This is a genomic window from Polynucleobacter sp. MWH-Braz-FAM2G (assembly GCF_018687635.1).
In the GTDB taxonomy this organism is placed as follows: domain Bacteria; phylum Pseudomonadota; class Gammaproteobacteria; order Burkholderiales; family Burkholderiaceae; genus Polynucleobacter.
Genome location: NZ_CP061300.1, coordinates 1,319,095 through 1,549,780 on the forward strand (window position 1 = coordinate 1,319,095; position 230,686 = coordinate 1,549,780).

Annotated in this window: 200 protein-coding genes, 5 tRNA genes, 1 other RNA gene, 3 pseudogenes and 1 riboswitch (2 of these 210 running past the window's edge); of the genes and pseudogenes, 87 read left to right on the top strand and 122 right to left on the bottom strand. The window is 44.8% G+C overall.

Annotation, left to right across the window (positions count from 1 at the left end; all coding sequences use genetic code 11):
* The 6 genes from soxA to FD973_RS06780 all read right to left on the bottom strand — a co-directional run.
* A protein-coding gene (gene soxA, locus FD973_RS06755) for a sulfur oxidation c-type cytochrome SoxA (RefSeq protein ID WP_215322571.1) crosses the window boundary here: on the bottom strand, positions 1-93 show its beginning. It extends 576 nt beyond the left edge of the window; only the first 93 of its 669 coding nucleotides appear in the window; the start codon lies at positions 91-93; its stop codon lies off the left edge, out of view.
* Between the two features lie 95 nt (positions 94-188).
* Entirely contained in the window at positions 189-518 is a 330-nt protein-coding gene (locus FD973_RS06760; protein ID WP_215322572.1) for a thiosulfate oxidation carrier complex protein SoxZ, read from the bottom strand.
* Positions 515-982, bottom strand: a complete 468-nt coding sequence (locus FD973_RS06765) for a SoxY-related AACIE arm protein (RefSeq protein WP_251368736.1) — start codon at positions 980-982, stop codon at positions 515-517. The genes FD973_RS06760 and FD973_RS06765 overlap by 4 nt, the downstream gene beginning before the upstream one ends.
* A 16-nt stretch (positions 983-998) precedes the next feature.
* Positions 999-1,445: a sulfur oxidation c-type cytochrome SoxX gene (gene soxX, locus FD973_RS06770; RefSeq protein ID WP_215322574.1), complete on the bottom strand. Its 447-nt coding sequence runs from the start codon at positions 1,443-1,445 to the stop codon at positions 999-1,001.
* A gap of 28 nt (positions 1,446-1,473) precedes the next feature.
* The gene (locus FD973_RS06775) at positions 1,474-3,690 is read right to left on the bottom strand and encodes a xanthine dehydrogenase family protein molybdopterin-binding subunit (RefSeq protein ID WP_215322575.1); all 2,217 of its coding nucleotides are present in this window, start codon (positions 3,688-3,690) and stop codon (positions 1,474-1,476) included.
* 10 nt (positions 3,691-3,700) lie between these two features.
* A complete protein-coding gene (locus tag FD973_RS06780) occupies positions 3,701-4,150 on the bottom strand; it encodes a (2Fe-2S)-binding protein (RefSeq protein ID WP_215322576.1) in 450 nt (149 codons plus the stop codon).
* Between the two features lie 126 nt (positions 4,151-4,276).
* Between FD973_RS06780 and FD973_RS06785 the strand changes: the two genes are divergently transcribed.
* The 7 genes from FD973_RS06785 to FD973_RS06815 are packed head-to-tail and all read left to right on the top strand — an operon-like array spanning position 4,277 to position 11,365.
* Positions 4,277-4,624 (top strand): CidA/LrgA family protein, encoded by a 348-nt coding sequence (locus FD973_RS06785; protein WP_251368737.1) that lies wholly within the window; start codon positions 4,277-4,279, stop codon positions 4,622-4,624.
* Positions 4,617-5,345 carry an LrgB family protein gene (locus tag FD973_RS06790; RefSeq protein ID WP_215322578.1) on the top strand — a complete coding sequence of 243 codons (729 nt, stop codon included), beginning with the start codon at positions 4,617-4,619 and terminating at the stop codon, positions 5,343-5,345. Before FD973_RS06785 ends, FD973_RS06790 begins: the two co-directional genes overlap by 8 nt.
* Positions 5,346-5,388: 43 nt before the next feature.
* Positions 5,389-6,552 carry a M20 family metallopeptidase gene (locus FD973_RS06795; RefSeq protein WP_215322579.1) on the top strand — a complete coding sequence of 388 codons (1,164 nt, stop codon included), beginning with the start codon at positions 5,389-5,391 and terminating at the stop codon, positions 6,550-6,552.
* On the top strand, positions 6,549-7,910 hold the full coding sequence (locus tag FD973_RS06800; protein WP_251368738.1) for an aspartate aminotransferase family protein: 1,362 nt from the start codon (positions 6,549-6,551) through the stop codon (positions 7,908-7,910). Before FD973_RS06795 ends, FD973_RS06800 begins: the two co-directional genes overlap by 4 nt.
* A gap of 2 nt (positions 7,911-7,912) precedes the next feature.
* Positions 7,913-9,178 (top strand): Zn-dependent hydrolase, encoded by a 1,266-nt coding sequence (locus tag FD973_RS06805; protein ID WP_251368739.1) that lies wholly within the window; start codon positions 7,913-7,915, stop codon positions 9,176-9,178.
* Positions 9,179-9,192: 14 nt separating this feature from the next.
* Positions 9,193-10,713: a M81 family metallopeptidase gene (locus tag FD973_RS06810; RefSeq protein WP_251368740.1), complete on the top strand. Its 1,521-nt coding sequence runs from the start codon at positions 9,193-9,195 to the stop codon at positions 10,711-10,713.
* A gap of 25 nt (positions 10,714-10,738) precedes the next feature.
* Positions 10,739-11,365 (top strand): LysE family translocator, encoded by a 627-nt coding sequence (locus tag FD973_RS06815; RefSeq protein ID WP_215322580.1) that lies wholly within the window; start codon positions 10,739-10,741, stop codon positions 11,363-11,365.
* On the opposite strand, the gene FD973_RS06820 is transcribed toward FD973_RS06815, so the two are convergent.
* From FD973_RS06820 to FD973_RS06845, 6 genes are all read right to left on the bottom strand, one after another.
* On the bottom strand, positions 11,354-12,337 hold the full coding sequence (locus FD973_RS06820; RefSeq protein WP_215322581.1) for an ABC transporter ATP-binding protein: 984 nt from the start codon (positions 12,335-12,337) through the stop codon (positions 11,354-11,356). The two genes, FD973_RS06815 and FD973_RS06820, sit on opposite strands and share 12 nt — an antisense overlap.
* Entirely contained in the window at positions 12,330-13,337 is a 1,008-nt protein-coding gene (locus tag FD973_RS06825; protein WP_215322582.1) for an ABC transporter ATP-binding protein, read from the bottom strand. The genes FD973_RS06820 and FD973_RS06825 overlap by 8 nt, the downstream gene beginning before the upstream one ends.
* A gap of 3 nt (positions 13,338-13,340) precedes the next feature.
* Positions 13,341-14,243 carry an ABC transporter permease gene (locus tag FD973_RS06830; RefSeq protein ID WP_371816855.1) on the bottom strand — a complete coding sequence of 301 codons (903 nt, stop codon included), beginning with the start codon at positions 14,241-14,243 and terminating at the stop codon, positions 13,341-13,343.
* Positions 14,244-14,248: 5 nt separating this feature from the next.
* Positions 14,249-15,190, bottom strand: coding sequence for an ABC transporter permease (locus FD973_RS06835; RefSeq protein ID WP_215322583.1), 942 nt, complete (start codon positions 15,188-15,190; stop codon positions 14,249-14,251).
* Positions 15,191-15,224: 34 nt separating this feature from the next.
* Positions 15,225-16,826, bottom strand: a complete 1,602-nt coding sequence (locus FD973_RS06840) for an ABC transporter substrate-binding protein (RefSeq protein ID WP_215322585.1) — start codon at positions 16,824-16,826, stop codon at positions 15,225-15,227.
* Positions 16,827-16,927: 101 nt separating this feature from the next.
* Positions 16,928-18,289, bottom strand: a complete 1,362-nt coding sequence (locus FD973_RS06845) for an amidase (RefSeq protein WP_215322586.1) — start codon at positions 18,287-18,289, stop codon at positions 16,928-16,930.
* A gap of 213 nt (positions 18,290-18,502) precedes the next feature.
* Here FD973_RS06845 and FD973_RS06850 point away from each other — a divergent pair, with 213 nt between their 5' ends.
* From FD973_RS06850 to FD973_RS06865, 4 genes are read left to right on the top strand one after another with little or no spacing between them, the layout of a single operon-like run.
* Positions 18,503-18,904 carry a nuclear transport factor 2 family protein gene (locus FD973_RS06850; RefSeq protein WP_215322587.1) on the top strand — a complete coding sequence of 134 codons (402 nt, stop codon included), beginning with the start codon at positions 18,503-18,505 and terminating at the stop codon, positions 18,902-18,904.
* Positions 18,905-18,921: 17 nt separating this feature from the next.
* Positions 18,922-20,316 (top strand): FAD-binding oxidoreductase, encoded by a 1,395-nt coding sequence (locus tag FD973_RS06855; RefSeq protein ID WP_215322589.1) that lies wholly within the window; start codon positions 18,922-18,924, stop codon positions 20,314-20,316.
* A 43-nt stretch (positions 20,317-20,359) separates the two neighbouring features.
* Complete coding sequence (locus FD973_RS06860; RefSeq protein WP_215322590.1) at positions 20,360-21,340, top strand: tripartite tricarboxylate transporter substrate binding protein; 981 nt, start codon at positions 20,360-20,362, stop codon at positions 21,338-21,340.
* A gap of 30 nt (positions 21,341-21,370) precedes the next feature.
* The gene (locus FD973_RS06865; RefSeq protein ID WP_215322592.1) at positions 21,371-22,960 is read left to right on the top strand and encodes a gamma-glutamyltransferase family protein; all 1,590 of its coding nucleotides are present in this window, start codon (positions 21,371-21,373) and stop codon (positions 22,958-22,960) included.
* Positions 22,961-22,963: 3 nt separating this feature from the next.
* On the opposite strand, the gene FD973_RS06870 is transcribed toward FD973_RS06865, so the two are convergent.
* From FD973_RS06870 to FD973_RS06925, 12 genes are all read right to left on the bottom strand, one after another.
* On the bottom strand, positions 22,964-23,284 hold the full coding sequence (locus FD973_RS06870; protein WP_215324744.1) for a type II toxin-antitoxin system PemK/MazF family toxin: 321 nt from the start codon (positions 23,282-23,284) through the stop codon (positions 22,964-22,966).
* Positions 23,285-23,289: 5 nt separating this feature from the next.
* Positions 23,290-23,580: an AbrB/MazE/SpoVT family DNA-binding domain-containing protein gene (locus FD973_RS06875; protein WP_251368742.1), complete on the bottom strand. Its 291-nt coding sequence runs from the start codon at positions 23,578-23,580 to the stop codon at positions 23,290-23,292.
* 53 nt (positions 23,581-23,633) lie between these two features.
* Positions 23,634-24,965, bottom strand: a complete 1,332-nt coding sequence (locus tag FD973_RS11115) for an ATP-dependent RecD-like DNA helicase (protein WP_215322593.1) — start codon at positions 24,963-24,965, stop codon at positions 23,634-23,636.
* 3 nt (positions 24,966-24,968) lie between these two features.
* Positions 24,969-25,754: an SUMF1/EgtB/PvdO family nonheme iron enzyme gene (locus tag FD973_RS06885; RefSeq protein ID WP_215322594.1), complete on the bottom strand. Its 786-nt coding sequence runs from the start codon at positions 25,752-25,754 to the stop codon at positions 24,969-24,971.
* 52 nt (positions 25,755-25,806) lie between these two features.
* Positions 25,807-25,882, bottom strand: a tRNA-His gene (locus FD973_RS06890).
* A 55-nt stretch (positions 25,883-25,937) separates the two neighbouring features.
* Complete coding sequence (gene dusA / locus FD973_RS06895) at positions 25,938-27,026, bottom strand: tRNA dihydrouridine(20/20a) synthase DusA (protein ID WP_215322595.1); 1,089 nt, start codon at positions 27,024-27,026, stop codon at positions 25,938-25,940.
* A 57-nt stretch (positions 27,027-27,083) separates the two neighbouring features.
* Positions 27,084-28,292 (bottom strand): DUF1501 domain-containing protein, encoded by a 1,209-nt coding sequence (locus tag FD973_RS06900; protein WP_215322596.1) that lies wholly within the window; start codon positions 28,290-28,292, stop codon positions 27,084-27,086.
* Entirely contained in the window at positions 28,289-29,752 is a 1,464-nt protein-coding gene (locus tag FD973_RS06905) for a DUF1800 family protein (protein ID WP_215322597.1), read from the bottom strand. Before FD973_RS06905 ends, FD973_RS06900 begins: the two co-directional genes overlap by 4 nt.
* 153 nt (positions 29,753-29,905) lie before the next feature.
* Positions 29,906-30,169, bottom strand: coding sequence for a hypothetical protein (locus tag FD973_RS06910; RefSeq protein WP_215322598.1), 264 nt, complete (start codon positions 30,167-30,169; stop codon positions 29,906-29,908).
* A gap of 15 nt (positions 30,170-30,184) precedes the next feature.
* Positions 30,185-30,568 carry a translational machinery protein gene (locus tag FD973_RS06915; protein WP_215322599.1) on the bottom strand — a complete coding sequence of 128 codons (384 nt, stop codon included), beginning with the start codon at positions 30,566-30,568 and terminating at the stop codon, positions 30,185-30,187.
* A 162-nt stretch (positions 30,569-30,730) separates the two neighbouring features.
* Positions 30,731-31,639, bottom strand: a complete 909-nt coding sequence (locus FD973_RS06920; protein WP_251368744.1) for a pseudouridine synthase — start codon at positions 31,637-31,639, stop codon at positions 30,731-30,733.
* Positions 31,640-31,762: 123 nt separating this feature from the next.
* Positions 31,763-31,978, bottom strand: a complete 216-nt coding sequence (locus FD973_RS06925; protein ID WP_215322600.1) for a hypothetical protein — start codon at positions 31,976-31,978, stop codon at positions 31,763-31,765.
* Positions 31,979-32,182: 204 nt separating this feature from the next.
* Here FD973_RS06925 and FD973_RS06930 point away from each other — a divergent pair, with 204 nt between their 5' ends.
* Genes FD973_RS06930 through FD973_RS06940 form a run of 3 tightly spaced genes read left to right on the top strand, consistent with a single transcriptional unit; the run spans position 32,183 to position 39,133 of the window.
* The gene (locus FD973_RS06930; RefSeq protein ID WP_215322605.1) at positions 32,183-35,578 is read left to right on the top strand and encodes a DUF2126 domain-containing protein; all 3,396 of its coding nucleotides are present in this window, start codon (positions 32,183-32,185) and stop codon (positions 35,576-35,578) included.
* 11 nt (positions 35,579-35,589) lie between these two features.
* Entirely contained in the window at positions 35,590-38,205 is a 2,616-nt protein-coding gene (locus FD973_RS06935; protein ID WP_215322607.1) for a circularly permuted type 2 ATP-grasp protein, read from the top strand.
* Positions 38,206-38,212: 7 nt separating this feature from the next.
* The gene (locus FD973_RS06940) at positions 38,213-39,133 is read left to right on the top strand and encodes a transglutaminase family protein (RefSeq protein ID WP_215322608.1); all 921 of its coding nucleotides are present in this window, start codon (positions 38,213-38,215) and stop codon (positions 39,131-39,133) included.
* A 71-nt stretch (positions 39,134-39,204) separates the two neighbouring features.
* On the opposite strand, the gene FD973_RS06945 is transcribed toward FD973_RS06940, so the two are convergent.
* From FD973_RS06945 to scpB, 10 genes are all read right to left on the bottom strand, one after another.
* Positions 39,205-40,191, bottom strand: coding sequence for a tripartite tricarboxylate transporter substrate-binding protein (locus FD973_RS06945; RefSeq protein ID WP_215322609.1), 987 nt, complete (start codon positions 40,189-40,191; stop codon positions 39,205-39,207).
* Between the two features lie 94 nt (positions 40,192-40,285).
* Positions 40,286-42,637 carry a Tex family protein gene (locus FD973_RS06950; protein ID WP_215322611.1) on the bottom strand — a complete coding sequence of 784 codons (2,352 nt, stop codon included), beginning with the start codon at positions 42,635-42,637 and terminating at the stop codon, positions 40,286-40,288.
* Positions 42,638-42,731: 94 nt separating this feature from the next.
* Positions 42,732-44,549, bottom strand: a complete 1,818-nt coding sequence (gene typA / locus FD973_RS06955; RefSeq protein ID WP_215322616.1) for a translational GTPase TypA — start codon at positions 44,547-44,549, stop codon at positions 42,732-42,734.
* 40 nt (positions 44,550-44,589) lie between these two features.
* Positions 44,590-45,501: a tRNA pseudouridine(55) synthase TruB gene (gene truB / locus FD973_RS06960; protein WP_215322620.1), complete on the bottom strand. Its 912-nt coding sequence runs from the start codon at positions 45,499-45,501 to the stop codon at positions 44,590-44,592.
* A gap of 5 nt (positions 45,502-45,506) precedes the next feature.
* The gene (gene rbfA, locus FD973_RS06965) at positions 45,507-45,875 is read right to left on the bottom strand and encodes a 30S ribosome-binding factor RbfA (protein WP_215322622.1); all 369 of its coding nucleotides are present in this window, start codon (positions 45,873-45,875) and stop codon (positions 45,507-45,509) included.
* Between the two features lie 14 nt (positions 45,876-45,889).
* Positions 45,890-48,652: a translation initiation factor IF-2 gene (gene infB / locus FD973_RS06970; RefSeq protein WP_215322624.1), complete on the bottom strand. Its 2,763-nt coding sequence runs from the start codon at positions 48,650-48,652 to the stop codon at positions 45,890-45,892.
* Between the two features lie 13 nt (positions 48,653-48,665).
* Positions 48,666-50,147: a transcription termination factor NusA gene (nusA, locus tag FD973_RS06975; protein WP_215322626.1), complete on the bottom strand. Its 1,482-nt coding sequence runs from the start codon at positions 50,145-50,147 to the stop codon at positions 48,666-48,668.
* Complete coding sequence (gene rimP / locus FD973_RS06980; RefSeq protein ID WP_215322628.1) at positions 50,144-50,635, bottom strand: ribosome maturation factor RimP; 492 nt, start codon at positions 50,633-50,635, stop codon at positions 50,144-50,146. The genes nusA and rimP overlap by 4 nt, the downstream gene beginning before the upstream one ends.
* A 173-nt stretch (positions 50,636-50,808) precedes the next feature.
* Positions 50,809-52,542 (bottom strand): 23S rRNA pseudouridine(2605) synthase RluB, encoded by a 1,734-nt coding sequence (rluB, locus tag FD973_RS06985; protein WP_215322629.1) that lies wholly within the window; start codon positions 52,540-52,542, stop codon positions 50,809-50,811.
* A gap of 6 nt (positions 52,543-52,548) precedes the next feature.
* Complete coding sequence (gene scpB / locus FD973_RS06990) at positions 52,549-53,289, bottom strand: SMC-Scp complex subunit ScpB (RefSeq protein ID WP_215322631.1); 741 nt, start codon at positions 53,287-53,289, stop codon at positions 52,549-52,551.
* Positions 53,290-53,492: 203 nt separating this feature from the next.
* Between scpB and FD973_RS06995 the strand changes: the two genes are divergently transcribed.
* The gene (locus FD973_RS06995) at positions 53,493-54,401 is read left to right on the top strand and encodes a patatin-like phospholipase family protein (protein ID WP_215322632.1); all 909 of its coding nucleotides are present in this window, start codon (positions 53,493-53,495) and stop codon (positions 54,399-54,401) included.
* Positions 54,402-54,439: 38 nt separating this feature from the next.
* Here FD973_RS06995 and FD973_RS07000 read toward each other — a convergent pair whose 3' ends face one another.
* From FD973_RS07000 to FD973_RS07020, 5 genes are all read right to left on the bottom strand, one after another.
* The gene (locus tag FD973_RS07000) at positions 54,440-55,087 is read right to left on the bottom strand and encodes a C40 family peptidase (RefSeq protein ID WP_215322633.1); all 648 of its coding nucleotides are present in this window, start codon (positions 55,085-55,087) and stop codon (positions 54,440-54,442) included.
* Between the two features lie 114 nt (positions 55,088-55,201).
* On the bottom strand, positions 55,202-56,839 hold the full coding sequence (locus tag FD973_RS07005; protein ID WP_215322635.1) for an ABC transporter ATP-binding protein: 1,638 nt from the start codon (positions 56,837-56,839) through the stop codon (positions 55,202-55,204).
* Positions 56,836-57,861: an ABC transporter permease gene (locus FD973_RS07010; RefSeq protein ID WP_215322642.1), complete on the bottom strand. Its 1,026-nt coding sequence runs from the start codon at positions 57,859-57,861 to the stop codon at positions 56,836-56,838. The genes FD973_RS07005 and FD973_RS07010 overlap by 4 nt, the downstream gene beginning before the upstream one ends.
* Positions 57,858-58,922: a microcin C ABC transporter permease YejB gene (locus tag FD973_RS07015; RefSeq protein ID WP_215324747.1), complete on the bottom strand. Its 1,065-nt coding sequence runs from the start codon at positions 58,920-58,922 to the stop codon at positions 57,858-57,860. The genes FD973_RS07010 and FD973_RS07015 overlap by 4 nt, the downstream gene beginning before the upstream one ends.
* An 11-nt stretch (positions 58,923-58,933) precedes the next feature.
* The gene (locus tag FD973_RS07020) at positions 58,934-60,802 is read right to left on the bottom strand and encodes an extracellular solute-binding protein (RefSeq protein WP_215322643.1); all 1,869 of its coding nucleotides are present in this window, start codon (positions 60,800-60,802) and stop codon (positions 58,934-58,936) included.
* Between the two features lie 50 nt (positions 60,803-60,852).
* Between FD973_RS07020 and fabI the strand changes: the two genes are divergently transcribed.
* The 6 genes from fabI (at position 60,853) to FD973_RS07050 (ending at position 67,178) form a co-directional block, all read left to right on the top strand.
* Positions 60,853-61,638 (top strand): enoyl-ACP reductase FabI, encoded by a 786-nt coding sequence (fabI, locus tag FD973_RS07025; protein ID WP_215322645.1) that lies wholly within the window; start codon positions 60,853-60,855, stop codon positions 61,636-61,638.
* Positions 61,635-62,963: a chromate efflux transporter gene (gene chrA, locus FD973_RS07030; protein WP_215322646.1), complete on the top strand. Its 1,329-nt coding sequence runs from the start codon at positions 61,635-61,637 to the stop codon at positions 62,961-62,963. The genes fabI and chrA overlap by 4 nt, the downstream gene beginning before the upstream one ends.
* Positions 62,964-62,985: 22 nt before the next feature.
* A complete protein-coding gene (locus FD973_RS07035; RefSeq protein ID WP_215322647.1) occupies positions 62,986-63,870 on the top strand; it encodes a MaoC family dehydratase N-terminal domain-containing protein in 885 nt (294 codons plus the stop codon).
* Between the two features lie 11 nt (positions 63,871-63,881).
* Positions 63,882-65,258: an MmgE/PrpD family protein gene (locus FD973_RS07040; RefSeq protein ID WP_215322648.1), complete on the top strand. Its 1,377-nt coding sequence runs from the start codon at positions 63,882-63,884 to the stop codon at positions 65,256-65,258.
* Between the two features lie 14 nt (positions 65,259-65,272).
* Complete coding sequence (locus tag FD973_RS07045; protein WP_215322649.1) at positions 65,273-66,118, top strand: CoA ester lyase; 846 nt, start codon at positions 65,273-65,275, stop codon at positions 66,116-66,118.
* Between the two features lie 70 nt (positions 66,119-66,188).
* Positions 66,189-67,178, top strand: a complete 990-nt coding sequence (locus FD973_RS07050; protein WP_215322650.1) for a tripartite tricarboxylate transporter substrate-binding protein — start codon at positions 66,189-66,191, stop codon at positions 67,176-67,178.
* A 72-nt stretch (positions 67,179-67,250) separates the two neighbouring features.
* On the opposite strand, the gene FD973_RS07055 is transcribed toward FD973_RS07050, so the two are convergent.
* From FD973_RS07055 to FD973_RS07065, 3 genes are read right to left on the bottom strand one after another with little or no spacing between them, the layout of a single operon-like run.
* The gene (locus FD973_RS07055) at positions 67,251-67,865 is read right to left on the bottom strand and encodes a hypothetical protein (RefSeq protein ID WP_215322651.1); all 615 of its coding nucleotides are present in this window, start codon (positions 67,863-67,865) and stop codon (positions 67,251-67,253) included.
* Positions 67,862-69,100 carry an exo-alpha-sialidase gene (locus tag FD973_RS07060; RefSeq protein ID WP_215322652.1) on the bottom strand — a complete coding sequence of 413 codons (1,239 nt, stop codon included), beginning with the start codon at positions 69,098-69,100 and terminating at the stop codon, positions 67,862-67,864. Before FD973_RS07060 ends, FD973_RS07055 begins: the two co-directional genes overlap by 4 nt.
* On the bottom strand, positions 69,097-70,818 hold the full coding sequence (locus FD973_RS07065) for a glycosyltransferase family 39 protein (protein WP_215322653.1): 1,722 nt from the start codon (positions 70,816-70,818) through the stop codon (positions 69,097-69,099). The genes FD973_RS07060 and FD973_RS07065 overlap by 4 nt, the downstream gene beginning before the upstream one ends.
* A 249-nt stretch (positions 70,819-71,067) precedes the next feature.
* Between FD973_RS07065 and FD973_RS07070 the strand changes: the two genes are divergently transcribed.
* The 3 genes from FD973_RS07070 to FD973_RS07080 all read left to right on the top strand — a co-directional run bounded on the left by FD973_RS07070 (position 71,068) and on the right by FD973_RS07080 (position 73,179).
* Positions 71,068-71,334, top strand: coding sequence for a c-type cytochrome (locus tag FD973_RS07070; protein ID WP_251368745.1), 267 nt, complete (start codon positions 71,068-71,070; stop codon positions 71,332-71,334).
* A gap of 11 nt (positions 71,335-71,345) precedes the next feature.
* Positions 71,346-72,620: an NAD(P)/FAD-dependent oxidoreductase gene (locus tag FD973_RS07075; RefSeq protein WP_215324748.1), complete on the top strand. Its 1,275-nt coding sequence runs from the start codon at positions 71,346-71,348 to the stop codon at positions 72,618-72,620.
* A 106-nt stretch (positions 72,621-72,726) separates the two neighbouring features.
* Complete coding sequence (locus FD973_RS07080) at positions 72,727-73,179, top strand: phosphate-starvation-inducible protein PsiE (protein WP_251368746.1); 453 nt, start codon at positions 72,727-72,729, stop codon at positions 73,177-73,179.
* A gap of 16 nt (positions 73,180-73,195) precedes the next feature.
* Here FD973_RS07080 and FD973_RS07085 read toward each other — a convergent pair whose 3' ends face one another.
* Complete coding sequence (locus FD973_RS07085; RefSeq protein WP_215322655.1) at positions 73,196-74,593, bottom strand: TAXI family TRAP transporter solute-binding subunit; 1,398 nt, start codon at positions 74,591-74,593, stop codon at positions 73,196-73,198.
* A gap of 84 nt (positions 74,594-74,677) precedes the next feature.
* Between FD973_RS07085 and FD973_RS07090 the strand changes: the two genes are divergently transcribed.
* The 3 genes from FD973_RS07090 (at position 74,678) to FD973_RS07100 (ending at position 76,828) form a co-directional block, all read left to right on the top strand.
* Positions 74,678-75,379, top strand: a complete 702-nt coding sequence (locus FD973_RS07090; protein WP_215322656.1) for a pirin family protein — start codon at positions 74,678-74,680, stop codon at positions 75,377-75,379.
* A 151-nt stretch (positions 75,380-75,530) separates the two neighbouring features.
* Positions 75,531-76,511, top strand: a complete 981-nt coding sequence (locus tag FD973_RS07095; RefSeq protein ID WP_215322657.1) for a DnaJ C-terminal domain-containing protein — start codon at positions 75,531-75,533, stop codon at positions 76,509-76,511.
* A 5-nt stretch (positions 76,512-76,516) separates the two neighbouring features.
* Complete coding sequence (locus FD973_RS07100) at positions 76,517-76,828, top strand: chaperone modulator CbpM (RefSeq protein WP_215322658.1); 312 nt, start codon at positions 76,517-76,519, stop codon at positions 76,826-76,828.
* Between the two features lie 4 nt (positions 76,829-76,832).
* Here FD973_RS07100 and FD973_RS07105 read toward each other — a convergent pair whose 3' ends face one another.
* Positions 76,833-78,749 (bottom strand): ATP-binding cassette domain-containing protein, encoded by a 1,917-nt coding sequence (locus FD973_RS07105; protein WP_215322659.1) that lies wholly within the window; start codon positions 78,747-78,749, stop codon positions 76,833-76,835.
* Here FD973_RS07105 and FD973_RS07110 point away from each other — a divergent pair.
* Positions 78,748-79,413 carry an AAA family ATPase gene (locus tag FD973_RS07110; protein WP_251368747.1) on the top strand — a complete coding sequence of 222 codons (666 nt, stop codon included), beginning with the start codon at positions 78,748-78,750 and terminating at the stop codon, positions 79,411-79,413. The genes FD973_RS07105 and FD973_RS07110 overlap by 2 nt on opposite strands.
* Positions 79,414-79,473: 60 nt before the next feature.
* Here the strand turns inward: FD973_RS07110 and FD973_RS07115 are convergent, their stop codons facing one another.
* From FD973_RS07115 to FD973_RS07130, 4 genes are all read right to left on the bottom strand, one after another.
* Positions 79,474-80,142: an OmpW family protein gene (locus tag FD973_RS07115; protein ID WP_215322660.1), complete on the bottom strand. Its 669-nt coding sequence runs from the start codon at positions 80,140-80,142 to the stop codon at positions 79,474-79,476.
* A gap of 168 nt (positions 80,143-80,310) precedes the next feature.
* Positions 80,311-81,726: an oxygen-independent coproporphyrinogen III oxidase gene (gene hemN, locus FD973_RS07120; RefSeq protein ID WP_215322661.1), complete on the bottom strand. Its 1,416-nt coding sequence runs from the start codon at positions 81,724-81,726 to the stop codon at positions 80,311-80,313.
* 16 nt (positions 81,727-81,742) lie between these two features.
* Positions 81,743-83,356: an NAD(P)/FAD-dependent oxidoreductase gene (locus tag FD973_RS07125; RefSeq protein ID WP_215322662.1), complete on the bottom strand. Its 1,614-nt coding sequence runs from the start codon at positions 83,354-83,356 to the stop codon at positions 81,743-81,745.
* Positions 83,357-83,384: 28 nt separating this feature from the next.
* A complete protein-coding gene (locus FD973_RS07130; protein WP_215322663.1) occupies positions 83,385-84,374 on the bottom strand; it encodes a tripartite tricarboxylate transporter substrate binding protein in 990 nt (329 codons plus the stop codon).
* A 78-nt stretch (positions 84,375-84,452) separates the two neighbouring features.
* On the opposite strand from FD973_RS07130, the gene FD973_RS07135 reads away from it, so the two are divergent.
* Positions 84,453-85,001 carry a YaeQ family protein gene (locus tag FD973_RS07135; RefSeq protein WP_215322664.1) on the top strand — a complete coding sequence of 183 codons (549 nt, stop codon included), beginning with the start codon at positions 84,453-84,455 and terminating at the stop codon, positions 84,999-85,001.
* An 18-nt stretch (positions 85,002-85,019) separates the two neighbouring features.
* Positions 85,020-85,445, top strand: a complete 426-nt coding sequence (locus FD973_RS07140; RefSeq protein WP_215322665.1) for a putative toxin-antitoxin system toxin component, PIN family — start codon at positions 85,020-85,022, stop codon at positions 85,443-85,445.
* Here FD973_RS07140 and FD973_RS07145 read toward each other — a convergent pair.
* A complete protein-coding gene (locus FD973_RS07145; protein WP_215322666.1) occupies positions 85,442-86,440 on the bottom strand; it encodes an LLM class flavin-dependent oxidoreductase in 999 nt (332 codons plus the stop codon). The two genes, FD973_RS07140 and FD973_RS07145, sit on opposite strands and share 4 nt — an antisense overlap.
* 29 nt (positions 86,441-86,469) lie before the next feature.
* On the opposite strand from FD973_RS07145, the gene FD973_RS07150 reads away from it, so the two are divergent.
* From FD973_RS07150 to FD973_RS07160, 3 genes are read left to right on the top strand one after another with little or no spacing between them, the layout of a single operon-like run.
* On the top strand, positions 86,470-86,691 hold the full coding sequence (locus FD973_RS07150; RefSeq protein WP_215322667.1) for a hypothetical protein: 222 nt from the start codon (positions 86,470-86,472) through the stop codon (positions 86,689-86,691).
* 10 nt (positions 86,692-86,701) lie between these two features.
* A complete protein-coding gene (locus FD973_RS07155; RefSeq protein ID WP_215322668.1) occupies positions 86,702-86,896 on the top strand; it encodes a SlyX family protein in 195 nt (64 codons plus the stop codon).
* Between the two features lie 59 nt (positions 86,897-86,955).
* Positions 86,956-87,303 (top strand): phage holin family protein, encoded by a 348-nt coding sequence (locus tag FD973_RS07160; protein WP_215322669.1) that lies wholly within the window; start codon positions 86,956-86,958, stop codon positions 87,301-87,303.
* A 13-nt stretch (positions 87,304-87,316) separates the two neighbouring features.
* On the opposite strand, the gene FD973_RS07165 is transcribed toward FD973_RS07160, so the two are convergent.
* Positions 87,317-89,119 (bottom strand): AsmA family protein, encoded by a 1,803-nt coding sequence (locus FD973_RS07165; protein ID WP_215322670.1) that lies wholly within the window; start codon positions 89,117-89,119, stop codon positions 87,317-87,319.
* 66 nt (positions 89,120-89,185) lie between these two features.
* On the opposite strand from FD973_RS07165, the gene FD973_RS07170 reads away from it, so the two are divergent.
* A complete protein-coding gene (locus tag FD973_RS07170) occupies positions 89,186-89,530 on the top strand; it encodes a zinc ribbon domain-containing protein YjdM (protein ID WP_215322671.1) in 345 nt (114 codons plus the stop codon).
* A 39-nt stretch (positions 89,531-89,569) separates the two neighbouring features.
* On the opposite strand, the gene FD973_RS07175 is transcribed toward FD973_RS07170, so the two are convergent.
* Complete coding sequence (locus FD973_RS07175; protein ID WP_215322672.1) at positions 89,570-89,785, bottom strand: YdcH family protein; 216 nt, start codon at positions 89,783-89,785, stop codon at positions 89,570-89,572.
* A gap of 211 nt (positions 89,786-89,996) precedes the next feature.
* Here FD973_RS07175 and FD973_RS07180 point away from each other — a divergent pair, with 211 nt between their 5' ends.
* Entirely contained in the window at positions 89,997-90,845 is an 849-nt protein-coding gene (locus FD973_RS07180) for a hypothetical protein (protein ID WP_215322673.1), read from the top strand.
* Between the two features lie 24 nt (positions 90,846-90,869).
* On the opposite strand, the gene FD973_RS07185 is transcribed toward FD973_RS07180, so the two are convergent.
* From FD973_RS07185 to FD973_RS07200, 4 genes are all read right to left on the bottom strand, one after another.
* Entirely contained in the window at positions 90,870-91,145 is a 276-nt protein-coding gene (locus FD973_RS07185) for a hypothetical protein (protein WP_251368748.1), read from the bottom strand.
* 121 nt (positions 91,146-91,266) lie between these two features.
* On the bottom strand, positions 91,267-91,587 hold the full coding sequence (locus tag FD973_RS07190) for a hypothetical protein (RefSeq protein WP_215322674.1): 321 nt from the start codon (positions 91,585-91,587) through the stop codon (positions 91,267-91,269).
* Between the two features lie 161 nt (positions 91,588-91,748).
* Complete coding sequence (locus FD973_RS07195; protein ID WP_215322675.1) at positions 91,749-93,398, bottom strand: gamma-glutamyltransferase family protein; 1,650 nt, start codon at positions 93,396-93,398, stop codon at positions 91,749-91,751.
* A gap of 7 nt (positions 93,399-93,405) precedes the next feature.
* The gene (locus tag FD973_RS07200; protein ID WP_215322676.1) at positions 93,406-94,410 is read right to left on the bottom strand and encodes a tripartite tricarboxylate transporter substrate binding protein; all 1,005 of its coding nucleotides are present in this window, start codon (positions 94,408-94,410) and stop codon (positions 93,406-93,408) included.
* A gap of 67 nt (positions 94,411-94,477) precedes the next feature.
* On the opposite strand from FD973_RS07200, the gene FD973_RS07205 reads away from it, so the two are divergent.
* The 3 genes from FD973_RS07205 to FD973_RS07215 are packed head-to-tail and all read left to right on the top strand — an operon-like array spanning position 94,478 to position 97,918.
* A complete protein-coding gene (locus FD973_RS07205) occupies positions 94,478-95,218 on the top strand; it encodes a VOC family protein (RefSeq protein ID WP_215322677.1) in 741 nt (246 codons plus the stop codon).
* Between the two features lie 11 nt (positions 95,219-95,229).
* Positions 95,230-96,219, top strand: coding sequence for a tripartite tricarboxylate transporter substrate binding protein (locus FD973_RS07210; RefSeq protein ID WP_215322678.1), 990 nt, complete (start codon positions 95,230-95,232; stop codon positions 96,217-96,219).
* Position 96,220: 1 nt separating this feature from the next.
* On the top strand, positions 96,221-97,918 hold the full coding sequence (locus FD973_RS07215) for a thiamine pyrophosphate-binding protein (protein ID WP_215322679.1): 1,698 nt from the start codon (positions 96,221-96,223) through the stop codon (positions 97,916-97,918).
* Between the two features lie 80 nt (positions 97,919-97,998).
* Here FD973_RS07215 and FD973_RS07220 read toward each other — a convergent pair whose 3' ends face one another.
* The 10 genes from FD973_RS07220 to FD973_RS07265 all read right to left on the bottom strand — a co-directional run bounded on the left by FD973_RS07220 (position 97,999) and on the right by FD973_RS07265 (position 109,944).
* A complete protein-coding gene (locus FD973_RS07220; RefSeq protein ID WP_215322680.1) occupies positions 97,999-99,297 on the bottom strand; it encodes an alpha/beta fold hydrolase in 1,299 nt (432 codons plus the stop codon).
* Positions 99,298-99,327: 30 nt separating this feature from the next.
* A complete protein-coding gene (locus tag FD973_RS07225) occupies positions 99,328-101,007 on the bottom strand; it encodes an alpha-keto acid decarboxylase family protein (RefSeq protein WP_215322681.1) in 1,680 nt (559 codons plus the stop codon).
* Between the two features lie 178 nt (positions 101,008-101,185).
* On the bottom strand, positions 101,186-102,055 hold the full coding sequence (locus FD973_RS07230) for an NAD(P)-dependent oxidoreductase (RefSeq protein WP_215322682.1): 870 nt from the start codon (positions 102,053-102,055) through the stop codon (positions 101,186-101,188).
* 125 nt (positions 102,056-102,180) lie between these two features.
* Positions 102,181-103,485 carry an alpha/beta fold hydrolase gene (locus FD973_RS07235; protein ID WP_215322683.1) on the bottom strand — a complete coding sequence of 435 codons (1,305 nt, stop codon included), beginning with the start codon at positions 103,483-103,485 and terminating at the stop codon, positions 102,181-102,183.
* 18 nt (positions 103,486-103,503) lie between these two features.
* The gene (locus FD973_RS07240) at positions 103,504-104,820 is read right to left on the bottom strand and encodes a serine hydrolase (protein ID WP_215322684.1); all 1,317 of its coding nucleotides are present in this window, start codon (positions 104,818-104,820) and stop codon (positions 103,504-103,506) included.
* 196 nt (positions 104,821-105,016) lie between these two features.
* Positions 105,017-105,106, bottom strand: a tRNA-Ser gene (locus tag FD973_RS07245).
* A 51-nt stretch (positions 105,107-105,157) separates the two neighbouring features.
* Positions 105,158-105,565, bottom strand: a complete 408-nt coding sequence (locus tag FD973_RS07250; protein ID WP_215322685.1) for a hypothetical protein — start codon at positions 105,563-105,565, stop codon at positions 105,158-105,160.
* Positions 105,566-105,593: 28 nt separating this feature from the next.
* The gene (gene serS, locus FD973_RS07255) at positions 105,594-106,904 is read right to left on the bottom strand and encodes a serine--tRNA ligase (protein WP_215322686.1); all 1,311 of its coding nucleotides are present in this window, start codon (positions 106,902-106,904) and stop codon (positions 105,594-105,596) included.
* Positions 106,905-106,941: 37 nt separating this feature from the next.
* Positions 106,942-107,625: an outer membrane lipoprotein carrier protein LolA gene (locus FD973_RS07260; RefSeq protein ID WP_215322687.1), complete on the bottom strand. Its 684-nt coding sequence runs from the start codon at positions 107,623-107,625 to the stop codon at positions 106,942-106,944.
* Between the two features lie 6 nt (positions 107,626-107,631).
* A complete protein-coding gene (locus FD973_RS07265; protein WP_371816856.1) occupies positions 107,632-109,944 on the bottom strand; it encodes a DNA translocase FtsK in 2,313 nt (770 codons plus the stop codon).
* A gap of 39 nt (positions 109,945-109,983) precedes the next feature.
* Here FD973_RS07265 and trxB point away from each other — a divergent pair, with 39 nt between their 5' ends.
* Entirely contained in the window at positions 109,984-110,940 is a 957-nt protein-coding gene (gene trxB, locus FD973_RS07270) for a thioredoxin-disulfide reductase (protein WP_215322688.1), read from the top strand.
* A 79-nt stretch (positions 110,941-111,019) separates the two neighbouring features.
* Here the strand turns inward: trxB and FD973_RS07275 are convergent, their stop codons facing one another.
* On the bottom strand, positions 111,020-113,080 hold the full coding sequence (locus FD973_RS07275; RefSeq protein WP_215322689.1) for a sodium-translocating pyrophosphatase: 2,061 nt from the start codon (positions 113,078-113,080) through the stop codon (positions 111,020-111,022).
* Between the two features lie 172 nt (positions 113,081-113,252).
* Between FD973_RS07275 and ppa the strand changes: the two genes are divergently transcribed.
* The 3 genes from ppa (at position 113,253) to FD973_RS07290 (ending at position 115,857) form a co-directional block, all read left to right on the top strand.
* Positions 113,253-113,789: an inorganic diphosphatase gene (gene ppa, locus FD973_RS07280; protein WP_215322690.1), complete on the top strand. Its 537-nt coding sequence runs from the start codon at positions 113,253-113,255 to the stop codon at positions 113,787-113,789.
* A 39-nt stretch (positions 113,790-113,828) separates the two neighbouring features.
* Positions 113,829-115,448 (top strand): NAD+ synthase, encoded by a 1,620-nt coding sequence (locus FD973_RS07285; RefSeq protein WP_215322691.1) that lies wholly within the window; start codon positions 113,829-113,831, stop codon positions 115,446-115,448.
* 70 nt (positions 115,449-115,518) lie between these two features.
* Positions 115,519-115,857, top strand: a complete 339-nt coding sequence (locus FD973_RS07290) for a P-II family nitrogen regulator (protein ID WP_215322692.1) — start codon at positions 115,519-115,521, stop codon at positions 115,855-115,857.
* A gap of 24 nt (positions 115,858-115,881) precedes the next feature.
* Here the strand turns inward: FD973_RS07290 and FD973_RS07295 are convergent, their stop codons facing one another.
* Positions 115,882-116,913, bottom strand: a complete 1,032-nt coding sequence (locus FD973_RS07295; RefSeq protein ID WP_215322693.1) for a RodZ family helix-turn-helix domain-containing protein — start codon at positions 116,911-116,913, stop codon at positions 115,882-115,884.
* Between the two features lie 330 nt (positions 116,914-117,243).
* Here FD973_RS07295 and ilvD point away from each other — a divergent pair, with 330 nt between their 5' ends.
* Positions 117,244-118,935 (top strand): dihydroxy-acid dehydratase, encoded by a 1,692-nt coding sequence (ilvD, locus tag FD973_RS07300; RefSeq protein ID WP_215322694.1) that lies wholly within the window; start codon positions 117,244-117,246, stop codon positions 118,933-118,935.
* Between the two features lie 77 nt (positions 118,936-119,012).
* On the opposite strand, the gene FD973_RS07305 is transcribed toward ilvD, so the two are convergent.
* The 12 genes from FD973_RS07305 to FD973_RS07360 form a co-directional block, all read right to left on the bottom strand.
* The gene (locus tag FD973_RS07305; RefSeq protein ID WP_215322695.1) at positions 119,013-119,483 is read right to left on the bottom strand and encodes a copper chaperone PCu(A)C; all 471 of its coding nucleotides are present in this window, start codon (positions 119,481-119,483) and stop codon (positions 119,013-119,015) included.
* A gap of 38 nt (positions 119,484-119,521) precedes the next feature.
* On the bottom strand, positions 119,522-119,998 hold the full coding sequence (locus FD973_RS07310) for a thioredoxin-like domain-containing protein (protein WP_215322696.1): 477 nt from the start codon (positions 119,996-119,998) through the stop codon (positions 119,522-119,524).
* Positions 119,995-121,254 carry a glycoside hydrolase gene (locus tag FD973_RS07315; RefSeq protein WP_215322697.1) on the bottom strand — a complete coding sequence of 420 codons (1,260 nt, stop codon included), beginning with the start codon at positions 121,252-121,254 and terminating at the stop codon, positions 119,995-119,997. Before FD973_RS07315 ends, FD973_RS07310 begins: the two co-directional genes overlap by 4 nt.
* A 2-nt stretch (positions 121,255-121,256) precedes the next feature.
* Positions 121,257-123,455 (bottom strand): TonB-dependent receptor, encoded by a 2,199-nt coding sequence (locus tag FD973_RS07320; protein ID WP_215322698.1) that lies wholly within the window; start codon positions 123,453-123,455, stop codon positions 121,257-121,259.
* An 81-nt stretch (positions 123,456-123,536) separates the two neighbouring features.
* Positions 123,537-123,908: a DUF2946 domain-containing protein gene (locus FD973_RS07325; protein ID WP_215322699.1), complete on the bottom strand. Its 372-nt coding sequence runs from the start codon at positions 123,906-123,908 to the stop codon at positions 123,537-123,539.
* A gap of 99 nt (positions 123,909-124,007) precedes the next feature.
* A complete protein-coding gene (locus tag FD973_RS07330; RefSeq protein ID WP_215322700.1) occupies positions 124,008-125,504 on the bottom strand; it encodes a tripartite tricarboxylate transporter permease in 1,497 nt (498 codons plus the stop codon).
* Between the two features lie 40 nt (positions 125,505-125,544).
* On the bottom strand, positions 125,545-126,072 hold the full coding sequence (locus FD973_RS07335) for a tripartite tricarboxylate transporter TctB family protein (protein WP_215322701.1): 528 nt from the start codon (positions 126,070-126,072) through the stop codon (positions 125,545-125,547).
* Between the two features lie 81 nt (positions 126,073-126,153).
* Positions 126,154-127,158, bottom strand: coding sequence for a Bug family tripartite tricarboxylate transporter substrate binding protein (locus FD973_RS07340; RefSeq protein WP_371816857.1), 1,005 nt, complete (start codon positions 127,156-127,158; stop codon positions 126,154-126,156).
* Positions 127,159-127,502: 344 nt separating this feature from the next.
* Positions 127,503-129,599: an adenylate/guanylate cyclase domain-containing protein gene (locus tag FD973_RS07345; RefSeq protein ID WP_215322702.1), complete on the bottom strand. Its 2,097-nt coding sequence runs from the start codon at positions 129,597-129,599 to the stop codon at positions 127,503-127,505.
* 113 nt (positions 129,600-129,712) lie between these two features.
* Positions 129,713-129,788 (bottom strand) — tRNA-Thr (locus tag FD973_RS07350).
* A 15-nt stretch (positions 129,789-129,803) separates the two neighbouring features.
* Positions 129,804-130,271, bottom strand: coding sequence for a DUF1854 domain-containing protein (locus FD973_RS07355; protein WP_215322703.1), 468 nt, complete (start codon positions 130,269-130,271; stop codon positions 129,804-129,806).
* Positions 130,268-132,601, bottom strand: coding sequence for an ABC transporter ATP-binding protein (locus tag FD973_RS07360; protein ID WP_215322704.1), 2,334 nt, complete (start codon positions 132,599-132,601; stop codon positions 130,268-130,270). The genes FD973_RS07355 and FD973_RS07360 overlap by 4 nt, the downstream gene beginning before the upstream one ends.
* Positions 132,602-132,805: 204 nt before the next feature.
* Between FD973_RS07360 and cphA (FD973_RS07365) the strand changes: the two are divergent.
* Both cphA (FD973_RS07365) and cphA (FD973_RS07370) read left to right on the top strand, forming a co-directional pair.
* Positions 132,806-134,986: pseudogene (cphA, locus tag FD973_RS07365) on the top strand (cyanophycin synthetase); the annotation flags it as partial.
* A gap of 12 nt (positions 134,987-134,998) precedes the next feature.
* Positions 134,999-137,569 (top strand): cyanophycin synthetase, encoded by a 2,571-nt coding sequence (gene cphA, locus FD973_RS07370; protein WP_215322706.1) that lies wholly within the window; start codon positions 134,999-135,001, stop codon positions 137,567-137,569.
* Between the two features lie 105 nt (positions 137,570-137,674).
* On the opposite strand, the gene FD973_RS07375 is transcribed toward cphA (FD973_RS07370), so the two are convergent.
* Positions 137,675-138,673 carry a class 1 fructose-bisphosphatase gene (locus FD973_RS07375; protein ID WP_215322707.1) on the bottom strand — a complete coding sequence of 333 codons (999 nt, stop codon included), beginning with the start codon at positions 138,671-138,673 and terminating at the stop codon, positions 137,675-137,677.
* 169 nt (positions 138,674-138,842) lie between these two features.
* Between FD973_RS07375 and FD973_RS07380 the strand changes: the two genes are divergently transcribed.
* Positions 138,843-139,046 carry a type II toxin-antitoxin system VapB family antitoxin gene (locus tag FD973_RS07380; RefSeq protein ID WP_215322708.1) on the top strand — a complete coding sequence of 68 codons (204 nt, stop codon included), beginning with the start codon at positions 138,843-138,845 and terminating at the stop codon, positions 139,044-139,046.
* A gap of 2 nt (positions 139,047-139,048) precedes the next feature.
* Complete coding sequence (locus FD973_RS07385) at positions 139,049-139,432, top strand: type II toxin-antitoxin system VapC family toxin (protein ID WP_215322709.1); 384 nt, start codon at positions 139,049-139,051, stop codon at positions 139,430-139,432.
* A 3-nt stretch (positions 139,433-139,435) separates the two neighbouring features.
* On the opposite strand, the gene pepN is transcribed toward FD973_RS07385, so the two are convergent.
* The 5 genes from pepN to FD973_RS07410 form a co-directional block, all read right to left on the bottom strand.
* A complete protein-coding gene (gene pepN / locus FD973_RS07390) occupies positions 139,436-142,045 on the bottom strand; it encodes an aminopeptidase N (protein ID WP_215322710.1) in 2,610 nt (869 codons plus the stop codon).
* 45 nt (positions 142,046-142,090) lie between these two features.
* Positions 142,091-142,666, bottom strand: coding sequence for a TMEM165/GDT1 family protein (locus FD973_RS07395; protein WP_215322711.1), 576 nt, complete (start codon positions 142,664-142,666; stop codon positions 142,091-142,093).
* 97 nt (positions 142,667-142,763) lie between these two features.
* Positions 142,764-143,882, bottom strand: coding sequence for an alanine dehydrogenase (ald, locus tag FD973_RS07400; RefSeq protein ID WP_215322712.1), 1,119 nt, complete (start codon positions 143,880-143,882; stop codon positions 142,764-142,766).
* A 12-nt stretch (positions 143,883-143,894) separates the two neighbouring features.
* A complete protein-coding gene (locus tag FD973_RS07405; RefSeq protein WP_215322713.1) occupies positions 143,895-145,277 on the bottom strand; it encodes an amino acid permease in 1,383 nt (460 codons plus the stop codon).
* A gap of 259 nt (positions 145,278-145,536) precedes the next feature.
* Positions 145,537-146,292 (bottom strand): ThiF family adenylyltransferase, encoded by a 756-nt coding sequence (locus tag FD973_RS07410; protein WP_215322714.1) that lies wholly within the window; start codon positions 146,290-146,292, stop codon positions 145,537-145,539.
* Positions 146,293-146,314: 22 nt separating this feature from the next.
* Here FD973_RS07410 and pdxH point away from each other — a divergent pair, with 22 nt between their 5' ends.
* Complete coding sequence (gene pdxH / locus FD973_RS07415; protein WP_215322715.1) at positions 146,315-146,950, top strand: pyridoxamine 5'-phosphate oxidase; 636 nt, start codon at positions 146,315-146,317, stop codon at positions 146,948-146,950.
* A 15-nt stretch (positions 146,951-146,965) separates the two neighbouring features.
* Here pdxH and msrA read toward each other — a convergent pair whose 3' ends face one another.
* Entirely contained in the window at positions 146,966-147,538 is a 573-nt protein-coding gene (gene msrA, locus FD973_RS07420) for a peptide-methionine (S)-S-oxide reductase MsrA (RefSeq protein ID WP_215322716.1), read from the bottom strand.
* Between the two features lie 49 nt (positions 147,539-147,587).
* On the opposite strand from msrA, the gene FD973_RS07425 reads away from it, so the two are divergent.
* Positions 147,588-148,985 carry a coniferyl aldehyde dehydrogenase gene (locus FD973_RS07425; protein WP_215322717.1) on the top strand — a complete coding sequence of 466 codons (1,398 nt, stop codon included), beginning with the start codon at positions 147,588-147,590 and terminating at the stop codon, positions 148,983-148,985.
* A 5-nt stretch (positions 148,986-148,990) separates the two neighbouring features.
* On the opposite strand, the gene leuE is transcribed toward FD973_RS07425, so the two are convergent.
* Positions 148,991-149,671 (bottom strand): leucine efflux protein LeuE, encoded by a 681-nt coding sequence (gene leuE / locus FD973_RS07430; protein WP_215322718.1) that lies wholly within the window; start codon positions 149,669-149,671, stop codon positions 148,991-148,993.
* 252 nt (positions 149,672-149,923) lie between these two features.
* Here leuE and FD973_RS07435 point away from each other — a divergent pair, with 252 nt between their 5' ends.
* Together FD973_RS07435 and FD973_RS07440 are read left to right on the top strand one after the other, a co-directional pair.
* A complete protein-coding gene (locus FD973_RS07435) occupies positions 149,924-151,402 on the top strand; it encodes a DEAD/DEAH box helicase (RefSeq protein ID WP_215322719.1) in 1,479 nt (492 codons plus the stop codon).
* Between the two features lie 2 nt (positions 151,403-151,404).
* Positions 151,405-151,989, top strand: a complete 585-nt coding sequence (locus FD973_RS07440; RefSeq protein WP_215322720.1) for a chorismate lyase — start codon at positions 151,405-151,407, stop codon at positions 151,987-151,989.
* On the opposite strand, the gene FD973_RS07445 is transcribed toward FD973_RS07440, so the two are convergent.
* Together FD973_RS07445 and hemC are read right to left on the bottom strand one after the other, a co-directional pair.
* On the bottom strand, positions 151,982-152,806 hold the full coding sequence (locus FD973_RS07445; RefSeq protein WP_215322721.1) for a uroporphyrinogen-III synthase: 825 nt from the start codon (positions 152,804-152,806) through the stop codon (positions 151,982-151,984). The two genes, FD973_RS07440 and FD973_RS07445, sit on opposite strands and share 8 nt — an antisense overlap.
* A 24-nt stretch (positions 152,807-152,830) precedes the next feature.
* The gene (gene hemC / locus FD973_RS07450; protein ID WP_215322722.1) at positions 152,831-153,796 is read right to left on the bottom strand and encodes a hydroxymethylbilane synthase; all 966 of its coding nucleotides are present in this window, start codon (positions 153,794-153,796) and stop codon (positions 152,831-152,833) included.
* A 43-nt stretch (positions 153,797-153,839) separates the two neighbouring features.
* Between hemC and argH the strand changes: the two genes are divergently transcribed.
* Genes argH through FD973_RS07465 form a run of 3 tightly spaced genes read left to right on the top strand, consistent with a single transcriptional unit; the run spans position 153,840 to position 157,344 of the window.
* A complete protein-coding gene (gene argH / locus FD973_RS07455; RefSeq protein ID WP_215322723.1) occupies positions 153,840-155,258 on the top strand; it encodes an argininosuccinate lyase in 1,419 nt (472 codons plus the stop codon).
* Positions 155,259-155,263: 5 nt separating this feature from the next.
* Entirely contained in the window at positions 155,264-155,815 is a 552-nt protein-coding gene (locus FD973_RS07460; RefSeq protein ID WP_215322724.1) for a TRAP transporter small permease subunit, read from the top strand.
* Positions 155,812-157,344 (top strand): TRAP transporter large permease subunit, encoded by a 1,533-nt coding sequence (locus tag FD973_RS07465; RefSeq protein WP_215322725.1) that lies wholly within the window; start codon positions 155,812-155,814, stop codon positions 157,342-157,344. Before FD973_RS07460 ends, FD973_RS07465 begins: the two co-directional genes overlap by 4 nt.
* A gap of 14 nt (positions 157,345-157,358) precedes the next feature.
* Here FD973_RS07465 and FD973_RS07470 read toward each other — a convergent pair whose 3' ends face one another.
* The 6 genes from FD973_RS07470 to FD973_RS07495 all read right to left on the bottom strand — a co-directional run bounded on the left by FD973_RS07470 (position 157,359) and on the right by FD973_RS07495 (position 162,620).
* Positions 157,359-157,619, bottom strand: a complete 261-nt coding sequence (locus FD973_RS07470; protein ID WP_215322726.1) for a Txe/YoeB family addiction module toxin — start codon at positions 157,617-157,619, stop codon at positions 157,359-157,361.
* On the bottom strand, positions 157,609-157,866 hold the full coding sequence (locus tag FD973_RS07475) for a type II toxin-antitoxin system Phd/YefM family antitoxin (RefSeq protein ID WP_215322727.1): 258 nt from the start codon (positions 157,864-157,866) through the stop codon (positions 157,609-157,611). The genes FD973_RS07470 and FD973_RS07475 overlap by 11 nt, the downstream gene beginning before the upstream one ends.
* Before the next feature lie 113 nt (positions 157,867-157,979).
* Positions 157,980-160,247: an arginine/lysine/ornithine decarboxylase gene (locus FD973_RS07480; protein WP_215322728.1), complete on the bottom strand. Its 2,268-nt coding sequence runs from the start codon at positions 160,245-160,247 to the stop codon at positions 157,980-157,982.
* Between the two features lie 14 nt (positions 160,248-160,261).
* Positions 160,262-161,158 carry an ion channel gene (locus FD973_RS07485; RefSeq protein ID WP_215322729.1) on the bottom strand — a complete coding sequence of 299 codons (897 nt, stop codon included), beginning with the start codon at positions 161,156-161,158 and terminating at the stop codon, positions 160,262-160,264.
* A 12-nt stretch (positions 161,159-161,170) separates the two neighbouring features.
* Complete coding sequence (gene dcd / locus FD973_RS07490; protein WP_068948880.1) at positions 161,171-161,737, bottom strand: dCTP deaminase; 567 nt, start codon at positions 161,735-161,737, stop codon at positions 161,171-161,173.
* A 40-nt stretch (positions 161,738-161,777) separates the two neighbouring features.
* The gene (locus FD973_RS07495; RefSeq protein ID WP_215322730.1) at positions 161,778-162,620 is read right to left on the bottom strand and encodes a formate dehydrogenase accessory sulfurtransferase FdhD; all 843 of its coding nucleotides are present in this window, start codon (positions 162,618-162,620) and stop codon (positions 161,778-161,780) included.
* 151 nt (positions 162,621-162,771) lie between these two features.
* Here FD973_RS07495 and metG point away from each other — a divergent pair, with 151 nt between their 5' ends.
* The 4 genes from metG to panC all read left to right on the top strand — a co-directional run bounded on the left by metG (position 162,772) and on the right by panC (position 166,462).
* Positions 162,772-164,442 (top strand): methionine--tRNA ligase, encoded by a 1,671-nt coding sequence (gene metG, locus FD973_RS07500; protein WP_215322731.1) that lies wholly within the window; start codon positions 162,772-162,774, stop codon positions 164,440-164,442.
* Between the two features lie 103 nt (positions 164,443-164,545).
* A complete protein-coding gene (locus FD973_RS07505) occupies positions 164,546-164,734 on the top strand; it encodes a DUF3460 family protein (protein ID WP_215322732.1) in 189 nt (62 codons plus the stop codon).
* Positions 164,727-165,614: a ScpA family protein gene (locus tag FD973_RS07510; protein ID WP_215322733.1), complete on the top strand. Its 888-nt coding sequence runs from the start codon at positions 164,727-164,729 to the stop codon at positions 165,612-165,614. Before FD973_RS07505 ends, FD973_RS07510 begins: the two co-directional genes overlap by 8 nt.
* Entirely contained in the window at positions 165,611-166,462 is an 852-nt protein-coding gene (gene panC, locus FD973_RS07515; protein WP_215322734.1) for a pantoate--beta-alanine ligase, read from the top strand. The genes FD973_RS07510 and panC overlap by 4 nt, the downstream gene beginning before the upstream one ends.
* 14 nt (positions 166,463-166,476) lie before the next feature.
* Here the strand turns inward: panC and FD973_RS07520 are convergent, their stop codons facing one another.
* The 6 genes from FD973_RS07520 to FD973_RS07545 form a co-directional block, all read right to left on the bottom strand.
* Positions 166,477-169,299 carry an autotransporter-associated beta strand repeat-containing protein gene (locus FD973_RS07520; RefSeq protein ID WP_215322735.1) on the bottom strand — a complete coding sequence of 941 codons (2,823 nt, stop codon included), beginning with the start codon at positions 169,297-169,299 and terminating at the stop codon, positions 166,477-166,479.
* A gap of 168 nt (positions 169,300-169,467) precedes the next feature.
* Positions 169,468-170,400 carry a methionyl-tRNA formyltransferase gene (locus FD973_RS07525; RefSeq protein WP_215322736.1) on the bottom strand — a complete coding sequence of 311 codons (933 nt, stop codon included), beginning with the start codon at positions 170,398-170,400 and terminating at the stop codon, positions 169,468-169,470.
* 1 nt (position 170,401) lies between these two features.
* Positions 170,402-171,649 carry a formyl-CoA transferase gene (frc, locus tag FD973_RS07530; RefSeq protein ID WP_215322737.1) on the bottom strand — a complete coding sequence of 416 codons (1,248 nt, stop codon included), beginning with the start codon at positions 171,647-171,649 and terminating at the stop codon, positions 170,402-170,404.
* Between the two features lie 277 nt (positions 171,650-171,926).
* Positions 171,927-173,177: a formyl-CoA transferase gene (gene frc / locus FD973_RS07535; protein WP_215322738.1), complete on the bottom strand. Its 1,251-nt coding sequence runs from the start codon at positions 173,175-173,177 to the stop codon at positions 171,927-171,929.
* A 49-nt stretch (positions 173,178-173,226) separates the two neighbouring features.
* Positions 173,227-174,936 (bottom strand): oxalyl-CoA decarboxylase, encoded by a 1,710-nt coding sequence (gene oxc / locus FD973_RS07540; protein ID WP_215322739.1) that lies wholly within the window; start codon positions 174,934-174,936, stop codon positions 173,227-173,229.
* A gap of 202 nt (positions 174,937-175,138) precedes the next feature.
* Positions 175,139-175,756, bottom strand: coding sequence for a Crp/Fnr family transcriptional regulator (locus FD973_RS07545; RefSeq protein ID WP_215322740.1), 618 nt, complete (start codon positions 175,754-175,756; stop codon positions 175,139-175,141).
* Between the two features lie 82 nt (positions 175,757-175,838).
* Positions 175,839-176,054: riboswitch (cobalamin riboswitch) on the top strand.
* Between the two features lie 141 nt (positions 176,055-176,195).
* Here FD973_RS07545 and FD973_RS07550 point away from each other — a divergent pair.
* The 5 genes and pseudogenes from FD973_RS07550 (at position 176,196) to FD973_RS07570 (ending at position 180,004) form a co-directional block, all read left to right on the top strand.
* Positions 176,196-178,322, top strand: a complete 2,127-nt coding sequence (locus FD973_RS07550) for a TonB-dependent receptor (protein WP_215322741.1) — start codon at positions 176,196-176,198, stop codon at positions 178,320-178,322.
* A gap of 61 nt (positions 178,323-178,383) precedes the next feature.
* Positions 178,384-178,671, top strand: a complete 288-nt coding sequence (locus FD973_RS07555; RefSeq protein WP_215322742.1) for a hypothetical protein — start codon at positions 178,384-178,386, stop codon at positions 178,669-178,671.
* A pseudogene (locus FD973_RS11125) lies at positions 178,652-178,867 on the top strand (cell division protein ZapA); the annotation flags it as partial. The gene FD973_RS07555 and the pseudogene FD973_RS11125, both read left to right, overlap by 20 nt.
* 99 nt (positions 178,868-178,966) lie before the next feature.
* A non-coding RNA gene (gene ssrS, locus FD973_RS07565) (6S RNA) lies at positions 178,967-179,185 on the top strand.
* Positions 179,186-180,004: a sulfite exporter TauE/SafE family protein gene (locus tag FD973_RS07570; protein ID WP_215322743.1), complete on the top strand. Its 819-nt coding sequence runs from the start codon at positions 179,186-179,188 to the stop codon at positions 180,002-180,004.
* On the opposite strand, the gene FD973_RS07575 is transcribed toward FD973_RS07570, so the two are convergent.
* From FD973_RS07575 to FD973_RS07605, 7 genes are all read right to left on the bottom strand, one after another.
* Positions 180,005-181,528, bottom strand: a complete 1,524-nt coding sequence (locus FD973_RS07575) for a malonyl-CoA synthase (RefSeq protein ID WP_215322744.1) — start codon at positions 181,526-181,528, stop codon at positions 180,005-180,007.
* A gap of 27 nt (positions 181,529-181,555) precedes the next feature.
* Complete coding sequence (locus tag FD973_RS07580) at positions 181,556-182,539, bottom strand: tripartite tricarboxylate transporter substrate binding protein (RefSeq protein ID WP_215322745.1); 984 nt, start codon at positions 182,537-182,539, stop codon at positions 181,556-181,558.
* A gap of 161 nt (positions 182,540-182,700) precedes the next feature.
* The gene (locus tag FD973_RS07585) at positions 182,701-184,005 is read right to left on the bottom strand and encodes a malonyl-CoA decarboxylase domain-containing protein (RefSeq protein WP_215322746.1); all 1,305 of its coding nucleotides are present in this window, start codon (positions 184,003-184,005) and stop codon (positions 182,701-182,703) included.
* A gap of 139 nt (positions 184,006-184,144) precedes the next feature.
* Entirely contained in the window at positions 184,145-185,053 is a 909-nt protein-coding gene (locus FD973_RS07590; RefSeq protein WP_215322747.1) for a LysR family transcriptional regulator, read from the bottom strand.
* Positions 185,054-185,061: 8 nt separating this feature from the next.
* Positions 185,062-185,850, bottom strand: coding sequence for a prolipoprotein diacylglyceryl transferase (lgt, locus tag FD973_RS07595; RefSeq protein WP_215322748.1), 789 nt, complete (start codon positions 185,848-185,850; stop codon positions 185,062-185,064).
* 5 nt (positions 185,851-185,855) lie between these two features.
* The gene (locus FD973_RS07600) at positions 185,856-186,320 is read right to left on the bottom strand and encodes a DNA polymerase III subunit chi (protein ID WP_215322749.1); all 465 of its coding nucleotides are present in this window, start codon (positions 186,318-186,320) and stop codon (positions 185,856-185,858) included.
* A 44-nt stretch (positions 186,321-186,364) separates the two neighbouring features.
* Positions 186,365-187,969 carry a leucyl aminopeptidase gene (locus FD973_RS07605; RefSeq protein WP_371816881.1) on the bottom strand — a complete coding sequence of 535 codons (1,605 nt, stop codon included), beginning with the start codon at positions 187,967-187,969 and terminating at the stop codon, positions 186,365-186,367.
* Between the two features lie 162 nt (positions 187,970-188,131).
* Here FD973_RS07605 and lptF point away from each other — a divergent pair, with 162 nt between their 5' ends.
* From lptF to FD973_RS07620, 3 genes are all read left to right on the top strand, one after another.
* A complete protein-coding gene (gene lptF / locus FD973_RS07610; protein ID WP_215322751.1) occupies positions 188,132-189,247 on the top strand; it encodes an LPS export ABC transporter permease LptF in 1,116 nt (371 codons plus the stop codon).
* Positions 189,244-190,398: an LPS export ABC transporter permease LptG gene (lptG, locus tag FD973_RS07615; RefSeq protein WP_215322752.1), complete on the top strand. Its 1,155-nt coding sequence runs from the start codon at positions 189,244-189,246 to the stop codon at positions 190,396-190,398. The genes lptF and lptG overlap by 4 nt, the downstream gene beginning before the upstream one ends.
* Before the next feature lie 61 nt (positions 190,399-190,459).
* A complete protein-coding gene (locus tag FD973_RS07620) occupies positions 190,460-191,401 on the top strand; it encodes a CysB family HTH-type transcriptional regulator (RefSeq protein ID WP_215322753.1) in 942 nt (313 codons plus the stop codon).
* A 37-nt stretch (positions 191,402-191,438) separates the two neighbouring features.
* Here FD973_RS07620 and FD973_RS07625 read toward each other — a convergent pair.
* A tRNA-Leu gene (locus tag FD973_RS07625) sits at positions 191,439-191,523 on the bottom strand.
* 152 nt (positions 191,524-191,675) lie between these two features.
* Between FD973_RS07625 and FD973_RS07630 the strand changes: the two genes are divergently transcribed.
* The 8 genes and pseudogenes from FD973_RS07630 (at position 191,676) to rng (ending at position 198,368) form a co-directional block, all read left to right on the top strand.
* Positions 191,676-192,395, top strand: a complete 720-nt coding sequence (locus FD973_RS07630) for a YebC/PmpR family DNA-binding transcriptional regulator (RefSeq protein WP_215322754.1) — start codon at positions 191,676-191,678, stop codon at positions 192,393-192,395.
* 50 nt (positions 192,396-192,445) lie between these two features.
* Positions 192,446-193,723 (top strand): phosphoribosylamine--glycine ligase, encoded by a 1,278-nt coding sequence (gene purD / locus FD973_RS07635; RefSeq protein WP_215322755.1) that lies wholly within the window; start codon positions 192,446-192,448, stop codon positions 193,721-193,723.
* Between the two features lie 43 nt (positions 193,724-193,766).
* On the top strand, positions 193,767-194,678 hold the full coding sequence (gene hemF / locus FD973_RS07640) for an oxygen-dependent coproporphyrinogen oxidase (protein ID WP_215324754.1): 912 nt from the start codon (positions 193,767-193,769) through the stop codon (positions 194,676-194,678).
* Positions 194,679-194,688: 10 nt separating this feature from the next.
* Positions 194,689-195,378, top strand: a complete 690-nt coding sequence (locus FD973_RS07645) for a nicotinate-nucleotide adenylyltransferase (RefSeq protein ID WP_215322756.1) — start codon at positions 194,689-194,691, stop codon at positions 195,376-195,378.
* Positions 195,379-195,423: 45 nt separating this feature from the next.
* A pseudogene (rsfS, locus tag FD973_RS07650) lies at positions 195,424-195,813 on the top strand (ribosome silencing factor); the annotation flags it as partial.
* Positions 195,814-195,836: 23 nt separating this feature from the next.
* Positions 195,837-196,280, top strand: coding sequence for a 23S rRNA (pseudouridine(1915)-N(3))-methyltransferase RlmH (rlmH, locus tag FD973_RS07655; protein WP_215322758.1), 444 nt, complete (start codon positions 195,837-195,839; stop codon positions 196,278-196,280).
* Positions 196,281-196,284: 4 nt separating this feature from the next.
* Positions 196,285-196,908: a nucleoside triphosphate pyrophosphatase gene (locus tag FD973_RS07660; RefSeq protein ID WP_215322759.1), complete on the top strand. Its 624-nt coding sequence runs from the start codon at positions 196,285-196,287 to the stop codon at positions 196,906-196,908.
* Entirely contained in the window at positions 196,905-198,368 is a 1,464-nt protein-coding gene (gene rng, locus FD973_RS07665; protein ID WP_215322760.1) for a ribonuclease G, read from the top strand. The genes FD973_RS07660 and rng overlap by 4 nt, the downstream gene beginning before the upstream one ends.
* 15 nt (positions 198,369-198,383) lie before the next feature.
* On the opposite strand, the gene msbA is transcribed toward rng, so the two are convergent.
* Positions 198,384-200,147 (bottom strand): lipid A export permease/ATP-binding protein MsbA, encoded by a 1,764-nt coding sequence (msbA, locus tag FD973_RS07670; RefSeq protein WP_215322761.1) that lies wholly within the window; start codon positions 200,145-200,147, stop codon positions 198,384-198,386.
* Between the two features lie 10 nt (positions 200,148-200,157).
* On the opposite strand from msbA, the gene FD973_RS07675 reads away from it, so the two are divergent.
* From FD973_RS07675 to FD973_RS07685, 3 genes are read left to right on the top strand one after another with little or no spacing between them, the layout of a single operon-like run.
* Positions 200,158-200,919, top strand: a complete 762-nt coding sequence (locus FD973_RS07675; protein WP_215322762.1) for a glycosyltransferase family 2 protein — start codon at positions 200,158-200,160, stop codon at positions 200,917-200,919.
* Entirely contained in the window at positions 200,916-201,695 is a 780-nt protein-coding gene (locus tag FD973_RS07680; RefSeq protein ID WP_215322763.1) for a glycosyltransferase family 2 protein, read from the top strand. Before FD973_RS07675 ends, FD973_RS07680 begins: the two co-directional genes overlap by 4 nt.
* 11 nt (positions 201,696-201,706) lie before the next feature.
* On the top strand, positions 201,707-202,867 hold the full coding sequence (locus tag FD973_RS07685; RefSeq protein ID WP_215322764.1) for a glycosyltransferase family 9 protein: 1,161 nt from the start codon (positions 201,707-201,709) through the stop codon (positions 202,865-202,867).
* Positions 202,868-202,890: 23 nt separating this feature from the next.
* Here the strand turns inward: FD973_RS07685 and dnaE are convergent, their stop codons facing one another.
* On the bottom strand, positions 202,891-206,508 hold the full coding sequence (gene dnaE / locus FD973_RS07690; RefSeq protein ID WP_215322765.1) for a DNA polymerase III subunit alpha: 3,618 nt from the start codon (positions 206,506-206,508) through the stop codon (positions 202,891-202,893).
* 3 nt (positions 206,509-206,511) lie between these two features.
* On the opposite strand from dnaE, the gene gluQRS reads away from it, so the two are divergent.
* Positions 206,512-207,462, top strand: coding sequence for a tRNA glutamyl-Q(34) synthetase GluQRS (gluQRS, locus tag FD973_RS07695; RefSeq protein WP_215322766.1), 951 nt, complete (start codon positions 206,512-206,514; stop codon positions 207,460-207,462).
* A gap of 20 nt (positions 207,463-207,482) precedes the next feature.
* On the opposite strand, the gene FD973_RS07700 is transcribed toward gluQRS, so the two are convergent.
* The 3 genes from FD973_RS07700 to FD973_RS07710 all read right to left on the bottom strand — a co-directional run bounded on the left by FD973_RS07700 (position 207,483) and on the right by FD973_RS07710 (position 210,671).
* Entirely contained in the window at positions 207,483-208,928 is a 1,446-nt protein-coding gene (locus tag FD973_RS07700; RefSeq protein ID WP_215322767.1) for a DEAD/DEAH box helicase, read from the bottom strand.
* Between the two features lie 6 nt (positions 208,929-208,934).
* Complete coding sequence (locus FD973_RS07705) at positions 208,935-209,342, bottom strand: heme-binding protein (RefSeq protein ID WP_114662755.1); 408 nt, start codon at positions 209,340-209,342, stop codon at positions 208,935-208,937.
* Between the two features lie 144 nt (positions 209,343-209,486).
* On the bottom strand, positions 209,487-210,671 hold the full coding sequence (locus tag FD973_RS07710; RefSeq protein WP_215322768.1) for an alanine--glyoxylate aminotransferase family protein: 1,185 nt from the start codon (positions 210,669-210,671) through the stop codon (positions 209,487-209,489).
* Positions 210,672-210,874: 203 nt separating this feature from the next.
* On the opposite strand from FD973_RS07710, the gene FD973_RS07715 reads away from it, so the two are divergent.
* On the top strand, positions 210,875-211,564 hold the full coding sequence (locus FD973_RS07715) for a GntR family transcriptional regulator (protein ID WP_215322769.1): 690 nt from the start codon (positions 210,875-210,877) through the stop codon (positions 211,562-211,564).
* Entirely contained in the window at positions 211,557-214,649 is a 3,093-nt protein-coding gene (locus tag FD973_RS07720) for an FAD-binding and (Fe-S)-binding domain-containing protein (protein WP_215322770.1), read from the top strand. The genes FD973_RS07715 and FD973_RS07720 overlap by 8 nt, the downstream gene beginning before the upstream one ends.
* Before the next feature lie 37 nt (positions 214,650-214,686).
* Here the strand turns inward: FD973_RS07720 and FD973_RS07725 are convergent, their stop codons facing one another.
* The 3 genes from FD973_RS07725 to queG are packed head-to-tail and all read right to left on the bottom strand — an operon-like array spanning position 214,687 to position 216,965.
* Positions 214,687-215,046 (bottom strand): AzlD domain-containing protein, encoded by a 360-nt coding sequence (locus tag FD973_RS07725; protein ID WP_215322771.1) that lies wholly within the window; start codon positions 215,044-215,046, stop codon positions 214,687-214,689.
* Positions 215,046-215,831, bottom strand: coding sequence for an AzlC family ABC transporter permease (locus FD973_RS07730; protein WP_215322772.1), 786 nt, complete (start codon positions 215,829-215,831; stop codon positions 215,046-215,048). The genes FD973_RS07725 and FD973_RS07730 overlap by 1 nt, the downstream gene beginning before the upstream one ends.
* A 33-nt stretch (positions 215,832-215,864) precedes the next feature.
* On the bottom strand, positions 215,865-216,965 hold the full coding sequence (gene queG / locus FD973_RS07735; protein ID WP_215322773.1) for a tRNA epoxyqueuosine(34) reductase QueG: 1,101 nt from the start codon (positions 216,963-216,965) through the stop codon (positions 215,865-215,867).
* A 43-nt stretch (positions 216,966-217,008) separates the two neighbouring features.
* Between queG and tsaE the strand changes: the two genes are divergently transcribed.
* The 3 genes from tsaE to FD973_RS07750 all read left to right on the top strand — a co-directional run bounded on the left by tsaE (position 217,009) and on the right by FD973_RS07750 (position 219,059).
* Positions 217,009-217,548 (top strand): tRNA (adenosine(37)-N6)-threonylcarbamoyltransferase complex ATPase subunit type 1 TsaE, encoded by a 540-nt coding sequence (tsaE, locus tag FD973_RS07740; protein WP_215322774.1) that lies wholly within the window; start codon positions 217,009-217,011, stop codon positions 217,546-217,548.
* 2 nt (positions 217,549-217,550) lie between these two features.
* Positions 217,551-218,897: an N-acetylmuramoyl-L-alanine amidase gene (locus FD973_RS07745; RefSeq protein WP_215322775.1), complete on the top strand. Its 1,347-nt coding sequence runs from the start codon at positions 217,551-217,553 to the stop codon at positions 218,895-218,897.
* Positions 218,898-218,983: 86 nt separating this feature from the next.
* Positions 218,984-219,059: transfer RNA gene (locus tag FD973_RS07750), tRNA-Lys, on the top strand.
* 320 nt (positions 219,060-219,379) lie between these two features.
* Here the strand turns inward: FD973_RS07750 and cynS are convergent.
* From cynS to cobA, 5 genes are read right to left on the bottom strand one after another with little or no spacing between them, the layout of a single operon-like run.
* Positions 219,380-219,823, bottom strand: coding sequence for a cyanase (gene cynS, locus FD973_RS07755; RefSeq protein ID WP_215322776.1), 444 nt, complete (start codon positions 219,821-219,823; stop codon positions 219,380-219,382).
* Between the two features lie 29 nt (positions 219,824-219,852).
* Entirely contained in the window at positions 219,853-220,716 is an 864-nt protein-coding gene (locus tag FD973_RS07760) for an ABC transporter ATP-binding protein (RefSeq protein WP_215322777.1), read from the bottom strand.
* Entirely contained in the window at positions 220,706-221,566 is an 861-nt protein-coding gene (gene ntrB, locus FD973_RS07765) for a nitrate ABC transporter permease (protein ID WP_215322778.1), read from the bottom strand. The genes FD973_RS07760 and ntrB overlap by 11 nt, the downstream gene beginning before the upstream one ends.
* Before the next feature lie 15 nt (positions 221,567-221,581).
* Positions 221,582-222,955, bottom strand: a complete 1,374-nt coding sequence (locus FD973_RS07770; protein ID WP_215322779.1) for a CmpA/NrtA family ABC transporter substrate-binding protein — start codon at positions 222,953-222,955, stop codon at positions 221,582-221,584.
* Positions 222,956-222,975: 20 nt separating this feature from the next.
* Complete coding sequence (cobA, locus tag FD973_RS07775; RefSeq protein ID WP_215322780.1) at positions 222,976-223,779, bottom strand: uroporphyrinogen-III C-methyltransferase; 804 nt, start codon at positions 223,777-223,779, stop codon at positions 222,976-222,978.
* Between the two features lie 151 nt (positions 223,780-223,930).
* On the opposite strand from cobA, the gene FD973_RS07780 reads away from it, so the two are divergent.
* The 4 genes in view from FD973_RS07780 to FD973_RS07795 are tightly spaced (each overlapping or abutting the next) and all read left to right on the top strand, a layout consistent with a single transcriptional unit that may run on beyond the window.
* Complete coding sequence (locus FD973_RS07780) at positions 223,931-225,226, top strand: CmpA/NrtA family ABC transporter substrate-binding protein (protein WP_251368749.1); 1,296 nt, start codon at positions 223,931-223,933, stop codon at positions 225,224-225,226.
* Positions 225,223-227,673, top strand: coding sequence for a nitrite reductase large subunit NirB (gene nirB / locus FD973_RS07785; protein ID WP_215322781.1), 2,451 nt, complete (start codon positions 225,223-225,225; stop codon positions 227,671-227,673). The genes FD973_RS07780 and nirB overlap by 4 nt, the downstream gene beginning before the upstream one ends.
* Positions 227,666-228,016, top strand: coding sequence for a nitrite reductase small subunit NirD (gene nirD, locus FD973_RS07790; RefSeq protein ID WP_215322782.1), 351 nt, complete (start codon positions 227,666-227,668; stop codon positions 228,014-228,016). Before nirB ends, nirD begins: the two co-directional genes overlap by 8 nt.
* Positions 228,009-230,686: the 5' portion of a nitrate reductase gene (locus FD973_RS07795; protein ID WP_215322783.1), read on the top strand. Its footprint extends 163 nt past the window's final position; only the first 2,678 of its 2,841 coding nucleotides appear in the window; the start codon lies at positions 228,009-228,011; its stop codon lies off the right edge, out of view. The genes nirD and FD973_RS07795 overlap by 8 nt, the downstream gene beginning before the upstream one ends.

Sequence of the window (230,686 nt, forward strand, 5' to 3'; positions counted from 1 at the left end):
CTTTTGTTGCCACAGCACCTCACCATCACCAACCCAGAACATCGCAGGATTTAACAAGGGATCATCTTGCATCGCCTTATTCTCAGTTGACATCAACTCATAGCTTGATTGTTGAAAAGGCGCTGCCACCCCAATAGAGAAGCAAAATGTTAAACAGATACACCCCAGAGAAAAGAAGGCTCGTTTATTCACGAAACAGTAATGCTAGCCTGATTAACTGCTTCATACCCATTATCTCCAACCCACCTAAACTCAAGCGTGCCAGATTCCACTGCTACGGTAGTAAAGATGATTAAGGGATTAGCTCCAATCCCAGAATAGAAATCCGCTTTGAATACCTCTACACCATTGTAGGTGCATGTGAAAGCTCGTATGATGTCACGCGGTATGAGCTTTCCACCCTCGGTATAACGAAATCCAGACTCCATATCATGCTGCGCGATAGCGCGAATCTCAATAATAGAATCCTTTTTTGCCGTTGCTGGCATGGTGATAGATGTACGGGACGTTTTACTCATACCAACTCCGTACAAGCTGAAAGAGTCACCAAAGTTTCTGCTGATCCCCGCCAAAAACTACCATTGCTCATTTGCGCAATGGCCCAAACCGTTTGACTATCAGCCAAACGAACTCGTGTCGTGATATTCGCAGTACCTGATCGTGGAGTCAGGTAAACGGTAAAAATGTTTGGCAAAGGATTACCTTCAGCGACCACATGAATAGCTTTGACATAATCATTTGCCGTCATTGGACTCTCTACGCTTACCTTCAATACAACTAAATTACCGTTTTCAACAAGCGGTGGAATTACAAGCGTAACGCGCCCATCCTGCACAACTGCCCCGCCGGTAATTTTTTTGATTGCCTCTGCGGCATCTTCTTTTTTAGCAAAGGCCGCTATTGGGTTGAAGCAGATACCCAAAGCCAAGAAACCTAATCCACGGATCTGTCTTAGCCAATCTCGACGGTGCGCTTGAAACATTTTCTTCATCTTATTTTCATTTGCTATTTTGAATATTCATAGTCATTAAGAAAGCAATAACATCTTCTATCTCCTGGCCAGTCAATATAGTTTGTCCCGCAAATTTTGGGGCGACCCGATTTAAATGACTAGTCTGATAGTAGGCTGGCATGATCGTTTGAGGATTAAAGTACGCCGCATTCACAATGCGCGCCCTGAGTTGAGGAGCATCCAAGCGAGCAGCACTGGCTTGTAGGTCAGGCGCCAAATTACCCTGAAAACGCTCTTCAGGAAATGGTCCGCTATGACACAACAAACATAATCCAGTTTGGCGACTGGTAACAATCGCCCTACCGCGAACTGGATTACCTGGTGCAGCAGAGAGAGATTCAACAATGGAGCCTCCCTGAATTACCTGAGCATTTACAGCATCAAGAGAGAGAATTGCCAGCAATGAAACTGCTAAAGCAATTCTCTTTCTCATTGGTAAAAATTCCGCTTTAAGCCAGCTCTTACACCAACTTGATGCCGCTGTTTTTCAAAGGTACTGTACGCAAACGCTTTCCTGTTGCACGATAGAACGCATTAATGACGGCAGGCGCAGCAACCGCAATTGTTGGCTCACCGACGCCACCCCAGTCTTTGCCGCCACCTTGAATGATGATGGTTTCGACTTGAGGCATCTGGTACAGGCGAATGGAGTTAAAGGTGTCAAAGTTCTTTTGAACAACAGCACCTTTTTCAATCGTAATTTCCTCTTCGAATAAAGCAGATAGGCCGTAGACAAAAGAACCGGAAACTTGGCGGGCAACTTGCGCTGGGTTAACAACATAACCTGGATCAGTTGCAGCAACAATACGATGAATTTTCACTTCATTCCCATTTTTAACGGAAATCTCGCAGGCTGCGGCTACATAACTACCAAAAGAACGCATTTGAGCTACACCACGATAGATGCCAGGCGCAGCAGGCTTAGTCCAACCAATACCATCCGCAACCGCATTTAATACAGCAACTGCCCGAGGAAATTCCCTCATGTGCTTGCGACGGAACTCGACCGCATCCATTCCGGTAGCTTCAGCCAACTCATCCATGAATGTTTCAATAAATATCGCATTTTGGTTAACGTTCACACCACGCCAAAATCCTGGTGGCACATGGGTATTACGCATTGCATGATCAATATTTAAATTCGGGAAGCTATAGGTAATACCATGCTCACCCAGTGGCTCAACTCCTTGGAACACCAAGGGATCTTTACCCTTGAATGACTCTACGACAGCAGGGCGAACTGCAGACAAGATCGATTGACCTGATAAACGCATATTGACACCAGTAACATTTTTCTTGTCATCGATAGCAGCAGTCATCTTGCACATCATGACTGGATGGTAACGACCTTGCGTCATATCCTCTTCACGAGTCCAAATTAACTTGATAGGAGTTCCAGGCATCTGTTTAGCAATATTGACTGCTTGTGTCGTGAAATCTTGGAATGCGCCACGGCGACCAAAACCACCACCAAGGTTTACCTTGTAAACATTGCACTTTTCAGCAGGTAGTCCTGAGGCAGCAATCACTGCCGCAAGAGAGGCTTCGCCATCTTGTGTGGGCACCCAGGCTTCACAAGAATCTGGGGTCCACTTCGCGGTAGCTGTTTGCGGCTCCAAGGTAGCGTGATTCAGGAAGGGATAAAAGTACGTCGCTTCAATTGTTTTGGATGCAGAAGAAAGCGCAGATTTAATATCGCCATTTGAATTATGAACAAAGGCATCATTCGCATTTAAACCGTCTTCCAACATTTTTTTAATGGAAGCGCTAGAGACATTGGCATTAGCACCATCATTCCAAATAATGCTGACTTGATCCATGGCGGTTTTTGCCTGCCAGAAAGTTTCTGCTATTACTGCTACCGCAGAATTACCAACTGGGACTACCTTCTTCACGCCTTTCATATTCAGCGCTTTGGACGCATCGTAACTCATCACAGTGCCGCCAAACACAGGAGACTCTTTAATGTTAGCAACCAACATGCCAGGCAACTTCAAGTCAATTGCATAGACTTGTCGGCCAGTCACTTTATCCGCCACACCATCGATACGATCAACTGATTTACCAATCAACTTCCACTCTTTAGGGTCTTTCAAGGGTGGATCTTTAGGCACTTCTAACTGTGATGCAGCAACAGAAACTTTGCCGAAGGTTGTTTTTTTACCTGTAGGCTGATGTGTAATCACGCTATTTTCTGCAACACACTCTGAGGCTGGAACATTCCATTGATTTGCGGCAGCCTGAATGAGCATCATGCGGGCAGCGGCACCACCCTTGCGAACGTACAACTCAGATGTACGAATACCGCGACTACCGCCAGTGGAGTAGCTACCCCATACCTTGTTACGCTTTAAATTTTCAGCAGGAGATGGATAGTCATAAGAAACTTTTTTCCAGTCACACTGCAATTCTTCAGCAACTAATTGCGCTAAACCAGTAATAGTTCCCTGACCCATTTCAGAGCGGACAATGCGCACGATCACATCATCATTGGGCTTAACGACAACCCACACCCCAATCTCAGGAGTTGCCAGTGGCGTCATGGCAGTGGTGCCATTACCGATTGCAGCATTTGCCGTTGATATCAAGGAAAGATCAAAACCAATGGCTAAACCAGCAGCAACAGTGCTAGAACCAATTACAAAATGACGACGGGAGATGTTTGTATTAATAGTCATTGATCTCTCCTTAAGCCTTGCTAGCAGCATGAATCGCTGCACGAACTTGCTGGAAAGTACCGCAACGGCAAATATTGGTGATCGATTCATCAATTTGCGCATCGGTTGGCTTGGGGTTGTTTCTAAGCAATGCTGTTGTAGCCATCACCATGCCTGATTGACAGTAGCCACATTGAGGCACTTGATTATCAACCCAAGCTTTTTGCACCTTGGAGAGTTGACCATTTTTTTCAAGACTTTCAATCGTCTCGATTTTTTGCCCAGCCGCCGCTGAGACTGGTAAGACACAACTGCGTGTAGCCTGTCCATTGAATAAAACGGTGCATGCGCCACATTGACCAACTCCACAACCATACTTGGTTCCGGTGAGGCCAACTTGTTCACGAATTACCCAAAGCAACGGGGTTTGTGGATCAACATCCACTTTGTATTTTTTGCCATTGACATTTAACTCAGTCATGCGTGCTCTCCTAATCAGTTTTTTATTCTTTAAGGGTTTAATTAACCCTATTTATTGTGTGATCATCTTAACCAAGAATTTACTTATTGCGATGCAACATAAATCAAGGCACTGTAATATCAAATCATGATCTACGGACTAGTACAAATCCTTCTCTTTCAGAGCCTTGGCGAACTAGCCTCTAAATTCATTTTGCCCACCCTACCTGGACCTGTAATCGGCCTGATTCTGATGGTGATGTGGCTTATCTTACGTAAAGGCATCAATGCAGAACTCGCCCTAGTTGCCGATGGATTCAGTCAATACCTCGGCCTCCTATTTGTTCCAGCGGCTGTTGGAGTAGTGTTATTTCTTCCCCAATTAAAGGCAAACGCACTAGCCATTGTTAGCGCTCTGATAGGCAGCGTGATTCTAACTATTGCATCGAGCGCATTAGTTGCGCGCTTCTTGAGCCAGAAAGCGCCTCATGACTGAGAAACATTCTATCGTTGAGATTTGGGTCTACCTTTCTGGTAGCCCGCTATTTGCCTTATTCATAACTCTTGCAGCTTATCAAATTGGTCTGAGCATTTATAAAGCCACCCAACAAAACCCACTAGCGAATCCTGTGGCGATAGCGATTTTGATTGTTGCGACAACAATTCAATTAATTGAAATGCCTTACTCAACCTATTTCGAAGGTGCGCAATTCATTCACTTTCTATTGGGGTCAGCAACGGTATCTCTCGCAATCCCCATTTATCGAGGCCTTAGTAGCTTAAAAGGCAGATCCATTCCATTGATTGCCTCGCTCTGCACTGGTGGACTGGTATCGATTATTAGTGCTGTGGGCATAGCTACTCTTCTGGGGGCGGATTCAAGCATTACTGGAGCGATGTACCCCAAATCTGTGACCGCGCCGATTGCCATGGGTATTGCTGAGCGCATTGGCGTGTCCCCTACCCTAACCGCAATCTTCGCAGTAAGCACTGGGATTTTGGGGGCTATTCTTGCGCCCTTTGTGCTCAATGCCCTTGGCATGAAAGCTTGGTGGCAAAGAGGATTTGCGATTGGTATTGGGGCACATGGAATTGGTACCTCACGTGCATTTAGCATTCACCCGGAAGCGGGAACTTATGCCAGCCTTGCAATGGGTATGAATGGCGTTGTAAGCGCAGTTGCCATTCCAGTGCTCTACCATCTATTAAATAAGTGAATTACCATACATTAAATAACAAGAGACAAAATACAAGCATCGAATGAATATTCCAGATCCAGTCAAATTAACGCAAGAATTAATCCGCTTTAATACAATCAATCCCCCCGGTAATGAAGATGAGCTGTGCAATTACCTAAGCGAATTGTTAAAGTCTGCGAATTTCGAATGCCTTAATGTAGACTTTGCCCCAAGACGCAGAAGCATTGTTGCCCGCATACCTGGAGCTAAAAATACTCCTAACATTTGCTTTACCGGACACGTAGACGTTGTTCCACTTGGTGATCGGCAATGGGAACATGAGCCTTTTTCGGGTGTTATTCAGGATGGCAAATTATTTGGTCGCGGCTCTAGCGACATGAAAAGTGGCATTGCCGCTTTTGTCGTAGCTGCTATGAAAACAGCCCATTTAGCAAAAGGTAAAAGCGGAATCAGCATGATTATTACCGCTGGTGAAGAGACTGGCTGCGAAGGTGCTTTCTATATTGCTCAGCAAAAAGAAGTGATTGATTTTATTGGTAAGGTAGGTTGCTTCGTAGTGGCGGAGCCTACTGCTAATGAACCGATTATTGGTCATAAAGGGGCATATTGGCTACGTGCTAAAGCTGAAGGCATTACTGCTCATGGCTCTATGCCTGAGAGAGGTGATAACGCTTTTTACAAACTTGCAAAAGGTGCACTCTTACTTGAGAAGTTTCAATTTGACACCCCGCCCCACGACCTCATGGGCCAAGGCACATTGAACGTAGGCACTGCTAAGGCAGGATTAAATATTAATTCTGTACCAGATGCGGCAGAAATGACCTTAGATATTCGTTCGGTGCCAGGACAGAGTCACAAACATATTTTTGGCTGCCTCTGCAAAACACTTGGTCCGAATATTAAATTGGAAACCATCATGGATGTTGAGGGAATTTATACCCCACCGGATCATCCCTGGATTCAAACGGTCTTTGCATTTTGCGAAGAAATCAATGGCGTTAAGCCTGTTCCAAAGTCGATCTCTTACTTTACGGATGCATCTGCGCTAAAAGGTTTGATTGGTGAGCCCCCAACTGTAGTGTTAGGTCCTGGTCAACCAGAAATGGCGCATCAAACGAATGAGTTTTGCTTTACAGACAAAATTATCCAAGCTACAGCCTTGTTTGAGAGGCTTATCATAGATTGGCAGAACAATAAATCACATGAAGAGGCAAATGCAAAATGAAAATTGAGAACACTCCATTTAAAGAAATGGACGCCGATACTTATGTAACCAATATGGATGCCTATTGGCTTCCGTACACACCCAATCGTTACTTTAAAAATAAACCCAAAATTATGGTTGCCGCCAAAGGGGTTTATTACACCGATGACCATGGACGTAAATTATTTGATGGCGCTTCTGGGCTGTGGACATCCCCTCTCGGTCATGGTGATCCACGCATTATTGATGCAATTCAAAAGCAATATCACAAAATGGATTATGTTCCAGCCTTTCAGATGGCAGGACCAGAAACATTTCGCCTTGCAGAAAGGATCGTCAAGTACGCGCCTTCTGGTTTAAATAAAGTATTTTTCGTTAACTCTGGATCTGAGGCAGTAGACACTTCACTAAAGATAGCGCTTGCTTATCATCGCGCAAAAGGTGAAGCTAGCCGCACTCGCTTCATCGGCAGAGAGCGCGCTTATCACGGTGGATGCGTTGGTGGAATTTCTGTTGGCGGCATCCCAACAAATCGCAAATCATTTGGTTCAATGATGATGCTAGGAGTAGACCATCTACCGCATACCTTAAATTTATCGCAAATGGCTTTCTCTAAAGGGATGCCAACTTGGGGCGCACATCTTGCAGATGAATTAGAGCGAATTGTTTTATTGCATGATGCAAGCAATATTGCAGCAGTTATTCTTGAGCCCGTTCAAGGCTCGACCGGCGTGATCGTGCCACCAGTCGGCTACTTACAAAAAATTCGGGAAATCTGCGACAAACACGGCATCCTACTCATTTTTGACGAAGTCATTACAGGCTTTGGACGCTTAGCCGCCAATTTTGGAGCAGATCGTTTTGGCGTTAAACCTGACATGATCACGTTTGCAAAGGCAATTACGAATGGCGTTATCCCAATGGGTGGCGTGATTGTTCGTGAAGATATTTACAACACTATTGTTGGAGCAGGTGGCCAAGAACAATTAATTGAATTTTTCCATGGATTTACTTACTCAGGACATCCAATTGCTACAGCTGCAGCAAATGCATGCCTAGATATTTTTGAATCTGATGGAATCATAGAAAAGACAAAGACATTAGAGAAGATATTTGAAGACGGCGTACATTCTTATAAAGGAATGCCAGGCATATTGGATATTCGCAACTGCGGCTTGGCTGCAGGGCTTGATTTAGAGCCGATCGCTGGTAAACCTGGCTTGCGCGGCATGCAAGTTTTAGAAAGCTGTATTGAGAATGGAATCTTAGTGCGCATTACCGGTGACACCATTGCAATGGGACCTCCATTTGTCGCCACACCAACTGAGCTTGAATCCTTTATTGACACCTTTGGCAAAGTTTTAAAGAAAGCCTTCTAATTGTGGCAAGCAATGATGCAGTACAGATTGCTAAACAGCTTCGTGTAGATGGCGGTCGACTCTACTCTTCCTTATTAGAGCTGGCTCAAATTGGGGCTACCCCTAAAGGCGGAGTGTGCCGACTTGCCCTGACTGATTTAGATAAGCAAGGTCGTCAATGGGTAATCAATAAGGCGCTTAGCTTGGGTCTCACGATAGTAACTGACCAAATTGGCAATACCTTTATGCGCCGTGAAGGCAAAAAACCTCACTTGGCACCCATCATGACTGGTAGTCATATAGATACCCAACCTACCGGCGGTAAATATGATGGGAACTACGGTGTACTAGCAGGTTTAGAAGTCATCGAAACGCTTAACGATCATCAAATTGAAACTGAGGCGCCCATTGAGGTTGTTTTCTGGACCAATGAAGAAGGTTCACGCTTTACACCTGTAATGATGGGGTCTGGAGTTTTTTCCGGGGCAATCAGCCAAGAACTTGCTTATACATCCAAAGATATTGATGGCAAAAATGTTAAAGATGAGCTTACTCGTATTGGTTTTTTAGGAACACAAAAACCTGGCGATCATCCCTGTGGAGCTTACTTTGAAGCCCACATAGAACAAGGACCCATACTTGAATATCAAGATAAAGTTATTGGTGTAGTACCGGCAGTGATGGGTCTACGTTGGTTTGATTGCACTGTTCAGGGTTTTGAGGCGCATGCTGGTCCAACCCCAATGGAAATTCGGGATGATGCTCTACAAAATTCCCTCCGCATCATGCAAAAAGTTGTTGATGTTGCCAACCAATATGCGCCTCATGGAAGAGGCACTGTCGGCATGGTGCAAGTCTTTCCGAATAGTAGAAATGTTATCCCAGGTAGAGTGCAGTTCTCGATTGATATTCGCCATACAGACGCCAGTACATTGGATCAGATGACTGTTGATCTTAAAGAATGTATTAAAGATATCGCGACCGAGAAGTCAATCAAGATCGACTTAAAGGAGGTATCGTATTTTCCTCCCTGCAATTTTGACGAGGGTTGTATTCAGACTATTCGTCAAGCAGCGCAAGATTTGGGATATTCGCATATGGATGTGGTTTCTGGCGCTGGACATGATGCCATTTATATGAAAAGTATTGCTCCGACTGGAATGATCTTCATACCCTGCAAGGATGGAGTTAGCCACAATGAAATTGAAGATGCAAAAGCAGATCATTTGGAAGCTGGCGCAAATGTACTGCTTCAATCTATCCTTGCTTACGCTAAACGATCTAACTAATTTACTGGCTTTTGATGACTGATAAAAAAATTGGTGGCAAATGGGTTATTGCGCGCTTTCAGCATGAGACCAATACCTTCTCACCTATTGCCACAACACTAGAATCTTTCAACCCCCTCTGGGGCGCAGCCGCCTATCAAGATCAAGAAAACGCCAGAACGGCAATGGGTGCATTTATTGATATCGCCAAAGAAGAAAACGTAGAGATTGTTACCCCCGTTTGCGCATTCTCCAATCCAAGCGGTACGGTCTGCGCTAAAGCTTATCAACGTATTTGCGATAGCATCGTCTCGGCGGTTGAGCAAGGGTGCGATGCCATCCTCTTAGATCTTCATGGGGCCATGGTCTCCGAAATCGCTGTAGATGGTGAAGGCGATTTACTGCGACGAATTAAATCGATTGCTCCCAATACTCCAATTGCAGTAGCGCTTGATTTACATGGAAACGTTACTCCAGCCATGATTGCAAATAGTGATGTTATGGTGAGTTTTAAAACATATCCACATATTGATATGTATGAAACTGGTTTGCATGCAGGCAATTTATTGCGGGATTGCCTCAAAGGAAAAACCAAGCCACTTTTAGTCTATCGACAGATTCCCCTCCTTTCTCATACCCTGAGAAGCAATACTAACGAAGGGGCAATGAAAGCAGTGGTTGAAGCAGCCATTGCAATGGAATCTAAACCAGGCATCTTAGGCATCTCAATCATGGCTGGCTTTAGTTTGGCGGATTTTAAGGATGCTGGCATGTCTGTCATCGTCGTTGCCGATAAAAGTAACCCTTCTTTTATTGCCGCAGCAAATGAAGTGGCCGACAAACTACAAGCAATGATTTTGGGTCGCGCAGATGGATTCATTTATGCAAGCACGCCACTAGAGCTCTCTTTAAAAAATGCTGCAGAGATGGCCAATACACCTGAACCTGGGCCGATATTACTGCTTGACCATAGCGATAATGTGATGTCTGGTGGCTCTTGCGATACAACTGACATACTCGAGGCAGCATTAAATTATGGCTTGAAGAACATGGCCGCAGGCCCTATAGCTGACCCATCAACAGTACAGCAACTGGTCGCCATCGGAATTGATCAAGAGGTAACAATTGAACTAGGAAATAAATCTGGCTGGACTTATCGAGGAGTAAGCAAGCCGCCTCTCAAATTGACAGGCTCTGTAAAAGCAATCAGCGACGGCAAGATTAAAGTAACTGGTCCTATCTTTAATGGGTCAATATTAAATATGGGTCCGAGCGTACTATTTAAAACGCAAGAGGCTGAGATTGTGATCAGCTCTGAAAGAGTCGAGCCATATGATATTGCGGTAATGACAGATTTAGGCATAGATTTAACCAGTAAATCCTATGTGTTACTTAAGTCTCGCATGTACTGTCGACCTGTGTTCTTTCCGCTGAGCAAGGGCTTTGTTGAATGCGACTCTGATCAGGGCGGCCCCACTAGCTCAAACTATGACTGGTTTGATATTAAGCATATTAGGCGCCCCATATTCCCTTTGGATGTCATGACTACACCATAATCAACCATCACAATTACACATCCTGATGGTCTCTATTTTTAATACCCAAGAGCTGATTGCACTGATCATCTTTTGCGCAGCAATGAGCTTCTCACCTGGCCCCAATACCATGTTGACAACAGCTATCGCCGCAAATGAGGGATTTCGTCGCGCTATTCCTTTTACCTTATCAGTACCTTTTGGCTGGCTACTCATCATGCTGGCATGTGGATTGGGCTTAGGCGCATTGGTTACCGAAATACCTAGCTTAAGGCTTGCCATTAAATTAATGGGCTGCGCTTATTTGATTTGGCTCGCATTTAAACTTTGCCAAAACAAAAAACTGCAAGAAATTTATTCAGCACCACTTAATATGACCTTCTTCAAAGGCATAGCTTTACAGTTTTTAAACATTAAGGTGTGGTTATTGGCAATTTCAGTAACTGGCTCTTGGATTCTGTACTCTGGTGGTCAACCTAGCTCCAATCCAAGCTCAAGACTGGTATTTGCTTGCGCAATAGTGATGTTCTTTGCCTTTACGAGCAATCTGACTTATGCAATCGCAGGTTCCCTTTTCAGAGAATGGCTAGGAACGGGTCGACGCCTACAGATCTTTAACTACCTACTGGCTTTTTTATTAATAGCCACCGCTTTATGGACTTTAAGTATTTAACTTAAAGTGGCACGCCACAAAATGACCAGGCAAAACCTCCTCTAAACGAGGCTCCTCAACTTTGCAGCGCTCTTGAGCATAGATACAACGCGTATGAAAATGACAGCCATTAGGCCGATTGATAGGACTTGGAACATCACCGCCCAAAACAATCTGTTTGCGCTGCTTGGTAGGATCTGGAATAGGCACTGCAGATAGCAGGGCCTCGGTGTAAGGATGAGATGGGCGATTAAATAGCTCTGCAGTTTCGGCCAACTCTACAATTCGACCTAAATACATTACTGCGATTCTGTGGCTGATGTGCTTAACCACTGCCAGATCGTGAGCAATAAATAAGTAAGAAACGCCAATTTCCTTTTGGAGATCGCCCAATAAGTTAATGACCTGCGCTTGAACAGACACATCTAATGCTGAAACAGGCTCATCACACATAATCAACTTAGGTCTAACCGATAAGGCTCTAGCAATACCCAAGCGCTGCCGCTGTCCACCAGAAAACTCATGGGGGTAACGCAACATCTGATCAGGGCGTAACCCCACCAATGCAAATAATTCTTTTACACGTTCACGACCTTCGGCCTGCGTCAGGTTCTCAAAATTTCTGAGAGGTTCTGAAACAATATCGGCAGCTCGCATGCGCGGATTGAGCGAGGAGTATGGATCCTGAAAGACTGCTTGTATCTCTTTACGAAACGGTCGCATTTCAGCACGAGAAAGCTGATCTATACGCTGCCCATCCCAAATGATTTCACCAGCAGTCGGATCCATTAAACGCAGAATGGTTCGGCCAACGGTCGATTTTCCGCAACCACTCTCCCCCACCAAACCCAATGTCTCACCTTCATAGATGGAAAAACTAACCCCATCAACTGCATAAACATTAGCGGTTACCTTACCCAATATACCCTTGCGGATGGGATAGTGCTTACATAAGTTTTTCAGCTCTAAGAGCACTTTTTTATTCTTACTCATGTTTGGCCTCTACTGCTGAGACTGGATTCCAGCACGCTGCCCAGTGATCATTGCCATAATTTTTTAGAACTGGAGACTCTAGAGAGCAGCGTTCTGTCGCTGCCGAACAGCGTGGCGCAAAAGCGCATCCCTGTATCTCAGTCTTCATCGAAGGAACCATGCCAGGAATTTCTACCAAACGCTTAGAGCCCTCTTCATCCAAACGCGGCATCGAATTCAAGAGTCCCAATGTATAGGGATGCAATGGATTTGCGAATAAATCAAATACGCTTGCTTCTTCCACCTTGCGTCCCGCATACATCACCACTACACGTTGGGCCATTTCAGCCACAACACCTAGGTCATGGGTAATTAAGATGATCGCTGCACGTGTACGATCTCGCAACTCACGCATGAGGTTCAAAATCTGCGCCTGAATAGTAACATCCAAAGCAGTAGTCGGCTCATCCGCAATCAATATCTCGGGATCACAGGCTAGCGCCATGGCAATCATGATGCGTTGACGCATGCCACCAGAAAGCTGATGGGGATACTCATCGATACGTCTCTCTGGCTCGGGAATATTCACTAACCTTAATAGTTCCAATATTCGAATGCGAGCCTCATCTTTAGTGCAATGGCGATGTAGCTCAAGAACTTCACTAATTTGCCTGCCTATAGTCAGCACCGGATTAAGGGAAGTCATAGGCTCTTGAAAGATCATTGAAATCTTATCGCCACGTATATCGCGCATTTCTGCATCTGAAAGTGACAGCAGATCTTTGCCGTGGAAAAGAATCGAACCCGAAACAATTTTTCCCGGAGGCGATGGAATGAGTCGCAACAAAGATAATGAAGTAACACTCTTACCGCACCCCGATTCTCCAACAATTGCCAATGTTTCACCCTCGGAAATCGAGAATGAGACACCATCTACTGAACGTACTACACCATCACGCGTATAAAAATAAGTGCGCAGATCTTTTACTTCTAGAATTGATTTTCCAGTGCTCTGACTCATTGCTTACATCCTCCTAGAAAGTCGAGGATCTAATGCATCACGCAAACCATCGCCCAAATAATTGACTGCCAGCACAGTAGCCGATAGAAAAATCGATGGGAACAAAATGAGGTAACCAGCAATCTGGAACAAGCTCCTAGACTCAGCCATGATATTTCCCCAGCTTGGAATATTAGGTGGTGTTCCAGCCCCAATAAACGAAAGAATAGCTTCGGTAATCATTGCTGAGGCGCAAATATACGTTGCCTGCACTAGCAAAGGTGCGGCAATATTCGGCAAGATATGACGCACTAAAGTTTTTAGCAACGGAGTACCAGATGCAGCTGCAGCTTCTACGTATGGTTGTTCGCGCAATCCCAATACAAGACTTCGCACTAGACGGACCACTCGCGGAACCTCTGCCAAAGTAATTGCGATGATGACGTTTTCAATGCTCGCTTTGGTCAAGGCCATCAAGGCAATAGCAAGCAATATTGAGGGAATCGACATTAATCCATCCATAATGCGCATCACAATGGCATCTAACCAGCGCACAAACCCGGTAATCAGCCCGATAGATAGACCAATGACTGTACTTAATATCGCTACAGCAATTCCGACGGTTAGAGACACTCGTGCACCATACATGACACGGCTATAAACATCCCTACCCAAGGCGTCGGTGCCAAACCAATGATCCCAACTGGGTGGCTTGAGGCGATCTAATGGCGCCACTGCCTGAGGGTCAACAGTCCATAGGAAAGGAGCAAAGATTGCGATAAATCCCATTAAAAGAAGAATGCCTGCACCTATTACTGCAAATGGATAACGCTTAGATAATGCCGGTAATTGCGTTCTCAAAAAAAACTGCACCCTCGAAGAACATCCAAGCTGATCGGCAACATTCATAGTGGTTTTAGCAGTCATATGAATTAGTACCGAATCCGTGGATCGAAGAAGACATACGACAAGTCAATCAACAAATTAATAATCACGTAGGTTGCAGAGAAAATCAAAATAACGCCCTGAATAATTGGGTAATCGCGACGCAATATGGCATCAACGGTAAGCCGCCCAATACCGGGGATAGCAAAAACAGTTTCAGTTACTACTGCGCCTGAGATTAACAATCCAATACCAATACCGATAATGGTAATAATTGGAACAGCGGCATTTTTAAGAGCGTGGTGAATCATAATGTCGCGTTCTTTTAACCCTTTAGCCTGAGCAGTTCGAATGTAATCTTGAGATAACACATCCAAAACACTTGCACGCGTGATACGCGCAATGAGAGCGGCGTAAACGGTACCCAAAGCAATGCTCGGCAGTATTAAATGTTGCAACCATGGCCAGAAGCCCTCTCCAATCGGGCGATAACCCTGCACTGGCAAAAGATGTAATTGCAATGAAAAAAGCAAAATTAATAGGTAGGCTAGGACGAATACTGGGATTGAAAATCCAAGCACAGAAAAGCCCATGATCGCGTGGTCCAATTTACTTTCGGCACGTGCCGCTGCAATCGCACCCAATGGAACCGACGTCAGAATAGCAACAATTAGCGTACAAATCGTTAGGGATAAAGTAGGCTCAACCCGTTGTCCAATCAACTTAGATACGGGAAGATTGCTAAAGATAGATGTACCCAAGTCACCCTGCATTAATGCCCAGACCCAATTTCCAAAGCGAACCATAAAAGGTTGATCTAGACCGAGCGATTGGCGAATCCGCGCAATATCTTCAGTGCTGGCCACATCGCCAGCAATTACTGCGGCAGGATCGCCAGGGGTGAGATAAAGCAGAGAGAAAACAACGAACGCAACGACGGCCATAACGACCACCGTTGCGCCCAAGCGCCTTACTATGTATGAAAGCAAAAAATAACTCCTAAAAACTTAACAAAAATGGGAATTATTTTTTCTCCACGTTCCAAAGGAATGCCATTGGCGCCACGATAATCCCAGAGAGATTGGTGCGGTATGCGGTTGGCAAAATAAACTGAGCTGTTGGAATATAAGGCAAGAACTCAAATGCACGTGCTTGAACGGCATCTGAAGCTTTCTTAGCACCAGCAGCATTTGGAGCCTCGAAATAAGCTTCACGCAAAGATTCCAATTTTGGATCAGATGGCCATCCAAACCATGCTTTTTCACCGTTACCACGAATAGCGAAATTCACGCCTGGATTCAGCAAATCAGGACCAACTAGCCAGGTATGGAAAATTGACCAACCGCCCTTATCTACTGGCTCCTTCGAAGTGCGACGGGTAATCAAGCTACCCCAGTCTCCGGCTTGCAACTCTACGTTCAGGCCCAGTTTACGCAAGAGCTCTGTTGTTAACAAAGATTGTGATTGGACGATTGGTTGATCAGCTGCGGAAATAATGACAATCTTTTCGCCCTTGTAACCAGACTCTTTAATTAAAGCTTTGGCAGCTTCAAAGTCACGCTTGCCTGTCAACAAAGTTGATCCCACATTGCTAGCCAACGGAGTGCCACAAGTGAAGAAAGAAGCGCATGGCTTACCATTTTGCGGGCTACCAGCGATTCCTAAAACATAGTCCTGTTGATTTACCACCATCGCCACAGCACGACGCATCTTCTCGTTGTTAAACGGTGGATAGAGAAAGTTAAAGCGGATGAGACCCATGGACCCTAAGGGATCAATGTTGTCTACCTTAACGCTACTATTTTTTGCCAACACTGGAATCAGATCTGGAGGCATTTGCTCCCACCAATCTGCCTCGCCATTGCTCAACGCATTGGCTGCAGTAGCAGAATCTGGAATATAGAGCCACTCCACACGATCTACTTTTACAACCTTTCCACCAGAAGCCCATGATGGAGCTTCTTTACGTGGAACATAATTTTGATTCTTGACATAGATGACTTTGCTTCCAGGTACCCACTCATCTTTCACCATCTTGAATGGGCCTGAACCAGTTGGATCTGTGATGTTAGTAAATGCATCAGTCTTAGCGATACGCTCAGGCATGATGAATGGCACATTGGATGAAGGCTTACCCAATGCATCCAAGACAAAAGCAAAAGGTTTTTTGAGTTTTAGGACAAAGGTTTTGTCATTTGTGGCGGTCCATGACTCTGTAGATTCGGCTAATTTTTGACCAAGTCCATCGCGCTTAGACCAGCGCTCAATTGAGGCAATGACGTCAGCAGAACGAACTGGTGCGCCATCATGGAACATAAGTCCATCACGCAAAGTAAATGTATAAGTTTTCTTGTCAGGACTAATGGTGTATTTGTCCACCATTTGAGGCTTGATTTCAAACTTGCTATCCATCGCAAACAATGTGTCGTAAACCATGTAACCATGATTGCGAGTGATATAGGCTGTAGTAGTAATTGGATCTAGAATTTTTAGATCCGCCTGCGCAATAAACTTCAAGGTTTTTTGTTGTTGCGCTTGAGCTGGCAAGGAATATCCAACAGTGGCAATTGCTACTGCCATAGGAATGGCTGCCAACATTACTGAACGTCTTAATGTACTTATCATATTGTCTCCGTAATAAAACGAACTGCAAAACCAAGTTTATTTTTATAAATGACCTACACGAACTCTATAAAACTTGAATGCCTAATAATAATTTTTACGCCTTAATTTGGTGCAGCTAAGTAAGTTTTTACCATATATATAAGATTGTGTTCTTGATATTTTTTACCCACTAACTGCACACCCGCCAAACTTGCAGGCGACAAGTCGTAATGCGCTTTATCAAATATTAGGGGCATCCCTAATATTGGCAGACCAGCCGCCCCCATTGGCAGACTCAACTCCCTCAGTGGTTTTGCAGCATCTGGCAAACCAGCCTCCTCTACCGGCCCGCAGGGAGTCAAGGGTAAAGCAAGTATGTCCACAGAACCAATAACTTGACTCATAGCCTCCCGAAAGGCTTCCAGCTCAATGTAGGCTTTCTGGAGCTCGTTCGAACCAAGCGAGCTTGAATGGCGAAGCTCATTGATTACTGGCTTTCCTAATCGATCGGCAAATAACTCAACCTCGCCACACATTTTTTTAAAGTCCCGCAAAAACTCCATCTGCAAAACCGTTAAGGCGCAGCTCGTCGCCTTTGGAAAATCTGGCCAAGATTGCTCTACAAAAGAGATGTTCGGTTGTTTTTGCACTTCCTGCATAAAACACTTAAACGCCCCTGCCACCTCATCACCCACACCCTCAAGCAAGCGAGGATCCCAGCCGATTTGGATTGGGCGAAGACCATCGCTCTGGATATCTCGAATGGATTTGGGCAGAAAAGATGTGCCTAAAAAATACTCGCAATCCTCTACCGTTCGAGCAATTGGGCCAACTACATCTAAAGTGCGTGAGCGAGGAACAACACCATCTAGATCAAATGATTCACTTGAGGGACGTAGGCCTACTATTCCGCACCAAGCGGCGGGCATGCGGATGGATCCACCGGTATCCGACCCCAAAGCCACAGGAACAATGCCCATAGCCACCGCTCTTGCACTTCCACTGGAAGAACCGCCAGATAAACAACCAGATAGATGGGGATTCTGAACATTTCCAAAATGCGCATTTTCGCCAGTCAAACCAACGGCCCATTCGTTCATATTCGTTTTACCAATCGGTATCGCACCCCGATCAATGAGACCCTGCAATACCGAAGCTGATTTTTTAGCCCTCTCCGAATAGGCTTTGGGGCTACCAGCGCTTGTATTTAAATCACGCCAGTCAATATTGTCTTTTACCGCAAAAGGAATTCCACACAGATCACCACACTCTTCCCCTCGGCTTATTTTGGCATCCAGCAGATCTGCCATCGCCAGAGCTTCGTGAGGATGAAGACTAATGAATGTCGGCGAGACAGCAGAATCTAGCATTTCATTCTTTGCCAACTCCAAGGCACATTCCACTTGGCTACGCGCTGAACGCTTACCTTTCTTTACCTCAGCAACAATCTCTTGCAATGAAGGCCATACGTAATAGGGCTTCATTTAAAAGCCTTTCAACTGAAATTTGCAGAAGTGCTCAAGCAAATTTTGCGAAAACAGTTGAGAATAAGTCTGAGTAACACCACGCCAGTCACCTAGCGTATCGAATATTTTCAAATTGCTTTGCATAGTTGTCTCTGATTTTTATAGTAGTAATTCGATACTATAGTATTTTTCTTAATTCATCTTCAAGCCTTTAACAGCTCAAATATTGCTATGCAAAATACAGAAAATTTCATGACTCCTGAAAAGCTTGCCGAATTCAGTGCCGCATGGAATCAGCATGACATCGACTCACTCATGAGCTTTATGAGCGATGACTGCGTATTTCAAACAGCGGCTGGCCCAGACTCTTGTGGCGCACGTTATGAGGGATTAACAGCGGTTAGAGCAGCTTTTGAAAGTGCTTGGATCAATACGCCAGATGCTCAATGGATCAATGATCGTCATTTTGTTCATGAAAATTTTGGCGTGTCTGAGTGGACATTTATTGGAACGGCAGCCGATGGTAGTCGCATTGAAACTGATGGAGTGGATATTTTTACTTTCAAAGATGGCAAGATTCAATTAAAAAATGCTTTTCGCAAAAACCGCCCTAACTTACCCGCAACAAAGTAATGTGATCTATCGTTAATATGGCGTCAATGGAATACGATCCTCTTTATGATCCCCTGCACTCCCTAAATCCCGGAGCTGGAAGAGACTACGCACCGACTTACTGGGTTGCAAGCGCTGGAGCACCTCCAACAACCGATGGACCAGTTACGCAAAATATGGATGTAGATGTCGTTGTTATTGGATCAGGATCAACAGGGGTTTCAACTGCACTGTATTTAGCTCAAGAGCATGGAATTCAAGCGGTGATTTTGGAAGCCAATCAAACTGCTTGGGGTTGCTCAAGCAGAAGCGGAGGGCAAGGACAAAATGCTAGTGGGCGTTTGTCACGCTCCCAATGGATTAAGCGCTGGGGACTTGAAACTGCAAAAAAACTAGATCGTGAGATTTATACCGGATTTGAAAATTTCAGAGAGCTTACTCAAGGTATAGATTGCGATGCCACTAATGGAGGGCATTTATACGTTGCCCATCGTCCTGAGAAGATGCTTTATTTAAAAAATGAAGCAAAGGTACGCAAAGAAATTTTTGGGTACAACCCCACTTTACTGTGTGCAGAAGAATTAAGAGAACAATACTGCGATGATCGAGATGCAGCAGGAGCACTATTAGAGCATGAAGGCGTTGGGGTTCATCCCCTTAAATTAACATTTGGTTTGCTGAAAAAGGCTCAGGGTCTCGGCGTCAAAATCCACACTAGTAGTCCAGTAACATCTTGGGAAACAATTAACGGTGTGCATCATATTCAAACTCCAGGTGGAGTCGTGCGCGCCAAACGAATTGCTATCTGTACAGGTGGCTATGGAATGCAAGGTTTGAGACCTATCAAAAATCGCATCATTCCAATACTGTCCAACTCTGTCGTAACAAGACCATTAACAGATGAGGAAATAAAAGCCTGTAACTTTCGCTCACACACTTTCTTAACTGACACCCGAACACTACGTTTCTATTACCGCCTCTTAAAAGATAATCGCCTGCAATTAGGTAGTCGGAGCTCCATCAGCGGAGCAGATGCAAATAATCCAGTACATCTCAAATTATTGACTGATGCGATTGCCCGAAAATTTCCACCATTAGCAGGAATTGAGATTGATTACTCATGGTGGGGGTGGGTGGATGTCAGTCACGATATGATGCCGCGCATCACTCAACCAAACCCCAAAGAAAAAGTTTGGTACGCATTAGGCTACGGAGGAAATGGTGTTTCTTTCTCGACTTGGGCAGGCAGGCGACTCGCCGAACTAATTGCAGAAGAAAATCCCAATCCCGAAGTATTTAATCTTCCCATTTACAACTCATCTTTAGAGTTTCCCAATTTATTTGGCAAGATCCGCTCAGAGGCATTCGTACCTTTCAGACGATTGGGGCAAAGTGTCCTTTATAAGTGGTACTGGTTTAAAGATGAAAAATAAATTCGCTAATCAACACTTGAACTTATTTTCTATAAAGGTCAGCATGAATCATCTTCACCGAATTTTCTTTGGTATCACTCTTCTATTAGGCATGGCTAGTGTCAGCAATGCCGCACCTGAATCAGATTGGCCAAAAAAACCAATTCAAATGATCCTTTCTTTTCCAGCTGGGGGGTCAACCGATGTCTTTGCTCGCAGCATTGCTGCACCCCTTGGGGATGCATTAGGTCAAGCAGTAGTTGTTGACAATAAGCCGGGTGCTGGTGGGATGATTGGCATGACCGCTGCTGCCAAGGCTAATCCCGATGGCTACACCATTCACTTTAGCGCCCTAACGAATCAGGCAATTGCTCAAGCACTTTTTAATAATCCTCCAGTTGACTTAGAAAAAGACTTTATTTCTGTTGCACTGGTAGGTTCAGTGCCACATATTTTAGAAGTGAACCCCAGCGTTCCTGCTAAAAATATGTCAGAGCTGATTGGCTATATTAAGTCTAGAAACGGTAACTTCAATTACGCCTCTCAAGGTAATGGCACCCTCTCACATCTCGAAGCTCAACTCTTTATGCAGCGTATCGGCGCCACTGGAGTCCATATTCCTTATAAGGGCAGCAGCTTTGCGTTGCCCGATTTAATAGCTGGCAACACCATGATGATGTTTGACAGTCTGACCGCTTCTTTGCCGCACATTCAAAGTGGCAAGCTAAGACCTATCGCCATTGCCTCCTCTGAACGCTCACCCCTATTGCCGAATGTCCCAACATTTGAACAGGATGGCATGAAGAAGTTTGATGTTGAAAACTTATTTGCCATTTATGCGCCTAAAGGCACTCCTCCATCGGTAGTCTCTCGCCTAGAAAAGGAAATCCGTAAAATTTTGACTAACCCAGACTTTAAAAATAAGTTAGCTAACCAAGGGATTCATCCTCAGTTCGCAAACTCAGAGAAATTAACTGAAATTACCATTGCTGAACAAGCAAAGTGGGCAAAGATTGTTAAAACCTCCAATATTAAGATCGATTAATCCCTACATTTACTAAAAGAAGAATTATCCATGTTGATTTCTCCTCCATATGGCGGTGGCCGCGCCCCAGTTCTTGCTAGAAATACAGTTGCAAGCTCTCAACCACTAGCTACTCAAGCAGGAATTGAAGCTCTTCAAAGCGGTGGCAATGCTATAGATGCCGCTTTAGCAACCGCCATTACGCTGACTGTTGTTGAGCCTACGATGAATGGTTTAGGCGGAGATGGTTTTGCAATTCTTTGGGATGGCAAAAAACTACATGGTCTAAATGCATCAGGTCGTGCGCCTGCTGCATGGACCCCAGAATACTTTTCAGGCAAATCAGCTATGGATTTAATTGGATGGAATACTGTCACCGTCCCCGGCATGGTATCGGGATGGATTGAACTCTCTCGAAAGTTCGGCAGATTACCTTTCTCCCAACTATTTAAGCGTGCAATTGATTACGCGGAAAATGGCTTCCCCGTTTCTCCCGTTATTGCGCGTCAGTGGCGCGAGGCCATTCCCATTCTAAAAAATCAACCAGGCTTTTCCGAATCATTTCTTATCGATGGTAAAGCCCCCCAAGCAGGTCAAATTTGGAAGTACCCAGCACAAGCTAAAACACTGAAAGAAATTGCCGCCACTGAAGGTGAATCTTTTTATAAAGGGTCGCTAGCAAAAAGCATGGTGGAATTTTCTCAAGCTACTGGCGGTTGCTTCACCATGCAGGATTTTGCTAACAATCAGCCAGAATGGGTTAACCCACTTGCATTTGATTATGGTGAATACACTCTCCATGAAATTCCACCAAATGGTTCCGGTATTGCAGCACAAATAGCCTTGGGCATTTTGCAAGCGGCCAATGTAAAGCAATATCCAGCTAACTCCGCGCAACGAATACATCTACAAATAGAAGCAATGCGCATGGCATTCGCAGATGCCTACGCCTATGTGTCTGATGCTAGCTCAATGAAGATGCAACCAGATGCCCTATTGAATCGAGAGTATTTAGCCCGTCGCGCAGCGATGATTGATCACCAAAAAGCAGGCAGCTATAGCGCTGGAGACCCGCATTCTGGAGGAACGGTCTACCTTTGTGCAGCTGATGAATCCGGCATGATGGTTTCTTATATTCAATCGAATTTCAAAGGTTTTGGTTCCGGCGTAGTTGCACCAGGTGGAATAGCCTTTCACAACAGAGGTATGAGCTTTAGATTGGAGAATGGACATCCCAATCAAGTTGCTCCAGGTAAACGCCCTTTTCATACTATTCTTCCTGCATTCCTCACCAAAGATAACAAGCCAATCATGGCATTTGGGGTGATGGGTGGAAACATGCAACCACAAGGTCATATCCAATTTGTTATGCGATTTATCGATGAGTACCTAAACCCTCAATCATGCTCTGATGCGCCACGTTGGCGTATTGATGATTTAGGAAAGCTGACGGTAGAAGCAGCGATGCCAGCTAGCGTAGTAGAAGGATTAAGAGCACTGGGTCACGAGGTAGCAGTACAGCCCGCCAACAGCTTAGATTTTGGTAGCGCACAAGCAATAGCCAAAATAGATGATGATGCTAACTCTGCCTACATTGCTGGCAGCGACCACCGTAGAGATGGATTAGCGGCTGGGTTTTAACAATTAGATTGCAAAAGCTTCCTGCAGAACCGCAAGACTTACGGATAATGTCCTTGGATTGCATTTACCTATCTTTTTGACCAGCCGGGCCTTGTCAACGGATCTAATTTGATCTAAAAGAATGAGCCCCTTTTTACCATCATGCGTTATTGGAACCCGAAAGCCAGCCACCCTACCTTTGGTGGTCATGGGTGCGACAATAACTGTGCGTAAATAATCGTTTAATTCTTGCGGAGAAACAACAATACAAGGTCTAGTCTTTTTTATTTCACTACCGATTGTTGGATCTAAATTAATGAGCCAGATCTCGCCTCGAGAAACAATGCTCCTTACCAAACCCAATCCCCATCATCTTCATTAGAAAAATCTCCGAGAAGCAATTTATCTTCACCTGCTTTTGCAAGATTTTGGGCGTCTTGCGCCCAACCATCCCTCACCATATTCTTTGGTTTACTTAGAATGATTTTGTCATCAACAACAGTCATATCTACAACCTCCTCAATTCCAGACTGCTCAAGAATAATCTTCGGAATAACCACACCCCTGGAGTTGCCGATTGCTCTAATCATTGTTTGCAAGGACTTATTGACTGCAAAAGGAGCTTTCGGATTTTTATTCATAGTAATAACAATGTTATTACATACTTGAAACTTAGTCAATGACGCATAAAACGCTATTTTTTATTAGGTAAGCAATTTAGATAAAACCGCTTAATTTCTTGGTCACAACTCACATCCCTAGGTTCAATCGGCCTTTGTAAAGAGATGCCTTCGATTGTTTTACATCTACTCAACGCAACATAAACCTGCCCTGAAGCAAATGCGCCAGATGAAAGATCAATTTTCACTTTATCAAGCGTCTTTCCTTGGCTCTTATGAATGGTGACAGCCCAAGCCAACATCAGCGGAATCTGAACATATGTACCAATGATGCTTGGAGAAATTTTCCCTGACATCATGTCGTGATCATAGCGATAGGATTCCCACTGATGACCTACTACCTCAACCGTGTTGGCATAAGGCCCATTTTGAACCATCACCTTTACTTTGTCTGGCAATAATTCACGGACGATACCAATCGTGCCATTTACCCAGCGCTTAGGAAAACCGGGATCAGTTGCTGTAAACATTACCTTAGCGCCAACCTTTAAAACTAAATTATTTGGCGAAGGTAAATTACGTTCATCAATATTAAATTTGCCTGTCGTTTTTCCTGTGTAGACCTTGCCCTCGGCATCAATCGCTCTCAATCCTGCACCGTTAATTTGATCTGCTCGTGCGTTAGTGGTCGTTAGAGTAATCGTCTGCTCATCTGCAACGGCATCTCGTTGATAACATTGCGCGTTTAATGTATCAATCACCTCATCTACATCATGATTAATACGAATTCGATTGAGTAAGCCAGCAAAGTGCTCATCTTTTTGGCGAAATATTTTTGAGAGCTCCACCATTGTTACTTCTTTGCGATGAAGAGCCATTGCACAAAAGAAATATGGACCTTCATACCCACGGTCAGACAAGACTTGCATATCTGAGCTCGAAACTACAGGAGGCAATTGAAATAAATCCCCGACAAACATCACCTGAATGCCACCAAATGGTTTACCTTTTTGCGGTCCGTTCTCACGTAAGAATAAATCCATAGCATCCACTACATCAGCGCGAACCATCGAGATCTCATCAATAATGAGCAATCTAATATCTTTATAGAGACGCTTATCTCGAAGTGGCTTGATATCTTCCTCAGGAAAAATTAAGCGTGGCGGCAAACGAAAAAATGAATGGATCGTCACCCCATTTACTTGCAAGGCAGCAACACCTGTAGGCGCAACTACGACTACATTGCCAGGAATGCTCTCGCGTAAATATCCAATTAATGTGGTTTTGCCTGTGCCAGCTTTACCGCTGACAAAAATATAGGGGTCGTGTCGCTCTATAGCCTCGATGACCGCCTGATAATCAGGGGTAATTTCTATTTCAGAAGAATCTACTACGAGATTAGTCATTCTCTATTGTTTCACGGCATCGGCAACACATCTAAATCCGATGTAAACCACAGCAATGTCACCAGGCTTAGACTCCACATCAGACTCCTGCTGCCGTTCTGGTCCATACCACCATGAGGCACCACGGGTGATATATCCACCATTACGCTCAGTGGCAGTCCACTCCCAAACATTACCGCCCATGTCAAACATCCCATTCACACCCGGCTTTGTACTTCCAGTGATTACATGTCCTGTACCGCGATTTAATACGCCAGCTGGAGCCAAACCCTTATAGTCACCACAGCCTTTCAAGCAGTGAGAGACAGTTGGAGTGTTGCCGCCAGGATAAGGGTAGCGCTGGCCCTGAACATATCCAACCGAAGGTGTTGATCTTTGTTCCAAGAAAGCGGCATTTGTCCACTCAGCATCAGTTGGCAAGCGCTTTCCGTAATAGCGACAGATTGACTCAGCTTCTTTTTGATTTAAGTGAACAGCTGGTTCACCATCTTGAGCAGTTACACCATAAGGAGTTCGCCAAGTCCAGCCAGGTTTTTGAACAAAACCCGATTCGTAAGATAATCCTCCGCCCTTCTTTTCAGCGGCACTCACAAAACCTGTTGCGGTGGCAAATACTTTTACATCAGCGATATTCATTTCGGTTTGATCCCAGATTAAATTACCGATCTGAATTTTGGGAATGGATGAAGTAGGCGCGCTTTTACTTGGAGAAGGTCGAAGCATAAAAAATAGAGCTATCACACTAAGCGCTAGACCAAAAAGAATTTGGTAGATATCAAATTTCTTCATCTTGATTGTTCCAACAAAAAAAGCCCCTTAATGGAGCTTTTAATGGTTATTTTGGGGCGAACGACGGGGCTCGAACCCGCGACAACCAGAATCACAATCTGGGACTCTACCAACTGAGCTACGTCCGCCGTTGTAGAGGTGACATTATAGCTTTTTGCTCAAATCCCTGTCAAAAACACACTTCTAGACGCCTTCAATCTCAAAAGCAGCCCAATCCCCAAGGCTTAAACTGGCTTCCAGGAAAAAATCAGCAATTGCTGCCTTACTTTGAACCTTAGCCAAGGCATGGTGGTCCGAGAGACGTTGACGCCAATATCGAGCCCCCGCTCTACCATGAGCTAGACCCAATATATGTCTAGTGAATGCGCCGATATAAAACGGTTTATCTCTGACCTGACATTCATCAAACCAAGCTTGAACTTGTTTAACCAATGCAATTTGAATGCGTTGCCATTCTGTTTCACTAAAAAGATAACCTGCTGCCTCGCCATTGGTATCAATCAAGTCATCCCAACCAAGAAGCATCGCTGGAAAATGGTAAGCCGCCCTTCCAACCATAAAACCATCAAATTGGTCCCAGTAGCCTGCAATTTGTTCATTGGTTTCAAGACCGCCATTTAGAAGCACTTTTAAATTTGGGAAATCCTTCTGGGCATCTAACCTCAGCCTAGCGGCAACCTCATAACGCAATGGTGGCTTACTACGATTTTCTTTTGGTGAAAGCCCTTTAAGCACAGCATTACGTGCATGAATAGTAACTTGACTTGCTCCAGCATCTGCGACTGCCAAAATAAAATTAAGTGCAAATTGATAATCGGATTCTGAATTAGATGCATTCATAGAATCCAATCCAAGGCGATGCTTCACTGAAATAGGAATATCTACTGCACCTCTCATTGCCTTGACACAGTCAGCAACCAATGCTGGTTCAGCCATTAAGCAAGCGCCAAACGCGCCACGTTGCACTCTTTCGGAAGGGCATCCACAATTGAGATCAATTTCATCGTAGCCCCATTGCTGCGCTAATTCAGCTGATTTTGCTAAATCCGAAGGCTCGGATCCCCCTAATTGCAGAACTACGGGATGTTGATCTTGTGAATAATCTAAGTGGCGTGGTACGTCGCCATGAATCAATGCGCCCGTTGTCACCATCTCAGTATAAAGAACCGCCTCTTTTGTCAAAGTGCGATGAAAAGATCGGCAATGGCGATCTGTCCATTCCATCATGGGAGCAACGGCCAGCCTCTTCTTACTCTTATTTTCCACAGACACTTCGTATTAATAATGAATTACTAATATTTTAGTTTGTTTTGCGGATTGCTAATTGCCCTATGTCTTTTGATATTTAAAAGCCTGATTCAGAAACTGTTGATAGTCTGTAGTCACAGCCAAATCAACACCTCTATCCAATGCACCTGTGCTTAGACCGGGCCACTGACCTAATGCTTGACCACCAGGAACATGACTTCCCATGATTAACCCAAATGAACCATGGCCATGGTCAGTGCCGTTGCTTCGATTAGAACGCAAGCGTCTACCAAATTCTGTCATTACAACCAATGTGTATGACTGATTTTTTCTCTCCATATCTTGAGCAAATGCAGCTAGGCTATTGCTCAAATTTTTAATTTGCCCATTCAGTCTACCGGGCTGATTTTCATGGGTATCCCAGCCAGACTGATCAACCCAGGCGTATTGAAGACCGACATTGGCATCTATCAATCTAGCAACTGAACGTAAACCGACTCCAGGATCTGCATTGGGATAGGAAATTTTTCCAGAAGTTTCATAGGGCAATGTTTTGCCATTACCCTTACCAATCGTCTGATTGATGAAATCTAAGTTACTGAGGTGATCTTTGATCCAAGGAGAGGCAATAGCATTTCCATCAGCATTACATAAAGCGCTAAGGGCATTGAATCCATTTACCCCATTAGGCAAAGAAATTCCCCCTTGAATATCACGAACTGCTATCGCACGATGAGCACCTTGCATAGATCGCGGAGCATTATTATTCCCTGCAAATAAGGGAATGGAATTCGACTGAAAGCGAGTTTTGTTAACAACTTGTCTTGCCATCCAGCCTAAGTCATCCGGCAGGGAATTAAGCGACTTCAAGCCCCGCTCCATCATTTCTTGAGCTTCAAAGTGAGAGCGGGTTTCATCTGTTATGCCAATGGCATTCCACACCATCAATTTTCTCTCTGAGAAAAGACCTGCTAATGGTGATGCTTCGGGATGCCAATAAAGGCTTACATTTGCTGTTTCCACTCTTCCACTGCTGGCATCGATTGCAAAACGCATTTCAGGAGGACGAGCAGCAATAAAATTCTCATCATTGAGTGGAGACAGAATGGCTAATCCATCGGCGCCTCCACGAAGAAATACCACAATAAATGGGTGTGACATTTGCGGAGCCACCAACCCACCATTAGATTTTTTTTGAACCTGCGCAAAGCCAAGATCACTAATGCCAGCAAGTGAAGTGGCAACACCAATCTTTAAGAATTCGCGCCGACTGATATTGTCAAAGCTCATGCACGCTCCCCAGCAGATAAATCTGGATCGATCGCCTCAGTTTGAAATGAAGGTGCACAACCCAAATAACCAACCATTTTTCTGGCCATCTTCATATCACCCAAGCGCTCTGAACCCGTCAAGTTTTGTGAGCGTAGGAGTGCTTGCGATAGCTCAGGTCTAGGTTGTCCAAATAGCGGGATCTCCCAACTGGAAAGGAATTGAATATATGTAGAACCTGGAGCAACTTTTTTAAATGGATCCCATTCACCAGTACCCCACCAGTTTTCAGCAATACCTTGAATTAAAGTCATTCTTTGTCTGAGGTAACCAGCAGACAGATTCCACTGCAAACCATCTGGAGGCCCCTCAGGCGAAACCCAGCCATATAATGCAGGCCCCGCCGAATCAATTTGACCCATTATTTTTCCCTCTGAAATATCAAAAGACAAATTGATCGCATTGATAAAGGTGGCTGCAAGCCGCATTGGCTTCTTTACCTTTTGCCTCTCCTCTTTAGGAATGGACGATGCTAACTTAGCAATATGCTTAGACAGCAGACTTAATTGATTGGGCGCATGACGATTTTCAGTAAATACAGCTTGTGCGCTTTGGATCATCTTCTCTGAAGGTTGATCATGAATCATGCGCTTAATCAACTTACGCATCAAGTGACGTGCGGTAGCAGGATGATATGCGCACAAATCCAATACCTTCTTACCATCTTTCATTGGACCGCTATATGGATCAAATTCTGTTGCCAGAATTCTTTTCTGATAATTGTCGTGCCATGACTCAAGATAGATGAACTGACCAGTTTTAGGTAAGTTTTGACCCCCACCAATTCCTGTGCCGTCCTCTATTGTCCATCCTGTAAATGCCCTTGCGGCCTCATATACATCCTGATCTATATAGCCTTTGGGCTTACCTTGCAGAGCACCAGGCACTTCACGCCACTGCGCATAAAGATTATTTAAATACGCGTCTCGGCCTAGAGTGTGTAATTCAAATAATTCTCTAGCGTAATTTTCATTGGCACTACCTGCACGGGAACTTTTGTTATTGAGGTAGTACAGCATGCATGGGTGGGTGGCGGTAGCCTCTAAAAATTGCCGAAAATTACCAAATGCATTTTTACGAATTACCTCGTTTTCCCAGTGAGGCAAGAAGGCGCCAACATTTTGCTCATATCCATAAACTGAGAAGTGATCTCTCCAAAAACTAATCCACTCCTCTTCCCAATAAGTTTTTGCTTGAATCGCTCTTATTAGAGTGGCGGCTTGAATTTCTTTTCTTGGACGAGATCTCTCTGGTGGTGGCATCAACTCATCTCTACCCGTATATTGAAACAGGGTAGGAATACTTGCGTTTAATAAGCTAAGTGGCTTTAGTTCATCAACGGCAGGATACTCTCTACCATCTCTAAGCTTTCCAGCGGCATAGCGCTCGCGGAGAAGCACTTGACTTATATCTGTATTCAATTGCAGAGCCTTTTGCTGGCTGAAATTTAAAAATAATCCATCTTGACGAACGAGCTTTTGTAAATCCTAACCCTAAACACCTACCAAAACAAGGGCGCCAAAAAAGAAGCCCTCAACATCTCTGATGAGGGCTTTCTGCACGACTTTTATCTTCTAACGATGCTTGGCCAGCTTAGCTTCCAACTCAACAGCAAGATCTAAGGCGCCCATATATCCAGACTTCAAATGATTTGGAAGATCGGGATCTCCCACCATTGCACCCAAAGTCTCAACCAAACTAAAGATAATTCCTTTAGCAGCGCCAATCGCAATCGTATTTGCGGCTACTGCCTCGTCAATATGGTTGACTGCATCCAAGAAATAATCATGGCTCGGCAATCCATCAGGACCTAAGGCTTCTTTATTTTCTTTACTCATTTGAGCTCCCTCTAATTACAGCATCTGATCAACTTTATAGAAAAACTTTCGTGCATAAGCAAGAATTTCTTTATCGCTTGGATGATCAACTGTTTCGACACCAACAATTTTTTCAGCAATTTGTGCATCATGATGGTGTGCATGCTTTATAAGCTCCAATTTTGCTGAACCAGGACCTAGTATCAGAATTTCTTTTGATTCTTTTACTGCCTGAATGACGGAATGCAGATACTTAGAATCTAGAGCCAGCTTTCCACTACCCACTGCCCCACCCTTGTGATGCAAGTGAGAATGTGTAGTCTTGCTTTTAATTACTTCGGCTTCACTAGCATCAGCATTTAAAAACATCACATGTGCCTCTTGATGGTCGATCCAAATAACTGCATGATTTAATGACATATTGCTCCCTTTTATGAGTAATGACTACTTTGTTCAGGATACTCCTGCTCACAGACGAGCACTCTATCAAGCTTGATTTAAGTCAAATTAATCTGTTGAGTATTTGAACTTTATTGGAGTCGCTCTCAGTCACAAATCTTCAAGATACTTTCAGCCTGGACCTTAAATCTCAAAATTCAATTTTTGGCGACTCTTAAATTGCCTCGATTCGCCAGTAACAGGATCTTGGAACGCAATCTCCTTAGCCAATAATTGCAAAGGCTTAGTGAAATCCAAGTCATACTCCTGATATGGGGTCAAAACTGGGTAAATTTGGTCGTTCTGAATCGGAATTCCTAATGCATTTAAATGACACCGCAGTTGGTGCTTTTTACCACTCCCTGGGGTTAATTGATATTTAGCCCAGGCGCCTTGGTGTTCTATCAGCTCTATCAAGGTATCTGCATTAGGATTTCCATCTACTTCAGTCATCTGTAAAAAGTGCTCAGACTCTTCCAACCTGCTTCGATAGATTAAAGGCAGTTGATCTGCAACCTTCTTTTTGTAGGGTGCAATTGCTTCATAGACCTTCTTGACTGCCCTATCTCTAAATAAGTTTTGATATCGAGCCCGCTCAGTTGGATTGATAGAAAAGATTACAAGCCCGGCAGTGTCACGATCGATGCGATGAATTGGACTTAATGAAGAAAGCCCTGTTTTTTTCTTCAGTCGATTCAGCAATGTTTGATGCAAGTAAAGTCCAGTTGGTGTTACGGGTAAGAAATGCGGTTTATCTGCGACCAAAATATGACCGTCTTGATAAAGGATCTGCTCCTCAAAAGGAATTTCTGGCTCACGATCTAAACGCCTGAAATACAACAAATGTGTATTAGGTCGATAAGCATCGTTCGCGGATAGGGAATGGCCCTCTCGATCCATTACAAGACCTTCATCAAAACGCTTAACCCACTCACCAGTCTCAATGTGAGGAAATTGAGAAGTAAAAAAGCTTAGCAAATTTGAATGAGTTTGATCAGCAGGTAAATAGACCCGCGAAGCAGAAACTCCTTCTGAGTTAATTTGCATAGCCATGAAACTTCAATGATTGAAGACGACTATTTTATGCTCTCTTTAGCCTACAGAACTTGATCTGTTTTGATGTATTGGTAATTCATATTCCTTTTGGATTATCCTGAGGTAAGCTAGGTGATTTAATTAAGCAGCAATCAAAATATCGCCTATCTCCATTTTTTCCCACCAGATAAAAGGCAATAGATAAAGAGGTTCACCAGCCTCTTGCAGAATTTCCAATGCACCGTCATTGGTTTTGTTTGCCTCATATTTACCGGGGTTTAGAGGCTTACAACCTTTATCCGTGCCATCATTGCAACGCATACGAGCGATGATATTTCGAGTGACATAAACGTACATGCTTCCTCCTAAAAGGTAATCCCATAGCTTGGTTTTCTGCTTTCTTTGGGCTCATCTACAACTTATTCCTTCTGCAATGCCCTTGAGAACAGCAATGCACGTTTTTTGACCTGAAATACCCTTTTTTGGGCGTTTGACAGACTTGCGCACTATATTTGTGCGCCGCAAAAGGGTGTGTGCTATGTGAACTTCTAGACTTTGCCTATGTCCATACACGCCGCCCTACACCACGTTACCGAATATGAATATGACCGCCCAGTTAAGCTTGGGCCACAGGTCATACGTCTACGTCCTGCGCCTCATTGTCGAAGCCACATTCTTTCCTATTCATTGAAAGTTGAGCCCGAAGGTCACTTTATAAATTGGCAACAAGATCCGTTCGCGAACTATCAAGCTCGTCTAGTGTTTCCTGAGAAAACAACGCGCTTCAAGGTAACGGTTGATCTTGTTACGGAAATGGCGGTATACAACCCATTCGACTTTTTTCTAGAACCCGACGCAGAAAACTATCCGTTTTCCTATAACTATGACCTTAAGAAAGAGTTGCGCCCTTATTTAGGAAAAAAGCGTGCCGATGGATTAAATAGATACTTCAAAACAGTCAATCGCAACAAAATGCGAACCATTGATTTTCTGGTCGCTCTTAACCAAAAAATTCATCAAGATATCGACTACACCATTCGCATGGAGCCCGGGGTTCAAACTCCTGACGAGACGCTTAAACTTAAAAGCGGTTCATGCCGAGATTCCGCATGGCTCATGGTGAATATTCTGCGACTCTGCGGATTAGCTTCACGTTTTGTATCGGGTTACCTCATACAGCTTAAGCCAGATGTGAAGGCACTTGATGGTCCCAGCGGTACTGAAGTCGATTTCACTGATCTCCATGCTTGGTGCGAGGTATATTTACCGGGTGCCGGTTGGATTGGCTTAGATCCTACCTCAGGACTATTTGCTGGTGAGGGTCATATACCTGTTGCCTGTACTCCTGAGCCATCAGGAGCAGCGCCAATTGAAGGTGGTGTTGATAAATGTGAAGTGAAATTCTCACACAGCATGGAAGTAACGCGTATTTATGAAGCACCACGCGTCACCAAACCTTACACAGAAGAACAATGGCAAGCCATTGTTGATCTTGGTCATCGAGTAGACGAGCAACTTGTAGCCAATGACGTTAGATTGACTATGGGTGGTGAGCCAACCTTTGTTTCCGTAAATGGACGTGATGAGCGTGAATGGAATGTCGATGCATTAGGACCCACCAAACGTGGATATGCAACGGATTTAGTAGAGAAACTTCGCAAGGAGTACGGCGATGGCGGCTTTTTACACTTTGGGCAGGGAAAGTGGTATCCAGGTGAGCAATTGCCCCGTTGGGCTTTATCTATTTACTGGCGAGCTGACGGACAGCCTATATGGAAAAATCCGAGTTTGTTTGCAGATGAGCGCAAGCCCGCCAATTACACCAGCAAAGATGCCGAAAAATTTGTTTATACACTTTCTAAAAAATTGGGTCTTGCGGATAAATTTATCGAGCCAGCCTATGAAGATGTGTTTTATTACCTCTGGCGCGAATCCAAACTACCAGTTAATGTGGATCCATTTGAATCTAACTTAGATGATGAGATGGAGCGCACTCGTTTAAAGCGGGTCTTCACACAAAAACTCGACTCTGTCATTGGATATGTCCTCCCAATTGAAGCCGATCAAGGGCAAAACTACTTTGACACCAACTGGAAAACTGGTCCCTGGCTATATCGTGATGATCGCCTTTACCTCCTGCCAGGCGACTCTCCAATGGGCTATCGCCTACCGCTTGATTCGCTACCTTGGACCAGCAAGGCCGACTATCCCTACCTAATAGAGCAAGATCCATTTGCGCCAAGGCCAGCACTTAGGACTCATTCATCAGTATCTCATCAACAAAAACCCATTAAGAATGAGTCCGCAAGTGCTCGCAAGACAATTTGGAGCCAATCACAAGAAGTAAAATATCCACAGCGTCAAGAATCTGCTGCATGGATTACTAGAACAGCAATGTGCGTCGAGACTCGCGATCCAATGCGCTCTAATGGACCTAAAGCGGAAAATGAACATGGTGGCAAGTCAGGTGTCCTGTATGTATTTATGCCACCTCTTGCACGTTTAGAAGACTATCTAAATTTATTGAGCGCGGTGGAAGCAACTGCGGAAGACTTAAAGTTCCAAATCGTTTTAGAGGGCTACCCTCCACCACGCGATCCAAGATTAAAGCTATTACAAGTCACTCCAGATCCTGGCGTAATTGAGGTGAATATTCATCCGGCACACAGCTGGGATGAATTGGTCCAGCATACCGAATTTTTATATCAAGCAGCATTTGAATCTCGCCTTTCTGCAGAAAAGTTTATGGCAGATGGTCGTCACACGGGCACAGGGGGTGGAAACCATTTTGTGATGGGTGGCGCCACGCCAATAGATAGCCCCTTCTTACGTAGACCAGAGTTGCTAGCAAGCTTAATTTTGTATTGGCACAACCATCCAAGCCTGAGCTATTTATTTAGCGGGATGTTCATTGGCCCAACCAGCCAAGCACCTCGAGTTGATGAAGCTCGTAACGATCAGGTATACGAATTAGAAATTGCCCTAAAAGAAATTCAGGAAAATCGCAAGAAGTATGGTCAAAGCATGCCGCCATGGCTAGTTGACAGAACCTTACGCAATATTTTGATTGATGTTACTGGCAACACACACCGTAGTGAATTTTGCATCGACAAAATGTACTCTCCTGACAGCCAAACTGGTAGGCTCGGTTTGTTAGAGCTACGCGCTTTTGAAATGCCTCCGCACGCTCAAATGAGTATTGTTCAACAATTATTAATTCGGGCATTGATAGCGCGTTTCTGGAATGAGCCCTATAACGCCCCTATGACTCGCTGGGGAACCGAGCTTCATGATCGCTGCTTATTGCCTACATTCATTAAGATGGATTTTGATGATGTAATTGAAGAAATGCAGCAGCATGGTTACGATTTTAAGCCTGAATGGTTTGCACCACACTTTGAGTTCCGCTTCCCACTAATAGGTCAAGTACAGGCTATGGGCACAGAGATTACCCTGCGAAATGCACTAGAGCCTTGGCATGTCATGGGGGAAGAAAGCGCTGCTGGCGGCACAGCACGTTATGTTGATTCATCTTTAGAGCGTATTGAGGTTCGCGTTACTGGGCTAAACCAAAGTCGCTACACCATTACCTGCAATGGCGAACCCTTACCATTACAGCCTACAGGCATTGCCGGTGAATATGTTGCTGGTGTCCGCTATAAGGCTTGGAATCCCCCTTCCAGCTTGCATCCCAGTATTGGCATTCATGCCCCGCTTGTATTTGATGTTATTGATACCTGGATGAAACGCTCTGTCGGTGGTTGCCAATATCACGTTGCTCACCCAGGTGGCCGGAATTACGACAACTTCCCCATCAACGCTTATGAGGCAGAAAGTCGTCGTCTCTCGCGCTTTTTCCGGATGGGTCATACCCCAGGATTTATAGAAGGCATTCGAGCGAACATTGATCTACCAGCCAGCAGGGAATTCCCATTTACGTTAGATATGCGGCGATGAGACAATAGCTTGTGGAACCTTCTCAAGCCGACCCATTGAAAGCTATAGCCAACTCTTCTCTAACGGAAGAAATTGCTCGCCTTTCCCCAAAGGCGTCAATTGGGCATTTTGATGAATTGCGTGGCAACTCTGTTTCTTTACTGCCGCAGTGGAAAACCTTTTTTGAAGCGCTCGGCACATCGGGGTTAAGCGATCTTGATCAGCGTACTCAAGAATTAAATAGGCAAATTCGTGATAACGGAATTACCTATAACGTCTATGCAGACGAATTCGGACCTCAGCGACCATGGTCTGTAGATTTATTTCCACTGATTATTAGCCCAGAATCTTGGCAAGAAATTCAAGCTGGAGTCTTGCAGCGAGCTAAGCTCTTAGAAGCCATCATGACGGATATTTATGGGCCCCAAAATTTACTAAAAGAAGGTTTTATTCCGCCCGCATTAATTCATGGGCATCCAGGTTATTTACGATCCATGCATGGCATAAAACTTACTAGTAATAAACATCTCCATATTATGGCTTTTGACTTAGCCAGAGCGCCTAGTGGATCATGGTCAGTATTATCACAACGCACTCAAGCACCTTCAGGATTGGGTTACCTGCTGGAAAACCGCAACCTAATTGCAAGGCAATTTCCACAAGCTTATGATCAGATGCACATCGCTCCTTTAGCCAATTCTTATAGGAGCTTGATAGATGCCTTAAAGCATGAGAGCCCCGCTGGCATGAATGCCCATATTGCTCTTCTAACTCCTGGGCCATATAACGAAACATATTTCGAGCATGCCTATCTTGCTCGCTACCTTGGATTGACTTTAGTAGAGGGTGGTGATTTAACGGTTCGAGATCAGCATCTATTTCTAAAAACAGTGCGCGGATTAGAACCCGTTCATATCCTGCTAAAGCGTTTAGATGATGAGTTCCTAGATCCGCTTGAATTACGCTCTGATTCCACCCTAGGAATACCTGGTTTATTGCAATCTATTAGAGCGGGGAATGTCATACTAGCCAATGCGCCTGGATCCGCTTTTTTAGAATCCCCTGCTCTATTAGGCTTCTTACCCGCCATTAGTGAAAGATTGCTTAATGAAAAAATCCAACTTCCAGCAATGGACACTTGGTGGTGCGGTGAACGCGCTGCACTAGAGGCTGCTATTCCCAATTTAAGTCATAGCGCTATCAAGCCAACCTACCCTCCTGATTCAGGGCATCAGAGCTATGAATCTGTTTTGGGTGGAGAATTAAACCAAGCCCAGTTAGATGAATGGGTTGGACGAATTACACGTCAGCCCGATGAACATACAGTTCAAACCTATATACCCTTGGCTCAGATGCCAACTTGGCTCACATCATCAACCCTCAATGACCCAAGTTTAATTGAACCCCACTCATATATGTTGCGAGTATTTGCACTGAGTGATGGTCCCAATAGCTGGCAAGTCTTGCCTGGTGGCCTTGCACGAATTGCGGGCGCAGACTCAGGAATTGCATCCATGCAACGGGGAGGCAGTAGTGCCGATGTATGGGTACAAAATATCGCGACCACCAAGGAACAAGGACAACAAAAACAGCCGGCTGTACAAGCCCCAGAAAAGCTAATGCGTAAGCGCCTTGTAACCAGTAGAGCCGCAGAAAATCTATATTGGTTTGGTCGATACACAGAGCGAAGTGAAAACATTCTGCGTTTAGCTAAGTTATACCTTGAAAAAATTAATAGCGAATACACCCCTTCTCGTCCACTTTGGGTATGGCTAGAAAATCTCTGTCACTTCTACGGGCTTGTTCCTGAAGGCGTGCCAAGCAACTATGATCAAGAAGATGTTCGTCATCGAATTTTTGAACGCACTTTAATTCATTCACTCAATGCAAGTGAAAATGTGACCAGTGTTGGATTTAACCTAAAGGCAATGAAGCGGACAGCTTCTAATGTGAGAGAGAGATTATCGACAGAACAATGGAGCACCATTAATCATTGCATAGAGCAATTTCAAGCTGATTGCGATAAAGCAAATACATTCCAAGATTTTTCCTCATCCCTTGCAATTGATGCATTGGATGGTGCAAGCAGTTGTTTGGCAGCTATCACTGGCGCGCAAACGGATCGCATGACCCGAGATGATGGCTGGCAATTGCTTTCAATTGGAAGGCACATAGAGAGACTTGCTTTTCTGACGAATGTTTTGGATTCTGCGATTGATGCTGGACTGTTAAATAATCCTAGTGAAGATAGCTCTGGTTATATTGCTCTACTAAATTTATTTGATAGCACGATTACATTCCATGCCCAGCATCAACAAAGTCGTGAGATGGTGCCTTTGGTTAGCTTATTGGTCATGGATGATGAGAACCCGCGCTCCCTTGCATGGGTCAGTAAGGCGCTTCGAGCACGGCTTTCTAAGCTAGCCGGCACGGAGCGAGATAACCCAAATGAACTGACACGTAGCGTAGTTAATTTACTGGATTATGATCTCTACGCCCTTTCTAGCGCAGATAATTCTGGATCGTATTCAAATCTTAGAGACTGTTTACGCAACTGCTCGCAATCTGCTTGGAATGTATCAGATGAAATTAGCGCTCGCTATTTTAATTTGATCCACTCAAACGAATACAGCATTCAAATGCAATAAGCTTAATATGCTACTTGAGATCACACACGATACCCACTACACCTACGACCCTAATGTCGAGATAGCCCAGCACTTTGCCCACCTCAAGCCCGCAAACACTGAAACACAAACGGTTCTTAATACCGAAATTTATGTTGATCCCAAGCCTGCATGGAGCGAAGAAAATAAAGATAGCTATGGAAATGTGTGCACCTTCTTTTCTCTACAAAGCAGACATAGCGAATTATTAATTACTGCCAAATCCCTAATTGAAACCTCCAGCACTGTTTATGGGCCAAAACCCCTAGACACCCCTGCTTGGGAATTGGTGCGTGAATATTTTCGTTATCACTCAAACACCAAGTGGGACGCTGCCTCAGAATTTCTATTTCCCTCGCCTTTCATTACCTTGCGGCCTGAATTTGCAGAATTTGCGCGTGCAAACTTTACCTCAGGTAGACCTTTGTTAGATGCCGCAATTGATTTGATGAGGCGAATTTATAGCGAGTTTCACTACGTCAGCAAAAGTACGGATATCAGCACGCCAGCAATAGAGGCATTAAACAAGAGACAAGGCGTATGTCAGGACTTTGCGCATATTCTGATTGCCTCTTTACGCAGCATTGGGTTGCCTGCTAAATATATCAGCGGCTATATTCTCACTAATCCACCCCCTGGACAGGCAAGACTCATTGGCGGAGATGCTTCGCATGCCTGGGTATCTGTTTATGTACCAAGTCTCAATGAAAATAGCCAACTAGGTCATGGAGTTTGGTGTGACCTCGATCCAACCAATAATCGCTGGGGCTACGGCACCCCAGGCGAAGACTACGTTCACCTAGCGGAAGGACGAGACTTTTCAGATGTTTCACCAATTAGAGGAGTGATCCATGGTGGCGCTGACCATACACTCAATGTAGCGGTTACAGTGCTACCCATTAACTCCTAATATCCATCTTGTTGAAATGAAAAAACCGCCCGAAGGCGGTTCTTTGTTTGGGTAAAGATTACTTAAATTTATTAATCTGCGTAAACACCTGCAGACTTAATAATTGGAGTCCACAAATCTATCTGGGCCTTTAGGTGTTTTTTCAGACCCTCAGGAGTTGCGTTAGCTTGCGAAGGAATTTCCACCCCTAATTCAGCCATATGCTGCTTGTACAGCGGGTCTTGAATAGCACCTTGTAAAGCTTTAGCCAACTTATCCATTTCTGGCTTAGGCGTACCTTTTGGAGCATAAACACCATGCCAAACCTTCACTTCAAAGTTCTTTAGGCCCTGCTCGTTCAGAGTTGGGATCTTATCGAAAGCCTTGATGCGTTGCATGGTGGTTGTGCCATAAGGCTTCACAGCATTTGTTGCCAGTTGACCAGAAAGATTAGTTGTCTGATCACACATCAATTGAACTTGTCCACCAATTAAATCAGTTAATGCAGGCGCCGTTCCTTTGTAGGGAACAGTCGTTAAATCTAATTGAATACGACTCATAAAGAGCAAACCACAAAGGTGACTAGCTGAACCTACGCCAGCATTGGCATATGCAATCTTGCTCACGTTTGCTTTCATGTAAGGAAGAAGCTCTTGATAATTCTTAGGAGGCAAATCCTTATTGCCAACTAATACCATTGGCACGTCAGCAACCTGACCCACGTACTCATAATCATTCAAAGGATCAAAGCCCAAGTTCTTATACAAAGCAGGTGCAGTAGACATGCCAATATGATGAATAAGCAATGTATATCCATCATTCTTAGAGTTAATTACGCGCTTCGCAGCAATGGTACCGCCAGCGCCGGGGCTGTTATCAACAATCACCTGACCCTTAAGTTGCTTACCCATTGCTAGGGCTAGCTCACGCGCTACTTTATCGGTTGGACCACCAGCAGAAAAAGGCACCACTAATGTAATTGGGCGATCCCCAGGAAAATCTGCAGCTTTTACAGCAGAAACACCAACACCAAATGCACACAGCGAAATTGCTGCAATGCGGAAAATTGATTGAGACATTTTCACAGGATTCCGAGCCTTTCGTGATTAAACAAGCAAAAACATAGTTTAGAGAAATTACACTATAAGTGCTAGAAATTCCAAAAATAACCTGCTATTTTTTAAGCTTACTAAATGCGGCAGCCATTGCATTATTCATTGGGGGTGCTGTGCGTCTTTCCTCTGGTGCCTTTCTGGATTCCGACGGTTTGGCTCCATGGGGCACTCTTTGCTCATTTCTAGGCCCAGGCTTAGGTGATTCATCGCTTAGACGCATGGTCAGCGCTATCCGCTTTCGCTTTTCATCTACCTCTAGTACTTTTACCTTCACAACCTGACCTGCCTTTACTACGCTATGAGGATCTTTTACAAAAGTATTGGATAAAGCCGAGATATGCACCAAGCCATCCTGATGAACACCGATATCTACAAAGGCACCAAAGGCCGCTACGTTTGTAACTACACCCTCTAGAACCATATCAACCTTTAGGTCGCTAATTTTTTCTACACCTTCTTTAAAGGTGGCGGTTGTAAATTCTGGTCGAGGATCACGACCAGGTTTCTCAAGCTCCTTGATGATGTCAGTAACAGTTGGTAAGCCAAACTGTTGATCAACATACTTCTCTGGCGAGAGAGATTTGAGTAAGTTAGCATCCCCAATCACCTCTTTCACACCCTTTTTAATATCCTTCAGAATTTTCTCCACTAAAGGATAGGATTCAGGGTGTACCGCGGACGCATCCAAGGGATCGTCTCCATTCATGATGCGTAAAAAGCCGGCGGCTTGTTCGTATGTTTTGTCACCTAAGCGTGGCACGCTCTTAAGCTCTGCTCTCGATTTAAAAGCACCCTTACTATCTCTGTAAGCAACGATACCTTCAGCCACAGTCGAACTCAATCCCGATACCCTTGCCAATAGAGGTGCTGAGGCAGTATTCACATCTACTCCGACAGCATTCACGCAATCCTCAACTACCGCAAGCAATGACTTTGCTAATTGAGTTTGCATCACATCGTGCTGATATTGACCAACACCAATTGACTTGGGATCTATCTTCACCAACTCTGCTAAGGGATCTTGCAATCTTCTAGCAATCGAAACTGCGCCTCGTAAGGAAACATCCATGCCTGGCAATTCTTTTGAAGCGTATTCTGAGGCGGAATAAACAGATGCACCTGCTTCAGATACAACAATCTTAGTGAGCCCAAGTTCTGGTTTCGCTTTAATAAGGTCCTGCGCCAATTTATCGGTTTCACGAGAAGCAGTTCCATTGCCGATCGATATTAGTGACGCATGATGTTTTTCAGCCAATTTAGCCAAAGTAATCAAGGATCCAGCCCAATCATTTTTAGGTTGATGCGGATAAATCACATCGGTATCAACCACTTTGCCGGTCGCATCCACCACAGCAACCTTGACGCCTGTACGCATGCCAGGATCTAGACCAATGGTGACTCTTGGGCCTGCTGGAGCTGCTAATAAAAGGTCTTTAAGATTTCGAGCAAAAACATTTATCGCCTCAGTTTCTGAGCGCTCACGCATTGCAGTCATCAACTCTGACTCCAAATGCAAAGAACACTTCACACGCCATGTCCAGCGAACGGTATCACGCAACCATGTGTCAGCTGGTCGACCTTCATTTTTAATATTGAAATGATTGGCAATTCGGTTTTCACAGGGATTGTGAGGGGCGTCCCATTTAGGCTTCTCTTCTTCAGTATCTAGACGCAAGTTAACCATCAAAATCTGCTCGCGACGACCTCTAAATAAAGCTAGAGCGCGGTGCGACGGAATGGCTTTAATCGGTTCTAAGTAATCAAAATAATCAGAGAACTTTTCGCCCTCCTGTTCTTTTCCTGCGATTACCTTGGACTCAACCACGCCATGATCTTGCATATATTCTCGCAATGACTGAACCAAGGAGGCATCTTCAGCAAAGCGCTCCATTAAGATCTGACGGGCGCCTTCAAGCGCTGATTTAATGTCCGGAACTCCAGCATTATCTACCCCATCAATCTGAAAAGCTTCCTTGAAATATTTGGTAGCCTCTACTTCGGGATCTAGCTTTGGATTATTGAGCAAGTCGTTTGCCAAGGGCTCCAAGCCAGCCTCTACTGCGATTTGTGCTTTTGTTCGGCGCTTTGGCTTATAGGGAAGATATAAATCTTCTAAGCGAGTCTTATCTTCGGCCAACATAATTGCCTTCAGCAACTCTGGCGTCATCTTGCCCTGCTCTTCTATTGAGGTAACAATGGTTTTCCGGCGATCCTCTAACTCTCTGAGGTAAGTTAAACGCTCCTCCAATAAACGTAACTGCGCATCATCCAATCCACCTGTTACTTCCTTACGGTAACGCGCAATAAAAGGGACGGTCGCACCCTCATCTAATAGAGTTATTGCAGCGGCTACTTGAGCGGGTTTGGCAGACAGTTCTTGGGCAAGACGTTGTTCTATAGATGGCAGCATAAAGATGGGAATTAGCTAATATTTTTAGAGTTTTTGATTTCAATGAAGAACAAAAGCCACCCGGAGGTGACTTTTGATTTGAGGCTTAAGTTACTTACTCGCGTGATGCTTTTTTACGCTCATGCTCCTTGAGATAGCGCTTACGAATACGAATACTTTTCGGGGTAACTTCAACCAATTCATCATCATCGATAAACTCAACCGCATATTCTAAGTTCATCGCAATTGGAGTAACCAAGCGAACTGCTTCATCAGTACCAGATGCGCGAACGTTAGTTAATTGCTTTCCTTTAATTGGGTTCACAACCAAATCGTTATCACGACTATGAATGCCAATCACCATGCCTTCATACAAAGGATCTCCAGGACTTACAAACATACGGCCACGATCTTGCAACTTCCATAAAGCATATGCCACTGCTTCACCATCGTCTTGGCTAATCAATACTCCGTTATGACGCTCTCCCAAGATACCGTCTTTAGCTGGAGCATAGGAATCAAATGTATGACTCATCAAACCATTGCCGCGGGTCATTGTCATGAAATCGCCTTGGAAGCCGATTAAGCCACGCGCCGGAATACGATATTCAAGACGTGTACGACCTTTACCGTCGCTAACCATATCAAGTAATTCACCTTTACGCTTACCCAAGTCTTCCATAACGGCGCCTTGAGTCGTGTCCTCTACGTCAACTGTTAAGTTCTCGTATGGCTCCATCTTCACGCCATTTTCTTCATGGAAAACAACGCGTGGACGAGAAACTGCTAGTTCGTAACCTTCACGACGCATAGTTTCCACCAAAATAGTGAGATGCAATTCACCACGACCTGACACCTCAAATACGGTGTCATCGTCAGTATCCTTAACGCGCAAAGCCATGTTAGACTTTAATTCGCGGTCAAGACGTTCACGAATCTGTCGGCTAGTAACAAATTTACCTTCACGACCGGCTAATGGGCTAGTGTTCACCATAAAGTTCATGGTCAAAGTAGGTTCATCAATCTTGAGCATTGGCAAGGCCTCTGGAACATCTGGGGAGCATATGGTTGTACCAATAGCCAGATCTTCAATACCGTTTACCAAAACGATATCACCTGCTTGCGCTTCATCAACCAACTCACGCTCAAGACCACGGAATTTCAGGACTTGATTAATGCGGCCTTTACGTTGCACACCGTCAGGACCATCCATAAAAACCACATCCATGCCAGGCTTAACAGTTCCACGATTTACACGACCAACACCAATCTTACCGACGTAAGTACTGTACTCAATCGAAGTAATTTGTAATTGCAATGGACCTTCGGGATTGTCATCACGCACGGGAACATGCTTCAAAACAGTGTCGAAGAGCGGGCGCATATCACCTTCGCGCACATCATCGGTTAAACCAGCATAACCATTCAAACCTGAAGCGTAGACCACAGGGAAATCTAATTGCTCTTCAGTTGCGCCGAGTTTGTCAAATAATTCAAAAGTAGCATTGATTACATAATCAGTACGAGCGCCTGGGCGGTCAACTTTATTAATCACCACAATGGGCTTTAATCCCAAAGCCAAGGCCTTCTTGGTTACGAAACGGGTTTGTGGCATTGGGCCTTCAACTGCATCTACAAGGAGCAATACACCATCCACCATCGAGAGTACGCGTTCCACTTCACCACCAAAGTCTGCATGTCCCGGGGTATCCACGATATTGATGTGCGTGCCGTCGTACTCCACAGCACAGTTCTTGGACAAAATAGTAATACCGCGCTCTTTTTCCAAGTCGTTTGAGTCCATAACGCGTTCGGTCACTTTTTCATTGGAGCGAAATGTGCCAGATTGGCGCAAGAGTTGGTCAACCAAGGTGGTTTTACCGTGGTCAACGTGGGCGATGATGGCGATGTTACGAAGTGCGCGTTTAGTCATGTGAAGCTTCTAAAGTTAAAAATAAGTAAAAAAAAATTAATTAATGTGTCTGTGAAATCAAACGCTTGGGATGCAAAACCCCTGAACGCCAATCAGCAGTACCTATAAAGTTATGGGGAGCTGCAGTAGCGCGATATATGCGTACTAATGCTTCAATGGGAGGTAAATTCAGTGGAACGCGTTGCCCCATCTCTAAACGCTTTGCTTGTTGCTCGTCAACCGTTAGGTGAGGCAATGTTTGCAAGAGTGCATCAACCGGCAAAATAAAATCAGAGCTGTTTTGCAAGCCACTTTGAATCGACTCAATCGTAAATGACTGCTCTAAATTGAGATGTCCGACTTCAGTACGGCGCAGACCAACGAGGTGAGCACCACAACCGAGGGCATTGCCTAAATCTTCAGCCAATACGCGAATATAAGTTCCCTTGCTACAGCTAACTTCCAGAGTTGCCTCAGGCCATGCAATATCTGTCCAGCGAATAGAGTGAATGATGATATCTCGCGGAGTACGCTCTAGCTCAAGACCAGCACGGGCATACTCATACAAAGGCTTCCCATCGCGTTTAAGCGCAGAATACATTGGAGGCACTTGTGAAATAGCTCCAGTGAATTTAGGAAGTAATGCATCTAGAGCAGCTTTGATTTCCGCATCAGACGCTAATACTGGTAGAGGCAATTCTTCAATAATGACGCCCTCTGCATCACCAGTATCTGTACGAGATCCAAATTTCACACGAGCAATATAAGTTTTATCGGCTTCAAGCAAATCTTGCGAATATTTTGTAGCCTCACCCAAACAGATTGGTAGTAAACCTGTGGCCATTGGATCTAAAGTACCAGTATGACCAGCCTTATCAGCGTTGAAAGCACGCTTGATAGCAGTAACCGCACCCTGTGAACTCATTCCAGCCGGTTTATCAAGAAGCACTACGCCGTCAATTCGTGTAGACATGTGAATTACTTAGTCTCGTCTTTGTGATCGCTCTCTACGGCTTGATCGATCAATCGAGACATTTCTATGCCATGCTCAACAGAGCTGTCATAGTGAAAATGCAAAGTAGGTACGGTGTGAATATGCAAGCGCTTAAATAACAAGGAATGTAAGTAGCCCGCCTTTTCTTGAAGCGCCTTCAAGGCATGTTCAGGTTCAGCGCCTAGAACAGTAAAAAATACTTTAGCGTGCGCCAAATCAGGAGTGAGCTCGATACTCTGTAAGGTAATCAATCCCAAACTCGGACTACGTAATTCACGAGGAATAAGCTCAGCCAGGTCTCGCTGAATTTGATCGGCAAGACGCTGGTTGCGATGCGGACTAGATTTATGCATATTTCCTAAAACAATTACAGTGAACGAGCTACTTCAGTAACTTCAAACACTTCAAGCTGATCACCTTCTTTGATGTCGTTGTAACCTTTTAATGAAAGGCCGCACTCAACACCGGCACGAACTTCCTTGGCATCATCTTTAAAGCGCTTCAGAGAATCTAACTCACCAGTCCAAATCACAACGTTGTCACGCAGGAGACGAACGCTAGATGTGCGCTTAACGATGCCATCTACCACCAAGCAACCTGCAATTGCACCAACTTTGGATACCAAGAAGACTTGACGAATTTCAACGAGACCAGTGATCTCTTCCTTCTTGTCTGGAGTCAACATGCCACTCAGAGCTAATTTCACTTCATCTACTGCGTCATAAATAATGTTGTGATAACGAATATCAACGCCATTATTCTCGGCTAACTTACGTGCAGCGGCATCAGCCCGTGAGTTAAAGCCAATTACAACCGCTTTAGATGCAACCGCTAAATTCACGTCCGTTTCAGTAATACCGCCTACTGCAGCATGAACGATCTGAACCTTCACTTCCGGTGTAGAAAGCTTCATGAGCGACTGAGATAAAGCCTCTTGGGAGCCCTGAACGTCTGCCTTGATGATGAGTGGTAACAATTTAGCTTCAATTGCGCCCTCACCCATGTTTTCCATCATGGTTTCAAGTTTGACCGCTTGCTGCTTAGCAAGCTTCACATCACGGAACTTACCTTGACGGAAGAGAGCAATCTCACGTGCTTTACGCTCGTCAGGAACAACTTGCACCGCCTCACCAGCAGCAGGAACCTCTGATAAACCTTGAATCTCCACAGGAATAGACGGGCCAGCTTCACTACAAGGCTTGCCGTTTTCATCCATCATGGCACGAACACGACCAAACGAAGATCCAGCTAGAAGCATATCGCCACGTTTGAGAGTACCCGACTGGACCAATACTGTTGCAACCGGCCCCTTACCCTTATCCAAACGAGCTTCAATCACTAAACCTTGAGCTGGGGAATCTTTCGGCGCTTTGAGCTCCAAAATTTCAGCCTGCAATAGAACGTTCTCCAACAAAGCATCGATGCCTTCGCCAGTTTTTGCTGACACAGGAATAAATGGCACATCACCACCGTATTCCTCGGGAACCACTTGCTCTGCCACTAATTCAGTTTTAACTCGCTCAGAGTTCGCTTCTGGTTTATCAATCTTATTGATTGCAACCACCAAAGGAACGCCACCAGCTATCGCATGATGAATTGCTTCCTTCGTTTGCGGCATTACGCCATCATCTGCAGCCACAACCAAGATAACGATATCGGTCGCTTTTGCTCCACGAGCACGCATTGCCGTAAAGGCCTCATGACCTGGAGTATCCAAGAATGTGATCATGCCACGCGGTGTCTCCACATGGTAGGCGCCAATGTGCTGAGTAATTCCACCAGCCTCACCTGTTGCCACTTTTGCGGCACGAATCTTATCAAGCAGAGAAGTTTTTCCGTGGTCAACGTGACCCATCACCGTTACTACCGGTGGACGTGGTAATAGCTCTGCATCATGACCATCCGTTCCCAAATCTAAATCTGGATCGTCTAGCTTCGCGGCATGGGCCTTATGACCCATTTCTTCCACGATGATCATCGCAGTATCTTGATCTAGCACTTGATTGATGGTGACCATTTGGCCCATACCCATCAGTAACTTAATCACTTCTGCACTCTTGACCGCCATTGCATGAGCTAACTCAGCAACAGTAATCGTTTCTGGAACATGAACATCACGCACCACCGGCTCAGTAGGAACCTGGAAATTCGTATCAACATTCGCTTCAGCAATTTGGCGTTGCTTTTTACGACCGCCACCTGAGCGCCAGCCACCAACACCACCGGATGTATCGCCACGGGTTTTTAAACCACCAGATTTCTTAGCGCCTTCTTCTTGCCAAGTGGATGATGTTTCAGAAGATTTAATTGTCTTACCGCCAACTTTGGTAGCTGCTTTCTTTTTATCATCAGCACCTTCAGCTTTTGCAGGCTTGTGTAATGTACCTTTTTTCGCCTCTTCAGCCGCAATCTCACTTGGCGCTTTTAGAACACGAGCAGGAGCACTCATCATGTCACGAATTGCTAAAGCTTCTGCCTCAGCAGCAGCGCGACGCACACGAATATCTGCCAACTCTTTTTCTTTGCTAGCAGCCAACTCCTTTGCCGCCTTTTCTGCTACAGCTTTTTTATCTGCAGCAGCAGCAACTTCAGCCGGAGCTTCATCTACTAGAGTTTCTTCTTTAGCAATTTTTGGAGTAGCGACTTCTTTTTGTCGCGCCTCTTCAGCTGCTTTCATTTCAGCCTCTTGACGAGCCAATAGTTCAGCTTGACGAGTGGCCTCAGCTGCGCGTTTTTCTAACTCTTCTTCAGAAATAATTGGCTTAGCTGGTGCAGCTTTAGTTTCTGCCTTTGCAGGACTAGCTTCTGGCGCTGCCTCAGATGCCTTATCGCCCGCCTTAACGAGCACACGTTTTTTACGAACCTCAACCTGCACAGTGCGAGTGCGCCCAGCAGAGTCCGCTTGACGGATTTCTGAGCTTTCTCGCTTGATCAAGGTGATCTTCTTGCGAGCGCCTGTCTCAGCACTGCCATGTGCTTTTTGCAAATGCTCAAGCAGGACAGTTTTATCCTTTTCGGTAATGCTATCGTCTTCAGAATCTTTTTCGATACCGGCCGCCTTCAACTGCTCCAAGAGGTCTGGCGCGGTACGTTTTAATTCTTTAGCGAGTACTTTTACTGTTGTTGCCATGCACTACTTCCTCTCATGAAGTAAACCAATGTTCGCGCGCTTTCATGATGAGCGTTTTCGCAGTTTCTTCGTCAATTTGTGTCGCCTCAACCAGCTCATCAACAGCCAATTCAGCAAGGTCGTCACGGGTATGAACTTGATTGTCAGCAAGCTTAGCAATCAGTTCCGTTGTCATTCCCTCTAATGAGCGCAAGTCTTGTGAGACTTCACCAATACGCTCTTCTTTAGCTAACTCCATAGTCAACAAAGAATCACGCGCACGAGTACGCAATTCATTTACAGTATCTTCATCGAAAGAGTCAATTTCCAACATTTCAGACAATGGAACATAAGCCACTTCTTCTAACGTATTGAAACCTTCTTCAATCAAGATATCCGCCACCTCTTGATCGACATCCAACTTGTCCATAAACAACTGGCGTACAGAGGATGCTTCTTTTTCTGTTTTCTCAGCGGACTCTTCAGGAGTCATGATGTTGATCTGCCAACCAGTCAAATCACTAGCCAAACGAACGTTCTGTCCGCTGCGGCCGATGGCGATAGCAAGGTTTTCTTCATCAACAACCACGTCCATTGCATGACGCTCTTCATCAACCACGATTGAAGAAACTTGCGCTGGTGCCAAAGCTCCAATCACAAACTGAGCAGGATCTTCAGACCACAATACGATATCGACAGCTTCGCCTGCTACTTCATTGCGCACAGCAGTAACACGTGTTCCGCGAACACCTACGCAAGTACCAATTGGGTCAATGCGCTTGTCATAAGTAATCACGGCAATTTTTGCGCGGATACCAGGATCACGAGCGGCGCCTTTAATCTCTAACAAGCCTTGCTCCATTTCTGGAACTTCGTTCTCAAACAGCTTGATCAAAAATTCCGGGCAAGTACGTGAGAGTTCAATTTGAGGGCCGCGAGCTTCACGATCTACCTTAAGGATATAAGCGCGCACGCGATCACCAGAACGTAGGTTCTCTTTTGGAATCATTTGGTCTCGACGGAGCAATGCTTCCACGCGACCTGATTCAATAATGAGTCCATTCTTGTCAGCACGCTTAACAGTACCAGTCATGACTTTTTCGCCACGCTCTAGGTAGTCATTCAAAATCTGTTCACGCTCAGCATCACGAATGCGTTGCAAGATCACCTGCTTAGCAGCTTGTGCGCCAATACGACCAAAAGCCAAAGACTCGATCTGCTCTTCGATGTATTCACCAACTTCCATATCAGGAAATTGTTCTTGGGCTTCGAATTGCAAAATCTCTTTATCAGGCTCTTGCAATCCAGCTTCGTTAGGAACGACCAACCAGCGGCGGAAGGTTTCATATTCACCAGTTTCGCGATCAATCGAAACTCGAATGTCCACGTCTTCTGTTGCGTAGCGTTTTTTGGTTGCAGAGGCCAACGCCATCTCCAACGCTTCAAACACAATTGCTTGATCTACGTTCTTTTCACGCGCTAGGGCGTCTGCCAACATGAGAACTTCTCGGCTCATGACTTTCTTCCTTTGAAATCAATAACAGGGACCAACCGAGTCTTATCGACCTCGGCTAAAGAGAACTCCAATTGAGAAGGCTGACCATCAGCACCCTCAAATACCAAACCAAATTTTGCATCTGGTGAATTCAATTCACCGCTCAGCAAACCTTGTAACTCACCACGAAAATTTTTACGATTGCCAACTGCAACACGCAATTTCAAATCCACTTGCATGCCAGTAAAGCGCACATAGTCCGCAGCACTTTTAACAGGACGATCCAAACCTGGAGATGAAATCTCTAAACGCTCATAAGGAATGTTTTCAACCGGCAAGGTATAACTCAATTGGTGACTTACCTTTTCACAGTCCAAAACAGTAATTAAGCGTTCGTAATCTGGGTTTTCAATCGTGACGCGCAGCAAACCTCTGGCTTCACGCTCAATATCCACTAGCGTGTAGCCTAAGTTTTCCACCTCTGCAGAAATAACCTGCTGATCCTTCACGTCACCCCTTCATACCAAAACGGCAAAAAAAAATGGGCTTCAAAGCCCATATTCTCGAAATTCAGAACAGGCCGACTTACGTTGATCGCAACATCAGTCGGTAACAACACTTCACAGCAGAAGCCCGCTGTAAGACCGAAATTATAGCCTAATTAGCAGAAAACTGATACAAATCAGAAGCTTTCGCCCGGATTACGCGGCTTTCTTGGACCCTTATTGAAGGGTTTGCGCCCTTTTGGTGCGCCACGTTTAGGCCCATTTCCTGGAGTCTGGGGGTTGCCAGTCACGAAGGCAGACTGACCATGGTGAACTTTTCCACCTTTATTGCGTTTTTGGCCTTGACCGCCTTGCCCTGGTCTACCTCCTTGAGTGCGCCCGCGGAATGAACCGCGACCTTCACCAGAACCACCTCCGCCAGCCGGTTTTCCACCCCTTCCTTGATGGGTAAGACCAGTGTGACCACTAGCAAGAGTTAAAGCATCTCGAGAACCCCAATAAGAAACCGAGGTTTGCATAGGATCAGGCTGGAAATCTCCTCCCGATTGGTTTCGATCGCGATTATTTGGGTTGGGATTACGTGCCTTATCAGAAGCTTGGGGCATCTTTAAGCCAGCAAACTTCATCAAGTTGTAGATACCACCAGCTTCCACTTCCTCCCATTTGCCCCGCCTCAAACGTGGGGGCAATAAGAAAATGCCGTAACGAGTACGAATCAACCGTGACACGGTATGCCCTACAGCCTCAAACATACGACGTACTTCGCGATTACGACCTTCGGTTAAGGCAACGTGATACCAGCGATTAGCACCATCCCCTCCACCCATAGCTAAACGTAGGAACTTAGCTTGGCCATCATCGAGGGTAATACCGCTCTTTAACTGGGAAGTATTTTCTTGGCTTAGCTCACCCAAAATTCGAACGGCATATTCACGTTCAACCCCATAACGAGGATGCATCAAACGATTGGCTAGTTCACCAGAAGTAGTAAACAGCAGCAAGCCTTCAGTATTAAAGTCTAAGCGCCCAACCGCAATCCAACGACCTTGGCGTGGCTTAGGCAAACGATCAAATACTGTTGGACGTCCTTCAGGATCAGATTGGCTAACAATTTCGCCAGCTGGCTTGTGATACAAAATGACACGTGGTGGCTTTGTCTGAATCTTCCGATGAACAGGTTTGCCATTAATGCGAACTTGATCGGTTGGCCCTATACGTTGGCCAATATGGGCAGGCAAGCCATTTACAGAAACTCGCCCTTGAATAATCAAGTCTTCCATATCGCGACGCGAACCCATACCAGCATCAGCCAATACCTTATGCAACTTGACAGTGTCTTCATCGTCGGCGTCATCATCAAGACCATCAAGATCTGACCACACTTCATCACGCAAACTCAAAGGCAAATCATCCACGTTTGCAAATTGCAAACTACTTACCTCTTCCTCAGTTGGTGCATCTGGATCATCCTCTTCACGCGAACGTTCTGCGCGCTGCGCACGACGCTCTGCGCCAGTTTGATGAGAAATCTCAATTTCATTTACACCATCTGGATTTTTTACTTCCTCAACTTCGGGTGCATCTAGAGCGGCATCGAATTCACCCGATACTACTGAAGCAAATAAAGCTTCAATTTCAGCGGGGTTAGGCGCTAACTTAGAAGATTGATTACCGTTACCTTCGCGTGGGCCATTCGTATCACCACCCTCGCGACGCGGCCGATCCTTATTGAATGGGCGCTTCTTATTGAATGGATGCTTGCCAGTACCTTGACGACGTGGGCGGCGTTCTCCACGCTCGCCACCTTCAAACTTAGCACCTTCAGCATTTGAAGGCGCCGAATCTGAATTGGAAGGAGTTGCCGATGGGTTTACTACCGGAGATGAATCGTTTTCGTTAGAGCTTGTCATTAATTATTATTTTGTTTCGCCTGAATTATCTTCAGACTCGGGGGTAACTTCTTCGGTGTCTTCTATAACCGTTTCTTCTTCTGTCACTTCGGTTATTTCTAATTCAGCAACTTCTACTGCCGCATCTTCACTCTCATTGACTTCCATGCTTTGCGTATCAATGACAACTGTTTCCACGGTTGCAGATGGATCAAACTCAATTACAGCTTGACCTAATTGCTCTGCGGCAGCCATTGGTGCTGCGTCCTCCAAGATAGGCAAGCTTTGTAAATTCGTCAGACTCAGATCATCCAAAAATTGCTTAGTGGTTGCATATAAACCTGGACGACCTATTGTTTCTTTGTGGCCAATCACCTCAACCCAACCGCGATCTTCTAACTGCTTCATTACATTGCTACTAACTGCTACGCCACGAATTTCTTCAATTTCTCCACGAGTAACGGGCTGACGATAAGCAATGATTGCCAAAGTCTCCATCACAGCGCGCGAATACTTAGGAGGCTTTTCTGGAGTCAAACGATCCAAATACTCACGCATAGAAAGGCGGCTTTGAAAACGCCAACCTGTAGCGATATGGACTAGCTCCATGCCTTTGTTATCCCAGAAGCGCTGTAATTCAACTAATGCCTCATCTATATCTGCCGTTGAAATATCTTCAACAAATAAACGAGACATATCAGCAACGGTGAGTGGCTCCTGCGCGCACAGGAGGGCTGTTTCAATTACGCGCTTATTGTGTTCGTCCATAAAAGTTGGGTTACCAGGACTCAACCTGATTAGGCTTTAAATATGTATTTCAGTAATGGGTTTTGGTGTTCTCAAGCTACTACGGACAATTCATCTCATCAGTTCTTATTGGGACATGTCCGAGCTGATACGAAATCCTTTTCGTTCACCTTGCGCCCATTATAAGGTAGGCTCAATACAATAGCCATATGCTTAAAAATTCCATGAAAATCCCCTTGTTGCCGTCAAATACCCCTGAATCCCTAGAACGTCGCCGACTTCTAGGGCTTGGAATTGGCTTCGGAGCTTTACTTGGAGGCGCGAGCCTAAGTTCATGCAGTCTCATAGGAAGTAAAAAGCCAGTTATTGGCTTGGTTCTTGGTGCTGGAGCCGCACGTGGCTTCGCTCATGTCGGCGTAATCAAAGCCTTGGAAGCGCAAGGCATCAGGCCCGATATTGTTGTTGGCAGTAGCGCAGGGAGCGTGATTGCTGCATTACTTGCATCAGGTGCCACAGGAAATGATCTAAATCGATTAGCCTTGAACCTAGATGAAGCCACCATTGCCGACTGGGGACTGCCATTCGCCGGCAAATTCGGTGGCCTGATTAAAGGCGATGCCCTGCAAAATATGGTGAATCGCGAGGTCCAGCATAAATCGATTGAACAAATGCGCATTCCATTAGGTATCGTTGCCACAGAATTGCAATCCGGCAAAGGAGTGCTGTTTCGCACCGGAAACACAGGCTTAGCAGTGCGTGCATCCTGCAGTGTTCCTGGGGTATTTCAGCCGGCTATCATCAGCGGAAAAGAATATGTTGATGGCGGTTTAGTTGCACCAGTTCCGGTAAGTTATGCCAGGCAAATGGGGGCAACGCTGGTGATTGCAGTCAACATCTCTTCTGAGCCAGTACATCAAGATGCGAGTGGAACCTTGGGGATCTTGCAGCAAACAATATCCATCATGCAACGAAGCATTAATCAATATGAGTTAAAAAGCGCTGATGTAGTGATTCAACCGCAGTTAAAACAGATGAGTAGCGGTGATTTCAAATCTAGGAATGCCGCCATTCTTGCGGGCGAAGTGGCTGCCCAAGAGCAAATGGGGTTGATCAAAGAAAAGTTAAAAAGCTAATAGTTATGAGGCTTGAAAGCCTTTAATTCATCGCTAACTTAAAGACTACGTGATTTACGCTTGAGGTTTTTTACTTCGTTCATTAGCTCTTGGCGCTCAGGATCATTGAAGCTATCGCTACCGTCTAAACGTCGTGCCCCATCAAAACGTTTATCCCAATACAGGCTACCGAGATCATCCACCCTAACATTCGTTCCCTTTGAAGGAGAATGAATAAATTTGTTATCGCCCACATAAATGCCTACGTGAGAAAAAGTGAGGCGCATTGTATTAAAGAACACGAGATCGCCAGGTTGCAATTCTTCACGCGTGATTGGCTTGCCAACTCGACTCATTTGAGTAGATTTACGTGGCAGTAAAAAACCAAGCTTATCTTTAAATACATAACCAACAAAACTACTGCCATCCAAGCCGGATTGAGGCAATTCCGCATCCCAACGATAGCGTACGCCAATTACTTCCATGGCGCGATTAATTAATTCTTCTGACTTTCCTGTGACCGTATCAGCCAAACGGTCAGAAACACGAGCAATGTAAGACTTACTCGCCTGGAACATGCTTTCCTTAGGCACAGTTGCTTCAGTTGAAGCCTCAGCAACAGAATCAGCTGCAACTGCAGGAACGCAAACAAGAGCGCATATGCTCAAGCCCATTAATTTTGAAAGCAGTACTTTTTTTAGTGACATCGAATCAGTGTAACAAAGAACCTTTAATTTACCAAGTCTTCAGTCTAGTCATAAGTCCTTGTTTCTGATGGTAATTTTTCATCAAATAAGGGCATATGCACCAATTTAACCCATCTAAGTCAACTCAGCAGCCGCAAAAAGCTCCTTAGTGTAAGTTTGACGCGGATGCTTAATAAGGGCCTCAGTATCACCAAACTCGATCACCTTACCCCCCTTCAGAACCATGATTTCATGCGACATTGCCCTGATCACCGCCAAATCATGGCTAATCATCAAATAGGCTAAGTTGTATTTTTTCTGTAACTCAGTCAACAAAGCCAGAACCTGCTTTTGAATCGAGACATCCAATGCAGAAGTCGGCTCATCTAAAACCAAAATTTGTGGGCGCAAGATCAAAGCACGGGCAATCGCAATACGCTGACGTTGCCCTCCCGAAAACTCATGTGGATAACGGAGTAGTGCTGATCGATCGATTCCCACTTCTTTGAGCATGTCTACCACGCGCGCCTCGCGCTCTGCTGCTGACAGCTTAGGAAAATGAACGTCAAGACCTTCAGAAACAATTTGCAATATATTCATGCGGGGCGATAGTGATCCGAAAGGATCTTGAAAGATTACCTGCAAACTGGAACGCATTGCACGTCGTTCCGCAGGCTTCAGTTTCTGCCAGTCATTTCCAAGCACATCTACATCACCAGTGACTTCGGCTGCCGAGTCACCCAACAAACCCAGCACTGCCATACCCAAGGTTGTCTTGCCAGAACCAGATTCGCCAATGACGCCGATAGTTTGACCTTGCTTTAATGTAAAGCTAACCTTTTTTAATACTTTATGGAGTGGCGCTTTTTTAAACCACGAGCCAGATTCTGCACTGGGGTATGCAACCGATAATTCCTCAGTTTTTAGTAGCGCTGGGGCCAAAGGCATTAAAGGAGCAATTGCCCGAACTGGTTCGCTATTGACTAATGCACGCGTGTATGGATCTTCGGGATGTTGAAATATTTGTTTCGTTGATCCTACCTCCATCAAATTGCCTTGATGAAGAACAGCAACGCGTTGCGCGAAATGCTTTACCAAATTGAGGTCATGGGTAATCAAAAGAATTCCCATGCCACCATCATTCTTAGACTCTTCTTGGAGCTCTTTTAATAGATCCAAAATCTGTAACCGCAAGCTAACATCTAAAGCCGTGGTCGGCTCATCTGCTATTAGCAGTCTTGGCTTGCAAGCCAAGGCCATCGCAATCATTGCACGCTGTCTTTGCCCGCCAGATAGTTGATGCGGATAAGCATGAATTCGCCTCTCTGGTTCTGGAATTCCAGTCTTTCTAAGTAAATCGATGGCTGCATCGATTGCTGCCGCTTTCGATATCAGAGGCTCGTAGATTTGTACCGCTTCGATAATTTGATTGCCGATTGTAAAGAGCGGATTTAACGCTGTCATGGGCTCTTGAAACACCATGGCTATTTCACGCCCTCTAATCGCTCGAATATCCTCAATAGGCATCGATAGCAAATCCACTGGGCCTTTACCATCCTTAGCATTCCACAAAATCCTACCAGTGACTTTTGCACCTTCGGGCTCTAAGCGCAAAGGAGCAAGTGCAGTTAAGGTCTTACCTGAACCAGATTCACCCACTAGGGCAACTCGCTCACCAATGCCGATTTCTAAATCGAGATGTTTAACGGCAAACTTTTCTCGGCGCCCTGCTCCGAAAGAAATACTCAGATCTTCATAGCGCAACAAACTCACGAGCGACCTCCACTCATCAGACTAGCTTTGCGGGAATCGTAGGCATTACGTAATGCCTCACCCATAAAGGTTAACAACAGCAATGTGGTGACCAAGACCACAAAAGTCGATAAGGAAATCCACCAAGCATCGAGATTACTTTTTCCTTGTGACAATAACTCTCCCAAGCTCGGCGTTCCAGGCGGGACACCTAAGCCCAAAAAATCCAAACTCGTTAAAGATAGAATTGCGGCGCTCATGCGAAATGGCAAAAAAGTAATCACTGGTGTCAAGCTATTAGGCAAAATATGACGCCACATGATTTGCACATTGGTCAAACCCAGTGCTCGCGCTGCGCGCACATATTCCAGTGCGCGATTACGGAAAAATTCTGCACGGACATAATCAGACAGACCCATCCATCCAAAGGCAGCTAACAAAATAATAAGAAGCGATACGCTAGGATTAAAGATGGAGGCAAAAATAATCAGCAAGTAAAGTTCTGGCATCGCCGACCAGATCTCAATTAAGCGCTGCGAAATCAAATCGAATTTACCACCGAAAAATCCCATCAACGATCCAGTAATGATGCCTACACTCACTCCAACAATCGTGAGTGCAAGACCAAACAGTATCGATAAACGAAAGCCATAAATTAGTCGCGCTAAAACATCGCGTCCACGATCATCTGTGCCTAGCCAATTCTCTGAGGATGGTGGTGCTGGATTAGGAACCTTAGAAAAGTAATTAAGGGTTTCGTAGCTATAGTGAATTGGCGGATAAATCGCCCAATTGCCATTGCTAGTAATGTTCTGGCGAATATCCGGATCCAAAAAATCCGTAGGTGTGGCAAAGTCCCCACCAAAAACTGTCTCAGGCTGACTCTTGATGATAGGGAAATAAAAGCGCCCCTCGTAGCGAACCACCAAAGGCTTGTCATTCGCGATTAACTCGGCGCACATCGATAGACCAAAGAGCACGGCGAAGATCCATAAACTGACATAGCCCATGCGATTATTTTTAAAACGTTGCCAACGACTCATGAACCGCCTCCCGCGCTGAACTGAATGCGTGGGTCTACGTAAACGTAGCAAAGATCAGATATTAATTTCGTGAACAAGCCAATCAGCGTAAATAAATACAGCGTTCCGAATACCACTGGGTAGTCGCGACGCATCACCGATTCATAAGAAAGCAAGCCAAGGCCATCTAAAGAAAATAATGTTTCGATTAATAATGATCCAGTAAAAAATGCACCAATAAATGCCGCTGGAAATCCAGTAACTAGTGGCAACAATGCATTACGGAAGACGTGCTTCCACAGCACTTGCTTCTCAGTAAGCCCTTTTGCTCGAGCAGTTAGAACATATTGCTTACGAATCTCTTCTAAAAAAGAATTCTTAGTGAGCATAGTGACTACCGCAAAACTACCTAAAACAGATGCAGTAATTGGCAACACCAAATGCCATAAATAATCCATCACCTTACCCATCAAACTGAGCTCACTCCAGTTATCCGAAGTGAGACCTCGTAGTGGAAAGAGCTGCAAAAAACTACCGCCACCAAAAATCACCAGCAACAAAACGCCTAATACAAAGCCGGGAATGGCATAGCCAACCAAAATCATGCTACTAGTAATCGCATCAAAACGAGAGCCATCACGAACTGCTTTCGCAATACCTAAAGGAATGGACACAAGATAGGTAATAAAGAAGGTCCACAGTCCAATGCTGATGGATACTGGCAGTTTAGAAACTACTAAACGCCAAACGCTCTCGTGTTGATAGTAGCTTTGCCCCAAATCAAATCGCGCAAAACGGCCCAACATCATGAAGTAACGTTCAAGTGGGGGCTTATCAAAACCATAAAGCGCTTTGACCTCTTCCAAACGTTGTGCATCAACGCCTTGACGCCCTCGGTAAGTTGCACCAGCACCAGAAGACTCCGAACCTCCAGTAGCGGCACTACCCTTCCCCTTCAATTCCAACACCATTTGCTCTACTGGACCGCCTGGTACAAATTGCACTACTGCAAAGGTAAGAGTGAGCACCCCGATGATGGTGGGAATCATCAAGAGCAAACGTTTAAAGATATAGGCGCGCATTTGTCCCTGCATTATTTAGCCCCCTCTTTCCACCAGTTTTGCATGATCCACAACTCAGCAGAGTAATACAAAGGAGGCTCGGGATAACGCATCTCATGACGGAAGGCAACGCGATGCGTTGGGTTGTACCACTGAGGAACAACATAATAGCTATTCCACAACACTCGATCGAGCGCTCTTGTGGCAGTCCTTAACTGATCACGATTTTGGGCTTTTGTAATTTCTTCAACTAAAGCATCTACAACTGGCGACTGCACACCAATCACATTGTCAGAACCTTTTTCTTTAGCAGCCTGACTTCCGAAACGATCCCAGAGTTCATTGCCGGGATTTTGAGAATCCTGAAAACGTATCGTAGTCATATCAAAGTCGTATTCATTCATACGCTTTTGATGCAAAGCAAAGTCACTTGTCCGAATATCTACTTGCACACCCAATTTCTCAAGGTTACGCACATAAGCAGAGATCACCCTGAGAAAAAATCCACCATCTTCCACAATCTCAAATCGAAACGGCTCACCCTTTTCATTACGTAGAGCGCCGTCTCGATACTGCCAACCTGCATGCATTAGCAGTTCACGGGCTTTCTTTAGATTTTGACGCAGACTACCAGGAGGATTTGTCGATGGTGCAGCTGGCATGGGCCCAAATACGGCGTCAGGAACCCACTGAGGATACTTCGCCTTTAATGGTTTAAGTAATTTCAGCTCCGCTTCCGTAGGCTTTCGAGGTCCGTCAAAGTTTGCGCTCAAATCGCTATTGGTGAAGTAACTATTGATACGGCTGTATTGGTCAAAAAATATTTGGCGATTAAGCCATTCAAAATCGAGGGCATAACCTAATGCTTCACGCACGCGCACGTCTTTAAAGATTGGTCGCCGCACATTCATAGCGAAACCTTGCATTCCAGCGCCGTTGTGATTTAAAAATGCTTTCTTTAGCAGAATACCTTTATCAAACTTGGATCCAACGTACCCTTTTGCCCAAATCTTGGCGCGATATTCAACGAGAGCATCAAACTCGCCTGCCTTAAAGGCCTCCAACCTGACAGCATCATCGCTGTACAACTTATACAGAACTCGATCAAAGTTATAAAAACCAACGCGAATGTTTAAAGGCTTGCTTAATTGATCTGCCCAATACTGTGGATTTCTTTTATAAGTAATTGATTTGCCCGCTTTAAAAGATTCAATTAAATAAGGTCCACTGCCAATAGGAGCTTCAAAGGCAAGCTTCTCAAATGGAATCATGGTTCCATCTGGCTGCTTACCCCAGTTGCGCGAGAACACAGGAAAAGTTCCAGCTAATATTGGGAGCTCTGTGTTGTCATTCTTGAAATCAAAACGAATAGATCTATCCGATAGAACTACAGCTTCTTTAATATCTGCGAAGGTGGTTTTATAGCGAGGATGTGCTTTACCACTCATTAAGGTATCAAAACTATATTTAACATCGGCCGCCAATACAGAACTGCCATCCGAAAATTTGGCCTCAGGACGAATATGAAACGTTACCGATTTGCGATCTTTTGCTACCTGAATATCGTCAGCTAATAGTCCATAAATACTAGAAACTTCGTCCGCGCTCCCCTCCGCAAGAGATTCGAACATTAATTCAATGCCTGGAGCAGTAATGCCTCGAAGAGTAAATGGATTGAACTTATCAAAACTGGTTCTTTGCCCTGGATTTGGCAAAACAAGGGTTCCGCCCCTGGGGGCATTGGGATTCACATAATCAAAATGGGCAAATCCCTCGGGATACTTAGGCGCTCCGTATTGTGCTATCCCTTGACCAGCCTGAGTTGCATTGACTCCAAGCCCTAGAAGCAGAGCTAAGAGGAATAAATGGGCAATCTGGCGAATGGGTTTTAGGCTAGGCATATATGCAACAATTGTAGATAGCTAATCATATTTGAAGCAAAGGACACAACATGGGCTTTCTTACTGGCAAAAAAATTCTTATTACCGGCCTTCTCTCAAACCGCTCAATTGCCTATGGCATTGCCAAGGCTTGTCACCGCGAAGGGGCTGAACTAGCCTTTACTTACGTAGGCGAGCGCTTTAAAGATCGTATTGTGGATTTTGCAAAAGAATTCAATAGCGAGCTTATTTTTGACTGTGATGTCGGTAGTGACGAGCAAATCAGCGCACTTTTTAAGGATTTAGCTAAATCTTGGCCTCAATTTGATGGTTTTGTGCATGCCATTGGCTTTGCCCCACGCGAAGCAATTGCTGGAGATTTTTTAGAAGGTCTATCTCGTGAAGGCTTCAAGATCGCGCATGACATCTCGGCATACAGTTTCCCAGCAATGGCTAAGGAAGCTTTGCCAATGTTGCGCGATAAGTCTTCATTGTTAACGCTAACCTATTTGGGGTCAATGAAGAATGTGCCGAACTACAACACGATGGGTTTGGCTAAGGCATCTCTTGAAGCATCGGTACGTTATCTTGCTGGCTCAGTAGGTCCTAAAGGCATTCGTGCGAACGGTATTTCTGCGGGCCCCATTAAAACTCTAGCCGCATCAGGCATTAAAGGCTTTAGCAAGATTTTGGAGGCGGTTGAGCAAACTGCACCTCTCCGTCGTAACGTCACAATTGATGATGTCGGTAATACCGCCGCATTCTTACTGTCCGACCTAGCTAATGGCATTACTGCTGAAATTATCTATGTGGATAACGGCTTTAGCCAAGTGATTGGCGGAATGGAAGAAGCTTGAAAGTCTCATTAGCCGAAGCCCTGAAGTTTTGGGCCAAGCTAGGCTTCATTAGTTTCGGAGGGCCTGCGGGACAGATTGCTGTTCTTCATCAAGAATTAGTAGAAAAGCGTCGCTGGATTTCTGAGCGGCGCTTTTTACATGCACTCAACTACTGCATGCTCTTACCAGGACCAGAGGCCCAGCAGCTTGTTACTTATATTGGTTGGCTCATGCATCGTAGCTGGGGAGGCATTCTAGCCGGCACTCTTTTTATTTTGCCATCCTTGGTTATTTTGATTGGTTTGTCGTGGGTTTATCTCACTTATGGACAAGTTCCCTGGATAGCGGCTATCTTTTTTGGTATCAAGCCTGCGGTGACTGCGATCGTTTTGCATGCTGCCGTTCGAATTGGTAAACGTACCATTCATAATCAAGCTCTGCAATGGATTGCACTCGGATCATTTCTAGCAATCTTCATTCTGAATTTAGCTTTTCCATTCATCGTTGCCATTGCCGCTGTGATTGGTTACTGGGGCGGTAAGCGTTATCCAGAAAATTTTCAACAAGGCAGTGGGCATGGATCTAAAGAAGTAAAAGAATATGGCGAAGCCATCATTGATGATCACACCCCCACTCCTGAACATGCAAAATTTACTTACCAAAAAACCATTCGCCATAGCGTCGTTGCCCTCTTTTGTTGGCTATTGCCAATAGGTGGATTAATCACCATTTTTGGTTGGAAGACTTTGTACCCACAGTTGGCATGGTTCTTTACTAAGGCTGCGCTGTTAACCTTTGGTGGTGCTTATGCAGTGCTTCCATACGTATATCAGGGCGCCGTCGAACAGTTTCATTGGCTGAGCGCAAACCAAATGATTGATGGCTTAGCTCTGGGAGAAACCACCCCAGGACCGCTCATCATGGTGGTGGCTTTTGTTGGATACCTTGCAGGGCATATTCAACATTTAATCGGTAATAGCAACCCATTTTGGTTTGGCGTGATTGGCGCCTGCGTTGCCACTTGGTTTACCTTTTTACCCTCCTTCTTTTTTATCTTAGTTGGCGGTCCACTCATTGAGTCAACCCATGGCAAACTGGGTTTTACCGCCCCACTCACCGCTATTACTGCAGCTGTGGTGGGTGTTATTGCCAATCTAGGCTTATTTTTTGCCTATCACGTATTTTTGCCACAGGGTTTTAGTGGATCAATCTCATGGATATCCATTCTGATCTGTGCCTTAGCTGGATTGGCTTTATTCAAGTATCAAAAAAATGTTCTTTCTGTAATCGGCGGTTCTGCCCTGGCTGGACTACTTTTTTATTGCGCCTCTGTTTTGATGAGATGAGTTTTCTAGCAAGATTGGCATAATGGAATATATGCGAATCGAACCTCAAACTATTACCCACCTTCAAGAATGGCTTGGTAAAACCGAGTCACTGCAAGATACTGTGACAGCAGCTCCTGTGCGAGCACTATCAGCAACTTTAGATCGAGATGATCCAGCGCCGTGCAAAGGGACTTACTTGCCTGAACTATGGCATTGGTTGTACTTTTTGCCACATGCTCGTCAATCTGAAATTGGCCCCGATGGTCACCCTAAACGTGGCGGATTTCTTCCACCTGTTCTATTGCCTCGTCGCATGTGGGCAGGTAGCAGAATTGAATGGTTAAAACCCCTTGCCGTGGGGGATGAAATTGAGCGCGTTTCCAAGATTGAATCCGTTACTCATAAAGCAGGCCGTACCGGGGATTTGATCTTCGTTTTAGTAAACCATCAGATCTCTAATCAAAACGGTCTTGCCATCATTGAAGAGCATGACATTGTGTATCGAGATGCCCCAGGACCAGACGATAAACCTGTTGCCCCCACTCCTGCGCCTACTGATGCTAAATGGAGTAAAACGATCACGCCAGATGATGTACTGCTATTTCGTTATTCAGCTCTCACCTTCAATGGACACCGCATTCACTACGATCGTAAATATGTGACTGAAGTCGAAGGCTATCCAGGATTAATTGTCCATGGACCATTAATTGCTACCTTATTAGTTGATCTTGTGCGTCAGAGCATTCCAGGATGCAAGCTCAAGAGTTTTGAGTTCCGCGCTATTCGCCCCACCTTTGATATCAACATCTTCAAGGTCAATGCTAAACCCGACCTTGAGAAAGATCCCAGTGGGAAAACTATTTCAATCTGGGCGCAAGACCATGAAGGTTGGCTCACTATGCAGGCCACTGCCGTATTAGCGTAAAAATCATCCTCGTGCCTACAGAACACCTCTCCTGCGAACTAGCTAGCTTTGCAGCCAAGCTCAAAATCCAAGATATCCCCAATGATGTCTTGAACCGAGCTGAAGATTTGTTGGTGGATTGGTTTGGCTCAGCAATTGCTGGCAAGGGATCTCGACCTGTAGAGTTAATTACACAGTTTGCGTTAAACATGGGAGGCTTTGATTCTGAACACACAGGACCATCTGAGATTCTGGTTTCCCGCAAAACATCTAGCCCTTTTTTAGCCGCGATGGCAAACGCTGCGGCATCTCATGTTGCTGAACAAGATGATGTTCATAATGGTTCAGTCTTTCATCCAGCAACGGTTGTCTTTCCTCCTGCACTAGCCTGCGCTCAAGCAATTGGCGCTTCTGGAGAAGATTTATTACTTGCTGCAATTGCAGGTTATGAAGTAGGCATCCGCGTTGGTGAATTTTTAGGCCGCTCTCACTACAAGGTATTTCACACCACCGGCACTGCTGGAACATTGGCAGCCGCTGCTACAGTTGGCCACTTGCTAAAGTTAAACCCTGAGCAAATGCTCCATGCCTTTGGGTCGGCTGGTACTCAATCGGCAGGTCTCTGGGAATTTCTTCGTGATGCCGCTGACTCCAAGCAACTTCATACTGCCCATGCTGCATCGACCGGTTTAATGTCTGCCTATCTTGCCAAGACTGGTTTTACTGGCGCACAGCACATCCTGGAGGGAAAACAAGGACTAGCAGCTGGCATGACCAGCGATAGTAATCCAAGCAAGCTGGTTGATGGCTTAGGAACTCGCTGGACTCTGACAGAGACAAGCTTTAAATATTACGCATCATGTCGCCATACCCACCCCGCAGCCGATGCTTTATTACAAGTTATATTGGCAAATAAACTTGCACCGAGCGATATTGCAAAAGTAGAAACTTTGGTTCATCAAGGCGCAATTGATGTCTTGGGGCCAGTGACAGATCCAGCTACGGTGCATCAGTCTAAATTCTCGATGGGCACGGTATTGGCTCTAGTCGCGTATCACCAATTTGCAGGTTTACAAGAGTTCGATGCACATTTTCATGATGACGAGATTTGCAACTTCCGTGATCGCGTCACTATGACCTTAGATCCTGAGGTCGATAGCGCCTACCCACAGCGCTGGATTGGAAAAGTTCGAGTGCATTTGAATAATGGGCAAGTGCTGAATGGTCGAGTGGATGAACCCAAAGGGGATCCCGGCAACACTCTTACACGCGCAGAAATTACCGATAAAGCAATGCGTCTTGCAGCCTATAGCAAAGGCGCCACCCCAGAAGAAATGAGTAAAGCTATTGAACTGTTGTGGAATATCCGCAAACAAGCCAAGATAAGCTTCTTACTACCACCCCAATAATTGATCCACCAAACATGAACCCACTCGATACTCCACTTGGCTTTTGTACTAATTTTTTATTTGTACCAGGCACTCGACCAGAGCGCTTTCTAAAAGCTTTGGATAGCGGAGCTGGCGGCGTTGTCTTAGATTTAGAGGATGCTGTAGCAGAAGATGATAAAGATCTCGCACGAAATGCCATACGCACTGCGTGGCCTACTTTCAGTTCGGAGCAAAAGAAGCGTTTAGTCATCAGAACTAACTCGCCTGGAAGCAAATTTTATGCGGCTGATTTGATTCTGGCGCAAGAACTTCAAGTCGCCTGCTTACTCATTCCAAAAAGTGAGTCCTTAGATCAAATCAATGGCGCCGCCATGATTCTTCCAGATACAGCAATCATTCCTATGATTGAAACTGCCGTTGGCCTAGATCGATTAAAAGAAATTGCGAACTCCAATCAGGTAGTTCGTCTTGCTTTAGGAAATCTTGATCTGCAAGCCGATCTAGGGATGCAGTGCGATCGCCAAGAAACAGAATTACAAACTGCGCGCTATCAAATTGTTTTAGCATCTCGACTTGCTCAGATTGCCCCTCCTGTAGATGGGGTTACACCATCTACAGATGATATTGAACGCATCACCGATGATGCTGAACGCGCAAAGCGTATGGGGTTTGGCGGCAAACTCTGTATTCATCCAAAACAAGTCAGCATTGTCATCAAAGCATTCACGCCAACCGAAGAAGAATTAGCTTGGGCCCAAAGAGTCATTGAGGCAGACAAAGCCTCCAAAGGCGGAGCCGTCAAATTGGATGGCCGCATGATCGATCGGCCCGTTGTTTTGTTAGCCAAAAGAACCCTTGCAATTACTGGTAAACACTAGGATTTTTAAAAGCAAAAAAGTTTTAAAACTGGCAAAATTGGTCGACTAAATACAATAATTAGGAGACCAAATGAAAATGAAGAAATTCTTATTTTCTGGAATTGCCATGGCGCTTACAGCCAGTGCTTTTTTAAGCACTAACGCTATTGCCCAAAAAGACTGGCCCACTAAATCAATTACTTTAGTTGTTCCATTTGCTGCTGGTGGCCCAACAGATTCAGTAGCTCGACTCATTGCAGTTCCAATGGGTCAATATCTTGGTCAAACCGTTGTTGTCGAAAACGTGAATGGCGCTGGCGGCACTATTGCCAGCACTAAAGTTGCCCGTGCCGCTCCAGATGGCTACACAATCTATTTGCATCACATGGGCATGGCCACAGCCAATGCTCTATATGACAAGCTCCCATATGATCCTTTGACTAACTTTGATTACATAGGTCAAGTTGCCGACGTACCGATGGTGCTTTTGGGTAAAAAGGATTTACCTGCCAATAACTTTAAGGAGCTAGAAGCCTATATCAAGGCCAATGGCTCAAAAGTAACGATGGCGAATGCTGGTCCTGGAGCAGTCTCACAATTATGTGGACTGTTATTTCAGAGTCGAATGGGCGTAAAGCTAACTAATATCCCTTATAAAGGCACAGGCCCTGCGCTTACCGATCTGTTAGGCGGTCAAGTGGACCTCCTTTGTGATCAAACCACACAAACCATTCCTTATATTAAAGATGGGCGTGTGAAAGCTTTTGGCACAACTACTTTAAAACGATTGCCTGCGATTCCAAATATTCCAACCCTTGATGAGCAAGGCTTAAAAGGGTTTGAAGTCAAAGTTTGGCATGGTATGTACACACCAAAAGGCGTTCCAAAACCTATCTTGGACAAATTAAATGCAGCATTAAAAACTGCACTAAACACCCCTGATGTTAAAAAACGTCTAGAGGATGCCAATATCGATATTGTCACCCCAGATAAGATGACACCTAGTGGCTTGAAGTCACATCTCGAAACTGAAATCAACAAATGGGGGCCGATTATTCGAAAGTCTAATATTCCAGATTAAGAATGAATTTCTAACAAACAAAAGCCAGCATATTGCTGGCTTTTTGCTTCTGCTCCACCATTCTGGAGTTATTTATCCCGGTCTAAACAAATATCCAGAATGAGCTTTATTTTTACGTCTGCTAAAGAACATACCAATCAGGTCAAAGAAGATCCAAACAACCAAAAGAGGGTCCAATAAATAATCCCAAAGATTAGTCGATTCATGCCAATGGCCCGACCAAGCAATGATGGCAATGGCAATAATCCAAACACCCTTAGCCCAATTAGCCAGAGCACAGATCAAAGCAAAGGCAATAACAGATGCAAGGAAAATAATGGAACCATAGCCCCAGGCATACGGATCAATCATTCCCACCCCCAGAGCAAATGGATAAAACCCAAGAGCAATAGTCACAATAGTCAACTTACAAACGATTGGAAGTGGCTTATCAACTGGTAATAAAGAGCTCCAGAGCAATAAAGTCAACACAATGCTTAAATCTCCAGTAACCCCACGAATATAAGCAACTAAAGGCAACTCCAAACCTAAAGGCCAAAACAATAGATTGCCAAGCAAGAGCACTAAAAATATTTTCAAAGGCGCTGGAAAAGTTTTTGGCGAAAACTTTTGCATGATCCAGACACTAACAATGGCGGAGGTAATCGATAACTCAATCAAGGGAAAAGTTTGCATTAAATGATTCATTGTGCAGACTCCTTATTGGATGCTTCTTCTTCAATCAAAAGCGCATGACTATAGGCTTGCTTTAGCCAAGCATCCGAGAAGTAACGATGACGAATCCTCTTGCGGTCCCAGGTATATACCAAATGCACTCCTCCATCAGCAGAGAGCAAATAAGGGTATGAGAATTCTTTACGTTGCGTCTCAGGCACAGACTCATCATCTTCCAGCAATTCAATAGTGCGCCATTGCCCAGTCTTTCCATCACTCATCATCAACGCTAATCGATAACGCCCAGCTTCAATATTATTTAGGACCAAGACGCGTACACCGGTATTTAGTACGAGACCAGCAACCGCAGAGTTGGGATTAGCGATGGGTAAATCTGGTGCCTGCAGCCATGTTTGACCTGCATTTTGCGTAAGGCTGACAGGAATTTGTTTAGGCAATCGGGCACTACGTGTTTGCCGAAAATATGCAATCGCATCCTGTGCATCATTAACAAAAACCAAAGGCTGTATTGCACTGCGGCCAGAGCTCATGCGACGTTTATCGATAACTTGCCCAGCATCAACTCTTAAGAATTCTCCAAAGCGCCCTATCCACTCATGATAGGCAGGTATCCCCAATGTCCCATCATTAAATTTAATTACAGGAGATTTCACTAGCGTGCTCAAATTCAATAGCGGTGAACTAATTAATCGTTGGGGGTTACTCCATGTCAAACCTTCATCATCGGATGTCACGGCAGAAATTGAGCTACCAGCCCACCCTCCAATCGAAACCGTCACAAAGAATAATTGCAACCTTCCATCTGCCAATCGACTAGGAACAGGATTCCCCAATTTAGCGATATAGCGAGAAAGACCCTTTTCTGCGGTAAGGCGATCCATTACAACTGTTGGAGAACTCCAATTGCCAGACTTTAGATCATATACAGAGCTATAGATCGCCACATCAGCCGCACCTTCACGGCTTCCTGCAAACCAAAATGCCCTTACAGCACCATCTTTTAATGCGATCAATGATGCTGCATGAACAGACGGAGCGCCTGTATCTGGCAACCAATTTGTTTGCGGTGAAAAAATCCCTGCCTTTACTGATCCTCTAGACTTTGATGCAACATCATCATTTACCACTTCATCAGCTTGTTCTGTTGGAGCTATAGCAAATGACTCCCAAGCCGGACGACTATCGATGTGCAAAAAGCCGATCACTGCAGCAAGCAACAAAAAACAAATGGCAATGACACGGCTCATCTACATACATCCTTAGCATTTAACATCTCTGGTTTGGCAACAGGGGTTGAAATCAAATATTCATTTACGAAAAGATGCTTACCGATTTGCCCTAATAACATCTCTTGGATTTCCTCATTGGAGTGTCGCGCCCTCATCTCCATTCTTTTGCCAACAACTGTGCATGATTCGCAAAGTGTAGGCTGAATTCCTAATGGAACATGCACCGCCACAAGAGGATAGGTAGAAGTTAGGCGATTAATATTGCTTGCATCTTTTGCAAAGTAACCGTGAAGGTTGGCACCTGGTAATAGCAAACGATATTCTTCATCTTTGGCTCGATAGTCGCAAGGTATCCAAACGTCCTTATTTTGCAACTGAACAATTGTGTCTGAAGAATAACGCCCTAATTTCCCCTCGAGGGGAGCTAGGCTACTATTTAAAACTCCATAGACCAAGAAACAAGCACCTAAAGCAATCATCTTAGTGAGGTCACGTCTGAATAGCCCAAACAATACAAGTGACAAACTGATTGCCACAAGAATCCAATGGTAATAGGAATAAGTCCATAGCCCGTCGTCACCGATAAACTGGGACCGTTGAAGATTGGCTCCAACCCACATAAGCAGTGAAAGCACTGTCAACTGTAAAAGCAAGGCAATTCGAAAGCCCCACAACGGAAGTCTTTCCCAGTAAATCGCAATGAGCGCTGCAAATGCTGGCATTACCGGTAGAAGATAGCGACCCGAACGTTGACTTGGCAAACTAAACACGAGCAAAAATGCAAGGATCCAAAGCAACAAAAGGGTTTCTTCTAAGGTAAAAAAGTGGCGTGCTCGCCAACACAGAATTAAGCATGAGATGAGAACAAAACTAAATAAACCTGCATTGGCAATCGTTGTTAGTAGCAGCAGCCAAATACTATCTCCACCACGCACCAAATCCATTAAATAGCTAGATTGTCTTGCAGCAAACTTACCCGCATTCTCGCCAAGCACAAACTCCTTCCAAATTGCCTCAGGGTTAGGGTCCAAGGCAAACCACAAGGAAAAAATACCTAAAGCAAGCGCAACTATTACAAGTAATTTATAGAGATCTCGTAGAGCGACTTGCGCAAAACTCCAATTACGCCAACGCCAGAAATAAAGACTCAAAGCAAAAGCAGCAGGAACAATATAGGCAAACGATTTTGCAAATAATGCGAAGCCAAAACAAATGCCTGCCAGCAAAGGGAAAAAGAATTTGGATTCAAAAGCCGCCTTACCCCAATAGAGCAATGCCAAGAAAGGGAGAGATACCCAAAACACTTCCGGAGGATCTGCCAAAAATGGTCGCCCATAACGGTAAGTAGAAAAGAAGGAAAGCCAGACCAATGCAGCCAACATTCCAATTTTCCGATTTCCATTAAATCGACTCACTGCTAAGAATAAGAAAAATGCTGTTAAGGCGGTATATAAAAGACTGGGCCAGCGCAAATTTTCCAAAGTCCAATCGGTAGCCCAACTGGTGCTAGCAATACCCTGCCAAAAAATTAGCGGTGGCTTAGTATTTTTAATGCCATCCATTTCAGATTGAAGTGGAAGCCAATGACCCGAATCGGCCGTCATACGCACAATGTGCATATAAGGGTATTCATCCCCATTTTTAGGCGCAAATCGACTATCTAAGCCGTACAGATAGGCAAATACACCCAAAAGTAGCACTAAGAAGACTGATCGGTAAGAAAATGAGGCTCGCATGCCTATAGTTTATAGGGCTTACAGGATGTTCCGCGAAATCCGACCTTACCCATATTTTCGAATGAACTTATGAAAATAAATATGAAATGAAATGCGCCCTTCAGAGACTTCTTGTTTAAGATACTCAGTAGTTAACCAAAAGCCAATTACCCAGAGTTATTTTGATTGGAGAAAGAATTTATGCGAGCAAGCTATTTAAAACCTGCGATCTTATTATCCACTTATCTAAGCCTTAGTCATTTAAGTAGTATGGCATTTGCGCAAAATAACGACGCAAGCAATTTATATAAACGCGGTCTTGCTGCCACCTGCGCCAACTGCCATGGCACCAACGGCAAAGGTGTAGTAGACGGCGGGATGCCCTTAATTAACAACCTGACTAGCGAACAAATTCTGAGTCAGTTGAAAGCATTTAAATCGGGTGCACGTGAAGGCACTATCATGCCTCAGCTTGCCAAAGGTTACTCAGATGAGCAGCTTGAAACTATCGCCAATCAACTTGGCAAAAAACAATAAGGGAGCACATGATGGATCGTCGACACTTCATTGGAAATAGCGCTGCTGCTCTTGGATTGTTAGCTGGCTTTTCAGGTCAAGCGCGCGCAAATTTACAGAAAGCAGAAATCCTGGTTATAGGCGGCGGATACGGTGGCGCTACTGCTGCTAAATATTTGCGACTATTTTCAAACAATACCGCCAAAGTCACGCTGATTGAACCTAATCCTACTTTTATTTCATGCCCCCTCTCAAACTTAGTCGTGGGAGGCTCACGCACACTATCCGAACTAACCAGCTCCTATGACAACCTGAGCAAACGTCATGGCATCAAGATCATTCAAGATAGCGTGACCAGCATGGATCCAGACAAAAAGACAGTGAAACTTGCTTCTGGGAAAACCTTACGCTATGACAAAGCAATTGTTTCACCTGGCGTCACCTTAATGATGAACAGCATTGAAGGGTTGGCGCAAGCAAATCAAGCAGGTGTTACTTTGCAGGCGTGGAAATCTGGTCCAGAAACAACCGCCCTTCACAAGCAATTGGCAGCTATGAGGGATGGCGGCACTTTTGCCATTAGCATTCCCGAGGCTCCCTATCGCTGCCCTCCTGGACCATACGAACGCGCCTGCCAAGTCGCAAACTATCTCAAACAAAATAAGCCAAAGTCCAAAGTATTGATATTGGATGCCAATCAAGATGTAACTTCAAAAGGCGCACTCTTTAAGAAGGTATGGGCAGAACAATATCCAGGAATGATTGAATATCTTCCAAAATACAATGTGACTGCGGTAGACGCAAAAACAAAAACTATTAAGTTTGAAGTGCAAGATGACATTAAGGCGGATGTTTTAAATCTTTTGCCTGCAATGAGTGCAGGTGAAATTGCCGTCAAAACTGGGCTCGCAAATTCAAATGGTCGCTGGGTCAACGTGAATTACATTAACTTTGAGTCAACCGCCCAAAAAGATATTCATGTCTTAGGCGACTCCATTCAAGTTGCACCTGCTATGCCGAAATCAGGGCACATGGCAAATCAGCATGCAAAAGTTGCAGCAGCGGCGATCGTGGCAGAGCTGAGTGGCTGGGAGGTTAACCCTGCTCCAGTGCTTACCAATACCTGCTATAGCTTTGTCAACGACAAGGAAGTTATCCATGTTGCAAGCGTTCATCAGTACAACGCTGCAGAAAAGACTTTCAAGCCTGTACCGGGCTCAGGAGGGCTTTCGCCAGCGCCATCCACTCTTGAAGGCGTATATGCTTGGGGGTGGGCTCACAATATTTGGGCGGATAGTTTGGGTTGACCTAAGTCAATACTTATAAAAAAAGAGGCTTAATCGCCTCTTTTTTTGTTTACAGCGCTAGATAGATACATATACTGAGCTCTATATATTCGGAGGCACAATTAACATGACCCCTACTTCACCCAAAGACGCATCCAAGATAGAAGATGCAATTGAGAGATGGACTGTTCCGATCGGAAATTTATTTGTCTCTTTGTTTCATCGGATTGCTCTCTTTGGAATAGGTGCCGCAACTGTTTGGTCAGCTGTCGTTGCTTTTTTAGGAATGGTGAGCAAGGGCTCTGCTTCAATTGAAGATCTGCTACTACTCTTTATATATTTAGAAATTGGCGCAATGGTAGGTATTTATTTCAAGACTAACCATATGCCTGTTCGCTTTTTGATTTATGTTGCGATCACTGCGGTTACTCGCCTCATCATTGACTTAGTAAATACTAAACATGAAGCAGATATGGCCATCCTTTTGATGGGTCTGACTATCCTCATACTAGCACTCGCTAATGCAGTAGTCCGTTACGCCTCATTCAAGTTTCCAAGCAAGAGCGGGGATAGCGATTAAAGCTTGGCTCTTCTGATTAGACTTCCTGGTTTTCTGTATAGGGATATACACCCCTATTCAAGCAATTACGCACATAGTCAATGCTTGTGCGCAAAGAATAGTACTCACCTGAAAGGTTTTTTGAAACATTGATTTTCAGGGCTTGATATTCCAGCATATCCAGTCTTTTAAGATACTCATCGCGCTTTTGAGCATCGTAACCATCAAGAAGCTCTAATTCAAACGCCTTCAATGCGCCATACAAACGATGAATCTTATTATGCATGCGCTTTGCTCTATAACCCGGCAAAACTTGCAATAAAGGATAAGCCAATGCCAAGAAAGGCAGCAAAATAAAAAAGAGGCGATTAATCAACTCCGCCAACCAAAAAGGCGCATATGCCGATATCAGAGGATAGCGATTGTGTTCATAATGAACCGCTATCGGACTATCTGGCAAGATAGAATCCTTAAAAGATGGAAACTCGCCACGGTCAGCAAAAAAAGAACCTCGACCATTGATCTCACGCGCAGCTTCTAGAAATAAGAATTGAAGCGCAGGATGCATACGATCATCTACCAATAAATTAGTTGTCGTCGCAAGCAATTGAAGATCTTCTGCTGGAAAATTTCGCTCGAGATTAAGTGAACCTTGGGGCACTTCAAGAATATGTAAATATGGAATTAATTTAACGTAGGCCTTTCCACGCTTAAAGGTAACAAGGTGAAGTCCTGGATCACTTAATAAAGCTTGGACATTGGGTGCATCGTATGCATCAACGATAAAGGCGCCATCAATCTTTCCTTCTTTTAAGGCCTTGACTGCTTCGGCGCCCTGCATATATACGAGATGAGGCGTATCTTCATATCCGGATAGTTTTAAAATTCTTGTAGCTTGAGCGTAAGTACCACTTCCTTGAACACCCATCGAGATCGTCTTAGAACTAAAGTTCTTAAATTGTCCACGGCGTTGCTCAAAATCAATATTATTAACCTCTGGACCACGGTAAAAAAACCAAATAGGATCGTAGCTAATAGCGCCCAAAGATTGAATTCCCTTCAAATCTTTTGCATGTGCGACGCCAGCCTGAACAAAAGCCGCTTGCACAGGATCATTTCGGTCAGCCAGACGATCTAGATTTTCTTGGGCACCCTTAGTAGGCACCAACTCTAAGGTCACCCCTTTTTTAGCAAAGTAATCAGCGTACTTTTTTCCAAGGAGTTCGTAGGAGCCGCCAGTAGATCCAGTGGCTAATTGAACGTGCCTCGGTGGTGGTGGATCTGCATACCACCAAATACCCATCAAGACGCAGAGCAAGAACATGAGGATAGGCCAGGTCTCCTGCAAAAACTGAATAAAGTTAGACCAGCTCTCCTGCAGGCTTTCAGAAAGCCCTAAAAATGTCTCTTTTACGTCTTGTTTAAAACTTCCCATGCGTTACCGTTCAGCAAATTTATTCAAAGCTAATGATAATGTGCTTATTTTGATTCCTTCAACTAATCTTTGCACCCCTAAAACATGATTATTCTCAGAAAATCCCAAGATAGAGGCTATGCAGACCATGGCTGGCTTAAAAGCTTCCACTCCTTCTCGTTTGCCAACTATCACGATCCCCGCTTTATGGGATGGGGAAATCTACGCGTTATCAATGAAGATCGTGTGGCAGCAGGAATGGGTTTTGGGAAGCATGGTCATCGCAATATGGAAATTATTAGCTATGTTCTGTCTGGAGAGTTGGCGCATGAAGACAGCATGGGTAACGTCAAGGGGATTCCACCTGGCGATGTCCAACGCATGAGTGCTGGTAGTGGAGTGACTCATAGCGAATTTAATCATGCCAAAGACCAAACTACACATTTTCTCCAGATCTGGATTGAACCAAATGTCTTTGACATTGAACCAAGCTATGAACAACAAACAATTTCGGCCTCAGAGAAGGATGGTAAGTTACGCTTAATTGCTTCTTCAAATGGTGGGGATGGAATAGTAAAAATTCATGCTGATGCCGAGGTATATGCTGGTACATTTAATGGCTCGCAATCCGCAAAAATAGATCTCGATCCAAATCGCAAAGCCTATGCCCACCTCATTCGCGGAACGTTAAGCATTAATGGTCAATCGATGGTTGGTGGTGATGCCCTGCTAATTGAAAATGAATCAAACTTAAACATCAGCAATGGCACTAACGCTGAGGTTCTCATCTTTGATCTTAGTCATTAATCTTTACAGACCCCCTCATGGAGGTTTATAAATATTAAGAACCCGTAATAGTGAAAGAATTTGTCCTCTGGCAAATTGGTGTAATGAGCCAAGAGGACTGTAGAATTAATCTTATTAGCTTAATCTATACCGAACAATACAAAACAGGCTTATGAAATTTAGGGACTACTACGAAACACTTGGCGTTGCTCGTGGCGCTACTGAAGCTGAAATTAAATCGGCGTATCGAAAACTGGCACGCAAATACCATCCTGATGTGAATAAGGAAGCTGGTGCCGAGGAGAAGTTCAAGCAAATTGGTGAAGCCTATGCAGTATTGAAAGATACTGAAAAACGCGCAGCCTATGATCGTTTTGGTGAAAACTGGAAGAATGGTCAAGACTTCACTCCTCCACCAAATTGGAATGAAGGTTTTGAATATTCAGATGCTGGTTTTGGTGGTGGACACCCAGGTTATGGTGGCGGTTTTGAAGGTGATCAGAGTGAATTTTTTGAATCACTTTTTGGACGAGGCAAACATCGTCAAGGTGGTCGCGGCAGCCACACTCGTCAGGGAATGAATTTCAAAGGACAAGATCATCACGCCAAAATTTTGATTGATCTTGCCGATGCATACAACGGCGCTAAACGCACCATATCCCTGCATATGCCTGTGCAAGATGCAAGCGGGCATGTCAGCACTCAAGAACGTAAGTTAGATGTCAGCATTCCCAAAGGTATTAAAGCTGGACAAAATCTTCGCCTTTCTGGTCAAGGTGGACCTGGCATTGGCGAGGGTCCTGCTGGCGACCTCTATCTAGAAATTGATTTCCATTCCAATCCAATCTATCGCGTAGAAGGAAAAGATGTTTCTATCGATATTCCATTGGCGCCATGGGAGGCGGCATTAGGCACGACAGTAAACGTCCCCACCCCTGCTGGCAGCACTCTGGAACTAAAGATCCCCGCTGGCACAGTAGCTGGACGGAAAATGCGCCTGAAGGGCAAAGGCATACCGAGCGCAGAGCCTGGTGATTTATATGTAGTGCCAACTATTGCGCTGCCATCAGCAGAAACAGAAGCACAAAAAGAAGCCTATCAAACCTTTGCAAAGGCTTTTGATTTCAATCCTAGAACTCACTTAAAAGGATAATCAATATGACGCAATCTAATATCACGTGGATTGAAGGTGCCGTTGTGGAGAATGAGGTTCACATGACCATTGTTGAGCTATCTCATGCATCACGCACGCCAGAAGATTTAATTATGAGTTGGGTGTCAGAGGGCGTATTAAGCCCAGTTGGATCCTCACCACAAGATTGGCGTTTCGGAGGCGATTCATTAAGAAGAGCTAAAACTGCCGCTCACCTTACTCATGATCTCGAATTAAACGTACCAGGCGTAGCATTAGCACTAGACCTGCTAGATGAAATTGCCCAACTACGAGCTCGCCTACCGCGCGAAGCCTAGATAACTAGGACTCTGAACGACTCAAAAGCTTTTCCCAGCGCTGCAGTTTCTGATCTAAATCAGCAGTAATTTCAGTCAAGCGTGCTTGCATGCTAGCCGCTAACTCTGGTTCATTTTTATACAAATCGGGATTGCTCATCGCAATTCCAACGTCTGCTTGTTCAGCTTCCAATGCTTCGATCTGCAGTGGTAGCGCTTCCAATTCTTGTCGCTCTTTTCCATTTAATTTTTGAGTGCCACTTTTGATAACAACCTTAGCATCTGCTTTCTGTTCAGTCTTTACCTCAGATTTCTCTGTTGATTTTTGATTGGCATTAGTGGCACGAATTTTGTCTGAACGAGCTTTCTGAACCTTCCAGTCTTCATAGCCACCTTCATATTCACGCCATAAACCATCGCCTTCATTTGCAATAATGCTAGTGACCACATTGTCCAAAAAATAACGATCATGACTCACTAAAAAGACTGTACCCTTGTAGTCTTGCAGGAGCTGCTCAAGTAAATCTAGAGTATCAATATCTAAGTCATTCGTTGGCTCATCCAATACCAATACATTGGCTGGCCTAGCAAATAAACGAGCCAACAATAAGCGGTTACGCTCACCACCTGACAAAGTGCTAACAGGAGAATTGGTTCTTTCAGGTGCGAATAAGAAATCACTCAAATAACTTTTGACGTGCTTTTTATTCCCATTGATTTCTATCCACTCACTACCAGGGCTAATGTAATCCTCGAGAGAGGCATTGAGATTCAGGCCTTCGCGCATCTGATCAAAGTAAGCGACCTCTATGCGGGTACCCATAGTAGCGCTACCTGAGTCTGGAGCAATCGTTCCGAGAATTAATTTTAAGAGAGTGGTTTTGCCTGCGCCATTGGGGCCCAATAATCCGACCTTATCGCCACGCAAAATCGTTGCCGTGAAATCCTTCACTATCGGACGATCATATGTTTTGCTGACATTTTGGAGTTCAGCAACAATCTTTCCACTGCGTTCACCCGCTGAAACCGCCAACTTCACCTGACCCATGGCTTCTCTGCGCTCGGCACGACTACTGCGTAACTTCTCTAAACGCGCTATGCGAGCAACACTTCGAGTGCGACGTGCCTCTACACCCTTACGAATCCAGACCTCTTCTTGTGCCAATAATTTATCCGCACGCGCATTAGCCAAAGACTCGGAATTTAATTCTTGCTCTTTTAGTAATTCATATTGCGTAAAGTTTCCTGGGTAACTTCTCAAAATCCCGCGATCAAGCTCAACAATTTGTGTGCAGACGTTATCCAAAAAGGCGCGGTCATGGGTTATTAAGATGACTGATCCTTGGTATTCTTTGAGAAGGTCTTCCAACCAAGCAATAGAGTCCAAATCTAAGTGATTGGTTGGCTCATCTAGCAAGAGCACATCTGGCATCTCAACCAAAGCCCGAGCCAAAGCAACGCGCTTCTTTGTTCCACCAGAAAGAGTATTGATTTTGAGATCAGCCTCTAAGTGCAAACGATCTAGAGTTTCATAAACTCGTTGCTCCCAATTCCAACCGCTTAAAGCCTCTAATTGAGATTGCACCTCATCCAAGCGATGATGTGATGCATCATCCCAGTCTCCAACACTCAGAGCCTCATATTCCTCACGCAAGGCTTTTGCTTGAGCGACCCCTTTGGACACAGCATCAAAAACAGTTTCTTCCGCTTCGAATATTGGTTCTTGCGGGACATAAGCAATTCGTAGCCCCTGCTGGTACTGCAACAGACCATCGTCCATTTTTTCTATACCAGCCAATATCTTTAACAAGGAAGATTTGCCAGTGCCATTACGACCGATTAAGCCGACACGCTCACCCGATTCCAGTGAAAAAGCAGTGTTTGCCAGGAGGTCAACATGGCCAAAAGCCAGTTTTGCATCAGTAAGTACGATTAAAGCCATGGCGACATTATCGTCACTTCACCAAAAGGGAAGTAAATTCCGTCAATTTCTGCGAGACTATAGCCATATGGTTTGCAAATTAACCCCCTTCTCTCCTCGGCTGATTCTCTTTGCAGGACATGCAGGCACGGGGAAGTCAACCCTGGCAAAAAGGGCTTTACCCCTGATTATTGAAAAAACTGGGGAAGATTTTTTCTTTTTGGATAAGGATACGGTCTATGGTGAATTTAGCGCTCATGTGATGGCGCTGACAACTCAGAATCCAAATGATCGAGATAGCCCCTACTACCTTGAAAATCTTCGCGATTGGGAATACCAAGGCTTAATAGCTATCGCTAGGGAGAATTTACTTCTAGGTGTTAATGTCATTCTAGTCGGCCCCTTTTCCAAAGAAATCCAGAGCGGCAAAATGTTTAACGCCAAAGATCTTGGTGTGCCCCCTCAAACCAATATTCAGATTGCTTGGGTAGACTTGCAGGAAGACGAAGCCAAAATCCGTATGGAAAAAAGAGCTGATCCACGAGACCAATGGAAATTAGCCCATTGGACGCAGTACATCACTCGCAGAATTGATCCGCCAATTCATCCTGTATTGCATCGATTCGATAACTTACTATTTAATGAAGCGACATTCGAAAACTTAATTGATCAATTGATTCAATAAATGCAGAAGAAAAAATAGGGCTCCTGAAGAGCCCTACCCCAAGACCTAAGAACTGAATTCTTAGAACTTATAAGTTACACCAACAGCTGGCATCAAAGGATTCAATGTTAACTTACCGATATTTCCTACGTTAGCTGCTGAGCCATTTACATTAGTACTCATAGTTGCATACTTAAGGTCAATATTCATACCCCAGTTTTTATCAAACATATAATCTGCACCGATTTGACCAACAAAACCTACGCTGTTTTGATCAACTGTAAGTGCATTGTTGACACCAAGAAGTGAGAAATTATTTCTGTTACCAAAAATAGTGTAATTAATACCAGCGCCAATATAAGGCTTCAAAGCACCTAAATCAGTAAAGTGGTATTGAATTAATAAAGACGGTGGCAAGGCATTAATGGTCCCCGTAGGCCCAGAAGTCAAATTAGAATAAATATTTACTTTTTGTGGGTAAGTTAATACCAATTCAGCGGCAATATTTTTTGTGAAGAAGTATGAGATATCTACTTCTGGAATCCACTCATTCTGTGCTCGAACATTATTAGTCTGGACGCCAGCGCCTAATGCGTTTGTTCCGCCATTGGATTGACCATTCTGAAATAGAAGATCCACAGCACGAACACGCACCATCCAAGGATTCTCTTCTGCAGCTTGTGCCTGTGCAGCGATTGGGGCTAGCGAAGCTACAGCAGCCATTGCTACTACGAGTGACTTAATACGCATGATTGTTTCCCTTTTTGTTGTCAATTTCGATAGGATCATTTTCGAATTGATATACCAAGGGAAATTTGATGCAAATCAAATGAATTGCGCATGTGAATTTTTTGTTTGCTAAAAAGCAACAGGGTTTTGAGGGTTCTTTGATCTAAATCAAATGCCCTAGGTATAACCCTAAAGAACTTTAGAGTAAGTGCCTTTTGCTTGCGACTCTCTCAGGTGACGATCAAATGTCATGGCTACCCTCCTCGCCAAGAGGCGCCCCTTAATCGGGACCTGCATATTCGCACCTTCCCAACTTAATAGACCAGCTTCCTCTAAATGCTTTAACTCCTCAATCTCTGTTTTAAAGTAGCTAGAAAAATCAATTTGATGCGAGGTTGAAAAAGCTTTGGTATCTAAAGCAAATTGACACATTAATTCGCCAATGAGCTCTCGGCGCAGCAGATCATCCTGATCGAGCCTCAAGCCTCTGAGTACGGGAAGATGACCTTTATCCAAGATAGCGTAATACTCATCTAAAGTACGTACGTTTTGGGAATAACAATCATCCACTTTGCCGATAGAAGAAATTCCAAACGCCAATAGATCACACTCAGCTTGAGTGGAATAGCCTTGAAAGTTTCGATGCAACTTTCCCTCTTTTTGAGCAATGGCTAGTTCGTCATTCGGTTTAGCAAAATGGTCCATGCCAATAAAGACATACCCAGCCTCCCCTAAACGGGAAATAGTATTCGAAAGAATATCTAATTTATCTGCAGCAGCTGGCAAATCTGCTTCAGCAATACGACGTTGTGGTTTAAAAATATGCGGGAGATGAGCGTAGTTGTAGACCGATAAGCGATCAGGGCTCATGGCTAATACAGCATCAACAGTCTCTTTAAATGTCGCCGGTGTTTGTTTTGGTAAGCCATAGATTAAATCGACGCTACGAGATTTAAAACCATACTTTCTTGACCACTCCATTACCGCTTGAGTCTCTTCAATTGTTTGTATGCGATGAACCGCTTCTTGTACTGCTAGATTGAAATCCTGTACACCCAAACTAATTCGGTTAAAGCCAAGATCAGCCAAGAGCGCAATATCTTGCTCGGTCACTCGCCTTGGATCAATTTCAATTGAATACTCGCCACCACGTAATAACTCAAAATGTTCACGTGTGTGATGCATCAACTCAATCATCTCTTCATGAGATAGAAACGTTGGGGTCCCACCACCCCAATGCAATTGAGTTACTGGGATTTTTTTCTGAGCGCCCATGGCCTTGGTAACCATTGCCATTTCTTTAGCAAGATACTTAATATATTTTGCGCTACGCCCATGATCTTTTGTAATGATCTTATTGCAGCCACAGTAATAGCAGATATTAGGACAAAACGGTAAATGAAAATAAAGCGATAAAGGTTCGTCTACTGTTGCAACACGCTTGAGCGCCTCTAAATAATCAACTTCAGAAAAGTCATTATGAAAACGATCCGCACTGGGGTAAGAGGTATAACGTGGTCCATTGATATCAAACTTCTGCAGCAATTCTGGATGAAATAAAACTTCTTTTTCTGCGACAACTGAGGTATTTGCAGCGTTATTCATAGTGGCTTGAGTATCTTTACTTTGACAAATAGTCCAGAGCTACAGCTTCCGCTACTTTAATCCCATCAACACCTGCCGACAAGATGCCACCAGCGTAACCCGCACCTTCGCCGGCAGGATAAAGCCCTTTAATATTTAAACTCTGAAAGTTTTGGCCACGAGTGATGCGCAAAGGCGATGAGGTTCTTGTCTCAACACCAGTTAAGACAGCATCCTTCATTGAAAAGCCTTTTATTTTCTTTTCAAATGCGGGTAGCGCTTCACGAATAGCCTCGATAGCAAAAGGAGGCAAAGCTTGCGCTAAGTCGGTTAAATGAACGCCTGGTTTATAAGACGGTATTACGCTTCCAAATTGAGTTGATGGTTTCCCCTCAATAAAATCTCCCACTAATTGCCCTGGAGCTTCATATGTACCACCACCCAGCTCAAAAGCCTTTGACTCCAACTGTCGCTGAAACTCAATGCCTGCAAGCGGACCACCTGGATAATCTTCAGGAGTAATACCAACAACAATGCCAGCATTCGCATTACGTTCATTACGAGAGTACTGACTCATACCATTAGTCACCACTCGATTGGGCTCAGACGTTGCGGCGACTACAGTCCCTCCAGGGCACATACAAAAACTATAAACAGTTCGACCATTCTTGGCATGGTGCACTAATTTGTAATCAGCAGCACCAATCAATTCATTGCCTGCATGAGGACCCAATCGAGCCTTATCAATCAAAGACTGGGGATGCTCAATACGAAAGCCAATCGAAAATGGCTTTGCTTCCATATAGACACCTGCATCATGCAGAGCTTTAAAGGTATCTCGAGCGCTATGACCCAAGGCCAAAACTACATGGCTAGCAGGTAAGTCTGGTTGCCCTTCAATTTTGACGCCAACTATTTGTTGATTATCAATATCAAAACCAATCACTTTTTGTGAAAAACGAATCTCGCCACCTAAGTCAATAATTTCTTGGCGCATCTTCTCAACAACACCTACCAGGCGAAAGGTTCCGATGTGGGGCTTGGCCACATAAGTGATTTCTTCTGGAGCGCCAGCCTTCACAAACTCATTGATTACTTTGCGACCATAAAATTTAGGGTCTTTAATTTGACTATACAACTTACCATCAGAGAAAGTTCCTGCACCACCTTCTCCAAATTGCACGTTTGATTCAGGGTTTAATACATTTTTGCGCCATAAGCCCCAAGTATCTTGAGTCCGTTCGCGAACCTTTTTGCCACGCTCAAGAACAATAGGTTTAAAACCCATTTGAGCTAACACTAAGGCAGCAAAAATACCGCAGGGGCCAAATCCCACAACAACTGGGCGCAAGGCAATACCCGAGGTTATGGACTCTGGTGCTTTAGCTACAAAATGATAACTAGTATCTGGTGATGGTCTGACATGCGTGTCATTAGAAAATTTCTTAATGACTGCCTCTTCATTTTTGACTGCAAGATCAATCGTATAAATGAAAGCAAGCGCTACATTCTTGCGGGCATCATAGCTGCGCTTAAAGATCTCAAAAGTGATTAAATCCTTTTGGGATAAGTTCAGACGCTTGATAATCGCTGCCTCTAGAGCCTCTGGAGGGTGATCAATTGGTAGGCGCAGTTCAGTAATACGAATCATGGGACTATACGATACACAGTATTTAGGCTTATTCGGCTTTCGCCCCCGAAGCCTTTACCACATTAGCCATACGCACATAATCCCTAACTAAGAGTTGATTAAATTCAGCAGGAGATAGATTGCCGATTTCAATACCCTGGCGACGCATGCGCTCAACAATCTCTGGCTGCTTTAATAACTTAGCCATCTCAGACTGTAGCTTAGCAATTACTGGTTGAGGCGTTGCTGCGGGAGCAAGTAAGCCGAACCAGCTATCAAAAACATAGCCTTTCAAAGTCATGCCAATAGTGGGAACACCCGGTACAAATGGTGATGGCTTTTCAGAGGAAACTCCCAAAAAGCGAATCCGTGGATCATTTGCAAAAGGTAAGGCAGCCACATTCGCAGCAATAACTGCTTGTGCGCGCCCAGCCAACAACTCAGTAATAGCATCGCCTGTACCTTTCGTGGGTATATGTACCAACTGAATTCCAGCCATGCTGTCAAAATAAGCCATTGCCAAATGAGATGCACTACCATTACCAGCGCTAGCGTAGTTATATTGACCTGGATTTGCCTTTGCTAAAGCAATAAATTCTGAAACAGACTTTGCTGGAAAATCTGCATTCGTCATCATGATGTAGCTACTAGTTCCAATATAAGCGGCGCCCGTAAAATCTTTAATTGGATCAAAGCTTAATTTATTAAATAAACTTCCATTAATGTTGTGGCTGGCAGCCGCCAATAAAAAGGTGTATCCATCTGGTGTAGCCTTACCAACAATACCAGTACCAACAGTACCCCCTGCTCCCGCCTTGTTCTCAACAACTACTGGTTCACCCAATGCGGCACCCAACTCATTGGAGAACGATCTTGCCAGAGCATCCTGAACGCTCCCCGGTGAAAATGGCACGATGATTTTGATGGGTTTGGTTGGCCATGGTTCTGCAGCCAACGCCAGGGAATGTATGCACACTAGGTTTAGACCTAGGAAGACGGTCGCCAGAAGGCTAGCTCTCCAAGAGTTTCCAGTATTCATCAAAGCCCCGTGGGTGAAATTAACTATCAAAATGATACGGCAATCTGAGGTGCGTTCATTTAAAGGCGATAATGACGCATGGCTCTACGCGCAACCATTCATAAAGCCGACCTTCATGTCGCAGACTCAGACCGCCATTACTACGGCAGTCATTCCTTAACTATTGCCAGACATCCCTCGGAAACTGATGAACGGATGATGGTCAGGATTATCGCTTTTGCATTACAGGCCCACGAAGATCTTGTCTTCACCAAAGGTTTAAGTGATACCGATGAACCAGATCTTTGGATCAAGGATCTGACAGATGCAATTCAGCTTTGGATTGAAATTGGTCAACCCGATGAACGCCGCATCCTGAAAGCCTGCGGCAGATCAGATCAAGTCATTGTGTACTGCTATGGCGGACACACTAGCAAAATTTGGTGGGATGGCATTGCCAATAAATTAACCCGTGCGCGTAACCTGCAAGTAGTTTCTATACCTGCAGAACAAGCCAATGAGCTTAATAAGCTAGTGGAACGCAGCATGGTGATTCACGTCAATGTTCAGGATGGAGAAGTGTATGTTTCATCTGATAAAGGTCAGGTGACTATCACTCCAGAAATTTGGCGCTCAAATGAACATTAATTTAAAGTTAACACACCAATGAAGTCTATCGTGTTAGATACCAATGTGTTACTAGATATTTTTGTATTTAATGACTTCAGAGCAATTCATCTCAAGCAAAAGTTATTAGACGGTCAGCTCGATGCATTAGCCTGTCCAAAAACTCTAGATGAGTTTGCCGATGTTATTAGTCGGCCACTCTTCAACCTCGAGCAAAACACCCAAGAAAACATCCTTAAACAGTGGCACAGCTTGGCAAGAATATTAGCTGATGAAACTCTAATTGCTGCCCCATGGTCATGCCAAGATTCAGACGATCAAGTCTTTCTGAACCTTGCCTTTACCGCTAAACCTTGCTTTTTAATCAGCAAGGACAATGAAGTGCTAAAGCTTGCAAATAAAGCAGCAAAGGAAGGCATACTCATCACCTCCAATTACAACGCAATCACTCAGTTAGCAGATTAAAGGCTTTGAGCAGCCTGGGCAGCAATCTCAAAGGATTTCAGACGAGCTTGATGGTCAAATATTTGGCCAGTAAAGATCATTTCATTAGCGCCAGTTACATCCAGCCAATGTCGCATGCCCTTTCGGATAGTCTCTAGAGAACCGACCACTGAACATTGCAAAGTATGGGCTGCAGATGCTTTTTCATGAGGCTCGCAAAACTCATCCATATCAGCAATTGGAGGTGGCAACTGCCCCCTAGTATTACGACGCATCCTCACTACATTTTGCTGTAGCGTAGTGAACAAATATTGCGCCTCTTCATCCGAATCGGCCGCAACCACATTCATTACAAACGCTGCATAAGGTTTAGCCTGCTGATCAGATGGCTTAAACAGCTCGCGATATATATCCATTGCCTGTATTAGTTGCTCAGGCGCAAAATGAGAAGCAAATGCATAAGGCAAACCAAAGTGAGCCGCCAATTGAGCGCCATACAGGCTTGATCCCAAAATCCAAATGGGTACATTCGTATCCATGCCCGGTATGGCTTTAACAGATTGCCCCTCCTGAATCGGGCCAAAGTAGTGTTGTAGCTCACGCACATCTTGAGGAAAGCGGTCGTCACCTCCGAGCAAATCACGACGTAAAGCCCGCGCAGTCAGTGGATCAGTGCCAGGCGCGCGCCCTAGACCAAGTTCAATACGCCCTGGATACAAAGACTCTAAAGTGCCAAACTGTTCAGCAATCACTAAGGGAGCATGGTTGGGTAGCATGATTCCACCTGAACCCACTCGAATATGAGAAGTTCCTCCGGCGATATATCCTATTAGTACAGCCGTTGCGGAGCTAGCATTGCCTGTCATATTATGATGCTCCGCCACCCAATAACGGGTATAGCCCCACTTCTCCGCATGCTGAGCCACATCCAATGAGTTACGCAGCGCATCTCCAGCAGTAAACCCCTGCGGGATCGGAGATATATCTAGAATGGAGTATGGGATGGTATTTGCCATCACCAAATCATACCTAGAAAGCGCGTTTTATGAGCAAACCCAAAATGGCTGATCCGGATGAGGGAGTCTTTAAGCCCGGTACAAAATTAAGACATAAGAAGACTGGCGGATTTTATAAAGTGGTTGTACTTGCTAATGTTGAGGCTACTTTAGAGCCTGCCTACGTATATGAATCCATGCAATCACATGATTTTTGGATCAGACCTAAATCAGAGATGGAAGATGGGCGTTTTGAGCTCGCTTCTGAATGAGAGGTTAAATATGTCTGAGGACCGAATTACCAACCTTGAAATCAAGCTGAGCTTTGCCGAAGACTTGATAGAGAAGCTAAATGAAACTGTCTACAAACAACAACAGCAAATTGAGTTTTTGTATCGAGAACTTAAGGCCGTTAAAGAGCAAGCTAGCAGCGGTGGAAGCGGTAGCATGAAGGATGAAATCCCACCGCACTATTAATCAACTGCTAATATATCTTTTTATAACTAAGCCTATCATCACTTCGCAAAGGAAAATCCATGAGCAACCTAACGCTATTTCTAGTCCAGTGGGGCTTAACTTCTTTATCCCTTTGGGTAGCGAGCTATATCTTTAGTGGTTTACGCTTTGCCGATGGTGGCTCACTGTTGATTGCCGCACTTCTGCTCGGATTTGCGAATGCAATCGTTAAACCATTGTTGATTCTTTTCACACTGCCATTGACGATAGTCACAATGGGCCTGTTTTTACTTGTGATCAATGCATTAGTTCTCATGCTGGTATCTGCTGTAGTGAGTGGCTTTACGATCTCCAGCTTCTGGACGGCATTTTTTGCCAGCATCTTTATTTCTTTATTCAGCCTTTTTGTTAGCGGCTTAGTGTTTTGATACGTTTTCTACCCTACTTATTTATCGTGTAAATATCGGACCAAGGATGCAGCGCTGCCTTACAAGGCTGCGACTTGGTCGCCAGTGATTTAGCATTCTCTGCGGCGATACTAATACCACCAGTTAAAAATCCAAGCCCAATAGAAACGGCGCTATTGACAACTCCAGTCTTGTTAACGCCAGTGCTCGGGTTTTGTAATGTACCTTCTATTTTTACTAAGCCCGCTAGATCAAGCCCAGTTGTGAGACCCGATTTTTCTCTTGGGTTAATACTAAGATTCAAAGCCTCCGTACCTAAATTAATAGAGCCAGAAAGCACAACATCCAAACGATCCGTTTCAACTCCGACCGAGTTCTGGATATTTACAACCCCACTGTTGATAGGAAGATAGCCAACAGCACATTCCAATACAGTTTGATTAGATTTTTTGTAGAGGGGATTGATTGCATCAAAAACTGTTATTACAAAGTCTCCGCCCTTATTTAAAAACTGAGAGTCCAGCTTTGCATTTCGCATTGAAAACTGCAGTACCCCAGTTGATTGACTTACTAGTTGATGTGGACTGACTCCGCTACCCTTTAAATTCCAAGCGACCTGCATATCTCCGCCCGAAACACTTGCCTTAGAGTCTGTAGTAGCCAGAATTTGCTCCAAAGTAAAATCTTTTGCCATGCCCCTGAGGGCAACTTTAGGAATTGGCCGATTCAAATCAAAAATCGATAACTGCGCATGCGCACTACCTTTGCCCAAATTAAAACTTAGATCGTTTGAGTCAATTCTGTCATTCTTAAACTGCAGCGTCGTTTTGAAATTCGTAAATGATGTTTGATTAGGGAGCCCAAGTTCGGCGATATTGATACTCACCGAGCCATCAGCAATTGGAAGAAGATTAAAGGGGAGCGCCTCGTCCGAGAAAAAATACTTTCCCTGCGATTTATGGGGCGCTACAGTGCCAGACTTTCCAGCAGAACCTGCAACTACGGCTGAACCCGCCAAAGGCGCCAAATCAAACGATTTTGAATTGAGATTGATTTGAAAATGCGGTAATTTACTTGGTTGTTTATCGATCACACCAGTGATTGCTAGCAACTTGCCATTCAGCGTGAGATCTACATCTACATTAACCTTTACCGGAGATTGGTCCCAATCCCTAAAAACATTGCGTAGCAAGCTAGTCTTTCCTTTTAGACCTAAGGCGTAATTCTCGTAACGCAAGTCCATCAAGATATTAGAGAGATCTTCCCCAGCATCTACGGTCAACTTTGGAAGCTTGAATACTTTAATATTTTTATCGGACTGCTGAAACTGAATTTGTGCGTCCTCAACATCTATAGCGTTATAGGAAATAAAATTAGCATTCCCATCAGCCGCATTAGAGGAAGCGGAAGCATCCAACTTTCCAGAATTATTTACAGGGGGAGCAAGATTCCAATTACCCTCCCCAGCCTGATTAGTTTGTAAATTTAATTGCAAACCTTGCAGACCAATTCTGCCAATTTCTATGCTTCCTTTGAGAAGCGGCATTAGCCTAATGTCTAATTCCATGTGCTTAAGCGTCAACATATCGGGATTGCTGGCCCATGCAGCATTAGTCAACGAAACTTGTTCCGCCTTTACACTAATTGCCGGAAAGACACTGAGACTGACGGGACCAGAAATTACCAATTCTCGCCCCGTCGCCTCTTTCACTGAAGAGCTTAAGAGCCTGGTTAATTGTGCGGGATTAACAAAGGAAGACGCATACCAAACCCCCGCTGCAACGCAAGCAAGAATTGCTAAAAAGACAAGGAGAGATATCTTGAGGACTTTATTCACCCGTCCATTCTAAAACGAGTAATGCTACCGAGCGTTTATCCATCATCCCTAGACTAAAATGGAGCTATGAACACAGATAACTTTCCAAAGTGCCCTGCTTGCCAGGAAGATATGACCTATCCCGATGGGGATAATTTCGTATGCGCCCAATGTGGTCACGAATGGCCGATGAACGCGGCAACTGAAGAGGTCGAGACAGGATTAATTGTGAAAGATGCCAACGGCAATCTTTTAGCTGATGGGGATACTGTTACTCTAATTAAAGACCTAAAGGTCAAAGGATCCTCAACCACATTAAAGGTTGGCACCAAAATTAAAGGGATTCGCTTGGTATCTGGCGATCATGAAGTGGATTGCAAAACAGAAGCGGGCAATATGCTTCTTAAAGCCTGCTTTTTGAAAAAAGCCTAGGATTACCTACCCTAGGCTTTAGTGCTTACTAGTTAGAAATTAAGCGCTGGCTTTCTTAAGTACTGCGTAGATTTGGTCTTTAAGAAGAAGTTTTTCCTTTTTTAAAGTTTCGATTTCTTCTGGGGTGCTTGGCTCAGTATGAGCCTCCATTCTTTGAATCTTTTGATCTAAATTATTGTGCTTATCAAACAAATGAGAAAAGTGACGATCTGACGTTTTCAGCTTGGTAATGAGTTCGCGATATTCGGGAAACATAGACTCTCTTCATATTAAGGTTATAAAAAACAACTGTGATCCAGTTTAGCAACCCTGCATCGCAACAACAAGACTAGATTGATTTTTTATTGCCCCACTCTTGTAATCCGCAGGACAAACCCCATATAGCAATGAATATTTCCGGATGGAAATTGCAGTAATATCAACTAGTGCATTTTGCACATTAACTACCAAAGAAGGGTAAGAAACCATGGCTACAAAGAAGTCTCCAGTAAAAAAGAAAGTAGCTACCAAGGTGGTAAAGAAAGCCCCTGCAAAAAAAGCCGTCAAAAAGGTTGTCGTTAAAAAAGTGGCAAGTAAAAAGACGGCAAAAAAGGTAGTGAAGAAACCCGCAAACAAAAAGCCAGCAGCTAAAAAAGTAGCAGCCAAGAAGCCCGCAAACAAAAAGCCAGCAGCTAAAAAAGTTGCTAAGAAAACAGTTAAATCATCCTCAACTAAAGCTCCAAAAGTTGACCAATATGGACTTGAGCAAGATGACGAGTTTTACGGGCTTTACTTTGCAAAATCTACAAAAAAAGGTCTTGTTGAAGTAAAACCATGCACCTTCTCTCTTATGTATTGGTGGAAAGGATTGCTAGGCTATCCCGACATGATTGAGATTTCCAAAGGAAGCAATACTGCCATGCTGCAGTTTGAGTCCACTTTTGGTGGTGGCGATTCTGGTGAGACAGAGTTAACTGAAAAAGATGTTCTCGATATTGATCACATCATTGAGGTAGATGAAGAAGAGATGTTGATCTCCCTCTATTCATATGTACCGATTCCAGTTCCCGAAAAACTCGTTGGCGCATTAGGTCTCTCGATATTAAATATTAACCCTGAAACACGCTATGGCAGCCTAGAGTTATGTACCACTGAAAATGAAGAGGGAGAAACAGAACACTTCTTGCGTTATCGTGCAGCCACCTATTTGCGTGGCATCAAGTCTGGTAAGGTAGAGGCCATTGAAAGCATGGTTACCAATGGTTCTGAATTCTTCGGCCTAGCTTTAGATGCAATGTGTGTCAATAAGTCGATTAAGAAGTGGTTATTGAGTTAATACGCCACTTCATAGCTAATTCACTTATCTACACAAGTAGATATAAGTCAAAGGAAAACGGTCATTGACCGTTTTTCGACTCTCAACAATCGTAACGCTCCGCTTACCGAGCTTCTTGCATTCCTCAAGCGCAACCTCCTGTGCCTCGGATTCCTTTGCATCTTTGGGAGCATGCACACCTATAGCACCATCCGATTGCTGATAGACACCAAATTTACTGGCCGGTGTCGAGCATGCTATCAGCAACGTAGCCAATACTCCAACCATTGCAATGAATAGCGCTCGATTAATTGCGTTCATAAAATTCCACCATGATTATTAGCGCCAGAAATTGTCTAAGGAACACAAAGGCATCACTTATTTCTGTGCATATGTTCGGCAGATATTACTACCGTATAGGGTAAAGCGTGATTTTTTCTAATCACATCCTTTTTCCGATCTCCTCGAGGAAATTCATACCCTTCTTAGTGGCAAACAGATACTTAACGCGAGCATCTTCTTTGCTGTTAATAACTCCAAGCAATCCTTTGTCTATCAGAATCTTCATACTCTTGTGAATTGTTGCTGGCGAGGCAATATGACTCATCTCCAACAATTCTTTGACTTTAAGATTACTTTTTTCCAAAGTTGAGTGCGCGATAAGAATGAAGATGTCCCATTCGTGCGCATTAAGCGCATGCTTGAATTGAACATCTCCTACATATTTTGCAAATTCAATATATTTCTTTGCTAGCGCTGACATATAAAGCCTTTTGTAAATTTTGTGACATAGATCACATACTTTCTATGGCAGGTTAAATGTCTCGAATATCTCCAAGCGTGATTATTACAATGTTTTTGAGCATATCAAAATATCTCAAAGTGGAACAAATTCATTCATAATTTTTATATGGATATAGAAGATTAATACACTACTGCTTGACCATCGCGGCGAGGATCACTCGCAGCGACATAGCCATCGCTTATGTCGTCAGACAACCTCCAAATAAATTGTCCAGCCCCAAAATCCATATAGGGGTCATCAACCTTCTTCAAGATATGCCCCAAGTCAGATAAACCTTGTACGGTATTCGCATTCATGCTCGATTCCACATCTAGACTAAAGTCACGATTGACTTTCCAGCGCGGAGCATCACAAGCGGCTTGAGGTTGTTGACGATAAGAAAGCATTCGTAAAATAGTTTGTAGATGCCCCTGAGGTTGCATGTCACCACCCATTACACCAAAACTCATTTGCGGAACAATAGTGTCGCCCGCTTTGCGAGTTAAAAAGGCTGGAATGATGGTGTGAAACGGACGCTTACCACCAGCAACCACATTGGCCGATTTGGGGTCCATCGAAAATCCGAATCCACGATTTTGCAAACTAATTCCCCAATTAGGCACAACTACACCCGAACCAAATCCCATGTAATTACTTTGAATAAATGAGATCATGCGACCTTGTTCATCAGTAGCGGTTAAATAAACCGTTCCACCTGACTGGGGCATTCCAAAATTAAAGTGTGTGGCTTTGCGTGGGTTAATTAACTTTGCACGTTCCGATAAATAAGCAGGATCAAGCATTTGCGTGGGCGTGACTGCCATTGAACGCGGGTCAGCAACATATTGATATACATCGGCAAAAGCCAACTTCATTGCCTCAATTTGTAGGTGCTGACTTTCAACACCATCAACTGGCAAACTTGCAAGGTCAAAGTTTTGCAAGATACCGAGGGCAATTAATGCACCTATACCTTGACCATTGGGTGGAATTTCATGCATGGAGTAGGTTTTTCCATCTGCGCCACAAATATCTTGTGAGATAGTTCCAACCCAGTCTGGCTTGTAGCCAGCAAGGTCATGGGCAGTCATCGAACCCCCATTATTTTTTGCATGTGAGGCAATCTCTTGTGCAATCTCCCCTTCGTAAAACTCACGAATTCCAGTGCGCGCAATCTTTTTGAGCGTTTTAGCGGCCGATGGAAAACGAAAGATCTCGCTAATTTCTGGAGCCCGTCCATGAGGCATAAATACCTGCGCAAAACCAGGCTGATGCTCCAACTCAGGAATAGCAGCATTCCACTTATGAGCTACTACGGGAGCCATGGCATAACCTTTTTCGGCAATCTCAATTGCAGGCTGCAATAAATCCCCCAAAGGCAACGACCCAAAGCGTCTATGTAGCTCTTCCCATCCAGCTAATGCACCTGGAACAGTTACAGAATCCCAACCCCGCTTTGGCCTATCAGCCAGACCGTTACTATCGACACCATATTTATTCGAGAAATACTCTGTACTCCAAGCTTGCGGAGCTACACCAGAAGCATTGAGTCCATGTAATTCCTTGCCATCCCACACGATTGCAAAACAATCACTTCCTAAGCCGTTTGACACTGGCTCCACAATCATTAAAGCCGCTGCTGCTGCAATAGCGGCATCAATCGCATTACCACCTTGATGAATCATCTTCAGCCCCGCTTGGGCAGCAAAAGGATGAGAGGTAGAGACGACATTACGCCCCATGACCGGCACCCGTATGCTGGGGTACGGGTTGTTCCAATTAAATTTCATGAATAGACTATTCCGCGTTAATTTGAGCTTGTTTAATTAAGTTACTCCAGCGAACACGTTCTTTTGCAACCATCGTCGCAAACTTATCTGGAGTGCCTGGCATAGGTTCCGCACCAATCTGCGCAAAACGTTCAACCACATCAGGCGATACGATGACTTTGTTTAAGGCTGCATTTAACTTTGCTACGATTTCAGGGGCTAAATTTCTTGGTCCAAATATGCCGAACCAAGTACTGGATTCAAATTGTCCTAAACCATATTTTTTGCCAGCCTCAGCAACAGTTGGGACGTCCGGCAATAAAGTCGAGCGTTTCGTTCCGCCAACGGCTAAAGCATTGAGCTTGCCATCCTTAACAGGCTGAAGGCCAGCAACCATAACGTCAAATAGGATATGCACTTTGCCAGATACTAAGTCTGGTAACGCTAATGCAGAACCTTTATAGGGAACATGGGTCATATCGAGCCCCGCTTGAGCTTTAAGGGCTTCAACATTTAATTGAATGACTGTGCCATTACCGCTGGAGGCAAAATTTAATTCCCCAGGATGGGCTTTTGCATAGAGTATTAGGTCTTTTAAGGTTTTTATTGGTAATGTTTTAGTTACCATCAAAAGTGATGGCGATGCCACTGCACCACCAATAGGTGTGAAATCAGTCACGGCATCATAAGGTAGTTTTTTATTAAAGCTAGGCGCAACTGAATGCGTACTACTACTCGTAAAGAGTATTGTGTATCCGTCTGGGTTAGCGCGAGCCACTAGACCAGCTCCGATGGTGCCACCAGCACCTGGATGATTATCTACAACCACTGCTTGACCTAAACTGGTAGTGAGTTTTTGCGCCACGATACGAGCTAAGGCATCGGTTGCCCCGCCCGGTGGAAACGGCACAATCATCGTAATGGCCTTACTGGGATAATCACGAACAGATGTGGTTTGGGCATTTGCGTTACCCAAACATAAATATGCGGCTGATATTAAAAGAACGCATATGTTTCTTCGGTTTTGCAGCATTCTCTTTAGTCTCCTATTTATCTAATATCGTATATGATATTTTTTTGAAAATTCTATTTAATTCGCCGTGATCCACCCTCAAGAATACCCTTTTGATCACTTGGTAATCATTGGCAGAGATCAGCTTGGGAAACTTGCTCAACAATTTTTGACCCAAGGCTTTCTGCTAACCCCACTTGCCCACCACAATTTAGGCTCAAGTAATCAACTCATTATGTTAGATAGTAGCTATATTGAGCTACTTGGGTGTGAGCCTGGCAAACCGCCACAAAGAGCAGAAATTGCAAATCAGCCCCTTGGGCTAGATGCCCTAGTCTTTCGCACAAACGATGCTGAAAAAACTTATCAAGAGCTAGTAAAAGGTGGTTTTTCTGTAAATCCCATTCAAGACCTCAGTCGTGAATCTGAATACAAGGGCAATTCAGTTTTGGTTCAATTCAAAACAGTGCGCTTTTCAGTGCAACCCATTCCAGGAATCAGAATCTATTTTTGTGAGCACATTACACCAGAGTATGTTTGGCAAGATCAATGGCTAAAACATCTGAATCAACTAGGTCACTTAAAAAGCATTTCGCTTGCTAGCCCTAATGTTTTAGAGAGCGTCAACGTATTGGGTCAGCTACTCAATATAGATAAAAAGCACATCGTGATTAGCGAGGAGTTAGCCCAACTTCAACTCCCCAATATTCAAATAAACATACAAAAAGATGGGAATCTCATTGAGTCTCGAGTAATGTGCGCGCAAGTCAGTAAAAACTCAATAGATCCTGTAGACTTAATTATAAATAATCAGCATTTAAATCTGTAGGGACCAACCTCATGAGATCCAAGTTCAGTTTTATTTCCAAGTTATTCCTCTCAGGATTAACCTTTTGCTTAACCATATGTGCCCTATCGACTTCGAGTTACGCCCAAAGCGATAAACCGCTGACATTGATAGTTCCATTTCCACCGGGTGGTAGCACTGATATCACCGCGCGCACCATCCAATCCAAGCTCTCGGAGCGCATTGGCAGGCCGGTAGTAATTGAAAATCGCCCAGGTGCGGCAAGTCAAATTGCTACTCAATATGTCGCTCGCTCTGCGCCTGATGGCAATACTTTATTAATTAGTTTTGATAACCACTCTATTAATCCAATTGTCAAACCCAAGCTTCCATATGACACTTTTAAGGATTTTGCAGGCGTAAGTTTATTGGTACGTTTTCCCTTAGTGATTGCTGCCAACCCATCAGTCCCCGGAAATAATCTCGCCGAATTTATTGCAGCAGCCAAAAAGAAACCTGGGTTATATAGCTATGCCTCAACTGGGATGGGCTCACTCAACCAGCTTGCAATGGAGGACATTAAACGTAAAGCTGGAATCTTCGTATTGCATGTTCCTTACAGCGGTGGCGGTCCTGCGATTGCAGCTGTAGTTGGCAATACCGCTAGCCTGACCTTACTAAGCTACGCAGCTCTTAAGGGTCAAATTCAGGCGGACAAGCTTAAGGCGCTAGCCGTGACTGGAGCCCAACGTTTACCAGAGTTACCAAAGGTTCCTACCGTAGCTGAATCAGGATACCCTGGATTTGAGGCCTATTCTTGGATAGGCGCATTTGCTCCAGCAGATACCCCCGCTCCGATTGTGAAAAAGCTCACTGCTGATTTTCAGGCAGTCTTAAATGATCCTGAGATTAAAACCAAACTCACTCAAGGTGGATTTGATGTGCAAGCAAGCGATGGACCTACATTGGATAAGCATGTAAGGCGTGATCATGATCGTTGGCAACAATTCATAAAAAATACCCAACTGAATTTAGAAGATTAATATGGCCGACAAGATCAACGGCGCAGAAGCGCTAGTACGCATGCTGCAAGAATACGATGTAAAGCATATCTTTGGCTTATGTGGCGATACCAGTCTGCCGTTTTATGACGCCCTTGCAAGACTTGATCATGGCATGCAACATATCCTCACTAGGGATGAACGCAGCGCAGGATATATGGCCGATGCCTATGCACGAGTAACGCATAAAGTCGGCGTTTGCGAAGGACCGAGCGGTGGTGGTGCAACTTATTTATTACCAGGTCTTGTTGAGGCTAATGAATCCTCTATTCCAGTTTTAGGCATCACTTCTGATGTACCCGTCACCTCACGTGGCAAGTTTCCCTTGACTGAATTAGATCAGCAAGCCTTATATAAGCCACTCACCAAGTGGAATACAACGATTGATTTAGCTGCGCAAATTCCATCAGCGGTACGTACTGCCTTTAGGGCGATGACAACTGGAAAACCTGGAAGTGCTCATATTTGCCTCCCACATGATGTGCAAAAACATCCGATAGATGCAGGCGATATTTGGGCACAGAAGGAACACTCACACTACCCTGCTCAGCGCTATGTAGCTAATGATAGTGATATAGAAACGGCGACCAAGCTCATCTTGGCTGCGAAATTCCCTGTAATCGTTTGCGGTGGTGGCATCATTAATTCAGGCGCAGAAGAGACTCTAAAAAATATCGCTGAGCTACTGAATATTCCAGTATGTACTACTGTTAGCGGCCAAGGAAGTCTAGCTGGCACCCATCCATTAAACGCAGGTGTAGTAGGTGCCAATGGCGGAGTCATGGCAACTAGAGAGGTTATTAATAGTGCGGACCTGGTTTTCTTCATGACGTGTCGCGCCGGATCCACTACCACTGAAAATTGGCGTTTTCCTAACAAAACGATTCCCATCATTCATTTAGATGTTGATCCCGAAACGATTGGCGCAAATTACCCAATCGCAGCAAGCCTAGTTGGCGATGCCAAACTCACCCTTGAGAAACTACTTACCGAATTAAAGGACAACATTCAGAATCGAGCGAAGGATTGTGTAGATGGAAAGGCAGTTGTTGCCAAAACCAAGGCGATCAAATTTGAACCTTTTCTAAAATTAGCAAACAGCAATGACTCACCCATTCTTCCCGAAAGAATTGTGCATACCCTCAATAAGCTTCTTCCAAAGGATGCCATTGTTTGTGCCGATCCAGGCACCCCATGCCCATACTTCTCTGCCTATTTTCTGAGCGATATTCCCGGCAGACACTTCATCACCAACCGCGCCCATGGCGCACTGGGCTTTGCCATGTCAGCAGCTGTTGGTGCAGCAGTTGGTAGACCACAATCGAAATGCGTCGCCGTGATGGGTGACGGTAGCTTTGGATTTACAGTTGGCGAGCTAGAGACCATCACTCGCTATAAGTTACCTATTTTGATGGTCGTGATATCTAACTCGGTTTATGGATGGATTAAGGCAAGCCAAAAATCAGGCTACGATCAACGCTATTACTCCGTTGACTTTAATCGCACCAATCATGCCAAAGTTGCTGAGGCTTATGGCGTGCGCTCTTGGACAGTTGAGGATCCTCAAAAATTAGAAGCAGTCCTTAAAGCAGCTATCGAATGTGGTGAACCAGCATTGGTGGATATTATTTCTCAACCATTACAAGACGCCGCTGCACCTGTCAGTCAATGGATGGGTTAAACAAACTTAAACCAATGTGCAGTTCAAATAAAAACCACCCGAGGGTGGTTTTTATTTTCATAGAGGAAATTCTTTCTGACTTAATTCTGCGGACAAGCATTAGCCAAAGGCATACCAGCTACACGATCCTTAATCCAAGATAAGTAGAAAGGTTTGGAGCTTGCAGGCGTTGTAAAGTGAGATTGCTCTCCTGGCAACTGCATTCTGCCGACGTTACCGCCTAATTTACAGGCCTGCTCCTGATAAAGTTTATGCATGATAGGAGGCACAGTAGTGTCTTTTGCGCCAAAATAAATTTGCACTGGGGCAACGGGCTTTACCACGGGAACACCGCCTTTTACCATTGCTTTAACCCAAGCCAAAGTATTTTCAGGCTTTTGTTTTAATAAACTTGCATAGTTTGAGCCGTAGTTAAAGTTAAATGTATCGCTTGCCGAGTGCATGCATTTGTTTAAATAAATTTCATTTGCAACTTTCACACCCTCATCAGTCATAAGATCGGATAGCTTTAGACTGGGGGTTGAAGCCTGAGTACCCCAATAAGTCATGGTCGCATGAGTGAAATCAAAAATATTACCTAAAAACATTTTTTGCAGATCTTGGAAATACTTATCAGCGCTAGCTTGATCCAACTTATTTGCTGGTGCAAATATGGAAATATCCTGCGGAGCCAAAGCAACAAAACCTAGAATTTCAAGGTTGTCTGAGGCGGTTCCACTTTGCTTAATGTATTCAGGCATTGCTGCTAAGGCAATCGCCGCACCACCGCCTTGAGACCAACCATAAATAATGGTCTTTTTATTAGCGCCAGTTTCTTGCATGGAACTGGCAGCACGAGCCGCATTGAGAGTGTCCATGCCGTTACTCACCGCAACACTATATTGATGACGGCCACCGCCACCCAAGCCCTGATAGTCGGTAGCGACAACAACATATCCTTGGTTGATGAATTCTTCTAAAGCTGGAATCCCGTAATCCATCCATGAGTTACCCCCAATTAAGAAGTATTCATTTAAGGGTGTCGCAGGATCAATCACTTGTGATGGACCACAGTTCTGAGCAGAACCAGTGGTGCCATGACCCCATGACATCACTGGTCGACCACCCGCAGGGGCAGGTCCCTTAGGAGCAACAACTAAGCCCGTTGAAATCGTTTTACGACCGGATACATCCGATGAAATGTAAGCAATTCTCCAAGCTTGTGCACCTTTTAAGGATGTAGAAATTTCTTCTTGTTTGATGACTTGCCCCAATTTTCCTTCAGGCGACATCTTCATCACTTCAGAATAAAAAGGCTGCATAGGTGGATCGGCATGCGCAGAATTAAAACCAAATGCAAGCAAAGAGCTTACGAGCAAGACAGAAAGTTTATTTTTCATAAAAACCTTAAGTAAAAAATACAAAAGCAATTAAACGGGAATATTAACCTTATAAACATGATCTTGAAGTTGTTTTGCAACCGGCTGGCTTTCAGCTGCTGGAATCATTACCTCAATATAAGAAGCGCCATCGAAAGAGTTTGCTTTTTCTATTGCGGCATCCAATTCCGCAACTGTGGAAACCTTGGCGCTGAACCAATTATTACAACCCATGGCTGCTGGAAGTTGTGAGTAATTCCATTTCGCTAAATCATCATATTTCCAGCCAACCTCGCTAACAACAATTTCAACCCCATAAAGAGCATTATTGAGTACAAAAATAATCGGCTTAATGCCATAACGACCCATGGTACCAATTTCATTGGCCGTCAACTGATGTGAGCCATCTCCCGTTACGACAATCGTACGCCCTGCTTTATTGGCCATGCAAATACCTTCAGCAGCAGGGGTTGCCCAGCCAATAGAGCCCCACAAAGTTTGAGACTGAAAGCCCACACCTTCTGGCAACAACATTGGAGTCATGTACAGCATACAAGTGCCCGTTTCAGCCACGAGCACATCGCCAGCACGCAACATATTTTGTAAGCGTGGATAAAAATTAGCGGAATTCGTTGAATCTGCAGGTGCGCCAACTAACGGAAACTTAGAGAGCTTTTCTGTAGTTTGAACTTTGGCAACTGGATTGATACGCTTGGTTAACTCAGACAACATGTCGCCTAAGGCTACCCCACTAAATATAGTGCCGCCAAGTTTTACATAATGATCACCAAGAACAATTGTTTTTTGCGGATCAAGATTGTTCGTCCAATTACCGGTATTGATGTCCTCATTAATAAGGCCACCAATGTCAAATACTAAATCCGCGCTCTCAACTACGCACTTTAAATCTTTAGGACTTGAGCTTACTCCGCTATACACGCCAAGATAGTTAGGATGAGACTCTGATACAAGACCTTTACCCATTGGCGGAGTTGCAAAGGACATATTGGATTTATTGAGGAGCTCTATAAATTGATTGGTTAAACCATAGCTAGCAACCAAATTCGATGGTAGTGCAACAATGTTTTTTGCAGCATTGACTTTACTCATCACAAAATTAACGGCAGCCTCTAGGCTGGCAGGATCGCTATTAGCCTTCTTAACGGAAGCCAATGGCACACCTTTAACTGGAGCGCCATTAATTGGCATTAGCGCATAATCCATTGGCACAATAATGTAAGCGGGCTCACTAAAACGGAGTGCATCACGAATCACCCGCTCCATTTCATCGATCACGTTGTCAGGCGTCAGGTTAGTTGAGACGCAACATGCTGCGGCGGATATAGCCTGGAAATTATTAAACACTCCATCACCTAATGTATGGTGGGTAACGAGACCTTGTCTTTGAATACGAGTACTAGGAGATCCAACCAGGAAAAACATCGGCAATCGTTGCGACTTAGCGCCCATCACACCATTAATCGCGCTAAGCTCTCCCACACCATAAGTGGTTGAAAGTATAGAAGCGCCATAGATGCGGGCGTAACCATCCGCCGCATAGGCAGCATTCAACTCATTTGCGCAAGCAATCCATTCCAAGCGATCACATTTCTCAATGGCATCATCAAATGGAAATGCATAGTCGCCTGGCACCCCAAACACACGATCGATACCCAAATCCGCTAATCGATTAATGACGTATTCAACCACTGTCGGTGTACTTGTAGCCATGGATAATCCTTTTAAAAATTGAACTAATATTCTAATAGAGACTAAAGGTGAATCGGCAGGCTAACTGAGACCCGAGCAGAAACACTAGGGATTTTTAAAATGCCCAAAATTAAATAATTTACCCACAAAAATAAGCCGAAAGAATTCGGCTTATTTATTTCAGAGCGCTACTAAGTATTTAGCGGGCATATTTTGTGAATAGTACTTGGGTACCATTTTTAGCGCACCCTTCTGCTACTAAGCCTTCATAAAGCTTCTTAGCCAATGCCAATGCAGGCAAATCTAAATTGACTTTCTGTGCCTCTTCTAGAGCAATGCCTAAATCTTTTAAGAAGTGCTCTACATAAAAACCAGGCGCAAAATCACCAGCAATCATCCGAGCTCCAAGATTGAGTAACTGAAATCCAGAAGCCGCTCCGCCACCAATGGATTCCATTACCGTCTCTGGATTAAGGCCAACTGATTTAGCGTAACCTAATCCCTCACTCACACCCATAATCGTTCCAGCAATCACAATTTGATTACACATCTTAGTGTGCTGACCAGCGCCAGGACCACCCTGCAAAACGACATTGGAACCCATGATTTTTAGAATAGGAAGTACCGCATCAAAATCAGACTGTTTACCGCCAACCATGATGGAGAGCTTAGCGTTACGGGCACCAACATCGCCACCAGAGACCGGCGCATCCAAACCATGACAACCACGCTTCTCAGCCTCCTCAGCAATTCTTTTTGCTAGTGATGGGCTAGAAGTAGTCATATCAATGAGATAAGCATTCTTAGCTCGATCCAAAATCTTGCCAGCACCAAAATAAACCTCTTCCACATCAGATGGGTAGCCCACCATGGTGATGATGACATCGGACTCGGCAGCAAGATCACCAATGGTGTCAAACCACTTAGCGCCTTTAGCAACTAAATCATCTGTTTTTGATTTTGAGCGATTAAATACATTCAATTGATGACCGGCAGCCAATAAATGACCGGCCATACTTTGGCCCATGATGCCTAGACCGATAAAACCAATACGTTGCTTTGCGCTCATGCCCAACCTCTTTCTCAGGAATCAAAGATTTGAATCTTATCCTAATAACAGGTTTTGCTGTTTTCGCCGAAGCACGGGAAAAAATAAACCACCCGAGGGTGGTTTAAGTGATATACCAACTCAAATCAGCTTGCTGGACATCCATTGGGGATTGGTTTACCAGCTATACGATCTTTAACCCACTGCAGATACATCGGAGCTGAAACCCCAGGAGTTGTGAAGTGAGTTTGCTCTCCAGGTAACTGAATTCTTGCAACATTAGCACCTGAAGCACACTTTTGCTTCTGATACAGCTCGTGCATCACAGGCGGTACAGCCGTATCATGAGTGCCCCAATAAATAATGACTGGAGCAACTGGATTTACAGGAGGAACACTGCCATCAATGAACGCTTTTATCCAGGCTGAAGAATTGCTTGGTTGTGGCTTGATAAGGGATTTATAGTTACTCCCATAGGTGTAAGTAAAGCTATCAGCCATCACGTGAACGCACTTATTTCTGGACAGCTTATCAGCCACCCTTGCACCCTCTTCAGTCAAAACATCAGTTAGCTTGAGATCGGGAAACGCTGCTTGTGTTCCCCACAGTCCCATCATGTAGTGAGCAAATAAAAATACATTTGGAACATTGGCCTGCGTAAAGCCGTTCATGATTTTGATTGCTTCTTCATCATTGCTGAGTGTTTTAGGCAGCATGACCGCTAAATCCTCAGGAGCTAACGCCACAAACCCAAGATATTCCAAACCATCAGCAGCGGTACCCTTTTGGGCTAGATATTCAGGCTGACTGGCTGCTGCAATTGTGGCACCGCCGCCCTGTGACCATCCATACACAACCGTCTTTTTGCCGGCTCCAACCTCTTTCATTGAACCTGCTGCTCTAGCAGCATTAATGACGTCTCTGCCGTTAGTTCGTGCTACAGCATATTGATGCTTACCTCCGCCGCCTTGACCTTGATAGTCGGTAGCAACCACCACATAACCTTGATCAATAAACTCTTGACCATTTGGAATGCCAAAGTCAGTCCAAGAGTCACCATCCATTAAAAAGTACTCATTCAAAGCGCGGGTAGGATCGATGATTTGAGAAGGACCACAATTTTGTGCCGAACCAGTTGTGCCGTGCGCCCAACTCAAGATTGGTCTACCCTCTTTTGGCGCAGGCCCTACTGGCGCAATGATGGTGCCAGTGGCAATTGTTTTTCTTCCAGCCAAGTCTGATGAAATGTAAGCAATCTTCCAAGCTTGCGTGCCTTTGAGACTTGTCTCTATTTTTTCTTTTTTGATGATCTGCCCCAGCTTCCCTTCAGGAGCCATTTTCATGACGGAAGCATAAAAAGGAGGCATAGGAGGGTCAGCATAGACAGCAGAAGAAAGGATACCTAGTGTTAGCGCAAACACAGAGCTGGAAAAGTGAATAAGTTTTTTCATAAGTTCAGAGTATGTGGATTACTTATTGAATAAGTCAGATTTTGCAATCGGACGCATGTAGCGTTGTCCTGGGCCAGTATCAGGGCTGGTAGAAAAATAAACAATAACCAAATCCCGATCAGGTGAAACATAAAGGCCTTGACCCATAAAGCCCAGCTTAAACATATCTCCATCAGGGAAGATGTCATCCCATTGACGATTATTACTAATCACATAATCATTTAATGCTTCAGTAAATACAGGGCCATTAGTGCCTGCCATAAACGCCTTATGACTTGCCACTTCTTTGCGAATACGATGAAGTGCCGCATCAGAGACCACTTTCTTATCTGAGATCTTATTCCAGCTTGGCGTGTACTGCATTCCAAACATCATGAGATTGCGAAGTCGGCTTGATACAAGACCATGCATCGCCTCAACATGGTCGCCACCAGATAGGTGAAGTTGCATATCGCCATCAAGTGGCATATGAGAGAAGATTCTTTCATTAGCCAAATCAGAAAGGCGTTTATTTGTCACTTCTTCAATCAGAAGGACAAGTGCTTGCGTATCCACAGAGCTGTAATCAAATCGAGTGCCAGGCTCTATTTCTTTTTTCGCAAGTTTGAGAATGGTTCGTGTTGACTCAATCTTTTTAGTAATAGAATCTGGCTGCCCAAATTCAGAGAGAAAAAGTCGGGTTGGTAAGGAAGTAGGGTCGTGCCGTGATGCAGCGCTCTCGACAACGTTCAACCCAGAAGCCATATTCATGATGTCCAGTAACTTGATATTTTCCCAGGCAGTACCTTTGAAATCGGGCATATATTGACCATAGGTTCCGTTCTGATCAATCTTGCCTTCGTCTATCAACTGCTCAAGCAATAGGCCAACAATTGGTTTTGCTGTTGATCCCCATAAATGGCTATCCGTTGATTTCATTCCAGGATAGCGCTCATAAACGACCTTACCCTTATGCATCACAAGAAACGCCTGAATATGACTCTTTGGATTGGTAACGAAATCATCAAGCGAAAGCTGACCGTAAGCAGTAGTTGCTTGAATCTTTCCAACCTCTGGATTTAATTCAGTTGGCAAAGGATTTGCTGGTTTGCTCGGCGAAATAATCGCAGTATGAAATAGCGTTGACATATGGGTATTCGCAAACAGCGATACATCACCCCCAATAAGAGCATTTTGATACCCGAAGAGCTTAAACATTTCTTGATATTCAGCATTGGAATACCCTTGCAGCGCCTTAGTAACGGGTTGACTTTTGGATGTTCCATCGGCCTGTGCAAGTGCCAAAATGCTATGTGTTGCCAATAACGCAACAATGAGTTTTGGATTGAATTTCATATGAATTTCCGAGGTTGAGGAATGAAAAATTAAATGCCGATAAAGTATATAACCAATTTAGTCAGCATTATTCATAGCGGACTTTGTTGTTGGCCTAAATCGGAACGATCAAAAAGCCGCCCATAGGAGGTCTTTGGTAACGCTTTTGGTAACAGGTGTGTTGTTTGGCTACAAACCCTTTAAATACCTATTGACTTGGCGGAGAGGGAGGGATTCGAACCCTCGGTACTATTGCTAGTACGCCTGATTTCGAGTCAGGTACATTCGACCACTCTGCCACCTCTCCGATAACTATAGGATAAAACTTAAACTGCAATCCTGCTTAAACCACTCCGCTCTATTGCTCACACACGCCCGCCATCATGAGCGAGCCAGAGAAGAATCCAAAAGGATATTTGCCGTCTTTTGCAACCCCTTCGATGCTGAGGTAGTCCACAAAGGCGCCATCGTTACCTGCAGCCTTTTGCGTCCAAATAACTTTGTAAGAATTGCTCTTACTTCCAGATGCAATTACCTTAGGCTTTCCCAAAGAATCCATTACATCGCCAACTACTTCGCCAGTTTTCTTGATGACTGCAAATTCTTGACCAACTCTGGGACTATCTTTAACGATATCTAACTCGCCATTACTTTTGATATAAGCATCACTTAATACCTCGCAGCGATAGGTTTTTTCTGCAGCAAAAACACTTTGAGAAATAAATGCTGAGCAAATCAAGAATAAAAGCAATGAGCGCTTGTACATGAATATGCTTTTTATGTCTTCTGAAGTATTAAATTGGCTTAAGCACTTCTAAACCACCCAAGTAAGGTTGCAGTGCTTTAGGAATAGAGACACTGCCATCTACTTGCTGCTTATTCTCAATGAGTGCAACTAAAGCCCTGCCTACTGCAAGACCTGAACCATTTAAGGTATGAACCAACTCTGGTTTACCTTGGCCAGATTTAAATCTTGCTTGCATACGTCTTGCCTGGAAGTCACCCATACTTGAGCAAGAGCTGATTTCGCGATAAGCGTGTTGTGATGGCACCCAAACTTCAAGGTCATAGGTCTTGGTGCTACCAAACCCCATATCACCTGTACAGAGCAAGACTTTTCTGTAAGGCAACTCAAGTAACTCCAAAATTCGCTCTGCATGACCAGTTAGATCTTCAAGCGCTTGCATTGAATGTTCTGGCCTAGTTATTTGCACCAACTCTACTTTGTCAAATTGATGCTGACGAATCATGCCACGTACATCACGGCCATAACTACCTGCTTCTGAACGGAAGCACGGTGTGTGGGCTACAAATTTCAATGGCAAGTTATCAGCATTGAGGATTTCGTCGCGAACCAAATTAGTTACCGGAACTTCTGCAGTCGGAATAAGGTAGAAGTTTTCTGTTTTTGCTTCACCGCCCTCATCTTCACCACCCATTTGACGCGGAACTTTAAATAGATCTTCCTCAAATTTAGGCAACTGGCCTGTGCCACGCATTGAAGCAGCATTCACCATGTATGGCGCATACACTTCTTGATAATCATGTTGCGTAGCATGCGTATCAATCATGAACTGAGCTAGAGCACGATGCAATCTTGCGATTGGGCCTTTAAGAACAACAAATCGTGAGCCACTTATCTTGGCGGCAACTTCAAAATCAAGACCTAAAGGGCCGCCCAAGTCCACATGATCTTTAATCTCAAAATCAAAAATAGGTTGCTCACCCCAACGCTTAATTTCTTGATTCTCTGTCTCATCTTTTCCAGTGGGAACAGATTCATCTGGAAGATTGGGAATACCCATCAAGAAATCAGAGATCTCCGCTTGCAAAACTGCTAAACGGGCTGAGCCAGATTCCATATCCACATTTACTTGAGCAACTTCGGTCATCTCAGCAGAAGCATCTTCGCCCTTACCTTTTTTCATGCCAATGGCTTTAGATAGCTGATTGCGCTTGGCTTGCAATTCTTCGGTACGGGTCTGCAAAGATTTGCGCTCGGATTCCAGGGCATTGAATTTCTCGACATCTAGCTGAAATTTACGAGTAGCTAAACGAGCGGCGACTGCAGCGATGTCTTTACGAAGTAATTGCGGATCAATCATAAATTGCTCTAGTAGGATCTAGTTTGATAGGAAGGCTCTAGTTTAAGCGCAAGACTTCCGCTCCGGCCGGTGGAGTAAAAGTAAATCGATTAGCCGGCAAATTGACGTTTAATTGAATCTTGTCTAGCGTTACCAAGACAACACTTCCCAAGCCATCCGTTAATTCCAGCGCCTTTGGCAAGCCACTGACCATTCCAATTGAAATCTTGGTATACGGTAAATCATTCTGATTCTTGGCACCAGGCTCTTTTTTGGGCACCAAAGATACCCATTTCATACCCAAGCGTTCATCACCTTCAATTAAATCAAAATGCTGATCTAAGGAAGTTTCACCAAATAAAATCGCTGCTGGGGTTGATGCTAAAGCCTGCCCTGCAGGACGAAAGGTTGCTTGATTTAAATCTTTATCCCAAAGAATTAATTGCTTACCATCAGCAATCAGTTTTTGCTCATATGGTTTTTGCGTTTCCCAGATAAATCGGCCTGGACGCTGAAACACAAAATGACCCTGGGTTTGACGGACTACTTTCAAACCCTTGTCTTGTGACTCACCTGCTTTGGGTGCGCGAAGTTGCTGTTGCACAAAATCACCTTCCGCAGTTTTTGAGTTGCGCACAAATTGGCGCAACTGCTCTGCACCACCCTCAGTTTGCGCAAGAGATGATCCTGAAAAAAGGATGCTTGAAATACCAACTAATACTGCGACGAGAAGTCTTGACATGAAACCTTACTCAGATGGGCGATGCAAAATCTCACGATTGCCGCCATTACCCATTTTAGAAACGAGACCAGCTTTTTCCATATCCTCTAATAAACGAGCAGCACGGTTATAGCCAATACGCAAATGACGCTGTACCAATGAAATGGATGGACGTTTGTTTTCGAGAACAATGGCAACAGCTTGATCGTAAAGTGGGTCGGCTTCGCCACCAGTCTCACCTGTAAGTGCATCTACATTGGATTCATCGGCGCCTTCCAGTACACCATCTATATAGTTGGCCTCGCCCTTCTCTTTGAGCCACTCAACAACACGATGCACTTCATCATCCGATACAAATGCGCCGTGAACCCTGACCGGTAAACCAGTGCCTGGAGCCATGTACAACATATCCCCCATTCCCAACAAAGTCTCGGCGCCCTGCTGATCCAAAATCGTACGGCTATCTATCTTGCTGCTAACCTGAAATGAAATACGGGTTGGTACGTTTGCTTTAATCAAGCCAGTGATGACATCTACGCTTGGACGTTGTGTTGCTAATACTAAATGGATACCTGCTGCGCGAGCCTTTTGTGCAATACGAGCGATCAACTCTTCAATCTTCTTGCCAGAGACCATCATTAAGTCGGCCAACTCGTCTATCACGATCACAATCACTGGCGCTTTATAGATTGGCTCTGGATCATCTGGAGTTAGGCTAAATGGATTGGTAAGCTTCTCACCCTTTTCTTCAGCTTCCAGAATTTTCTTATTAAAGCCAGCAAGATTACGCACGCCAAACTTACTCATGAGTTTGTATCGGCGCTCCATCTCATTTACAGCCCAATTTAGCGCGTTGTACGCTTGCTTCATATCGGTAACCACTGGGCAAAGCAAATGAGGAATCTTGTCGTAGATTGCCATCTCTAACATCTTCGGATCAATCATGATCAAACGCACTTCGTCAGGCTTCGCCTTAAAGAGGAGCGAGAGAATCATGGCATTGATACCCACCGACTTACCAGCACCAGTCGTACCAGCAACCAAGCAGTGCGGCATCTTTGCTAGGTCAGCAACCATTGGGCTACCTGAAATGTCTTTACCTAATGCCAGAGTAAGCAATGAATGGTTATCGTTGTATACCTGCGAAGTCAGAATCTCAGACAAGTAAACCGATTGACGCGTTGGGTTTGGTAACTCCAGAGCCATGCAGGTCTTACCAGGAATTGTTTCCACTACACGCATACTGACTACACCAAGTGAGCGTGCCAAATCTCGTGAGAGATTGACAATTTGACTGCCCTTTACGCCAACTGCAGGATCAATTTCGTAGCGAGTAACTACCGGACCAGGGTACGCGGCAATAACGGTTACTTGAACATTAAATTCGGCTAGCTTGCGCTCAATCAAACGAGAAGTAAATTCCAGCACTTCTGCTGAGATCGTTTCTTTTGCCTCTGGAACTGGATCAAGTAATGCGAGTGGAGGCAATTCTGAATCAGGAATATCCACAAACAAAGGTTGTTGTTTCTCTCGCTCAACCCTCGCACTCTTTGGAATCTCCACAGGAGCGCGCACAATTTGTACTGGAGCAGCGACATCAACTCGACCACGGAACTCCTCGACAAACTCTTCACGCTCTTCAGCGGCAACTTCACCCAATTTACGATCTTCTTCGCTATCGCGACGCTCACGTAATCGGTGATAAGTAACCTCCAAAAAGCGCCCTACTTTTTCTGCAACATCCAACCAGGAAAAATGGAGAAATAGAGATAGTCCCGCGCAAAGACCAAAAAGCAAAACCAAGGTGGAACCCGTAAACCCAAGGGACATTTGCAATGGATCGCCGATGAGCTCTCCTAAAATACCTCCGGGAGGCCTAGGAAGCTCCCAGGTCAAAGAATGCATGCGGATAGACTCAAGACCCATGCTGCAAATTAAAGTGAGTCCAAAACCGAGCCAACGTACTAATAGCGAGTCTGGTTTAGCCTCTGGGTCAACAGGCAAGGGGATACTCCAAAGCTCACGCCAACCCTGCAGGACACGGCGCCCAAACAGCGCTACCCACCAAAAGGCAGAAACCCCAAAGATATACAGCATTAAATCAGCTAAATAGGCCCCAAAACGACCCCCTAAGTTCCTAGGAGCCTCAAAACTGGCATGGGACCAGGCTGGATCAGCCTTAGAGTAACTGAGCAAAATAGCAAATAAACCCAGGCAAAGACCCAGGGAAATGAACCAGCGAGCCTCCATTAAAAGACGGGGCATACGGCCCTGCCCGCCATTTTCAGGAGGCTGGGGGGTCAAGGGAGCCTTGGACTTAGGATATGCGGTTCTTGCCATGTTCTACCGATTGTAAACAAGCAAATCTATAATTTGGATATGACTACAAATACCCCAAAACACTCCAAAGTTCTTATCCTCGGATCAGGCCCTGCTGGCTATACAGCGGCTGTTTATGCTGCACGAGCCAATTTAAAGCCTACTCTGATCACCGGCTTAGCTCAAGGCGGTCAATTAATGACCACCACTGACGTTGAAAACTGGCCAGCTGACGCTGATGGCGTTCAAGGGCCTGAGCTCATGGATCGCTTTTTGAAGCATGCTGAGCGCTTTAATACTGAAATTATTTTTGATCATATTCATACAGCAGCCCTTCAAGAGAAACCAATTCGCTTGGTTGGAGATTCTGGTACCTACACCTGCGATGCCTTGATTATTTGCACTGGCGCTTCGGCTCAATACATTGGCTTGCCCAGTGAAGAGGCATTTATGGGTCGCGGTGTTTCTGGTTGCGCAACATGCGATGGGTTCTTCTATCGCAATCAAGATGTGTGTGTAGTAGGCGGTGGCAATACCGCTGTTGAGGAAGCGCTCTACCTTACTGGCATTGCTAAAAAAGTAACCGTTATCCATCGTCGCGATAAATTCCGTGCTGAACCAATCTTGAATGATCGTCTCATGGCAAAAGTTGCCGAGGGCAAGGTGGAGCTGAAGTTGAACTCGACTCTTGATGAGGTTCTTGGCGATGAAAAAGGTGTAACTGGTGTACGTATTAAGAAACAAGATGGCAGCACAGAAGAGATCGCAGTAACTGGCGCCTTTATCGCAATTGGTCACAAACCCAACACTGAGCTCTTTGTTGGACAGCTCGACATGAACAATGGTTACATCAAAACCCACTCCGGACTTGAAGGCAATGCTACTGCCACCAATATTGCTGGTGTCTTTGCTGCTGGCGATGTACAGGATCACATCTACCGTCAAGCCATTACCAGCGCAGGCACAGGCTGCATGGCTGCATTAGATGCACAGCGTTATTTAGAAACGCTGGATTAAGTTTTACCTTTTGATAATAAAAACGCCTAGCAATGCTAGGCGTTTTTGTTTACTGCAGTGTACTTCTAATGCATACGTATTAACGTGTGATGATTGGTAACAATGGCACGATGAGTAGCGCCACGATGTTGATGATCTTGATGAGTGGATTAACAGCAGGACCTGCAGTATCTTTATACGGGTCACCTACAGTGTCACCGGTTACCGCAGCCTTATGCGCTTCCGAACCTTTGCCACCGAAGTTACCTTCCTCAATGTATTTCTTGGCATTATCCCAAGCGCCACCGCCAGTACACATCGAGATTGCCACAAATAAGCCCGTCACAATCGTACCCATGAGCAAGCCACCCAAAGCAGCAGGACCTAACAAGAGTCCAACTACGATTGGCGCCACTACCGGCAAGAGAGATGGAACAATCATTTCTTTAATGGCAGCTGAAGTAAGCATGTCTACAGCTTTACCGTACTCTGGCTTAGATGTGCCTTCCATAATTCCTGGAATATCGCGGAACTGACGACGCACCTCTTCGACCACTGCGCCAGCACAACGACCTACCGCTTCCATTGCCATCGCACCAAACAAGTAAGGAATCATGCCACCAATAAAGAGGCCAATGATCACCATGTGGTTAGATAGGTCAAAAGAAACTTGCTGACCAATACTCTCTAATGCATGGGTGTAGTCGGCGAAGAGAACGAGTGATGCCAAACCAGCAGAACCAATGGCATAACCTTTAGTAACAGCTTTTGTAGTATTGCCAACCGCATCCAATGGGTCGGTGATGTCACGAACAGCTTGAGGTAAACCAGCCATCTCCGCAATACCACCTGCGTTATCAGTAATTGGACCATAAGCATCAAGAGCAACCACGATACCCGCCATCGACAACATGGCTGTTGCCGCAATAGCAATACCATACAAACCAGCCAACCAATAGGCCGCATAAATGGCGGCACAAACAAAAAGTACTGGATAAGCAGTGGACTTCATGGAGATGCCAAGACCGGCAATGATGTTAGTACCATGACCTTTAGTTGAAGCTTCAGCGATATGTTGCACAGGTTTAAATTGAGTGCCTGTATAGAACTCGGTGATCCACACCAAGCCAGCAGTTAGCAATAAACCCACGATAGTTGAAGCAAATAAACGCCACTGACTTCCTGGTATGCCCAAAGCATCATCTGGCATGATCAAGTTGGTCACAAAATAGAATGCTATGAGTGATAACACGCCAGCAATGATCAAGCCTTTATAGAGTGCAGGCATCACATTTTTCATGCCAGGAGTGGCTTTGACAAATGAACAACCCACAATAGAGGCAATGATAGATACGCCACCAAGTACAAGTGGATAAATAATCGCAGCCACAGGCGCGCCAGTGACCATGAGTGATCCCAACACCATGGTGGCAATCAAAGTAACAGCGTAGGTTTCAAACAAATCGGCAGCCATACCCGCACAGTCACCTACGTTGTCGCCAACGTTATCGGCAATTACCGCAGGATTGCGAGGGTCATCCTCTGGAATGCCAGCCTCAACCTTACCTACTAAGTCAGCACCAACGTCGGCGCCCTTGGTAAAGATTCCGCCACCCAAACGAGCAAAGATAGAAATTAAAGAAGATCCAAATGCCAAACCAATTAGCGGATGTAAAACTGATGATAGATCTTGCCCTGCGCCAATCGATACCAAGAACATGAAGAACAAGCCAACACCCAGAAGTCCAAGTCCAACTACCAACATGCCGGTAATTGCGCCACCTTTAAATGCAACATTAAGAGCTTCATTCATCCCTTTGGTAGCTGCCTCCGCTGTTCTCACGTTGGCGCGTACAGAAACATTCATACCAATAAAACCACAAGCGCCCGAGAGAACCGCACCAATGACAAAGCCAATTGCAGTAGCAAAATCCAAAAAGAGAGCCATCAGAATGGTCAAAACCACCCCCACCACGGCAATCGTTTTGTATTGGCGCGACAAATAGGCTGCCGCACCCTGCTGGATAGCCTCTGCAATTTCTTGCATCTTGGCATTACCCGTACTTTGTCTCAAGATCCAGCCGCGCATCACAAAACCGTAAACTACGGCTAGGACACCGCATGCTAAGGCAAAATACAAGCCTAAAGTGATATTACTCATGCTTGAACTCCCTAAAGTTAATCTTTATTGTTTTGTATAACTTGCACTTAGGTAGACCAGGTTCTCGAAAGCTTTAAACTATGGTCTTTAAGCTGTATCAGTATGTAACAGAAACACCGCTCTGCCCCTCTAATTGGATCAGGGTATTTACTAATCATTATTTGGAGTATTTATGAGTCTCGACAAAGTCAAGCCAGGCAAAAAGATCCCTGAAAGCTTCAACGTCATTATTGAAATCCCAATGAACGCTGATCCAGTGAAGTACGAAGTGGATAAAGAGTCTGGCGCTATTTTCGTTGACCGCTTTATGGGTACTGCAATGCACTATCCATGTAACTATGGCTACATTAATAAAACCATCGCCGGCGATGGAGATCCTGTTGATGTGCTCGTGATCACACCCTTTCCTTTGATTCCAGGTGTAGTGGTAAGCTGCCGCGCTATCGGCGTTCTTCAAATGGAAGATGAAGGCGGAGAAGATGCCAAATTATTAGCCGTTCCAGAAGACAAAATTTTGCCAATATATACACACTGGCAAAAACCAGAAGATATAAACCCATTGCGTTTAAATCAAATCCAGCACTTCTTTGAGCACTACAAAGATCTCGAAAAAGGTAAGTGGGTAAAAGTGAAGGGCTGGGGTGGCGTTGCAGATGCCCATAAAGAAATCCTTGAGGGTATCGAGCGCTACAACAAAGAGCACCCTTAATTTAGAATTCATTTAATCCCATAGGCTTTGTGATTCGGAGTGAGCGCACAGAAAATTGCCCTTGCACAAATCAACCCTTTACTGGGTGATCTGGCAGGCAATGCGCAGCTGATTCACAAAGCCGCTCAAGATGCTTTTAATCAAGGCGCCAAACTCGTAATAACCCCTGAGCTTTCGCTTACTGGCTACCCACCAGAAGATTTGTTACTTCGCCCCGCTTTTATCGAAGCCGTTCAAAAGCAACTAGATCTCTTAACAACCCAATTAGCTCAGTATTCAGACCTCACGGTCATCATAGGTCATCCCAAAAAGACACCAGTTGGTTTGCAAAACTATGCGTCTGTATTGCGAAACGGCGTAGTGATTGCAGGCTACGCAAAACAAGAATTACCTAACCACGAAGTATTTGATGAAGTACGCTACTTTGTGCCTGGCAATCAAGCTTGCGTTTTTGAATGCGGTGGCATCCGATACGGCTTGATATTGTGTGAGGATGCTTGGCATGCAGGACCGGCCAGACAATCGCATGATGCTGGTGCTCAAATACTACTAGTTCCAAATGCCTCACCATATCACCTCAAAAAAGAAACTTTGCGCATAGAGGTATTGCGTAGCCACATTGCCCAAACCAATATGCCCTTGGTCTATGTGAACGCCGTTGGCGGTCAAGATGAATTGGTTTTTGATGGCGGCTCTTTTGCGCTCGATAGTCATGGGCAAGTTGTGATGGCGATGCCCCAATTTGAAACCGGCTTAGGCATGGTAGATGTTTCTAGTTCAGGAGAACTAGAAAAAGGGATAGTTTCTGCCTCTCAATCTGTAGAAGCCCAGGCTTACCAAGCTTTAGTGCTAGGTGTGCGTGACTATGTCACTAAAAATCGTTTTCCTGGGGTCATTATTGGTCTATCTGGCGGCGTAGACTCTGCTCTAGTCTTGGCAATCGCTGTCGATGCCTTAGGAGCGGATAAAGTACGTGCAGTCATGATGCCTTCGCGTTACACAGCAGATATCTCTTGGATTGATGCGCGTGAAATGGCGCAGAATTTAGGCGTTCAATATGACGAAATTCCAATCAGTGGTCCCGTTGATGCGTTAGAGCAATCATTGGCAGAACAATTTAAAGGCTTAAAGGTGGACGCTACTGAGGAAAATATTCAAGCGCGTGTTCGTGGCACCCTGCTGATGGCTCTATCCAACAAGACAGGACGATTGGTGTTAACAACCGGTAACAAGAGTGAAATGGCAGTAGGTTATTGCACTCTCTATGGTGATATGGCCGGTGGTTTTGCAGTAATTAAAGATATTGCCAAAACCTTGGTTTATCGTTTATGCGCATATCGCAATAGTCTTGCGCCTATTATTCCCGAGCGGATTTTGACTCGCGCACCTTCGGCAGAATTACGACCAGACCAGAAAGATCAAGATAGCCTGCCCTCATATGAAGTTTTAGATGGCATCGTTGAGAGGTATATGGAGCAAAACCAATCTATTGCCCAAATCATTGCCGCTGGTTTTGATGCAGAGAGCGTAGAAAAAGTTACACGCCTTATTAAGCTAAACGAATATAAACGCCGCCAAGCGCCTCCTGGGGTTCGCGTCACTACCCGCGCCTTTGGCCGCGACTGGCGTTATCCAATCACTTCACAATTTAGGGCCTAGCACTATTGAACGCCAGATTTTAGGCAGGTCAATTAACTTCTAGGTATGATTACACCATTAGGGGGAATAAATGAAATTAATCACATCTATTATTAAACCGTTCAAACTTGATGAAGTTCGTGAGTCATTGGCCGAAGTTGGCGTTACCGGCCTTACCGTAACTGAAGTAAAAGGCTTTGGACGTCAAAAAGGTCACACGGAACTCTACCGAGGCGCTGAGTACGTTGTTGACTTTTTACCAAAAGTAAAAGTAGAAGCTGTAGTTTCTGATGACCGCGTTGAAACTGCAATTGAAGCCATTACCAAGGCTGCACGTACAGGAAAAATTGGTGACGGTAAGATTTTCGTTACCGCTGTTGAACAAGTAATTCGTATTCGTACCGGCGAAACAGATAACGCAGCAGTTTAATTATTCCAGCGAATCATTAAGGCATTAACGCGCCTGAGAGTCTGCCGAAGTTAAAGGAGCGACAACAGGCTGAATAATTTCAGCCTGTTCTAATATCACCGTCTTATTAGTTGTATTGCCAAGACGGACTTTAGCGCCTTGATAATACATATCCACCTGATTTAATCCACCAGTTAATACTTTTAATGGTGGCTTTCCAAATACGCTTACACCAACACCTGGTTCAAGTGTCTTGCTTTGAGTTTTTCCAGCGCCATCCACAACACAGATCGTTTGCGCAGTCTTTGCTTGCAAGTAAACCATATCACCCGCCTTTTTAGGCGCTTCAGGTTTGTAATTTATGGGAGATGCATCTGCCGTAGGACACTCAGTAGAAATTGCTGCCTGAGCTGACTCAATCACCGCCACTGGCGCAACAGCCGCTTTAGTCTCTACAACTGGCTCTGCTGGAGTATTGGCTGGAACCGGCTCTGGAGGTGGCTCTTGAATAATGACGACTTCCTGTTTAACAGGCTCCGGGAAAAATAATGGGCGTAAATTGACTAGCGAAAAAATGACTGCCGCGCCAATTGCCAATAGAAAAAATATTTTTTTCTGAGAATTATTTGCTGGCTGCTCTTTATTGCCACGCTGACCACCACCATTAGCAGCGCTTAGTACAGTATTTTCTGAAACTCTTGCATCTTCAATTGCAGTTTTGGGGGCAACTTTTTCAACAGCTACATTGTCGGTATGAAATTTTTTTCCTTTCTCTGGAGACTTTGCAACTTCTTGCAATTTCTCTTGAGACGCTGCTTCTTTTGTGAATGATTCAGCATGGCTAAAATCAAATGCCTCTTCTTCGCTGAGCTTTAGTAGGCCAGCCACTTTCTTGGCCGCCGTTACTTTAACCTGTGCTCCATAAAAACTACTACTTTCACCATTTTCGATTTGCTCTATTTGTCGCACAGAAAGACAGGCTTTGCCAGATAAATCTTTCGTGCTCAAACCGAGACTTTCCCTAGCTTTTGTAAATGCCTCTTTACGAATCTCTGGGAGCTTGACGGGCTTATTCACTAAGGACTTTCTTTCTTATATTGAATCAATACCCGTGATATTAATACCAAAATACCATCAACGTGTAGGAGCAATCTACTAGAAATATTAATTTAAACAAAAAGTAATTTCCAAGATCAAACATTTGGGATTTTTAAATACATCAAGCAATACAACCTATTGGTCAGTTATCGCTTTTAACTCTTTCTAGACCTCTTATTCATGATCAATTTAATATTGCATTGCAGCAAATATACTTCTGTCATACGCCACTCAAAGAAGGTCATCTAAAAATCTGATCTCACGGCACAATAGAGCCTTTCGAAACAAACCTTAATTGGAGTAATAAGCATGAAACGCCTAAATGAACGCTCGCGCATGGTAACTGAAGGGGTTGCTCGCGCACCTAATCGTTCGATGTACTACGCAATGGGCTATGAAGAGAATGATTTCTCCAAGCCAATGGTCGGCGTTGCCAATGGTCATTCCACAATTACTCCGTGTAATAGTGGTTTGCAAAAATTAGCAGACGCTGCAGTAAGTGCACTTGAAGGCGCAGGCGCTAAGGCGCAAATGTTTGGCACGCCAACAGTGTCTGATGGTATCGGTATGGGCACTGAAGGTATGAAGTACTCTCTCGTATCACGTGAAGTGATTGCCGATAGTATCGAGACATGTGTAAACGGTTTATGGCAAGACGGGGTTGTCGTTATTGGTGGCTGCGATAAAAACATGCCTGGTGGCATGATGGCGTTAGCGCGTACCAATGTACCCGGTATCTATGTGTATGGTGGCACTATCAAGCCAGGTCATTACAAAGGCAAAGATCTTAATATTGTTTCTGCATTTGAGGCTGTTGGCGAATTCACATCCGGCAGAATGAGTGAAGAAGATTTAAAAGGTGTTGAACAGCACGCCTGCCCTGGTAGCGGTTCATGCGGCGGCATGTATACCGCCAACACAATGAGCTCTGCATTTGAAGCACTCGGTATGAGCCTGCCATACTCCTCAACGATGGCTAATGAAGATGCTGAGAAGGTGGCTAGCGCACACGATTCAGCTGTTGTATTGGTTGAGGCAATCAAAAATAATTTACGTCCACGCGACATCATTACAAAAAAATCCATTGAGAACGCAGTAAGCGTGATCATGGCAGTCGGCGGATCTACAAATGCTGTTCTACATTTCTTGGCGATTACCAGTGCAGCCGAAATCGATTGGACTATCGATGACTTTGAACGCATTCGTAAACGCGTTCCCGTGATTGTGGATATGAAACCATCGGGCACATATTTAGCTACAGATTTACATCAAGCCGGTGGCATTCCCCAAGTCATGAAAATTTTGCTCGACGGTGGATTACTTCATGGCGATTGCATGACAATTACCGGCAAAACGATTGCTGAAGTATTGAAGGATGTTCCTTCAGTACCACGAGCAGATCAAAAAGTGATTCGTACTTTAGATAATCCTTTATACAAACAAGGCCACTTAGCGATCCTAAAAGGCAACATTTCTCCCGAGGGTTGTGTTGCTAAAATCACTGGCCTTAAAAATCCATCGATTACTGGTCCAGCCCGCGTATTTGATTCTGAAGATGACGCGATGGCAGCCATCATGGCGCAAAAGATTAAAGATGGAGATGTCGTAATTATTCGCTATGAAGGCCCTAAAGGTGGTCCTGGTATGCGTGAAATGCTCGCCCCAACCTCAGCTTTAGTTGGTCAAGGCTTGGGCGAGACTGTAGGCCTCATTACGGATGGTCGCTTCTCTGGTGGCACATGGGGCATGGTCGTAGGTCACGTCGCCCCCGAAGCCTATGTGGGTGGGACTATAGCCCTCATTAATGAAGGCGACTCAGTCACGATCGACGCCCACAAGTTACTTATACAACTCAATGTTGATGAGGCAGAAATTGCTAAGCGTCGCGCAGCTTGGAAACAGCCTAAGCCACGTTACACCCGCGGACTGCTAGCTAAGTATGCAAGCCTTGCAAGTAGTGCCAGCAAAGGTGCGGTAACAGATTTGGATTTAAAAATCTAATTGAGTTGATGTCTTTTATAAAAAGCCCCTAGTTTTACTTAGGGGCTTTTTTATTTCTGCATTAAATCATTTGATGCTTAGTGCTTCATTGCACCCATCGCATTCACTGGCATCTTAACTTCAACCTCACCAGCTTTTGCAAACTTCAGCTTTACTGGCACAGTTTCACCAGCAGCAAATGGAGCTTTGATATTCATAAACATTAAATGCAAGCCACCTGGCTTTAATTCAACAGAGCCACCTGCTGGCACAGGAATATCTTTCAACTGACGCATTTTCATGACATTGCCTTCCATTGCCATCTCATGCAATTGAACTTCACCAGCAACAGGCGAGCTAGCAGAGATCAATTGATCGGCAGCACCTGGATTCTCAATTTTCATAAACCCTCCTGCTACTTGTTGGCCCGGAGCGGTAGCACGGGTATAGGCATTTTCAATTTTGATTGCATTAGTTGTAACTGTTTTAGTGACACCCTGTGCATAAGCCACGCCAAATAATGTCAGCCCTGCAAATGCAAAAATGATTTTTAATAAGTTTGTTTTCATGCTTATATTCTCCAAGTAAGTATTTAATTCTTCAATGACTAAGATTTAACAATCAAAGCACTTTGCAATTTCTGAAAATCCACCAATCCTGTTTTACGGATGGCTTTGCCACTTTTATCAATCACAATAGTAGTTGGCGTTTCCCCATGCCACTGCGGATCAATCTCATATCTCAGGCGCTCATCAAATGGAGCAGCTATATAGTAATTATTTGCCTTATCCAGCCCTGCCTTACTCAACATTTTCTTGATGGAGTCCATTGAAACATCATCAACCTGAATAAAAACGATTTTCGCGTTTGGATTATTTTTTACAAACTGACCCCACTGCGGCATTTCCTTTACGCAAGCTGGACAAGTGACACCCCAAAAGTGAATAGCCATTGGCGCACTATTTGCGCTCTTGATAATAACTTTCCAATCCCCAGCTTGATAAGACTTCAGAGGGGTGGTATCTGCTAAGGCAGATCCACAAATCGATAGGGTAAGGATAAAAGCCAGCCAATATCTTTTCATTGCTTACTTCCAATATTGATTAATTGATAACCATCATCACGCGTTAACCAGGATAAAAATACTTCACTACCTTTTGGCATGAGAAGCGGATGATCGCTATACCCTGTTGTACTCGACAATATTTTAGGGGTCGTCCAAGTATCGCCATCATTAGAAGACTCTTTCATATACACCGATGACTTTTTGCCATCAAATTCTTTCCATACTAACCACACCTGCCGTCCCAATGACATGAGGTATGGCCTAGATACATTAGCCCCTTCTGCGCCAACTCGCATGGGTTTTGAGTATGCAATACCTTGGTTGGTGGAATTGGCATAAAACACGCCAGAACGTTTACTGCCTTGGGTATACCAAGCAACATGAAATTTTCCACTGCCAGATACTGCTATCGATGGGCCATGATGCGGACATGCATCCGTCTTCCAATCATCATCGGCTACCTTGCGTATTGGACCACTACCTGCGATTGATATGACTTGACTCGCCTGATCCCGAATCCCACCAGGAAATATTGCTCTGTATGCCACTACAGGATTGCCTTGGGGATCAAGACTACTACCGATGCGACAGCATTCACAACTACTTTCATTGGCGATACGCTCAGCCTGAAAAGATTTGCCACCATCTTGAGAAAAGCTATAGGCTATAGATCCTCCCAGACGCTTCTCACCCCCCTGTTTTGCTGCAGCAACTAGTCGCTTATCAATCCAGGAGATAAAAATCTTGTCATCAGGCATTATCAAGACCGATGGAAAGCGTTGACTTGAGCCATCCTGAACTAGGGTTGTTGGCGCAGAAAAGGTATTACCCCCATCAGAAGATCGGGATGTATTAATTTGCGCATTCCAGTTGGAGTCCTTAAAAAATGCATAGGCTAAAAATATTCCACCCTGCTTATCAACAACGATTTGTGAACGTGCATCAGAACCTGTATCTAATGATTTGCCATGTTCAGCAATTTTTACTGCTGGTGAGAATGTTTTTCCCAAGTCGCTAGACTGGGCTACAGAAACCACCCCATTAGCCGTCCACGCTAAAAGCAACTTACCATCCAGAGTGAAAACTGGGGTAGCTGCATTTGCACACTCTAACCCTACGCTCTGACAAGTGCCGCCCACCTTAGCTGAAGAACTACCAACTATATGAGAGGAATGATCCATCTGCGCTTGCACGCCCCCAGCGCCAATCAGCACACTCAATAGAAGTGCGCTGAATAACAATGGTGTCTTACGGAAATGGAAATATTTGGTCATTATCAGAAGATGATACGTGCACCAACAGAAATTGCTTGTGGCATACCCAATACATACTGGGTATTACTAGATCCAGTGCCAAAAGTAATGTATTGACGATTAAACAAGTTCACGGCTGAAGCATAAATAGTTGCATTTTTTGTCACCTCATAGTTTGCACGTAAACCCACAACCGCATAGGCGGGCACTCCATACAAATTTTTTGTATCCAACCATGAACTACCCACATAACGAATGGTTGCCGTCAAACTAGCGTTAGGCGCTGGATAGTAAGTGATGCCACCCCCCAAAATATTTTGCGGCACACCCCCTACCTGCTTGTTAATAGGATCGCTCGTAGCGCTCATGGTTAACTTAGTACTGGTGAAGGCGTAGTTTGCATCAGTTGCCCACTGTGAGTTGATGTCATGATGAAACTGGAACTCAATACCTTGGCTCAAGAGATTTTGGTTATTGGTGTAATAACTAATATTAGTAGAATTACAAATCCCAACATTACCAGTGCCCGCCAAGGGATTGCCAGTTGCACCGCATAAGCTTTTTGCTAAGGCAATGTCCGTAGCGCTTTTTGATGAAAGGCTGTATGTGGCTACTGCATTTTGAATGTAGTTGTTAAATGCGGTTAACTGTGCAAAGCCTCCTTTCCAGCGATAGTCTGTACCAATCTCATAACCCGTCATTGTTTCTGGAATCAGATTGGGGTTGGCGAAGCTATAGCCCGTAGAGGAACCATAAGAGCGTAAGGTGTTATTCATGCCGGGAGCATGGAAGGCCTGGTAAGCCGCCGAACGTAAATCCCAGTCTTTACTTAACTTATACAAGAGGCCTAATGTAGGACTAAATTGGGTCTTGCTTTGGTTAGGGACATTTTGAAAGGCAGGATTTATGCCATTAGGGCCGGCATTGTAATTCGTGGGTGTCTGACTATTCCATTGATCTATTCGCGCTGCCAAGGTTGTCTCTAAAGGGAAGGAATCTGCCTTGGATTTCAATTGCCCCATTAAGCCATAGAAAGTTTGCTGGCCTTGAGCATAGTTCACAGCGGCTGATGTGCCATTGGTGTTCAAGTTATTTGTTTGGTTTGATCCAGCAATATTTCGAGCATCTACGCCCACTACATATTGATCAATAATTCCTGTTACTTCTTGGGTATATTGAGCAGAGGCGCCAACCGTACTATAGGGGTCTTTATAGTTTGCATTGATGTAGGGGTAGTTATATGGAGCAGTAGCACCTTTAGTCCCTAAGGTGGATGTAGTGGAACCATTCTGCTTATTAAAGCCCGTATTCTCGTAGAAGAAATTTACATCTACCTTTGACTTATCGTCCAAACGGGTTGTTGTGCCCCCAGCCACATCGGTCTCTTGCATGATATTGGTTGCAAAGGCATAGCCTGAGGAAAGATCGGACATGGTGTGGTAACCCACACGAAAAAATCCATTTGTATCTTGGGTGGCTTTAAAGTAACCCTGCAATCGAACATTGGAGTTATGCGAGGCGGCATCACCCTGTCCATTCTTGATGCTAGTCGGAGAAGCTGGTGAGATCGTCGCAATATTTTGATAGCCATCGGTATTAAAGTAATCAGCCGAGAATCTCAATTGAAGATTTTCAGAGGCGATAAGATCCTTTGAGGCGGCCACATTGCCGGTTCCAAATGCGCCATAGCTAGCAGATACTTCTTGCTGGCTATTGACTGGGGTTTTCGTCTTAATATTGATTACACCGCCCATGCCGTAGTTACCCCACAAACTAGAGACACCACCACGAATAAATTCCACCGAATCAATAGAGGACATTGGAACCAAATTCCACTGCACCGTTCCATAAAAAGCATCATTTGCTGGAACCCCATCAATCAACACCAAAGTTCTAGCATTACCAAGGCCGCGGACGTTAATACTTTGACTGGTTGGATCCTTTTGGTAGTAAGGCGTGTCATTCAAAATTACGCCAGGCACATTTTTTAATATTTGATCAATAGTTTGATCTGGTGCAATTTCTAGAACCTCTTTAGATAGAACTGTGGTGTTAAGAGGAATCTCATCCAATGGTGTTCCTGAACGAGTAGCACTCACCACCACATCACCTAGCTTTTGATTGTAGTCAGGCGGTGGCGCAATTTGGGCGTGTGCATTTATTAAAACCGATCCAAATAGCATGCCAACGCATGCACTAATTTTCTTTTGCTTAAACAACATTTACTGCTCCACAATTAATTACGACAACGTATTGTTTGATTCGTTGCCAACTACATAGCTAGGCGCTATGCCCTAATTTGATTAGGCTTGTACTGGTGGAGCTGCTGAAGGTGGGGTTACCCAAACGGCAAGTGGTTTGGGTGATTGGTAGAAAAGCTGTGGCAGCAAAGCTAAAGTCTGCGGCGCCTTAAATGTGAGGCTTGTATTAAATGCTGGGGTGATGCTATTTTGAGCTACGCAATAGGGACAAGGCTGCATTTGATCTGCAACTTCTTGATCATCTGTCTGAACATCGATTTGCATCTTGCTGCCATCAACCGAACAAATCTCCATTGCAAAACCTTGACCATGCTTAGCAAGCGAAACTGCTTGAGAAACAGCGGGCGCAAGCGCACTCATTGCAATCGCTAAGATGGCAATCCAATGAATGAGGCGGTTTTTGAAGAAGTTCATGGTGAACCGATTTTATCGGATTTTTATTGGTCACAAATGCAAAAAGGAGGTTTTCACCCCCTTTTCACTCGCAAACCCAGATTTTGATTGGGTTAGATCTTATGCAGCAGCTTTTTTCTTACCAATTAACTTGCCAATAAGTGGCCAGAAGAGGAGCAATAAAGCGATAGAAGTAATGCCAGCCACCAAGTAGTTGGAGAAGAATACATCCAAACTACCTTGTGAGATCAGCATTGACTGACGGAAAGAATCCTCTGCACGGTCACCCAATACCAGAGCCAAGACCATCGGCGCCATCGGGTAATCAAGCTTCTTGAAGACGTACCCAAGCACACCAAAGCCCAACATCAACCAAACGTCAAACGTGGCATTGTGAACGGTATAGGCACCTACCGCACAAATCACAATAATCACTGGAGCGATGATTGAGAATGGAATTCTTAAGATGGAGGCAAACAGTGGCACGCAAGTTAAAACAACAAACAAACCAGCCAAGTTACCCAAGTACATACTAGCGATTAATCCCCAAACAAAGTCTGGCTTCTCAACGAAGAGCAAGGGACCTGGTTGCAAACCCCAAATCAATAAACCACCCAGCAATACCGCTGCAGTTGGTGAACCAGGAATACCCAAAGACAACATTGGGAGAAGGGCTGATGTACCAGCCGCATGAGCAGCTGTTTCTGGTGCAACGATTCCTTCCATCTTTCCGGAACCAAACTTGTCGCCCTCTTTCGATACACGCTTAGCTACACCGTAAGCCATAAAGGACGCAGGAGTGGCGCCGCCTGGTGTAATACCCATCCAGCAACCAATCAAGCAACTACGCAATGAAGTGGCCCAGTACTTAGGCAACTCTTTCCATGTCTCCAAAACAACTTTGCCACGAATCTTCGCCGCAGCACCTTGGAAGGCCAAACCCTCTTCCATGGAAAGCAGAATCTCTCCAATACCAAATAAGCCAATAACAGCAATCAGGAAGTCAAAGCCACGCATCAACTCAGGATGACCGAATGTCAAACGCAATTGACCTGTAACAGTATCCATACCAACAGTTGCCAAGGCAAAGCCAAGCATCATCGCAGAAATTGTTTTGAAAGGAGAACCCTTATTCATACCAACGAAGCTACAGAAAGTAAGGAGATATACAGAGAAGAACTCTGGAGGGCCAAACTGTAATGCAAACTTCGCCACCAATGGCGCCAAGAAGGTGATCATCACAATCGCAAAGAAAGCGCCAACAAATGAAGATGTAAATGCAGCTGTCAATGCTTCACCGGCTTTACCATTACGAGCCATAGGATAACCATCAAAGGTTGTCGCTACCGACCAGGGTTCGCCAGGGATATTAAATAGAACAGATGTGATTGCTCCACCAAACAATGCGCCCCAGTAAATACAAGACAGCATGATGATTGCGGAAGTTGGTGGCATTGTGAATGTCAACGGCAACAGGATAGCAATACCATTTGCACCGCCAAGACCAGGCAACACGCCGATGATCACACCGAGGGTTACACCAACCAACATCAGCAATAAGTTAAAGGGTGTCATCGCAACGGCAAAGCCGTTGAATAGAGCGCTAATTTCTTCCAACTTGAACTCCTTATTTAATCTTTTTTAATAATTATTCTTTTTATTGCACACCCAAGAATTCGAGGGGGTTGATCCATGAACCATGAGGCAATGGAACTTGAAACCAGAACTCGAACATAAGGTACAAGGCGGCACTCACCCCAATCGAAACAGCAATGGCTTTCCATAGAGGATACTTGCCCAACCACACCATGAAGATAGCGATGTAAAAGACTGAAGAAACATAAATGCCAATGAGCTGTACGCCTAGGACAAACACAATCGCAGGCAATAAAACGGCCATCACCTGCTTAAAAGGTTCTCTCTCAACAAAAGATTCGGATTTCTTTTTCTTATCAACGATCACCGCCTGATAAAGGGTTACGGTGCTCGAAAGCATCATGATCAAGCTTACATAGAAAGGAAAATAACCAGCCTCAGGACCATCACTACCCCAGCTAGCGCCCAATTTAAGGCTACCTACCATCACTGTCAGACCAATCGCAAGAAATACGATCGCAGTGATGATATCCATTGCTCTAGTACTAATTACTGAGTCTTGATTTGAGTTATTTGTGTGTTCAGACATTTTTTATTTTAATAAAGTTATTAATACACTTACTTAAAAAATAGGACCCCCAATAGGAGGCCCCATTTATTTTTTTTCAAATTACTTTGCCAAGAAGCCAGCTTCAGACATGAGCTGCTTATGCAAGGCTTCATTCAATGTAAGCCAATTTCTAAATTCTTTGCCAGTCATAAATGTTTGATTGAACGCACCATCAACCATGAATTTTTTCCACTCAGGTGTAGCACGAACTTTCTTGAACAAGTCCACATAGAAATCAACCTGCTCTTGAGTAACACCTGGAGCCATAAAGATGCCTCGCAACATGGTGTAGTCAGTTGTTACGCCAGCCTCTTTACAGGTAGGGATGTCATACCATGACTGAGTATCGGTAACCTTCTCCTTGTATGGCATGCGTGTGTCATCAAATACACAGAGCGCACGCAACTTACCAGCACGCCATTGAGCAACTGCTTCAATAGGATTGTTCACCGAAGAATCAACGTGATTGCCAACCAGCTGGACAGCAACATCACCACCCCCCTTAAATGGAATGTATGTGAACTTAGCGCCAGTAGCTTTTTCAATTGCTACAGTAATAATTTGATCTTCAGACTTAGACCCTGTGCCACCCATTTTGAATTTACCTGGACCAGCCGCCTTGGCTGCATCGATATATTCTTTGGCAGTCTTATATGGCTTTTCAGCGTTATCCCACAAAACGAATTGATCAAGCGCCAACATTGCAACTGGAGTGATGTCTTGCCAATTAAATGGCACACCAGTTGCTAATGGAGTAGTAAATAAATTTGAAAGAGTAATGACGATCTTATTTGGATCGCCTTTTGCTTCTTTCATCGCCAAGAAACCTTCAGCGCCAGCACCCGCACCTTTGTTCACAGGGATAATTGCTTGCTTCATCAAATTATTTTTGGTGATGATTCCTTGAATCATGCGTGCCATTTGGTCTGCGCCACCGCCCGGTCCAGCAGGAATAATGAATTCAACTGGCTTGTTTGGCTCCCACGCAGCAAATGCAGGGGAAGCACCAACTACGCCGAGGGCTAAGGCGGTAGAAATCAAGGCCCCTTTTAACTTCATCTTCATAAAGAATGTCTCCAAAATGGTTTACCAATTTAAATTTGGCTTATCTAATGTGAGTGTGATTTTTAAACAAGATGAGCAAGCAGAACTTGACTGCCATCAATAATTTCAAAAACGATCCACATAGGCCTCTAAAATCTAGTAGAAACCCTTATAAATCAAGCCAAAGACCGTTGATAGTGTACTTATATCCCAATGCAAAAACAGCATTTATTGCACAAAAAATGCATATTTTTAAAATAATCTATTTGATATATGCATATCAGGGTTTTTACTTATCTTAACTAGATAAAGGGGTGCTAACTGAAGTCGCATTTTTGAAAAGAATTAGAAAATGCCACTCAAAATCAAACTTTTGTTTCTATCTTTTTTTGGCATCTCTTGACCATTTCTTTTGAAAGCTCATCATTGAACTTGGCAACCATTTCCTCGTAGATAGATTGAGCCCGCTCAAAATCTCCGACTGAAAAGAACTTAAAGGCTTCAGTTGTGAGTACACATAATTCCATTTCAGCAGGTGTAGCTGCAGTTTCCGCATCACCATCCCGAATACCGAGCAGCTCATAAATCAATATTTCACCGGCCCTGCCCTTAACGGTAATTAAATCTATTGGGCGAACCCACAGTCGCTCCCCTGCATCCATAAACACAGAATGACTAATAGCAATGTCAGTGCCAAATTCTTTATTGATACCCTCTAAACGAGATGCAATATTGACGCCATCACCCATCACGGTATAACTCAAACGCTCTTCAGAGCCAATGTTTCCGACCAGTACGGCATCTGTATTAATGCCGATTCGAACAACCAATGGTGGCTTACCGTCCTGAACCAACTCTTGGTTTAATTTCACCATTCGCCTCTTTGTTTTGATGGCAGCAACAGCAGAGTGATAGGCATGATTGGGATTTAAGGCAGGCGCACCCCAGAACGCCATGACTGAGTCGCCAATAAACTTATCTACCGTTCCACCCTCTTCCTTAATGGCATAAGTCATGAGTTTGAGATAAGAAGAAACGCGAGCGAGCAATTCACGCGAAGGTGTCACCTCAGACAAAGAAGAAAAATCCTTCAGGTCTGAAAAAAGAATGGTTAGATATCTACTTTCACCGCTAATTTCAATGCCAGTATCTGATTTCAGCAAATCACTTACCAAATCCCTTGGTATATAAGCTGTAAAAGCAGCAATCGTCTTTTGTAAACGACTTAAAGCAATATTTAGAGTGGATATTTCTCTGATATGAGAAGTCACATGTCTAAATTGATGCAGACTAAATTCTCGAATGTTGTCAGCCTCTTTAGCCAACAACCGAATAGGACGTGAAATAGCACGGCTGAGCAATAAACTAATTGGGATCACGAGCAATAACAAAACCAACCCTACCAGTATGAGCCTATGCTTTAGGGCAATTGCATCAGCAAGCAATTCATTTTCAGGAACTGCGCTAATGAACATCAGACGCCCATCGCCACCCGCTGAAAATGGATAGAAATTAATATCCCAGCTATTGCCACCAACATCACCTAATTTAATAAATTGGGGTAGGTCGCTTTTATTACTAGTGATTTGGTATAGGGCATCAAAGATGGGTGAATTAAATTGATTCAGTCGCTTTAATTGAATTTGGCTTCCACTAGATCCAGATTCATCCACTAGAGACAATGTTCCACTTGAAGCAATAACAAAGCCCTGATCATCCACAATTGCCATTTCTGCATTGGGAGTTGGCTTCTGTTCAGAAAGATTTTTGCCAAGCGCATCTAATTCAATATCTATTGCGACAACAGCTTGATGATTAACAGCCTGCTTCGCAATGGTTATACCAGCCCGACGATTGGCAAAAAATAAATATGGTGGAGTAGTGATTACATTGGAGGTTTTAACTGCCTCCTGAAACCAAGGACGCTGACGCGGGAAATATTTTTTTGGATATTCTGCCTGAGGATCAACTTTTAATTCTCGCAATGATGAATCCAAAAATATATAGCTTCCCTGGAGAGCTGCCCCTACATGCTCGATGCTTTGGATCATGAAAGTTGTCTCTGCTGGAGCGTTATATTTATTACGGTCGTTCTCAGAGCGTATGGGACGAAGAAGGAAAAAATCCCCGTTAGTGTAGCCAACATAAACAGCTGCTACAGCACTGTAGTTGGTGATTATCTCTTTAAATAATCCAGCTCTACTTAGTCTGGCACTAAGAGTGTTTGCTTCAGCAATTGAAGAGTTTGCTAACAGCCTGACTCCCACTTCCGAGGGGTCTATAAGCCCACGAAAATTAGAAACCATCTGCTGGGCGAGTCGATTGGATTTTTCTTGGGCGCCTTTGCGCAATATTTCTTCTAAGGCTAGGTGAGAAATGAGACTAATGGTGCCGCCGACAATAAAAATCAGCAACAAAAATAAGGATGAAATATGGAGATTTAGCGAAAAATGTTTTTTCATCAGAATTTGGCGCCTTAAACAGCCCTATTTAAAATTTCAGCCAATAATAATTTCACGCATTATTTGCCGCAAAGCAAAGCTTGCCATAACTGCCAGAAAATGGGGGAAATAATTGGTGCCGCTTGCCGGAATCGAACTGGCGACCTTTTCATTACGAATGAACTGCTCTACCAACTGAGCTAAAGCGGCAAATCCGGTTTTATTCTAGCGGAAACGATCTAGCAGTTTTTTACTGACTTTATCCAACTGGGTTGAATCTTTAATCAAAAACTGCAAACCATTTGAATCAGCTATCAGCAATGTGTTCCCAGCAATCCTGCGAATATCTTCTTCGCCTTTGAGTCGAATGCGCGTGGGACCTCGATCAGTTTCGATATCCCAAATGCTTGGCGTTGCAAATGTGGAAACCTTTGTAATTTTTTCAATAACTGGCATGAACTCTCTCTCAGCCAATTCTTCCTCAATTAAACCTAACTCCGCTTCGGAAATCGCCGCAACATTTGGAAACCAGCAAAGCTCCTTACCAGATTGATTCATGATGCCGATACCAGCACTAGGGGCAGTTATTGGGAAAGCCCTCACTGGATGGACTCCAACGTGACGTTCACCCTTGCTATCGATAAAAACTAGACGGCCTAAGGCATCACGTTCTAAATGATGAGTCATATTCATACCCCACCCCCAATTTTCTTGGCAGCCTCTTCCAGCAATTCCTCTTGCTGCTCTTCTAAGCTCTCACCAATGGCACCACCTTCAACTAACTCAGCAGCATGGCGCAACTGCGCTTGATACAGGGTGAAGTAAGCTCCTTGGGCCTCCATTAATTGATCGTGAGAGCCAATCTCAACAATCTCACCTTTATCTAAGACAACCAAGCGATCTGCTTTTCTTAGGGTAGAAAGACGATGTGCGATAGCAATCGTAGTGCGCCCCTTAACCAAGTTATCAAGGGCTCGCTGGATTTCTTTTTCAGTTGTGGTGTCAACAGAGGATGTAGCTTCATCCAAAATCAAAATACTTGGATTAATCAGCAAGGCGCGTGCGATCGAGATTCTCTGACGCTCACCACCAGACAATGACTGACCACGCTCCCCAACTAAAGAGTCATAACCAAGAGGTAGGCGCAAGATAAATTCATGGGCATGCGCTGCACGTGCAGCTTCGATAATCTCTTCACGACTTGCATCTGGTTTGCCATAGGCAATATTCTCCGCAATCGTGCCAAAGAATAAAAATGGCTCTTGCAATACCAAACCAATCCGTTTTCGATAATCCGCTATGCCAATACTACGGATGTCGCGGCCGTCTAAGGAAATCGATCCAGAACTCACATCATAGAAACGGCAAATCAAGTTCACTAGGGTGCTCTTACCAGAACCGCTATGCCCTACAAGACCAATCATCTCTCCAGGCGCAATATCTAAATCAATGCCTTTGCTAACTGCCCGGTTGCCATAACGAAAACCCACGCCCCGCAAAGAGATGCGACCTTTAACTTCACCCAATGGCGACGGATTGATGGGCTCAGGGACGCTAGAAACATGATCCAAAATGTCAAAAATACGTTTTGCGCCTGCGGCTGCCTTTTGGGTGTGCGACACAATTCGACTCATTGAATCAAGGCGAATATAAAAACGTCCGATATAGGCCAAGAAAGCAATCAAAACACCGACAGTGACTTTTTGGTGCGCAACTTGCCAAATTCCAAAACCCCACACTACTAATAGGCCAGTCTCGGTGAGTAAAGTTACCGTTGGAGAAAATAATCCCCAAACGCGATTCACGCGATCATTGATTTGTAGGTTGTGTTTATTGGAATCAATAAAACGTTTGAGCTCTCTATCCTCTTGTGCAAAGGCTTTTACTACACGAATACCTGGAATGGTGTCTGCCAAAATATTGGTCACTTCAGACCAGATTCGATCTATCTTTTCAAAACCAAAACGCAACTTATCGCGAACAACATGAATCATCCAGACAATAAATGGCAAGGGCGCTAAAGTAACCAAAGCCAGCAAAGGATCAATCGAAACCAAGATCGCTGCGGTCATGGTGATCATCAATACATCGGTAGCAAAATCCAACGCGTAGAGAGATAGAAAAACACAGATTCGATCTGTCTCTGCGCCAATGCGGGCAATCAAATCGCCAGTTCTCTTACCACCAAAATATTCTAAGGAAAGCTTAAGTAGATGTTCGAAGGTAGTATTACGTAGATCCGCTCCAATACGCTCGCTGACCAAAGCTAGTAGGTAAGTCTTCCACCAACCCAACCCCCATGCAACGATTGCAGCCCCAAACAGAGCCAGCAGATACATGCTAGCCAAATGGAAATCAATTGGATTGCCACGCTCATAAGGGATCAACACATGATCCATCAATGGCATCGTGAGATATGGCGGTATTAATGTAGCTCCTGTTGACAGTAGAGTTAATACAAAACCAAGCAGTAATTGTTTTTTGTAAGGTCTTGCAAAGCGCCAAAGCTTAAATAATGTCCAGGTTGAGGGAGGCACATCATCCTCTGGATCACACGTTGGGCAGACATCCGAATTGGCGGGTTTTGGACTTAAGCAAACCGGGCAAACTTGCTTGTCGTACTCACTCACCTCGCCTTCTCTAATTTGTTCGCCCCGAGTCAGTTGCTTAAAACTCGATTCCAGCCTCAGTACCTGCGGATTTACGGCTAAAGTGAAATTCCAGGCCCTCAACAAACAGTCGACAGTTTCGAGCCTTAAATGTCCTACCCCTGCATGATCGCCATGGATCAGGTGGGCGCCTAGACCGAGATTCCATGACTCAAATACTTTGCCGTCCGTCCAAAATAAACCTTCTTCGGTCAGCAATAAAAGGCTTTTTTGAAAGCGCAGATTGGCGTCCAGATCAAGCTCAACCCATGCTAGAACAGCCTCCACCCCCTTTACTGGGGAGGCCTCAGACCCCAAAACAACTTGCCAATGACTTGGCAGAACAGGGGCAAAAGGTAAGATTTGTGGCTTCATTGACACTAAAAGTATAGTGGAGTGAAAATTTTTAGATTTATTGCCTATGTCAACTTTAGAGGCCTAAAAGCCGTTAAATTGTCGAAGTAGGCCTTTTTATGAATTTTTGCTAATTTTGTGAGTTTTTTGATAACAACTAGAAACAGAGAGACCGTCTGACGCTTCAGCACCCAAATCTTGGTGCCGACCACCGTCAAAGCGCATATGCCCCAACTACTAGATAAATCCATCGAGATACTGAGCGTAAAGCATCTCCGTGGCCCCAATATGTGGACTTACCATCCCGTTATTGAGGTTTGGCTTGATATTGGTGACCTAGAGGACTACCCCTCAAATCTCATTCCTGGCTTTTATGATCGACTAGTAAAGGCTCTCCCAAGTCTAGTGGAACATCGTTGCAGTTATGGTGAAACCGGCGGCTTTCTAAAACGTGTTGAAGAAGGCACTTGGCCTGCCCATATTCTGGAGCACCTCACATTAGAACTGCAAAACTTAGCTGGCATACCAGGTGGTTTTGGCAAAGCACGCGATGGTGACAGACGCGGTGTTTATAAAGTAATGGTCAGTGCCATCAATGAGGAAGTTACCCTCACCGCCCTGAAATATGCACGCGACCTCTACCTAGCATTGGCGCAAGACAACAAAGACTGCGTCGCAGAAGTACAAACAATCATTGAAAATCTGCGTGAGCTTGGTGATGACTTACTGCTTGGTCCCAGCACTGCATGCATTGTGAATGCCGCTGAAGAACGTGGTATTCCATCTATTCGTCTATCTGAAGGCAATTTAGTTCAACTAGGTTACGGTGCCAAGCAACGTCGCATCTGGACGGCAGAAACCGATCAGACCAGCGCCATTGCTGAGACAATCTCCAGAGATAAGGACTTAACCAAGAGCTTATTGCGTAGCGCTGGCGTCCCCACTCCTGAAGGTAGAACCGTTTCCAGCCCTGATGACGCTTGGGAGGCCGCACAAGATATTGGACTGCCAGTAGTAGTTAAACCCATTGATGGAAACCATGGTCGGGGAGTTTTCATTAATCTTTATACCCAACAAGAAATCGAATCAGCATATGCAGTTGCAATTGATGAGGGTAGCGAAGTTTTAGTAGAGCGACACATCGTTGGAGACGAGCACCGTTTGCTAGTTGTTGGCGACAAAGTAGTAGCTGCAGCAAAGGGTGAAACAGTTTGGGTTACTGGTGATGGTCAACATACTATTCATGAACTCATTCAAATTCAGATTAACTCCGATCCACGCCGTGGCACCGCTGAAGAACATCCCCTCAATCCAGTGCGTATTGATTCAGCTGTAGAACTCGAATTAGCCCGACAAAAACTAACTGGTGACAGCATCCCAGACATTGACCATAAAGTTCTCATTCAAAGTAATGGCAACGTCGCATTTGATGTTACTGATCTAGTTCACCCAGATGTAGCCAGTCAAGTTGCCTTAGCAGCGCGTGTAGTTGGACTAGAAATTGCTGGCGTTGATTTGGTAGCGCAGGACATTAGCAAACCTCTAGCCGATCAAAATGCTGCCATTGTTGAAGTCAATGCCGGACCTGGCCTGTTAATGCATCTGAAACCAGCCAGTGGCAAGCCTCAACCCGTTGGGAAAGAAATTGCGAACCACCTCTTTCCGGCGGGAACAGATTTCCGAATCCCAGTAGTTGGCATCTGCGGTGAAAAGGGCAAAACACCCGTTGCTGAGATGATTGCCCATTTCTTGCGCCTTACTAATGTCTATGTTGGTTTATCTAGTAGCAAAGGTCTTTTTTTCGGCAATCGCTCCATTCCAAATTGCAGCTCATCCAATTGGGAAAATGCGCGTCGCACACTCATGAACCGCGCAGTTGAAGCCGCGGTAATCGAAAACAATCACTTATCGATGCTCATTGAGGGTCTAGCCTACGATCGTTGCCAGGTCGGAGTTGTTTTGAATGTCGACCCCAAAGCCAACTTCCCTCAGTACGCTATTTACGATGAAGACCAAGTCTTTAGCGTTGTCCGCACTCAAGTTGACGTGGTACTCCCAAGCGGTGTGGCTGTTCTGAATGCTGATGATCCAATGTGTGTGCAGATGGCAGAACTTTGTGATGGCAAGGTCATTTTCTTTAGTGAAAATCCAGATTCAGAAATCATCAAAAATCATTTGTTAAATAATGGTCGTGCAGTGATGATTGGCAAACAACAAATTACTTTGAAGTCGGGCAAATTGGATCAAAAATCCATTCCCGTTCCAAGGCACTCAGAAGCAGACAGCGCTTCCCCTTGGAAGACAATGAATTTAGGCGCAGCAATTGCTGCAGCTTGGGCCTTAGATATTCCGTTTAATGTGATCGAAGCAGGCGCAGAAACTTTTGCGCCTGATGCTACTACCGCTACAGGGGCTTAATTGGAAATTACCCGTATTCGTATGTTGCGCGGCCCAAATTTATGGAGCCGCCATACCGCCTTAGAAGCGATTGTTTCTTGTGATGAGGCAGAACGCTCCATTGACTCGATACCTCAATTCGAAACCAAGATTCGTGAACGTTTTCCACAACTAGGTAGCATGCGTCGGGGTGGCCACAATGAAGTTCTCTCACTCGCACACGCTTTGGAGCATGCAGCTCTAGGCCTTCAAGCTCAAGCAGGTTGTCCTGTAACCTTCAGCCGGACCGTACAAACAGTAGATGTTGGCGTCTATCAAGTCGTTGTTGAATACACCGAAGAAGTTGTGGGACGCATGGCTTTTGATTTCGCCTTTGCACTAATACAAGCAACCCTAAACGACGCCCCTTTTGATTTAGCCGCCGCCCTTTCAGAATTAGAGGCGCTATATGAGGATGTTCGCTTAGGCCCCAGCACGGGCTCTATCGTCGATGCTGCAGTTCAGCGGAATATTCCCTATCGTCGTATGACTGAAGGCAGCATGGTTCAGTTCGGCTGGGGAAGCAAGCAAAAACGCATTCAGGCAGCTGAGACTAGCGACACCAGCGCGATCGCGGAAGCCATTGCGCAGGATAAAGAGCTCACAAAAAATCTTCTAGCTGCTGCAGGCGTGTCTGTCCCAATTGGCGAAGTGGTAACAACCGCAGATGATGCTTGGCGTGCTGCGCAAAAGATTGGCGGTCCGATTGTTTTAAAACCAAAAGATGGCAATCAAGGAAAAGGTGTTGTTGCCAATATTCAAACCGAAGAGGAAGTGCGTGCTGGCTTTATCGTAACGCAAGGTTTTGGTCGAGAAACCATAGTTGAGCGCTATTTACCTGGAGCGGATTATCGTCTGTTGGTAGTCGGAAATCGCCTCTCGGCAGCCGCTCGTCGTGAACCCGCCCAAGTAGTTGGCGATGGTAAACATACGGTTGCTGAACTAGTCGAAAAAGAAAATAAAAATCCTCTACGTGGCGATGGTCATGCAACCGCGCTTACCAAGATTCGATTTGACGATATCGCCCTTGCTCACTTGGCAAGCAATGGTCTTACCCCGCAATATGTCCCCAAAACAGGTGAGCGAGTTTTGTTACGCAACAATGCCAATCTCAGTACTGGTGGCACTGCTACTGACGTGACTGACGATGTTCATCCGGATGTCGCAGCGAGCGCAGTGGCTGCGGCGCAAATGATTGGCTTAGATATTGCTGGCGTGGATATTCTTTGCGAGTCAATCTACAAACCTTTAGAGCAACAAGGTGGCGGCATTGTTGAAGTCAATGCGGCCCCTGGGTTGCGCATGCACCTCAAGCCGTCTTACGGCAAAGGTCGCCCTGTCGGCGAAGACATCATCAACATGATGTTTCCATTAGGTGAGGATGGACGCATTCCGGTAGTGGCTGTCACTGGCACTAATGGCAAAACTACAACCGTTCGACTCATCTCTCATTTATTAAGTGAAACCGGCTTGCGCGTTGGTATGACTGGTACAGATGGCGTTTATATCAATCATCGCCTAATCGATACTGGCGATTGCAGTGGCCCCAAGAGTGCTCGCAATGTATTAATGCATCCCGATGTCGATGCCGCCGTTCTAGAAACAGCTCGCGGTGGTTTACTACGTGAAGGTTTGGGTTTTGATCGCTGCGAAGTCGCCGTTGTAACCAATATCGGCGAAGGTGATCACCTAGGTCTTAATTACATCACTAGTGTTGAAGATTTAGCTGTACTCAAACGTGTCATTGTGCAAAACGTAGCCCCCACTGGCGCTGCTGTATTAAATGCGGCAGACCCTATGGTGGCCAAGATGGGCGATAAATGCTCAGGTCGAGTGATTTTCTTTGCTCAGAATCAACATCATCCTGTTATTACTGCACATAGAGCTAAAAATAAAAAAGTCATTTACTTTGACGGCACATATATTGTTGCCTCCAAGGGCTCGCGCGTAATGTATCGTTTCCCCGTAAGCGAAATTCCACTTACACAAAATGGTGTACTCGGCTTTCAGATTGAAAACGCAATGGCTGCCATTGGAGCCGCATGGGCATTAGGGTTGGATGCCGAAAAGATTGCCCGCGGTCTACATAGCTTTGAAAGTGATTCCAATTCTGTGCCAGGACGCTTTAATCAATTTCAACATAATGGCGCTACGGTGATCGCTGATTACGGTCACAACCCAGATGCGATGCGAGCTCTTACCAGCGCCGTTGAGGCCATGAAACCCAAGAAGAGTCATGTAGTCATTAGTGGTGCTGGCGATCGTCGTGATGAAGATATTCGCGACCTTACACGCATCCTAGGCAATTCCTTTGATAACGTCATTCTCTATCAAGATGCTTGTCAGCGGGGGCGCGAAGATGGTGAAGTATTAAGACTACTCCAAGAAGGTCTAGTAGGCGCTACCAAAGCGAAACAAGTTCAAGAAATTCATGGGGAATTTAAAGCGATTGATACCGCCTTAAATGACCTTTCTACAGGAGATATCTGCTTGATTCTCATAGACCAAGTAGAAGAATCGCTTGCTTATCTCAAAGAAAAAGTAAGACCTTAAAACTAAGCGAATACCGTTTGCTGATGCGTTTTCCACTCTAATAATCTAGGGCATTAAAAAACCCAATCACCTGATTGGGTTTTTTGCTTTTAAAGCAACGCTGGTTTATGAGTGATAGTGCTGAATGCGGTCAATCTCTTCTTTAGACCCTAGCATCACCGAAACCCGCTCATGCAAATCAGTAGGCTGTAAATCCATGATGAGTTCGGTGCCGTTCGTCGATGCACCGCCAGCCTGCTCCACCAAAAAACTCATTGGATTGGCTTCATACATCAGACGCAACTTACCAGGCTTATGAGGCTCACGTTGATCCCATGGATACATGAATACACCACCGCGAGATAACACACGGTGCACATCTGCCACCATAGACGCAATCCAACGCATATTAAAGTCTTTGTCACGGGCACCACTAACACCTGCGAGACATTCTTCTACATAGCGGCGTACTGGATCAGCCCAGTGACGCATATTGGACATATTGATCGCAAATTCTTTAGTGGAATGGGAAATCTTAACCGAGTCATTGATCAGCAAAAATTCACCTGTAACCTTATTTAAGGTAAACATCACTACGCCATCACCCAAAGTCAAAGCCATTGTGGTTTGCGGACCATAAACCACATAACCAGCGGCAACTTGATGACGTCCAGATAATAAAAAGTCGGAAGTTTGTAGTGGCGCACTCGGATCTTGCTTTTGAAGTACTGAAAAAATAGTGCCAATGGAAACGTTCACGTCAATGTTGGATGAACCATCTAGTGGATCAAACAACAGCAAGTAATCACCTGTACCTTGAACCGGAATTGGCAACTCCATTTCTTCGGAGGCCAAACCAGCAAGTGCTTTGCAATCCTTCACACCATCTATTAATAAATCATTGGCAATGATGTCGAGTTTTTGCTGAACCTCACCTTGCACATTGCCAGTACCCGCAGAACCTAGCAAGCCAATCAAAGCGCCCTGCGCCACTTCATGACTAAGAGTTGAGCAAGTGTTCACCACTGCAGTCAATAAATCCTGCAATCCAGTAGGTATGGGTACGCCTGCAGGTTTAGCAGAAGCTAAATATTGTTTGAAATTGGTATGAGTACTTAAGGACAAAGGTATTTCTCCAAGGCGCTATTGAAATTAGGGTCTATTTTGCCCTTTTCCTAACGGCAATATTAAAAAGCAGCAATTTCAAGGAAAAACATTACGATTTTTAATAAACCCTATTTGAATTGATGCCATTTATGATGATAAAATGCATCATTATTGATGAGGACAACATATGCGAACAACTGTAACCATAGATGATGACCTTTACCAAAGGGGATTGGATCTTGCCGACCCAGGAATGGATAAAGCAGACCTCTTTAGAGAAGCTATTAATGTTTTCATACGCGTTCAAATGGCCAAGAGATTGGTTGCACTAGGTGGCAAAGCACCACACATGAAAAATATTCCGCGAAGAAAATTAAAGGATGGTCAATAATCATGACCATGGTTTTGGTTGACACTTCAGTGTGGATTGCTCACTTTAGAAAACCAAACACTACGTTTGAGTCTCTCTTGATAAATGATCAGGTACTTTGCCATCCTTTAGTCTTAATAGAATTGGCATGTGGATCACCGCCATCGCCAAGACTAAGAACCTTAAGTTACATAAAAAAATTACAGCAAGCGACCATAGCAACCCCAGAAGAAACATTGGAATTTATAGAGAAACACCAACTCCAAGAATCTAGTTGCGGGGCAATCGATGTTTCTCTGTTAGCGTCAACTCTACTCTCAGATAACGCTCTCTTATGGACTTTAGATAAGAGCCTAGAAATACTTGCTAATAAATTAGGTGTTTCTTATAGCAGTAAATTTCATTAGTTTTTAGCTACTCAGCGCCTTTCCAATTACCTCCCTCACATCAGGAGAGAGTGTTTGGCACGCAGAAACGCGCTCTAAAGCCATCTTCATGCGATCTTGATACGGCTGGGCAAATAGACGCCAGCGATCTAAAGCTCTAGCAAGACGAGCGGCTACCTGAGGATTGATAGGATCTAGCGCTAATACACTATCCGCCCAAAACTCATAGCCACTGCCGTCCACTTGATGAAAGCTTGCTGGATTATTGGCACAAAAGGAATGAATTACGCTACGAACTCGGTTTGGATTGTTTAGCTTAAATGCAGGATGCTCACGCAACTTCTTGACTTCTTCCAAAGTGGATTCAAGACCTTCTACTGGCGGACGACTAGATTGCAAGCCGAACCACTTATCAATCACTAAGGCATCGTTTGCAAATCGATTGTAAAAATCAATTAAACAATCTTTTGCTGGTTTCACACCATGAACGACTAAGGCTGATAGCGCCGCATATCGATCGGTCATATTTTCAGCGATTTGGTATTGATTGGCTGCCATGGGGGCCCATGTAGCCGGAGATGCATCAAGCAACATACTCAAAGCTAAATTTTTGAGTGCACGCTTACCTGCGTCAACCCCATCCGACTTAAATTGCCCAGGAGTTTGCATTTGCTGATATAAAGCCGCCCACTCCAATTGAAGCTGTTTAGCAATCTCCCTGCGGAAAGCGCGACGTGCAATAAATATTTTCTGCGGATCAACACTGGTGCACTGCTCATACAAATACGACTCTGCGGGCAATGTAAGCGCTAAATCTTTAAAAGCAGGGTCCAACTTTGGATCTAGCAGAAGATTGCGATACGCCTCAATCAACTCAGCATCTGGCAAACGATCATTCAGAATCATTTGCATTGCTAGCTTTTGGCCAGCTTCCCAGCGGTTAAAGGGATCATCATCACTAGACAATAAAGCAAGAAGATCTGCCTCGCTTTGCTCAAAATCCAAATGAATCGGTGCGGAGAAGTTTCGATTAATCGAAAGTACTGGACAATCTTGAATATTGTCAAAGGTCCATGTTTGACTTGCTTCCTTAAGCTCAAGCAATTGCTCCGTCTGATCATTTGATTGCGTAAGCAAACGAACCCGAAGCGGAATATGAAATGGCTTTTTCTCTGGCTGGCCAGGACTTGGAGCACAGCTCTGAGATAAGGTTAATTGATACTGCTTCTTGGTGGCATCGTAATGCTCTTGCACTTTAACGTGCGGTGTACCTGCTTGACTATACCAATTCTTAAACTGGCTTAGGTCTTTGCCATTAGCATCTGCCATTGCAGCTAAAAAATCATCGCAGGTAACCGCTTGACCATCGTGACGATGAAAATACAAGTCCATACCCTTGCGGAATCCATCCTTACCCAAGAGGGTTTGATACATCCTCACTACCTCAGCACCCTTCTCATACACGGTAACTGTATAGAAGTTATTAATTTCTTGATATTCATCAGGGCGAATTGGGTGGGCCATCGGACCTGCATCCTCTGGGAATTGCAATTGCCGCAATAACCTCACATCCTCGATACGTTTTACCGCCCTGCCTGATTCGCTACCCATTTGATCAGCAGAGAACTCTTGATCTCTAAAGACGGTTAACCCTTCTTTTAGTGATAGCTGAAACCAATCCTGACAAGTGACTCGATTACCAGTCCAGTTATGGAAATATTCGTGAGCGACCACACTCTCAATATTGGCGAAATCCGCATCTGTAGCAGTCTCGGGCTGAGCAAGAACAAACTTGGTATTGAAGATATTCAACCCCTTATTCTCCATCGCCCCCATATTGAAATCACTCACCGCCACAATCATGAAGCGCTCTAAATCCAACTCCAACCCAAATCGTTTTTCATCCCAATGTATTGAGGCAATCAGAGAATCCATGGCATGACGTGTTTTCTTGAGATCATGGGGTTCAACCCAAATCTGCAATAACTTCTTGGCGCCACTGCTGGTGGTAATGGTTTCTTCGATGCATTCCAACTTACCTGCGACTAAAGCAAATAAATAGGATGGTTTAGGGAATGGATCTTCCCAAGTAGCGCTGTGCCAACCATTAGGTAATTTTTCAGTGTTGAGCAAATTTCCATTGGAGAGCAATACCGGGCACTGCTCTTCACGCGCACGCAAGGTCACTTTATAGCGCGCCATGACATCAGGACGATCAAGGAAATATGTAATCTTTCTGAAACCTTCTGCCTCACACTGGGTAAAAAAGTTACCGTTAGAGACATACAAACCCATCAAAGTTGTATTTTTTTCTGGCACACAGACACAAATAATTTCAACGACAAATTTTTCTCTACCCTCATTAGGTAAAGAATGTATCGTGAGTGTTTCTGGCGTTAGTTCAAAATGACGGTGTGCTTCTCCATTAATTCTCAGACTGACAAACTCAAGCTCATGCCCGACCAACACCAAAGGCGCTCCTGGCTCAAAGCTTTTGCCAGGCAAAACCTCAATCCGGCTTTTAACAATTGTTCGGGCTGGATCTAAAGCTATATCTAGCGCAACTTGATCAAAGGTATAAACAGGAGGACGGTATGCGAGCCGTTGAAAGCTCTGAGGGAGATCGGTTTTCATAAGACTATTTTAAGTCTTGGCTAGCAGATCTGTGCATCCGCTAATTTATGCCCAAATGAGGGTTGCCAGACCAATCGCAATAAAGGTAATCGCCGCCACTACATGCACCCACTTTATGGGAACACGCTTTGTAAATTTTTGACCAATCCAAACTGCAGGCGCATTTGCCAGCATCATCCCCAAAGTGGTGCCCATCGTCACCGAAATAACATCGTCATACCGAGCTCCTAAAGCAATCGTTGCGATTTGGGTCTTATCCCCCATTTCAGCCAGGAAAAATAATCCGGTGGTTAGCAAAAATACTTGAAAGACTCTATCTACAGCTTTCGATCCTGCGACATCGTCAATATGATCAGGCACCAAAAGCCAGAGGCCGATTCCCAAAAAACTCAATCCTAAAATCCATCGCATCACGTCTGGTGACACCATTGTTGTTAACCAATGTCCTAATAGAGCAGCGCAGGCATGATTGGCAATCGTTGCAACAAAAATCCCCGCAATGATGGCTAGCGCTTGCCTAGGGTAGCGAGCTGCAAGCATCAATGAGAGCAATTGAGTTTTATCCCCCATCTCTGCTAGAGCAACTACTCCAGCAGAGAGGGTTAAGGCTGTTAAATCCATAGATTGGCTTAATTTAGTATGAGACGCAAAATACTGCTGAATGTGCTTAGTTTAATTCCTAGCACTACCAAACCAAGCAATCTATAAAAATTAGCCGCTAAGCCACCATAAACTCCTCAACTGATACAAACTCCAAACCTTGAGCGACTGCAACTGGCTGCGAGGTGAGTGAGCCTTTATGCACACTAAGACCGTTACGCAAATGATGGTCTATGGATAGAGCCTGCATTACCCCGCGATTAGCCAAAGCCTCCACAAATGGATAAGTGGCATTCGTCAAGGCAAAGGTAGATGTTCGCGCAACTGCCCCCGGCATATTGGCAACACAGTAATGCAGAACACCATCAACCATAAAAGTAGGATCAGCATGTGTTGTTGGTTTGGAAGTCTCAAAACAACCACCTTGATCAATAGCCACGTCTACTACCACCGAGCCTGGCTTCATTTTTTTAATCATGTCATGCGTGACCAACTTAGGCGCTGCAGCGCCTGGCAGCAATACAGCTCCGATCACCACATCAGCTTCGCAAGCCTCCTGTTCAATTAACAAACTATCGGAGTAAAACGTGCGCACTCGATTGCCATAAAACATATCTATCTGACGCAAGCGCTCAATATCACGATCAAAGATACATACATCAGCACCCATTCCTACGGCAATTTGTAAGGCATTTCGACCTACAACGCCCCCACCGAGAATCACTATCTTTGCCGCCGAAACCCCTGGAACTCCTGCCATCAAAACCCCTAGCCCACCATTAGTCTTTTCTAGATGGGTGGCAGCAGCCTGAATAGACATGCGTCCCGCCACTTCACTCATAGGGGCCAATAATGGAAGCGCACCATTCATTGCAGTAACTGTTTCATAAGCTATACACGTTGCACCCGATTGTAGAAGCGCAGCAGTTTGTTGAGGGTCTGGGGCGAGATGCAAATAAGTAAATAGGATTTGATCCTCGCGCAACATGGCGCATTCCTGAGCTTGTGGTTCTTTCACCTTCACAATCATTTCTGCTTTTTGAAATACTTCCGCTGCACTATTAATTAAGTTTGCGCCGGCAAGTCTATATGACTCATCACTTAAACCAATCTGCTCACCAGCCCCACGCTGAACCAGAACAGAGTGCCCTTGCTTACATAGTCCACTCACATTACCGGGCGTTAAGCCTACTCGGAACTCATTATTCTTTACCTCTTGAGGAACTCCAATAATCACTTTTATCTCCTGTTATTTAAAATTACGCTTTGTTGCTGTTTTTCGATGTAAGCCTGCGATATAAAACATCGCTAGATACACTGCTAATAAACACGGGCCCACTATCAATGCAATCCGTGCATCCTCATGAAAGCCCATTAACACCACCACTAAACATATGAATGCCAGAGCAAACCACGAGGAATAAGGCCACCAAGGAGTGCGATAAGCAAGCTGATCTACTTGGGATTGAGAAAGCGAACGACGGAATTGAATTTGGGTTATCAATATAGAAATCCAAACCATTAAGCCGATAAAAGTTACGGCTGCCATCATGTACTGAAAGGCCTTCTCTGGAACAAAGTAATTTAAAACTACCCCCGTCATACATACGGCAACTGTAGTCATAACAGCACGATGCGGAACGCCATACTTTGAGAGCTTGGCAAATGGAGCAGGAGCGTAGCCATTATTGGATAGTGAGTACAACAGTCGTCCCCCACTAAAGATCCCCGCATTACAAGAAGAAAGCGCGGCTGTAATAACTACAAAGTTAATTAAGCCAGCCGCCTCCCTTAACCCAAGGCGCTCAAACATCACTACAAATGGGCTGCCTTGTTGACCAACTTGATTCCAAGGAAAGATTGCCAAAATGACTAGGATTGCGCCCATGTAAAAAATGAGGATGCGCCATGCCAAAGAATCGATAGCCATCGGAATCGTCTTTTGCGGATTCTCAGCCTCGCCCGCAGAGAGGCCAATCATTTCAATGCCAACATAGGCAAACAAAACCATCTGCAATGACAACAACATTCCGCTTATCCCATTTGGAAAGAAGCCACCGTGTTGCCATAAATTACTTAATCCAATAGGCTGCCAATCATTTGTAAAACCAAACAAAATCACTGAGCCCCCTAATGCAATCATCGCAACAATCGCCACCACTTTGATTAAGGCAAACCAAAATTCGAACTCACCAAATACTTTGACCGCAATGAGGTTGATAAGACCCATCATCAAAATTGAAGAAAGTGCCCATATCCACTGGGGAGTATCGGGAAACCAAATACCCATATAAATACCAACGGCAGTAACTTCAGCAATGCCAACAACGATCCAATAAGTCCAATAACCCCATCCCACCATATATCCAGCCAAAGGGCCGACATAAGTATTGGCATAAGCAGCAAAGGACCCCGCCACAGGCTCATGAACAGCCATTTCACCAAGGGTGCGTAAAACAATGAATGCGACTATGCCGGCGAGTAAGTAACCCAATAGGATTGATGGACCAGCAATTTGAATTGCGCTCGCGGAACCCAGAAATAATCCAACGCCGATGGTGGAGCCTAGAGCCATCAAACGAATATGTCGTACTTTGAGATGGCGCTTTAAACCATTGTGTTCAGTCTGCAAGAGAGACCTCCTTTCGATTTGTCATTGGCGATATACCAACGGAGCAAAGTCTAGGGAGGACTGAGTGCGAAAACTAGAGGTGAAAAATTACTAAAGTAACTAATTAAATAAAAATAGACTCTCAAAAAGAATGGCGTCTTTTAAATTAAAGGGTTACTTGTGGATAAATTATTTATACCTGCAAAAGAATCAGTAATTTCCTACAGGGAATCCCCTTAAGTATTACCAAATGATTTACTAAGCTGTTGCGTAAAGAGAGCTACTTTTGATCCTGACCAATCAAATTGAGAATCTCTGCCGCTGCGGCCAAGCCACAGGCTGCAGTCACCATTACCGTTGAGCCATAACCAGAACAAGCCAGACCACCAGTAGATGCTCCAGCACGAGGCTCATGCGAATAGATGGCCCGAATGCCAATTTTATGTTTCAAGTTTCTGGAAAAACCGTGATCCTGGCGCAGGCCTTGCCGAACTTTTGCTAACAAAGCGTCTTGTTCTGTACGGGACAAATCATCACATCGCACAGACGTGGGATCTGTCTTTCCACCAGCAGCACCACACATCACCAGAAGGCGATTATTCGCTCGGGCCCAAACTGAGAGTGCAATTTTGGTTTGCACTGAATCGGTTGCATCCAAAACATATGCATTTCTAGGAATTAATAGATCTAAATTATCTGGCTCCAAAAATTCGTCATAAGCAGTCAAGCGAATCTCAGGATTAATCTGCAAAATGCGTTGGGTCATGGCTTCAACTTTTGCCTTGCCATACTGACCTTCGAGAGCATGAATCTGTCGGTTGGTGTTGCTCTCTGCAATGTGATCGAAATCAATTAAAACCAGATGTCCTATTCCGGTTCGAGCTAATGCTTCTGCCGCCCAAGATCCAACACCCCCTAGGCCAGCCACAACAACCGCAGCATTTAAAAATCGCTCGCGTAGCTCGGAACCGTAGAGTCGGGAAACCCCGCCAAACCGCCGATTTTCTATGCCACCTTCTACCTTGTCTTCTGCCATAGCTTCTCTTTATACTGAATAAATGAACTCCATTGCTCAATTGCGTAAAAACTATACCCTTGGTCAGCTTTCTGAAACCGAGGTTCCTCATGACCCCTTGCAGCTCTTCCAACTTTGGTTTGACCAGGCTATTAAGGCAGAATGCCCAGAACCAAATTCCATGACCCTAGCAACTGCGGATCAAGCCGGAAATCCTTCAGCCCGTATTGTCTTACTAAAAGGCGCCGATCAAAATGGTTTTACTTTTTTCACTAACTACGAGAGCCAAAAAGGACGTGATTTAGCCATACGACCACAAGCCGCCCTACTCTTTCATTGGCATGAGTTAGAGCGACAGGTTAGGATTCAGGGAGTTGTAGAGCGAGTAAGTGCTGCTGAAAGTGATGAGTACTTTCATTCTCGTCCGGCTGCCTCCAGAATTGGCGCCTGGGCTTCCCCGCAAAGCGCAGTCATTCCTAATCGCGAATTCCTAGAAGAGGCAGAGAAGCGCTTTAAGTCTGAGTTCGGTGACTCCCCACCCCGCCCTGAGCACTGGGGTGGTTATCGCTTACGACCTACAGAAATTGAATTCTGGCAAGGCCGTCCCTCTCGATTGCATGATCGAATGCATTACAAAAAAGATGGGTCTGAGTGGCAAATTAATCGTTTAGCGCCTTAATCTTTTCACAAATCTTCAGATATATTGCTGCGCTATTAGGGATTTGAATTTAGCTCTAAATTTAGCAAGCTTGGGCGCCACTACCGCCATGCAATAACCTTGATAGGGATGTTGCTGAAAATAATTCTGATGGTAGTCTTCAGCAGGATAAATGACTGGGGCAACATCGATTTTCGTAACCACTGGATTAGAGTAAATTTTTGAATCTTCAAGCTCAGCAACAACTTCACGCGCAATCCTGGCTTGATCATCGCTATGTGTAAAGATAACCGAGCGATATTGTGTGCCGTGATCATTCCCCTGGTAGTTCAGAGTAGTGGGATCATGAATAACGAAAAAAATCTCCAATAAATCTCGAAATAAAATTTTCTGAGGATCAAACAGGATATCGACAATTTCTGCGTGACCAGTTGCGCCAGTACAAACCGCCTCATATGTAGGATTCGGTCCTAGACCTCCAGCATACCCAGAAACCACGGACTGGACCCCAGAAATCTGTTGATATACCGCCTCAAGGCACCAAAAACAGCCACCGCCTAAAGTAGCCCGCTCCAAAAGGGGTGCATTTTTTTCTATATTTGTTTCCATAGCTTTATCCTAATGCCTTATTCAAATGCCTGCCATCTATTAATAGACCATGAACCGCTTTACTATCCAGCTAGACGAAATCAAAGCAGCCTATGCTGCAGAACCCAATCCAACTCTCGAAATCCGTTTAGATCGTATTGCTCGCATTGAAAAAATGATTGCAGCAAATGAGGAGAAAATCTGCAAGGCTCTCATAGCTGATTTTGGTGTTCGCCACCCAGTCGAAACACGCTTAGCGGAATGCCAAATGATCTATCAGGCATGTCAATATACCCGCAAGCATCTCAAAGAATGGATGAAGCCAGAACAAAGAGATGTTCCATTTCATATGGGGTCCTCTCAGGCTTGGGTCCAAAGTCAATCTCTTGGTGTGGTCGGCATACTCAGCCCATGGAACTACCCTGTCCAGCTAGCCCTCATTCCTGCGATTGCAGCACTCGCCGCAGGTAATCGTGTATGGCTCAAACCATCGGAAAGAAGTTCTCGCACCTCTGGGTTCGTTGCTAGTTTGATTCAAGAATATTTTCATCCAACCGAGTTTTGTGTCACCACTGGCGGACCCGAAGTTGCAGAACAATTTGCATCACTACCATTTGATCATCTCTTTTTTACAGGATCAGGCTCTATTGGCAAAAAGGTAATGCGTGCTGCAGCAGAAAACCTCACTCCCGTAACGCTAGAGTTAGGCGGCACAACTCCTGTCATTATTGATCCGAGCGCCAATCTAAAAGATGCTGCTTCCTCTATTGCCTATGGCAAATTACTCAATGGCGGTCAAACCTGTATTGCACCAGACTATGTTCTGCTAGCAGCAAGCCAGCAAGATGAATTTATTCGTGAACTACAAAGTGCAGCACAAACTCAATTCAGTAATCCAGAAGAATTAACTGGCCCTATTGATGAAAGGCAATTGCAATACTGGCAACACTTAGTGGGCGATGCGCTTGATCGTGGTGCAAAAGTAATTCCTTTACTCAATAATCCAGGAGTGGGAGCAAGATCATTCGAGCCAATCGCACTAATTCATGTTCCTGCTGAAGCACGTGTATTGCATGAAGAAATCTTTGGCCCTATTTTGCCTATTGTGACTGTTGCTAATACTGAGGCGGCAATTGCTTATATCAACAGCAAACCCAAACCTTTAGCTTTGTACTGGTTTGGTAAAGATAAGAAGAATATGAAACAGGTTTTGAATGAAACCTCCTCAGGTGGTGTGACAATCAATGACACACTTTTACACATTGCGATTGAGGATTTACCTTTCGGCGGTGTTGGCGCTAGCGGCATGGGCAGTTATCACGGTAAGGCAGGTTTTGATACCTTCAGCCATCGTAAGTCAATTCTGGATGTGCGTGGCTTTTTTGGTCTTAATTTCTTTAAGGGGACTCAAACAGCGCGCCCACCATATGGAAAGAAAATTGAGTGGTTATTACGTTTCTTGAGATAGCTCATTCAATAAACTAACAGTCGACCAGCAAAGCCGATAAACAAGACTCCTGCTAGCATCCACAGCGCAGCTCCTAAGCGGGGCTGTCGCTGAAAAAATTTCAAGAATAGTTGCCCGACAAAAATCAAACAAGCTAAGTAAGACATGCTCATGAATTGCAGGACGATAGCAAGATAGGAGAAGGTATATGCAGGATTTTCAAAGTCTGGGCGAATAAATTGAGAAAAGAAAGCGATAAAGAAAAAGATTGCTTTAGGATTTGTTAATGAAAGCGTGAGTGCAGCTACTAGGGGATGAAATTGCATTACCTTGGCTTGCAAGGTCTCATCAGACTCTTCATGCAGAGCCCGATGCCAACGTTTAATGCCATTACGAAATAAACCCCAACCCATCCAAGCTAAATAGATTGCTCCTATAGTTTGAACAATGCCGAATAACAGTGGCGAAGACATCAAGAGCGAGGCCGCGCCCAAAGCAATCGCAATCATCAAGACAGAATCGCCAATAAAAATTCCAAGCGCGCCCCAAGCGCCAAAGCGCCACCCTTTTTGAGTCGATACCGCCAAGACATAAAGAGAGTTAGGCCCAGGAAGCAAGATGATAAAAATTGTCCCCAAAAGATATGTCGAGAAATCAACGATTCCAGCCTTAGCAGGGGATAAGAAATCGATAGTGAGCCATTCCATCACGTAATCATATAATTAATTCGGGAAAACCCTTGTAATCAATCACTCAAACTGTCATAATGAGAGGCTTTTTTAAGCAATTTGATTCATCGCCCCCCAGCTCTATTTCAGCGTATCGTTTAGAAGTCATAAACACAGAAGTTACAAAACACGCTGCCGCTTGTCTGATGGTCGATGCCTTTGACCATCGCATCCTTTAAAAACTATGGATGCAACATACGGAGACATCCCTTGAAAGGGATGTGTAATAGCATGACTTTTTCTAAAGAAACTAAACACGAGTCGAAAGATTCAAAGAGCGCTGGAAATGAATTCCAGAATTTTGCCCTAGCGGCATCACTCCTTAAAAACGTTGCTGAATTGGGTTTTACCCAAGCTACCGAAGTGCAAGCGCGGGTTATTCCTGCGGCTTTGGCAGGCGGCGACTTATTGGTAAGCAGCCAAACTGGCAGCGGTAAAACCGCATCCTTTTTATTGCCGTTAATTCATCAACTGATTGAAAGCAACCCAAACAATTCACCTGTACCAGGCCGTGCTCAACCCAAAGTGTTGGTGCTCTGCCCTACACGTGAGTTGGCTCAGCAGGTTGCTGCTGATGCAGTGAACTTAGTTCGCGGCATGAAAGGTATTCGTATCGCCACTGTTATGGGTGGCATGCCTTACGGCAAACAAATCCAAGCATTAAAAGGTGCGCTGTTAGTTGTTGCAACTCCAGGTCGTTTGCTAGACCTGTGCGATAGCAAAGCAATACGCTTAGATGATGTTAAACAGCTTGTGATTGACGAAGCTGATCGCATGCTTGACATGGGATTTGCAGAAGATCTCGAAGCAATTGATAAACGTTGTTCTGGACGCAACCAAACCTTGATGTTCTCCGCAACTTTTGCTCCAAAGATTATGTCTTTGGCAAACGAGTTGACTACAGATGCTAAACGCATTGAACTTGCTCACGCAGGTGAAAAACATGCCAACATTGAGCAGAAGTTGCACTGGGCTGATAGCATGTCACATAAGCACAAATTGCTTGAACACATTTTGGCTGATGCCTCTTTGGATCAAGCCGTGGTGTTTGCTAGCACTCAAGTTGAAAGTGAAAAAATCGCAGACACCTTGCGCGCTAATGGCTATGAAGCAACTGCACTTCATGGTGCAATGCCCCAAGCTGTGCGTATGCGCCGCCTCGAGTCCTTGCGTAAGGGTCACACCAAGATTCTGGTTGCGACTGACGTAGCTGCTCGCGGTATTGATGTACCACGTATTAGTCACGTAATTAACTTTGGCCTTCCAATGAAACCAGAAGACTACACGCATCGCATCGGTCGTACGGGTCGTGCAGGTCGCAATGGTGTGGCAATCACTTTGGTTGAACATCGTGATCGCGCGAAGATCCGCAATATTGAGCGCTTTACACAGCAAGATATCGTGGCTTCAGTGATCGCCGGTCTTGAGCCACAAGCGAAACCAAGCTTTGGTGGTGGTGGCGGTCGTCCTGGTGGTCGCTCTGGTGGTGGTTTTGGAGGCAATCGATCTGGTGGCGGTGGTGGTCGTTACGGTTCAGGTGCGCGTTCTGAGTCTCGTTTCGGCGGCGGTCGTTCGGGTGACTCACGTCCAGCACGTTCAGCAGACTCGCGTCCTGCGCGTTCTGCTGACTCACGTCCTAGTCGTCCAGCAGGTCCACGCTTTGCTAAACCAAAGTCTGGCGGTCAACGTCGCAACTTTAGTGGCAACTAAAAATGGCTCACCGCAATCGTCTCCGTTCTGCATGGAATCGAGTCGGTTCCGGTGAAATTCATTTAGCACCACGCATGTGGCAACCATGGTTGAGCGACACTGGATCCCTCACCCAAAAGATAGAGGCTGCCATTGGGCAAAAACTAGAAGTACAAGTTTTGCGCGATTACCCTCAATCACTGAATAGCGACGAAAGTCGCTATTTTCATTTCAAACTCAGGCGTTGCAGAGTTCGCGAAGTGCTGCTCTGCTCCAATGGAATTCCTTTGGTAATGGCTCACAGCGTCATCCCAACATCAAGCTCTAGTGGCTCTAACCATGCCATCTTACGTTTAGGCACCAAACCCTTAGGGGCAGTTTTGTTTAGCAAAACCCGTAAGCATTCCAAAGCAAAACCGCCGCGTGATATTGCCCGCCTGGATAAAAGCAGTGAATTATGGAAAAGATGTGCCAAACGATTTAGTGACTTGAGCTCACCATTATGGGCGCGACGAACCCTCTATCGCTTAAAGGGGCGACCTATTTTGGTAAATGAAATTTTCTTACCAGCCTTACAAGAAGCCCTCAACCTTAAAAAACTTAGATAGTTAGCCAAGCCAGAGTTGCTTTTACCAGAGCCTCATCACCGGGATCGCAAGTAAAGACTTCACCAAACCCAATTAATTCAGCCGCATCCGCAATATTATGATGAGGGCATAGTGCACTAGCGCTAGAGAGCTTTTGCGTAAACCGATCTTTAATCACCCCTCCAAGATATCGAACAGCCTCAGAGGAGGTAAGCAACCAGAGTGACTTACTCCAATCGATTTCTCGAATTGCTTCCCAAGCAGGATTGTCAATATCCAAAGGCACGCGACTATAAGTTGAGATAGCCTCTACAGTAGCCCCTGCCTTCTTTAAGGTGTCAGCCAACCAATCACGACCACCATCCCCTTTAAAGATAACTACTTTTTTATTTTGCCAATTCCACTGCAGCGATTGAAGCTCTTGCCACAATCCTTCTGAATCCCAATTTTCATTTTTTTGAGGAAGAATGATCGGTGTCGGCTTTTGCTCTAATCCAACACCATGATTTCTTAAGGCCTGTTGACTGCTTCCCCCCATCACTCCTATCGGAATAATCTCCTTTGAAAGGTCTTGCCAGTCACGCTCCATTAAACGCATAACACTTTCAATAGCGTTAGGACTCACAAAGATAGCAAGATCTGCATCATTCAAGACAGAGGCAATATATTCCGCTAGTGGCTTGTCATCTTTGGGGGCAATCGTTAACAAAGGTAAAGACAATATCTCAGGGAAACTACGATTTGCTATGCCACTTTTACCTATTGCATTGGTGAGCACCTCAATTAATTGACGAGCCTGACCACTTGGCCTAGTAACAATAATGGTTTTGGTACTCATACTTGAGAACGAATTCGTCTTTTTCTACTTAGGCAGTGTTGGAATCAAATCTGCCGCACCTTGAGATAACAAGTCCTGAGCTACGGATAATCCAAGGGCCTCAGCGTCCTCCACCGAATTCACTCGAGCACTGCTAGTTGCCAAACAAATTGCTTTGCCATCTGTGCTGGCAACAAAGGAGCGAATCTGCATTAGATTCTGATCCCATGTAGCATGCGCAGCCAGCGGAACCTCACAGGAACCACCTAATTGACGAGACACCATCCGCTCAGCAGAGACCGCAAATAATGTGGGCGAGTCGTTCAATGGGGCAAGCCATTGTTTGATATCAGGATGCTTGCTCAATGTTTCTATTCCTAAGGCACCCTGACCCGCGGCTGGCGTATATGGATCATAAGGAAGGTAGGCGCGAATACGGCTCTCAAGACCTAGGCGCTTTAAGCCAGCAGCCGCCAATATGATGGCCTTATACTCACCTCGATCTAACTTACCCATACGGGTATCTAAATTTCCACGTAATGGCTGGATAACTAGATGGGGAAATTTTGCACGCAGAACTGACTCGCGGCGCAGACTGGATGTTCCGACTACGGCACCCGGAGGGAGATCTTCAAGACTGGCGTAATCATTCGACACAAAGGCATCTCTTGCATCTTCCCTAGCCATAACGCATGCCAAATCAAATCCTTCAGGCATCACCATGGGCACATCTTTTAAGGAATGCACAGCTAAATCCGCACGTCCATCCTCTAGCGCTGTTTCAAGCTCTTTTACAAAAAGCCCTTTTCCACCCACTTTAGACAGGGCTTTATCCAAAATTTGATCTCCACGGGTTGTCATTCCCAAAATCTGGACATCACAGTCGGGATAGAGCTTTTTTAGGCAATCCCGGACATGTTCAGCCTGCCACATAGCGAGGCGACTTTCACGGGAGGCGATTACAAGGCGCTTTGGGGCAGCTAGGGATGAAGAATTCAGGGTTTGGGACATAACATTTAAAATAATCAAAGACCTACACCAATATACTGTGTTTATGAGCTCATCAAATAATTCCTTAGCCAACAAAGCCCAAGCTTGGTCGGCCCGTTTCGCAGAACCCGTTGACGAACTTGTTCAGCGTTATACCGCTTCCATCGGGTTTGATCAACGCTTTGCAATGGTTGATATCGCAGGGTCTCTGGCTCACGCAGCGATGCTGGCCACCCAAAAAATCATTAGCGCTCAAGATTTAGCTGATATTCAAAGGGGAATGGCGCAGATTAAGAGCGAAATCGAATCTGGTCAATTTAACTGGCAATTAGCCCTCGAAGACGTTCACCTCAATATTGAAGCACGACTAACAGCTTTAGTTGGTGATGCTGGCAAGCGTTTGCATACTGGCCGTTCTCGCAATGACCAAGTGGCAACTGATTTACGTCTTTGGTTGCGCGGAAGTGTAGATGACATTGCTACCACCCTGAAATCTTTACGTGTAGCGCTTTTGGATTTAGCAGAAAAGCATGCTGCCACCATCATGCCCGGCCATACTCATTTGCAAGTTGCGCAACCGATTACTTTTGGTCACCACTTGATGGCTTATTACGAGATGTTTAGTCGTGATGCAAGTCGTTTGACTGACTTACGTGCTCGCTTTAATCGCTTGCCCTTAGGTGCAGCTGCTTTAGCAGGAACTACCTACCCCATAGATCGTGAGCAGGTTGCCAAAGCTCTCGGCTTTGATGGTATCTGCAATAACTCCCTAGATGCTGTATCAGATCGAGATTTTGCAATTGAGTTCTGCGCCTTTGCCTCAATCTTGATGATGCATATCTCCCGTCTATCAGAAGAGCTTATTTTGTGGTTAAGCCCCCGCTTTGGCTTTATCGATTTACCAGATCGCTTTTGCACTGGTAGCTCCATCATGCCGCAGAAGAAAAATCCTGATGTTCCTGAACTAGCTCGCGGCAAAACCGGTCGGGTTTATGGTGACCTAATTTCTTTATTGACGCTGATGAAAGGGCAACCACTTGCCTACAACAAGGATAATCAAGAAGATAAAGAACCTTTGTTTGATGCCGTAGATACGGTGCAAGATACCTTGCGTATTTTTGCCGACATGGTTCCTCATATCGAGGTCAAAGCCGATGTAATGAAAGCTGCTGCCGAAGAGGGATTTGCTACTGCCACCGACCTTGCTGACTACTTGGTTAAGAAAGGCTTAGCTTTCCGCGATGCACACGAAGCTGTTGCTCACGCAGTCAAAGCTTGTGTAGGCAGAAATTGTATGTTGACAGACTTAAGTCTCTCAGAATTACGCTTTGCTTGTGGCCTGGATAATCGCCCTGAGCTTATCGGTGATGATGTATTTACCCTACTCACGGTTGATGGTTCCGTTCAGTCCCGGCAACACGCTGGAGGCACCGCTCCAGCACAAGTGCTCTCTGCGATTAAACGGGGTCGCGCAGATCTATAAAACGCATGGGATTTTGGTCTAAGCTCTCAGCAGGCATTGATTGCATAAACCAGTTTTTGGGGCGGGCAGCAAGCATCATGATTTTGCTGTCTTGCGTAGTGTCTGCAGGCAACGCGTTACTCCGCTACGGCTTAGACATCAGCAATAACTGGCCGCTAGAGCTTCAGTGGTACCTTTTTGCGGCTGCTGTTATGCTGGGCTCAGCATACACACTCAAACGTAACGAGCATGTCCGTGTCGACATCATCTACTCACATCTCTCTGATCGAGGACGTCTTTGGGTTGATCTCTTGGGTCTGATTTTCTTTTTGATGCCAGCATGCCTCTTATTTGCCTGGCTATCTTGGACTAGCCTGTTTTATCCTTCTTGGCTGGTGATGGAGCATTCACTGAACTCAGGTGGGCTAGCACGCTATCCAATTAAATTTGTAGTACCCTTCGGCTTTTTTATGCTCAGCCTACAAGGTCTTTCTGAAATCATTAAGCGCATCGGTGCCCTGAAAGGCAATCTTGTACTACCTGCCGAAGACCTGCAATACGAGAAGCCAATCCAATGATTCCATTAGAGTGGATGCCACCCTTAATGTTTGGTGGGCTGATTGTCTTCATGCTCATAGGCTTTCCTGTTGCCTTTTCTTTAATGGCTGCAGGTTTATTTTTTGCCGCCATTGCCATTAGCGAAGGTTTTTTTGGCATCCCTTTTTTGCAAGCTATCCCTCAGCGTATTTTTGGCGGAGTTCTAGCAAACGATCTCCTACTTGCCATTCCTTTCTTCACTTTTATGGGAGCAATTCTGGAGCGTTGCGGCCTAGCAGAAGAAATGCTCGATTCAATGGGGCAACTCTTTGGGCGTGTTCGTGGCGGCCTTGGTTACTCCGTCATCATTGTGGGATTCATTTTGGGAGCGATTACTGGCACTGTAGCAGCACAGGTGATCGCTATGGCAATGATTTCGCTACCGGTCATGATGCGCTATGGTTACAACATGCGCTACGCTACGGGCGTTTTAGCAGCCTCAGGAACCATTACACAGTTAGTGCCACCTTCTTTAGTGCTGATTGTTTTGGCCGATCAATTAAAAACACAAAGTGGTAGCGCTGATGTTGGCAGCATGTATCTAGGTGCATGGGGACCCTCTTTATTGCAAATCGCTCTGTTTGCTCTCTACACTTTTTTCTTAAGTCGCCTTCGCCCTGACTACCTGCCACCAGTACCCCTAAGCGATCTCACGCTGAGAGGTTGGGCGCTTTGGAGAAAGTGCCTTATGGGAATCATTCCCTCTGCAGTGCTGATATTTCTAGTACTGGGCACCATTATGACGGGCATAGCAACCCCAACAGAATCTGGCGCAATGGGGGCAATGGGGGCGCTATTACTCGCTTGGATACGACGCTCTATGATTCCTAATCTAAAAGGATTGGTGCAAGAAGCCTATCAAAACACAATGCGCATTACTGCGATGGTTGTCTTTATCTTAATTGGATCTACCTGCTTCTCAGTAGTTTTCCAAGGCGTAGATGGCGGATTTTGGGTGGAAGAACTTTTTTCAAATCTTCCTGGAGGGTGGATTGGCTTTTTGATTGTTGTTAATCTATTCGTCTTCTTCTTAGCCTTCTTCCTAGACTTTTTTGAAATCGCATTCATCGTTGTGCCAATGCTAGCGCCAGTAGCAGTAAAACTACTCTCACCAGTACTGTTGGACTCAATGAACGGCAATCCACAAGCAGCAGCTAGTGCCGCCTTAGTTTGGTTTGGAGTCATGCTCTGTGTGAATATGCAAACTTCATTTATGCATCCCCCATTTGGTTTTGCCCTCTTTTATCTTAGAGGCGTAGCACCCAAAGAAGTTAAGAGCAGCGATATCTACTGGGGTGCACTACCTTGGGTTGGTCTGCAATTAATCATGGTCGCCTTAGTGATGGCATTCCCTGCGATGGTAACTTCATTACTAGACAAACCTGCAGCAGTAGCTGAAAGTCAGGACTTCAATTTCACTAATGGCGATACAAACAAACCAGAGTCACCTTCAAGCAAGGCTGATGAAGATGCTCCCGTTACTTTTCAATTAGATAAGCCGGCTAAGTAAGAAATACATATTTACTAGTAGTGATAGCGACAGGCAATGATTACCAGCTGCTCTTTTTCAATTGCATAAACCAATCTATTAGCCTCATCAATTCTTCTAGACCAAAAACCAGAAAGAGTTTCTCTTAACTCCTCAGGTTTACCGATTCCATCTGTTGGATGTCTTAAGGCATCTTTAATCAACAGATTAATGCGTCTCAAGGTTTTTTTATCCTGTCCCTGCCAATAAATATAATCAGACCAAGCGGCATTCGTCCAAACTATCCTACTTAGCATCAAGCAAATCTTTTTCTTTAAATTGCCCTTTTCGATATTGAGCCAATGATTTCTCCAGATGTTTGACGTTGGCCGGGGATTTTAATAAATGGAAAGTCTCCATCATGCTGTTATAGGTATTCAAGGACATGACGACTGCATCCTCAGCATCTCTTCGAGAAATGATGGCCACGTCGCAATCTGCAACCACTTGATCAATGACTTGCTTGAATTGATTTCTAGCATCAGAAAAGTTAATCACGCGCATTATAGGATCCTACTTGTTCAATATATTGTACAAGTATAAAGCATATGCCCTTAGCAAATGACAAAAAAATACCCCGCAATAACGAGGTATTTATCAAGCGAAGAATGGATTAATTACAGCGTGATGTCAGGCTCTTGTCTAACGCAATCCACGTAATATTCGCTGCGACCATCAATACTCGTCTTGACGAGTCCATGAATATCCGTCTCAAATCCAGGGAATTTTTCATTAAAGTCTCTAGCAAAGTAGAGGTAATCAATGATGCGCTTATTAAAGCGCTCACCTGGGATGAGCAATGGAATGCCCGGAGGATATGGCGTAACCAACATCGCCGTTACACGACCTTCCAATTGATCTAAGGGCACGCGATCCACCTGTTTATGCGCCATCTTTGCCCATGCCTCAGAAGGCATCATGGCTGGAACCATATCTGAGGTATACATTTCAGTAGTCATACGAGCAACATCACGGCTCTTATAAAACTCATGAATTTGTTGACAGATATCTTTTAAACCAACACGTTCATAGCGAGGATGTTTTGCAACAAACTCTGGAAGCACCTTCCACAATGGCGCATTTTTATCAAAATGATCTTTGAACTGCTGCAATTCAGTTACAAGGGTATTCCAGCGACCTTTGGTAATGCCGATAGTGAACATAATGAAGAAGGAATACAAACCACACTTCTCTACGATCACCCCATGTTCAGCCAGATACTTGGTGACAATGCTGGCGGGGATGCCCATAGATCCAAAATTACCCTCAATATCCAAGCCAGGAGTAACTACTGTGGCCTTAATTGGATCCAGCATGTTGAAATCTTTAGCTAGTTTGCCAAAATCATGCCAAGCAGCAGATGGCTCCAAAATCCAATCCGAGCGTTCGCCAATACCCTCATCCGCCAAATGATCTGGACCCCATACCTTGAACCACCAATCTGCACCAAACTTGTCATCCACTTCACGCATCGCGCGGCGGAAATCCATTGCTTCAGCAATAGATTCCTCAACCAAGGTTGTACCACCAGGTGACTCCATCATGGCCGCAGAAACGTCGCATGAGGCAATAATGGCGTACTGTGGGCTAGTTGAGGTATGCATCAAATAGGCTTCGTTAAAGCAATCACGATCCAGCTTGGCGTCTTCAGCATCCTGAACCAATACTTGTGAGGCTTGAGACAAACCAGCCAATAACTTGTGCGTTGACTGAGTAGCAAACATCAAACTCTTTTTAGTGCGTTTACGGTCTGAACCAATTGCGTGCATATCCTTATAAAAAGGATGAAATGCAGCATGTGGCAACCATGCTTCATCAAAGTGCAATGAATCGACCTTGCCATCTAGCATCTCTTTAATCATCTCAACGTTGTAGACAATCCCGTCATAAGTACTTTGAGTCAAAGTCATGACGCGCGGCACCACGTTCTTATCTTTGATAAAGGGATTAGCATCAATTTTTTTCTTGATGTTTTCCCACTCAAACTCTTCTTTAGGAATCGGCCCAATAATGCCCAAATGATTACGGGTAGGCATCAAGAAAATCGGGATCGCACCCATCATTGTGATTGAATGGATCACAGACTTATGGCAATTACGATCAACTAAAACAACGTCGCCAGGAGCAACTGTTGAGTGCCAAACAATTTTGTTAGAAGTTGACGTGCCATTAGTCACAAAGAACAAATGATCGGCATTAAAAATACGGGCAGCATTGCGCTCGCTTTGCAGTACTGGGCCAGTGTGATCTAAAAGTTGCCCTAATTCTTCAACGGCATTACAAACGTCGGCGCGTAGCATATTTTCACCAAAGAATTGATGAAACATGCGTCCAACTGGACTCTTTAAGAATGCAACACCACCAGAATGACCTGGGCAGTGCCAAGAATAAGAACCTTCGGAAGCGTAATTAGTTAAGGCGCGGAAAAATGGGGGTGCCAAAGAATCTAAATAGACCTTGGCTTCACGAATAATATGACGTGCAACAAATTCTGGCGTGTCTTCATTCATATGAATAAAGCCATGCAACTCACGCAAGATGTCATTAGGCATGTGTCGAGATGTACGTGTCTCGCCATATAGGAAGATCGGAATATCTTCATTGCGCTTGCGCACTTCTGTAATAAAAGCACGTAAATTGTTGAGCGCAGGCAAGTCGTGATCTTCAGAATCAGAATCAAATTCTTCATCATCAATTGACACAATAAAAGTTGAAGCGCGAGACGCCTGTTGCGCAAAGGAGGTAAGGTCACCGTAACTAGTTAAACCAATGACTTCCATGCCTTCATTCTCAATAGCCTCAGCGAGATCGCGAATTCCAGATCCTGAAATATTCTCGGAGCGGAAATCTTCATCAATGATGATGATTGGGAAACGAAATTTCATAACTACCCCTCTACTTACTTATCCGATGAATACGGAATCCACTTATCAAAATTGGTTAAATCAATCTCTCGATCACCGTCTGGTAACGCTGTGACTATATCGACGAAGGTCGCATTTTGCTGCACATCTTTTGGCAAATACACATGGCGGGCATATACCTGATTTGCCAAACTCTCATGATAGCCAGTAAAAGTAATGAGCAAATGCCATTGACGTTCAATAGCGGACCGACCCAAATACTCTCGTAAGGCGCTATTCTCGTCAATGCTATGCATCGCAGTCCATGTCAAAGAAAACACAGGACTCTCAGAGCGATGTAAAGCCAATTCAACGGAGCGACGATAGCGTTCACCTTCTGAAGTCATGCTTTCAGCAATCAACCATAGACGCAACTGCGCCTCAACAATATGTGAACTTCGATCATTTGCTACACGAAACTTAAATGTCTGTACACCATCATGACTTCCCACAACAGCCACTTTGGAGAAGCGTATACCTGCTGTCGGACGTGTAAAGCGCGCAAAGGCTAAACCGGTAGTCAACGCAGAATAAACAATACCAAAGAACGCTTCGAAGGTCACAATCGCATTAGCCCAATGGCCAATTGGAGTCATGCGCCCATATCCAATTGTCGCCATTGTTTGGACGCTAAAGAAAAAGACGTCCAATAAAGAACCTGGCTGAGCGTGTGTAATGGCACCATCTCCACAAGCCAAATAGGCAACTGCAAATAAGAGATTAGTACTGAGATAAACAAATACTACTAGCAATAAAAAGCTAGTCCAACTAGTGCCTAAAAGCCAATGGTAAAAATTATTCTCGGGACGCGCTACTTCTGAGCGCGAAAGGGTAGCGCGATATTCATCTAAGTTAATCCGCGCTGGACGACGACTGAAATGGAATTTACGCACTGCCGTAATGGCTTAGGTCTTAGGCAGGGTAACGCCCCGCTGACCTTGATACTTACCACCTCGATCTTTGTATGATGTGCCACAAACTTCATCACTCTCAAAGAAGAGAACTTGCGCACAACCTTCACCAGCATAAATCTTGGCAGGTAGTGGAGTTGTGTTTGAAAACTCCAAAGTGACATAACCCTCCCACTCTGGCTCAAATGGAGTGACATTCACAATAATTCCACAACGGGCATAAGTGCTCTTACCAACGCAGACCGTTAACACGCTACGCGGGATCTTGAAGTACTCAACAGTTCGTGCCAAAGCAAATGAATTTGGAGGAATGATACAAACATCACCCTTGAAATCTACAAACGATTGTTCATCAAAATTCTTTGGATCAACAATAGTGCTGTTGATGTTCGTGAAGATCTTAAATTCATCTGCGCAACGAATGTCATAGCCATAGCTTGAGGTGCCATAACTTACGATTTTGTTGCCGGCAGCATCTTGGCGGATTTGCCCAGGCTCAAATGGGCTTATCATGCCTTGCTCGCCCATACGGCGGATCCAGTGGTCTGATTTAATAGTCATGGGCGAATTGTAAAACCTTCGCCCCAAACTGCCCATGAAATTATTGGGAGTTTTGGTTAAAAACGACCCTCTCAGGCGCGTTATAGATCTCGAAATGTTTTCCCGAGCAGCGGGAGAGGATGGTGAGATTGGTTTTACGAGCCAACTCCAGACCCATCAAGGTAACCCCCGAGCGGGTCAAAAGGAAAGGGATACCCATCTGCGCCCCTTTAATAACCATCTCAGAGGTCAAACGTCCAGTAGTAAAGAAAATCAATTCCTTGCCAGGTTTATTGGCCAGCCACATTAACCCAGAAATCGAGTCAACCGCATTGTGCCGACCCACATCCTCAATGAAATGCAAGAGACGCACCCCATCCCCGCCATCCCGCTCAAATACCGCGCAGGCGTGTACCGAGCCAGATTTCTTGTAAATCGTATCGTGCTTGCGAATAGAGTCGATCAGAGCCACGATAGCTTCTTGAGAAAGTAAGGGCCCCTCAGGTAGTCGAATCTCCGCCATCTCTTCAATCAGGCCGCCAAACATGGTTCCCTGACCGCAACCAGTTGTCACTACCCTTTTACTGGTCAAGGCATCAATATCTACAGTGCTTCGACGCGTTTTGACCGCGGCAGAATCGGTCTCCCAATCGACCTGAATGCTTTCGATATCATTAGGAGACTCTACCAGTCGCTGGTTACGTAAGTAGCCTAGAACCAGAGCCTCTGGGGCACTACCTAGAGTCATGAGTGTTACGACCTCACGCTTATCCAAATAGATGGTTAAAGGACGCTCCCCTGGAATATGGGTAACTTTTAGGCGCCCACACTCATCCATGACCTTGACCTCGTGCACCAATGGTACTGAGGCGCAAGACATCTGAATGGTCGGTTTTACTGCCATAAGCTATTCTCTAAGGTCTGATTTAACGGAAGTTTATCGGTATTTATTGGAACTTCTCAGTGCTTTACTTTAACCGCAGACTAAAATCAGTGCATATGCCAGCATAATTGTGTGCTGTAACTATCCAACCCTCTTATTAAGTCAGTATTACATGAGCAGCTCCCAACGTCGCCTTCTTGTCACTTCCGCCTTGCCGTATGCGAATGGTCAAATACATATTGGACATTTGGTCGAGTATGTACAAACGGATATTTGGGTTCGATACCAAAGGATGCGTGGTCATGAAGTCCACTACGTCGGTGCGGATGATACGCACGGCACTCCCATTATGTTGCGTGCTGAGAAAGAAGGGTTAACTCCCAAAGAGTTAATTGCCAATGTTTGGAAAGAGCACAAGCGGGATTTCGATAACTTCCTCATTTCATTTGATAACTACTACACCACTGATAGCCCTGAGAATGAAAAGTTAGCGCAAAACATTTATCTCAAATTACGGGATGCGGGATTGATTGAAAAACGATCCATTGAGCAAGCTTATGATCCCGTTAAAGAAATGTTTTTACCAGATCGCTTTATCAAGGGTGAATGCCCTAAGTGTGGTGCCAAAGATCAATATGGTGACAACTGTGAAAAATGTGGTGCGACTTACTCACCTACTGATCTGAAGAATCCATTTTCAGTAGTGAGCGGCGCAACTCCCATTAAAAAGATTTCTGATCACTACTTCTTTAAGCTATCTGATCCACGTTGTGAAGAGTTCTTACGCGATTGGACACAGGTAAAAACACCCTTGCAGCCCGAGGCTCGCAACAAGATGAAAGAATGGGTTGGTCAGCCAGGAGAAAGCAAGCTGGGTGACTGGGATATCTCCCGCGATGCCCCGTATTTCGGCTTTGAAATCCCAGATGCACCAGGCAAATATTTTTATGTATGGCTTGATGCGCCAATCGGCTACTACGCCAGCTTCCTTAATTATTGCCAGGCTAAAGGCCTTAATTTTGATGAGTGGGTTAAGCCAGACACAACCACCGAGCAATACCATTTCATCGGTAAAGATATCCTGTATTTCCACACATTATTTTGGCCGGCAACTTTGCAATTTGCTGGTTATCGCACACCAACCAATGTGTTTGCCCACGGGTTCTTAACGGTAGATGGCGAGAAAATGAGCAAATCTCGTGGCACCTTGATTTCAGCTAACAGCGTAATTGAGTGCGGCTTTAATCCTGAGTGGTTCCGTTATTACTTTGCAACAAAACTTAATGACAGCATGGAAGATTTAGATCTAAATCTTCAAGACTTTGTTGCGCGCGTCAACAGTGATTTATTAGGCAAGTACATCAATATTGCTAGCCGTAGTGCTGGTTTCCTAGTAAAACGTTTCGATGGCGTTATTTCCGATGAAGCAATGGACAATCCATTGCTTAAAGAAATTGCCGCAGCTAGCGAAAAAATTGCCGAGCTTTATGAGGGTCGCGAATATGCCAAAGCCCTGCGCACCGTGATGGAACTTGCTGACAAAGTGAATAGTTTTGTTGATGAAAATAAACCTTGGGAAATCGCCAAAAATCCAGAGCGCGAAGCTGATTTACAGCGCATCTGCAGCGTCACTCTCGAGGCATTCCGAATGCTCAGCCTGTATCTAAAACCCGTTATTCCTCAAGTAGCGGCTGGAGTAGAACAATTTTTATCTTTAGAGCCCTTGTCTTGGGGTGATATCAACACCCCACTGTCTGGCAAGAACCCTATTAAGCCCTACAAGCATCTGATGACGCGAGTAGAGGCTCCGCAAATTGAGGCTTTGCTGGCAGCAAACTTGTAAAAAGCCTCCTAAAAAGCACCTATAATGGCACTTGTAGTCCATTGATAACTTTTCGAGTTAATTTCATAAGTTATTGAATTTATTGAGTATTTTAGGAAATGTCATGGCAAGATATCAATCTGAATTCACCCAGTTCTTAAATGAACTCAAATCGGAAAAACCACATCTCGAGGCAGATCAGCAAGCGGGTCGAGCCCTCCTTTGGGACAAAGAACCATTGAGCGCCGAAGACCAACGTCGCGCCAAAGCTGCAAAATTGAAGCAACGCGCTTACGTCTATTCGAATGACTAATTCAGGCAATTCGTCTGGATCTGAGCCGAGCGCTCAGCCGTTATCAGATTTATTAGATAGCACCCCATCGGTTACGGATGGCATGTCTGAGGCGTTCGCCAAACTGTATGGCGAACCACTTTTTAAGCTCCCTACTGACTTATATATTCCACCAGATGCATTAGAAGTTTTTCTAGAGGCATTTGAAGGGCCACTAGACCTTCTGCTCTATTTAATTCGTAAGCAAAACTTCAATGTGCTGGATATTCCAATGGCACAGGTAACCCAGCAGTACCTGAGTTACATTGATCAAATTCGTCATCACAATCTTGAACTTGCTGCTGAGTATTTACTCATGGCAGCCATGTTGATTGAAATTAAGTCACGCATGCTTCTGCCGATGAAGAAAGCGGACAGCGAAGAAGAGGTTGAAGATCCTCGCGCAGAATTAGTACGCCGCCTCTTAGAGTACGAGCGCATGAAACTTGCCGCTCAAGAGTTGGATCAAATACCGCAACAGGGACGTGATTTCCAGGTAGCACATGGCTTTGTAGATACGACTGTGGCTATTACTTGGCCGGAAGTAAATGTCGATGACCTTCAAATGGCATGGCGTGATGTTTTGCATCGTGCAAAACTCAATCAGCACCACACTATTACACGCGAAGAATTGTCCGTAAGAGACTTTATGACACGCATCCTGCGACGCCTTCAAAGCACGCGCTTTGTAGAGTTTGGCGAACTATTCGAAGATGCGATTAAGTCTGGCAAAGGTGTTGCTGTGGTCATCGTAAACTTTATTGCAATGCTTGAACTCTCACGCGAGGCCTTAGTGGAAATCACTCAAGCTGAGCCTTATGCGCCAATTTATGTGCGCCTCGCCTATACCCCTGTTGCATGAAAATCATTAGCGATATCCAAGAACTACGTGACCACTTACGCGGTCAAAATCGAGCATCATTCGTGCCGACGATGGGCAATCTTCATGAGGGCCACTTATCGCTCATGAGACTTGCTAGACAGCATGGTGATCCAGTTGTAGCAAGTATCTTCGTGAATCGCTTGCAGTTTGGGCCTAATGAAGATTTTGATAGCTACCCCCGCACGATGCAGGCCGATATTGATAAGCTTGAAAAAGAAGGGGTGTATATCCTGTTTGCACCCACAGAACGAGATCTCTATCCACAACCGCAAGAATATCGTGTAGACCCCCCACAACAATTGGGCGATATCCTTGAAGGAGAATTCCGTCCCGGATTCTTTAAAGGGGTTTGTACAGTTGTGCTGAAACTGTTTTCTTGTGTGCAACCCAAGGTTGCTGTATTCGGTAAAAAAGATTATCAACAGTTGATGATTATTCGTCAGATGGCCAAGCAATTTGCTCTACCTGTTGAAATCATTCCAGGCGAAACGATTCGTGCGGACGATGGTCTTGCCCTCTCTTCGCGCAATGGCTACCTGTCTGTTGCTGAGCGCGCTGAAGCGCCTGAGCTGCAAAAGACTTTAAAAGATGTTCGTGAACGCGTTCTACAACTCAAAGAACGAAATCATCAATCCATTCAAGAAATCGAGAATGCAGCGATTGCTGCGCTTGCAAAGCGTGGCTGGGAGCCCGACTATATCGCCATTCGCCAGCAGAGTGACTTAGCCCCTGCATCCAACGAACAATTACAAGCCGGTGAGCCGCTGGTTATCTTGACAGCTGCCAAGCTCGGTAAAACACGTCTAATCGATAATCTCGAGATTTAATTCACGCCCGAAGTTTAATAACCAATTGTGTAGGTAGCGAGCGCCGTAGTAGTGTTTGTGGCAATGAATGGCTGCTGCTGCCAGAGCACATTAAAGCCTAAACGCTCCCGCTTGTTGATGTCATAGAACAAACCAGCAGAAGCTGCAGCCATCGTATTCACATTGCCAGGCATTGCTACACTAAAATTTTCTAATCCAACAATCGAACTAGTAACTTGGTAGTTGTTCATAGAATATTTAAGATTTTGCTGAACACCAACTGATGCAGTTCCAGTTAAGTTCTCAGATAGCCCTACACGAAAACCAATTCCCCCGATTGCTGAGAAAGTGTTTTGCGTTAACGAATTGTATGAAAGCGGTAATGTCACATTGGCATTACTGCCTTCTGTGTACCCGCCATTATTCAGATGGGTATAACGCAGTCCAACATAAGGCACCACTGAAACCGAATTACTTATTGGTTGGTGATAATTGGTCGTTAACTGATAGCCTTGACCATTAAATGAAGTTGAACCAGAACCAGCTTCTGTATTTTGTAATTGCTGACGCGTAATAGTCAGCGTACTATTCGAAGCAACACCCGAGGCTTGAACCCCCCACCCGGTTTCATCTGGGTTCATATACCACTTAGCAAATAGCCCCCACATCGGGCTATTGTTGCTTTGACTAAAACCAGACGGTGTTGCAACGCTAATGGTTTGGTCGGCAAATGCGCCAAAGCGAAAATTCGGTGAAGGCTTATAACCCAAGACCAATAGAGCAGCTTGTTGATTGGCTGATGGTGATGGCCCTGAATAGGTATAACGTCCACCAACACTTACGCAGATATTATTTTTATCGTAAACACGACAGTCGTACATCAAAGCTGCTTGATATGCTGCAACTTGCTGGTTATAGATGCTTGATAAACCAGAGGCATTAATCTGAACAGAATGAACAGTATTGACGTTATCCACCTCTAAAAATGGGGTATCAAGATACAAAAATACATCATTACCGTCATAACCCAAGCGATACTTTGATGTAGCTTCATCAAAGTTATTTGTAAAGCTAGAAAATCTACCAGTTAATCCTCCCTGAGCATTAATCAAGGTATAGCGCCCTGCGGAATAGTATCCAGGAGCAGCATTGACATAGAGTGAACCAGCAATACTAGCAGTCGTTCCAATCAACAACTTTTCATTATTTGCAGTTGTAAATCCCAACTTAAGTGTGCCGCCACTAGATTGGGTATAACTCCCTACTAAATTGGTATTAGTAGTTTTTTGCTGTAAATCAAAGGTTCCGTTATTAGCAACTGATGCTGAATTCGCAATCGTTCCTGAATCCGCCAAGGCAAGTGTGCCGCCACTATTGATCGTGGTAGAACCCGTGTATATATTGGCACCACTGAATGTCACAATACCTGAGCCATCTACTGCAAGCGCACCCGTACCACTCATTACTCCTGCATAGGTGCCATCAAAAGCCTGATTGAAGTTCACGCTTGAATTATTTAGTACATTACCCTGAATACTTGTTGTAGTTCCCACCAAAGTTCCAGAAGAAACGGTTGTACCCCCGCTGTAAGTATTAGCACCTGACAATGTGAGAACACCAGAACCAGTCATGGATACACTACCAGCTCCAGAAATAACTCCTGAATAACTGCCACTACCGCTATCAGTAAATACGATAGCTCCATTATTAGTTAAACCCGTCGAACCACTTGCTGTTGAGCCTGGAATCGCCAATGCATTTCCTTGTAGGGTGGCACCCGAACTGATCAATGTGCTACCGCCATACCCGCTATTGTCACCCTGCAAAGTTAAAGTGCCAGCTTGTACACTTACCGAAGCCAATCTAGAGATAGCTGTCAACGGATTAGCAAGAGTCCATGTACCTGAATCTAATTTATTTAAGGTCTGAAAATTAGATGTTGTGTTACTAAAAGTGCTGGATCCCGAACCAGCCAATTGCAATGTATTAGTGCCGCCCCCGCCATTGATTGAACCGGTAATAGACGAGCCCGTGTAAAGAGTTACATTATTTGTTCCAGTAGCGAAGGATAGATTTCCAGATACGGTTCCCCAGTTATTGAAATTCACACTGCCATTTCCGGAAGCTCCAATCGCTTGGCCACCCGTACCCGCTTGAATCAGACCACCAGCAAGGTTGTTTACCGTATTTAATGAACCAGCTCCTGTTGAATTTTGAAACCAAATCGCTGTACCAGTTCGGGATTTAATTGTTCCAGAGTTATTAATAGTATTACCAGTTCCAGTGGGGTTAATCGCCTCAGAGGAAGAGGCATTGCCATCTGCATTCACAGTGGCACCACTTTGAATGGTGATGGTGTTATTCGAATTAAATTCAATGGTGTTATTGCCAGCATTGATTGGAGGCACGCCTGTGCCACCTATAGCGTAATTAACAACAGTTGCTCCGGCTCCAATTAAAAGAGTGCCACCATTACGAAAATAGATTGCCGAATTATCTACAGCAGCACCACTGTTTGGCGCAGACACGGTTGCATTGTTGCCTATCGTGATATTGGCGTTATCAAGCAAATTAATTGTTGCTGTATTAGGGCCAAAAATTGTAGAGTTAAGTCCAATTGAAGTATTTGGGTCCGTTGTAACCGTAATACCACTCTGCGTTGGCGCACCTGTAGCCAGGCTGGTTGTGGCGCCAATGCGTCCAGAATATGCAGCTCCAGTTCCGGTACATGTAACTGTAGTGCCAGTAATTGTTCCAGTAGCAGGATCAACATTTGAACAGGTGGTTTGCGCACTCGCTAAGGGCGCTAACAAGAACAGAACGCCCATTATGAATAAGCGAGATGCGATTGTTTTCATTGCAAATATATTTAAATTGCTATTTAAAGGAATTTAATTATATTTAATGCGTATAAACTTTAAATAGAATTTAATACTAATACTAGTATCTTTCTACTAGTATTTTTAAGAGAAGATTATTGCAATTAAACGAGATCCTGCCTTACTAAGAGTCTTTCAATAGCAAAATTAAAGTGCGAAGGACTGCCCTACTTCTAGGCTTAACTCCTTTGCCAACTCTGCACCAGAAACCTTGCCAGCGGCACCTTTGGCTTTGAGCACCTCAATTTGTCCACCATGACAGGCAACAAAAAAAGAATCCAAAGTGATTTGAGTGATCTCTCCAGGCTTACCTTCAACAGCACTAAATGTTGCAGCTACATGCTTGTGGCAATCATAAATTTGGACCTTTTGCTCGCCAAACTTAGTCCAAGCTCCTGGCGCAGGATTACATGCACGAATGAGGTTATAGATTTGACTAATATGGCTTGCCCAATGAATCTGTGCAGCGCTTGCATCAAACCACCCTTCATAATTTGCTTTTGATTCATCTTGAACCAATTCTTGATGCTTACCGGCCACTACCAAATCAGCGGCCTCCATCAGCGCTTTAATGCCTATTGGAAAGAGATGATCAAAGTAGATTTTGCCGAGCGTATCGTTTGGACCAATCGGCACTTCCTTTTGCAAAATTACTTCACCTTCGTCCAAGCCATCTGAAGGGCGGAAGATTGTTAAACCGGTTTTCTCTTCACCCAATGCAATCGCCCAATTAATGGCGCTTGGCCCACGATACTTGGGCAACAAGGATGGGTGATATTGAATCGTTCCATGTTTCGGAATCTTCACCAGCTCTTGCGGCACAAACTGAACAACATAAGCCATCACACAGATATCTGCGTTGCTATCAATCATGGCTTGAGCAGCGTCAGGACCTTTTAATGATGCAAATTGCAAGGGGTTTAATCCCCTTGCTAGCGCAGCCTCTTTTAAGACTTCAGGTTTACTTGATTTGGGATTATCTGGCGGACAAAAAACAGCAACTATTTCATCGCCTCGGTCTAAAAAAGCCTCTAAAGCAGCTTTACCAAAATCCGCACTCCCAATCAAAGCAATCCGCATCTTAGATTACCTTATCGTGACGTAAGGCAATTAAATCGTCAGTGGTGTAACCCAACTCATGAAGAATCTCATCAGTGTGCTCACCCAGTAATGGTGAACGCGTCACTTCTGTTGGGCTATCTGACATCTTGATTGGATTGCCAACAGTGAGGTACTTGCCACGAATCGGATGATCCACTTCAACTACAGTACCAGTCGCGCGCAATGCAGGCTCTTCAGCAATCTCTTTCATAGACAAAATAGGACCGCATGGGATGTCGTATTTATTTAATACATCCATGACCTCAAACTTAGTCATGGTCATCGTCCATTTTTCAATCTCGCCGAAAATTTCCATCAAGTGGGGTAAGCGTGCCATTGGTGATGCAAAACGCACATCAGTAATCCAATCTTCACGACCAATAACTTTACATACAGCCTCCCAAACTGGAGCCTGAACAATCACATACATGTAAGCATTTGGGTCAGTTTCCCAGCCTTTGCATTTCACGATCCAACCAGGTTGGCCACCACCAGAGGCATTGCCAGCGCGAGGCACAGAATCACCAAACTCACCATTAGGAAACTGTGGATACTCTTGCATCAAGCCATTGCGCTCTAAGCGTTGTTGGTCACGTAATTTCACGCGGCACAAGTTCAACACTGCATCTTGCATCGCTGCTAATACTTTTTGACCGCGACCAGAGTGAGTGCGTTGATAAAGCGCTGTAACAATACCTAACGCCAAATGCAAACCAGTACCACTGTCGCCAATTTGTGCGCCAGTCACCATCGGAGGGCCGTCATCAAAACCAGTAGTAGATGCAGAGCCACCAGCACACTGCGCTACGTTTTCATATACTTTGCAATCTTCATATGGTCCAGGTCCAAATCCTTTTACTGAAGCCATGATCATCATTGGGTTGAGCTCTTGAATACGCTCCCAAGAAAATCCCATACGATCGAGTGCGCCTGGTGCAAAGTTTTCAACTAAAACGTCACACTCTTTAATCAAACGCTCCAGAATTTCTTTACCCTTTTGGGTTTTGGTATTGACGGTAATTGAACGCTTATTGTGATTCAACATTGTGAAATACAAACTGTCCGCATCAGGGATGTCGCGCAATTGACCGCGAGTTGCATCACCTTCACCTGATTTTTCTACTTTGATTACATCCGCACCGAACCAAGCCAGTAACTGTGTACAGGTTGGTCCCGATTGAACGTGCGTAAAGTCGAGGATTTTGACCCCTTCTAGTGCTTTTGCCATGGTTTAAGTCCTAATAAGAATGAAAATTTTGAATTAAGGCAATTTTACCAGCGAGAAATAAGGGAATTTGAAGTTCGCCCAATTATTGGGCACAAAACCCATCTAAGCCTTACAAAAGCTATATGAGATCGAAACAGAGGGATTTCAAGGTCCTATATGGGACTTAGAAGACTTGCATTGCGAGAGATTACCTCATTAGGAGGACATAAAAAAGGCGCCCACAAGGGGCGCCTTAAGATAACTACAAACAACCGCTTATTGCGGAATCTTGGTTTTATTAAACTGCTTTTGCTGCATGCAACTTAGCAATATCTTCAGCGTTGTAACCAAGGTCGGCCAACACTTCATCAGTATGCTCTCCCAATACAGGAGATGGCTTCACATCGATTTGCAAATCAGAGAACTTGATTGGGCTACCGATAGTCAAATACTTACCGCGTACTTTGTGGTCAACTTCAACGATCGAACCACTCTTACGCAAGTCTGGAGATGCAGCCAATTCTTTCATGGAGAGAACTGGGGCACATGGAATATCAAACTTACGGAGGATATCCACCGCTTCGTATTTAGTCTTATCTTTGAGCCAATCTTCAATTGTTGCGAAGATGTCAAAAATCTTATCTTGACGCGCTTCGGCAGTCATGTAAGCAGGATCAGTTGCCCACTCTGGTTTACCCAAAGCCTTAGTAATTGGCTCCCAAGCGTGACCTTGAATAGTGAAGTAGATGTATGCGTTTGGATCTGTTTCCCAACCCTTACACTTCAAAACCCAACCTGGCTGACCGCCACCACCAGCGTTACCGCCACGTGGAACTACATCAGAGAATGAACCATGTGGATATTGTGGGTACTCTTCCAAGTAACCAACTTTGTCCAAACGTTGTTGGTCGCGTAACTTCACACGGCACAAATTCAATACAGCGTCTTGCATTGAGCAAGATACTTTTTGACCGCGGCCAGTTTTTTCACGCTGCATCAAAGCAGTCAAAATACCGATTGCCAAGTGCATACCAGTATTGGAGTCGCCCAAAGCAGCTGCAGAAACTGTAGGAGGACCATCCCAGAAACCAGTTGTAGAAGCGGCGCCACCAGCACACTGAGCAACGTTCTCATACACTTTCAAATCTTCGTATGAGTGACCATCGCTAAAACCTTTTACAGAAGCCATGATCATTCTTGGATTCAATTCTTGAATACGCTTCCAAGAGAATCCCATGCGATCTAAAGCACCTGGGCCAAAGTTCTCAACCATGACATCAGAAGTCTTGATCATCTTCTCTAATACTTCTTTACCTTCGGCAGTCTTAGTATCCAAAGTCAAAGAACGCTTGTTACCATTCAACATAGTGAAGTACAAAGCATCAGCGCCTGGAATATCGCGCAACTGGCTACGAGTCACGTCACCAGCACCTGGGCGCTCTACTTTAATCACGTCAGCGCCATACCAAGCTAACAACTGAGTACATGCAGGACCTGCTTGTACGTGAGTGAAGTCAATAATACGAATGCCATCTAATGGTTTAGTCATGTTTGTTTCTCCTTAAGTCTTTCTTGTTTGCTTCTAAATTAATTTGGGATTACTTCTTAGCAGCTGCAGTGGATGGGTTCAAGTTTGTTAAACGCCCACTTTCAGTACCTGCGGTTTCATCAATAACAGCATTGATGAGAGCTGGTTTACCGGCAGCAATTGCTTCTGTTAACGCTGCTTCTAATTCTGCTGGAGTGGTTACGTAGTAACCAACACCACCAAATGCTTCAATCATCTTGTCATAGCGCGCGTCTTTAACAAACACGGTTGGTGCAACATCAGGACCACCAGTTGGGTTTTGATCAGTACCGCGATAAACGCCATTGTTATTAAATACAACCGTTGTGATTGGAAGCTTGTAACGACAAACTGTTTCCAATTCCATGCCGCTAAAACCAAATGCGCTATCGCCCTCAACTGCTACGGTTGGCAAACCACTAGTTACCGCTGCACCAATTGCATAACCCATTCCGATACCCATAATGCCCCAAGTACCCGAGTCAAAACGTTTACGTGGCTTGTACATATCAACAATCGCACGGCAATAGTCAAGCGTATTAGCACCTTCGTTTACTAAATTCACATCTGGGTTCTTCTTGATCACATCACGAATCACACGCAATGCGCCATGGAAGTTCATTGGGTTAGCTTCCTTGGCCAATGTCTCAGCCATCTTGGCGGTGTTCTTATCTTTCTTCTCAGTAATTGCAGCGATCCATTCAGCGCTTGGCTTAGGAACGGCAGCAATCCCTTTCAAAAGTTCACCAACACAAGAACCAATATCACCAATCAATGGAGCAGCGATTTGTACGTTGCTATCCACTTCATTTGCTTGAATGTCGATTTGGATAAATTTCTTCGGATCTTTACCCCAAGTTTTACCTTTGCCGTGCGCAAGCAACCAATTCAAACGTGCGCCAACTAACAACACTGCATCAGCCTCAGCCAATACAAATGAACGGGCTGCGGATGCAGACTGCGGATGATTGTCTGGCAATAAGCCTTTGGCCATTGACATAGGCAGGTAAGGAATTCCAGACTTTTCAATCAAATCACGAATCTCTTGATCTGCTTGTGCATAAGCAGCACCTTTACCCAAAAGAATCAGTGGGCGCTTTGCACCCTTGAGCACATCTAATGCACGAGCAACTGCATCAGCTGCTGGGATTTGACGTGGAACTGGATCAATTACCTTGAAAATTGATTTCTTAGCCTCTTCTACAGGCATTGTTTGGCTGAGTAATTGGGCTGGTAAATCTAAATACACACCGCCAGGACGACCAGATACTGCAGCACGAATGGCGCGTGCAAAACCAATACCGATATCTTCTATGTGATTAATACGATAAGCAGCTTTGCAATATGGCTTAGCAGCGTTAAGCTGATCCATCTCTTCGTAGTCACCCTGTTGCAAGTCAACGATTTCACGTTCGCTTGAACCAGAAATCAAAATCATTGGGAAACAGTTAACAGTTGCGTTAGCAAGGGCTGTTAAACCATTCAAGAATCCAGGCGCGGAAACTGTCATGCAGATACCCGGCTTTTGCGTCATGTAGCCAGCAATCGCCGCAGCATTACCAGCATGTTGCTCATGGCGGAACCCAATAAAACGCATACCCTCTGCTTGCGCTAGGCGGCATAAGTCTGTAATTGGAATACCAACCAAGCCGAAAATGGTGTTGAGGTCATTGGCTTTCAAAGCGTCAATGACGAGATGGAAGCCATCTGTAAGTTGGGTGTTTTGGTTATCTGTTGTCATAGAAGTTTTTTTAAAATTGCGGGTCTGCCCTGAATGGGTTGTTGCAATTTAGCTTTCGCTAACGTCTCCAATTTAGTTATTAATCGCACAACGGGTATTTATCCCGTTTAGGCTGAAATGAATATTAGGCTTGGGGAGGGGGTTCATCATTGACTTCGGTCAATTTCCCCCCTAATTCCTATAATTACAGGAGCCCACAAACTTATATAAAAAGCTCTTTGTGTTTTGTTTTGAGGCGACTCAAAGTCTCGGGCGATAAATTGAGGTAAGCAGCCAGCTCCTTTTTGGGGAGAAGCTCAAATAAATCCTCATATTTGCGCAAGAATCGCTCTACTCGGCCTGGGGCGTCCAACATGTGCAAGGTAATGGTATGGGCCATGATCTCGCTCATCAGGCGCATGACTTCAAACTCAAAACTCTCCTTGAGAGGTTTGTGCTGCTCAAGAAACTCTGCCCATTTCTTAAGAGGCATCCGCGCCACCCTTGCCTTCGTTACACACGCAATACTGTATGGGGCAGCAGTCTTCAAACGCCAAGCGGCATAGCTAGTTTCAATATCCTTTTCAATCGCAAAGCGCAGAATCATTTCCTTGGCATCCGCACTAGAAACAATGCGCTTCAAGATGCCATCCAATACGAAGTATTGCTCCATCTGGTGATCACCTTGGTGAAGCAAGATTTCTGATTTTTTGAGATCAGAAATCTCTAAATGGCGCTCTAAATCGGCCATTGCTTCCTGATCCAAGCTTTTTAGGACTGAGTTTTGACTCAGTTGCAAACGAATCAGGTTTTTTTCGGGGTGCTTATCTAATACAGTCATGAATCCTTAATCCTAGACCCACTATTGTAGGCTTTTTTACCCTTTAAAGCCCTTATTTAGGGCATATACCCAATCAAATAAGCTAGAATGACGTAGTCGTGGTGCTTTGTTGCAGTGCAATAAAGTTAAACGGGAAACACTAAACGTGTGCTGCCCCCGCAACGGTAGGTAAATGCGTCTTTATTTGCAGTCGAAGGCGTCAGGAATCTGACAAAGCCACTGTGCGCGTCAATCGCATGGGAAGGCCAGATTCTCATATTTACTAGCCCGGATACCGGCCAAGACAGGTGGAATTTTGCGGACGGGGATCTTCGCGCGCCAAGAAAGCGCTTAGTTTCTCATCCTGCGCCTCATTGACGCCTGAACTCCTGCACGGGAAATTCTGTTCGACCCAGCTAACGGGGAAGTTAGCTAGGCACTCGATAACAGAAAGCTAGTCATGAAACAGCAGTTCAAACAAAAGCAAATCGCTCAGATTTGCGCCGCTTTAACCTTACTCAACTCCCCTCTTTTTGTTTTTGCACAAAATTCTTCAAACACCGTCATTGTTACGGGCTCCCGCTTTGAAGAAAACCTCAATGAGGTGCCAGCCAATGTCAATGTCATCACTCGCGAAGAAATAGAAAACTCCAGCTCGAATACCATCCCGCAAGTGTTATCGCAAATTGGCGGCTTAAGAGTGAGCGGGCTAAATTCTGGCTCCCTTAACCTAGATGCATCCGTTGATATGGGAGGATTTGGGCCAACAGGCAACAGTACGACTGCCGTATTAGTTGATGGAATCCGAATTAATCCAATTGACTCTGGAAATGTCGACTGGTCAACGATCCCCATTGATTCCATCGAGCGCATTGAAATACTTCAAGGAGGCGCGAGCGTCCAGTATGGCAATGGCGCTGTTGGCGGGGTAATCAACATCATTACCAACGGTGGAAAAAAGAATTTCAACCAAGTATCAGCAAGTTATGGAACTTGGGGCACCTCAATCAATAATGCGATATTTAGAAATACCATTGATAAAACTACGCTTCAGCTCAGTGCGAATACCTCCAACACCAATGGTTGGAGACCCAACACAGCTGCGAACGCCTACTCTATCGATGCAAAAATTTCTCAAGACTTAGGTAGTGGTGATCGTGCCTACGTTGATGTTTACTATGGCTACACCAACCAACAATTAGCGAGTGCAGTAGTAGGCTTGGTTGGCTCAGGCAATCCATTATCCGTGAGCCCTCAGAATGCTGGAAATAATTACAGCACAAACAATTTGGGTTTTCGCCAAGGACTCACCAAGTCTTTGAATGAGAATTATGTATTCGAGATAGATACTTCTTATAACAATAAGACCTCTTTTTATTACACACCACAAGCAGATTATTTTGCGACACCAGACTTTGGCTATGCTGGCGGGCCAATGAACAATAAATTGGTTGGTTGGCAACTTGCACTTTCTCCACGCTTAAAAGCAAACCTGGGTGTTATTGGTACCACCATCATTGGGTATGATTTTTCCAAAGCCAATCAAGGTGGTAGCAATGGTTACTCACCACTTTCTCAAGGAATTATCCGCGCCAACCAGTTCGATGCTATTAACAATACTTACGGCATCTATTACGGCAATCTAACTAGCGATTCGCAAAGCGCTACACAGATCAATAATTCTTTTTATCTAATCCAAAGGATTCCATTAAGCAAAATATTGGAAGCAAGTGGCGGATTCCGACGTCAAGTACAGCAAGCATCAACTACAAATACATCGATTTACGCAGCCAATGGCACCGTCAATAATTCTCAGCAATTTGCAGCTAACGCAGGGGATGTTGCCCTAAATGCGAATTACCTGCCAGGGCAACGAGTGTACGTAAAGTGGAATCAGTCTTTCAGGTTTCCCAACATCGATGAGTACTGGGGCTTTGCATACAACCCTGATGGGGCTTACGAAACTGTCTTTAATGGAATATTGCAACCCCAAACTACCCAAACTTATGAGATGGGTGGCAGCTGGTCCGTCTGGAAATCAAAGATTACTTCGTCGATATTTAAATCCATGACACAAAATGAGATTAGTTATAACCCCTCAACTGGGTATAACTACAACTCGATATACCAAACCAATCGAGGAGGGATTTTGTTTGATATCTCCTCAAATATTTCCCCATCACTTTTTGTTGCTGCGGGAGGCAAGTACCAAAAATCATATTATGCAAATGGCCCTTTTGCAGGAAATGCCATCCCCATCGTCCCAGATACATTGCTTAACGCCAGAGCAAATTACCTGATTACCAGCAATTGGTCAGTAGGAGGCGTAGTGAACTACGTTAGCAATCAACATTACGATACGGGACCAAATAATTACAGCGCAACCCCAACGATGCCTGCTTATGTCATCGGAGATATTTTTACCTCTTATAAGTTCAAGGGCATCGAAGGGCGATTAACGGTTAAAAATGTGGGTAATGCCCAATACTCCACTTATGGGGGTGTGAGCTCATTTTCTGGAAGGCACTTTTACTACCCCAGTGAACCGAGATCAGTTTTTGCATCTCTCAAGTACAGCTTTAACTAGCATTTTGAGCTTAGCTTGCCAGGTCTAGCATCTAAGCTAAGCCTAAGGCTACAATGCCTATATGAGCGAGCTAACCTCCTTTCCCCAGGATTCTGAAGCGCCAGGCTTAAATGCCTTGAGCGCTTCGGTTGAGCGCCTGTCGTACAAAATTTCCTTGATTCAGGATGCGGTTAAAAATCTGGTCCAAGAACGTACGCAACAAGAAAACAAGATTGAGGATGCACAAAAACGCATTCAACATATTTTGAGTCGTTTACCAGAACAAAGCGATGGTCGCCAACTCAATTTACTCGGCGAAGCTGTTACACCAAATAACCCAGAGGATGACAATGAGCCAACAACGCATTGAAGTAAACATCGCTGGTCAAAAAATTACTTTAGCAACCAGCGCTGAGCATGAGTCTCTCTTGCGCTCCGCTTGTGTGTTGGTTGACGAACAAATACAACTTGCAATTAAGGGTGGCAACCGCAGCATAGAACGCGCTAGCATGATGGCCGCATTAAAAATCGCGGGAGACCTCATTAAATTGCAAAATAATCAATCGCAACAAAGCACCACCTCTAATATCAGTGCCGATGAAGTAACCCGTCTTCAAGGTGAAATTCAGGTATTAGAAAAACAAGTGGATGAGTTGATGCAAACCCTTTCCCTGCCTGGTTCGCCAAGGCCAATAGTTCCTTGAACCGATGCGCAAGCATCCGGAACGATCTTTACCTTGTGGGCGTGAGCGTTTTGTTAGATCACAGTGCCAACTTAGACTTGGTTACTCCCTGAACTACTTAATGCACCCGAAGCAGAGTAGCCGTTCCACCTTGAACCTTAGGGTTCAGGATGACGGCCTAGCGGCTAAGGCGGGGAATTCATGTTACTAAGCGACATTGCCATGCTGATGCTCTGTGGCAGCATCTCTGGATTTCTTGCGGGTTTGTTAGGTATCGGTGGAGGCATGATTCTGGTGCCTTTCATGATTCTAGTTTTCAATCATCTCCACTTTGATCAAAGCGTGATTGTGCATATGGCCATTGCCACCGGCATGGCCACCATCTTATTCACTACCACCTCTGCAATCTGGGCGCATCACAAACATGGCTCAATTGATTGGAAATTGGTTGCGTCATTAAGCCCAGGTTTAGTGATAGGTAGCTTAATAGGTGGCAGCAAAATATTTGAAGCCTTAAATACTTCTTGGCTTTCACTATTTTTTGCAGTATTTATTGTTTATACATCTGTCCAGATGTTGCTGAACAAAAAACCTAAAGCTGGTAGAGACCTTCCGAGTGCCTTAGGCATATTTGGGTTTGGAACATTTGCTGGAGCCCTATCTAGCTTGGTGGGTGCAGGTGGCGCTTTCATTACAGTACCCTTTATGCTTTGGTGCAATGTAAAACCACATGTAGCAATGGCAAGCTCCTCCGGATTGGGATTTCCGATAGCAGCAGCAGCCACTATAGGCTATATGTATGGGAGCTGGGGACACCCCAACCTTCCTGCTGGCTCATTGGGGTTTGTTTACCTGCCCGCAGTCATTTGCATTGCAACGGTTAGCATATTTACTGCACCACTAGGCGCAAAAATGGCCCGCAAACTAAATGTGGCTCAACTAAAGCGTATTTTTGGGGTAATGTTGCTCATGCTTGCGGCATTCATGTTCAATGAAAGCCGCAAAGCATTCGGATTTTAATTAACTAGCAAATTGTTGACGCAGAATATTTTTCTGCACTTTGCCCATCGCATTACGAGGCAAATCAGCAACGATTTCTACACGCTTTGGAATCTTAAAGTTCGCAATCTGTGTTTTCAAAGTTGCAATCATCGCTTCCGCATTTAACTTCGCCCCAGCCTTAGGCACAACTACAGCCATGACCGCCTCACCAAAATCAGGATGAGGAATACCAATCACAGCACTTTCATCAACGCCGTCCATGTCATCAATGAAACTCTCGATTTCTTTGGGGTAAACGTTATAACCACCGGAAATAATTAAATCCTTGCTGCGACCAACAATACACAAGTAGTTATTAGGCGCCTTACCGCCATTAGCATCACCGCCCCAACGACCAACATCTCCAGTCTTAAACCAACCGTCTTTAGTAAATTCTTCGGCAGTTTTCTCAGGCATTCTCCAATAGCCTTTGAATATATTCGGGCCTTTTACCTGAATACCACCAATTTCATTTACTTTGCAAGGCTTGTTATCTTCGTTGACCACCCTCACCTGAACCCCAGGCAATGGCAGACCAACAGAACCACCTACGCGTTTTCCTTTGTATGGATTGGAAACCAGCATGACTGTTTCACTCATGCCATAACGCTCAAGAATAGGTTGTCCTATCACATCAATAAAGGTATTAAATGTTTCTGTGAGTAACGGAGCAGATCCAGAAATAAATAAGCGCATGTTACGCGCAACTTCTTTTGTAAATCCTTTATCAGCCAACAAGCGCACATAAAAAGTAGGCACTCCCATCATGACTGTAGATTGAGGCATATGCTTGATAAGTTGCGCAGTATCAAGACGCGGCAACCAAATCATTTTGCTGCCATTAATCAATGCGCCGTGTGCCGCTACGAATAAACCGTGCACATGAAAAATAGGCAAGGCATGCAATAAAACATCGCCTTTTTTCCAACCCCAAAACTTTTGCAATACCTGTGCATTACTTCCCAGATTTTTATGAGTCAACATCGCACCTTTGCTGCGACCAGTGGTACCAGAGGTATACAAAATTGCTGCGAGGTCATCATCTTTAGCTGCAACAGTTTTAAATTGATTGCTTAAGCTGGCCGCACGCTCTAATAAAGTACCAGTCCGGTTTTCATCCAAGGTGAAGACATGTTTAGTGCCAGCTTTAGCAGCTACCTTGGATACCCAAGAAAGATTTTTGCTACTGCATACAACCACTGCAGGCTCTGCGTTTTCTAAGAAATATTGAATTTCAGCGGCTTGATAAGCTGTATTGAGAGGTAAATATACATAGCCTGCACGGATGGTTGCTAGATATAAAAAGAGTGCTTCAGGTGACTTTTCTACCTGCACAGCAACTCTGGATCCCTTTGGCAACTTCAGACTGGCAAGTAAATTCGCAAGCTTTGCCGTTGCCCCTTCTAGATCACCCCAAGAATAATAAAGACCATCATGCGTCTCAATTGCGCAAGCTTTTTTATCTTTTGGAAAACCCTTTTCCAATAGTGAATACAAATTCATAAGAACCTCAAATCCTAGGGGTAATGTTTAATCTAATTTAGCGCCAGAAGCCTTAGCTACAGCAGCCCAACGTTTGATATCGGCATTCACAAACCTGCCAAATGCTGCACCAGACAAATTCGGCGTATCAGAGCCATTATTAGTCCAGATAGTTTTTAACTCAGGAGTATTGATGGCTTTTTGCACCTCAACAATCATGCGGTCAACAATTGGCTGAGGTGTGCCCTTAGGTGCAAATAAGCCGTACCATGTAGAAACTTCGTAACCTACTAATCCTGCTTCTGCAGCAGTTGGTACATCTGGAAAACCAGGAGCGCGTTTTTGAGATGCCACAGCAATTGCAACTATTGAACCGTTTTTAATTTGGGCCGCAGATGATCCCAAGCCATCAAACTCAATATCTACTTGGCCCGCAATTAAATCTTGCATGGCTGGCCCAGCACCGCGATAAGGAATGTGTGTAATAAAGGTTTTGGTCAACATCTTAAATTGTTCGGCAGCTAAATGATGTGATGATCCGTTGCCAGCACTGGCGTAATTGAATTTGCCAGGATTCTTTTTTAAGAGCTCAATAAATTCTTTGAGGTTTTTAACTTGAACATTTTTGGGATTGACCACAATTACCTGAGGCGGATTGGCCACCATTGCCACCGGAATAAAACTCTTCTCAATGTCGTAGTCCAAGTTTGGATACATAGCTGGAGCGATTGCATGGTGGGCCGCGCCCATGAAGAAGGTATAACCATCTGGTGCAGCCTTAGCTGCAATGGAAGCCCCTAAAGTGCCTCCAGCACCGCCACGATTGTCAATCACGATTTGTTTGCCTAACTGCTTTGTAAGCTGAGCAGCTAAAGGCCTAGCAAATGCATCTGTGCCGCCCCCCGCAGGAAATGGCACAACCACTGTAATCGGCTTATTAGGCCACTCTTGTGCACACACCAATAGTGGCGTTGCGCAAATTAGAAAAAGTGCTTTCTTAATCACTACCGAAAAGCTCGACTGCTTAAACATGATGTCTCCTCCACTTACCATTCATGATGGCTATGTACATTATTAAAACCGCTTAATTTTCGCCTTACTGCTTTCTGGATCTTGTCGCCCAGTTCGTTTAATAAACCCCAAGATGAACCTCTTTGGGCTCTACCTCAGAGCATCTCCTCCTAAATTCTTTTCTAGAGAGTCATTAACTTGCCTACTGCTCTTGAATAATCAATCTGACCTTGAGTGAAACGCTCATGGTTCTCCTCCACTGCTGAAAGGTCATATAAGTAGTTCACCATGAGCGAAGCCGATTGTCTTAAACCCTTACGAGACAAATCACCAGCCCAATTGATTTGATGCAATTTGGCACCATTACCCAGATGAAATTTAGCCACTGGATTTCCGTTGCGACCCGCAGATCCCAATCCTAGGTAAATACTGGCTAAACATAACAATGCGGCCTTCTCTTTTTCAGTTGCATTGTCTGGATGCCACCCAGCACTCAATCGTTCCGCCCAAGAACGATTTGATAGTCCTATTGTTTCTAAAGCCTGCTCACGTGACGCACGAATAGCAGGCTTTAACTGCACGCCAGACTTTTCACCATCAATATCCGCGCCCGCAGCAATCCAATCAATGAAACCAGGAATAGGCGATAAGGTTACAAATGTTTTCAGACTTGGAAATTCTGCATGTAACTGTTCAGCAACTCGTTTTATTAAGAAATTACCCATTGAGACACCACGCAAGCCTGGTTCACAGTTACTGATGGAGTAGAAAGCGGCAACCTTGTATTGAGAGGTTTGATGAACTGTCTCCGCCCTCTTATCTACTAATGGAGTAATTACCGCTGGTATTTCTGGCAACAAGGCAACCTCAACAAAAATGAGGGGTTCATTGGGTAGTTGTGGGTGAAAAAAAGCAAAGCATCTACGATCAGGCTGCAATCGACGACGCAAATCATCCCATCCATCGATCGCGTGCACAGCCTCATGCTGAATTAACTTTTCCAGTACTTCAGCTGGAGACTTCCAATCCACTCGATGCATCTTCAAAAATCCAGGGTTAAACCAAGAAGACAACAGGTGGCGTAAGTCAAAATCGACTGCGGTTAACTCGGGTTGCTTATCAAGCAACTGCAATAAATCGCGCCGCATACCTACTAAGGCCGCAGTTCCATTGGTTGCGCGATTGAGGCGACGAAATAATTCTTGCCTCGGGGGTTCTGTAACGCGCTGCAATTTAATGTAATTACGTGCGCTCGCCTCAGCAGAAAAATTTTGAGCCGCAGCCATTACCGCAGTTGCATCCGGATTTAATTTTTCAAATAAAAAGGTAAAAAATTTGAGATGCTGATCTTTGGAAAGTTTGCGGTAGTTATTAATTACATCATCAGCCATGCTTACCGCGTTCGATTCCCCTCGCTCAGAAATAAGTCGATTGACCGCGCCTGTGACGCGGGAAAAGTAACGCGCTTTTGTTAACTTTTCGAGCATGAATGATCTCTCAATGAATTTTTCCCATAGGGATAATGGGTCGATATAAATGTAAAGCCGAGTAACCCCTAAATCAATTAATTGGAATGTAATTTCATTAACTTTAAGTTAATGAAAAGGGGTATACCTAGGGGTAGTATTAGCTATTATTGCGATGCAACATACGGGCTTCTGCTGCAAGCGCCAAAATGTTGGGATTCGATTCATTAGCCTGAAGGTACATTAAACCGATATGTTGGGTTACCTGATATTTAGGTAACAAAGGGGTAAATTCAATTGCATTGCCCATCAGCGCTTTTACCCTTCCTGGCAACAATGTTCTGCCAAGGTTTCCCGAAACCATATTCATAAGGGAAAAGATATCACCCACCTTCATCACTACATTGGGCTTAAATCCTGCTAACTGAAAAGCTTCATAAAACCCAGAAGTGGTCGCAAAACCATCTTTTAAAGTCAAAAACTTTTCGCCTTGATACTCTGATAAATCAATATTGGCATGCGCTGGTTTAGCAGACTTGGAGGACGCTAGATACAACTGGTCCTCAAATAAAGGCACTACCTGAATACCATCCGGAAGATTAGTTGAAGGCACTGCAATGACGACTGCATCAACACTGCCCTCAGTAAGTCTTTTCATTAAATCCTCGTTAGACCCCAGATACAAATCGATATCCAAATCAGATCTACGGATTTTGGTACCCATAATCATGCGAGGAATGATGTTTGCTGTTAGGGAGTACATAGACCCTAAGCGAATTTGACTGCTCTCGACCCCTGCTTTTGCTCTAGTCTTTTTTAGAACGCGATCTAAATCAGCCAATAAATCTATACTCGCCTCAGCGAGATAGGTTGCTGCAGGCAACGCTTTTAGTTGACGTCCATCTTTAACAAAAAGAGGACACCCCACCCCAGACTCGAGCGAATGCAATGCTTTATGTATGCTCACCGAGCTTAAGCGCATTTCTTCAGCAGTTTTAGAAAGACTTCCCGTTCTCACAAATGAACAGAGAATCTCCAACTTCCTTAGCGTGAGCTCTTCATTCAACATAAAAGTGATCAGACGGTTTTGGATTTAAATGCTGTCATCAAATAAATACCCAAAATCATCATTGGTATACATAGCCATTGACCCATCGACAAGCCAAGCCCGAGTAGACCCAAAAAGGCATCGGGTTCACGGGCATATTCAGCCAAGAACCGACAGACTCCATAGCCCAACAAGAAAAATCCAGACACTTGACCAACGCGCCTTGGTTTGCCTGCATAAACCCACAAAGCAACACCAAGAAAGATACCTTCACCAAATAGTTGATAAATTTGCGAGGGATGCCTCGGAACCGAATCAACCATTGGGAAGATCATCGCCCAAGGAAGATCAGTCGGTCTACCCCACAACTCACCATTAATAAAGTTTCCAAGGCGGCCAAAAGCCAAACCAAAAGGAACCAAAGGCGCAACTAAATCGCTCACTACAAAAAAGGTGGTCTTGCGCTTTTTAGCAAACCAGTAAAGCGCGACTAGAACCCCTAGCAATCCACCATGGAAAGACATGCCCCCTTCCCAAATCTTAAAAATACTCAAGGGATGGGATAAATAAAAACCGGGCATATAAAACAGGGTGTAACCCAAACGTCCTCCCAACACCACACCAAGAACGCCAGCAAATAGCAAGTCTTCTAAATCTTTATAGGTCCACCCTAAGGCTTGATAACGCGAGGCCTGTATTCGCAATCGACCTAAAAGCAAAAATTGCGCAAAGGCCATTAAGTACATCAAGCCATACCAATGAATGGCAAAGGATCCGATTCGAATTGCGGCTGGATCAAACTGAGGATGAATCAACATGAATATTAACTTTTAGATTGGTCAAAGTTGTTTAATTCATGACCTAACTCACGGTACGCTTTATAGCGCTCACGACCAGCCAAACGCTCTGCCTCATTCACCGTTACCACCTCAACAATTCGAGGAAATCTTTCAACCAAAGCTGGAACATTTTTAGGCATTCGCATTCCCAAATGAATCATGACATCGGCATGGGGAATGTTATTGAGCGCAGGAGAGGCAAAGTCATCCGTCAAAACAATTGGAGTTTCTGCAGCCGCTTCGTCTTCTATAAAACAGTGCGGCAGAAAATCAGTGTTACTAAAAGTCCAAAGGAGTTCATTGAGCTTTTGAAGATCAGCCCTTTCTCCAACCATCACAATGTTGCGCACTGGCTCACCTTCAGGTGTTGCGCTCCAAATCTTTCGCGTCAAACGACAAGCGTATTCCAATTTATCAGCAACATTGCTATGAAAATCGATTCGAGCCATTCAATTTGTATCCACAGAGCCTAGCATTGGATTCTTTCCACTAATTACTTACGCTCAAGTAAGAAATTAACCAAGAGCGGTACAGGGCGACCAGTCGAGCCCTTAGCAGCACCACTCTTCCATGCAGTTCCAGCAATATCCAAATGTGCCCATTTATATTTCTCAGTAAAACGCGATAAGAAACATGCTGCCGTCACACTTCCAGCAGGACGGCCACCAATATTGGCAACATCCGCAAAATTGGATTTGAGTTGCTCGTGATAAGCCGCATCTAAAGGCAAACGCCATACCGTATCCAATGAGGCGTGACCTGCCTTTGTAAGCTCTCTAACCAAGGTTTCGTCTTCAGAAAACAGTCCGCTATGGACATGACCAAGCGCAATAACACAAGCACCGGTTAAGGTTGCAATGTCAATTACTGCAGCTGGCTTAAAGCGCTCCACATAAGTGAGCGCATCACAAAGAATTAACCGTCCCTCTGCATCTGTATTGAGAATCTCAATGGTTTGCCCCGACATGCTCTTCACAATATCGCCTGGACGTGTTGCCTGACCTGACGGCATATTCTCACAAGTCGGTATGACGCCAATGACATTTTTCTTCAGCTTCATTAATGAAACTGAATACATCGTACCAATGACTGATGCTGCACCACACATGTCGTACTTCATTTCATCCATGGCTTCACCAGGCTTCAATGAAATACCACCAGTATCAAAGGTGATGCCCTTGCCAACTAATACGATAGGAGCTTCTCCAACCTTGCCACCTTGATGGCGCATGACAATAAATTGAGGAGGAGTAGCTGAACCTTTTGCAACAGAGAGAAATGAGCCCATCCCTAAAGCTTCAATCTGTTTAAGACCCAATACTTCAACTTTTAGACCCGTCTTCTTACTCAAACCTTGAGCCGTTTTACCCAAATAAGTTGGCGTACAAATATTGGGCGGAAGATTGCCAAGATCTTTAGCGAGATTCATTCCTTCAACCATCGCTACACCTTGCTCAACTGCAGACTTGAGTTCTTTGGCGCAACCTTCATTGCCTGCAAAGACTAAATGCTTGAAAGTATCCGCCTTATCCTTAGCTTTAAATTTCATGGCAGGGTGACGCACACCAAAACGATAAGCTTGATCGCCTGCATATTGAATAGTAAGGCGCACCTCTTCCGCAATGAAATCGGCTTTATGGGCCAGGGCAAAGCTGGGGGTGTACCAAATCGCAGCTTCAATGGATCCGCCACTGAGCACTTTTAATGCTGCTCGGGCCACCTTGGAGTAAGTACTTAAACTACGATCACTGGCAAGATGAACATCCCCCAAACTTACAAGCAATACACGCTTTACCTTAACCCCATTGGCAGACCAAGACTTTTCTGCGCGCAATAAACACACAGAAGCTTGCTTAGAATCCAAATCCCCAACAATATTGGCGTGATTTACCGAACCACCTAGAGCCAGATCTAATTCGAGCAAAAATCCCGTCTTGGCACTAGCGCCCTTTGCGGCAGTGAATCCATCCAAATCCGCCTTGGAGTAACCCAATATCAAACAGTCGGTATTTTGGCCAAGTAGGGTCTTAAGACTAGATTTCAAGAGTTTTGGACTCTGGAGGTCGGCCTGGGGGAAAATCTTCGTGCTAAATTGAATTGTCATAATCTATTACGGTATTTTGGTCGGTTCAAAAAAGAGGGAATTTGTTATCTTGAGACGTTTATCCATTATCCTCCGACATGAGATCAACCTCCCCTAACAGCAGCAATATAAGCCATTTGCAGTCACACATAACCCTTAATTCCAACCGCAAATTCCATGATTTTTAAACAGGCCCTCCGCCGCGAACTCAGTTTTACGACTGGCGGTGTCTTTTTGGTCTTAGTTACTATCATGGTCACCACCTTGGTGATTCGAATCCTGGGTTACGCTGCAAACGGCTCAGTCAATCCAGAGGATGCGCTTGTACTAATAGCCCTAGCAACTCTAGGTTATCTTGCAGTTCTTCTAACGGTATCCCTTTTTGTCGCAACCCTAATTGTTTTGGTTCGCTGGTACAAAGACTCAGAGATGATTGTCTGGTTTGCAAGTGGATTAAGCGTGACAAATTTGATCCGCCCTATTTTGCAATTTGCAACGCCGCTGATTATCGTCATCGCCTTGCTTGCCCTTTTTGTTTGGCCTTGGGCCAATCGTGAATCGACCCTAATTAGCCAACGTTTTCAACAACGTGACGATGTCTCGATGGTGAGTGCAGGTCAATTCAAAGAATCCGCAAAAGCAGAGAGAGTATTTTTTATTGAAGAGCTCGACGTTGAAAAGAGCGAAGTAAAAAATATCTTCGTTGCTGATCAAAAAAATGGGCGTCTTAGCATTGCGGTTTCATCCACAGGCTTTATTCAAAATTCTGAAGATGGTGAGAAATCCGTTGTTCTTCACAATGGTCGAAGATATGAAGGGCAACCGACACAGCCTGATTTTAGGATTCTAGAATTCAGCGAGTACAGCACTAAAATTCGCAGTAAAGATGCCTTAGCACCAGCACCGCGCGATCGAGAAAAAACAATTCAGGAATTGCTTAATGACCCCTCACCTACCGCAATCAATCCCAATCGAGCTGAGTTACTTTGGCGCATTGGGCTACCTTTAATGGCGCTAGGCTTGGTTTTGATAGCCATACCCCTTGCCTATGTAAATCCGCGTCTTGGTAACTACACAGCCATGTTCTATGCAGTTTTGATTTACTTAATTTACAGCAACCTACTGAACTTAACTCAGAACTTTGTTTCGCAAGGCAAAGTCAGCGTCTTTGTAGCAATATGGCCAATCCATTTACTTGCTCTTCTAATTGCGACCGCTTTAATTCGCAATCGTATTAATCCATCCCTAAAGTGGTGGCGACGCCAGTTACCTGCCTCCATGGCAAACAAATGAAGCTACTCTTCCCTTTCATCTATGAGCGCTACTTAGCAAAGCAGATTTATGCTGCTTTTGGCTTCATTTTGTTTGCTTTGGTAGCCTTATTTTTATTCTTCGATATTTTGAGTGAACTGGGTTCTGTACAAGGCGCTTATACACTCCCCTTGGCATTACTGCACGTACTCTTAAAGGCACCCAGCCGTATTTCTGAAATCATTCCCATTGCGGGCTTAATTGGCAGTATCTACGTATTCGCAATGCTCGCTAGCCAATCCGAATTCACTATTTTGCGTATTGCTGGACTAGATGTAAAACGAGGTCTCATTACCCTTACCAAAATTTCCCTTCCTTTAATTGTTCTTACGCTCATCATGAGCGAATGGGTTGGCCCTTATGCCGAGAATAAGTCCGAACAGATTCGCATGAAAGCAATGGGATCAACCTATTCATCCCAATTTAGAACAGGGGTTTGGGTTAAGGATCGCTTGCGCGATGAGGATGGCAGTGGTCCAGTTCGACCTGGAGTACGTTATGTCAACGTGGGTAAGGTTGATAAAGATAATGAAATTCACAATATCCGCATGTATGAATTTAATGACACTTATCACCTCCTATCGATTCGTAGTGCTGAATCTGGGAAGTTTGATGAGACTGGTATCTGGGTTTTAAATGATGTGACAGAAACACGTTTTAAGGAAACAAAGCAATCAGACCCGCTAAATCCTGTCTTTAGTGCTCACACTTTTACGCATCCTATTCTGACACTCGAGTCTGAAGTCACGCCACAGATTTTGAATGTGCTTTTAATTAGCCCAGAAAAAATGTCAATTGTGAGTTTAGGCCGCTTTATTGCTCATTTGCGAGAGAACAAGCAAGATGCGCAACGCCATTCAATTGCCTTTTGGAAAAAGGTGGTTTACCCCTTTACTATTTTTGTCATGCTTACCTTAGCCCTTCCGTTTGCCTACTTGAAGGTACGTGCTGGCAGCGTAGGCATCAAAGTATTTGGCGGAATTATGTTGGGCATGAGCTTTCAGCTATTCAATTCCCTGTTTTCTAACGTGGGACTGCTGGGATCTTGGCCTGCGCTCATCACCGCCCTGACCCCACCGCTGATCTATTTCTTATTGGCGTTAATGGGGTTGCGCTGGGTTTCTAAAGCTTAATACCCAAAAATCATTTAGAATTTGATTCCTATATCTTTGTAGATATAAAGACAGGAATCTTATGAATCTTCATCAATTTCGCTTTGTGCGAGAAGCCGTTAGGCAAAATTTCAACTTAACAACCGCCGCAAAGGCACTTTTTACCTCTCAGCCTGGCGTATCCAAAGCAATCATCGAATTAGAAGATGAGCTAGGCGTTGAAATCTTCCGTCGGCACGGAAAACGCATTCGCTCTCTAACAGAGCCTGGCAAACGAATTTTGAGCTCAATTGAACGAATCTTAGACGAGGTTGAAACCCTCAAAAGAGTTGGCAAAGATTTCGCCAGCCAAGATCAAGGTAGCTTTGTGATTGCCACAACCCACACGCAAGCTCGCTATGCGCTTCCTAAGGTGCTTACAGAATTTACCAAACGCTTCCCAAAGGTAAAGGTCAGCATCCAACAAGGTAGTCCTGGGCATATTGCAGAATTATTGACACATGATCGCGCAGATATTGCAATTGCTACAGAAGGCATCGCAAACACTCCCGGCGTGCTTGCTTTACCAGGCTATCAATGGCAGCACGTACTCATGGTGCCATTAAGTCACCCACTTCTAAATCAAGCCACACTGACCCTAGAAGAGATCGCCAAGTATCCAATCATCACATACGACAAAGCATTTGCAGGGCGCAGCAAAATCGATGCAGCCTTTGCTCAAAGAAACATCACGCCAGACATCATTTTGGAAGCTATTGATGCGGACGTTATCAAAACTTATGTCGAGACTGGTATGGGCATTGGAATTGTTGCTGGTCATGCTTATGATCCAGAACGAGATCGTAATCTCAAGGTGATTCCAGCGGGACATTTATTTGGTAACAATGTCACCCATCTTGGCGTGAAGCAAGGAGCGTACTTGCGCTCATTTGTTTACACCTTCATTGAACTCTTCTCACCAACGCTCACGAAGAAAATTGTTGAGCAAGCAATGTCGAGCGAAGCGGACACTTACGATATTTAAAAACCCTTGAAATCATCAAGGACAGAAGAGTCTTTGGTGGTGCCTCGGGGCGGACTCGAACCGCCACGCCTTGCGGCACCGGATTTTGAGTCCGGCACGTCTACCAATTCCATCACCGAGGCAGGTGTTTGCAGTGGAAAATCTGCTTACTTTGATGCTGAGATACTGCTAAGACATGAGAGTGTAACAAAAAATGTGTTGTTACCCCTTACCTTGAGCATAGAACCCCTTAAAATGAGGTCTTCTAGCCAAATTATTAAAAGGACTTACCCGTATGGCCGGCCATTCGAAATGGGCCAATATTCAGCACCGCAAAGGTCGTCAGGACGAAAAACGCGGCAAGATTTGGACCAAACTCATTAAAGAAATCACCGTAGCCGCTAAATTAGGTGGGGGCGATGTTGCCACTAACCCAAGATTACGTCTGGCCATTGATAAAGCCAAAGACTCCAATATGCCTAACGATAACGTACAAAGAGCGATTCAACGCGGTACGGGCTCGCTTGAGGGCGTAAATTATGAAGAGATTCGTTATGAGGGTTATGGCATTAACGGCGCGGCAATTATTGTTGATTGCTTAACCGATAACCGCACTCGAACAGTTGCTGAAGTTCGCCATGCGTTTAATAAAAACGGCGGCAATATGGGAACTGAGGGATCCGTTGCTTTCTTATTCAAACACTGCGGTCAAATGCTCTTTGCGCCGGGTACGAGCGAAGATCAACTCATGGAAGTTGCCTTAGATGCTGGCGCTGAAGATGTCATTACACATGATGATGGATCATTGGAGGTGTTATCACCCGTTCCTGATTTTTCAAAAGTACAAGATGCTATTAGCAAAGCGGGACTTAAACCTGAACTAGCGACTGTTGCAATGCGCCCTGAGACCGAAATCGCTCTTGAAGGCGAGCAGGCAGAGAGCATGCAGAAATTACTTGATGCACTAGAAAACCTAGATGATGTTCAAGAGGTATTTACGAACGCCGCTCTTTAATTCCCCATACTGACTTTTATTTACCTACTCATCACTACAGATAGCTTGCTATGAAAATTTTATTAATTGGATCCGGCGGACGCGAACACGCCTTAGCTTGGAAATTAGCGCAATCGCCCCAAGTACAAAAAGTTTATGTTGCTCCCGGTAATGGTGGCACAGCTACCGCCAAGCAAGCCGCTGCGGGTATTGAGAACTTGCCGATTACTGGGTTGCAAGAGTTGGCTGATTTTGCCAAGCGCGAGAAGATTCATCTTACGGTGGTTGGCCCTGAGGCTCCACTAGCTGCTGGCATCGTTGATGTATTCCGCAACAATGGATTGCGTATTTTTGGGCCAACACAATTAGCTGCCCAACTAGAATCGTCTAAAGATTTCTCTAAAGCTTTCATGAAGCGTCATGGCATTCCAACTGCCGACTACCAAACCTTTTCTAATGCGCTAGAAGCCCATGCCTATATTGACGCAAAAGGTGCGCCAATTGTGGTTAAGGCCGATGGTCTAGCTGCTGGTAAAGGCGTGGTAGTAGCGATGACTCTTGAAGAAGCACATGCTGCAGTTGACATGATGCTCGCAGATAATAAATTAGGTAATGCTGGCGCCAGAGTAGTGATTGAAGAATTCCTGACTGGCGAAGAAGCTAGCTTCATCGTATTAGTAGATGGCAAAAATGTTCTTGCTTTAGCAACCAGCCAAGATCACAAGCGCCTACTAGACGCCGATCAAGGCCCCAATACAGGTGGTATGGGCGCTTACTCACCTGCCCCAGTGGTAACGCCTGAAATTCATGCACGTGCATTGCGGGAAGTCATCATGCCAACCGTCAAGGGCATGGAATTGGATGGCATTCCTTATACCGGCTTCTTGTATGCAGGTCTGATGATTGCCCCAGACGGCAAGATCAAAACTTTAGAATTTAACTGCCGCATGGGCGACCCCGAAACCCAACCCATCATGGCACGCTTACGCAGCGATCTCGTCAACGCCTTAGATCATGCAGTGGATGGCAAACTGAATGAAGTTGAATTGGAATGGGATCGTCGTACGGCTCTGGGTGTAGTTCTTGCCGCCCATAATTACCCCGATACCCCTCGCTCTGGAGATGCAATTACCGGCATCCCAACTGACACGGAAGATCAAATTACTTTCCATGCAGGCACCAAAATACTAGATGGCAAATTAGTCACATCTGGTGGTCGAGTAATGTGTGTTGTTGGTCTTGCGGATACCGTTCGTGGCGCCCAAATAAAAGCATACGAAGCGATCAGCCAAATTCAATTTGACGGCATGCAATATCGCAAAGATATTGGTTACCGCGCAATCAAATAATTTTTATCCAACAAGAGCCTCCTTGTCAGATCAATCTACTCAAATCGATATCTCAGCCTTAAAAGATTATTTTTTAGGCTTGCAGAATCGCATCACCAGCGCGATGAGCGCCTTGGATGGCAAAGCATTTATCGTAGATGAATGGCATAAACCTGAAGACAGCAAGCTCAAGGGGTATGGTCGCACCTGCATCTTGGATAACGGCAATATTCTAGAAAAGGGTGGTGTAGGCTTCTCCCATGTTCGCGGTGATCAAATGCCACCCTCGGCATCGCATCATCGCCCTGAAGTAGCGGGACGTAGTTTTGAAGCAATGGGCGTGTCTCTAGTGTTTCATCCGAATAATCCCAAGGTTCCGACCACCCATATGAATGTCCGCTGCTTTATTGCTCAAGCGCCTGATAAAGAGCCAGTATGGTGGTTTGGGGGTGGTTTTGACCTAACCCCCTATTACGGATTTGATGAGGACTGCAAGCATTTTCATCAAACAGCAAAAGACGCTCTAGATCCTTTTGGCAAAGAGCTATATCCACACTTTAAAAAATGGTGCGATGAATATTTTTACCTCAAGCATCGTGAAGAGCCACGCGGGATTGGCGGAGTTTTTTTTGATGACTTTAATCAGCTTGGCTTTGAACAAAGTTTTGCGATGACACGCGCAGTTGGTGATGCCTTCATCGATGCCTACCTGCCAATTGTGCAACGCCGCTCCCAAGATAGCTTCACACCCGCTGAAAAATCCTTTCAAGAATATCGACGGGGTCGTTATGTGGAATACAACCTCATCTTTGATCGAGGTACGATTTTTGGACTTCACTCTGGCGGACGAACAGAATCTATTTTGATGTCGATGCCTCCAGTGGTGCAATGGTGGTACAACTGGCATCCTGAGCCAAGCACCCCCGAGGCCAAGCTCTACGACTATTATCTCAAGCCACGAGATTGGCTAGCCTGAGTATCCATCATTGAGCGCAATTAAAAAAATTGGTATTTTGGGGGGCACATTTGATCCTCCTCACGTTGGCCATCTTCGTCTAGCGACTCATTTTGCAAAGTTATTAAAACTAGATGCTCTACTACTCATTCCTAGTGGCGAACCATGGCAAAAAGGCAGTGGGATCACTTCTGCGGAAATCCGCTTGCAATTAACTGAGGCAGCCGGTATTGATTTGGCTCGCGCATTTTTATACCTAAAAATTCCAACTCAAGTAGGCATTGATCGCATCGAAATCGACCGTGCTGGTCCAAGCTATGCAATAGACACTGTTAAAGCTTTGCGTGAGCGATTTGGTGCTAGCGCCAGTCTTAACTGGCTAATGGGGGCGGATTCTCTAGTGGCACTTCCAAGTTGGAATTCTTGGGAAAAACTCAGTCAGTACGTCAATTTCGCTGTTGCTACGAGACCTCACCATGATTTAAAGCAAGCAATGAGCCCAGAGGTTCATCAATTTTTAAATAATCATCAAACCAAGCACGCTGACGCTCTTGAAAATAGTCCGGCAGGCCTCATATATATCGATGAAAGCTTAAACGTCGACTTATCCTCCACTGAACTCAGGAAGCAACTGAAATCAGCCTCGCGAAACTCTATTGCATCCGAGCAAATCCCCACTCACACCCTAGAAATCATTACAAATCTGGGCTTGTATCAGTAATCAAGCTAAGATCACCTTAAATATACAAATTATTGCCGAGAAAATATGGACTTACGTAAATTGCAACGCGTCGTGATTGATGCCTTAGAAGATGTAAAAGCACAAGACATCCGCGTATATGACACCACTAAATTAAGCGAATTATTTGATCGAGTAATTATTGCTACCGGCTCAAGCAATCGCCAAACACGCTCATTAGCAATGTCAGTCAAGGAAGCAGTGAATGCCAAAGGTGGGGAAGTAATTTCCATTGAAGGCTTAGAAACTGGTGAGTGGGTACTGGTTGATTGCGGCGATATCGTCGTACATATTTTGCAACCCATGCTCCGCTCCTACTATCAACTTGAAGGCATGTGGGGTGCCAAACCAGTGCGCGTGAAGTTAGCTGGCAGCAAAGGGCTTGCCAAAGCCAGCGAGACTGAAGACGACGACGAATAACTTCAGCAGTAGCCGCACCGATGCGCCTTACTATTGTTTCAGTTGGTCATAAGATGCCCGATTGGGTTGCCACCGCAACTCATGACTACATCAAAAGAATGCCTGCTGATTGCAGCATCGAAATTAAAGAGATCAAGCCTGATCTCACCCCCGCTAAAGAGGCCATTAAGATAGCTGCCGCTATTCCAAAAGGATCTAGAGTCATCGCATTAGATGAACGTGGCAAAGACCAAACCACGCAGAGTCTAGCAACTCAACTCGCCAGTTGGCGCCAAGAAGGTTTTGACATCACTTTTTTAATCGGCGGTGCGGATGGTTTAGACGCAAGTCTAAAAACCAATGCTCAGGCTATGTGGCGCCTCTCTAGCATGACCCTTCCACACGCGATGGCCAGAGTCATATTGGTCGAACAACTGTATCGCGCATGGACTATTCTGCAGGGTCACCCCTACCATCGAGAGTGATACTTTGCATTCTTATATATACCTTGCCTCAAAAAGCCCTCGTCGCCAAGAACTCTTAAAACAAATTGGCGTACGCTTTGAATTACTTTTGCCTGAGTCAGGTGAAGATAGCGAAAGTATCGAAACCCCATTACCCCAAGAAAAAGCCCGCATCTATGTAGAGCGTGTCACCTTGGCAAAGAGTGCTGCAGCACTCTCTAGATGGCAAAAAAGTGGCTTGCCATGGGCACCCATTCTTTGCGCCGATACTACGGTTAGCCTTCCCAATAGTCCTGAGGGCGAGATTCTAGGAAAACCAATCGATGCCACTGATGCAGAACACATTCTGAATCTGCTGAGCGGCCAAGTACATGAGGTACTCACAGCAGTGGCCTTAACTGTAAAACCCAATGAAGACCCTGTTCATCTCGTACAAATATCTAAAGTCCAATTTGCAAACTTAACTTCCGAGCAAATCAAAACCTATATTACAAGTGGAGAGCCCTTTGGAAAAGCGGGGGCTTATGGCATTCAAGGGCTTGGCGGAACTTTTATTCCAAGCATTCAGGGAAGCTATAGCGGTATCATGGGCTTACCTATCTATGAAACTCAAAAATTACTAGAAATTGCCGGCCTGACTCGCGTATGAATGAAGAAATACTAATCAATATCACTCCTCAGGAAACCCGAGTTGCATTAATACAGCAAGGGGCTGTACAAGAGTTACAAATTGAACGCACACGACAACGAGGCATTGTTGGCAATATTTACTTAGCTAAAGTCGTTCGTGTATTGCCCGGCATGCAGTCCGCATTTATCGAAATTGGTCTCGAGCGAACCGCGTTTATGCACGTTGCCGACATTACTCAAAATAATCCTCAAGCTCAAATTGAAAAATTATTATTTGAGGGTCAAACTCTTTTAGTGCAGGTCTTAAAAGATCCACTTGGAACTAAAGGTGCTCGGCTCACCACCCAACTCAGCATAGCTGGGCGCAATTTGGTTTATTTACCTCCTGCAGGTAGCGATACAGCTACTGAAAAATATATTGGCGTTTCTCAGCGCATTGATCAACCAGAAGAGCGAGAAGCCATTAAGGCCCGCTTGGCAGGTCTCATGGCGGAAGATGAAAAAGGCGGCATTATTGTTCGCACCAGCGCTCAAGATGCCTCTGATACAGAACTACAGCACGATATGCTTTATCTTCGCACCACTTGGGAAAATATTCATGAGGCCATGAAGCATAATGCGGCACCTTCCCTACTCTATCAAGACCTAAGCCTTGCAGAACGGGTGCTACGCGATGTTGCTGGCGAAGAAACCAGTCAAATTCGGGTGGACTCGAATGAAAATTTCGAGAAACTCAAAGCGTTCACCACTGCTTACATGCCCAACTTACTGGATAAGCTCACTTTGCATCGAGGCGAGCGCGCACTGTTTGACTTATTTGACGTGGATGCCGAAATTAATAAAGCGCTTGGTCGACGCGTTGATCTGAAATCTGGTGGCTACCTCATGATCGACCAAACAGAGTCAATGACAACAATTGATGTCAACACCGGCAGCTATGTGGGCGCTCGCAATCTAGATGACACCGTCTTCAAAACCAATCTTGAGGCGGCTCAGGCAATTGCTAGACAACTGCGATTACGCAATCTCGGTGGGATCATCATTATTGATTTTATTGACATGATTAGCAAAGACCACCAAGAGTCAGTGCTACATGAACTTAAACGCAATCTTGAACGAGATCACGCACGCACTTCTGTTAGTGACTTTTCTGCATTAGGCTTAGTGGAGATGACTCGCAAACGCACTCGTGAGTCACTGGCCCACATTACTTGCGAGCCGTGCGCTACCTGCTTAGGTAAGGGTGAGGTCAAAACTGCGCAAACGGTTTGCTATGAAATTCTGCGAGAGATTGTACGAGAGCATCGCCAATTTAATCCTCGTGAATTTAGAATCGTTGCAGCACCCGATGTAATTGACTTATTCCTTGAAGAAGAAAATCAATTTTTGGCGCAACTTGGGGATTTTATTGGTAAACCAATCACCCTCCAAGCAGAGGGCACCTTCCGCCAAGAACAATACGATATCGTTCTAAGTTAAATATTGTTAACCCAATTAGGCATTTGAGAACTGTATGCGATGCAAGTTTGCATACAAGCCATCTTGCTTAATAAGATCTTCGTGGGAACCATTTTCAACAATTTTTCCATGCTCTAAAACCACAATTCTGTCAGCGTGCTCAATCGTAGATAAACGATGTGCGATCACTAGAGTGGTTCTATTGGCCATTAATTTATCTAAAGCATCTTGCACCTGACGCTCAGATTCAGAATCTAAAGCGGAGGTTGCCTCATCAAGAATCAATATTGGGGCATCTTTATAAATGGCGCGTGCAATAGCTAGACGTTGACGCTGTCCGCCAGACAATCGATTACCGTTGTCGCCAATTTGCGAGTCAATGCCTTCCGGCAATTCTTTAATAAGTGCACTCAAATTAGCGGCCTCTAAAGCCTCCATTACACGACCACGATCAATACCATCCTTAGTATTGGCACCATAGGCCACATTGGCTGCAATGGAGTCATCAAACAAGATGACGTCTTGGCTCACAAACGCAATTTGACGACGCACATCTGACAACACAATATCCTCTAAAGGAATGTCATCCAAGTAAATATGACCACTGGTAGGTTTAAAGAATCTAGGCAATAAATTGACTAATGTGGACTTACCACCACCCGATGGTCCAACAAAAGCCACCACTTCGCCGGGTGCGATAGTGAGATTAATGTTACTTAAGGCGTCTTTTCGGTCGCCCTCTTGTTGATATGAAAATCCAACATTTTCAAATCGAATCCCACCTTTTGTTTTTTGCATAGGAGTCATATTGACCCTGCGATCTTCATCTTCCTCAAAGGGCTGGTCCATTAAGGCAAAAATCATTTCTGCTGCCGTAAGGCCGCGTTGAAGTGGCTGATTAATATCCGCCAAATGCTTTAAAGGAGAAATCACTAACATCATTGCAGTAATAAAGGCTGCAAACCCACCGACAGTTGTTCCTTCTGTAGCGGATTGCAACAAAGCAATTACTAGAACCACCGATAAGGCCATAGAAGCGATTAACTGAGTAATTGGCTGGTTCAATCCACCAGCCACCGCTGATTTCAAGGCAAACTGACGCAAACGTTCCGCCTTTTGCTTAAAGCGGTTCATCTCATAATCTTCTGCACCATGTACCTTGACAATTTTGTAACCAGCAGCCGCTTCTTCAACAATATAAGCAAGTTCGCTAGTGAGAGTTTGCTGCTCTCTATTAAGAGATCGCAAGCGGCGATTAATTTTGCTCATGATGAATGCAATCACTGGAAAAATAATCAGAACCACTAGAGTTAATTGCCAATTGAGGTAAATCAAATAACCAATCAACCCCACTACCGTCAGCGAATCTCTTACCAAACTTATTAACATCCCACCCATTACTGAGAGGACATTATTGACCTCAAACACCACAGCATTAATCAGGTTGGATGCGGAATTCTTTTGAAAAAAAGTTGTGCTCGCATGCAACAGCGTTCGAAACATTTGCTCGCGCAATTTGAGTAACACCGCATTAATCACTCTTGTTAACAAGTAATTCGATAAAAACTGCGCCAAACTTCGTACCAAAGCCAAGCCCACCAAAAAGACAGGCACCTGCCAAAGCTTGCTATTGAGTTGCCCCGTGAATCCCCGGTCCAATAAAGGCTTCATCAGGGCGGGAATTGAGGTTTCGGCACCAGCCACCAATGCCATGGCTAGAAGTGATCCGATAATCAGGCCAATATGGGGCTTAAGATAGGCAATTAAGCGATTTAGGGAGGTTCGGTCTTGAGCATTCATATAATGAATTATGCCCACCTTATCAGTCATACTCATCACCCGCAACGAAGAGGCCAATTTGGACGATTGTCTGGCCTCCTTAGAGGGCATCGCCCAACAAATAGTAGTAGTCGATACAAATAGCTCTGACCGCACCCTGGAGATTGCCAAAAGCCATGGGGCCACCATTTCCCAACCCCCAGATTGGCCTGGTTTTGGGCCCCAAAAGAACCGCGCCCTAGATCTTGCCACCAGCGACTGGGTTCTATCCTTGGACGCAGATGAGCGCCTGACCCCTGCCCTGCGGTCAGAAATCTTGACTGCAATTCACCATAACGCCCATATCGACTGTTTTGCGATACCTAGACTATCTTGGTACTGCGGACGTTTCATTCGTCATTCCGGCTGGAGTCCCGACTATGTCGATCGACTTTTTAAACGAGGATCCGCTCGTTTTTCAGATGATTTAGTCCACGAAAGACTTCTGCCGACTGGTGAGGTTGCCAAACTAGAGAACCCCCTACTGCATTACAGTTTTATGAACTACTCTCAGGTTCTTCAAAAGCTCGATCGTTATTCCAGCGCCTCAGCTGAACAAGCTTTCGCCAGAGGTAAATCTAGTAGTCCACTAAAAGCTGTCCTTCATGGAGTTTGGGCGTTTTTTAGAACCTACATTTTGCGCGCAGGATTTTTAGATGGGGGGCAAGGGTTTGCCTTGGCTATATCGAATGGCCAAGGAACGTATTACCGCTACATTAAGCTATGGCATCTGAATCAGGAAGCCAGAAAATGATTTCTATATTGTTGGCCACTTATAACTGGCCACAAGCACTAAAGCTCTGCCTTGAATCGCTGGCTAGCCAAACTGATGGTAATTTCGAAATCATCATTGCAGATGATGGCTCTACTGAGAGCACTAAACAAGTGATTGATGCAATGAAAAGCGCAATACCAATGACCATCACCCATCTGTGGCAAGAAGACAATGGTTTTAGAAAAACTAAAATTCTCAACCAAGCGATTACTGCAGCTCATGGCGATTATCTAGTTTTCTTGGATGGGGATTGCATCGTTCAGCCTGACTTTGTCGCAAAGCATCGTGAATTAGCTCAAAAAGGCTACATGGTTACCGGAAGTAGAGTTCTTCTGAATGAGAGCCTCACAAAGGAATTGCTAACCTGGCCAAAATGGGACTTTGATCGCTTTTGCTCAAACCTCATTGCTAAACGTCTCAATGGCGGCATCAATAAGTATTGGCCTCTCAAAATAAAACTGGGGAATGGCTCATGGCGCGACTATAAAAAATTTGTCTGGCGCCGCATTAAGGGCTGCAATATGGCCTGCTGGAAAGCCGATGCTGAGGCTATTAATGGATTTGATGAAACCATGACCGGTTGGGGTCATGAGGATGCGGATTTTGTATTTCGTTTGCAACGCCATCATATCAAGCGCAAATCCGGATCATGGTCCACCGAGGTGTTACATCTATTTCATAAGATACATGACCAAAGTAATGCTGCTGAAAACGCTCGTCGCGTGCGTGAAAAGATTCTTGCTAAGGCACTCTAAGATTCAGTTTCATGAGCAATTACTCCAAACTTAAGCCAAAAAAGGTTCTCTTTATTGCCACAAGGCAAATCGGTGACGTATTGGTAACCACCCCACTCATCAGTAAAGCTAGAGAGCTTTGGCCAGATGCTGAATTTCATTTTCTGGGATACCGCGGCAAGCTAGAAATGCTACATGGCAATCCCAATATTTCTGAAATGATTGAAACTTCTGACCGCCCAAAGTTTAAAGAGTATCTCAGCCTGTTTAATCGACTTTTTCAACGCTATGACTTAGCAATAGTTACGCAACCTAGTGATCGCGCTTACCTTTATGGTCTAGTAGCTGCATTTAGAAGGGTTGGCGTACTAGGCGGACATCCTCAGGGGAAAGATGTCCAAGATAGTCAGAGGCGTAGCAAAAGTGAAAAACAAAATGCGTGGAAGAAATTTATCTGCATGCATACGGTAGATGTAGATTACTTTAAGCAGCATGTCATTGCTGAAAAACTGCGCCTGTTGGAATGCTTTTTTAAAAACTCAGCCGAACTTTTTAGCAAGCCGATCACCGTAACCCCTCCCGCAGGCGAGCCTTTATCCCCTGCCATCATCAACGAACTAAAGCAACCCTTTGTAGTAGTGCACTCTGGACCACTCACCGCTTATAAACGTTGGCCACTAGCTTTCTGGCAAGAATTAATTACCTGGTTGGTAAAAAAAGGTTTTCAGGTGGTGTTGAGCGCCTCTCCTGCCAAGCAAGATATGCAGCTCAATCAAGACATCATTTCTCTATTGGATGATGCCTGTAAAAAACAGGTCATCGACGCGGCCGGCAAGCTAACCATTCCTCAAGCAGGCACTCTCATTCGTAGTGCTGCTTTGTATATCGGCGTTGATACCTCAATTACCCATTTAGCGGCTGCCTGTAATACGCCAACGATTACTCTATTTGGCGCCACGCCACCAACCAACTTTGGTCCATGGCCCAATGACTTTATCGGTGAACAGCCCTACCAATTACGAGCTCGCACCCAAACTATTGGCAATGTCACCATCTTGCAAGGTCCTGGAGAATGCGTACCCTGTCGCAAAGCAGGTTGTTTAGATAAAGCGGACAGTTACAGCGAGTGCCTAGACTTACTTGAACCAAAACAAGTGATCGAGGCGATTGAGAAAGTGCTCTCAACCCAATAAACAAAGTACTGCGGCATTGAGTTTTAGTGGTATTGAACCTGTACAGGATCTTTTTGCTTCGAGGCCAATATTTGATTCAGGCTATGCAAACAAGCATCATCAGGATAAATACGCAGCTCTTCTGGAAACTGCATTAGGCAGGCGCCACCACTGGTGGTAACAGCAGCAGTCAATATCAATCCCTTTAGACCGTCATTAGACCCAGCGGCGGATTGACTCGAAGCGCCTAACTTTGGATCTTTAACGCGATTCGTCATCAAGTAGGGATTAATTTGGTTCCGAAGCATTTTGACGTCAATAGCATCATCAATACAAACATGCACATTGCGAGCAAAGCGCATGCGTGCCCCAGTAATATCCATCACAGCCTCAGAGACGATGCGCATACCACCTGAGAACTTATCAGGCGTTACATTTACTTTAGCAATTAAGAGCTCATCCTCTTTTAACCAAGAACGATTAGGCTCATACACTTCGCTATACAGAGTAACCTCCAGAGCAGCCGATCCATCATCAATAGTCGCGATCATCATCCGACCGCGTTGGCCAGTGAGCATTCGAGCAGAGGTAATAATGCCTGCAATGAGCTGATCCTTACCTTCAGTTACCTTGGCTAAAGGCTGACGAATGAAGTGAGCTGTCTCATCACGATACGCATCAAACATATGGCCCGTTAAGCAAAGACCTAGAGCCGTTTTCTCTTCTTGTAAGCGTTTTTTCTCAGACCAAACCGGCTCACGCACCAACTCAGGTAGATGGCGATTTTCTTCGCCAGATACTTCAAATAAGCTCACCTGATGAATAGACGCTTCTGCTTGTTCAGCAGCTTCGATAGCTCTTGCTAACGAAGCGAGTAAAGTTGAACGAATGTCATACAAGTTTCCGCCGGCCGAAACAGAATCACGATAAAGACTATCGAAAGCACCAGCACGCATCAAAGCTTCAATAGCGCGACGATTTACCTGACGACGATCCACACGCGCGCAGAAATCAAATAAATCTTTAAATGGACCACCGGCTTCACGAGCTTTTACAATCGATTCAATCGCTGCCTCACCGGTACCGCGTACCGCACCCAAGCCATAACGAATATGACTAATCGGCGAATCTGGTGCCGCATCTGGCGCACGTAATGGCGTGAACTCATAAACGCCAGTATTGATATCTGGTGAGAACACCCGAATATTATTCGCCAAACAGTCGTCATACAGAATCTTCACCTTATCGGTGTCATCCATCGCGAGGGATAAGTTGGCCGCCATAAATTCAGCGGGGTAATAGGCTTTCAACCAAGCGGTTTGATAAGCTAAGAGCGCATAAGCAGCGGCATGGGATTTATTAAATCCGTAACCCGCAAAACGTTCCATCAAATCATAAATTTCATTGGCTTTAGCTTCAGAGATACCGCCAGCTTTAGCGCCATCGCTAAAGATTTTGCGATGCTGCGCCATTTCTTCGGGCTTTTTCTTACCCATCGCACGGCGCAACATATCTGCACCACCAAGAGAGTAGCCACCAATCATCTGGGCCATCTGCATGACCTGCTCTTGATAAACCATAATGCCGTAGGTCTCGCGAAGAACCGGCTCAATTCGAGGATCTGGGTACTCTACCTTTTGACGACCGTGTTTACGCTCAATAAAGTCTGGTATCAAATCCATCGGACCTGGGCGATAAAGAGCTACTAAAGCAATAATGTCCTCAAAGCGGTCTGGCTTAGCTTCCCGAAGCATGCCTTGCATGCCGCGACTTTCTAGCTGGAACACAGCAACGGTATTTGCACGCTTTAGCACTTCAAAGGCTTTTTCATCATCGAGCGGAATATCGCCGATATTCCAATCTTTGCGTTCAGCATGCAAAGCTTTAATCCAACGCTCCGCCGCAGCCAAGATAGTGAGCGTGGTTAATCCAAGGAAGTCGAACTTGACCAGTCCGATTGCCTCAACATCATCCTTATCGAATTGACTGATAACAGAGCTGCTGTCCTGATCTTTACTTTCTTGAGTGTAGAGGGGGCAAAAATCAGTGAGGCGTCCTGGCGCAATCAACACACCACCCGCATGCATACCAACGTTACGGGTCATGCCTTCTAATTGCTGTGCTAATGAAAGCAATTGACGCACTTCATCTTCATTCTTTTCGCGCTCGGCTAATTGCTTTTCTTCCTTCTTGGCCATCTCAATAGTCATGTACTGACCTGGCTTATTCGGCACCAACTTAGCGATGCCATCTACGAAGTTATAGCCTTGCTCAAGTACGCGACCAACATCACGAATAGCCGCTCTCGCAGCCATTGTTCCAAAAGTTGCAATTTGACTCACTGCATCTTTGCCGTACTTATCTTTTACATACTGAATGACGCGATCACGACCATGCTGACAGAAGTCGATATCAAAGTCGGGCATTGATACCCGTTCTGGATTTAAGAAGCGTTCAAAGAGCAAGTTGTAACGCAGTGGATCCAAATCGGTAATGCCCAATGAATACGCCACTAAAGAACCCGCACCAGATCCGCGACCAGGGCCAACCGGCACGCCATTATTTTTAGCCCAGTTAATAAAGTCCGCCACGATTAAGAAATAGCCTGGGAAACCCATTTGAGAAATCGTCTTAACCTCGAATACCAAACGCTCGTGATAACGCGCCATTTCTTTTTTGCGCTCTTCTGGGTCGGGGAAATTGCGCTCCATATGGCGCTCAAGACCAACCTCAGATTGCGCGAGCAAGTACTCATCTAAGGTAATACCTGGAGGCGTTGGAAAATCTGGCAAACGCGGCTGACCCAACACCAAAGATAAATTGCAACGTTTCGCAATTTCAACTGAATTTGCTAACGCAACTGGCAAATCAGCAAAACGTTTTTCCATTTCTTCTTGAGTTAAGAAGTACTGCTCTTCATTAAATTTTTTAGCACGTCGAGGATTGCCTAGCAACTCCCCTTCGGCAATACAAACACGAGCTTCATGAGCTGTGAAATCACTTTTCTGCATGAACTGTACGGGGTGTGTAGCAACTACTGGTAAATCTAATTCGCTAGCGAGCTGACAGGCAAGTTGAAGTTGTTTCTCATCCTGAGGATTACCACCCCGCTGAACCTCCAAATAGAAGGACTGAGGAAAAAGTTTTTCGTAACGACTTGCAACCAGCTTGGCTTGCTCCTCTTGACCAGCTAGAAGTGCTGCTCCAATCTCACCCATGCGTGCACCAGACAATGCGATTAGTCCATAAGATAAAGTGCGTTTTGCTGCCTTATCTTCCGCCTTGGCTGCAGGTTCACTGAACCAGGCCGCATCCACTTCAGCGCGACCACGTGACTGGTTATCTAAAGAAGCTCTACTGAGCAATTCACATAAGTTCAAATAACCAGAATGGTTTTGCACCAAAAGCAATAAACGATGGGGTTGATCAGGATCCTGAGGATTGCTTACCCAGATATCAGCACCTGCAATTGGCTTAATGCCACTAGAACGAGCCGCAGTATAAAAACGCACTAAGCCAAATAAATTACTTAAGTCCGTAATGGCTAAGGCGCCCATTTCATCCTTGACCGCTGCGGCAACTGCATCATCAATGCGCACGACTCCATCCGTAATTGAAAACTCGGAATGAATGCGAAGATGTACAAAACGGGGCGAAGCCATGAGATGATTTTAGCTGTGTCCCAACTCAAAAACCCCTCATCCCCACCCGACGGCTATCGCGGGCGATTTGCCCCCTCGCCCACTGGACCGCTGCATGCTGGATCTCTAGTTGCAGCCCTCGGAAGCTGGCTGGATGCCCGCAAAAACGGCGGTAAATGGCTCCTCAGAATTGAGGATTTAGATACCCCACGCTGTATTTCGGGGGCAAGTCAAATTATTCAATCTCAGCTGCTTGCATGTGGTCTTTCCTGGGATGAGGAGGTCATCTATCAATCCCAGCGAAATGAGGCCTATCAGAGGGCTTTAGTGCGCTTAAATGAGCTTGCATGCCTCTATCCCTGCGCCTGCTCTCGGCAGACTATAGCTGGCGTTTTAGCCAAACTTGGAATTGAAACGCCGCGCAACCAAGAAATGGTCTATCCAGGAACCTGCCGACCCAAGACCCCAATAAGCCACTCCATAACCGAGCCCCTAAACATAAAAAGTGCTTGGAGATTGGCGCTACCTCAAGATTGCCGAATTAAATTCAACGATTTAGCGCTAGGCCCACAAAACCAAAATCTCAACACTGAAGTGGGTGATTTTGTACTGCGCAGAAAAGATGGTTTGTTTACTTACCAGCTAGCCGTTGTTGTAGATGATGCCGAGCAAGGAATTAGCCATATCGTGCGCGGCCAAGATTTATTGAGCAATACTGCTCGGCAAATTTACCTGCAGAAGCTATTGGGATACAAAACACCGCAATATCGTCACTTACCTTTAGTACTCGATGCGCATGGTGAAAAACTGAGTAAGCAGACTTTAGCAACGCAAATTTATACTCAAGACAAACAACATGCCCTAGAAGAATTACGAAAAGCAGCTAAACATTTAGGTTTGAATAACCTACCAGATGGTGAAAACACCTCCATTGCTGAGTGGCTTTTGGCTGCCACTCATGCCTGGCAAAGCTAGAGAAGCAATTGCTCCAGCAATTACTTCTTTTTGAGACCACCCAATAAGGCGCCAACAGCAGGCTTTGCTGGTGTGATACCCACTTTTTTCTCTTGAGGTTTTGTAGCTTCAGAAGATGATGCAGTTGGTGCACCCGGCTCATAAGGCATATAAAAGAATGGGTCCGACATCTTTGCAGCCGTACCACCAGCGCTAGACGATGAACGACCAAAGGATGAACTTCCACTAGGAAGAGGTCTCACATCTAACTTGCGCTTCATCAACTTTTCAATCTCGTCGAGCAAACGCTTCTCGCTCGGATCAACCAACGCAATAGCATCTCCTTTGCTACCTGCTCGACCAGTGCGTCCAATACGATGAATAAAGTCTTCAGCGTTGTATGGTAGTTCGTGATTAATCACGCAAGGCATATCTGGAATATCTAGGCCACGAGCGGCAACATCGGTTGCTACCAGAGCCTCTATTGCGCCTGACTTAAAGGCATCCAACGTTAGAGTGCGCTCACCCTGACTCTTGTCGCCGTGAATCGCCCCCGCCTTAATGCCATCACGCTCAAGAGCACGAGATAACTTGGCACAACCTAAGCGGCTGTTGGTGAAGATGATGCACTGACGAGATAAACCAGCCCGTGTTCGGGCCTCAAGCACATTAACAATTGCACGCTGCTTATCTGCAGAAGACACCATATGCACCACTTGCTTTACGGTATCTGCAGCCGCATTTTGACGAGCCACTTCAACCGTAACTGGAGTACGCAAATAACTTTGCGCTAATTTTTTAATTTCTGGTGAGAAAGTAGCTGAGAATAAAAGAGTCTGTCTTTGGGCTGGAATCAAATTAATAATACGTTGCAAGTCAGGCAAGAAACCCATATCGAGCATGCGATCGGCTTCATCGAGCACCAGAATCTCAACCTGCGAGAGATTGGCGACCTTAGAGCCAATGTGATCAAGCAAACGCCCTGGGGTAGCAATCAAAATTTCCACGCCATTGCGCAGAATTGCTACTTGATCCTTCATATCGACTCCGCCATAAACAACGGCAGCTCTTAAATCGGTATATTTTGAATAACTAGCCGCATTCTCAGCAACCTGTACCGCTAATTCACGGGTTGGTGTAAGAACAAGCGCGCGAATAGGATGGCGCGCGGGTGAGGCACTATTGCTAGCATGACGCAAAATCTTTTGAATGATTGGCAACACAAATGCAGCCGTCTTGCCGGTACCAGTTTGAGCCGCCCCCATCAAATCGCTTCCAGATAAGACATGCGGAATCGATTGCGCTTGAATCGGAGTTGGATTGGTGTATCCCTGCTCAGAAACCGCTTTTTGAATTTGCGGATCTAAACCAAAGTCAGCAAATGTGATTGTTGATGCAGGGGAAGCGGTAAATGCGCTGGCATCACTAGGGCTGGTAGGATCACCAACCCCTGTAGAAGAATTTATTTCAGTAGCAGTATTTGTCAAGGTAACTTACAGAATGGCCGCGATGCCGGCCTTAGCAGTCTCAGCATCCTCGGTCGATTTAACGCCGGAAACGCCGACTGCGCCGATGGTAAAACCATTTACCTCGATATTGACCCCACCTTCCAACATGCCCGAAATATGTGGGGCAGATAAGAATGAAGTGCGACCGTTATTAATAATTTCTTCGTAAACACGACTCTCGCGTTTACCCATAGCTGCAGTACGCGCCTTCTCTTGAGCAATATAAGCTGAGACTGGAGCGCAACCATCACGACGAGTTAAACCCAATACATGACCGCCATCATCACAAACGGCAATCGTGACTGCCCAATTATTTGCTGCGGCATGTTTATTGGCTGCGTCCAAAATCTTTTGAACATCGGCCTGAGTTAAGTAAGGTTTAGTAGCTAACATGTTTAATCTTTCTGTCTCGAATATGGTGTATTTGCTTCATGCACTTCTATATAAGTACTTGAATTATAAGGGGTGTAGAGTAGTTCTTCATATAGAACTCCGCTACACCCCGCTTTGTACGCTTATAAGTGCTCTAAGTGCTTCTTATTTAAGGAACTCCTGGGCTGCAACCACCCCACTAGCCTTAGGTTTGTAGCCAATAGAACCCAAGCTCATTTCAACCCCGCTCAGAGCAGCCATCAGACTAAGTTCATTGCAATCGCCCAGATGACCGATGCGGAACGCCTTGCCTTTGATCTTACCTAGACCGGTGCCTAATGAAAGGTTGAATTTCTCAAGAGCATGTTTACGCAGCACATCAGCATCCATCCCCTCTGGCGTAGCAATACATGTCAGCACAGGAGAGTAAGAATTAGAGTCTTGACATTGAATCTCGAGACCCCATGCATTGACTGCTGCACGACAAGCGGCCGCCAAGCGTTGGTGACGAGCAAAAATCGTATCCAAACCTTCAGCCATCATCATGTCCATTGCCTCATGTAAGCCATACATCAAATTGGTACTTGGAGTAGTTGGCCAGTAACCATTTTTATTTGATTCCAAAATCTCATCCCAAGCCCAATAAGACTTTGAAAATGTATTGCGCTTGCTAGCCTCTATTGCTCTAGGTGATAAGGCATTAAAACCAATACCTGGTGGCAGCATCAAACCCTTTTGCGATCCAGAAATAGTGACATCCGCACCCCACTTATCGTGCTCATAATCCGCTGAGCCCAAACCAGATACGCTATCTACAAGCAATAGCGCTGGATGTTTTAAGGAATCAATCGCCTTGCGCACAGCTGCGATGTTCGAAGTAACGCCCGTTGAGGTTTCGTTATGCACCACACACACGGCTTTGATTTCATGACCCGTGTCTTTGCGTAAACGCTCTTCAATGACTGAAGCATCAACACCCCAACGCCAAGTATCTTGTCCAGACTTACCAACAACCTCAACATCGAGGCCAAGACGTTTTGCCAGCGCACGCCATAAGTTAGCGAATTGACCTGTCTCATAAAACAGCACCTTGTCACCAGGATTCAGAACGTTAACCAAAGCACCTTCCCATGCACCAGTTCCAGATGCGGAATAAATGATGACAGGCTGCTCAGTCTTAAAAATCTTTTTTATACCCTCTAAGACCTTCAGACCAAAAGCACCAAACTCTGGACCGCGATGATCGATCGTTTGATAACTGATGGAACGCAATACGCGTGGGGGAACAGGGCTTGGACCAGGAATATGTAAAAAATGGCGTCCTGATGCGTGGTTATCAAGTTTCAACATGCTTTGTCTCACTTATGGTGTGTTTATAGGTTGATTCAGGTGCTAGTGTATGACAATTTTTGGTAAATTTCCATTTTGTATACAAATTATTTATTCTAAGTCTTAAAATAAAGCCTTATTTATGGCATTAATTGCTGTATTAATACGATTTAATAGGTTATTCTTATTTTTGTATACAAATTTGTTGGACAAGGGATGAATGCATGGCGACCATAGAACAAAGCAATTCACACAATTTGCATGAAGCCATTTTTGAGAAATTGAGAACCCTTTTGGTTGAAGGCAAGATAGCCCCGGGTAGCAAACTGAATGAACGTGAACTTGCTGAGAGCCTCCATGTTTCTCGCACCCCAATTCGAGAGGCTATTCGTCGCTTAGCTGCCGAGGGCCTAGTAGAACTGATTGCCAATCGTGGCGCTATTGCCGTGCAACTTAGCCTGGAAGATGTGATGCATACCTTTGATGTCATCGCAGATCTAGAAGGTTTCTCTGGTGAGCTTGCCGCTAAAAATATTAGCGATGCCACCCTCTCTGAATTAGAAGCACTCCAATATGAAATGATGGCCTCCTATGCCCGTCGCGATCTATCTAGTTACTACAAACTCAATCTACGCATCCATCACCTCATTAATCAAGCCGCAAATAACCCTGTTCTCTCAAAACTCTTTAGTCAGGTGAATGCCCGCATTGAAGCATTGCGTTTTCGTTCTAACCAAGATGGCGTCAAATGGGAAAAGGCTGTAGAGGAACATCAGGAGATGCTAGATGCCCTCAAAGCACGTGACAGTTCTCGCATGCGCCAAATCATGATCCAGCACGTTAAAAATAAAAGGGATGTTGTAGCCCAATTACTCAATGCGGAAATCAACCGCGAGACTGCAAAACATGAATAAACCTCTTGAGCTCAAAGAACTCATGCATGACCAAGCTTCTCTAGCAAAGCGTCTTCAGCAAGAAACCTCTGGCGAAGTAATGACCGATAGCGCTAGTCGTGGACGCTATGCAACCGATGCTTCAATCTATCAAGCCATGCCCGTAGCAGTTTTTGTTCCAAAGACTGCCCAAGATATTGCCACTGCCATTCAGATTGCTGCTGATCTAGGTGTACCAGTTCTTCCGCGTGGAGGCGGCACGAGTCAGTGCGGTCAAACTACCGGTGCAGCCCTGGTCATTGATAACACCAAATACTTTAGAAACATATTGGATTTGAATCTAAATCAAGGCTATGTTGAGGTGGAGCCGGGTCTTGTTCTTGATCACCTGAATGGCTCACTGAAGCAACATGGTCTGTGGTTCCCAGTTGATGTATCTACCGCGGCACAAGCGACCATTGGCGGCATGGCCGGCAATAACTCTTGCGGCAGTCGTTCAATTGCCTACGGAAATATGGTGCATAACGTATTGGGAATCGATGCTTGGTTAGCTAATGGTCAGATAGCGCAATTTGGCAATTATGCGAATAGCTCGGGAGCCGCTAAACAATTAGGCGATTTTGTCAGACAGCTAGCAACTACCCTTCAACCAGAAATCGAAGCAAACTTTCCAAAGGTACTTCGCAGGGTCGCTGGTTATAACCTAGATATCTTTCACCCCCAAAGTGAACTTCCTTACACGCAAGATGGCAGCGTTAACCTGGCTCACTTATTGGTAGGCAGCGAGGGTACGCTGGGATACTTTAAGTCGCTCAAACTCAAACTTGCCCCTCTACCCCAACACAAAGTTCTGGGAATCGTGAACTTTGCGAGTTTTTATAAGGCCATGGATAGTGCTCAACATATCGTGAAGTTGAGTCCTACTGCTGTGGAATTAGTTGATCGCACCATGATTGATTTAGCGCGGAGCAATCCAAGCTTCAAGAAAACAATTGAAACCGCTTTAATTGATCACACCGCGCAAACTCCAGAAGCGATTTTGCTAGTAGAGTTTTCAGGCGAAGCACATGCCCCGCTTTTAGAGAAACTCAAGGCTTTGCAGGAGCTCATGAGTGACCTTGGCTTACCAGGCTCAGTGGTAACCATGCCAGATAACGCTCTTCAAAAGAATTTGTGGGAAGTGCGCAAAGCGGGTCTTAATATCATGATGAGCCTTAAAGGGGATGGCAAGCCAGTAAGCTTTATTGAAGACTGTGCCGTGCCTTTAGAAAGTCTCGCAGATTACACGCAGGCACTAACTGATGTGTTCTCCAAATATGGATCGCGCGGCACTTGGTATGCCCATGCCTCAGTTGGGACGCTGCATGTACGCCCCATTCTGGACATGCGCAGAGACGGCGCCCAGAAAATGCGTGCGGTTGCTGAAGAGGCATCTGCATTGGTTCGCAAATATAAAGGTGCATATAGTGGGGAACATGGTGATGGTCTTTGTAGAGGTGAATGGATTTCTTGGCAATTTGGACCCAAGATTACAGAAGCGCTAGCTGAAATCAAATACGCCTTTGATCCTAAAGGATTGTTTAATCCAGGCAAGATCATTGATCCACCGAAGATGGATGATGTAAGTAACTTTCGATTTCCACCAAGCTATAAAGTGATTCCACTGCAACCAGCTTTGGATTGGTCTGCTTGGAATGTGCAAAATAATCCCATCACAGAAGAAACCACAGCACCTGGCACAGGAGGTGACCCAGCCATGGGCTTGGCTAAAGCAGTTGAGATGTGCAATAACAATGGCCACTGTCGAAAGTTTGATGCAGAGGTCATGTGTCCAAGCTATCGAGTTACTCGCGATGAAAAACATCTCACACGAGGAAGGGCTAATACCCTGCGCCTGGCTTTATCCAATCAACTAGATCTAAAGAGCAGCACAACACCAGATTCTTCCCCATTGGCAAGTGATGCCATTAAAGAAGTGATGGAGCTATGTGTTAGCTGTAAAGCCTGCCGCCGCGAGTGCCCTACTGGGGTTGATATGGCTAAGATGAAAATTGAATTTTTATCTGCCTATAAGAAACGGGTTGGGCATTCTTTGCGAGACTTAGCAGTTGCGTATTTGCCAAAATACGCATCTCTCATTAGCGATATCCCCCTACTTACAGCCTTATTGAATTTGCGCAATCACTTAAAGCCAATTGCAAAACTTCAAGAGTGGGTAATGGGCATTTCTGCGCAAAGAAGTTTGCCAACATGGAAAGCAAATACTTTCTGGAAACAAAATTTATCCAAGACCCACCAATACACTCCAGAGCAATTGGCAAGCAATGCTGATGGCAAAGGAGTTGTTCTGCTAGCAGATACCTTTAATGCCTATTTTGAAGATGAGAATCTAAAGGCCGCATTAAAGGTTCTGGGCGCTGCCGGCTATCGCGTGCACATTCCACAAAAGAGTGCTAATAAACAAGCCCAACAAGAAAATAAAGTGGGCGGCTCTTGCTCTAAAGAGTTTTGCTGTGGCAGAACCTATTTGTCTGCTGGTATGGTGGATAAAGCCAAAGCAACACTCGGCGAATTACTTGATCACTTAGCACCATACGCTGCAAAAAATATCCCCATCATTGGTTTAGAACCCTCCTGCTTATTTACCCTAAAGGATGAAGCTTTGGTTATGGGATTTGGTGAGCGGGCTATCGATGTCTCAAAGCAAGCTCAACTTTTAGAAGAATTTTTAGCCAGTGAAATAAAAGCAGGCAACCTCAATCTAAAACTCAACAGTGCTAAGAAGCCAATACTCTTTCATGGGCACTGCCATCAGAAATCATTTGCAGCAGTAACACCGGCGATGGAATTACTGAGATTGATTCCTAACGCAGAACCCAAATTAATCGAGTCCTCTTGCTGTGGAATGGCTGGTAGCTTTGGCTATGAAGCTGAACATATTGAAGTATCTAAACAAATGGCAGAGGCAAGTCTGCTACCAAGTATTCGTAAAACGCCTGATGCTTGGGTAGTGGCAGATGGTACTAGTTGTCGCCATCAGATTGCAGATGGCACCCAAAGAGAGGCTGTACATATCGCCAAAATTTTGGCAGCGCATCTTCAATAGTAACGATGCAAAAGATGCAACGATATCTTATAAAGAGTTAACGAATAACGCCGTAGCCCACCATCAATAAGGTTCCTGTCAATAAGGCAGGAACCAAACGCTTGGTAGGTTTAGAAACCATCACACCAATAGCTAAGGCGCAGATCAAGATCCGAATCCAAAGTGGTACTGTAGCCATCAAACCTAAAGGCATCACAATCAGACGCACCGTTAAAGCAGCAACCATGGCATAAGTTACAGCCGCCAACCAGCGGAAGATTTCACTTTCTTGATTGATGCTCTGAGATAGAAATACTCCAATTGCACGACAGAAGTAAGTTCCTAAACAGGCACCTACCAAAGCAATCCACAAGCCCCAGCCAGAAAGCGCATTTGCCATACTATTCATCGCACTCATTACCCCGCCACTCCAGCTTTCTTGCGCAAGAACTTACGATCAATCAAGTAGGCTAAGGTGCCTGCCACTAAACCCGCTGTTAATAGACTGGTATCGCGATCGAGCAAAAAGAATATTGGACCAAAGATGCATCCCAATAGAATCGCAATCCGATTAATCCAAGGCTTTACTTCAGTAAAGGTCAATAAGAAAAATAATGGGTTGATGAAAACCAAACCAAGCGTAATCGGAGGTGGCACCATACCCGCTAAGTAATAGCCCAAAATAGTTCCTGGAATAGAGATCAGCCAACACAACAAACCTAAGCCAACAAAATAACTTAAGCGATGCTTAATCTCAATCGCATGAAACTCACGCATCGATATAGCCCATGCAGTCATTGCCAATAAATGCACAGATGCATACAAACTCCGATTGCGATCTCTTTGATGAAACTGCGGAAATAGTGTCACCGTCATGGTGATGAAGCGAGTAGATGTCAGCGTCACAGCCAAAGCAATGGCAAAGACTGAAGAGCCCGTAATCGCCATTTCCAGTAAGACCACTTGCCCTGGCAAAGCGAACATAAAGAAGGAAGTCAAAGTGGTAAACCAAACATCAAAACCATTGGTTTTACCCATCGCCCCAAATCCAACCATACCAGCAAAAAGCACCATGGCAGGCGCTCCTGCAGCGTCCCGAATTCCTGACCAAAAAGCATCTTTTGGGTCTTTAAAGCGCTGTGCTGCAGACTCCTCTAGCGCGATTTCGCTAGGATCAATATAGGGCTGGTCTGCTGATGACATCTATGGATTGTAAAAGCTTGAGCTATTTTTTGCTTAAACACGAGCTGATAAAGCCCATTCAATATGCTCTGCGACCAAAGTATCTGCACTGGACAGCGCATTACTCAATGCCACCTGAATTGCCACCTTATCTTCCCCTCGCACTTGAGGGTTTGCTAGAGCATTACCCATAGCGACAGCTAAGTTACGCCGCCATTTACTATATCCAATCCTCCGAATTGCACTTCCCTCATGCCGTTGCTCAAACTCCGACTGAGTCCAAGACCAAAGCTCTAAAAGAGTAGCTCCCCCTAAACCATGGCGCTCTGCAAAATCGGGTAATAGCGTTCTTTTGGCAAACTTGTTCCACGGGCATATTAATTGGCAGTCATCACAGCCGTACACTCGATTACCCATCGCCCTTCTAAATTCCACTGGTATTGCCTCAGGGTTCTCAATGGTGAGGTAAGAGATGCATCGCCGTGCATCTAATTGATATGGTGCTGTAATAGCTTTAGTAGGGCAAATATCAATACATGAAGTACAAGTGCCACAATGTTCATCTTGCTCTTGATCAATTGGCAAAGGGACATCAATCAAAATCTCGCCCAAGAAAAAAGTTGAGCCTGATTCTCGATTTAATAACAAGGTATGCTTTCCTCGCCAACCTAAACCTGCTTTGCGCGCTAGCTCCACTTCCATAAGAGGCGCTGAGTCGGTAAACACGCGATAACCAAATGAACCAATTCTTTCTTCAATTGCTTTTGCAAATTCTTGCAAACGATTGCGAAGAACCTTGTGATAATCCCGGCCACGCGCATACATCGAGACCACCCCTTGCGTAGCATCCTCAAGTCGCGCCCACTCAGCATCAAAATCTATCTCAGGGGGAAGATAGTTCATCGAAACACATATAACTCGAACCGTACCAGGAACCAAAAGCTCGGGGTTAGAACGCAAGTCAGCATGACGTTGCATATATTCCATATGACCGTGTCGTCCCTGTGACAACCATTCTTTAAGTCGATCAGAAGCTGACCCTAAATAGGTATCAGTAATTCGCAGTCCATCAAAACCCAACTGTGCAGACTGCTCCCCAAGCCATTCGCGTAGGCTGGCTTGATCTAAAGACTGTGGCGTGGCAGATAAAGGCATATGGAATACAGAATGTAGCGCAATAATTGAATAAACTAGGGAAATGACTGGAAATCAAACGCCCCAGATAACACCAAAGGCTTCTTTTAAGCAATATTGTAGGCAGGAATCAGAAACTGCCAAACTTGCTAAAGCATTTGCTGTTAGCCTCGAACAGTGGATTAGTCAAAACCCACATGCACATCTCAATATCTCTCTCGAAGGGGATTTAGGTGCAGGCAAAACTACCTTTGCCAGGTATTTAATTCAGGGCATGGGACATGAAGGTCGCGTAAAAAGTCCTACCTACACATTGTGCGAACCCTATCCTATCCAAAAAAATCATCTGTCATTTACAGCGCATCACTTTGATCTTTACCGCATGCGCGATCCTTTAGAGTGGCAAGAGGCTGGGTTTGCAGAGCATTTTGATGTGCCAGGCTTGTGCTTGATTGAGTGGCCAGAAAAAGCGGAGGGCACTTTACCCCCATTTGACATTCAGATTCAGCTGCAAGCTGGCGCCGATGAGAATGAACGCTCAATCACAATCAATGCACTTTCTGAGGCCGGTAAAACAGCAATAGATAGCATTGACATAAATTAGAGATGAGTAGCAAAACAGCCAATCTTTCTAGAAGAAAATATCTAAAGACCTCTGCGAAGGTCTTGGGTTTTGTACTTCTACTTAAAGAAGCAGATATCGCTTGGGGTGCCAAGATTCTTGGCGTACGTGTATGGCCTTCCGAAGACTACACCCGCGTTACCCTGGAATCAGATACTCCCCTACCGATAACACAACAAATTCTGACTAATCCAGATCGCCTAGTGGTAGATGTGCAAGGATTAGAGCTAAATCCCACCCTCAAAGATTTAGTTGCCAAAATTAAACCGAATGATCCCTACATCTCCCAAGTGCGGGTAGGCCAATTTCAGCCAGGGATCGTACGTTTGGTATTTGATTTAAAGGAGCCAATCAAGCCCCAACTCTTTACGCTTGATCCGATAGGTGAATACAACTACCGCATGGTATTTGACTTATACCCGACCACTCCACCTGATCCATTAATGGCCCTGGTAAGAAGTAGCGCAAAAAAAGAGAGTGCCTTAGAAAAATCCAACGAAGAAATCGATCTAATTGCGCAATTTGCCACCAAGAAAGAAAAAGAGCTGGCAAAGATACCAGCAGCTCCAGTAGCACAAGCGATTCCAGAAATCAAAGAGCCTCCCGCAACCGCTAAATATAAGCGCTTAATTACGATTGCGATTGATCCCGGTCATGGGGGTGAAGATCCAGGTGCGATTGGTGCCGCAGGTTCTAGAGAAAAGAATGTTGTACTCGCCATTGCTAAACGACTCAAAGATAAGATTGAGAACGAAGCTTATATGCGCCCTTTCTTGACTAGAGATGGTGATTACTTTGTGCCGCTTCATGTCAGGGTGCAAAAAGCAAGGCGAGTTGAGGCTGATTTATTTGTATCGATTCATGCAGATGCATTTATTGAAAGAAATGCTAGAGGCGCTTCAGTATTTGCCTTATCTCAAATGGGCGCTAGTAGCACTACAGCCCGCTGGATGGCCAATAAAGAAAATGCTTCCGATCTCATCGGCGGTATCAATATCAAGACGCAAGATCGTCAAGTGGCAAACCTACTGCTAGACATGTCCACCACTGCCCAGATTAAGGATTCACTTCAAGTAGGCAATTCCATTCTGAAGCAAATCGGTGGCTTTGCGGCTCTCCATAAACCCAAAGTAGAGCAAGCCAGTTTTGCGGTACTAAAAGCTCCAGATATCCCCTCCATCCTCGTTGAGACCGCATTTATCAGCAACCCACAAGAGGAAGCACGTCTAAACGACGACAGCTATCAGGATCGGATTGCTGAGGCCATTTTGCGTGGAATTAAGGATTATTTTTCCAAAAATCCACCTGTTGCCCGCCGAGTGAACTCATAGGAACTTGTAAGTACAAGGGCTGAAGGGCAGACTCAGCAAGCAAAGGGATGCCCAATAAACTTCTTGCTATAATTTATGGCTTAACTGGGTCGGTAGCTCAGTCGGTAGAGCAGCGGACTTTTAATCCGTTGGTCGCGAGTTCGAATCTCGCCCGACCCACCAGTTATACGAAAGCCTCTAGAGAAATCTAGGGGCTTTTTCTTTTGGTTACAGTAAATGTGTTGAAACTGTTGGTGGCAATAGGAGATCTATTGGGACGCTATAGGTCAGGATGACGGGCGCTGGGTGGGACTAGGCGACCATGAGCGACTATGAGCGACTATTTGAGATTGATAGGATTATGTGGAACACAAGTGTCGCGAAACGCGACACTTGTAGCTTAACTTCAGATTTAAGAATGGGCGACCACCATGTTTGTCGGGTAACCCGACAAAAAAACCACCCCGAAGGGTGGCTTTAGTTTTTGATGAATTCCCATTAAATCAATAGGTCTTGTAGGCCAGGTACTTTCCAGAAAGAACAACCTGCACTCGATCACCCTTGGGATCTGGCTCGCGCTGAATATCCATTGAGAAATCAATCGCACTCATAATACCGTCGCCAAACTCTTCATGAATTAGCTCTTTAATAGTGGTGCCATAAACGTTCACAATCTCATACCAACGATAGATTAATGGATCTGTTGGAACAGCAGTCGGCAAAGACCCCTTGTATGGAACAATTTGTAACCAGGCCATTTCCTCATCAGTCAAATCAAATAACTTACCTACCGCTTCTGCCTGCGCTTTGGTAAATGTCATTTGACCTAGGCAACCTGCAGTGACCCATTCCTTAGACTCACCTATTGCATTTGCTATATCGCTCCACTTCATGCCTTTGCGAACTTTGGCTTCGATAATTTTTTGTGTAACTACTGAACGATCCATTTTTTTCTCCTAGTTTAAGTTTTAGTTAATTAAGCAATAGCGGCATCAACACCTGGAAGCACTACGACAGGCTTATATCCATCTAACTCACCATTTGCACCCTTTACTTGCAAATCCTTCGATCTATTAACAAGAAAATCTACTAAATGATTGCGCATGGGGTAATACATAGCATCATGATGTAAATTTGCTCGCTTTCTGCCTTTAGGCAAAGTATTGACAACGATTTCAGCGATACGTGCATTGGGGCCATTACTCATCAACATAATTTTGTCGGAGAGCAGAATTGCTTCATCAACATCATGGGTAATCATGAAGACAGTTTGATTAGTTTCCTTGCAAATTTTGAGGAGTTCGTCTTGAATGACCCCACGAGTCAATGCATCCAAGGCGCCAAATGGCTCATCAAGCAATAGCATTTTTGGTTCAATTGCGAAAGCCCTTGCAATTCCAACCCTCTGCTTCATGCCGCCAGATAATTCTGATGGTTTTTTCGTTTCAGCATTTACCAAACCAACCATAGCTAGGTACTTTTTAGAATGCTCGGTAATTTGCTCCTTTGACCAGTCGGGATACTTTGACTTCACGGCAAAAGCGACGTTCTGTAATACCGTCATCCAAGGCATCAATGCATGACCCTGAAAGACAACGCCTCGCTCCAAACCAGGCCCTTGAATGCGCTTACCAAGCATGATTGCATCACCACCGGTGGCATCCTCAAGACCTGCCAACACATTAAGGATAGTAGTCTTACCGCATCCAGAATGGCCAATAATACAAACAAACTCCCCTTTTTCGATTTCAAAATCGATGCCCTCAAATACTGGAGGTGCATCAGCTTTATAAGACTTACTGAGATTAGAGACTTTGAGAAAGGTGTTTTCAGTCTGCATACGATACCGCCTTTTGTAACTTGCCAAATGCTGTATCAAGCAGCATTCCAACAATGCCAATTAAAAGAATTGCGAAAATTACACTAGATAGAGATAGGTTATTCCACTCATTCCATAGAAAATAGCCAATGCCAGTTCCACCGACAAGCATTTCGGCAGCAACAATCACTAACCAGGCAATACCCATAGATATGCGCATACCAGTCAGGATCGTTGGCGCTGCTGCAGGGAGAATCACTAAAAACGCCTTTCGTAGTGGAGATACTTCCAATGTTTTGGCAACATTCAATAATTCTTTACGAACATTCGCAACACCAAATGCAGTATTTAGAAGCATTGGCCATACAGAACAAATAAAGATCACAAAAATTCCAGAAATTGAGGAATCTTTAATGGTATACAGCGCGATAGGCATCCAAGCTAATGGGGAGATCGGCTTTAAGATTTGAATAAATGGATTAAATGCTTCATACGCCAAGGGTGACATCCCTATCCAAAAACCAAATGGTATTGCCACAATCATGGCCAACAAAAAACCAAGGCCAACACGAGCCAAGGAATATGCCAGCTGAATACCAATTCCCTTATCGTTTGGGCCATTGTCATAAAAAGGATTAGACAACTGCTTGTAAATAGTTTGCCCCATTTGCGTTAAAGTTGGAAAACCGGTTTTCTGAACAGGTTCACCACCACCTTGGCCCATAAGACTGTTGTATTCACTAGAGTTAGTTGATACACCGGCTGGAGACGCAACCTTTTGAGTTGTTGCCATGTGCCAAATCGATAAGCACATGAACAAAATTACAACCGATAAGATTGCGCCCTTGACCTTAATTGATATTGTTTTCATTCGTTTACCTTAAATTCATGCTTTACTAATTTGAAATGATTTCAAATAGGCTGTCGGCTGACTTGGATCAAATTCTTTTCCCATAATCTTGTCTTTTTTATATCCCGCTTTAGCTAATGGTGGAACAGTAATACCAGTTTCACCCATATACTTTTTAGCATCGGTTAACAAGAATACTTTTTCAGAAATGTCTTTGTAATTCACATCACCTTTGACATATCCCCAACGCTGCATTTGAGTCAACATCCAAGTCGCCATGGAGTACCAAGGTATTGGGTTGAAGTCGATGCGATCCGGTACGTTTTGAACATTACCTAAGCCATCGGCAAACTTACCAGTAAGTACCTGCATTACTACCGTTTCAGGCTGATTAAGATAATTAGGCGCAGAAATTACTTTTGCAATTAATGGTCTATTTACCGGATCACGCGCCATAGTGGATGCATTTAATACCGCACGATATAAGGCTGCAAAAGTATTGGGATTTTTCTTGATAAATTCTTCAGAGGTTCCAAAAGCACAACATGGATGCCCATCCCAAATTTGCTTAGTCAGAATATGAATAAATCCAACCTCATCATAGACGGCACGCTGGTTAAATGGATCTGGCCCTAGGAAACCATCAATGTTGCCTGCACGCAAGTTAGCAACCATCTCTGGCGGTGGAGTTACACGAATCTGAATATCTTTGTCAGGATCTAAGCCAGCTTGAGCAACGTAATAACGCAATAGGAAGTTATGCATTGAATATTCAAACGGAACAGCAAACTTCATCCCCCTCCAGTTTTTAGGATCACGATTATCTTTGTGCTTATTGGCTAATGTGATTGCTTGACCGTTCACGTTTTGAATGGTTGCCACCCTCATCTGTGTGGGGTCTGAACCTAAGCCCATAGACATTGAAATAGGCATTGGTGACAAAAAGTGAGAGGCATCATGCTCTTTATTGAGCATCTTGTCACGTATCAGAGCCCATCCCGCCGTTTTATTTAATGTGACATTGAGACCCTGCTTTTTATAAAAACCCAAGGGATCTGACATGATCAATGGTGTTGCACATGTAATTGCAATAAAGCCAATTTTTAGATCTGGTTTTTCAAGAGGAGCTTTCTCTTGTGCCATTGCCTGCAATGAGCCTACTGGCAAGAAACCTGATAACGCACTCATTGCACCACCAGCTCCAACAGCCTTTAAGAATGCACGTCTGCGTGCCTCTTGTGGAAATAAAGCCTTGACTAAACTGGCCTCAACAAAATCCGCGCTCTCTTGTTCAATATCTATTTTTGTAGAAAGCGAATTTTCATGATCCAACTCGGAGGCGTGCTGACCACAACTACAGCGACTGCTAAATAAAGGTCTATCTGGATCAAATGGGCGATATGAATTCATTTATAGCTCCTAGTAAGTAATTAAGATGCTGCTTGCAATATCTTGAAATAATTTTGAGATTCAATGAATGGGGTGAGCGTATGGAGTTTTTTTCTATAAACCTCCCCTACCATCACCACAACTGGTTGTCTATCTAAAAACTGATGATGAACATCGCCATAGCGCAATCCATCCAAAGTGCAGCCAAAGCTGCGTTGTGCTGGGAGACTGACTGATTCCATCAAACAAACAGGGGTATCGGCCTTATAGCCATTAGCAATCAATGTTGTTGCAACTTCAGATAGCTGATCACGCGACATATAGTAGATTGCAGTTTTATGATCTTCATGCGCGCAACGGCCAGGAAGCGTGGTCAGTGTCAAGGTTCTACTTAACTCCCTGGTGGTTGGAGGCTGCTTAAGCTCTGCCGAGGCTGCTAAGGCAGTAGTGATGCCTGGAACAATCTCATAGGGCACGTTTGCTTTCTCAAGAGCGTCAATTTCCTCCTGTGCACGACCAAAGATCATCGGATCCCCGCCTTTCAGGCGCACAACTACTGAGTACTTGCCTGCAGCATCCACCAATTGCTTGTTAATGAAGTGCTGAGAGCTTGAATGCGATCCACATCTTTTCCCCACCTGCACCAACTTAGTTCTAGGACACCACTCCAGCATAGAAATATCAATGAGTGCATCATAAAAAACAATGTCCGCATTACCTAAAATCCTGGCACCGCGTACAGTAATAAGATCAGAGGCGCCGGGACCAGCACCAATAAGGTACACGCCCGGTTCAATCCAGTGGGCTGTATTGGTAATGACTGTTAATGGTGCAATTTGTTTCATGCCTCATTTTTAACAGTCAGCAATATCTTCAAATTGCTTATGTGAACCAAAATGGCACATGTAATTATTTGGTGCACCAATACCAAGCAATCACCTCAATTGAGGCAAACGCAACTTCTTTATCGTTAGTTATCGACTAAAGGAGCTCAGCATGAAAGAGAAAACTAGCATTAGCGGCTTATCACCAGAAGCCACCACCCCCACTGTTACTGGTGCCAATCCTACGCGTCGCAAACTTATTCAAGGCATTGGTTCTGCAAGCATTCTGTCCTTAATAGACCCAATGGTTAAGGCAGGCGCATGGGCAGCAGGCTCCGATGCCCCTGAGAAAACAGATGTGAAAGTGAGTTTCATTGCCCTTACGGATTGCTCATCGATTGTCATGGCTAACCATCTTGGGCTAGATAAGAAGTATGGCGTCAAGATTATCCCCACCAAAGAAGCATCATGGGCTGCAATCCGTGACAAGCTAGTGAATGGCGAAAACGACATGTCGCATATTCTCTATGGCTTGATGTACGGACTACAAATGGGCATCGGTGGGCAACAAAAAGATATGTCTCTCTTGATGTCCTTGAACAATAACGGCCAAGCAATTACTTTGTCTAAAGCGCTTTACCAAAAGGGTGTTACAGATGGGGCAAGCCTTAAAGCTGTCATGGATAAAGAAAAACGTGACTACACTTTTGCGCAAACCTTTCCAACTGGTACACACGCTATGTGGCTCTACTACTGGTTAGCGAATTACGGCATCAATCCATTTAAAGACGCGAAAATTATCACTGTTCCGCCCCCACAAATGGTGGCAAATATGCGCAGCGGAAATATGGATGGCTATTGTGTAGGTGAACCATGGAATGCCCGCGCAATTATTGACGGCATTGGCTTTACAGCCATTACCACACAAGCGATTTGGCAAGATCACCCAGAAAAAGCTTTAGGAACAACTTCTGATTTCGCTAAGAAGTACCCCAATACTTGTCGCGCAGTTACGGCAGCAATCTTAGAGGCTGGAAAATACATTGATGCATCGACTTCAAATAAGCATGCAACTGCAGAAGTTGTAGCTGCACCTTCATTTGTGAATACTGACGTTGCTGTAATTCAAGATCGAATGATGGGCCGCTACAACAATGGTATCGGTAAGACTTGGGATGATCCTCATGCGATGAAGTTTTATAACGATGGTTTAGCGACTTTCCCATACCTATCCGATGGCATGTGGTTTATGACTCAACACAAGCGCTGGGGATTACTCAAGGAACATCCAGATTACTTGGCAGTGGCGAAGAAGGTTAACAATATCGCCATCTATAAAGATGCGGCTACGGCCTCCAAAACCCCATTACCAAAAAGTGATATGCGCTCCAGCAAATTATTTGATGGTGTTGTATGGAATGGTTCCAACCCTGCTGCTTATGCAGATAGCTTCAAGATCAAAGCATGAAAAAACAAAAACTCGTCATGATTGGCAACGGGATGGCCGGCGTTCGGACCATCGAAGAACTATTAAAGCTCGATCCAGAACTTTATGACATCACCATCTTTGGTGCCGAACCTCATCCCAACTACAACCGTATTTTGCTGTCCCCAGTATTGGCAGGCGAACAGACTCTTGAGCAAATTGTTCTAAATGACCTCGATTGGTACAAGAGCAATGGCATTCATCTTCATCTTGGCAAGACCATAACCAAGATTGATCGCAAAGAGCGTACTGTAATTGCCGACGATGGTACCGTTGAAAGCTACGATCGCTTGTTGCTAGCTACCGGCTCTTTACCATTCATCTTACCTGTTCCGGGAAATGATTTGCCTGGCGTAATTGCGTATCGCGACATTAAAGATACCAATGAGATGATTGATGTGGCGACGCGTTACAAAAATGCCGTTGTTATTGGTGGCGGCTTACTTGGTCTAGAAGCTGCAAATGGTCTAGCTCTTAGGGGTATGAGTGTGACCGTAGTCCATCTTGCCGACTGGTTAATGGAAAGGCAGTTAGATAAAACAGCGGCTGACTTACTGCAAAAATCTCTGGAGGAGAAAGGTCTCAAATTTTTGCTAAAAACCTCAACTGAAGCAATTATTCCTAATGCAACCAGTGATCGAGTGGGTTCTATACGCTTTAAGGGAGGTTTAGAAATCCCTGCTGATTTAGTTGTTATGGCCGCAGGTATTAAACCCAATACCGCATTAGCGGAATCTGCTGGCTTGCATTGCAGCAGAGGAATTGTTGTTAACGATACTCTGCAAACATTTGATCCTAGAGTCTATGCAGTAGGAGAATGTGCCAGCCATCGTGGTACGGCCTATGGTTTAGTTGCCCCTTTATTTGAACAAGCCAAGGTTTGCGCAAATCATCTAGCTGAGTATGGCATTGGTCGCTACGAGGGCTCTGTTACCTCCACAAAACTCAAAGTTACTGGCGTCGATCTATTCTCAGCTGGAAACTTTATGGGTGGTGAAGGCACAGAAGAAATCACTCTAGCCGACCCCATTGGTGGAGTTTATAAAAAATTAGTTCTCAAAGATGATCGCCTGATTGGTGCCTGCATGTTTGGCGATACAGCAGATAGTACTTGGTATTTTAAGCTCATGCGTGACTCACAAAGCGTTGCTGAAATTCGAGACACTTTGATGTTTGGTGAATCCAATATTGGCGATGTTGGCCATCAAGGTCACAATAAAGCTGCTGGCATGACCGATGCAGACGAAATCTGCGGATGTAATGGCGTCACCAAAGGTACGATTGTTAAAGCTATTCGTGAACAAGGCCTTTTTACATTAGATGAAGTGAAGAAATGCACGAAGGCCAGTAGCTCCTGTGGATCATGCACCGGCTTAGTTGAACAAGTCTTAATGAATGTTTTAGGTACAGACTATTCAGCTACTCCCAGAAAGAAATCAATTTGCGGATGCTCTGATCTTTCCCATGATGAAATCCGTCAAGCCATTCGCTCAGGTCATTTAATTTCCCAAGAACAAGTTCGAGCTGAGCTAAGCTGGAGAGCTCCTAATGGCTGCGCAACCTGCCGCCCTGCCTTGAACTACTACCTCATTTCTACTTGGCCACATGAAGCAAAGGATGATCCCCAGTCTCGCTTTATTAATGAGCGCGCTCATGCGAACATTCAGAAGGATGGCACCTACTCTGTTGTACCAAGAATGTTTGGCGGACTTACCACCCCCGCTGAATTACGCCGCATAGCCGATGTTGCCGAAAAATACCAAGTACCTACAGTAAAGGTTACGGGCGGCCAACGCATCGACTTGCTAGGCATAAAAAAAGATGATCTGCCAGCAGTATGGAAGGAATTGGATATGCCATCAGGTCATGCTTATGGTAAGTCGATTCGTACAGTGAAAACTTGCGTTGGCGATGAGCATTGCCGCTTTGGCACTCAATCCTCTATGAAGATGGGTGTAGAGCTTGAGCGCATGTTGTTTGGCATGTACTCTCCACATAAAGTAAAGCTTGCGGTTTCAGGGTGCCCCAGAAACTGCGCAGAAGCCGGCATCAAAGATGTTGGCATCATTGGCGTTGAATCTGGCTGGGAGCTCTATATTGGTGGTAACGGCGGCATTAAAACAGAAGTAGCGGAATTTCTTTGTAAAGTTAAAACTGATGAGGAAGTTCGTGAATATTCTGGGGCCTTCTTACAGCTGTACCGCGAAGAAGCTTGGTATTTGGATCGAACTGTCCATTACTTAGCAAGAGTTGGCATGGAATATATTAAGCAAAAGGTGGTCGACGATGCCGAAAGTCGTAAGGCTCTTTATGAAAGACTGCTGTTTGATCTAAAAGATGCTCCAGATCCTTGGAAAGACTTTGAACGTGCTGGTGTAGATGTTCGTCAATTTAAAACTATTCCTATTGTCGAGGTTGGAAATGTCTAATACCGCCCAACTTGATCAGTGGCAAAAAATCACAACGGTTGATGAGATTCCTGTTCTGGGATCTCGGGTTATTCAAGCGCCAGCTGGTCAAATAGCTATTTTCAGAAATTCAGAGGACGAAGTATTTGCCGTATTGGATAAGTGCCCTCACAAGGGTGGCCCCCTTTCTCAGGGCATCGTTCATGGAAAATCCGTAACCTGTCCACTGCATTCCTGGAATATAGATCTCTCCACCGGCTGTGCCCTTGCCCCAGATGAAGGCTGTGCTAAATCCTTTGCAGTCAAAGTAGAGTCTGGTGTGGTTTGGCTAAGCCGCGAGGAATTGCAAGTTGCTCATGGCTGAAGTTAAAAGCACCTGCTGCTATTGCGGTGTTGGCTGTGGCGTCATTATTGAAACCGCTGAAAGCAATGGGAAGATCGAGGTAACCGGGGTTCGCGGCGACCCCGATCACCCTGCAAACTTTGGCAGACTATGCAGTAAAGGCTCAACCCTTCATCTCACTGCAAACCCAAGCCTTCAGATGCAGGCTCGACTGGGATCACCAGCTATCCGCAACACAAGGGGTGAAGAGGCCAAAGATATTTCTTGGCCTGAAGCAATTCAGACTATTGCACAAAAATTTGCCGATATCATTAAAGAGCATGGCCCAGAATCCGTTGGCATTTATGTCTCTGGTCAATTGCTGACTGAAGACTATTACATCTTCAATAAGTTAATGAAGGGCTTAATTGGCTCGAATAATATTGACACTAATTCACGCCTATGCATGTCTAGCGCAGTAGCTGGCTACAAGCAAACTTTGGGAATGGATGCCCCACCCTGCTGCTATGAAGATATAGATTCAGCATCCACGATCTTTATTACCGGATCTAATACTGCTTTTGCTCACCCAATTCTCTATAGACGTCTTGAGGATGCACGCAAAAATAATCCGAGTCTCAAAGTTATTGTTGTTGACCCAAGAAAAACCGATACCGCCAAAGAAGCTGATCTCTACCTACAGATACAGCCTGGTACTGATGTAGCCCTCTACCACGGGATGCTTTACATCATGCTCTGGGAGAAATGGATTGATGAGCCTTATATCAACTCATATACGGCGGATTTTGATGCGCTGCGTGATTTGGTTAGAGATTTCACGCCCAAGGCAGTTAGCCAGATCTGCGGAATTAACGAAAAAGACTTGTTCCAAGCGGCGCAATGGTTTGCTACTTCACCTGCAACCCTATCGATGTACTGCCAGGGGCTGAATCAATCTGCTTCAGGTACCGCGAAGAACGCTGCCTTAGTTAACCTACATTTAGCCACCGGTCAAATAGGGAAAGCTGGTGCTGGACCATTCTCCTTGACTGGACAACCCAATGCGATGGGTGGCCGGGAGGTTGGAGGCTTGGCCAACCTGTTATCTGCACACCGCGATCTTGCTAATCCAGAACACCGCGCAGAGGTAGCCAACCTATGGGGAGTTCACTCCGTTCCTGAAAAACCAGGGCTTAGTGCAATACCGATGTTCGAGGCATTGCGTACTGAAAAATTAAAAGCTATATGGATTGTCTGCACAAACCCCGCACAATCAATGCCTGATCTCAATGCAGTTCACGAGGGATTAAGCAAGGCAGAATTTGTTGTAGTGCAGGAAGCTTATGCACACACAGCCACTACCCTATATGCAGATGTATTGTTGCCCGCCACTACCTGGGCAGAAAAAGTAGGAACAGTTACTAATTCAGAGCGAAGAATTTCTAAAGTAAATCCCGCAATTGACCCCTATGAGTCTGCTAAACATGATTGGCAGATCGCTCTTGAAATTGGGCTAGCTCTAGAAGCGCTATTACCAGGCAATAGAAAAGAAGGAATATCCACTCTATTTCCTTACAACGGACCAGAAGATATTTGGAATGAACATCGCGAAAGTACAGCGGGTCGCGATCTTGACATTACTGGTTTAAGCTACAAAATCCTTGAGGAGCGTGGACCGCAGCAATGGCCCATGCCCAAAGGGGATTTCTTTGGTAAAAAGCGACTTTATGAAAATGGGGTCTTTCCTACCAAAGATAAAAAAGCGCACTTTATAGCGGCGCTCTATAAAGCAACCGCAGAAACTGTAGATGCTCGCTACCCATTTGCCTTAAATACTGGGCGCCTCAGAGATCAATGGCATGGGATGAGCAGAACAGGAACGATTGCAACTCTGTATGGCCACTCGCCCGAACCTTGCGTAGAACTTTCACCCAAAGATGCTGGCAGGATGAATTTAGAAAATGGTGATTTAGTTCATGTCACCAGTCGTAGAGGTAGTGAGATCTTCCCAATCAAAGTCTCAGACGATATCGCCTCCTCGCAAGCCTTTATTGCCATGCACTGGGGTTCTGAATTTATTTCAGGCGCTGCTGGTAAAACACCGGGTCGCGGAGTCAACGGCCTTACTTGCAATATGATCGACCCCGTATCCGGTCAGCCTGAACTGAAACATTCAGCCGTCAAGATTTTGCCAGCAAACCTTCCCTGGCATTTAGTGGCTTTCGGCTTATTTCCAAAAGACGAAGTATTTTTTGTTCAAAACAGTTTGCGCAGCATCTTGCCTCATTTCGATTCCGCCCAATGCGTTCTATTTGGGAGAGAGCAGGATGGTGACCTCATTGGGGTCTCGTTCAAGGCCGCTCATCACGATGACCCGCTAGAAGAATCAGACTCTCTTGCAGCACAAGCTTTAAAGCAAGTAATCCGTAAATTTAAGTTGGATGAGGAATCTAGAGAGCCTGTGATGCGCTATAGCGATAAGCGCAAAGGCGTAGTACGGCTCGTGCGTGCTCGAGAGCAAGTCCTGTCTGCCATGCTCACTGGCCCTATTGAAAGCCTAGCAAGTACAGCTTGGCTTCGAGAATACCTAGAAAGCGGCTTAGATGCCAAAAAGCTCGGTCGATCCTTATTGATGGCCGTCAGTAAACCCCCTGTAGAACTAAAGCCTAAAGGTAAAGCAATTTGTAACTGCTTCAATGTTTCGGTGGACAC

Excerpts from the sequence above, each read along its gene's own strand:
- FD973_RS06885 (WP_215322594.1), bottom strand. The coding sequence starts at position 25,754 with ATGAAGAAATTTGATATCTACCAAATTCTTTTTGGTCTAGCGCTTAGT.
- FD973_RS07090 (WP_215322656.1), top strand. The coding sequence starts at position 74,678 with ATGATTATTCTCAGAAAATCCCAAGATAGAGGCTATGCAGACCATGGC.
- lptF (WP_215322751.1), top strand. The coding sequence starts at position 188,132 with ATGATTTTTAAACAGGCCCTCCGCCGCGAACTCAGTTTTACGACTGGC.
- lptG (WP_215322752.1), top strand. The coding sequence starts at position 189,244 with ATGAAGCTACTCTTCCCTTTCATCTATGAGCGCTACTTAGCAAAGCAG.
- FD973_RS07185 (WP_251368748.1), bottom strand. The coding sequence starts at position 91,145 with ATGAACGCAATTAATCGAGCGCTATTCATTGCAATGGTTGGAGTATTG.
- FD973_RS07545 (WP_215322740.1), bottom strand. The coding sequence starts at position 175,756 with ATGACTGTATTAGATAAGCACCCCGAAAAAAACCTGATTCGTTTGCAA.
- hemN (WP_215322661.1), bottom strand. The coding sequence starts at position 81,726 with ATGAATAACGCTGCAAATACCTCAGTTGTCGCAGAAAAAGAAGTTTTA.
- FD973_RS06780 (WP_215322576.1), bottom strand. The coding sequence starts at position 4,150 with ATGACTGAGTTAAATGTCAATGGCAAAAAATACAAAGTGGATGTTGAT.
- FD973_RS07060 (WP_215322652.1), bottom strand. The coding sequence starts at position 69,100 with ATGAGCCGTGTCATTGCCATTTGTTTTTTGTTGCTTGCTGCAGTGATC.
- cobA (WP_215322780.1), bottom strand. The coding sequence starts at position 223,779 with ATGAAACAAATTGCACCATTAACAGTCATTACCAATACAGCCCACTGG.
- FD973_RS07380 (WP_215322708.1), top strand. The coding sequence starts at position 138,843 with ATGCGAACAACTGTAACCATAGATGATGACCTTTACCAAAGGGGATTG.
- FD973_RS07620 (WP_215322753.1), top strand. The coding sequence starts at position 190,460 with ATGAATCTTCATCAATTTCGCTTTGTGCGAGAAGCCGTTAGGCAAAAT.
- FD973_RS07355 (WP_215322703.1), bottom strand. The coding sequence starts at position 130,271 with ATGAATATGACTCATCATTTAGAACGTGATGCCTTAGGCCGTCTAGTT.
- FD973_RS06845 (WP_215322586.1), bottom strand. The coding sequence starts at position 18,289 with ATGAAGCCCTATTACGTATGGCCTTCATTGCAAGAGATTGTTGCTGAG.
- FD973_RS06815 (WP_215322580.1), top strand. The coding sequence starts at position 10,739 with ATGGTCTCTATTTTTAATACCCAAGAGCTGATTGCACTGATCATCTTT.
- serS (WP_215322686.1), bottom strand. The coding sequence starts at position 106,904 with ATGATTGATCCGCAATTACTTCGTAAAGACATCGCTGCAGTCGCCGCT.
- FD973_RS07190 (WP_215322674.1), bottom strand. The coding sequence starts at position 91,587 with ATGTCAGCGCTAGCAAAGAAATATATTGAATTTGCAAAATATGTAGGA.
- FD973_RS06915 (WP_215322599.1), bottom strand. The coding sequence starts at position 30,568 with ATGTCATTAAATCATGCAGTTATTTGGATCGACCATCAAGAGGCACAT.
- purD (WP_215322755.1), top strand. The coding sequence starts at position 192,446 with ATGAAAATTTTATTAATTGGATCCGGCGGACGCGAACACGCCTTAGCT.
- FD973_RS07410 (WP_215322714.1), bottom strand. The coding sequence starts at position 146,292 with ATGGCAGAAGACAAGGTAGAAGGTGGCATAGAAAATCGGCGGTTTGGC.
- FD973_RS06865 (WP_215322592.1), top strand. The coding sequence starts at position 21,371 with ATGTTGATTTCTCCTCCATATGGCGGTGGCCGCGCCCCAGTTCTTGCT.
- FD973_RS07055 (WP_215322651.1), bottom strand. The coding sequence starts at position 67,865 with ATGAATCATTTAATGCAAACTTTTCCCTTGATTGAGTTATCGATTACC.
- soxX (WP_215322574.1), bottom strand. The coding sequence starts at position 1,445 with ATGAGAAAGAGAATTGCTTTAGCAGTTTCATTGCTGGCAATTCTCTCT.
- FD973_RS06910 (WP_215322598.1), bottom strand. The coding sequence starts at position 30,169 with ATGAGTAAAGAAAATAAAGAAGCCTTAGGTCCTGATGGATTGCCGAGC.
- FD973_RS07315 (WP_215322697.1), bottom strand. The coding sequence starts at position 121,254 with ATGACCAAATATTTCCATTTCCGTAAGACACCATTGTTATTCAGCGCA.
- rlmH (WP_215322758.1), top strand. The coding sequence starts at position 195,837 with ATGCGCCTTACTATTGTTTCAGTTGGTCATAAGATGCCCGATTGGGTT.
- leuE (WP_215322718.1), bottom strand. The coding sequence starts at position 149,671 with ATGGAATGGCTCACTATCGATTTCTTATCCCCTGCTAAGGCTGGAATC.
- FD973_RS07015 (WP_215324747.1), bottom strand. The coding sequence starts at position 58,922 with ATGCGCGCCTATATCTTTAAACGTTTGCTCTTGATGATTCCCACCATC.
- FD973_RS06995 (WP_215322632.1), top strand. The coding sequence starts at position 53,493 with ATGAAAATCCCCTTGTTGCCGTCAAATACCCCTGAATCCCTAGAACGT.
- frc (WP_215322737.1), bottom strand. The coding sequence starts at position 171,649 with ATGGCAAAAGCACTAGAAGGGGTCAAAATCCTCGACTTTACGCACGTT.
- FD973_RS07140 (WP_215322665.1), top strand. The coding sequence starts at position 85,020 with ATGAAGTCTATCGTGTTAGATACCAATGTGTTACTAGATATTTTTGTA.
- rluB (WP_215322629.1), bottom strand. The coding sequence starts at position 52,542 with ATGACAAGCTCTAACGAAAACGATTCATCTCCGGTAGTAAACCCATCG.
- FD973_RS07745 (WP_215322775.1), top strand. The coding sequence starts at position 217,551 with ATGAGTAGCAAAACAGCCAATCTTTCTAGAAGAAAATATCTAAAGACC.
- tsaE (WP_215322774.1), top strand. The coding sequence starts at position 217,009 with ATGACTGGAAATCAAACGCCCCAGATAACACCAAAGGCTTCTTTTAAG.
- FD973_RS07170 (WP_215322671.1), top strand. The coding sequence starts at position 89,186 with ATGAACACAGATAACTTTCCAAAGTGCCCTGCTTGCCAGGAAGATATG.
- FD973_RS06830 (WP_371816855.1), bottom strand. The coding sequence starts at position 14,243 with ATGACTGCTAAAACCACTATGAATGTTGCCGATCAGCTTGGATGTTCT.
- FD973_RS07470 (WP_215322726.1), bottom strand. The coding sequence starts at position 157,619 with ATGCTAAGTAGGATAGTTTGGACGAATGCCGCTTGGTCTGATTATATT.
- FD973_RS07310 (WP_215322696.1), bottom strand. The coding sequence starts at position 119,998 with ATGAAAAGATATTGGCTGGCTTTTATCCTTACCCTATCGATTTGTGGA.
- FD973_RS07480 (WP_215322728.1), bottom strand. The coding sequence starts at position 160,247 with ATGAAATTTCGTTTCCCAATCATCATCATTGATGAAGATTTCCGCTCC.
- FD973_RS07630 (WP_215322754.1), top strand. The coding sequence starts at position 191,676 with ATGGCCGGCCATTCGAAATGGGCCAATATTCAGCACCGCAAAGGTCGT.
- FD973_RS07770 (WP_215322779.1), bottom strand. The coding sequence starts at position 222,955 with ATGAATTCATATCGCCCATTTGATCCAGATAGACCTTTATTTAGCAGT.
- FD973_RS07145 (WP_215322666.1), bottom strand. The coding sequence starts at position 86,440 with ATGGCAAATACCATCCCATACTCCATTCTAGATATATCTCCGATCCCG.
- FD973_RS07195 (WP_215322675.1), bottom strand. The coding sequence starts at position 93,398 with ATGAAATTTAATTGGAACAACCCGTACCCCAGCATACGGGTGCCGGTC.
- FD973_RS07235 (WP_215322683.1), bottom strand. The coding sequence starts at position 103,485 with ATGAAAAAACTTATTCACTTTTCCAGCTCTGTGTTTGCGCTAACACTA.
- FD973_RS07035 (WP_215322647.1), top strand. The coding sequence starts at position 62,986 with ATGGAATATATGCGAATCGAACCTCAAACTATTACCCACCTTCAAGAA.
- ntrB (WP_215322778.1), bottom strand. The coding sequence starts at position 221,566 with ATGAAAACAATATCAATTAAGGTCAAGGGCGCAATCTTATCGGTTGTA.
- rbfA (WP_215322622.1), bottom strand. The coding sequence starts at position 45,875 with ATGCATAAATCTAGTCCGCATCGCAACCAGCGTCTTGCCGATCAAATT.
- FD973_RS06790 (WP_215322578.1), top strand. The coding sequence starts at position 4,617 with ATGACTGAGAAACATTCTATCGTTGAGATTTGGGTCTACCTTTCTGGT.
- FD973_RS07760 (WP_215322777.1), bottom strand. The coding sequence starts at position 220,716 with ATGCAGACTGAAAACACCTTTCTCAAAGTCTCTAATCTCAGTAAGTCT.
- FD973_RS07510 (WP_215322733.1), top strand. The coding sequence starts at position 164,727 with ATGACTAATTCAGGCAATTCGTCTGGATCTGAGCCGAGCGCTCAGCCG.
- FD973_RS07150 (WP_215322667.1), top strand. The coding sequence starts at position 86,470 with ATGAGCAAACCCAAAATGGCTGATCCGGATGAGGGAGTCTTTAAGCCC.
- FD973_RS06810 (WP_251368740.1), top strand. The coding sequence starts at position 9,193 with ATGACTGATAAAAAAATTGGTGGCAAATGGGTTATTGCGCGCTTTCAG.
- FD973_RS07260 (WP_215322687.1), bottom strand. The coding sequence starts at position 107,625 with ATGTCAAGACTTCTCGTCGCAGTATTAGTTGGTATTTCAAGCATCCTT.
- FD973_RS06855 (WP_215322589.1), top strand. The coding sequence starts at position 18,922 with ATGGCGTCAATGGAATACGATCCTCTTTATGATCCCCTGCACTCCCTA.
- dcd (WP_068948880.1), bottom strand. The coding sequence starts at position 161,737 with ATGACTATTAAATCAGACCACTGGATCCGCCGTATGGGCGAGCAAGGC.
- scpB (WP_215322631.1), bottom strand. The coding sequence starts at position 53,289 with ATGGACGAACACAATAAGCGCGTAATTGAAACAGCCCTCCTGTGCGCG.
- rng (WP_215322760.1), top strand. The coding sequence starts at position 196,905 with ATGAATGAAGAAATACTAATCAATATCACTCCTCAGGAAACCCGAGTT.
- FD973_RS06825 (WP_215322582.1), bottom strand. The coding sequence starts at position 13,337 with ATGAGTCAGAGCACTGGAAAATCAATTCTAGAAGTAAAAGATCTGCGC.
- FD973_RS06800 (WP_251368738.1), top strand. The coding sequence starts at position 6,549 with ATGAAAATTGAGAACACTCCATTTAAAGAAATGGACGCCGATACTTAT.
- FD973_RS07045 (WP_215322649.1), top strand. The coding sequence starts at position 65,273 with ATGAACCCACTCGATACTCCACTTGGCTTTTGTACTAATTTTTTATTT.
- FD973_RS07290 (WP_215322692.1), top strand. The coding sequence starts at position 115,519 with ATGAAATTAATCACATCTATTATTAAACCGTTCAAACTTGATGAAGTT.
- FD973_RS07730 (WP_215322772.1), bottom strand. The coding sequence starts at position 215,831 with ATGTCATCAGCAGACCAGCCCTATATTGATCCTAGCGAAATCGCGCTA.
- FD973_RS07135 (WP_215322664.1), top strand. The coding sequence starts at position 84,453 with ATGGCTCTACGCGCAACCATTCATAAAGCCGACCTTCATGTCGCAGAC.
- FD973_RS07175 (WP_215322672.1), bottom strand. The coding sequence starts at position 89,785 with ATGTTTCCCGAATATCGCGAACTCATTACCAAGCTGAAAACGTCAGAT.
- FD973_RS07520 (WP_215322735.1), bottom strand. The coding sequence starts at position 169,299 with ATGAAAACAATCGCATCTCGCTTATTCATAATGGGCGTTCTGTTCTTG.
- dnaE (WP_215322765.1), bottom strand. The coding sequence starts at position 206,508 with ATGGCTTCGCCCCGTTTTGTACATCTTCGCATTCATTCCGAGTTTTCA.
- gluQRS (WP_215322766.1), top strand. The coding sequence starts at position 206,512 with ATGATTTTAGCTGTGTCCCAACTCAAAAACCCCTCATCCCCACCCGAC.
- FD973_RS07160 (WP_215322669.1), top strand. The coding sequence starts at position 86,956 with ATGAGCAACCTAACGCTATTTCTAGTCCAGTGGGGCTTAACTTCTTTA.
- FD973_RS07680 (WP_215322763.1), top strand. The coding sequence starts at position 200,916 with ATGATTTCTATATTGTTGGCCACTTATAACTGGCCACAAGCACTAAAG.
- infB (WP_215322624.1), bottom strand. The coding sequence starts at position 48,652 with ATGGCAACAACAGTAAAAGTACTCGCTAAAGAATTAAAACGTACCGCG.
- FD973_RS07715 (WP_215322769.1), top strand. The coding sequence starts at position 210,875 with ATGGCGACCATAGAACAAAGCAATTCACACAATTTGCATGAAGCCATT.
- hemC (WP_215322722.1), bottom strand. The coding sequence starts at position 153,796 with ATGTCCCAAACCCTGAATTCTTCATCCCTAGCTGCCCCAAAGCGCCTT.
- truB (WP_215322620.1), bottom strand. The coding sequence starts at position 45,501 with ATGTCTACACGAATTGACGGCGTAGTGCTTCTTGATAAACCGGCTGGA.
- FD973_RS07200 (WP_215322676.1), bottom strand. The coding sequence starts at position 94,410 with ATGCTGCAAAACCGAAGAAACATATGCGTTCTTTTAATATCAGCCGCA.
- FD973_RS07320 (WP_215322698.1), bottom strand. The coding sequence starts at position 123,455 with ATGTTGTTTAAGCAAAAGAAAATTAGTGCATGCGTTGGCATGCTATTT.
- FD973_RS07085 (WP_215322655.1), bottom strand. The coding sequence starts at position 74,593 with ATGGGAAGTTTTAAACAAGACGTAAAAGAGACATTTTTAGGGCTTTCT.
- FD973_RS07345 (WP_215322702.1), bottom strand. The coding sequence starts at position 129,599 with ATGAAAAAACATTTTTCGCTAAATCTCCATATTTCATCCTTATTTTTG.
- FD973_RS06840 (WP_215322585.1), bottom strand. The coding sequence starts at position 16,826 with ATGATAAGTACATTAAGACGTTCAGTAATGTTGGCAGCCATTCCTATG.
- FD973_RS07265 (WP_371816856.1), bottom strand. The coding sequence starts at position 109,944 with ATGGCAAGAACCGCATATCCTAAGTCCAAGGCTCCCTTGACCCCCCAG.
- FD973_RS06925 (WP_215322600.1), bottom strand. The coding sequence starts at position 31,978 with ATGTACGTTTATGTCACTCGAAATATCATCGCTCGTATGCGTTGCAAT.
- trxB (WP_215322688.1), top strand. The coding sequence starts at position 109,984 with ATGACTACAAATACCCCAAAACACTCCAAAGTTCTTATCCTCGGATCA.
- FD973_RS07100 (WP_215322658.1), top strand. The coding sequence starts at position 76,517 with ATGACGCAATCTAATATCACGTGGATTGAAGGTGCCGTTGTGGAGAAT.
- FD973_RS07395 (WP_215322711.1), bottom strand. The coding sequence starts at position 142,666 with ATGGATTTAACAGCCTTAACCCTCTCTGCTGGAGTAGTTGCTCTAGCA.
- FD973_RS07445 (WP_215322721.1), bottom strand. The coding sequence starts at position 152,806 with ATGAGTACCAAAACCATTATTGTTACTAGGCCAAGTGGTCAGGCTCGT.
- FD973_RS07070 (WP_251368745.1), top strand. The coding sequence starts at position 71,068 with ATGGCATTTGCGCAAAATAACGACGCAAGCAATTTATATAAACGCGGT.
- FD973_RS07115 (WP_215322660.1), bottom strand. The coding sequence starts at position 80,142 with ATGCGTATTAAGTCACTCGTAGTAGCAATGGCTGCTGTAGCTTCGCTA.
- metG (WP_215322731.1), top strand. The coding sequence starts at position 162,772 with ATGAGCAGCTCCCAACGTCGCCTTCTTGTCACTTCCGCCTTGCCGTAT.
- FD973_RS07440 (WP_215322720.1), top strand. The coding sequence starts at position 151,405 with ATGGCTCACCGCAATCGTCTCCGTTCTGCATGGAATCGAGTCGGTTCC.
- fabI (WP_215322645.1), top strand. The coding sequence starts at position 60,853 with ATGGGCTTTCTTACTGGCAAAAAAATTCTTATTACCGGCCTTCTCTCA.
- FD973_RS07575 (WP_215322744.1), bottom strand. The coding sequence starts at position 181,528 with ATGAATTTGTATTCACTATTGGAAAAGGGTTTTCCAAAAGATAAAAAA.
- FD973_RS07600 (WP_215322749.1), bottom strand. The coding sequence starts at position 186,320 with ATGGCTCGAATCGATTTTCATAGCAATGTTGCTGATAAATTGGAATAC.
- typA (WP_215322616.1), bottom strand. The coding sequence starts at position 44,549 with ATGACTAAACGCGCACTTCGTAACATCGCCATCATCGCCCACGTTGAC.
- FD973_RS07505 (WP_215322732.1), top strand. The coding sequence starts at position 164,546 with ATGGCAAGATATCAATCTGAATTCACCCAGTTCTTAAATGAACTCAAA.
- FD973_RS07095 (WP_215322657.1), top strand. The coding sequence starts at position 75,531 with ATGAAATTTAGGGACTACTACGAAACACTTGGCGTTGCTCGTGGCGCT.
- FD973_RS07180 (WP_215322673.1), top strand. The coding sequence starts at position 89,997 with ATGGCTACAAAGAAGTCTCCAGTAAAAAAGAAAGTAGCTACCAAGGTG.
- FD973_RS07125 (WP_215322662.1), bottom strand. The coding sequence starts at position 83,356 with ATGATTCGTATTACTGAACTGCGCCTACCAATTGATCACCCTCCAGAG.
- FD973_RS07555 (WP_215322742.1), top strand. The coding sequence starts at position 178,384 with ATGAGCGAGCTAACCTCCTTTCCCCAGGATTCTGAAGCGCCAGGCTTA.
- FD973_RS06785 (WP_251368737.1), top strand. The coding sequence starts at position 4,277 with ATGATCTACGGACTAGTACAAATCCTTCTCTTTCAGAGCCTTGGCGAA.
- FD973_RS07210 (WP_215322678.1), top strand. The coding sequence starts at position 95,230 with ATGAGATCCAAGTTCAGTTTTATTTCCAAGTTATTCCTCTCAGGATTA.
- FD973_RS07020 (WP_215322643.1), bottom strand. The coding sequence starts at position 60,802 with ATGCCTAGCCTAAAACCCATTCGCCAGATTGCCCATTTATTCCTCTTA.
- FD973_RS07590 (WP_215322747.1), bottom strand. The coding sequence starts at position 185,053 with ATGTTGAATGAAGAGCTCACGCTAAGGAAGTTGGAGATTCTCTGTTCA.
- argH (WP_215322723.1), top strand. The coding sequence starts at position 153,840 with ATGAGCTCATCAAATAATTCCTTAGCCAACAAAGCCCAAGCTTGGTCG.
- FD973_RS11115 (WP_215322593.1), bottom strand. The coding sequence starts at position 24,965 with ATGACTAATCTCGTAGTAGATTCTTCTGAAATAGAAATTACCCCTGAT.
- FD973_RS06875 (WP_251368742.1), bottom strand. The coding sequence starts at position 23,580 with ATGAATAAAAATCCGAAAGCTCCTTTTGCAGTCAATAAGTCCTTGCAA.
- FD973_RS06820 (WP_215322581.1), bottom strand. The coding sequence starts at position 12,337 with ATGAGTAAGAATAAAAAAGTGCTCTTAGAGCTGAAAAACTTATGTAAG.
- FD973_RS07215 (WP_215322679.1), top strand. The coding sequence starts at position 96,221 with ATGGCCGACAAGATCAACGGCGCAGAAGCGCTAGTACGCATGCTGCAA.
- FD973_RS07325 (WP_215322699.1), bottom strand. The coding sequence starts at position 123,908 with ATGAACTTCTTCAAAAACCGCCTCATTCATTGGATTGCCATCTTAGCG.
- FD973_RS07250 (WP_215322685.1), bottom strand. The coding sequence starts at position 105,565 with ATGTACAAGCGCTCATTGCTTTTATTCTTGATTTGCTCAGCATTTATT.
- FD973_RS07000 (WP_215322633.1), bottom strand. The coding sequence starts at position 55,087 with ATGTCACTAAAAAAAGTACTGCTTTCAAAATTAATGGGCTTGAGCATA.
- FD973_RS06940 (WP_215322608.1), top strand. The coding sequence starts at position 38,213 with ATGCTACTTGAGATCACACACGATACCCACTACACCTACGACCCTAAT.
- FD973_RS07465 (WP_215322725.1), top strand. The coding sequence starts at position 155,812 with ATGATTCCATTAGAGTGGATGCCACCCTTAATGTTTGGTGGGCTGATT.
- FD973_RS07075 (WP_215324748.1), top strand. The coding sequence starts at position 71,346 with ATGGATCGTCGACACTTCATTGGAAATAGCGCTGCTGCTCTTGGATTG.
- FD973_RS07335 (WP_215322701.1), bottom strand. The coding sequence starts at position 126,072 with ATGTCTGAACACACAAATAACTCAAATCAAGACTCAGTAATTAGTACT.
- FD973_RS06760 (WP_215322572.1), bottom strand. The coding sequence starts at position 518 with ATGAGTAAAACGTCCCGTACATCTATCACCATGCCAGCAACGGCAAAA.
- nirD (WP_215322782.1), top strand. The coding sequence starts at position 227,666 with ATGTCTAATACCGCCCAACTTGATCAGTGGCAAAAAATCACAACGGTT.
- FD973_RS07050 (WP_215322650.1), top strand. The coding sequence starts at position 66,189 with ATGAAAATGAAGAAATTCTTATTTTCTGGAATTGCCATGGCGCTTACA.
- ilvD (WP_215322694.1), top strand. The coding sequence starts at position 117,244 with ATGAAACGCCTAAATGAACGCTCGCGCATGGTAACTGAAGGGGTTGCT.
- FD973_RS06765 (WP_251368736.1), bottom strand. The coding sequence starts at position 982 with ATGTTTCAAGCGCACCGTCGAGATTGGCTAAGACAGATCCGTGGATTA.
- FD973_RS07220 (WP_215322680.1), bottom strand. The coding sequence starts at position 99,297 with ATGAAAAATAAACTTTCTGTCTTGCTCGTAAGCTCTTTGCTTGCATTT.
- FD973_RS07435 (WP_215322719.1), top strand. The coding sequence starts at position 149,924 with ATGACTTTTTCTAAAGAAACTAAACACGAGTCGAAAGATTCAAAGAGC.
- FD973_RS07010 (WP_215322642.1), bottom strand. The coding sequence starts at position 57,861 with ATGAGTCGTTGGCAACGTTTTAAAAATAATCGCATGGGCTATGTCAGT.
- FD973_RS07580 (WP_215322745.1), bottom strand. The coding sequence starts at position 182,539 with ATGTTTAAGCAGTCGAGCTTTTCGGTAGTGATTAAGAAAGCACTTTTT.
- FD973_RS07230 (WP_215322682.1), bottom strand. The coding sequence starts at position 102,055 with ATGAGCGCAAAGCAACGTATTGGTTTTATCGGTCTAGGCATCATGGGC.
- FD973_RS06950 (WP_215322611.1), bottom strand. The coding sequence starts at position 42,637 with ATGCTGCCATCTATAGAACAACGTCTTGCCCAAGAACTGTCTGCCAAA.
- FD973_RS06775 (WP_215322575.1), bottom strand. The coding sequence starts at position 3,690 with ATGACTATTAATACAAACATCTCCCGTCGTCATTTTGTAATTGGTTCT.
- FD973_RS06920 (WP_251368744.1), bottom strand. The coding sequence starts at position 31,639 with ATGGCTATGCAAATTAACTCAGAAGGAGTTTCTGCTTCGCGGGTCTAT.
- FD973_RS06945 (WP_215322609.1), bottom strand. The coding sequence starts at position 40,191 with ATGTCTCAATCAATTTTCCGCATTGCAGCAATTTCGCTGTGTGCATTT.
- FD973_RS07340 (WP_371816857.1), bottom strand. The coding sequence starts at position 127,158 with ATGAAGATGAAGTTAAAAGGGGCCTTGATTTCTACCGCCTTAGCCCTC.
- msrA (WP_215322716.1), bottom strand. The coding sequence starts at position 147,538 with ATGGAAACAAATATAGAAAAAAATGCACCCCTTTTGGAGCGGGCTACT.
- FD973_RS07065 (WP_215322653.1), bottom strand. The coding sequence starts at position 70,818 with ATGCGAGCCTCATTTTCTTACCGATCAGTCTTCTTAGTGCTACTTTTG.
- FD973_RS07105 (WP_215322659.1), bottom strand. The coding sequence starts at position 78,749 with ATGGCTTTAATCGTACTTACTGATGCAAAACTGGCTTTTGGCCATGTT.
- FD973_RS07570 (WP_215322743.1), top strand. The coding sequence starts at position 179,186 with ATGTTACTAAGCGACATTGCCATGCTGATGCTCTGTGGCAGCATCTCT.
- FD973_RS07525 (WP_215322736.1), bottom strand. The coding sequence starts at position 170,400 with ATGCGGATTGCTTTGATTGGGAGTGCGGATTTTGGTAAAGCTGCTTTA.
- FD973_RS07425 (WP_215322717.1), top strand. The coding sequence starts at position 147,588 with ATGAACCGCTTTACTATCCAGCTAGACGAAATCAAAGCAGCCTATGCT.
- FD973_RS07305 (WP_215322695.1), bottom strand. The coding sequence starts at position 119,483 with ATGAAAACAAACTTATTAAAAATCATTTTTGCATTTGCAGGGCTGACA.
- FD973_RS07275 (WP_215322689.1), bottom strand. The coding sequence starts at position 113,080 with ATGAGTAATATCACTTTAGGCTTGTATTTTGCCTTAGCATGCGGTGTC.
- FD973_RS07725 (WP_215322771.1), bottom strand. The coding sequence starts at position 215,046 with ATGAGTGCGATGAATAGTATGGCAAATGCGCTTTCTGGCTGGGGCTTG.
- ppa (WP_215322690.1), top strand. The coding sequence starts at position 113,253 with ATGAGTCTCGACAAAGTCAAGCCAGGCAAAAAGATCCCTGAAAGCTTC.
- nirB (WP_215322781.1), top strand. The coding sequence starts at position 225,223 with ATGAAAAAACAAAAACTCGTCATGATTGGCAACGGGATGGCCGGCGTT.
- nusA (WP_215322626.1), bottom strand. The coding sequence starts at position 50,147 with ATGAGCCGAGAAGTTCTCATGTTGGCAGACGCCCTAGCGCGTGAAAAG.
- FD973_RS07130 (WP_215322663.1), bottom strand. The coding sequence starts at position 84,374 with ATGAATACTGGAAACTCTTGGAGAGCTAGCCTTCTGGCGACCGTCTTC.
- FD973_RS07720 (WP_215322770.1), top strand. The coding sequence starts at position 211,557 with ATGAATAAACCTCTTGAGCTCAAAGAACTCATGCATGACCAAGCTTCT.
- FD973_RS07710 (WP_215322768.1), bottom strand. The coding sequence starts at position 210,671 with ATGTTGAAACTTGATAACCACGCATCAGGACGCCATTTTTTACATATT.
- FD973_RS06795 (WP_215322579.1), top strand. The coding sequence starts at position 5,389 with ATGAATATTCCAGATCCAGTCAAATTAACGCAAGAATTAATCCGCTTT.
- FD973_RS07475 (WP_215322727.1), bottom strand. The coding sequence starts at position 157,866 with ATGCGCGTGATTAACTTTTCTGATGCTAGAAATCAATTCAAGCAAGTC.
- FD973_RS07675 (WP_215322762.1), top strand. The coding sequence starts at position 200,158 with ATGCCCACCTTATCAGTCATACTCATCACCCGCAACGAAGAGGCCAAT.
- pdxH (WP_215322715.1), top strand. The coding sequence starts at position 146,315 with ATGAACTCCATTGCTCAATTGCGTAAAAACTATACCCTTGGTCAGCTT.
- pepN (WP_215322710.1), bottom strand. The coding sequence starts at position 142,045 with ATGAAAACCGATCTCCCTCAGAGCTTTCAACGGCTCGCATACCGTCCT.
- FD973_RS07225 (WP_215322681.1), bottom strand. The coding sequence starts at position 101,007 with ATGGCTACAAGTACACCGACAGTGGTTGAATACGTCATTAATCGATTA.
- msbA (WP_215322761.1), bottom strand. The coding sequence starts at position 200,147 with ATGAATGCTCAAGACCGAACCTCCCTAAATCGCTTAATTGCCTATCTT.
- FD973_RS07685 (WP_215322764.1), top strand. The coding sequence starts at position 201,707 with ATGAGCAATTACTCCAAACTTAAGCCAAAAAAGGTTCTCTTTATTGCC.
- FD973_RS07460 (WP_215322724.1), top strand. The coding sequence starts at position 155,264 with ATGGGATTTTGGTCTAAGCTCTCAGCAGGCATTGATTGCATAAACCAG.
- FD973_RS06930 (WP_215322605.1), top strand. The coding sequence starts at position 32,183 with ATGTCCATACACGCCGCCCTACACCACGTTACCGAATATGAATATGAC.
- FD973_RS07080 (WP_251368746.1), top strand. The coding sequence starts at position 72,727 with ATGACCCCTACTTCACCCAAAGACGCATCCAAGATAGAAGATGCAATT.
- FD973_RS06900 (WP_215322596.1), bottom strand. The coding sequence starts at position 28,292 with ATGAGCTTTGACAATATCAGTCGGCGCGAATTCTTAAAGATTGGTGTT.
- frc (WP_215322738.1), bottom strand. The coding sequence starts at position 173,177 with ATGACTAAACCATTAGATGGCATTCGTATTATTGACTTCACTCACGTA.
- FD973_RS07360 (WP_215322704.1), bottom strand. The coding sequence starts at position 132,601 with ATGAAGCCACAAATCTTACCTTTTGCCCCTGTTCTGCCAAGTCATTGG.
- FD973_RS06850 (WP_215322587.1), top strand. The coding sequence starts at position 18,503 with ATGCAAAATACAGAAAATTTCATGACTCCTGAAAAGCTTGCCGAATTC.
- FD973_RS07495 (WP_215322730.1), bottom strand. The coding sequence starts at position 162,620 with ATGGCAGTAAAACCGACCATTCAGATGTCTTGCGCCTCAGTACCATTG.
- FD973_RS07240 (WP_215322684.1), bottom strand. The coding sequence starts at position 104,820 with ATGAAATTCAATCCAAAACTCATTGTTGCGTTATTGGCAACACATAGC.
- FD973_RS07780 (WP_251368749.1), top strand. The coding sequence starts at position 223,931 with ATGAAAGAGAAAACTAGCATTAGCGGCTTATCACCAGAAGCCACCACC.
- oxc (WP_215322739.1), bottom strand. The coding sequence starts at position 174,936 with ATGACAACAGATAACCAAAACACCCAACTTACAGATGGCTTCCATCTC.
- cynS (WP_215322776.1), bottom strand. The coding sequence starts at position 219,823 with ATGGATCGTTCAGTAGTTACACAAAAAATTATCGAAGCCAAAGTTCGC.
- queG (WP_215322773.1), bottom strand. The coding sequence starts at position 216,965 with ATGCCTTTATCTGCCACGCCACAGTCTTTAGATCAAGCCAGCCTACGC.
- FD973_RS07385 (WP_215322709.1), top strand. The coding sequence starts at position 139,049 with ATGACCATGGTTTTGGTTGACACTTCAGTGTGGATTGCTCACTTTAGA.
- FD973_RS07585 (WP_215322746.1), bottom strand. The coding sequence starts at position 184,005 with ATGCTCGAAAAGTTAACAAAAGCGCGTTACTTTTCCCGCGTCACAGGC.
- FD973_RS07110 (WP_251368747.1), top strand. The coding sequence starts at position 78,748 with ATGGCGACATTATCGTCACTTCACCAAAAGGGAAGTAAATTCCGTCAA.
- FD973_RS07155 (WP_215322668.1), top strand. The coding sequence starts at position 86,702 with ATGTCTGAGGACCGAATTACCAACCTTGAAATCAAGCTGAGCTTTGCC.
- lgt (WP_215322748.1), bottom strand. The coding sequence starts at position 185,850 with ATGTTGATTCATCCTCAGTTTGATCCAGCCGCAATTCGAATCGGATCC.
- FD973_RS06860 (WP_215322590.1), top strand. The coding sequence starts at position 20,360 with ATGAATCATCTTCACCGAATTTTCTTTGGTATCACTCTTCTATTAGGC.
- FD973_RS07705 (WP_114662755.1), bottom strand. The coding sequence starts at position 209,342 with ATGTTAGCTACTAAACCTTACTTAACTCAGGCCGATGTTCAAAAGATT.
- FD973_RS07550 (WP_215322741.1), top strand. The coding sequence starts at position 176,196 with ATGAAACAGCAGTTCAAACAAAAGCAAATCGCTCAGATTTGCGCCGCT.
- panC (WP_215322734.1), top strand. The coding sequence starts at position 165,611 with ATGAAAATCATTAGCGATATCCAAGAACTACGTGACCACTTACGCGGT.